Below are 230,686 nucleotides of genomic sequence, written 5' to 3' on the forward strand. Positions count from 1 at the left end.
GTTTTAAAGTTAGATGGAATCGATTTTATTCATATTGGGTTGAATGACTTACATTTAAGTTATGGACAATCTTTTCTTTTCGAACCACTTGCGAACGGATTAGTGGAAAAAATCATTAATCAAATACGTGAGCAGGATATTGTTTACGGATTTGGTGGAATTGCTCGTATAGGGGAGGGCAAATTACCTGCAGAAAAAATTTTGGCTGAGCACAAACGTCTTGATTCTTCGCTCATTATTTTATCACGGAGTTTTTGTAATTTAGGGAATATTAAAATGATGTCCGCATACCAAACTCAACTTTTTAAAGAGGGGGTTTGGAAAGTAAGGGCATATGAGCAACACCTGAAATATGTATCCTCAGACTGGTTGGAAAAAAATAGACGCAGTCTCGTTTTGGATGTTGAAAGTATTACTACAGAAATTCAAACACAGAAAGGGATTTTGTTATGAATGTATTGGTAACAGGAATGCGTCTATCGTTAAATCAAAAAGAACAACTAGAACAAATCGGATGCAAAGTCACTATGCTAGAGCAAGAGTCCGATATCTCACTACAAGATGTGACAAAAGTAGAAGTGCTCGTTTGTCAAAATATTTTCGCTTATAGACAAGTCGAGGAGTTTCCTCAGCTGAAAATCGTTCAAGCAGTGAGTGCCGGCTTAGATCGATTGCCTCTTGAAGAGTTAAAAGAACGTGGTATTGAGGTTTATAATGCCGGCGATACATACGCCGCGCCAATGGCGGAGTGGATCATATGGCAACTTCTTGATTTTATGAAACATGGTGCATCACTTCGTGAAAAACAATCCAACCGGAAGTGGGAAAAAGAGCGACGCTTACTCGAATTGACAGGGAAGACAGTGACCTTACTTGGTGTAGGTCATGTGAGTGAAGCCATAGCGACAAGACTTCGACCATTTGGTGTTCGCCTAATTGGAGTTGGACACCGAGAAAAAGTAGTTTCATTTGTCGATCAATATGTTTTGATGAATGAGCTACGAGATGTATTACGTGAAAGTGACGTTATTATTCTTGCGCTTCCACTGACGGAAGATACTTATCATTTAATAAATGAGGAAACACTCCAGGTGATGAAAGAGGATGCTATTCTGATGAATGTCGCACGGGGAGCGATTATTGATGAGACCGCTCTTGTTTCAGTGCTAAAAGAAGGGAAATTTTTTGGTGTATCTCTTGATGTGTTTGCATCAGAACCACTACCATCAGACCATCCATTGTATGATTTTGATTGGGTGTCTATCAGCCCCCATAATTCCTATGTATCCGATCAAGTGAATGATCGATTGTTCAGCAACATTTTGAGTAATCTAAAACAAGTTCATACAAATCATGAACGTTGACTCGAGAGCCTTTGGATCTCGGGTTTTTGTTTTGATAATTCACTAAAAAATTATATCGAACTCCCTTCAATTCGGATTTATCCATTTTTTTGAAGGGGAACAATGACATATAACGTCATTTCTGATTGCCCCGTACACCTTGAGACAAACAGCATAGAAGGAGTGAGAAGGATGCCAAAGAGCATGCCGTTAGTCAGTCTAGTTGTTCCTATTTATAACACTGCACCTTACATCGAACAATGCCTTGAAAGTCTTGTCAATCAAACCTACCCAAACCTTGAAATTATCTGTATCAATGATGGAAGTACGGATAACAGTTTTGATGTTTTAATGCAGTATGACTCGGATTTACGCGTGCAACTATATGATCAGACAAATAGAGGGTGTTCGTTTTCTCGGAATCGAGGACTCAATTTGGCAGATGGAGAATACATCATGTTCGTTGATAGTGATGATTGGCTCGATCTGGACGCCATTCGCCTAATGGTAGAACATGCCGAGAGAGAACGAGCAGATGCAGTTATGGGAACGTATGTCCGAGAATACGAGGGACGTTCTTTACCTAAACATATTTTTAACGCAAACTTCCTGTCTTACGATGAAGAAGAAACCAAGAGATACGTTCATCGGCGTTTATTCGGACTTATGGGTGAGGAACTAGCTCGTCCGGAAACAGTGGACGCCCTGAATTCAAATTGTATTACCTTATATCATCGTGATTTGATTAAACATTTATCCTTTGATAGCACATATGGATCATTCGCAGATTTATACTATCAAATTCGTGCGTTGGAGAATTGTAAACGATTTATTTATATCGATTATCCTGTTTATCATTATCGGAAGACAAATGTAACATCGATGACGAGTACGTATCAAACAAATTTGATTGCTTCTCGGATTGAGTTCTTTCACATCCTCATGCGTTATATCGAAGAGCGAAATCTCGGTGAAGATTACAATCGTGCGCTTTATAATCGAATCGCACTAAGCATGATTGGGATTGGGTTGAATGAGATTTGGTCTCAAAAATCACTTTTGAATCAAGCGGAAACGTTGAAGCAAGTGTTGCGTCAAAAAGAATTTCGCCAAGCATATTCTCAAATTGATATGAAGTACTTCGATTTGAAATGGAGGACGTTCTTCCAACTTTGTAAACGTGAACAGACCATTTCACTCGTTCTAATGTTACGGAGTGTCGACTATTTACGGAAACGTGTATAAAGGGGTGTTGATGATGAAACGTGTCCTCATGGTCGCGTCGGTTGTATCCATGATTGAAAGTTTTAATCGTGACAATATCAGAATACTACAGGAAATGGGTTATGAGGTTCATGTTGCAACGAATTTTGAGTGGGGGAGTATGTACTCTAAAGAAAAAATCACACGTATTCGGGAGAGTCTTCAAAGAGAAAGGGTCTCCATGTTCCAAATCGATTTTGAGCGTGACATAAAAAAAATAAACCGGCATGTTAAAGCTTTTCAACAATTGAAAGATGTACTTTCACAACAAACGTATGAATTTATCCATTGCCATTCTCCAATCGGTGGGGTGATTGGCAGACTGGTTGCTCGCCAAACCGAGACTCCCTGTATGTATACAGCGCACGGGTTTCACTTTTTCAGAGGTAGTCCTTCGCTTAACTGGTTACTTTATTATCCTGTGGAGCGTACACTTGCTCATTTAACAGATACACTGGTCACGGTGAACCAAGAGGATTATGAACGGGCATTGACGTTCAAAACGTCCCGTACGTTCCGGATACCTGGGATTGGAGTCGATACGAATCGAATTGAGCAAATCTCCATCAATCGATCTGAGAAACGCAATAATCTAGGTGTTTACCAAGATTCAGACTTTGTACTGTTGTCGGTCGGAGAACTGAATGAAAATAAAAATCATGAAACGATCATCCGAGCGATCGCGACGTTGAAAGATCGAAACGTTCAATATTGGATTGCCGGAACCGGCGATTCGAAACAGCGCCTCGAACGAATGATTATCGAACTTGAACTAAAAGAACAAGTACATTTACTAGGATTTCGAGAAGATGTATTTGAAGTGATGAAAGCTGCCGATTGCTTCGTTTTTCCTTCTCGGAGGGAAGGGCTTGGCATGGCGGCCCTAGAAGCGATGGCAGCGGGCCTGCCTCTAATCACATCAAATGTTCATGGAATCAATGATTATTCAGTTGAAGGTGTGACAGGTTATAAATGTGCACCTGATGACATCGCAGGTTTTGCCCGAGCGATTCAAATGATGCGTATTGATTTAAAAGTGGCACAACAGATGGGGTCGAATAATATAAAAACTGCTAAGTCCTATGATATTGAGCAGTCAAAGATCGAAATGAGACGAATTTACGAGTCCGTTCAGGCTTCTGGACATTAAAGTGAGGGGGTGCCGTCATGAAACTTGGATCAGAAGTGAGTATCGTACGATATTTGGTACTGATTTATTACTTACTTGCGACGACAGTCTTTTATATGCTTGCCATTTATGTAAGTGGGAATGGTATATCTTTTCAAATTTTTGGTGGGGGAGATGACGGCCTATTTTATTGGGAACAAGCCATGAATGTCTTTTATGACTTATCGTGGATCCGAACTTCTATATACCCTTGGATTATTGGGAAATACCTCCAACTGATTGGGGCGGAAAGTGTATTTGCGATTCGTATGTTTAACTTTGCTGGTGTCGTATTGCTTATCCACTTTTCACTGAAATTAGTAACTGTCCAATTGGAATCTATTTCTCTAAAGAAAAATGCCACAGAAATTCGAAAAAGAGCTTATCTCCTCTCACTTGTCAGTTATATCGCCTATATTAGTTTGTTTTTCAATATCACTACGTCAATTTTTCGGGATGTATGGATTTATATGTTGTTCGTGACTGCCACATATTTAGCTACACGTTGGTTATTTGAAAAGAATTGGACCTATTTCATGCTCCTTGTTCCGACAATTTGGCTACTCGGTCAATTCCGAACTTACGCTCTTCTTTCTTTTGTGTTGGCGATGAGTATTTGGTTTGTATTTACACTCGTTAAGCGTCCTGTTGTATTCCTAATTATGTTTCTTATTGTATTCGGCGTCATTTATTCATTCTTTATGGATATCCAAGTTCCTATTGTTGAACGTACACTTCGCTCTGCCTTACAGTATCGATCCAGCGGGCTAGGTCAGTTAGGTGGGAGTAGTCAAATGGGGATTCAACTTGATGCAACGAATTATCTAGGTTTCTTGGCAAATTATGCACACAGTTATTTGGGTAACTTAGTTGGACCTTTGCCATGGCACATTCGGAGCGTGTCTACATTAATCGCCTTTGTAATTGAAGCGGTTCCGATGATTTTGATTTTAGGGTTTCTATGGTTGAGAAGAGGGTGGGTGACGAAAGTTCAAGGTTTCATTTTGACACAAGCTTTTGTATGGAACGGACTGATTGCCATCACCAACGACAACATTGGTACATCATTGCGATTACGAGCTATTGCATATTTACTGATTTTACTTGTATTCGTTGTCACCTATAGTCAGTATCGTGCTGAAACAGGGAAAAAGTCATCGTCATTCTCTCGCCAATGAAGATTTCAAAAGAATGATAAGTATCTCCTTCCTATTTTGAATTGAATGATTTTCGGAGAGGGAAAGGTTCACTATCTAATTCATAAATGGTGTCGACAGTCGAAAAAGTAAGGGAGGTATAGTCACCGTGAGAGATATCAACTCGTCAATCCAGGATACTTGGTTTATTTTGAAATCTAAAAAGTGGCTTATTTTAATGACGATGATTTTAATAGGAGCGATTGCCTACTCGTTAAGTCGGTATGTAATCCCACCGACGTATGAAGCTTCGACGCAAATTTTGGTGGTACCAAAACAAAATGGGACTGAAGCGTTAGACAGTAATCAGATCCAATCATCGCAGGGGCTGATTAATACGTATCGAATTATTATGAAAAGTCCAATCATTCTAAATGAGGTGCGTGAAAATATCCCGAATGCCCCTGAAAAGTTAGAAGAACAAATTGTTATTGAAAGCGAAGAAAATTCGCAAGTCATTACAGTTCGTGCTACCGCAGGATCAGGGGAAATGGCTGCAAGTATTGCGAATGAATTAGGTTTGGTATTTTCAAGTGAGATTCCAAGCTTAATGAAAGTCGATAATACACAAATTTTGTCACCTTCATCTGTTCCGATTGAACCGGTAGAGCCAAATATTCCACGGAACACTGCAATTGGTATACTCCTCGGGTTCATTTTCAGTAGCGCATTCGTATTAATTAGACATCTTTTCAACAAACAAATTCGAACTGAGGCGGAAGCAGAAGCCATACTTGGAATACCAGTGATTGCTTCGATTCCTCTATTTGAACGTCAATCGTTCAAATCAGATAAACATAATCCGCACTCATCGAATCAAGTAAAGGAGGGAGAGAAATATGTTCCGAAAACACAAAGAAAGCTTTCATAGAAATATGAACCGAAATTTAATTACAATCTCAGATCCGAAATCGCCAATCTCCGAACAATATCGTACACTACGTACAAATCTTGAATATACGTCGCTCGGTACAGGACTACAAACAATACTTGTAACCTCGACTTTTACTGGAGAAGGGAAATCGACAACCGCTGGAAACTTAGCCGTTGTATATGCTCAATTAGGTAAACGTGTACTAGTCGTTGATTGTGACATGCGTCGTCCAACAATGCACCAAATCTTCCGACTAGATACGAAGAATGGCCTTTCAAATGTTCTTGCAAAACGTGTCACAATTGATCTTGCCATTCAACAAACTCAACTTGAAAACTTATACGTGATGACGGCAGGCGTCATTCCACCGAATCCATCAGAACTACTCTCTGCACCTTCCTTTAAAGAGATGTTAGATCAAGTGCAGACCCAGTTTGACATCATTATTTTAGATGCACCACCAGTGATGCAAGTTGCGGATAGTCGAGTGATTGCGACTGAGGTTGACGGGACAGTTCTCGTTGTGAGTTGCGAAGCTTCAGATCGGGATGAAGTAGTAAAAGCGCGTGATCAATTGACAATGACAGGCACCAAAATTCTAGGTCTTGTGTTAAATCGCCGTGAGTATCGAAAGGATCGAAATAACTACTATTATGCATATCATTAAAAAGGAGGGATACCTATGGCGACCAAATATGCTCTCGAACCGGAAGAAGTCAGTTCGAATCAAATTAAATATGGTGCCTTGGTATCCTACGTTTCAATTGGTTTCAATATCATTTCAGGATTTCTCTATACGCCATGGATGATCGGAAAGATTGGTCAAGCTAATTATGGATTATACATTTTATCGTTTTCCATCATTGCCATTTTCGCATTTAATCTAGGTCTTGAAGTAGTAGTTGCCAGATTTTTAAGTAAATATCGAAATGATGGGGATCGGCAAGGTGAAATCCGCTTTCTAGGCATCGCCTACAAATTATTTTTTTTGCTGACCTTTATATTAGCGGTCGTGTTAGCCATTTTATATGTGTTTCTAGATAATCTTTACGGTAATTTGAGTGCTGGTGATTTAGAGAAACTACAATTTATGTACCCAATTGTTGCTTTTTACATTTTGATTACTCTAATATCTAAGCCACTCGATGCAGTGTTTATCGTAAATGAGCGTTTCATTCAATTCAATTCATTGCTATTTTTTGAGAAAGTAGTGATTGTAACCTGTACAATCGTAGCTCTTGTGATGGGGTATGGCGTATATGCGCTCGTTGTAATCAATGCGATTGTTATATTATTAAATAATATTTTCAAAGTACTATACATCTTTAAATATACAGATACTAAAATAGACTTCATGGCCAGCGGGAAAGGGATGTACCGTGAAATTTTTGTTTTTTCCTCTTGGCAAACGACTGTTGCTGCAACACATAACTTTCTAATGAATATCATGCCGACAGTACTTGTGATTGTAGCAAGTGGGGTTGCCGTTGCAATCTTTTCGATCGGGATGGTTGTTCAAGGTTATGTATTGCTTATAGCGACAGCAGTCAATTCACTTTTTTTGCCAAAAGTATCAAGGCTCACCCATTCAGGTGATGTTAAAGATATCGAAAACCTGATGATTCGGGTTGGTAGGATTCAACTCTATGTTGTGGGATTCATTACAGTAACATTCATTGCGATTGGATCGGAATTTATTCACTTTTGGGTAGGTGATGCATTTCGCGAATCATATATTGTTGCGTCGTTACTCATTGCGATGGGTGTGATTACGCTTCCTCAAGAAATTGCAAACATCCACCTTGTAACGACAAATCAAATTCGGTATCGAGCTTACGGGATGGTAATCTCGGCAGTCATCGGTTTAGTGCTCGCAATATTTTTGAGTGGGACCTACGGCGCGAGTGGAGCAGCACTCGCTCTCATGATTGGTTACTTAAGTGGAAATGCTGTATTTATGAATATCATCTACGTAAAAATATTAAAGATAGATGTTTTGCGATTTTTTAAAGAATGTCATTTACAGCTACTGCCTGGACTTTTGTTGACATTAGTTATCGGGATGGTGATTCAACACCTACATCCATCCTCAAATATGATTGAATTTTTATATAAAGCAGTGGGACTTGTTGCTCTATATGCGGTGTTTACTTGGTTCTTTACGGTGAATCAGTTTGAAAAAGATTTGATTCAATCGATTCTTCCGTTTAAGCGTATAAAGAAGGGAGAACTCAAATGAACATGTATCGTCGTTTTTTTAAGCGCCCTCAAGATCTTTTGTTAGCAATAGTTGCTTTAGTGTTACTTAGTCCTCTCATAGGGGGGACTGCTCTTCTGATTCGCCTCAAACTAGGTGGACCGATTTTATTCAAGCAAAAGCGTCCCGGAAAAGACGGTGTGATTTTTGAGATGATTAAATTCCGGACAATGACAGACGAAAGGGACGAGGCGGGCGAACTTCTTTCTGATGACAAGCGTTTGACATCATTCGGGCAAAAGTTGCGTTCGCTCAGCATCGATGAATTGCCTAGTTTGAGGAACATTGTGAAAGGTGATTTATCCATCGTTGGACCGCGGCCTCTGCTCGTTGAGTATTTACCACGTTATAACGATAGACAAATGCGTCGCCATGAGGTGAGACCGGGATTGACTGGTCTTGCACAAGTGAACGGACGCAATCGTTTATCGTGGGAAGAACGATTCGAGATGGATGTGCAGTATGTCGACAACATCACGTTTATAGGTGACTGGAAGATTATCTTTCAAACCGTCTATAAAGTACTCAAAAGAGATGGAATCTCTTCGGAAACATCGGCGACGATGGAAGCATTTATGGGTAGCGAACAAAATCACAAAGAAGACGCCCTCACCCGCTGAGAGCGTTTTTGTTTTTGCATGGATACAGGAGTTTTACAGAATTTCTCGAATAATACAAAAAGAAAAAGCGCCTGACTGAGTGTCAAACACTTTTCTTCATTTGTTGCTTCCGGTCGCGTTGTACTTTCCAAATCACTGAAGCAATGACGATTAGGATTGGTGCAAAGATCCACGGTCGAGCTTCTAGAATGGCAACAAGTTCAAAAATCGAGAGCCATCCGCTCACCATGATTAATACAAGTAAAAAAGTTTTCAGTCCCCCCCGGACCGGAAACCAGAAATAAACGAACAAGGTCACTAAGAAGAAAGCGATTAAGCCCATGCAATTTGTCCTTTCACCCATCATTTTGACTCATTATAGCAAAGAACATCGAGAGAGTGTTAGAAGCTTCACTTCTTAGGTGTGTTTCGGTACGCTTAGAAAAGATGATTGAAGGAGGAACAGATGTGAAATTTGGAATTATTGGTTTAGGATACGTTGGATTGGCCACACTTTGCGGATTGGCAAAAGCCGGTCATCACGTCATCGGTGTCGAGGCTGACGAAGAGAAGTTACGTCTCCTCATGAGTGGACACCCACCATTCCATGAACCAGGCATGGCAGAGGTGCTACAAGAGCACGCCGATCAAATCACGTTAACAGATCGTGTTGCGGATACGGAGCAGGTCGACTATTTGATTCTTGCGGTCGGGACACCGAGCAAGTCAGATGGTAGCTGTGACTTATCCTATATCGAAGCAGTCCTTTCGGAACTGAGAACGAAGCATAAAATTATCATTCGTAGTTCAGTCCCCCCCGGTACGACAGATTTATTGAACATCATGTATCCCTCTCATACGTTTGCAATCGTACCTGAATTTTTACAAGAGGGACGTGCACTTGCGGATGTCATGAAGCCACATCGGGTCGTTATCGGCTGTGAGGACATTGAAGTGTCAGAGGAGCTGGCCGGCATATACGGTCGTCTCGGCGTTCCGCTCATCTGTACGATACCCATCAACGCAGAACTCATCAAATACGCATCGAATGCATTTTTGGCCACGAAAATCAGCTTCATGAATGATTTGTCGCGCTTAGCCGATAAAGCAGGTGCTGATATTATAACAATTGCGGATGGAATGGGACTCGATCCGCGTATCGGACGCTCGTTCTTAAACGCAGGAATTGGATATGGCGGATCGTGCTTCCCGAAAGATATGAACGCACTGCTTCATGTCGCGAAAGAGAATGAGATTGACTTACGTGTCATCCGAGCGGCGGCAAAAGTGAATGAGACGCAAATCGAATATGTGCTGTCTAAACTAAATCTTCAACCGAACATGCGGATTGCGATTCTTGGTTTGGCATTCAAGCCGGGAACGGACGATATGCGGGATGCCCCGTCGATTTTACTCGCGCACCATATGGTCGCCCGAGACGTTGAAGTCATCGGGTATGATCCGATTGCGACGTGGGAGTATCCGCAGGCGGCATCGATTGAAGAGGCGTTGCATGGTGCGGACTGTGCTGTTCTCGTCACGGAATGGGATGAACTCGTGAATTTGAGACCGGAGTCCTTTTCGAGTATGCGCCAGCGTCGCTTGATTGATGCGCGAAACGCGTGGAAGTTTGCGCGCGACCCGAGTGCTGTTTCGTACGAAGGAATCGGACGGATGCAACGTCCATCGAACACACCAACTTCAAACTAACATTGTTTAGGACTGCTCATATAGGCGGTCCTGTTTTCGTGTAATTTGAATCCTTCAGAAGTCTTGTATCGTAAAGAAAGGAGAGGAGGCGAGGTATATGTGGATTCTCATTCTAGCAGCAGGAATCGTCGTCGTATTAGGCTTCGCGGTAGACAGGTTCGGCTGGTATCATTTGATCTCAGGGTATAATACGATGTCTAAAGAGAGGCAAGAACGTGTAGACATCAAGCGGGTGGCGCGACTGATTGCTTGGATGTGTTACGGCATTGGCGCGATGTTTCTGTTGATTGCACTCATCGACTTGTCTGGATGGAGCGCACCACTCGAACCGTTCTTTCTCGTCCTATTCGTCTTCATCGTCGCCATGCTTTGGCGGATGCAGCGGTATGACGGGAACATCTTTGATGAATCTGGTCGTTTGAGACCGGGTGGGAAAAAGCGCCTCATCCCAATCATCATCGTCTCTGTCGTATTACTCGTCGGTGTGCCCGCGCTCCTATTTTGGTTCAGTCAACCGACTGAGGTGACTGTAACAGACTCGGTGATTGTCATTGAAGGCAGTTATGGTCGTGAAATCCCGCTCGATGAAGTGGAAGACGTGACATGGACAATCTTACCGGACATCGCGCGTCGGACGAACGGAGCAGACACGGGAACACGTCTGACTGGACATTTTCGCACGGAAGCAGGAGAAGATGTCCTCCTGTTTATCGATCGCGATGTCGAACCGGTCATTCGACTCGATTGGTCGGCAGAACCAATCTATCTCAATCAGTCGTCGGCAGAAGCGACGCGAGCATTATATGAAGAGATTCAATCACGCTGAAAAAAGGGACACTCAATGCGAGTGTCCCTTCGTGTTGACCCAAGTTTCAAATGAAGCCGCATCAAGAGCTGGTGAGAAGTAGTAGCCCTGCCCGAGCTCGACTCCTTCATGAATCATTCGTGACAGGTCGTCATCGGTCTCGATGCCTTCAGCGAGGGCGGTCAGCTGTTGCTCGTTCGCAAAACGCGACACGGCACGTAAGAAGGATGTACTTTCTTTCGCCTTCCCACTCACATACATCCGGTCGATTTTGACTTCTTGAATCGGCAAATGCCAAATCGCTTCGAATGAGGCATATCCGGTCCCGAAGTCGTCAATCGAGAGGCAATATCCGAGGTCGGCGATATCTTCTAACCGTTCGAGTTCACTCTCATACGACATAATATCTGACGACTCCGTCAATTCAATCTTCAATCGGTCCGGTAGCCAAGGATGTAGCTCGATGGAGTCCCGAAGTTTCGCTACAATCGACGGGTCGACCGAATGAGCCGACAAGTTGAACGACAGTGAGATGTCTTCGAAAGGTGTGTCTTGCCACGCGACGAGCTGTGCGATCGTCTGGTCGAGAATGTTATGCGATAGCCATAAGATTTGATCGGATCGCTCTGCGACACGAATGAATTCGTTCGGTGGAACGACTCCGACGTCAGGATGTGTCCAGCGGGCGAGTACTTCCGCCCCGACGACACGGTCTGTTTTCAGCTCGACTTGTGGCTGATAGGCGACCGTCAATTCACCTTTTCGGATCGCCTCTGGAAGCGCCTGCTCAATCAGTGCGGCGAGTTGCATCTGGGCTAGGATGTCTGAGTCATACCAAACCGATGGGATGCGGGTTTCTTTGGCGTGTTGTAACGCCTTCATCGCCTCAAACAAACAATCGTTATACGCAGGTTTCGTCTCGGTTGCACCGATTTGGATGTGTACATTTTGTCGTTTATGATTGACTGTCAATTCCGTCGGGAACAGTTCCAATAATTCATGTTCATCCTCAAAAGAGAAGCCTCTGACATACAGCATGAACGTATCGTCCCGATACCGCCCGAATAGATGTTGTGCATATTTGGAGAGGCGAGCCTCGACGGTGCGCGCGAACTCGTTCATGAGAAGATCGGCGTATGCCGGATCGTACCAATCGACGAGGTGATGGTAGTCATGCAGTCTAATCAAGACGAATGCACCGTCAATCTCTTGATTCTCCCATCTGCGGATGAAGCCATACTCGTTGTAGAGGTTGGTCGCCAAATCAAAGCGCACGAGACGGTCGACTTTTCGTTCCCGCTCGACACGATCGGTCTCATCTTCAACAATCAAATAATATGTCAATTGTTCTTCTCGTTTTAGCGGTGTCAATTTCACGTTCAAATAACGAGTATGTTCACCTTTCAAATGAATGATGAATTGGGCGCTCGTTCCTTGGTTGGTCACGCCTTCAAGTGCTTGTTCAAACAAACGGCGACCCGTCTCGGTGAACAGTTGGTTGATCTCATATAAATTTCGGTCGCCAAAAAACTGACGGAACATCTCATTTCGTTCAATCAGATTATAAGAATCATCCATCAGCGCGATGGCGAGCCCGGTCTCTGAAAAGAGGGACGACCAACGTTCGTGATAGCGCACGAGATCCTGTGAGCGATTTTCGAGCTCATGGAAGGTCGAATGAACGCTTGCGGCAATCTCGCGTAACTCGTCCTCAATGCCACGGAAGTCATGCGTCTTCGGGAACATCTCTTCAACCGGCGTGAGACTTGGATCGATAGCAAGCGCTCGTGCCTTGAGGTGCGCCAAATCGTGATTGTAACGCTTGCGCGTATAGTAAAGCAGGAAAATCAGTCCGAGTGATAAGAGGAATGTCATGACGAATGAGGTAGTGGCGAGAATTTGGTAATGTTTACTTTCTTCTCGTAGCGCGATCTCTGAAGTAGAGCGAATCGAGCGAAGAGCCCCATACGCATCTTCGTAGACGTTCGTTGAATTGACATAACGAGCTTCTAGAGATGCCTCACGGTTTGCCATATTGGCGAACGATTGACCACTTTCTGCCACGTCGATGACCGCTTTCGTTTGTAACGTTGTGTTCGATGCGATGATTGTTTGGATGATTGCCGCTTCGCCTACAATCAAATCAACGGTACTGGCCAGTTGGTTCTCGTCAATTGAATCACCGAGTAAGGAAGCGCCGTTTCGCATGAGCATCGATTGCATCCGCATAATAGCGTCAATCAGTTCATAAGCTGCATTCGGTTGATTCGTTTGTTCGAGCGCTCGATAGAACCAACGGCGATTGATTGAACTGATGACATCGTTCGGGACCGCCTCGAATCGCTCTTCTTCGAGAATACGGTTCAAATCGTTCGAGAACGTCTGAAGCGTCTCTCGTTCCCGTTCGTTTATACCAGCTTCGAAGTCGTTCAATAAGCGCTCATTGTATTGGAGTGCCCGTTCTTTGTACGGTGTGGATAAGAACGATGACGTCTGATTCGACTGTTCCTCGTAACGGGTCGCCGCCTCGAAGAGCGTCACATACGCTTCGACACCAGCCAGGTCTGCCGCCTGATTCAAATTCGCGATCGTCTGGTCGATGGCTTCTTGTTTTTCATGCCAATAAAAACTCGTTCCAAGCCCAAACAACAGGACACCGATGAGACAAGCGACCGCAAGCGCCATCGTGTAGATACGGTATGGAATTTTCGCGAAACGGGATTGGCCCATCCGGCACCTCCTTTTTTTCTTCATCATACTCCGATTTCGGGTCACGGGATGAAATTCCTGCAAAACGAAAGAAAAACCCGACTTTTGTCGGGTTTATTAACGTGACTAAAGTCACGGGCGCTTATAACCGATTAAGCGTGATTGCCAATACGGTTCTTTACTGATTTGGTTATAACCTAATCCGTATGAACCGGCATGGATGAATGTATCAGCGTTAATCATGATGCCCATATGCGATGGTCCTGCGGTATACGTGTTTTCGAAAAAGACGAGATCACCGGGCTGCGGGACGAACGACTTCGGTAATTGTGCTCCGAAGTAAGCACCGCCCCAGTAATTGGCTACGTTCGTACGTGGGATGCTGACACCGGATTGATTGAATACATAATAGATGAGACCTGAACAATCGAATCCGCCGTTGGCCGGGCTAGAAGATGCCCACACGTATGGTGTACCCACATACTGTTTAGCAATCTGGATGGTCGAAAGTCGTGTAGACTGAGCGCTTTGTCCTTTGATTTCTGTGACGGCTGATTTTGCGACAAATCCTGAAGAGAGCCGATAGTGCGTAGCCGTCTCTCCAATGATGTTCAACAGTTCTCCGCGGAGTGTCGAACCGACCGTACTGCTCGCCTCGCTCGCCTGTGACCGAATCGAAGTCGGATAGTACGTATAGTACGAGTTTGCGTCATAGGAACCTTCGACCCAAGCCGGACCTTCTGCCGAGCCTTTCGGGACCGTTTTTACATAGGCCGAGGCAACAAAGCCGACCGTATTCCCGTAATAGATTTGTAGCCAACCTTTTGAAGACTCGACGACGCGCAACGTCTGTCCCGCTTTGACACTACCGATAATCGTCGCACTCGTTGAAGAGCTCGAACGGACGTTCAAAGAGGGAGTGTTGACGATGTAATCAACAGTGGCATTGCCAGCACCGGCATCTCCTTCATTGGGGGCAGGGTCACTCGGTGTCGTGGTCGTTTGCTTTAAATAACCGGCGCTCACGTATCCGGATTTACCATTATACGTGACATAGTACCAGCTACCTGACTGTTTCGTCGCCTGGACGACCGTGCCGTTCGGGATGGACGTGACGAGGGCGTAGCCGATGCCGGCACCTTGCCGAACATTCAAGTTTGCGGTCGTGGTGAACTGTTGGTTGATGGATTGTTCTGTACTCGGTGACGTAGATGTCGCTGATTCAGATGTCGTTAAATATGTATTGGCGACATATCCAGTTTTTGTCCCGTACTTTACTTTCGACCATGAGCCTTCGACAGCTAAGACGGTGACCGTCTTGCCCTTAGGAATCGTGAGTACCACGGTCGTCTTTGTTGACTTCGACGAGCGAAGATTCAAGTTTACTTTCGTTTGGGCCGTCGCCGCGTTCGGTGTGACAGTCGAAGGCGTGTCTGCTCCGCTTGACGTGGAAGCTTTTTGTAAATAGTCGTTATGCACCCACCCGGTCTGTCCGCCGTAACTGACTTTCGTCCACGATCCTTTTGATTGAATCGGGGTGAGCGTTTTGCCTTTTGGAATCGTCAAGAGGACGCGGTGCCACGTTCCTCCGGCGAGTCGCATGTTCAACGCATGCGTCGTCGTGACACGATTCGTACTCGCAGCTGTCAACGATGAACCACCTGTCGATGCAGACGCATTTCCTGTGAGACGTAGTGTCTGACCGACGCGAATATGGTTAGAGGATAGTCCGTTCAAAGATTTAACCGTCGCGACAGATACATCGTAGGAACGGCTGATGGACCATAATGTATCACCAGAACGTACCGTATGCGTGGTCGCAGCCGCAGCTTCGTCCGCGTGGGCAAGTATACTTACCGCTGCGAGAGCCGCGAATGAGTAAGTGAGACCAGACTTTGAATTCATAGCGTCACATCCTTTCAAAGAGTGAGAATGAAACCATTCAACAAGTGAAACAATACAAGTTTATTGTACGGTGAGACGAAATGAGCAAGCAATGGGGCAAAAGGTCAATTCACGTCCCTTTCTTGAAAAGGAGGTCAATAATTTATAAATGGGTATAAATGGATATTTAACAGAATCGAAAAAGGAGGAAGTATTGACTTTCTGTTGAATTTTGGAAAACGTGACGTGTGATGTTTCATGCTATCATTAGGTCAAAATAAATTTGGTGAGGTAGCAGACTGATGATCGAGAAGAACTTTTCAAACCGAACATATCGTAAACATCAAGAGAAACTGTTCGAGCTCGTGAGAATGCCGATTGTGACCGAGAAAACCGTACAGGAGGCGATTCGATATATGTGTGAGATCGTCGCTGATATGCTGGCGGTCGATACAGTGTCAATTTGGCATTTTGACACATCATATCAATCCATTTCGTGCCAAGTCGCCTATTCTCACGAATCAGGTACACATTATCCGAAGTTGACGGTTCATCGTGAACTCGCAGCGGACTATTTTGAGGCGCTTCAGACAGAACGGGTCCTCAAGTTCGAGGACGTTCGAAGTCACCCGTGGGTGAAGGAACTATACACAGAGTATTTTGTGGAAGGTCAGCGTATCCACTCGATGCTCGATGCTCCGATTTACGCGAACAATCGCGCTAAAGGTGTGATTTGTTGCGAAACATTTTTACCGCGGAAGTGGAACTATCTTGAAGAATTAATTGTGAGCACGCTTGCGGACTTTATCGCAATCCTTTACTTTCGACTCGACCGTCAGTTGATTGATGAACATCTTCATCAACTGGCCTATACGGATGAATTAACGGGATTGATGAATAAGTACGCGTTTGTCGATGAAATCGATTCACTTCGTCTTCATACGAAAGGTTTTCTCGGTGCTGTTCTTTATATTCGAGCCGATGATTTTCGATCGATTGAAGATGCTATCGGTTCTGAAGCGTCTGATTTGATTGTCAAAGAAATGGCGAGTCGATTGCGCAAGGTGGTCGATGAGTCTCGAATGGCTCGAACGTCTCAATCTGGATTTGTCATTTGGATTCCTTACGGGGAACGGAGGAAAGTGCATACGCTTGCGGAACACTTATGTGAGCAAGTGACACGTCTCCCGTATCGAATTAATGAATTAGATGTTGTGTTGACGACGAGCGCGTTCATCTCGATTGAAATTGAAGGTCGCTCCACATTAGACATGATTCATACAACTCGGGTTGTTGCGGGTCAATCGAATGGGAAGCGGGGAGTCATTGCGTTTTTTGAAGAGGAGATGGCACAGAAAGCATCAGATCGCCTAAGGCTAGAGATGAACCTACGATTGGGAGTCTTATCAGAACAGTTTGAGTTATATTATCAACCAAAAGTTATTGCTGATTCTGGAAAATTGAAAGGGTTCGAAGGATTGATGCGCTGGAATCATCCGGAGCGTGGTCTCGTACCGCCACTCGATTTCATTCCGCTCGCCGAATCGACGGGGATCATCATCGACCTAGAAGAATGGGCGTTCGTAACGGCCTGTCGCCAGCTCAAACAGTGGCATAATCGTGGAGACCGCTACGAGCTTGCGCTCAACTTATCGGCGCGTCATTTCTTATCTGAAGGGGTCGTCGAAAAATTTGCCCAAATCGCACGTGAAGAAGGAATCTGTACGAGTTATATGACTCTGGAGATTACAGAGAGCGTTGGGATGGAAAACCAGCAACACGTCATCGACCGTTTCATCGCCTTCCGGGAAGAAGGATTTTCCATTTCCATCGATGACTTCGGGACCGGGTTCTCAGCATTCGTCTACTTAAAGCACTATCCGATTCATGAGATCAAAATCGATCGACAGTTCATTCAAGTGACAGAGAACGACCCGACCGGGAACGTCATCGTTGAATCCATCGTCGACTTAGCACGCGGATTGAACTTGAAGACGGTTTGTGAAGGCGTCGAAACGCTTGAGCAGTGGAACGCATTACGTGGACTCGGCTGTGACGAGATGCAAGGGTACTATTTCTCTAGACCGTTGCCGCTTCAAGAACTTGAAACATGGATTGCTAGCTATACGACACAGACAAGGGACGCCTGAGCGTCCCTTTTTGTTATGGCGTAAATGTGATTCGAATCGTTGTGCCTCGTCCTTGTTCACTATCGACCTCGACCTTCCCACCGTGGGCTTCGATGATGTCCCGCGAGATGGCCATGCCGAGACCGCTTCCGCGCGCATCGTCCGTATTCGTGCCCCGGTAATAGCGTTCAAAGATATAAGGCAATTCGGATTCGGCAATCCCGTTTCCATCATCTCCAATCGTCACGATGTCACCCTCGATGTGGACCGTCACCCGCACGGACTCGTCGTTATGAATTAACGCGTTATACAAGAAGTTGAGCAAAGCCCGCTTCATAAAGTGCCGGTCGAGTGACACGGACCCTGACTCGGTCGACTCAAATTCGATGTGACGTTCACTGAAGCGAGGATCATTCAACACATCGATCACGAGTTCACGGACGAACGGCTCGAGTCTTGTCTCTTCGAGGGTAAGCGGAAAGTCGCCGTGCTGCAGACGCATCGTCAAATTGAAATCGTCGAGCAGTTCCTTCATATATTTGGCCTGACGCTCGATCACGTGCGCGTATTGTCTGCGCTCGGTGTCGTCTAGCGAATCATCGTCGAGCAGTTCGGCGTACCCTTGAATGGATGCGAGTGGGGTCAACAAATCGTGAGACACGTTGCTCATCCATTCTTTTCGACGTTCATCGAGTTCTTCGCGCTGACGTTCGTACGTTTTGAGCGTCTGTGAGACGGCATTCAAGTCATAGAAGACAGGACGATAAATCCCAGATTGCTTCGGTTCGGCGGTCGAAAAGTCGCGTTGCTTCAGCTGTTGAATCCGCTCGGTCAAGCGGTAGACGGGACGTGTCAAACGTGAGCTGAACAACAAGCCAATCAAGGCGGCGACGAGCAGGTCGACGATAAGAATCCAAAGGAATGCCTTTGATACATACGAGAGAATCGCTTGTTCATCAATCATGAATAACGTTCGACGCTCACTCGCTTCGGGCACACCGATGAGATAGCTATACGATTCATATTCTCCGATAAAGTAAAGCCGAAGCTCATCGTCCATATATTTATAGATTTGAATCAACTCAATCGGAGAATAGGCGTCAGGCAGTCCGCTCGGAGTATCGACGTCACTGACGACACGTCCGGCTTCATCTAAAAAACGAACAAACGCGCCGTACTGTTCGAGCGCATCCCGCCCTGATTCTGACACGACAGGTTCGCCGTCCTCAATTGAAAGATACGTACTGAAGTTTCGAGTGAATGTTTCCCCTGAGTTGCTTTCGACATCGTCAAGTCCTGTCCGATCATTGATGAGGAGACCGAACAAGATGGCAATGTTCAAAAAGACGACGAGTGTGACAATCAATAGAATCGACAGTAAATAACGACCGGTCAGTTTCCATTTCATCATGACTGCTCCTTACACCGTCAACCGATAGCCAAGTCCCTTGACCGTCTTGATGTATGTCGGCTCGGATGGATTCGGTTCGACTTTTTCACGGAGACGCCGGATGTGGACCATGACGGTATTGTCCGACCCGAAGAATGACTCGCCCCATACTTGGGTAAAAAGCGTCTCCTTGCTGAGGATTCGGTTCGGGTTGCGTAAAAAACAGGCGAGGAGACCGACTTCTTTGGCCGTCAACTCTAATCTCACCCCGTTCACATACACTTCCGTCTCGTCTTCATTCATTTGAAAGGGTCCGACGTTCGTCTCTTCCATCGGTGCTTCCATCATCGACACCCGTCGCAGCTGTGCTTTCACGCGGAAGGCCACTTCTTTTGGACTGAACGGCTTCGTGATGTAATCATCCCCACCGATGGCGAGTCCGAGCAGTTTATCGACTTCTTCCGATTTGGCAGATAGGAAGAGGATCGGGATAGTAGAGTGCGCCCGCATCTGTTGGCAGAGCTGATAGCCTTCCCCGTCCGGCAGCATGACGTCTAAAATCGCCAAGTGTGGACGGAACGTCTCGAAGACGTCAAACCCGTCCTTCAACGTATGGGCGGTCCGGATTTCGTGAAATCCTTCCTTCTCGAGCGCGCGTTGAATCAACATACATAAGTCTTGTTCATCATCTACGATCAGAATTCTTGGTTGCTTCATCTTCATCACCTCTCTATAAGAATAACACTTAAGGATTTTGTAAGGTACGCGTGAGTTCAAGTTAAGACAGGGGGCGTAATGTAAAAGTCAGAAAGAGGTGCTGAACATGGAAACATTATTACAAGTCAAAGCGATTCAAAAAACATATGGGAAAGGGGACGCGACGTTTCGGGCACTCGATGACGTTTCGTTCACAATCGAACACGGTGAATTCGTCGGAATCATGGGACCGTCCGGAGCGGGGAAGTCAACGTTACTCAACGTCCTCGCGACAATCGACACACCGACGTCAGGTGAGATTTTAGTCGAAGGAGACGACATCGCATCGATGAACGAGGAGGCACTCGCCGATTTTCGGCGTGATCATCTCGGCTTCATTTTTCAGGACTACAACCTGCTTGACTCGTTGACGGTACGGGAAAACATGTTGCTCCCGCTCGCCGTTTCAAAGACGCCGGTCCAGGAAACACGTGAAAAAGTCGAACGGTTGGCGAAACGGTTCGGACTCGAAGCGATCCTTGAGCAGTACCCGTACCAAATCTCAGGCGGGCAGAAACAGCGTACGGCCGTCTGTCGGGCGCTCATCTCAGACCCGAAACTGATTTTTGCCGATGAACCGACCGGCGCGCTCGACTCGAAGTCGGCGACCGATTTATTAGACACCCTCGCCCGTTTGAACGAGGCGGAGACGACAATCATGATGGTGACGCATGACGCCTTCGCGGCAAGTTTCTGTCGCCGCGTCCTCTATATTCAAGACGGTCGGTTGAAAAAGGAACTCATTCGCGGCAACGCCTCGCGGGACGCATTCTACCAATCAATCCTCGAGGAGCTCGCGAAAGGCGGTGCGGTCGATGACGCTATTTGAGCTCGCGAAGAAAAACGTCGCGCGTAATCTGTCGCGATACGCACTCTACGTTGGGACGACCATCTTTTCCATCGTCATCTACTTCACGTTCGCGACACTGAAGCATAGCCATGAGATCAGTGCGCTTGCGGAGACGTCGAAGAAGATTAGCGGGTTGATGAGCACGTCGACGTTCATTTTGATGTTGTTCGTTGCCCTGTTCATCGCCTACTCGAACGCCTTCTTTTTGAGAGGACGTAAGCGAGAGGTCGGGCTCTACTCATTACTCGGGGTCCGGAAGAAACAGATTGGGCTCTTGCTCCTATTTGAGAACATCGTCATCGGAGCGGTGTCCTTAGTCATCGGGATCATTCTCGGAATTTTCGGGGCGAACGCGCTCCTCCAACTATTGATGCGTCTCATGGACAGCGACTTGAACATCGGATTCGCCTTCTCGGCGTCGGCATTCATCGAGACGTTCCTCGTCTTTCTTGCGATTTTCCTTTTCACTTCGTTCCAAGGTTACCGGGTCATCTATCGCTTCAAGTTGATTGACCTGTTCCATGCGGACAAGAGTGGGGAAGGGGTTCCGACGGCGAAAGGCTGGGTCGCGCTCACGGGGATTCTCACCATTGGAGTGGCGTACTGGCTCGCCCTTCAGGATTTGATGACGTCATCCCTTTGGAAAATGCTCGGACTCGCGATGCCGCTTCTCATCATCGGATTGAGTGTCATCGGATCGGCGCTTCTCTTCCATAGTGTCTTGATTTTCGCTTTGACATGGTTGAAAGGGAAGGAGCATTGGTCGTGGAAACGGCTCAACTTGTTGACGACGTCACAGCTTCTCTATCGCATTCGCGGGAACGCCAAGACGCTCACGCTGATCAGCATCATCAGCGCGACTGCGATCACGGCAGGGGGTGCCATCTTCAGTGTCTACTATTATGCGGAAGAAAATGTGTCGTTGTATACACCATACACGTACGCCTGGAAAGGGGATGCGGTCGAGGTGAATGGAGCGACGTTCGAATCAAGCGTCGAAAAGAAGACGATTCGGACGGAAGCGCAGTACGGAGAGCGTGAGCTCGGGGTCATCGATGAGTCGACATACCGCCATCTCCTTCAAGGTCTCGGCGTGGCAGAACCGGCCCCGTTCAAACAGGGTGAGGTCGTATGGGTCGACCCGTTCTATGACGAACGTTATTCGGAAGATCTCGAATCGGCAGAACTGTCAGGACAAACGGTTGACGTGACAACGCGCCTTGAAGATTCGCCTCTCAACGTGATGACGTTCGGCGGGTCGTTCCTCGTCGTCGCAAACGACATGTTCAAGACGATGACGGAACCGAGCGAGACGTATCACATCGCCCTCACGGAGTCGTTCAAGGATCAGCGTGACCAGTCCGAACGTCTAACGAAACTCGGTCTCGAATCGTTCTCGAGTGCACCGGACGTGTACGCCGAGACGATGGCGATGAACGGGGCGCTTCTCTTTGTCGGGACATTCCTTGGACTCGTCTTCCTGGTCGCGACAGGCAGCGTCATCTACTTCAAGACGATGACGGAGGCAGAGGATGATCGGTCGAAGTATGCGATTTTACAGAAAATCGGGATATCCGATCGGGATGTGCGCCGGACGGTGCGCCAACAGATCATCGTCGTCTTCCTCGCCCCGTTCGCGCTCGGGATTCTGCATGCGACCGTGGCGCTCATCGCGTTTTCTAACTTGTTGAGCATGAATTTCACGATACCGGTCCTCGTGTGGATGGGCGTCTATACTGCGATTTATGCAATCTACTATGGCATCACGGTTCGCCGCTTCATGACGGCGATTCGATAAGGAGAGAAAATTATGAAAAAATGGATTGGAATTGCAATTGTTTCGACTGTATTGATGGTCGGGTTGACGAAGGTGGATTGGAATCGAATTGGGAAGGACACCCTTTTCGTTGAAATTAAAGGGGCGACAGACATTGAAGAGACGACACTCGAAAATGGTGAGGTGATGAAACGATACGTGTACACTCAGCCTGCCTTTTCGTCAGAGGGGAAGTCGAAGGAAGTCACCTTTACGGCTACGAAAGAGCTTCGGGAAGGGGCCTACTTACGTTTATACGTCAAGGACGGGGACACGGTCACGTCGTATGAGGAAGTGTCCCGTGCGGACGTACCGCGATCGATTACCGAAAAGTAAGTAAAAAGCCATTCGTCATGAGCATCATGGCGGATGGCTTTTGCCTGCTCATACGACAGGCGCCTCATAAGCATTTAGTTCGAGCTTTAATATGTACGTTAATTCATGATGCGCCAATTCAGAAAAATTTGTTTTCTTTACATGTGTCCGTGGGCGCAATCCGCACTCCAATGCGACGTCGACAATGGTACGAATCTGATTTTCCGTATAGAATCGTTTTCGGCCGAACGTGAACGGGGTAGGTGGCAAGACGCCATCTGTCTCCCATTTGATCAACTGCTGTTGGCTACGCGGGATGCCGGCCACACTGAAGGCCCGACTCAATTCTTTGAGCGGATAAACGATCAGATGTTGTTCTTTATACGAAATTGGTTTTCCTTGTTCCGGTCGGTATGTATCCCATTCGGTCGCTGAAAACGTCAGGTCGGATTGGTCGAAGTCGTGTTGAGCGGAAGGAATAGTGGTGGTGCTTGCGAGGTCTAAGCTGTTCATAGTATGCGTCTCCTTCTTCAAGACTGACTGGTCATTTCAAAAATGTCCTCCTACGTATCGTACCCCATTTACAAGATTTTAACTTACAGTTTTTTCAAAGTGGGGAAATGATTCGTGGGACTTTTGACGTATTTTTGAACGTTGTCTGCCGAACATTAAGATACCCTAATTGGTATGAAAACTCAAGCAAAGCAGTCAAAATTTGAAAAATGAATAAAAATTCAGACGATTTAGGACTATCGTCACTCATTGCTATATAAAAATAGAATGAGCACTTTCATGATGAAAGCGGTTAATAAGGGCGAAGGAGGTGAGACAAATGGCAATATATCGAGAAGCGGCGAAAATGTTGTATTTGGACACCCGGCGACAAGTCGACGGCAAAGAGAAAAAGCAACTCGTTCGCTACGGACCGCTAGGCAGTCGAATGGACGAAGCACGGATAAAACAGTTTGGTGACCTGATTAAGGCACTAATTGATGTCGAATCCGTCAACTATGTCGTGGCCCAGGAATTTTTAGTGTATTAACACGGAGGACTTATGAACAACCTCACACATCCCGTCGATGATCCTCGGCATGATGAGCAGGTGATCACATGAGTTGGCCTGAACTCATCTCAAATCTCGGGTTCCCTATCGTCGTCTCGCTCTATTTGCTTCATCGGATTGAGACGAAGCTCGATCGCATGATCCAGCTGCTCGAGCGAATGGGTACCTCGAACGTATCAGAAACCTAATCCCCTATTGAAAGGAGCCATCCCCCATGGCTGTTTTAACAGAGAAGAAAGCAACGTTCGTCTTGACGACGCATCATGACTTAGAAACAGCAAAACCGACGAAAAAAGCGCAACGGTTCGGCCCGATTCGTGCCGACCTTACGGCAGATACGATTGACGCGTTTGGTCGTCTATTAATCGACCTTGTCATTCAAGAGGACGCGGACCTCGGCATCGTCCGTGAATACGATTTAGTTTAACCCATACCCCAAGGAGGAGAATAACCCATGACTGACACAAAACTTGAAATCTCATTTTTAGATGCATTCCATAAAGTCGTACGTTTCCGCTTGAACAACGTGGAGCAACCGGTCGACGCTCAAAAAGTGGAGGCACTCGCCGACTTCATGGTCGCTAACGATCCGCTCGCGAAAAATGTGATGGAGTGGACGGAAATCAAGATGATTGAAGGTACGCAGACCGTATTGAGTGAGAAGTAAGGTTGAGAAGCATCGCGATCGCGATGCTTCTTTTTTTAATTACATAATCTGCTTTCAAAAATCACAATTAACAATTATATTAAAAGGAGCAAAAAATAAATAAAATAAGGAAGGGTTTGTAAAAAGTTGAAACGATATTTATATGCCATCATGCTGATGATGATTTTGCTTGTGGTGCCGAGGCAGGAGGCGTGGGCCGCTTCTGTATTCGAGACCGGGACGAAACTTGAACAATCAATTAAAGTGATCCCGCAGTCACCATTTTATTTGAACTATCAGGACGGAAAGACGCGACTGCATGACCCGAGCAGTCAGTCCACCGTCGTCATCGACTTTCCAGGGAACTTAACGACGCACTCATCCGGTGACGAGGGGAGCTACGGAGGCGTCCGTTCGTGGATTGCGAGTCTAGACAGACAGGAATGGATTGCCGTTCCCCAATATGATCAACCTCTCATCCGCATCCAGCGGGACGGGACGACGTCTCGAATCGACTCCTTAGAATCACCACATCGAGCGGACCTTGTATCATATGATGCCAGCCGAGACGTGATGCTCTGGCGTGATTCGTACAAAGGTGAATGGGCGTTGACGGATCTTAAAGGAGCGGTCAAAAGGACGTATCCGGTCATTTCGGGACAACGTCTGATATTAGGGACAAACCTTGATGAATTGATTGCATTCAACACGTCCGACAAGTCGATTACACACCTCTCACTCGAGACGGGGGAGGAACTAGGAAAAACAACGTATCCGAATGAATCGTTGTCCATCGACTTTGAGTCGAAGACGGATCGACTCTTTATGAAAGGCTCGAATCATTTGTACGTCTACGATTTAGCAACCCGAACCATTCAAACGCTCAACTTGAACAGGCAAGTCCACTATGATATCACGTCACTCATCTATCACGATGGGCTTTACTATGGTGTGACGTTTAATGATTCGATGGTCACGATTGATTTAGCGGAAGGTCGCATCAAGGAGACGAGTTTGCGTACGCGCAATACGAATAGCCAGTTCGATTTGATCGAGAATGGGTACTTCGTACAAGACGAGCAGTGGATCCTGTCAATCGAACGTTTCGGGAAAAAGCCGAAAGAAATGTACACGTGGTTGAAAGCTACTGGCAACTCGGAAGAGGGGCATACGTGGCTCAGTCATGCGTATCAACTCATGGCGACCGTCACAACCGTTGATGGGACCGAGCATAAGCTACCTGTTGCTGAATTGCCGACGGATATGACACGAGTAGAGTCGGCGCAACAGTTCGCAGAAGACTACACGATTCCATCGTTTGATCAGCCGTTCACTTCGGCAGTATATTTCGCGATGCTGGACCATTGGAGAACCTTCAAACCGATCAAACAACTTCCGCTTCAATTGGACACTTCCTTCAATTATGGGGCAGTCGGAGACATCACCGGGATGACGGCGCCGAATGCCACCGTGTACCTCTTCTGTGAAAAAGAGCTGTACAGCACATGTTCGGGCTCTGTCCAGGCGGACGAAACTGGACGCTTCACGCTCTCAAGAGGCATCATCACAGGCGGGCAGACGATTGAGTTGTTTGCTTCCAACTCGCGAGATTACCATCAAGCGACAGAGGCATCGGTCAAACAGAAAGTCGTGCTTGAACAATCGGTCGTCACGGACCCGACAAAGATTTTGACAGCTACCCGAATGGAAGGGGTATCCGTACAGACGGCTCCATACGCAAAAGTGGAAGTCCGCCAAATCAACTCAAAGACAGAATATGAAGTGAAAGAAGTTCAGGCAGATGAACACGGTGTGGCGCAATTGACGACATTTGATCGGAGCCAGCCGCTGTCTTATCCGGTCTTCTTCAGAATTCTAGGGACGGAACGTCCCTATGAGATGACCTATGTGACTGAAATCTACCCGATCCCTTCTTTCACGTGGACAAAATCACCGAAAACAGGTGACACGACGATCACGGTTTACAACGACAAGTTAGACCCAGTGCTCGCTGTTTCTCGTGATGGGAGAGCCGAATCGGCGAAACGATTGACGAAAGGTCTCAACGTCATCAACTTGAAAGAACCGCTACGCGAAGGCCAGACAATCAAACTTGTTGCGAGCTTCCTTCCGGAGTTCACAAAAACGCTTGAGAAAAAAGTGACGAGTGACACACCGAAAGTATTGACGGTGAAGGATGTTCTCCTTACGTCATCATCCGCGACCTTCACGTTGGCACACGATCCAAACACGGATATCTACTTCACGACGTCAAGCGGCACTTCATTCTATTCGCGTGTAGTGGGGACGAACCGATATCACATCCCGGCAAAACCGGGAACGACGGTCGTCATCCATTCCGCATACGGTTCAAAGAAAAAGACGCTCACATATAAGCTGCCGAGTGCGACGATTCCATCGGTGACCTTGACGGACGAACAGACGAAACGGGTCGGGAAGACGTTGCCGAATGCGACCGTGACGCTAAAGAACGGTTCGAAAGTCATCGCGACGACGAAATCGAATGCGAGTGGGTCGTATACGCTTACGTTCAGCCGTCCACGTGCCGGAACGAAGCTCTATTTCGAGGCGAAGTCGGGAATTCATCGTGATGCGAAATCAGTTGTGGTCAAGTCGGGGATCCGTCCGACAATCAGCACAGGGACTATCCGATCGACGACAAAATCGGTAGCAGTGCGTACGAACGTCCCTTATGGCACGGTGTATGTTTACAAGGGAGGTAAAATCATCGCTAAAAAATCAATCGGCTCCACGACGACAAACGTCTATATCGGATTGCAGCGACGTGGGACGAAACTGACTTTCAAAGTGGTGACACCAGCGAACCGAACGAATCAAACGACTAAATCAGTCTATTAATCGAGGAAGGTGACTCTTGCAGTTTGAGTCACCTTTTTTAAGTTTGGTCAATCCCCTTCATTATTTTCTGAAAATTGTCGATAGTATAGAAAATACTGCATGATTGAGAGGGGAATACATAGATGGCATGGAAATCAACATGGTCTAAGGCACTCAGCCGGATCAAACGAAAACCGACATGGACGTGGAAACCGACACTCAAATGGAAGCGTAGAGAGAAGCGTGAACGCACGACATCTTTCGGACCGAACATTGGAAAGAATTTGACGATTCGTCAAAAGTTATGGGGACTCGTCCTCATCTCACTCGTCATGGTCATTGGCGTCGGCGGATACGCGCTATTTTCAATGAGTGACGCGAACCGTCAAGCGGACGACATCGTCAACAACTGGAATAAAGGGCTCGATTACGCTCACGAACTTAATACGCTCGCCGCAAACTATCGTACGCTCGAGCTCGACCATATCGTCTCAGATGATGCGACGATGAAAGAAGAACTCATGACGCAGATGAAAGAGATTCGTGATGAAATCAATACAATTGCACCGAAGTATGAAGGACGTGCTGTAAACGCAGAGGACAAAGAGCTGTTTAATAACTTCTCGCGTCAATGGGAGATGTATCAGCGCGTCTCCGACAACATGTTGACATTCAGTTCGACAGGCAACACGGGGATGGCACGTTCATATTATGATGCTCAATCACAATCGACATATGATAACTTCACACAAAAATTAGCCAATCTTGTCGACTACAACTCAGAAGGGTCACAACGTGTCGGTCAAAACATGGAACGAGAATTCATGCAGTCCCTTATGGCGTTGATTGCCGTGACGGCCGGTGCAATGGCGATTCTCTTGTTCCTAGGGTTCAGTTTGTTACGTTCAATCATTCGACCGATGCAAACGTTGCAGACACGCTTTGATGAACTCGCGACACAAGGTGGCGATTTGACGATGACGATTCCCGTCACGTCAAACGATGAAATCGCGCAAGTCAGTCGTTCATTCAACACATTCCTCGCGACACTTCGTGAAATCATGATCGATGTCGATGAGACGGCGAAAGTCGTTCTCTCGTCTTCTAAAGACGTATCCGCCGAAGTGACACAACTCAGTCACTATATGGAAGAGACGTCTGGAACGGTCGAAGAATTGACGGCAGGCATGGAAGAGACGGCGGCCTCTTCTCAAGAAATGAGTGCTTCGACGACAGAGATGGGCAGTTCGATTGACTCCATCGTCGACTTATCGAATGAGAGTGCCGATACGGCGAACCGTGTCGAGACACGGGCGCACGAGATGCGGGAACAAGCCGTCGTCTCGAAGACAGAGGCTGTGACCATCATTGAGAAGAAACAAGTCGAGCTCGCGGAAGCTATTAAAGGGGCCCAATCGGTCGAAGAGATTCGCGTCTTGACGACGGCCATTCTTACAATCGCCGACCAGACGAACTTACTCGCACTGAACGCGTCGATTGAAGCGGCACGGGCAGGGGATGCCGGACGCGGATTTGCGGTCGTCGCATCGGAAATTCGTAAACTTGCGGAGAACTCACGTCAGACGGTCAACGAGATTCGTGACGTATCGAACACCGTCATCGATTCGGTCGAACGACTCAATACGAGTTCGGAGGACATGTTGACCTTCTTGAACACGAAAGTCATGGCAGACTACGATCGTCTCGAAGATGCTGCGACGCAATATGAACAGGACGCGACGGTATTCGGTGAGACGGCGAAGACGTTTGAAGGCAATGCCCTTCAACTTCGTCACATGACGGACAACATTCTCGGTGTGATACAGGAAGTGGCAACGACCGTGACAGAAGGTGCGGACGGTACACAGTCCATCTCGGAGAAAGTTCAACTATCGGTTGAGCGCTTCAATGATGTGCAAACGAAGATGAATGAAACTGAGAAACGCGCGACAGAACTATCGAATCGTGTGGCACAATTCAAGCTATAAGCAAGTCTCAGAACCAGGCAGATGTCTGGTTCTTTTTTTTATGAATTTTTTGAAACATTTACAGTTCGGATTTTTTAATAAGGGGTCAATGTGTTAGATGATTTCAAATTGTTGGTACAAATTAGGCGGTCTCGTCCGATAAAAAAAGAGCAACACATCATCATAGAGAGAAAAAGAGGTGAAGAGGACGTGTTCCTCTAAAGTAGTGAAAAAAATTGCAAAAAAATTGACGTTAACCCAAAAGTTGTTGGGCGCTGTTGGAATGGTTTTAGTTTTAGTGGCTTTCGGAATGTTATACAATTTGTCGTCACTTCACAATGCAACAAGCCGATACGAAGAAATGATTGCAAAAGATGTTATGCGAATGAAAGCGGCTGACGCACTATCACTCGGAATGACACGTCAAGCTTACGGGTTGAGAGGGTACATGTTAAATCAGGATTCGTCTCATTTAGACAAAGAACGATTGGGCTCGACTGGAAAAGAAGCGGCATTACGTGAGTTGATTACGTTGGCAAACTCAAAAGAAGAAAAAGAATCCTTTGAAAAACTTCTTGAGTTTGCTCTTAACTACGACGAACTATCAGAAGAACTCGTAGCGGCGATCGATGCCGGGAACGAAAGAGAGGTGGATCGTCTCGGACTTGAAGAAATGCCGGATGTTACTGTTTTCATCACTGAGCAAGGTGAAATGATTCAAGAGAGTATAGCGGCTGACATGCTGACGAAAAAGGACGAACTTGAACAGTATAGTGACAAAGCGCTGTATTACGCGGCAATCATAGCAATCGTTATATTTGTCATGACGACACTAGCCGGATATGGATTGTACGTCATGGTGACGCGACCGCTTCGTCAGTTAGCGAAACAAGTGGACATTGTGGCCCAGGGAGATTTGACAGGAAATGATTTAATCGTTTACACGCAAGACGAAGTCGGGCAATTGATGACCGGCTTCAATCGCATGAAAGGCAACTTGCGCGAACTCATTGAACGAGTCACACAAAACGCACAAGAAATCACAGCGCAGTCGGAAGAACTGTACGCGAGCACGGAAGAGATGGCCTCGCAGACAGAGGAGACGACACGTCTCATCGATCGTGTCGTGGAAGACACGGTCGCGCAAGCTAAAGAAGCGACAGGAACGTCTCAAGCTGTAGCTGCTGCAGATGAAGGGATTGGTCGGATTGCCGGTTCAATCGGCTCGATTGACGATGACGTATCACAGAGTTTGAAGCTAGCCGAAGAAGGGGGCGCGGCGATGACCCAGGCGAAAGACGAAGTGCTCGCACTGGAACGGGAGACACGTCTGACAGGAGAATCGATTTCGGAACTGAAGCAACAGTCCGATGAGATCGCCCTTATTACCGAGGTCATCCAATCAATCACGGACCAGACGAACTTATTGGCATTGAATGCGGCCATCGAAGCGGCACGTGCCGGCGAACAAGGGAAAGGCTTCGCCGTCGTCGCAGAAGAAGTACGTAAACTTGCCGAGCAGTCGAAACAGTCGGCGACACAAATCGCCGGGTTGATCGAGTCGATTCAAGCACAATCGAATGCCGTCCTCGACCAACACGTCGTCAGTGCGAAACGCGTCGAGACGAACACGTTGTTGCTCGAACGGGCGACACGTGCGTTCGAACAGATCGTCAGGCAGCTCGAGACGTCGGTCGACAATACGTCACACATTCGTATCGCCTCGCATGAAATTGCGGAGACAACGAGACAAGTCGCAACATCTTCTCTTCAAATGTCACAAGACAGCGAAGGGATGGCGAAGACGATGCGCTCTGTCGGTGAGACAGCTGACTCTCAACTTGCGATGATTCAAGAGTTGAACGGTGTCGCCGAGTCGCTCGGTAATATGACGAGTGACCTGCAGACGTTGATTGGGCGGTTCACGACTTAAATGGTTGCAACATGGAGGTAATGACTCAAATGTTCTAACAGACTTATCATAATCAAAAAACCACCGTTTTTTGATAGTGAATAAACGAACGGCATATGCTGCTTTACAGTTATTTTTGAATCGAAAAGGATATAAATTGCGATTAGATGAGACGGAAGTCATTCTGTTTTGTGTTCGAACAGCGACAGAATCAATTGAAATTTCGCAGCTCGCAATTCAAATCGAAAGGTACTGTATCAAGAAATAAGGCGTTCCACTAAAGTCCTGTCTCTTCGGAGTCAGGACCTTTTTGTTCACATCGAAACGATTCGCCATCCAGAAAGTGGGGAATGAACAACAAGGTAAACGATAAAAAGGAGTGGATCATATGAAGTATACGGTCATTACAGGAGCCAGTTCAGGAATCGGGTATGAAGCAGCGAAACTACTAGCCGAAAAAGGGAAGTCGCTCGTGCTCGTCGCAAGACGAAAAGAAGAGCTCGAATCGCTACGTGATGAGATCAAATCCATCTCGCCTGATTGCGATGTCATCATCAAATCGACCGATCTGTCTTACAGCGAGAACGTGTACGGACTATATGAGTCGCTCGCGGACCTCGATATCGAGACGTGGATTAACAACGCTGGGTTTGGGGATGCCGGACAAATCAAAGAGGTGGATTTAGGTAAGATTGAAAACATGATTCGTTTGAACATCGAGGCGCTCACCGTCTTATCGAGTCTATACGTCCGTGACTATCACGACGTCGAAGGGGCGCAACTGTTGAACGTGTCGTCTGTCGGGGGATATCGCATTGTCCCGAACTCGGTCACGTATTGTGCGACGAAGTTCTTCGTCAGTGCGTATACGGAAGGACTCGCACAGGAATTGAAGCAGAATGGTGCCAAACTTCGAGCAAAAGTGCTCGCACCGGCTGCAACGGAGACGAGTTTCGCCGACCGGGCACGCGATACGGAAGGATTCGACTACAGCGAGAACGTCGCGAAGTATCACACGGCGCGCGAGATGGCAGAGTTCTTATATGACTTGCTTGAAGGGGACGAAGTCGTTGGGATTGTCGACCCCGAGGATTATTCGTTCAGCCTACGCGGACCGATTAAACCGTATGCCGGATAAACAAAAACATCACGCCGTGCTGGCGTGATGTTTTTTATGACGTCGGTACAGAGTAACCACCTGTGAAGCGGTGGGTCAGGCGACGTGTCCAGTACCGCATCCGGAGGCGCCATACATAGAGTTGTGACGTATTCGGAAGGACGACGTTGTTGACGTATTCTGCGAACATATGACGGAACATATGTCCCTCACTTTTGTCATAGGTCGCACTCCACATCCCGTGGTTCTCGACTTCGAGTAGCATCCAAATCATCTCTTCAGTGAGCGGGTCTTCGTCGGCGAGCTCGGCTGAGAGGGCAGCAAAGCGCTGGCTACAGATGGCGGCATATAAAGAATGGGCGTGTGGATTATGTGGGTTGGCGTTCAAATAGCCACTCGCCGTTTTCATGAGTTCATCGACCATGTCGAGGGGGATATCATCGTATACTTGGAAAAATTCGAGAAGCATGGGTACCGTATCAGGACCTAATCCGGCAAGTCGGACATAATGCATGACGTGCAGCCCGGCTTCTCCGTAGAATTTTCGGTCAAAGTAATGAATCGCGATAGCACGGTGCATGATCGGTACGTCCGGATAGAGCTCGACACCACGAATGAAATGTTGTTCTGCCTCGAACGTGAATCCCGTATCTTCACTGACGATGCCGTTCAGCATGTGAAGGATATAATGATCACCAAGTTCGCTTGCTGTATCGAGCCATTGTTTGGCTTTTGCGATGTTACCATCACGGATATGTGGATACGCGCGCATAGCAGGAAAGAATGGATCATTCGGAAAGGCGGTTTCGCCACGTGTCGCTAATGCATCGATTGCTGCAACGTTATACTCGTCAGTCAATTCTGCGAGGAGCATCATCTCAAGGAACGTGCGTTGGAACTCTGGGGTGTGTATATCGATGGTTTGTGTCATACGGTGTCCTCCTCACAAGTACTGGTGTCGCTCTATTATACTTGTTCTCGAAACGAGGGAGTAGCATCTTTTGCAAAAACGGGAAATGAAAAGTATAGCCGGGAAGGAGGGGATGACATGGCGACGTTCACAGGGTATATCGCAGAGGTGATGGATGGGAAAATCAGGGTCACTCCGACTCGAGAGGCAGATCCGTTTGACGGGATCGTGTTTCATCTGGAGGAACACTTTTCTGAAGAGAAACCGTTTCTCGTCGGTCAATCTGTAAGAGTCGAGCATGATGAGCAAATGACGCGTTCCTTGCCACCGCAAGCGACGGCGCGTCGGGTCGATGTGTTATGATGGGGACGAGGTGAACGACATGGGACAACGGAATTTTTTGTGGCTCGGAGCCGTCATCGGCTTCAGTGCTCTCGTCGTGTGGTTGTTGCAAGATGCGCTCCCGTTTTGGGCACTGTCGATTCTGCTTCTCGGACTCGGTGCGGTGCTCGGCAATCTCCAACGACGTTTCACACGCGACGAATAACAAGCACTCCATCATTCAGATGGGGTGCTTGTGTCATTTTCTTCTTCATTCGTTTGTTCTTCAGTGTCCGGATCGTCTTCGACGATGGAGCCCTCATCCCCGTCTGGTTCGAGCGTCGTCGGTTCTTCCGGTTCCGTCGGTTCTTCCGGTTCGGCCGGATCCTCTGGTTCCGTTACAGGAGGATCGTCTTCGATCGGCTCTTCCGTTTCTGGTGGATCCGTCGGTTCCTCTGGTTCACTCGGTGGTTCCGCAGGTTCTTCCGGCGTCACTTTAGGTGTCGTCGGTTCCATTTCTTCCACGACCTCTTCTTCGACTTCTTCCTCAACCGGGACTTCCGGTTCAGTGATAGGCGGTGATTCGGGTGAAGTCTCTGGAACGCTTGGCGTTTGTGGAATATAGACAGGTTCGTCGGTCAAGTCAGGCGTGACGGGCTCAACCGGTGCAAGTTCGACCGGTGGTGGAGCCGGCGCATCTTTTTCAATGAATGTTCGAACGTCCCGTTCAAATAATGCGGTCGGCAAGGCGATTCCACGTAAATGGATGGCAACGATTCGCCCGGATGCCGAAAGGAGCGGACTACCATACCCATGGCGTGGCAAATCAAAGTTCCGGATATAGCCGTTCTCAGCAAAAGTGACTGTGCCGTTGATTCGTTCTTTCATCGTCAGCGTCGTCAGCGTCTCGTCCTCCGCGGCGATGGCTTGCGTGAATAAGAATGGTGTATGTTCGGTCTCTTCGATGCGAACGACGGCAATCAGATTCGTGCGACCGACGACGGTGCCGGAGACGGCCACTCCGTCATGATACATGATGATGTTCGTCAAACCGGCCACGTTCGAGGCAGCCGTGACGACATCGCGTGAGCTCACCAAAAATCCCGTCCCGTAACTGACGGTGAAAAGGCTCTCTCGCAACGTATCGAAGTCGACGGGTGTCGCTTCATCAGCGGAAACGGTATCTTCGCCGATTCGTAAGTCGACTTGGTCTGCGAGCGAGTCAGTCGAATGTAATATATCTGTGAAATAGGCGTGTCCGATGTAGGTGACAAAAGCAATGAGTGCGATAGCGAATGGGGTGGCAAATAACCAAATCGTGCGACGTGAGCGACGGCCACACGTCGGACAGACCGTTTTCGATCGTGTCTTCTTTCCGCAGTGGGGACAAGTCACAGGGGCACCTTCTTTCTAAAAAGTTCGATGCTATGCTTATTCCTTCATTTGGAAAGAGGTAAACAAAAATTTTGGAGGGTACCACGATCGAACGTTCATGATAGAATCATCAAAAGGTATAGGGGGAAATCCATTGAAATTCATCATCTTATTCGGTCCGCAAGCCGTCGGCAAGATGACGGTCGGGCAGGCGCTCGCTGATAAAACCGGACTGAAATTATTCCATAACCATATGACGATCGACCTCGTCGGGCCGTTCTTCAATTACGGGACGCCTGAAGGGAAGCGACTCGTCCAACACTTTCGCCAAGAACTGTTCGAGGCGGTCGCCAAGAGTGATTTACCCGGCATGATTTTCACGTTCGTCTGGGCGTTCGATATGCAGGAGGACTGGGATTACGTGAAGAAGGTGACGGACTTGTTCGAGTCACACGGGGCGGACATTTACTACGTCGAGCTCGAGGCCGAGATAGAGGAACGCCTCGCGCGCAATACGACGGAGAACCGCCTCACGCATAAACCATCGAAGCGCGATATTGCCTGGTCCGAAGCGGAACTGAAACAGACGGCGACGATGTATCGGTTGAACTCACGTCCAGGGGAATTAGACGTCGAGCATTATCTCCGTATCGATAACACGAACTTAAGTCCAGAAGAGACGGCGACACAGATTCAACAGGCATTTTACCTATGAAAAAGCGAGTCCCTCACATGGGAACTCGCTTTTGTCATGCCCACCAATCGGGGCGTTCATAGTCGACCAACACCTGTTTTTCGAGGAGGCGTGGTACGAGGTATGAGGTGGCGTTTGGAAGACGATCATCGAGGTCGGCCGGATGGACCATCACTTCGATGGATTCTCCTGGTTCGATGGCATCGAGCGTCGCATGGGAGACACCGTCCGCGTAGAACTGATCACTGAACCGTTCGGTCACCCACAAGTCTCGGCGCGTCCCGAGATTCGTTAAGGCCCGAAACGTCGTGTCGTATTCTTCGGCGAGGCGAATGATGACGTCATGGAGGACCGGCCAGCCGTGAATGTGATGGTGGCTGTCGAGATGGTCGAGCGGGAGTCCGGTCGCAAGGAACGCTTCGATTTGGGCTTTCCACTCCAAATAGACGAGTTCCGGGTCAGGCAAGTCTTCAGTCAAGAAGCGGCTCGTGTAGCGGAACGTGCCGTCTTCTTTCGTGAGAGGGGTACTCGTCTCGGCGAGCGGCTTGCCCCAGGACAAGACGAGATGGACCCCGACGCGGAGCGACGGATGTTGGTTCGCGAGTCTGACCGCTTCTTCGACGGCATACCCGTTCATGATCATCGTCGCCGAATTGACGATTCCATTCACATGACTGTCGAGCGTGCCGGCGTTCACACCCGTCGTCAATCCGAAATCATCGGCGTTGACGAGAACGAACGTTTTAGGCATTGACGAGACCGAGTGCCTGGTCGAGGACCAGGTCCCCTTTCATCATTCCATACGCCATGTTGTCGATGACCGCCACCGGGACGTCGACGGACGATTTGATTTTCCCTTCGAGGTAGCGGACTTGTGGTCCGATCAAGATGACGTCGACGTTCGTCTGTTCTTTCAAACGAGACTCTGGAATCGCGTCAATCGATGCATCGAGTCCGCGTGCGGCAGCTTCTTTTCGCATTTTTTCCACTAAAATTGATGTCGACATTCCTGCCGAGCAGACGAGTAAGATGTTCATGTCGTTTCCTCCAATCGATTCAAACGGGTGATCATATCAATCATTTCGACGGCGAGCTCTTTCACAGTCATCGCCGTCATGAGATGGTCTTGCGCATGGACGAGGAGGACGCTCATGTCGCTCGTCGTCCCCCGTGCCTCTTCTTGTAACAGTTCAGTTTGAAGTTTATGAGCGTCTAAGAAGGCCGCATCGGCTTCTTTCAACTTTGCCGTCGCCTCGTCCGCCTCACCGCGTTTCGCAGCAGCGATGGCCTCGAATGCAGATGAACGGGCATTCCCGGCATGCAAGATAATCATAAACGAGAGTTCTTGGATTGTTTCGGTTTTCACGAAATCTTTTCTCCTTCCTCAGTTGTAGCTTTATTTTTATTGATTTCGGCGGTCATTGCTTTCGCTCCTGCCATGACGAATGGAATATACATTGCTGTCGCAATCGACAAGTTGACGATTTGAAGCAAGATACCGCGGACGCTACCACCCGTGACCAAATATCCACTGATGATTGGTGGCGTTGTCCAAGGGACGATGGCGACCGTCTTCGGAACCATACCTGTTGAGAGCGCGACGTACGAGATAATCGTGAGCGTGACCGGTACTAGGATGAACGGTACGAGCATGATTGGGTTCAATACGATCGGAAGACCGAAGATGACCGGTTCGTTGATGTTGAAGAGACTGGCTGGTGTCGACAGTTTTGCGACTTGGTGATACGGGTGATTCCGTTGTTTGCGGACGACGATGAAGATGGCGAGTAAGAGTGCGAACGTCGTCCCCGATCCACCCATGAAGACGAACGCATCCAAGAACGGTTTTGTGACCGTGTACGGTACATCAAATGCCGATGTTCCGGCTTGGAAGGCAGCCAAGTTTTGCTCGATGAGCGGGAGATAGACCGGTTCGATGACCGAGCCGATGATGTTCGTCCCGTGAAGCCCGAAGAACCAAAGGATGTGGTTCAAGAAGGCGATGAGCAAGGCAGCCGGGAGTGAGTCGCCGAATCCTTGGAGCGGTTGTTGGATTGCTTTAAAGATGACTTCAAATACACTGAGTTCGACGACGAGCGTCATGAAGAGCTGGAATCCTGCGACGACCGTCAAGATAATCATCGATGGGATGAGTGCTTGGAATGAACGTGTGACCCCACCTGGTACACCTTCTGGCATCTTGATCGTCAGTTTTGTATTGATGAGATAACGGAACATTTCTGTGACGGCGATCGATACGATGATGGCGACGAAGAGTCCTTGTGCGCCGAGCCATGCGAAGTTGAGACCCCAGTCAGCCGTGACCGGTACGAGCATGATATACGAGGCGAGCGACAAGATACCCGCCGCGAGCCCGTCAATCCCGTATGAACGGGCCAAGTTATACCCGATCGAGAAGGCGATCAGGAGCCCGAGTATCGCGAAGGACGCGTTCCAAATACTCCCACCGAGCCCTTGCCAATTCCCTTCGCCGAACATACTGTTCATCGACCCGACGAAGTCGAGTGAGAGACCACCGATATTGACGGCTGGGAAGTTGTTGATGAGGACCGCGAGCGACCCGACGATGATGAGTGGCATGACGGAAACGAATCCGTCACGGATGGCGACTAAGTGCCTTTGGGACCCGATACGTCCCGCGATTTCAATAAACTTGTTCATGAATAGACCTCCTTCTTGAATTGGGGTAGGTACGCCTCGTGCGCTGTGAACAGCTCCTTAAGAAGCGGGTCGATCCGTTTCTCGTCTTGGATGAGCGGGTTCATGAGGCAGGCAAGATAGGCGTCCTCGTACGTGCCGGATACAGCCGCTTGGATGGCGAGCTGTTCAAACGTTTTTAAATTCGTGATGAGCCCACGGATCGGGAGCGGCAACGCGCCGATGGAGATGGGGCGAGGACCGGACTTCGTGATGACGGCGTTCACTTCGATGACCGCATCGTCTGGTAAATCCCGAATTGTGCCGTTATTGAGCGTGTTGACCGTCTGGATGTCACCGCGGTCGTTGTGAATCGAGTCCATCAAGTTGCAGGCAGCGTCTGAATAGTAGGCGCCTCCACGTTTTTCAAGCTCTTCCGGTTTGACGGCGAGGTCGACGTCTTTGTATTTCTCGAACAACTGCGCCTCGACTTGTTGCACGACTTCGGCACGGGTGCCGTTTTGTTCGTACGCCTCGAGGTCTTTTTTCAACACATCTTTCGTCTGGAAGTAGTACTGGTGATACGGGTTCGGTAACATGCCGAGTGACGATAGGAACGATTCGCTCCAACCGAGACCGACGATGTTCGCCGGCGAGTAGTCGTTGCCTGCGTTGAGCGAGGCGAGGACGTCATTCGTCCGGTCCACCCCGTCGACCCATACGTGACGGCCGAAGACGAAGTGGTTCAATCCGATAAATTCAATCGCGACTCGTTCGACAGGTGTCTCGAGAATCTCAGCGACCGAGTTTCGCATGTTGAACGGGATGTTGCAGACACCGATGACCTTCTTATGAGATGAGTGCTTGAGTACGGCCTCGGTGACGATACCCGCCGGATTGGTGAAGTTGACGAGCCAGGCATCCGGACAAATCTCGGCGACTTCGTTTGCCAAGTCGATCAGAACAGGAATGGTACGGAACGCTTTGAATAATCCGCCTGCGCCGTTCGTCTCTTGCCCGATGAAGCCGTGCTTGAGCGGGATGCGTTCATCGAGCGCGCGTGCCTTGAGTCCACCGACCCGAATCTGTGTGGATACAAAATCTGCGCCGACGAGTGCGGCTCTTCGGTCGAGCGTCCAACTGAGTGTGATTTCAGCGTTTGACTTCTCGATCATCCGCTCTGCGAGACGACCGACGATCTCTAGTTTCTCCCTCCCTTCTTCGATATCGACGAGCACGATCTCCCGAACGGGGAACGTCGCTTGCCGATCGATCAATCCTTCGATGATTTCCGGGGTGTAACTGGATCCACCGCCGATGATGACGACCTTGACTGCCATGGTGCCAACTCCTCCTTTTGAAAGCGATTTCTTTTTGTCGTAACAAATATAACAAATGATACAACTTACCGCAATATAAAAAGTACAAATAATACAAATTAGTTTTTGTATTTGCATTTGTATGATTGCTGTATCACAATAAAGGAACCAACCTAACGTAAAGGAGATGGAGACATGTCGCAATCGACGCTCCAAACCGCAATCAAGGATGAACTGCTGTCCCGCATCAAGAGTGGGCACTATAAAGAAGGGGAAAAATTTCCGACCGAGTACGCGCTTTGCGAGGAGTTCGATGTGAGCCGGACGACGGTGCGAGGCGCCCTCAACCAGTTGACGACGGAAGGGTATCTGGTCCGTCAACAAGGTCGCGGGACGTTCGTCGCCGGGAAGAAAGTACAACAGACGTTGTCATACACGCCGAACAACTATGCGGCACAGCTCGCCGTTCAAGGGAAACGTGGGCAAGTCGCATTGATCGACATCTCGGTCATCTCGGCATCAGGTCAAATCGCATCGGTGTTTGAAGCGGAAGACAATGCCCCGATTCAAAAGATTGAGCGAATCCGTCATGCAGACGGAGAACCGACACAGTACGAGGTCTCGTTCATCCCATGGCAAATCGCACCGGGGATTACGAAGGAACAGGCCGAGCATTCGCTCTTCCGGACACTGGCCGAGGTCCACGACGTGCATGTCGCGAAGACGACAGAGGCACTAGAGATTGCCTTAGCTGACGAGAAGGTGAGTACACTCCTCGACTGTCCACTCGGATCCCCGTGCTTCCATATCGAGACGGTGACAGAGGATGAGTCGGGACGGGCGATTGAATACTCACGCTCCTACTTCCGCGGAGACAAGACGAGCTTCGTCATCGAACGGGATTATAACTAAAAAAGCGCTCGACTGTTTCGTATGGAAACGGTCGAGCGCTTTGTTCGTTTCACCTATAACAAAAAGAATCATGGTCATTTTGAGTGAAAATGACTATGTTTAAGCATAAATGAACATGTTTAAACACAATAAACATGTTCATTTTGTTCTGAGATGACTATGTTTATCAAGGAAATGAGTACGAAATGAACGCATTACACGGACAAGGGATTTCAAAATGTAACTCCAATGTTGGATCAGATGACATAATTCGAAAAGATGGTCTAGCGTAGATTTTATTTGTATAACATTTATTCTCCGTCCAATTCTTTCATCATCTCTTCAAATGAGATCGCTTTCGGTTCCTTTTGATAATGATGCATCGTTTCGTGATATCGATTTACGTCTCTTTCGTTTTGAATATGTTCAATCATCACATTGCGAATGAAAGTAGACAAGTGTAGCTGTTTCGCTTCTGCATATTCCTTGATGACTCTCGCATCGTCTTCATTGAGATGGATATTTATGGTTTCCATCACAGACACCACCTTAATCTGATTATAACCGATTCCGGACTGCATTCTTGACCACCTCATCCGCTCTTTTCTGTACACTAGAACCAGGAGGCGAGAGAAGCATGTCAATCATTGAATTCAAAGATGTGAGTCATCAAGACATCCTGCACCATGTGTCCGGGACGTTTCGGGAAGGACGAATCACGACGTTCGTCGGACCGAGCGGCGCCGGCAAGACGACGTGTCTGAAGCATATCAACGGATTGCTGTCACCAGACACGGGCACGATTTTATTTAAAGGGGAAGACATCGCGGAGATGGACATCCTCGAACTTCGAAAGAAAATCGGGATGGCGTTCCAAAGTGCGCCGATGATTCAAGGGACGGTGTACGACAACTTGAATCTCCCGAAAGCCATCTTCGACGAGACACTCGACCGTGATCGGGCTGCCGAGTTGCTCCATCGCGTCGACTTGAGTGAGGCGTTCCTCGACCAACCCGTCAAATCACTGTCGGGTGGGGAACGAAGTCGGGTCGCCATCGCCCGGACGCTCGTCAATAAACCGGACGTGCTCTTGCTCGATGAGATCACGGCGAGCCTTGATTACCGGACGGTGAAAGAGATTGAGCGACTCATCCGAAAACTGCAACAATCGTATGGCGTTACCGTCATCTGGATCACCCATGACCTCGATCAAGCGCGTCGGGTAAGTGACGATATGTGGTTCTTGAAGGACGGGGAACTACTTGCTTACGGGGACGCATCGTTCATCGATGAGTCGGACGATCCCGTCATCCAACAATTCGTCAGGGGGGAAGATTGATGTCATACATTGAACTCGCGACGGCGCTCATTTTCGTCGTCATCCCGCTTGCCTTGACGCTCGTCCTACGACTTGGACTTGAGCGAGATATTATCATTGCGACCGTCCGCTCCATTATTCAACTGTTGATTATCGGCTATATCTTGACGTTTGTCTTTGAGAGTGACAGTCCCATCTTCATGCTGTTGATGATTTTACTCATGATTGTCGCCGCGACACAAAACATCCGACGGAAAGGGGACGGGATTCCGGGCATCATGTGGATCATCGTCTTGACGCTCGTGACGATCGAAGCGCTGACGATGGGACTCCTGATCGGGCTCGGTATCATCCCATTCGAGCCGGAAAAGGTCATTCCGATCAGCGGGATGGTCATCGGGAACAGCATGGTGTTATCACTCCTGTTCTTGAACAAGTTCAAAGACGAGGTCGAGCGGAGTGACGACGTCATTGAACTCATTCTTTCACTCGGCGGCACACCAAAAGTGGCCATCGACAATAGCTTGAAGAATGCGATTCGCACGAGCATGATCCCGACCGTTGAGGCGCAAAAGACGATGGGACTCGTCCAGCTACCGGGGATGATGAGCGGTCTCATCATCGGGGGAGCCGACCCGATGGAAGCGGTTTTGTATCAACTCTTGATCCTCTTCTTAATTTTGACGACCGCCTCGATCTCGGCGACGCTCGTCGGCTATCTGGCGTACCCGCGTTTGTTCAACGAGAAGATGCAGTATATCGGACTGACCTATCGGAAGGGGAAATGAGCATGATCACAGGGATTCATCATGTGCAGCTCACGATTCCAATTGGAGCGGAGCGAGAGGCGAAGGCGTTCTATTGTGAGTTTCTCGGTCTACGTGAAATCGAGAAGCCGGAGTCACTAAAAGGACGTGGCGGATTTTGGCTTCAGGTCGGCGACCGTTCCGTCCATGTCGGGGCAGAGGACGACGTGGAACGACAGAAGACGAAAGCGCATATCGCATACGCGGTGACGGATTTAGGTCATTGGAAGGAAGCGCTTCGAGAGAACGAGATTTCTTACTCCGAAGGCATCCCGATTCCAGGATACGACCGCTTCGAGTTCCGAGACCCGTTCGGCAATCGGGTCGAGATGATTCAAGCGCTCTGACGAAAGGGAGCATCCACTGCGGATGCTCCCTTTGTCGTTCTTCAAGAAATACCGAACAGGCGAGTCACTTGCTCCCATTCGGACGGATAGGCGTTGCTGCCATGATGCTCGTGAATGAGTGTCCCGTTCGTGTATACGCTGAGGCTCCACTGTGTACCGTCTAGCGTGCGAACCCCTTCCGGTTCTTCGAAAACGGTTGGCCACCAATTCGTTCCAAGCAGGTGAAACGCGACGCGCATCTGTTTCGCTTCCTCTCCCTCTCCCTCGTAGTATTCGAATTCAAAGGGCTCGGTGATGGATCGGTCGGATCGCTCAATGTGACGAAGGACGGTGCCCCTCTCAAAAAAGGTGATTGTACTCACATCATACGTGCCGAACCCACCGACGCGGAAGATGACCTCGACCATCGATTCCTGAGGACGACCGGCCGCCTGAAGGGCGCGCTTTTGGAGCGGATGTTCGACGAAAGAAGAGGGAATGTGATAAAGGGCGCGAAACGTTTTGTCTTTCATGAAACTTCAACCTTTCCCGGGTATAAGATGCCCCAAGTATAGCGGAATCTTCTGATCGAGGTAGACAAAATAAAGGACAAGGTACGAAAAAAGCACCTCCTGAAGAGATGCTTCGTTGTCAATACACTTCGTACGTCTGTCCAGTCTGCGCGCCTTCGACGCTCTTCACATAGGCGAGGGCGACCCGTTCACCCGGTACCGCCTCGTAACCACGGAAATAAGGACCATACGAATCGAGTGCTTCGACGAGGACGTTCGGACTGACGTGGTTGATGCGGATACCCCGTGGCATCTCAATCGCTGCACCGGTCACGAATCCTTTGATCGCACCGTTCGCCAGTGCCGCCGATGCACCTTCCTTGATCGGCTCGTCCATCAAGATTCCGCTCGTCAATGTAAAGCTGCCGCCATCGTTCACATAATCGAGCCCGAGAAGGACGAGGTTGACCTGTCCTTTGATCTTGCTGTCGATACTCTTCTGATTATCTGCCGGCGTCATCTCGGAAAGCGGACCGAAATGCGTGCTGCCCGCCGTACTGATGACCGCGTCGACCCGTCCGACCGTCTCATACATGTGGCGGATGCTGTCTTCAGAAGTGAGGTCGACTTTGATGTCTGCCCCGTTACGCCCAGCCCGGATGATCGTATGTGTTTTCTCCAACTCTTTTGCGACGGCCTGCCCGACCGTGCCGCTTGCCCCAACGAGTAAAATATCCATGTGAAAACTGCCCCTTTCGTCACGCTTAGATTCCACTTCAGAGTAGCGGAAGATGAGGACGTTCGGCAATCAAGTTGCCTTCGGTGGGACGACTGTGCCTTGATGGAATCGCATCTTCCAACGTCCGTCCGCGAATACCCAAATCGAGCTACGGCGTGTTTCGCGATTCAATACCGGTTGAACGAGACGGTACGCCACCAAAACGTGACCTTCCGTCAACGGATGCAGCGTGAATTCGGATAACTCGGCCTCAATCGGGTCGAGCTGGAGTGTCGTCTGATCCCAGTCTTGATACAGCAACCGTCCCGAGCTACCGATTTCAAAGAAGTCGTCGGTAAATAGTTCACGCAAACGCTCCGTCGACTGCCTGACTTCCGTCGTGAGTAACGCTTCTTCCAATGTTTGAAGGTGATTTGCCAACTCGTTCATGTCACGACTTCCTCTCTTCGTTGATTCATGACGATGACGCCGAGGACGATCAACAAGAGACCGATTCCGTTCAACGCCGAAAGAACTTCCCCATACACGAACACTCCGATGAGTCCTGTCGCCACGGTCCCGAGTCCAGCCCAGATGCTATAGGCGATACTGAGCGGGATCGTCTTCAACACGATGCCCATGAGGGTGAACGAGGCGGCGAAACTGACCAAGAGGATGACGCTCGGCACGAGATTCGTGAATCCATCCGACAGTTTCAACATCGACGTCCCGAGTACCTCAAATCCGATAGAAAAGAAGAGGAAAAGATAGGCTTTCATTCCGATTCACCTCACACTTTCATCAAGACGAGCCCGATGATGACGAGCCCGATTCCCGCAATTTTTTGACGACTGATTTGTTCTCGGAAGACGACGAAGCCGATCACCGCCGTGAGTGCCGTCCCGACCCCGCTCCAAAATGCATATGCGAAGCTGAGCGGAATGGTGAAGAGGGCGAGCGACAACAAATAAAACGCCGTCCCATAACCGAAGGCGACCCCGAGAATCGGAAGTCGGCTCGTCGAGGAGGCGTTCACTTTCAACATGCTCGACCCGAACAGTTCCGAGGCGATGGCCCCGATCAAATAGATGAATCCCATATTACAATCCTCCTTGAACCAACTCGTCACATGCTTTCCGAATGAGTGTCGCCGCACGTTCCTTGAACGATTCGCTATACCCATACAAGACAGCGAACCAAAAGCCGTCACAGAGGAGACGAAGTTTCAAAATCGCATCCTGGTCCGGCCCGTCGACAGCGAATCGCTCGTCCCAACCGGTCGACACGTCACTCCAGATCGATTCGCTCGTCGCATCCTCTTGTGAGGAGATGAAGACGGCGACGAGGTCCATATCTCCGTGATCGACATCCTCCAATGTCGCCAGCGCATAGGCACGGGTAAACGAATATGGACCGTCCGATAGATGGGCGGTGATTCGTTTCTCGAACGTCTCGATGGCGAATTTGTTCATCTGACGCAACAGGTTGGCCTTATTGTCGAAATGATAGAGGACCCCGGCTTTCGTGATTCCTGCTTTCGTCGCCAATCGTTCGAGCGACAACTGACTGATCCCGTCCTCTCGAATCATCTGGGCGGCTGTCTGTAGCAACAATTGTTTTTTACTCATCCCATCACACCTCTCTTTACTTTACTGACCGTTCAGTAAAGTTAGTCTATCAAAATTTGCGAGGGGTTGTCGAGATAGAACGTTGATGGAATAATCAGGGAAAAGGGGGGGCGTGACATGGGTTCACATTTGATGCATCTCGTCATCGCGAATGAGATGTTACCAGCGTTGTCGGAGGTGGATGAGGTCGCATTTTTGCTTGGAAGTCTCGCACCGGATGCAACGACTGAAAAAGAGGCATCCCATTACTACGCAGGACGCCATGATGATTTATCTCGTCGTTTAGATCTTTCCCAATATTGGATTGACAGCAAGGAGGAAGAATTCTCATATCGACTCGGCTATTACGCGCATCTCGTCGCGGATGAGATCTGGTTGCAGGGGTTCTATAAAGGTTGGTTGAAAGAACTCATCACCCAGGACCCGTCAAAACAGGCGGCCTATTATGCGGACTTTGATGCGTACAATGCTCGGCTGTCGGAACGTCTCGAGACGTTCGATTTTGAACGCTTGAAAGGAAATCCAGAGCTCATTGAACTGGTCGAGAAAGTCGAGCGGGACGCGGCGATGACGGAGGAGGGGACGTACACGATGTTCCTCCCTGATCAATTGGATGGCTACGTTGATACGTGTGTCCGCCGCTGCCTGGAGATGGTCAAACGGAAGCGGGCGATGCTCGTATGAAGAGGCGCTACGCACCACTATACGCAACGCTCGGACTCTTTATCGTGACGGTGATCACCTTCTTCACCTTGAACGGTCGAGTGTTTCCGAACCTTGAGTTGATGACGGTCATCTAGGTATATCTCGCGATTGACATCGCCTTGTTCGCCACGTTGATTTGGGGACTGTTCACGAAGGATCGGATCATTAAAATCTATACGCTACTTGCGACAATCGGATTGATGATCCCATTGTCGATTTGGACTTTCCTGTTGCTGTTGGCGAACGGGATCTCGGAGGTATGAGTGGAATGGAACTGCCTAAACCAACTCCATTTTTGATGCGCCGCGTGCCGTTTTTCATCTTGTATGCCCTTTGCGGTCCGCTTGCGCTTCTCATCTTGATTATTTACTGGCGAGACACACCGACTAACGATCGAGGACCGTATTTATTTTTCTCAGTCGTGTTCTCGCTGTTCTTCATCACGAAAATCATACCGGACGGATTATTGAGGATCGTGATTTTCTCAGCGATGTATACGTTCGTCTTATTCGTCACATACATCATTCTCGATCGAAAACGAAATCGTCATGACAATGAGTAACTTTGAAAGTGGACCTCTCCGCTTTCTTTTTTTGTGCGTGCATCTATGGAAAGAAAAATTTTCCTATCCGAATCTTGTCAAATTGGCATTGCGTATCCTAATTTTGTTTGTTATGCTACTTGATGAAAACGACAATGATAATCATTATCACTGATAACGAGAACGCGAGAATAGACATACATAACCAACGTTGCTCGTTTTTAGTGCGAGAATCATTGAACTTTACATACAGAGGAGATGGATGAAGTGGGGAAATTCAAGATTTCACTCATGTTGACGTTGCTCGTCTTCGTACTCGCCGCATGTGGCGGAACGAGTGAGACGAAGAAAGAAGAGAACGTCGGCAGCGCAACAAAGACAGAGACGGTCGAGATTACAGACGCACATGGCACGATCGAGGTACCGGTCAATCCGGAGAAGGTCGTCGCCCTCGATAACCGGACGTTCGAAACATTGGCAGCATGGGACATCAACTTGGTGGCGGCACCAATCGGACTCCTTCCAACGGAGTCACCATATGCATCAGACAAAGACATCAGTGATGTCGGCATGCACTTCGAGCCGAACTTAGAGGCGATTGCGGGAGTTGACCCAGACGTCGTCATCGTCGGTCAACGCTTCGCAGATTACTACGAGGACATCAAAAAGTTGGTACCAGAAGCAGCGGTCATCGACTTGAACATCGAGATTCCAGAGGATTCAGGCACACCGGGGGAGATTTTAGTCAAAGGATTGACAGACACGACGCTCACACTCGGAAAAATCTTTGACAAAAACACAGAAGCCGAAACGATCGTCGCGGACCTCGACAAGTCGATCGAAGACGCGAAAGCGGCATACAACGGAGAAGACACAATCATGTCGGTCATCGTATCGGGCGGAGACATCGGGTTCTCAGCACCGGTAACGGGACGCGTGTTCGGACCGATGTATGACATCTTCGGATGGGTCCCAGCCCTTGAAGTCGAGAAGACGACAGGTGACCACGAAGGCGACGAAGTATCTGTCGAAGCCATCGCAGAAAGCAACCCAGACTGGTTGTTCGTTCTCGACCGTGACGCACCACTCGGTGACGCAGAAGGCGCAGTACCAGCCGAAGACGTGATCGACAACGCACCGGCGCTTCAAAAGACGACGGCTGTGACGAAAGAGCAAATCGTCTATGCCCCGAAAGACACGTACTTGAACGAATCGATTCAAACGTACACGGAATTTTTCAACAGTGTCACGGAAGCGCTCGCGAAGTAAGGTTCCGTCATGCAAAAACCATTGACAGCCAGGGTTGAGACGATGTCTCAGCCCTCCTTTTCTAGATTGTGGACGAAGTCGTTCGTGTTCACCGTGATCATCGTCCTCGGTTTGGCGGTGCTGTCGCTCTTTACCGGGGTGTACGATCTGTCACGGACAGACGGCTTCGATATGTTTTGGATCACCCGAGTCCCACGGACGGTCGCCCTCATGTTGACGGGTGCGGCGATGGCGATGGCGGGGCTCGTCATGCAGCTCATCACGCAAAACCGACTTGTCGAGCCGACGACGACGGGGACGCTCGAATGGGCGGGTCTCGGACTGCTCACCGTTTATTTACTCGTACCGGCACCGAGCCTCATGATGCGGATGACCGGGGCAATCGTCTTCGCATTCATCGGGACGATGGTCTTCTTCTGGTTCTTACGTTCGGTCAAACTCCGTTCGTCGCTCATCGTGCCGATCATCGGGCTCATGTTAGGGGCGGTCATCTCGGCGATCTCGACGTTCCTCGGTCTATTTTTCCGGGCAAGTCAGGCAATTGAAGGCTGGTTTGTCGGTTCATTCGCTTCAGTGCAAATCGGGCGCTACGAGTATTTATGGGTCATCATCGTCGTGACGGTACTCATCTTCTTACTGGCGAATCGCTTGACGCTCGCGGGGTTAGGTGAAGACATCGCGACGAGTCTCGGCGTGAACTATAACCAGCTCATGATGATGGCGACGGGGCTCATCGCCTTATCGGTCGGGGTCGTGGCGACGGTCATCGGGAATTTACCGTTCCTTGGACTCATCGTCCCGAACCTCGTTTCGATGTTCCGCGGGGATGATTTGCGCAGTAACCTGCCATGGGTCTGTCTTGTCGGGATGGGTGCGATTCTCGTCAGTGACTTGATTTCACGGACGATCATCATGCCGTTCGAACTCCCGGTCTCACTGATTCTCGGGACGGTCGGGGCAGTCGTCTTCATCATGATCTTGATGCGACAACGGAAGAAGGGAGGGGTTCGATGAGTACGGTCATGGAACGAGACAGTGTCGACGTATCAATCGGGGAATTGAGAGAAGAACGTCACGCTTCGGCGTTTCAATCAAAACGGGCGAGCAGACGCTACTGGCTCTTCTTAAGTGCCTTCATTCTCGGGGGACTGTTGTGTGCGCTCGGGCTTCTCCTTTATAACAATCCGGTCCCGATCGACTCTCCGTCATTCGTGCCGGTCGTGGAACGGCGAATCGTCGCCATCGTCACGATGTTGATTGCGGCACTCTGTCAAAGCCTCGCGACGGTCGCATTCCACTCCGTGACGAACAACCGCATCATCACGCCATCGCTCCTTGGATTCGACGCACTGTACTCGACGATTCAGACGAGCATGGTGTTCTTCTTCGGGGCAGGGGCATTGATTGGATTTTCGGGAACGGGCGCCTTCTTGACCCAAGTCGGTCTCATGGTGACGATGAGTCTTCTCCTCTACGGATGGCTCTTGTCAGGCAAATACGCCAACTTGCAGCTCATGCTGCTCGTCGGGATCATCATCGGGACGGGACTGAACTCGGTGTCGTCGTTCATGCGCCGCATGCTCGCCCCGTCCGAGTTCGATATCCTGCAGGCGCGACTGTTCGGTTCGGTGACGAATGCGGACGTAGCGTACTTCCCCATCGTCATCCCCATCGTCGTCATCGCCGGGACACTCTTGTTCCTGTTCTCGAACCGCTTGAATATCGTCGCACTCGGCAAGGACGTCGCGACGACGTTCGGGGTGAACCATCGGAGGAGCGTCATCTACACGCTCGTCTTGATCTCACTCCTCATGTCCGTCTCGACAGCGCTCATCGGCCCGCTCACGTTCTTCGGATTTTTAGTCGCGACGCTCAGCTATCAGGTCGCCTCGACGTATGACCATAAATACGTCTTCCCGATGGCGTTCGCCCTAGGGTTCTTCGTCCTGACGAGCGCGTATTTCTTTATGTATCACATATTCCAGACGCCAAGTGTCGTCTCCGTCATCATCGAACTGTTCGGCGGACTCATCTTCTTGGCCGTCATTCTAAGGAAGAGGTCGCTATGATTCAAATCGAACAAGTCAAAAAATCGTATACAGACGATGTCCACATCGGACCGCTTACGCTCGACATCCCGAAAGCCGGGTTCACCTCATTGATTGGACCGAACGGGGCGGGCAAGTCGACGACGCTCATGATGATCGGACGGTTGCTCAATTTAGACGAGGGACAGATCCAAGTCGCCGGCATGGACGTGTCGAGCACGAAGTCGAAAGACTTGGCGAAAATCATCACGATCCTGCGTCAAGAGAATCACTTCGTGACAAGGCTCACGGTCCGACAACTCGCCGGGTTCGGGCGTTTCCCTTATTCGAAAGGACGCCTCACGAAAGAGGACGAGGCGATCATCTCGAAATATATCGACTTCCTCGACTTGACCGCGCTCGAGAACCGCTATCTCGACGAGCTCTCAGGGGGACAAAGGCAGCGTGCGTATGTGGCGATGGTGCTCTGTCAGGAGACGGAATACGTCCTCCTCGATGAGCCGCTCAACAACTTAGACATCGCTCGCTCGGTACAGATGATGGAATATTTACGCCACGTCGCCGATGAGTTTGGTCGGACGATCGTCACGGTGCTCCACGATATCAACTTCGCGGCGAAATATTCGGATCGCATCTGTGCGATGAAAGACGGGCAGATTGCTGCGTTCGGAACGGTCGATGAAATCATGGACGCGAAGATTTTATCCGATATTTTTGAGACGAAACTGGAAATCATCGAAGGTCCGTATGGGCCAATTGCGGTGTATTAACGAAAGGGAGGATTCACATGAAAATTGACTGGACACCGATCACCAAAGTAGTGGCGGAGGCACCGGATACATACACGTTCCATCTCGCCATGCCACCTGAATTTACGTGGCAGGAAGGGGCGCACACGCATCTCGCGCTCGAAGGGTTCAACGCCGGGGACAAACCGGACCGGAGCCTCGTCCGCCATATGTCGATCTCGACATTGCCAAACGAAGGGGCAATCGGGATTACGACCCGCATCAAATCCGAATGCTCGACGTTCAAATCAATCCTTCGCGACATGGTACCGGGGGACAAGGTCGCCTTGTTCAAGACACATTCGAACGTCCCGCTCGAACGGAGTGGGAAGAATGTCTACTTGTTATCGGCTGGGGTCGGACTCGCGACATTCCGTCCGGTCGTCCTCGACTATTTGGCGAACGGGGAAGGCGTCCCGCATCTTCATTCGTTGAACGTCGATTCGTCGAAGGCGTATCTATTCGGTGACATCTTCGAATCGAACGAACGCTTCACGTCAGAGTTCGTGCCGAGTCGGAAAGACTACTACGAGCGCGTGGAGAGGATGGCATCCGACAAGGACGCCTTGTTCTATATCGTTGGCAGTGATGAGCTGTTGCGTGAAACGATTCAGGTGCTCCGGACAAACGGGGTGGCCTGTGACAACATCAAGATCGACAAACATGATTTTCAGCGAGAAGACTTTTTAGGCTGATACTCAAACCGGGGACACGTGCCCCGGTTTTTTCGTGCACAGCTGGACGAAGCGCTCGAAGATGCCACGTCCGTCCGGGGTCCCAATCGACTCGGGATGGAACTAGACACCGTACGTCGGATGCGTCGGGTGTTCGAGTGCCATGATGACGCCGTCTGTCGTCTCCGCCGTGACCGTTAGTTCGGTCTCTTGTACGACGAGCGAGTGATAGCGCATGACGTCCATCGACAAGCCTTCGAAAAGGACGCCTGGCACCGTATTGATCCGTGAGACTTTCCCATGCATCACCTCGTTCGCCCGCCCGACGATCCCGCCGAACGCCTCGGCGATAACCTGGTGACCGAGACAGACCCCGAGAATCGGGATGTAACCGGACAATTGTCGAACGACCGCGAGCGAGACACCGGCGTCTTGTGGACCGCCGGGACCGGGGGAGAGGATGATGCCGTTCGGGTTCATGCGACGGATTTCTTCTATGCAGTCGGTGGAAGATTGCCACCGGTGTGAGTTCGTCACCATTGATCATCCGTTGTTGCATTGAAAGAACCTCCTTATAATGGGTAATAGAAAGGGGATATGCCGATGTCAGTTTTACGACCTGACCAATTTTCAGGTGAAGCGTTGACCGAGCACATCGAACTCGAGGATACGCTGTCACCTTACGTTGACATCAAATCCGATGAACTGAATCTTGAGTATTTTGAGGCTGTCGTACAACATGCCCAGCAATTGTTTGATGCGTTGTTCGAAGAAGGCGACCCCATCCGGATCGTTTGGCATGTATATGGACAGCCCGTCAAACCGACCCGTCTGTTCCGTTATATCCGGGACAAGTCGGTGCGCTTCAAGACGACCGCCACATCGTACACGTTCGATGACGAACCGTTATGGATGTTCACTGTGCCGATAGCGGACAAGTCCGCAATCCGTGTGCGACCACTCCTCGAGGCGATTTGTTATCAAGACTTTTATAGAAAATCGAAACCTCGTTTGAACGGTCAATATACGACGTATCCGTTCGTTCAGTTCATCCACGAACGAGAGGGGCACGTCTTGTTCGTATACGATGACCGCGGTGCGTATATCCGTGGTACGTCGCCAACCCACCTCCAATCGCTCAAACAAAAAATCTCCCCGTCCCACATGCCCGATCGGACATGAAGGACGAGGAGATTCCCCGTGTTGCCACCTTCGTTGAAAGACGCCTTGTCTTCCCGTTATCGCGAACCATCATTCGCTGTCCCCGATAACGGGAGGACCCGTCAGAGCCTACATGTCGGTCTGAACGCTCAAAAGCCCATTCACGCAAGGCACGACACCGGTTCGCATCGACCACCGGCTTTCTGAAGACGTCCCTTCGCGCTACTCTTCTTTCTCATCGCGAGTTCGTATGAATGTTATCGTTACTTTAATGGGATAAAGATGCATTGTCAAGCATCATTTGACCGAAGGGTGCTCCACCTGACGTTTGCCGATGAACGTGAACGTGATCCCCAACGCCAGGAGGGGAAGGAGCCACCACTTTGTAAAGAAGAAGAGGGTGCCCCGATACATGAACCACTCTAGGACCCAATAGGCGAAGAGCGTGATCAAGGGAGCGATAGACAAACGCTTCAGGCGCAGTGCGATGGCGACCCCTAGTCCGATTGTAAGCGTTGGGACAATCACGAGTTGCCATAGGAACGGGTCGATATAGTGAAACATGGAGAGTCCTCCTTAAAACGATTTGTATCCTAGGAAGTACGGATGCCACATCGGGTCATGGATCGAGTTGATTTGAAGCATCTCGCCCCCGGCATGGATGAAGAGCTCATCATCGAGCATGATGCCGATGTGCGATGGACCGGATTTATACGTGCCGGCGAAGAAGACGATGTCCCCGCGACGACCACTTGTTTCTTGTCCGTGTCCTGATAGATGTTGATCGCGGCGAGCGCATAGCGGCGGCCTGTCTTCGTGTAGCGCGGCATCTTGTCTGCGAGCACGTCGCGTTTCATATAGACGTAGACGCCGTCCTTGAAGAGGCGGGCAGTGTCTCCGATGGTGCCATAGACGCTCGTCTGTTCGCCACGGACGAGGGAGCCGATGATCTTACCGGCAGCATCGAGCGTATCAGTTTCTGTTTGGATGTAACGTGTGAGAGCGTGTACCAAGGCGTCATTTCGGACGAATCCGTTCTGAGTATCGACCGTGACGGACGTATGCGTCTCGGTCACGTCATGGATCTCGACCCGTCTCGGCTCATCCGTCACGAGCAGGACGATTGATTCCTCCGGGTCGGCATAGAGGGTCATGCCGGCACGAAGCATGGCATCTGACCCGACCGCCTGTGCGGTGAGAGTCCAATAAAAAGTAAAGAGAACAGGCAAACTGAAGATTCGTTTCAACATTTCCACTTCGATTCATGAAATTTACAGTTTTTAGTATATACGTAGCCAATGTGAAATAGGTTGCATATTTCGATAAGAGGGAAATGATTGAGTCATTCGATGTTCTGCATTCCACTCGTTCGCTGTTCGTCATCTGTGCTATGATGGACGGGGAAAGGAAGGGACAACTATGGAGACACTCAACATGAAACAACTTTCTGACGACCGGTCGGCCCATCAAGTGGCCGGCGATCTCGACGCGATGCGGGCGCTCATGCACGACTCGTTCCGATATGTCGATTCGAGCGGGCGTCAGTTCGATAAAGAGACGTTCTTGGACCAGTACGTCGACCCGACGGCGATTCAATGGAGCGCACAGGAGACGGTGACGTTCGACGAGACGGTACGCGGCGACCTCGCCGTCGTCCAACTCTTGCTCGAGGAGAAGTTCATCCTCGGCACGAACGCCTACGAAGGTCGCTTCTGGATGCTTCATCTTTATACGAAAGAAGATGGCGTCTGGTTATGGCAAGGCGGACAAGCGACGATGATCAACGAAGGATAATAAGCGTTTAGACACTCCAAATCGATGGAGTGTTTTTTTATAAAATGAAGGAAATGTGAATTTGAAAAATATATGACTATTTTAGAAAAATTATGTACCCTTTTGAAAAAGGACAGATTATAATAATTTTGTAAACGATTGTCATTATTCCTGAGGAGGACCCAAATTCATTATGAAACAACCAAAATATGCAGCTCTTTTCTTAGCGACTACGCTCGCATTCGGAGGAATCGTTCCTTCAACAGCCGTCAACGCGGAGACGACTGAAGACGTCACAGCACCTGACGCCCCTGTGTTATCAGCACCACTCCACACGTCGAACTCACTCACGATCACGGGTGAGGTCGCAGCGAAAGCGGAGATCATGATCAACAGTAAGACGTACGTCCGTACCATCTTAGAAGGTGGCGAGGCCGTCTTCAAGATGTCTCCACAGTCGGTCGGGAAAGTGATTGATGTCCGTCTCGTCGACCTGAGCGGCAACATCAGTGAGACGACGCGTGCGATCGTCGCAGAAGACCCGGAAGCACGTCCTGATGCACCGGTCATCAAACCGTTGACGGAGACATCGCGCGAAGTGCGTGTCCTCGGGGAGCCGGGACAATACGTCGAGCTCATGATCGGCGACAAGACGTATAAAGGGAAGTTCGATGCGAACGGTCTCTATCGTCGTGGGATTGTAGCTCAACCTGCTTACTCGTGGCTCTCGGCGAAGACGGTCACGACGAAAGGTGCGACGAGCGACATGTCAAAACGTAGCGTCTACAAAGACCGGTACGCACCGAAACCGGCAACGTTGACAAAATCGGTGACGGCATCGATGCGTGGCGTTTACGGTAAGGCAGAACCATATTCGACGGCCATCGTCACAATCGGCAGCAAAACGTACACGGCACCGGTCATGTCACACGGTGGGTTCATCGTCCCAATCCCTGCTCAAAAGATGGGACAGAAGATGTCACTCGTCATCCGCGACGGTGCAGGCAACGTCAGTAAACCAAAAGCAATCACGGTGCAACATGCACTCTATCATGACTTCCATCGTGTCTATATTGAAGGCATGAAGTTGACGCTCCATAAAGAAGCATTCCGTTCAAGTGGTGACACGCGCTACGCCGAGACATTCGCACCGGCCTTTCTCGGTCATCCATCTAAATCAAACCTGAACTTCCTGCTCAACTACTTTGCGGAAGATGGGGAAATCGCAGGGTTTGAGAAGATGACACTCCGCGTTGGGCGCGCGACATACTCACAAAATATCTCAGAAGATGATGTGACGTACGAAATGTATGATGACAGTTCGATTGAAGAGTCGTTCCTATTCGACCCGAGCACGAAACTCATCAACTTCGTCGACAAGTACGTACGTCCGGAAAACCGGATCGTCGTCACAATCGAAGGTAGCGAATTCGACCTCGAGTTCAACTTATCAGGTGCGGAAAAACGCGCCTTCATCCAATCGCTTCAATACGCAGGTTACTAATGAGGGACCGGTGGAAACACCGGTCTTTTGTATGCGAAGATCTCTTTCTTTATAGGAAGAAAGACGATTCGACGAATAGATTGAAACAATGTCGAAACATTTTTGTTACATTTTTGAAACATGAACCGATAAATACCGTAGAACGATGTGGGGCATATGCTCCAACACATATGAAAGAGGGGAAAACATGAAAGCACGATTCAAGCAATTCGTGGCGATGGTGACGGTTCTCGTCCTCGTCCTCTCGTTCCTGCCGCCAGCACTCGCTGACAGCGGAAACGGGATGACCGATGCCACATTACTCACTCCGGGGGAAGCCCTCGAGTTCACGACCGATACAGACCCGGTCAACACGTATTGGTTCAAGATGGAACGAGAGAGGTCCGCGATGACACATATGGAAGTCACGTTCGAATCTTCGAAGCTCGCGAACATCAGCGTCTACCCGAGCGCCGACATGGCGGCGAAGGATGAGACGTTCGACCGTTACCGCGCGAGCGCGACGAAGGAAGAGGAAGAACAGACGGCCAAGATCGACTTCCCGTTCGCATGGGAAGGTCCATACTACATCAAGGTCGAGTATATGCCGATGGAACTCGGCGAAGAGATGATAGACATGCCGACAGAAGAGGTACCGGAAGGCGAAGAGCCGCCGGAACCAGACCTCTCGATGTTCGCGTCCGACATCAAGCTCGTCGTCAACCCGGTCAAACTCCCGGTCAAATACGAGCAGGTCGGCGGAGACATGTGTGCCGTCGAATCGATCGTCCAACCGGCACCGGAACGTGACTCGATGCTCAAGCTCATCCGTCGCGTCCAAAGTGAAGTACTCGGCACGTCACAAGAAGGTCGCGACTTGTCGGCCCTTTACTACCGTGCCTCACCGTATATCGTCAAGGCGATCACGTTTGACGGCGAGAAGCGCAAAGCTGCCCTCACCGACTTGAAGACGCTCCGTCCGTTGCTGACGGCACTCGTCGACAAGAAGGCGTATACACTCAAAACCCAGGACGCCTCGGCGATCAACCGTCTCCACGCCTTGGTCGACGCAAGCGTACCGACCGCGTTGCAAGGCGAGATTGGCGAGATCGCGACAGCGCTCGAGATGGACTCGCTCGCCGGGACCCCGGTGACGGACCTCTTTGGTAAGATCGGGATGACGATTCAAACGGACGGCAGTGACGCACCGCGTTACATCGTCAAATACAAATCGTCACCAAACACATCAATCGGCAAGATGAACGCGATGAGCGACGTCTCGGCCGAGCGTATCGCCATCGGGAAACCGTCTGACTACTTCGCGCTCGTCGATGTGGAAGAAGCGTCGACGAAGATGCAGGCACAGGCGAAGTCGACGCTCGAGTCGGACCGTAACGTCGAGTATATCGAGCCGGTCCAGACGTATGAGTCGTTCGCGACCGACGTCAGCCTCGATTACCAATGGGCGATCAACGAGAAATCGGTCCTCGAGCCGTTCGCGAATGCAGGGATCGGCCTCGACAAGTATGAGGCGTTGAACTTGCCGAAACGGTCGATCAAAGTGGCCGTCCTCGACACAGGGGTCGACCATCGTCTCCTTGACCTAAAAGGCAAGGTCGATGTCGCAAACGCGAAAAACTTCGTCGACCCGAACGGGGAAGGTGACGCGATCGATGACCACGGTCACGGGACACACGTCGCCGGCGTCATTGGCGCGACACGTGACAACGGCGTCTCGATGCGCGGAATCGTTCCGAACGTCTCGATTCTGCCGGTGAAAGTACTCGATGCGGGCGGTTCTGGGGACACGGACCAAATCGCACTCGGGATCAAGTATGCGGTCGACGCGGGGGCGAAAGTCATCAATATGAGCCTTGGCGGCAACGAGAGCCGTACGCTCGGTTATATGTTGAAGTATGCGTATGACCGTGGCGTCGTCATCGTGGCGGCGACAGGGAACGATGCGCAGTCTCGCGTGTCGTATCCGGCATCATCGAAATATACGATCTCGGTCGGCGCGACGAACGCCTTCGGGATCGTCTCGGATTACTCGAACTACGGCGTCAACGTCGACGTCGTCGCACCGGGCTCGAAAGTGGCGAGTCTCGTACCAGACGGAAACGTCGTCTACATGGACGGGACGAGCATGGCGACACCACACGTCGCTGCAGCCGTCGCGCTCCTCAAGTCGTATCACCCAGATCTCTCGGTCGAAGACGTCCGGACGCTCTTGCAGCGGACGGCAGACCCGATCGCCTTCTCGGGTGGGGATGCACCGTACGACCCACGCATGAGTGACGGGTTCGAGTATGTGCTCGAAGAATTGGGCATGACGCTCCCGGCGTATTACAACCCGGTTAGCGGATTCGGGAAGGCGAACGTCTACCGCGCCGAGTCGATGCTCAAATTGAATGCCTCTGGCGCGAGAGCACAGGACAACTCTACGACGTTCAAGGCGAAAGTCGCGTCGGGGACAACGGTCCGTGTGTATAAAGGAGAGAAGTTGATCGGACGAGGCACGTCGAAACAGACCGTGGCCGCTTTCTCGATCAAACCGCAAAAAGCAGGGACGCTCCTTCGTGTCGTCTATACGAACGGGAAGTATGAGACGAGCGAACGCGTCGTCGTCAAAGCCGGCGCACGTCCAGGGCAACCGAAAGTGAACACGCTCCGCTCTGGCGCGAAGTCGGTAACGGGTCGCGGTGACGCCGGGATGCGTGTCGTCGTCCGCAACAGCAAGTATCAGTTATTAGGACGCGGGACGGTCCTTCCGAACGGTATGTTCTCTGTGAAGACACGTGCGCTCAAAAAGAGTGAGACGATCAACGTCCACATCGAGGACTTGAAAGGTCGCCCGGGCAAGATGACGAAGGTGACTGTACGATAAGACTATATGATAGAAGAGAGACGGGTATGCCGAGTGATCGGGATGCCCGTTTTTTGGTCTTTCGAGGAAATGGGCAAAATAAAAAGGGGATGAACCCCTTTTTATCAGTAGGCGATTGTCTCGCCTCTTTGGGTGTAGGAGAGATAGACGTTCGAAGCGTTGACGAAGTCAATATCTTGTTTGGTGTAAGGGGTATCGAGCTCGATCCATCCTTCCTCGACTTGATACAAGATCACCGCATGCGTGACTCCGTCCCCGATGATGGCGTTGTCGATTCCGGCCAAGTCGTAGACGAGCGACTTGACTTGCGCACCCGCATCGCAGTCTGTTTTGCGACGGAATAAGTCATCGTAGGCAGACTTGACGCGGTCATCCCCGACGACGGCGTCTGCTTCGTATTTAGAGCTCAAATAAATATAGAAGCGATGGACCCGGTTCATTTTTTCATAAGTTTTGAACGAGATGTCGCCACGAAAGACATGTTCCAATGACATCTCGGCACTCAAGAGACCCGCATTGTCGCGTGAACGAAACGATGGGTCGTTCCGGTCTTTCGTCCCTCTCTCGCCGTCTAAGACGCGATAGACATACTCATTAAGACCGAACTCAGGAGAATCATACTTCGCATCAAATTCCGCCTTCACCCGTTTATAGACCGCATCATACTCGGCTTGCGTATCGACACCATACGTATGACTCCCATAGACTGTCCGAGAGATTTGTTTGTTTGAAGGTGGCGTACTTATATATTTAGAAGGTAGCCAACCGGTCTTCCCGCCGACGCGCACGCGAGACCACTTGCCATATTCCCCGGTCTTGACGGCGCTATCTCCGAAACGGACCATTGTGATCTGTTTTCCTTTCGTGGACCACGTCGAGAACAAGGAAGTCGTTTGTTTCACGAGATGAGTGTCAGTCGAGGAAGGTACGGCTGGCATGAGCGCATCTGACGGCACCCATCCCGTTCTTCCTTTATAGGTGATTTTCGTCCAACTCCCAGACGTCGCATTTTGATAGACGGTCGTACCGAACGTGAGCGGGAAGACGAGCTTCGCCTGCTTCGACCGTGAGGCGTACACTTTCGTATATTCCGTTGTCACACGTTCAGTCGTTGCGGTCACCGATGAGGATTTGGCTTGAACGGTTAAATCGAGTGAAGGGACGAACCCGTTCGGTGAGAGGACGAGACATCCGATCAATCCGAACGAGATGGATGCTTTTATTAAGTGTCGCATAGTGGAATCTCCTTTAAGTTTTCATTGATTTCAGTATAGGGCAATCTATGACAAAACATCTGTCACGTTTCAGACGAAAAGGGAACCTTTTTTTCAGTTTCTCGTGATAGGATCAGCGATAAACGAATCGAACCAGTTCAAAAATCTTAGATAGGCAAATAGTCCCTGCAGCCATAATCAATCCGAACTAGCCATCTGTCCCCCTGTAGTTGGAATAAGGAATGATATTTTGGATAACTTTGGTTTTGTGAAAGAGGTCAATGATTTTTAATTTGGAAATATGTATGGATTAGAAGGGACTTTAAAAATCGATAATGTAAATTAAATACTTAAGGTAATTAATGGTATAAAAATGGTTTTCAACGAGTATTTCAACTTAAATCGCATGAAATCAACAAAAATCGACTCATTTCGACATTTCCAAAAAAGGTAAATACAAAAATGAATTAAACTAAAATCTCCAAAATTCAAAAACGTTACCAATTTTGCGAAAAAAAACGCTTGTGTCGCTTGGAAGTGTTATGTATATTATGGATGTAAGGTTTTCCAAGAACAGTCTTGGTAAATTGTTCAAGATGATTCTTGCAAAGACTTCTACCGGGGGAGAACGCCTGGTCTACAGAAGAGTCGGTTACATAAACATTAGCACTTTATTCATTGTTATGGATACATGGCTCCGAACGAGATCGGTTGGGCAAGGACGGTAGAAAAACCTATCTACCTAAGGGAGGATTTTCATCAGATGGCTAAGAAGAAACAATTCGTTACTGCAGCGGCAGCGTTCGCAGTAGCAGCATCAGCAGTAGCGCCTGCAATTACAGCAGACGCAGCAATGAAGACAGTACGTCTTTCATCAGATTATGTACGCGTAGGGGACCTCGACGCGACACTCGACAAAGAGTACAAAGGCAGCGAGATCTACTGGTACAAATCTTCAGTAGACTTGAACAAACTCGGCGTATTCCAAACTGCTAAAGGTTTTGTTAAAGGCCAAGGCATCCGTGTTGAGAAGCGCGTCCGCGTCTTGAACCACGCACAAGAAATCAAACCTGAATCTGAATTCGTATTCGAGCAAGGCGTTCCTGTTTCAGGAATCCGCGTTCAACCAGTTCTCTTCGCAGACGGTAACGAATATGCGAAACCACTTTCAGTAGCTGGATTCAACACAGATAAAGTTGGGGAGTTCGAAGGAACACTCACTTACGCTAACCGCGCTTACGGCGTTGTTACGAAAACAGTTAAATACAAAGTAGTGTCATCTGCGCCTGAATTGGAAACAGTAAAAGCTGTTGACGTTAACAAAGTTGAAGTGAAGTTCAACAAACCGGTTGACCCATCTAAAGCTACTGTAAAACTTACAAAAGGTCTTGCAAACTACAACGTGACTACAGAGTGGAACGAAGCAAAAGATGCTGTTGTAATTACTTCAGTATTGAGTAAACTTAGTCCATCTGATTACACAGTTGTCGTTGAAGGCTTGACGGAAAAAGCACTTTCTGCTGATGTTAAATTCGAAGCGGAAAAAGCAAATGAACTTAAAATGACAACTTCTAAGGTGGACGTAGCTGGAAATGCTACTTTGCACTTTGATGTTCTCAACCAATATGGCACTAAGTTTACTACAGTAGACCCGAATAAATTAACTGTGACAACTACAGAGTCAATTGATGAAGTTAGTTTCTCAGAAGTAACAGAAGGATCTTCTACTGACAAACGAGGCAACCTTAAAGGTGACTTCACGATTACTGGAAGTAAGTTGAAGGCAGGAGATATGTTTAAAGTAACTGCGGTCTATGAAGGTGTGGTCACAACTGGTGATGTAACATTCGTAAATCCAATTGGACTTCAAACACTTGCATTTGGATCGGTATCACCACTAAAAGATAAGACTCGCATTACGACAGGAGAAGAAAACCTTGTTGTAGATTACACTGCTGTTGATCAGTATGGGACTGCATACGAATTATCAAATGACGATTTAAATGCAATTACATTTGTATCTTCGGATTCAGATATCGTAAATGTTGATTCATTAGAAATCGTTGACAAAAAGTTAACTTTAGATGCAGGTACGAAAGCAGGAACAGCTATTATTACAGCGATTCTTCCAAATGGTAAGACAGCCCAATTCTCAGTAATGATAGAAGCGGCTGCTTCAGTTAAAACAGTGGCGATTTCTGCTCCAACTAAGTTAATTGCTGATGGTGAAAAAGCTGAACTTGATCTTGTTGTTTACGATCAATTTGGACAAGTGATTCCTAACAAAGATGTAACTGGAGTAACTTTCTCAAATGGATTTAGCATTAATGCTAAAACTGGAAAACTTGAAGGTACTGTAACAGCAAATGATGCATTTAAAGTAACTGCCACAAAAGATGGAAAAGAACTCGCGGCTGTTACGTTCTCTGTAGAAGCTAAAGCTGTAGCAAACACAATTTCAGCAATTGATTTCGAGTCACTCTTTGAAGTTGGTGCATCAAATGAAATTATGCTCGATGACGTTTCGGTAAAAGATCAGTATGGTCGCAATATCGAACCTACTACAATCGAAGTAACAGAAGTTGATGCTACAAACGATAAATTTACAGTATCAGGTTCTGAATTTACGGCAGTTGAAGCTGGGCAGAAAGTCTTTAAAGTTGCTGTTGATGGTTCAGCGAGCGCAGTTAAGAACATTACATTGACAGCTATTGCTTCAAAAGATATTACATCATATGAATTGTCTCCACTAGGAACAATTTATAACGCTGATGCTTACGCTGTTACGCCAAAATTAATGGGTAAAACAGCTGATGGTAAATCAGTAGTTCTCAAGACTGGGAAAATTTCTTCATTGACTTCAAGTAATGCTAAAGTAGCTGTGGTCGATGGTCTTACTGTAAAAGGTGGCCTTGCTAGTGATGCAGCTTCAGCAACCTCTACCATTAAAGCTTGGAGTGCTGATGGTCAACTTCTTGGTACTGCTTTGGTTACAGTCACTAATGAAAAACCTTCATTGAATTCAATCGTAGCTTCTGAAGAAATTGGTTCAGATGTTGATTCAGTATTTAAATCAAAAGATCAGTACGGAAAAGACTTTGCGGAGATGGGTACTTGGTACTTCACAAGTACAGTTGAGGGCAGCAACACTGTTGCAGTTACATCTGGCGCTAAAACTTTTGCAACTGATTCAGATGATTTTGATCCTGCTACTGGTGACTACACAGTTAAGTTCGTTTCAGAAGATGGGCTCACTGTAGCGACGACAGTAGTAACAGTTAAGTAAGAAACCACTTCCCTTATCGTAATCAGAGTAAAATTATTCATAATAAAGGAATCTCTGACTAATGTTTGAACTGAACCCTGAATGATAGACACTCGATAAAGAGTGCTCATTCAGGGTTTTTTGCGTGCGGTCGAATCGATATAATGAACCCTATTCGAGAGAGGTATTGAAGGTCGCAATTTTTTCGAATGCGGACGCCATGATGGTCGATCACCCGAGTGGGAACACGGAATCGTCACGAAGATATCGAGTTAACGAAACGTCTTAAAGAGGCGTGTGTATTGATAGTCATCCATTTGCCGACCATCTGATTATCGGTGACGAGACGTATCGATCACTTTGAGATTGATATCTATGATCTCACGGTAGAAAACAGATTCATTATTTGTAAAGAATGATGTTCGATGCAATGAGCTTTTTTGATAAACTGAAAAAGAATTGAAAATATTGTAAATGGTATGGTGGTGATATGGGATGGATCCAATTGAAGCAAGGTGTCGTCTTCCGGGAAGTGAACTCGAAAGTAATATTCGAAAAGTTATACCGTACGAAACAAAAGAGTAATTTCAACGACTTCGTCGATTTTGTGTCGAGTTTTCTTCAATTGTTCAAATCGAATCATTATACGGAATCTCAATTTGATGTCTTCGCACAGAGTTTGAACAAGAAGGACTTGTTTCATTATCAACGAGCACTCCTCTTCTCCCGTCTCGTCAAACCGATGTACCGGATGTATGAGGAATATTTGCGACGAACGAACAAAATCGACTTCAATGACATGATCAACGAAGCGACTTCGATTGTTTCGTCCGATGCCGTCCATTTGCCGTACAAATACATCATCATCGATGAGTATCAGGATATCTCCGCCAGTCGTTATCGTCTGATTGAAGCAATCCGAAAGAAGACGGTGGCGACTATCCTGTGCGTTGGAGATGACTGGCAGTCCATCTATCGGTTTGCGGGGTCTGATTTGAGTCTGTTCACAGATTTTGAACATTACTTTGGCAAGAGTGCTCTACTAAAAATTGAGAACACGTACCGCAACTCGCAACAATTGATCGATATCGCTGGTCGATTCGTCATGAAGAACAAGCGTCAAATTCGAAAGAACCTCTCTTCGGGAAAACGACTGACCACACCTGTTCTCGTGATGGGGATCAAGGGGAAGAACGACTTTGAAGTCGCCTTACGTAGAGCGCTTGATCAAATCGTTCAATCACATGGTCCGGAGTCGGATGTACTGCTCGTCGGACGGAACAACTTTGACATCAAGTCAATTGAGGGAAGCGCTTCGTTTCGAGTGAAGCACATGAAAGATGAAGTGCAAGTGACCGACCGGACGCATCCGAATCTTCGAATCTCCTTTTTGACGGCTCACCGTTCAAAGGGACTTGAAGCAGAGAACGTGATCTTGATCAATACGGCAAATAGTAAGAACGGCTTCCCGAATAAGATCATGGATGACCCGTTATTGTCATTCGTCCTTCAGAAACAAGAAGAGTTGGAGTTTGGGGAAGAACGCCGTCTGTTCTATGTAGCGTTGACACGGACGAAACATACGACGTATGTGCTGACGCCGGATGACCGCATGTCGACGTTTGTCCAAGAGTTGATCAAGGAGCAACAAGTCCCGTATGAAATGGGAATCGAGGAGGGCAAGAGCATCCGGGATAATCCAAAATGCCCTCGTTGTTTAGATGGTCACTTGGTCATTCGTGAACAGACAAACCGAAAGTCAACGTTTGTCGGTTGCAGTCACTATCCGGGCTGTGACTATACCGCCAATCATCCAAGTATTATCCATGATCCGATTGTCTGTCCCTCGTGCAGAGGATATCTTGTGCTGCGGGACGGGAAGAACGGCAAGTTTTATGGATGTTTGAACTTCCCGCTTTGTAAACATACGATGGAACGAGAAGATGTGGAGCAGATGAAGCAGGTTGAGAAGAGGATGAAATGAAGGAATGGAATCGCCGACGGCGGTTCTTTTCTTTTGATATATGAACTACGAATTAAGAGGGGGAGAAAAGTCTAAGGGATCGAAATATCAATTCAGATGAATTCTATGATATATGCAATCGATGTGGTAGGTCCCAAACCATCAAGAGTGGCTGAATTGGGTTTATCTTTGTGCGTTGCATTCGTGAGAATTGATATTGGATCCAAAGCAACGATGGTAGTGGAGCTTAAAAGTTTCGTGGTTACAGTGTTCAGTCTCAAAAAAACGACAATCAAACAACTAAACGCCCAATCGTTAGTCGAACTCAAACGGGTTCGTCTTTTATGTGTCTGATCATTTTGTCACTTCCTGTCGAACGAAAGACCTATAGCCAACACAATTAATTCCCCTTTTTTATTAAAAACAAACAGAATGTTTGTTACAATAACGTTACACTAATGTTATATATAGGTATTAATTGAATTCCAATCCATAATACAATGTTCTGTTTCCACACAATTCAAGTGAAGGATTTGGAACTTTTAATCATTCTACTCATCTATTACGAAGGAGCTGTGTCCATTGAACGATGTTCTTTTTTACGTCTTATTGTTACTGGCGCTTCCGACCCTCGGTTTTATCTTAAATTCGTTTGTCACCCTGTCAGGATTTGTGAAACAACGAATCCATCGTCGTTTCCCATTCACGGAACAACTGTCATTCCGCTCAAAATAATGAAAGGTTATTGTCTATTTGACTGTTCTTGACAGCTTCCGCTAGATCCTCTCACGCCACTTACGATGAGGAATTTTTGCGTATCCACTTCAGCACATTCATTCCCATAAAATTTAAAAATCAGACATCGTCCACGCATCCCTTATGCTAAGGTTGAGGCGTAAGACTTCACTGATAATGGCAAAACTACGCGAAAGCGAGTGACGCAAAGCTATAGGGCCTGTAAAATGGCAGCCAGTTTCCAAAGGAGGTTCGTCTCGTGAAGAAATTCTTCGCAGGGATGTTGGTATTGTTGTTCGCACTGATTGTGGTGCGACCTGCCGTCGCAGATGCGGCGAGCGCGCGTGTCGATACTCGGACGGGGAAAGTCGACGTGTACATCTCAAATAAGGACAAAGAATCGTTCAAGTTCGAGGTGCGACAAGGCAAGCAGGTCCGTACTTACGATGTCTATAGAGGGAAGAATCATTTCAACGTCAACTATGGGAATGGAGACTATTCATTCACGCTTTACCAGTCATCGGACGGGAAACGCTATAAACGCGTCTACCGCCTTCAGAAAACGGTCCGCCTCGTCCATTCGACGGCACCGTATCTCCATTCCACCCAAAATGTCTCCATTGATTCTGCGACGTCGCGTCTCGCCTCGTCGTTGTCACGTTCATCTTACTCCACTTCGACACAAACGCTCGTGACGAGCCGTCACGTCAACCGACTCGTTGACTATGACGACAACAAGCTCGTGAAGCTCTCATCGACTTATCTGCCGAATAACGCCGACACGATTCGGACGAAACGGGGGATCTGCTATGACTTCGCGTCACTAAACGCAGCACTCCTTCGTGCCCAAGGCATCCCGACCCGTCTCGTGATGGGGACGGCGAAAGGCGTCGACGGCTATCATGCGTGGAACGAAGTGTTCGTGAGTGGGAAGTGGCGTGTCATCGATGTGACGCGTGACGTGACCGAGCGACGGACGACGACGTATCGTAGCACCTCTGACTATCGTGCCACACTCTATGACTGAATGACGACCAAGGTCCCTTCCGAGAAGGCGGCCTTTTTTTGGTATGTTCTTTGAGGCGAATCTCCTTGTTTCACGTTTGTGATGTCTGCAAACAAAGACGCAGGAGGAAACGCACATGAAACGATGGTTATCCATGGTCTTGACCATATTGCTCGTCATGCAGCCGTTCGCTGTCTCGCGAATGGCGTATGCGGAAGGGGACCCGGTCATCACGGACCCGCAGCCACCGGACAACCCGGTCATGACGATCACCGACAATATTTTGAAATCGTACACGATTCGGACGACGACAACGGAAAACGTTGAGGTGAGTACGGTCACGCCCGATTCGATCGTCGAGATCAACTACAACTGGTCGATCTCGAACGGGCACAGTTATACGGACGGGTCGATGTTCACGTTCCAGATGCCAAGTGAGTTAAGGGTGTATGACGCGGTCACGAACGCACCGCTCAACTTCAACGGGCAGTCGATGGGGACATACTCTCTCGCCCTTGACGGGACGGCGACGATGAGATTTAACGACAACGTCTACAAATACTCAAACATCGAAGGGACGATTCAAGCCCTGACACAAGTGAAAGAGACGACCGAGATCTCCGAAGAACGGACGGTCACGATCACCCCAATCGAAAACCAGCTCTCGCAAACGTTACCGGTCGGATTGAAAAGTCCAGGGAAAGACATCACGAAAGCCGGTGTCGCCGACCGACCGTACAACCCGAGCTCGATCGAATGGACGGTCGAGTTGAACAAAGGGCTGAAACAGATTGAGGATGCCCGCTGGACGGACGTGATCCCTGCAGGTCTGGCGTATCGCGCCGACAGCATGGAAGTGACGCGGCTCGTCATGGCGATGAACGGGAATGTCATCCGTGAAGAACCGGTGACGGGGCTCACGGTCGACACGACGGACGGTCTCGCCATCGACTTCGGGACGATCCAAAACGCTTATCGCCTCACCTTTATCACGGATATACTCAATGAAGAGGTGGCGACGTTCAACAACGTCACGAACCTCGAAGGGACGTCCTTCGATAAAGCAACGGCCTCGGCGACGGTTGCTGTCGGACGAGGGACGGAGCTCGAGAAGCGGACGGACGGCTATGACGATGTCACCCAGACAATCACGTGGGAGTCAGACATCAACTTCCGTCAACGGAATATGGGCTCGCTCACGGTAAAGGACTTGTTCACCGACACCCATCAATTGATCAATCTCACGTTATATGAGGTGACACTCGATGGGGACGGAAAGATCGCGAATCGGGTAGCCGTTCCCGTGACACCAAGCAAAATCACGGATACGGGACTTGAAGGATTCACGTTCGACCTGCCGAAGAACGGGACGGCGTATCAGCTCGTGTATGAAACACAAGCGAAAAACCGTATCGTCTCCTCGGGCAGTGTGACGAACACGATCGAAGTGAACGGCTGGAAGAAGTCGGCGACCCAGTCAATCGGGCAAGCCGTCTTACGAAAGACGCACAAGGCACCCGATTATGCGGCAGAAACGATCGAGTGGACGCTCGAGTTGAACCGGGACAAACGCGTGATGAACGATGTCATCATCACGGACACGTTCCCGAACGAGGGCTTGACGTTTATCGAGGACTCGCTGTCGATCAGCGGATTGACGAAAGGGACGGACTACACGGTCACGCCTGACGCGAACGGCTTCACCATCCGTTTCAACATACAATTGACCGATACACATGACATCACGTATGAAACGACGTTCGATTACCGCGAGCGTCTGGACGCGAACAATACGAGCTTCGTCAACGAGGCGACCGTCGACTGGGTCGATGAATCATCGAACGGACGCACGGTGACGACGACGGATTCCGTCGAGCCGGCATCGAACACGCGCAACAACGGATTCAAAGGCGGCACGTATAACGCCGTCACGAAAGACATCACTTGGAAAATCGGGATCAACTACCACGAGTATGCGACGACGAACATGACCGTCACCGACACGTGGGAAGGGACGCAAGTACCGGACAAGGATTCCTTCACCGTCGCCAAGATGACGCGCGGAAGTGGGGCGAACGCCTACTCGGTCGATGCGACCCCGATCCCGGCGTCCGCGTATAACGTCGTGTGGAGTGACACAGGCTTCGTCTTGACGTTCAACGACCCGACGAGTGACGCGTACGTCATCACGTACGACACGAACATCGACAACACAAAAATCGCGCCGTCCTATAAAAACACGGCCGTGGTCACGGACGGAGCGACCGAGCTCGGCAACTTGCCGGCGACGGTGACGATTCGTCACGGTGGCGAATATAACGAGAAACGAGGCGTTCAACAAGGAAAGCTCATCGCCTGGACGATCGACATCAATTTCGGACAATCATCGTTACAAAACGTCGTCATTCGTGACGTCCCCTCGAACAATCAGGACATCCTGCTTGATTCGTTGAGCGTCTATGAGACGACGGTCGCCGCGAACGGTACGGTGACGAAGGCAGGGAAGCTGTCGACGGATTCGTACACGGTCAGAGCGATCCAAGAGATGGGCGAGTTCGAACTATCGTTCAACGCCCCGATTGATCGCCCGTACATTTTAGAATATGACTCATATATCTTGGCCGCGGTCGGGACGGATATCACGAACGACGTCTATGTGACGGCGGACGAGGTATCCGAGAACACGACGACGAAACAATCGAAGGTCCGAGTCGCCCGTACGTCCGGAATGGGGACGGCGAGCGGAGAACTCGGCGAATTGACGATTACGAAGACGGACGAGTTGAGCGAGAAGAACTTGAGCGGGGCCTCGTTCGACTTAATCGACACCGGTAGCGGACGTACCGTCCGTCGCGGCACGACAGGAACCGATGGGACCTTGACGTTCGGTCGCCTCCTTTATGGGGACTATCGTCTAGTCGAGACGAAAGCGCCGGACGGTTACTTGATCGCGACGGCATCCCGAAATATCACCATCGCGAAAGTGAAAGAAGCGACGACCGTCAAAAACGACACGATCCGCCAAGACGTCGAATTGATGAAGACGTCGACTTCCGGCAAGGTACTCGAAGGAGCGGAATTCAGTTTATATAATGCCGCCGATACGCTCGTCAGCGAAGGGCTCGTGACAAACAAGGACGGCAAGATCACCGTGAAAGGTCTCGAGCCGGGCATGTATTACTTCGTTGAGACGAAGGCGCCGACGGATCATCTCCTCGATGCGAAGAAGCATGGCTTCTCCATCGTGAAAGACCAATTGACGACAACGACAGTCGGTGTACAGAACCAGCCGTTCAAGTCAATCGAAGTGACGAAAGTCGACTGGAAGACGGGCTTGGCGCTCCCAGGTGCCGTCTTTGACTTGAAAGACATGAACGGAAACACGCTCCGCACGGGGCTCGCGGCCGATGCGTTCGGTGTCCTATTGATTGAGGACCTCGACCTCGGCACGTACCAGCTCGTCGAGACGAAGGCGCCGGACGGATACGTGTTACCTGAAAAGGCGTATACGTTCACGGTGACGCTCGAGAGTGACGCCGTTCAAAAAGACAACGTCAAAAACGAGACGATGAAGCGTGTGAAGTTGACGAAAGTGGATAAAGACACGAACGCCACGCTTCAAGGCGCAGTCTTCACGTTATACAACAGTAAGAACGAAGTCGTCCGTGACGACGTGACGACGGGAGCAGACGGGACGGTCGTCGTCGACCGCCTAGACATCGGTACGTACACATTCGTCGAGAAAACCGCACCGACCGGCTACATCTTAGACAAGACGCCTCATGCGTTCACGGTCGAGTACGGGCAAGACGTCGATGAACAGATCACCATCACGAACGAACAGCAAAAATCGGTCCGTCTCATCAAGACGGACGTGATCAACGGCTCACGCCTCGCAAATGCGACGTTCTCGCTCTATAGACAGGACGGCATCCTCGTCGAGGCGGGCTTGAAGACGGATGCGAACGGGGAGATTTTGGTCGACCGATTGAACCCGGGCGAGTACTACTTCCAAGAGACGGTTGCACCGTCTGGGTACATGCTCGACATGACGGCCCGTCCGTTCACGCTCGTACGCGGGACGAACGACGTCACAGAAGTGATTGCGACGAACGATTCATACAAATCGGTCCGGATGACGAAAGTCGACTCGGAGACGGGCGACCGTCTAGCGGGGGCGACGTTCAATCTCGTCAATTCGTTCGGGACGACGATCCGCGCCGGACTCGTGACGGACGCGACAGGTGAGATTTATGTCGGCGGGCTCACACCGGGCAGCTATGCGTTCGTCGAAACGAAAGCGCCGGACGGTTACTTGCTCGATCCGAAAGAGCACACGTTCAGCGTGGCATCTCGTCAAGCAGAACCGACGACACTCACTGTCACGAACGAACAGAAAAAGTCAGTCCGTCTCACGAAGACGGACGTCACGACGGGCGATGTGCTTCCGGGCGCGACGTTTGACTTGATCGATGCGTCGGGTGACGTCGTCCGTGAAGGACTTGTCACAGATGCGTCTGGAGAGATCTTCGTTCGCGACCTCGAACCGGGCGACTACGCGTTCGTCGAGACGAAGGCGCCGGCAGGTTACATCTTAGATACGGCAAAACATGAGTTCACGCTCACACGCGGAACGAATGAAGTCCTCGCGGTCAATGTGACGAACGACCCGTACAAATCGGTGCGACTCGTCAAGACGGACAGCGAGACCGGTAATGTGTTGGCCGGTGCGACGTTCAAGCTGTTGAACGGTGATAGCGAAGTCGTGAAAGCGGACCTCGTCACGAATGAAGACGGAGAGATTGTCGTCGAGGGGCTCGTTCCAGGCTACTATCAGTTCGTCGAGACGAAGGCACCGAAGGGGTACTTCTTAGATGAGTCACCGTATGCATTCACGTTCGAGCGCGGAGATGTCGAGAAGACGGTCAAGGTAGAGAACGACCGCATCAAGACACTCCTCGTCAAGAAGGTCGACAGTGAGACGGGTGAACCGCTCGAAGGGGCCACGTTCACGTTGACCGATTCAACCGGTAAGGTGATCACTCTCACGACGGATGCGTCGGGTGAAGCGCGCGTGACCGACTTGAGACTCGGCACGTACACGCTCGTGGAAACCGAGGCGCCATGGACAATCCGATTCGAGCGTGGTGGTGCGAACGAACAACAGATCACTGTAGAAAACACAGCAGAGTATTTCGAATTTGAAGAGACAGAAATCCCTGGCGGTGCCGGTGGAGGCGGTTACGATGACGCCGACTCTGAATCGACACTCGGTGCAGGCGGCAGCAAGAAACCGACATTGACGGAGCGACTCCCATTCTTAGGTGGCGAATCGTCGAACGGTTGGTTGATCGGCTTGGTACTTCTAGCCATCGGGATCGGATTCCTGTGGACGACAAGACGGAAGACGGCATAAACATGAAAACAGGTCCTTTACGCGAACATGGCGTAAAGGACCTGTTTGTTTCAAAATGATAGAATGTTATTGTTCCTCTACCCTTTCATGATTAGATATGATTTTAGCATTGATAATACCTAAAAAAATGACTATAAACCAAATCGTATACTTTGTATTCATAAAAGGAGATAAGGTGTCGGAAGTTAAAATTAATCCTAAAGAAGTAAATATCAGTACTAATGAGTCCATCCACACATTAATCTCTTTCAAATAAGGCTTACTGGAAACAAAGTAACTATCAAATATAGAGCCTCTTGGCTGTACATATAACTTTCTAAATCTATTTTGTCCAATTTTATTGAGGGAAATGGAGTGTGCTACTCCTTTTACGATAACTATAAAGACTGAAATGAGAAATTGAACGACTGCTGAAAAATAATCTCTTGAAGAGTTTGAAAAATAAAATCTTAAAAATAATAGATTGTGGACAGCTCCGAGTAAAAAAAGTATTGTGTATTTGGTATTCTCAATATTAATATTTTGAAACACTATCCTCAAAAAAATACCGAATGATTCAATAGTAAAAAAAATGATGGGGGTACTCATATAAATTATTCTTAAAGGCCATTCAAGAAAGTTATTTGGGATGGGATTTGTAAAGTAGTAAAAAATATATAAATTAAAAATAAGGTTAACCGAAACTAATCCACTCATAAGTATGGAGATGGACAAGCGCCTAAAAACATGAAAAAAAACTATCTTGTTTTTACTAAGTTTTTTCCAGTCTGAAATAAATGAAGTCGCTATGATTTCGACATATAGCATTAAAAAAGTAATAAACGATGCAAATATGCCGATTAACACAATTGTCGAAAGAATGCTCATGGAATTCTAACTCCTTAAAATGAAATAGCTTGAAACCCGATAGAATGGGGAATCAAGCTATTTTTTAATAGCTACAATAAATAAAGTGTAAAGGCATTATAAAATAAAGGTGAAAGTAGTTTATAGACATCAAGTTATTTAGCTTTGGCATAGCCTAGATATTACATCGGCACACTGATCTGTCTCGTCTCTTTATTCGAGAGCGTGTACGTCACGATATAGTTTGAACCGGATACTTTCACACTCGCCGACCGGATCATCGTCTTCGACTGGTCGAGTCGGATGAGCGTGAGGTAGCGCACGTCTTTCCCGGTGTTATACGAGATGACTTGTGGACGCGGCTTCCACTCGTAATCCTCGACGGCGACGAAACTCGTGCTGTTGCGCATCGATGAATTTTTAAGATTCAGCTGCATGAGCTGGATTGTCCGGTCGTTCGAGTCGCCATAGACGACGTTCTGGGTCGCCATCGAGCTCTGGAGCAGTTTCAATCCTTCCGCAAGATGGAACCGTTGCACGAACTTCTCCTGTGTCGGGGAACTGATCCGGTCATAGACGATGAGCGTCTGCGCCTTGTCATAGACGAGTGTCCGGCGATGGGTCGCCCCTTTGCCGATGAGCTTGCTTTCACCCATCGCGAGGAGTGACGGACCGAGGTTTTTGACGGTGACGATCTTACTCTTCTCGCGCATCGACGTGCTCAAGTCGAGATTCGACCCGTCCCGATGGACCGTATTGTGAGCATCGACCCCGAAGACGCGCTGTCGTTCCGGGCGGTTCGTGTAGCCGTAGCGACCCGTCTCGATGATGAAGTCGCGGCCGAGCCCGTACAGGTCGATGCTCAAATCGTCGGCGTGCTTATGGGCGTTGCTGTGATAGCCCGCCGTCATCATCACTTGCGTCGCCTGATTGAAGGCGCGTGGTGGGGCGGACCAATATTCGCGCATGAAGCTATACTGCGTGCTGATTTTCTTCGCTTTGAGCGGTGGACGTGACCCTTCCTTCCCTCCCGAGACCGCATAGGCGAGCTGTGGGAAGTCTTCGATATGCGGGATGATCGACGTCGTGCGTCGTGCCCCGGACGTGTCCCCGAAGATTGGGAGCGTCCCGTTCGGCTTCACCATATACGTCAGCTGTTTCGGCATATATTCGACGCGGTTCATGCTCGACGGGAGCGTGAAGCGGTTCTCGTCCGCCCAGATTACGAAGCGGTCGAGCACGTGATACATATACGCCTGATAGCCTGGTGAATGCTCGAGATGGACGGCGTCCGACGTGATGCTGTGGCGGATCTGTTTGTCGAGCCGGCTGTCAGCGACGGTTTTCCATCTCGCGCTTTGGTCGAACTGCGGGAACGTCTGCGCGATCGCCGTGAGTGCCATGTCCTGGAACACCCCGTGGTTATGTTCATACTTATAAAAACTCGATGTCGCGAGCAGTGTGCCGTGCTCATGGATTGTCCGCAACATGAGTCCCGTGAACGACGTGTCTTTATAGAGGGACGACGACTTATACGCGTCCCAGAAGTTCAACAAATGGAACGTGCGGACCGATGTGCCGTGGTCGTTATACGGCCAGCGATACTGTTTGTAGTTGGCGACGGGGTGGGCTTTCGTCCAACTCTTCACGATACGCATCCCGTATTTCAAATATGCGGTGTCGTTTGTCGCATTGTAGGCTTGCGTCAATTGGTTCAATACCGTCAAATAGTGGATTTGGAACGGATACGAGTTGCTTGAGGAACTCGGGATGTCTCGATGCCAATCGAACGTGTCGATGTTCGGGACCGACAATTGATAAGGGTTTGACGGGATTGACCAATCCCCGCGAAGGGCCCGGTTCGCATTGTCGATCGCCCTCGCTTCGGTGAGACGTTCATATTCATAAGGGACATGCGGTGCCATCTGTCGCATGTATTCGTGGGTGAGTCGTGCTGTCCCGCTCGATGTTAAGTTTGAACGGGTGATGGCGTCAGCGAGTAAGAGCTTCGCCTGACTCTTCTTTATGTAGACCTTCTTCCCACCGCTTAGGGCGACATAGTACCAGCCGGACGTACTGATCGCCGCATAGCGTTTCGTCGTCGAATAGGTCGCCACTTTCGTCAGCTTCCCGCTTTTCATCTCATAGACGATGGCGTTCGGGACAGAGCGGATGTGGAACGGGTTCGTCGCAGCCTGAGCGGAGTCGGTCGGGGTGACAGATCCCCACGCGCCGATCAAGACGAGGACGAGTAAGATTCGTTTCATAGATACACCTCAAAAATTGGATTTACTTCTTTTTCAAAGTATACCATGAGGTGTGCTTATTTCCTTAATTTTCTATATTTTTAATTTCGAATAGGGAATGTATTTAACCTGTCAAAAAAATAGACTACCGAGACGGGAATTAGATCGAGGTGATAAAGTGACTCAGTGAGGACGGTCTAAAGCGTACAGATTGTGAAGGGGGGAAATACATTGAAACATGTCAGCTTGTTCCTACTACTTTTCTTTATTACTGCGATGTTTGTTTATGTTGTATCTTTGACAGCCCCGCAACTTCTCGTGCCAATCGTGTATCTTGCGATTGCCGCATTGATTGGAATCATCGGATATCTATTGAAGGTATTTGTGATGAAAAGATGATCAAAAATCCGGTCGCTCGTGGACCGGATTTTTTATGTTCCTGTATTCATTCCAACGTCAGTCGCTCCACCGCATCCCGCAGATGGTCCTCGCGCACACGGATATAGCGCCGGGTCGTCTTCGGCTCGCTATGGCCGAGCAGTTCGGACAACGTTGTCTCCTTGACGCCCTTGTCATAGAGATGTGACGTGAAGGCGTGCCGGAGCGTATGCGACGTGACGGATGTACCGAGCACGTCTTCGGCGGCACGTTTCAGGTGACGGTTGATCGTCGTCTTGCAGATGAGCTCGCCGCGGGCACTCGGGAAGACATATGGTGAATCGATGCATCGGCGCTCTTCCTCGAGGTACGTCGTCATCATCGCATGAGCCGCATCGTTCAGTGGGACCTTGCGCGGTTTCCCCGTCTTCGATTCGTGGATGTACAGGAGACGCGCATTCAAATCGATGGCATCAAGTGTCAGTTGCCTTACCTCGTTGATGCGCATCCCCGTATGCAACTGGAGCGTCAAAAAGGTTCGGTACAGCGGGACGTCGATTGCATCGATGACTCGGTGTAAGTCGCTTGGTGTTGGGACGTCCGAAGGTGTCCGTTCCGTCACTTTCACGCGAAGTTGATGAAACGGATTGTGCATGACGAGCTGCTCGGTGATGGCCCAGTCATACAAACCGCGGAGTGCGCTCAAGTAATTGTTGATTGTCACCGGTTGACATCCTTCGGAGCGAAGGGCATTGATATACGGCATGACGTCCTGTCTCGTCTTGAAGTCATCGAGGGTTCGGTTCTGTCCCATGATTCTTTCGAAACGGGCGAACTTATAGGTCGCCTGACTGACCGTGTTGTCCGATTTTCCGGTCATGCGTAAGTAGTGGACGTGTTGATCGACAGCGTCTTTCATGTGTAGGGTCATCTTCATTCTCCTCTTACTCGTTGTCCTCACGAAGCATCCGCTGGAGTTCGGCCTTGTAGGCACGGAGGCGGCTCGGGGAGTATCCGAGCGATGCTTCGGTTCCGTGAAGCATATGGCAGAGTAAGGTGAAATGACGATTTGGTAAAGTGGAACGCTTGTCGTCTAGCCAGAGGGACAGCGGCACTTCGCTCTTGTCGATTTGCTCGGGGAGTCGTTCACTCGTCACCTCGTGCTGGAGCGTCTTCGCCTGCTTGGCACGCTCGTTTAAAATTGCCCCACGGATGCGGATGAAACAGTAGGTTTTCCCTAGCGTCTTGCCGTCCTGGATGGCTCGCCATAGGGCAATCCGTGCCGTCTGGGCGGCATCGTCGACTTCGTTCGGATGGAGATGGAGTTGGCGGATGACGTAATAGATCATCGGTTCCCACTCTTTGATTTGTTCGTTTGCGTCTGGCATGATGGGCTGCTTTCCCGCGCGCGTCTCAAGTTTCCTAGGTGGTTACAGCATAATGGTTGTTATGCGGTTTTCGCACCTCGCCAACCGTGTCGTTTCGTCAAATCAAATCGGATGTAGCCTCAAAATGCTGTATCCCATTTGCGCCAAGCCTTACGGATCAAAAGCAGGGATTCTCTATAACAACCATTATAGGAGGATGTCCCTCGTTGTTTGAAGGATGTATTCCTATACAACGTAATAAAGAGAGGGGAAATCAATGGTAAATAAGGCTACAAAATTAATTTGCAAATTTGTAGTCATGATTGAAATGGGTTACCATAAAATCAAAGGAGGGTGTCATCGTGAACGCAAACAATATCATTGTGAACAACATACAATCATGGCTAAGGGATAACGGAAAATCGCAACATTGGTTAGCTCAAGAAATCGGGGTCAGCAAGGCGTTGATTGGTCATATGTTGAATGAGAGTCGCGTCATTCAACCAAAACGAATCGTTGATCTTGCGAATGCACTGGGTTTGACGGTCAATGAATTGACATCGGATGCTTCGATGAAGGAAGAACGCATGACGGTCGAATTGCGAGGCACACTGTCAAATCGACGGTCGAAAATGGAACTCGAGCGTTTGAAATTTGCGATAGAAGATTATGTTGGTCTCAAGAGTGAACGACCATGAAGCCATCGGCACGGATTGCGGAAGACACGGCAGAAGCATTCGCGGCAGATTTTTTAGAGCAAGTCATTGACAGTCACGTTTTCATTGGCGCTTACATCGAGCAGGTGTTAGCCAAACGCGCGAACCTCATTTTTCAATATGTCGAGGACGATACCTATTATGGTGTCGCCATCAAACACATGTCTGGAGAAGCGTTCATCGCATTGAACTCTTACCAACCATTACGCATGCGTTACTTTACCGCAGCCCACGAGTTATGGCACTTGTCTGAAGCGAGCAAGTGGCAAATCGATGGATTCGATCACGAACGAGCGGCCGACCGTTTTGCCGCTGCAATCATGCTACCAAAAAGTATGACAAAAGAAATTTGGGAGAAGCTGAAAGACAATCATGATACGAAGACCGCTATCATCTATTTGGCCGATATGGCTCAAGTCCCTTACGTCGCAGTCGTAAGACGACTCCGGGAACTCCATTACCGATTCTCTGATCTGAGTGAACAGGAATCCGACTGGCGCGAAGAACGGAAGCATCTTGGGATTGCCCCGAGTCCATTGGATCAAGCCCAACGTTTCGAATCATTTTCAGCCTATGAACAAGTGGTCGTCAAAGCGCTAGAAGAAGGACGGTTGACACGTTTGAGTGCCGCCAATAAACTCTCTGTTTATCGTCCTGATTTGGCTCGGGCGTTACAGGAAGATGAAGTCAGTCGTCTACAAGAGGACGCTGCCGATGATTAAGGAGCCGGTGTTCATCGATGCGAACATCATCATTCACGCGGCAAGCTTTCAACAAGCCGACGTCTTTGATTGGATCAACAGTTTGTATGGACAAGTTCTGATTCATGTAGAGGTATTGAATGAACTGAAGATATCTTCTGTCAGACAAAGGGTCGATGCGTTTATACAGGACGGTGAGTGGATGTTGTTCGATCCTGAATCGGAAACATCGATTGCGACGGATGAACTCTATGACCTCTATCTCGTTTATCTGACGGAAGTTCGCCATGCGTTTCAACAACTGGACGAAAAGAAAGTCAGGGAAGGCAGACCGCTCAAACATACGAGCGATTTGGGAGAAATCCATAGTCTTGCGGCCGCGCGATTGATCAGCGCTGGCTTGATCTGTAGCGATGACGCGGACATTCGAGAAGTCATCAAAGACGCCGAACTATATATCGTCAATCAGGATGGAGAGGAAACGCTGATTCATCAGCACACACTCATGGATTTTTGTATTCATTTGAGACGATATGAAGTTGTGAGAAGAAGTGAGATTCGAAAGTTTTTCAAATCGATTCGTCCTCGTGATATGAATTTGCTCGATCAATACCTTGATGAACGATAATCATTCAGCAGAATCCAACGCACGTCCGTTTACGACGTAGCTTGGATTCTTTTTTAGTAGACTTTTCTTCTAGCTAACGTGCTATTCCGAACGCCTTATACTAGGAGTCATGAAAATATTTGAACAAAAGGGATATCAAGTCCAAATTTTAGTTGTTTAAACTTTATTTAATGGATATAATTTACAGGATAAAATTAAACAGAAACTGTGAGGAATATCATGAAACCTTTGTATACACGATTGTCGAGCGGCGTGCTGAGCGGGATGCTCCTGTTCGCCCCGGTCACGGCCGAAGCAACGGCAAACTCGGACTTTAACGCCCGTGTCGCCCCTTCGACGACGCTCCATCAAATGAAAGACAAGAAGTTGGTCCCGCTCCAGACGACGAACGCGACGAAAGAATATCGCATCGTCCGCCCGTCCGGCTGGTATTATCTGGCCATGTCTGGCGGCAAACGCATTTACGTCAAGAAGAGTCAAGCCGAGGTCGTCCCGGCCCGCTCGTTGACGAAGTCACGTATCCAATCGGCGACGAACCGTCCGCTCATTCATACATACATGAAAGAGACCGATGCCCACATCCCATACGAGTATGATCGTTTGACGACCGAAGAAGCGAAAATGTATGCGGACCGAGCGCTCGCCGGCAACTGGTACATCCCGGCGGAGCCGAAACAATTGTCGGTGCCAAACATCGACACGTTCAACTGGCATAAGGACGTGCCGGCTGTCGACAACAACTCGTTCCCGTTCCAAATCCACTATATGACGGTGTTGAACCAATTGACGCAGGCGTATAACGACTCAGGCGACCTCGCCTATCTGCAATATGGGGAGCGTCTCGTCAAAAGCTGGACGAAAGCGCATCCGGCCTATAACTACAAGCGACTCAAATGGGGATACAACGACCAGGGGACAGCGCTTCGCGTCTTCCATCTATTGAACTTCTGGGACGTGTACAAACAGACGTCGCTCAACAAGGACCCGGCGTTCACCGAGCTCATCTTGAAGACGCTGTATGAGCACGGCGAAATTTTGGCATCCGCTGACTTCTATAAAAAAGAGCACAACCATGGAATCTTCCAAGACATGGCGCTCACGGCGATCGCACAGACGTTCCCAGAGTTCGACAAGAGCAAGACGTGGCAGTCCGTCGCGAGCTCGCGTCTACAGGCCCAACTCGCTTTCAGCATCTCGCCGGACGGGGTTCATCTCGAACATTCGCCGTACTATCATATATACGTGTATCATACGTTGTCACGGTTTATCGAATGGGCTGACGCCAACGCCTTCGTCTTGCCGTCACGGTCTGGTTATATCGAGAAGATGCCGGACCAGCTCACCTATATGTTGAAGCCGAACCGGACGCTCCCGATTTTCGGCGACACGACCGGCTATTTAAAAGCGATGAACATCATTCCGAATACCGAGAACTATCCGGAACTCTCCTACGCCGTCAGTGGCGGGGCGGAGGGGACGGTGCCGCAACTGTTGACGAAACAACTCGGCGACCAGTACAGCTTCATGCGTGAATATTGGTCACGTCCACCGGAGTCGTTCTCGGGAGCGACCCAAGTGATGATGACGGCGGGGTACCATAGTACCGCCCACAAGCACGCCGATGACTTGAGCATCGACCTGTACGGGCTCGCCCGTGACTTCATCGTCGAGACGGGACGCTTTGGCTACTCGACGGACCCACGACGACGGGAAGTGCTCAAGGTCGAGGCGCACAACACCGTGCACCGCTACGGGGATGGTCTTGACTTGAGTGCGAGTATGGTCGGCAAGAGCCGGATCGTATCGGTCGAGGACAAGGGCGATACGAGTATCGCCATCGGGGAGAGTGCCCTCGTCGGGAAAGGCGCGACCCATCGCCGGACGCTCGTCTATGACAAGGCGAAGACGCTCGTCGTCTACGACAAGATCACTTCTCAGGCCCCGGATATGTTCGTGCAGCGATTCCATCTCGGCGACGGCTTGAAGCCATACGCCGGCTCGACGGACGCGCAGAACGTGACGTTCCGGGATGACAAGCGCCGGACGATCCAGTTGATGCAGCTCGAGACGGACGAAGAGTCGTACATGTCGATTCAGCCGAGTCACTTGTCTGTCCGCAACTTCGAATGGAAGCCGCGTGAACAAGTCGTCTCGATCGAGTATGGGGATGACGTTCGTTACCTCACGCTCATCCGGATTGACCGGACGAGCACGTCGATCGTCGACGCCTCGTTAGCCGAGCAACCGGAGCAATACGTCGTCACGTATACGCTCTCGAACGGCACGACGAATACGATCAACGTACCGAAATGAGCATGGCCCAGCGAAAGCTGGGCTTTTTTGTGTGAACGACTGGGTAACTCTTGAATCCCACCATTTGCTAAGGTAGAATTTTCAAGTATAACAAATGACAAGTGAGGGAACGAATGGAACATTCAATCGCAAGACTCGTCGCCCAATTTGGCGGCTCGCTCGCGGCACGGGGAAGCCACGGATGGGACGTCGTCATCTCGGCGGGGACGATGCTGTATCAATGGAAAGGAAGACGGGTCGTCCCGGATGTGCGACTCGAGACGACCGGGACCGGACGACTTATCCGTCCGTATGGGGAGTATCATGTCGTGCGTCTGAACGGAAAACAGTCGCTCGTCATGTCGTCCGATGCGATGCTCGCCATGAGGCGCCCGCTCACGAAGGCGAGACTGTCCGACCGGATGGAGCGCCTGCTCGTGCATCAGTACATACAGGACAAGCGACCGATTGACCCGTATCGATATGAGCGGTTGACGGACGATCAGGCCGTTCGTTTTGCGGACGGTGTCTTACAAGGCAACTGGTACATCCCGGCAGCACCCGATGCGTTATGTGTCGCGGACGTCGATGCGTTCGATTGGGATCAGATGGTACCGCGGGTGGACAACAACTCCTTCCGTCTCCAGCTCCATTATTTGACGACCGTCCATCAGCTGACCCGTGCCTTCGAGGTGACGGGAGAGACGGCTTATGTGGAACACGCCGCCCGCATCGTCGATAGCTGGCACGCGTGTCATCCAGTTTTTGCGGTCAACCGGAAGCGCGAGGCGTACCATGAGCACGGCACGGCGATCCGCGTCTTCCATCTGCTCGGGTTCTTTGAGGCGTACCGATGCGCCGACATCGAGCGTGACCCATCGATGACAGAGAAGCTGTTGAAGATGTTGTACGACCACGCCGTCCTGTTGGCGACGCCGACGTTTTATCGGCCGCGTCATAATCACGGGATGTTCCAGGATATGGCGCTCTTCGCCATCGCTTCCTGTTTCCCAGAGTTCGACCGGAGCCCGGAATGGGAACGGGTCGCCCGCGCGCGTCTCGATGCCCAGATTGACACGAGTCTCGCCGCAGACGGGACGCATCTCGAGCATTCGCCGGGATATCACGTGTACGTCTATCATATGTTGAGCCGCTTCGTCGACTGGGTGAACGTGAACGGCTTCCCGTTGTCCGACCGGTTTGACGTCATCGACGCGATGCCGGATCGTCTCGTCCATCTGGTCAAACCGAATCGGACGCTGCCGATGGTCGGGGATACGGGCGGACAGATTCGGGGACGGCATCTGATTCCGCGTGTCGACTCGTATCCGTCACTCGACTATGCGTTGAGCGGGGGAGGGGAAGGGGTTTGTCCGTCTGAACGGATGGTGAACCTCGGCTCGAACTATGCCGTCATGCGTGAATATTGGACCCATGTAAAGCGTCCCTTCAGTGATGCGACACATCTCTTGATGACGGCGGGCTATCACGGCGCAGCCCACAAGCATGCGGACGATCTGAGCCTCGAACTGTACGGGCTCGGGCGCGACTTCATCGTCGAGACGGGGCGATATGGGTATGCGGACTGCGAGGAACGCTCGGAGGCGATGCGCGTCACGTCACACAACACGGTGCATCGTCTCGGGGACGAGCTCGACTTGTCGGTCGAGCGGATCGGGGAGAGCGGCATCGTATCCGTCGAACCGATCGGGAAGCAAGTGGTGGCGACAGGGGTGAGCCGTCTCATCGGAAAAGGTGCCCTCCACACTCGGAAGGTCGTCTACGATCAGGCGCGGACGCTCGTCGTCTTTGACCGCATCACGTCACCAGAACCGGACCTGTTCGTCCAGCGCTTCCATGTGGCACCGGGTCTCGACCTCGTCGAAGGATCAACGGAGTCCCAGAACGTCCGGTTCATGGACACGTCGAATCGTGCGATGCAGATCGTCCAACTCATGACGGGGGACGAATCGTATATGACGATCGAAGAAAGTCACGTGTCGGCTCGCGATTTCGAATGGGTGAGCCGTCCACAGGTCGTATCCATCGAATGTGGGACGGACGTCCGCTTCTTGACCCTCATCCGTCTTGACCGGACACGTTCACGCATCGTCCAGACACAAGTGGAAGAAACAGGGGATAGGTACATCGTCTCATATTGGCTTGAGAGCGGGACAAAGCACGTCATCCGGATCCCGTATTGACTCGATTATAAAAAAATAAGACGAATTCGAGTTTTTCCTTGATGATTTTTGCCAACAATATTACAATAATTGTATAAGAATCATGTATATCATTTACATATGCGAAAATGTTTGGATGATGATAGGGATAAAGTCATACATTCTTTTGAACTAGTTCTAGGCAAAACGCATGAAGGAGGACCTAATGAGTCGCAAGGAAAGACGGATGAAAAAGAGAATGATGAGTGGGCTTCAGGTAACGCTTGTCGCGATGTTGCTTTTGGCGGGGATGTTTTGGACGCGCGCGGCGGACGATGCGGAAGCGAATGACTTCATTCTCCCGTCGACGACCGGCGAACAGTTGACGTTCAGCGGTATGGCGCTTCGCCTTGACCCGAAACGAGGGCCTTACATCCATGGGAATGCTTCCCATTACCCACGTGGATTTAAAGAGGTGTACATCGATCAAAACCGCGGTTATTTGACGGTCAAACGCGACCGCTTTGACTCGGTCGTCTCGATTATCACTGACCCGGATGAGACACTCACGGCCCGTGGAATCACCATCGGTTCATCAGGTGGTGGCGTCATCACGAACCTATACTTCTATCAGAACGGGCGTCTGCTCAACTTGGCAGACCCGAACGATTACGCGCTCGTAGCGGGCGTATACTCGAACGTCTGGTTGACGATTATCAGTCAGCCGAACGGACAATGACATCCTCGAGATGAGGATGTCATTTTTTGTAGGCTTTATTTGTAGAGGGCGAATGCGTGGACGGTGAATTTGTTCAATCGCCATTTCGAAGCTGACGGTCTCGAACGACCATGATTGATCTTGTCACTTTGTCATAAAGAGGGAATCGTTTTTTGTGGAAATTGTAAAAACCTTTAAAATCTTCAATTTGTGATTGTTTATTGGACGCTTTTCCGTTACGTTAGAACTAGAGCGAATTGTACATATGGGGGAAAAACGGACGACTTTGGGGCAATGGGATTACACATAAGTCGAACGATGTAAGCGCTTTCCTCCCTGTGTCCTGTTCGCAAATCCGAAAGGGGAACTGAACATGGCAAAGAAATCATCACGTAAATTGTATACAGCGCTTGCCGTAGCAGCTGTATCGACGGCGTCACTCACACCGGCTGCTGTCACAGAAGCTGCACCGAAAGTACCGGTCGCGAAAGCGAAATCGGCGTACGTATACAAAGGGGATTTAGATGCAGCACTCGACGCTACATATAAAGGGGCACGAGTTCACTGGTACAAATCAAGTGTCGACCTTGAAAAACTTGGAACGTTCCAAACCGCACGTGGGATTGTCCTCGGTAAAGGGATGTATATCGAGAAGCGTGTTCGCGTCCTCGACCATCCGATTGAAATTCTCCCACCGTCTGAGCCACTCGTGTTCAAACAAGGGAAGCCGGCAGTTGGTATCTTGAAACAAGACGTACGATTCGCAAGCGGTACTTACGAAAAACCGGTTCGTTGGAGCGGAATCAACACAGATGAAGTCGGCGAATTCGTCGCGACGGCTACATACAAAAACCGTGGAAAAACAATCACACTCGAAGTCCCGTATACAGTAGAAGGATACAAGCTCTCGATCATGCATACGAACGACACGCACGCGGCGCTCAAGTACGCACCGAACCGTGCGACGGCGATCAAGCAAGTTCGTGCCGAGAAGCCGGATAGCCTCTTGATCGACGCAGGGGACGTCTTCTCAGGATCACTCTACTTCAACGAGTTCAAAGGTCAAGCCGACCTCAAGCTCATGAACTACATGAAATACGACTTGATGGTACCAGGTAACCATGAATTCGACCTCGGTACAGAGCAAGGACATAAAGAACTTGCTGACTTCGTCCGCTATGCGAACTTCCCGTTCGTCAGCTCGAACGTGGACTATTCAAAAGACCAGTACATGAAGAACCTCTACCGCGACGAAACGACACATAAAGCGTACAATGGTCGCTTATATGAAGGTGTCATCAAAGTCGTCGACGGGGAGAAGGTCGGATTCTTCGGTTTGACGACGGAAGAAACGGCGTCAATCGCAAGTCCGGGGCCGATCGAATTCCAAAGTTACATCGCTGAAGCGCAAAAAGCAGTCGACGCATTCGAAGAGATGGGTGTCGATCAAATCGTAGCTGTCTCGCACCTTGGCTATAACGACAACCCAGCGTTCGACAACGACTTGTTGCTTGCTGAAAACGTGGACGGCATCGACATCATCGTCGGTGGACACACGCATACTCGTTTGAAAGAGCCTGTCCTTATCACAGAAGGAAAAGCAGAGCCAACGGTCATCGTTCAAGCGGATCAATACAGCAATTTCCTCGGAACGGTTGATGTTGAGTTCGACAAAGACGGAAAAGTCATCAAACATGCGGGTAGCTTGATTGATGTGAAAGCACTTCAACCGGACCCATACGCGGTCTCACTTCTCGCACCGTTTAAAGAAGTCGTGGATGCAATCAGTGAAGACCCGATCGGTGTGTCACTCACAGCACCACTCGAAAACCCGCGTGATGAAGGTACTGTGACTGCTCCAAGTGTACGCAAAAACGAAACGGCACTTGGTAACTTGATCACAGACGGCATGTTCACAAAAGCGAAAGAATATGATGCAGACGTGATTGGTGCCGTTCAAAACGGTGGTGGAATTCGTGCGGCAATCGATGCGGGTCCTGTCACGACAGGTGAAGTGTTGACGACACTTCCATTCGGAAACACGCTTGCGATCATGGACTTGAAAGGTAGCGAGTTGAAAGCGGCGTTTGAGCGCAGTGTTGGCATTTATCCAATCGAGAACGGTGGATTCCTTCACGTGTCTGGATTCAAAGTGTTGTTCGACAGCTCAAAACCGGCTGGCGAGCGTATCGTTAGCTTGCAGTACGACAACGGAACAGATTTCGTCGATGTCGAAGATGCGACGAGCTACAAAGTGGCGACGAACTTCTTCACAGCGCAAGGTGGAGACAACTATGTTGAGTTTGAAACGGCATTCAAAGACGGCCGTGTCAACGACCTCGGTCTCATCGACTGGGAGAACTTCCGCGATCACTTGATCAGCCTCGGTGAAAAAGTCACACCGGCTGTTGAAGGACGAATCGTCGACGTGAACGCAGCAGAGTAAGTGAATAACTGTTTTGGGGACGGATCCACTTGTGGGTCCGTCTTTTTTGATGTAGAACGCCGATTTGTACAGTTGTCATCAAATTGCGACCGACATGTAACTCTGTTAAGATACGATAAGATGAAGAAATACTGATTACTTAAAAAAGGTGGAGCGGACGTATGGATGTAAAAGCGACGCTACGCGACGTGCAAGCGCATATCGCGTGGTTAAAAGAAGAAAAAGAACGAGTCAACCGAAAAGAGGCGTTAGACGGAGATGACTTGATTACCTTAGATGAACTTCCTTCTTTGTCGAGACAGGCGCAACGCCCGCGTCTAGATGACAAACTGTTCGAGGAACAACAATCCGCATTGCAGGAAGAACTAGAAGCCGCCCGGAAGCGCCTCCCTGAACTGGATGTGACACGCATCCAGTCGAACGGGAGCAGTTTTTATGAGAAGGCGAACGTGCAAGTCGCGTTCGTCGGACCGGTCAAGCGGGCCCGTGAGCTCGAACGTCTTTGTCACACCCATTACTTTGAGAACGTGACAGGCTTTTTAGAGTTGCTTGAAGCAGAAGACATTGACTTCCTGCTCATCTCGGCAGCGCTCGCTGAAGAGGAGACGACCGCATTCCATCACATGGGGACACCACGCTCGCACTCCCGTCACTGGCTCGGCAACCTCATTCGCAAGGCGAAGCAAAAGGACATCCGTGTCGTCTTCGAGACGATGCTCGATACGAATCATTTCGACCGCTTCTCTTCACTTGCTGCACAATGTGACTATATCTTCACGGCGAACGAGGAGCGGGTGACAGATTATATAGAAGAAGTCGGACATGAACGGGTCTTTGTCATTCGTCCTGGCGTCGATCCGCTGCATTTCAACCCGATCGGGATGACGCGTGGCAAGACGGACCGCGTCGTCGTGACGAATCATTTCCCTGTATATCGTTTCGCCAAAGATTTGGAGACGCTCGCGCAAGGCGTCCGCAATGCGAATAAAGAGCTCTATGTGATACGTGAGGCGAATGAAACGAAAGGGTCACTCGCACCGAAATCGCTTCAAGATGTCCTCGTCCATGGGGAACAAGAGGATATGGAGAAGCTGAAAGAGACATCGAACTGGGTTCTTCACGTCAACGAAGTGAAGCATAGTCCGACGATGAGTGCACAAGCCATCTATGAGGCGCAGGCTCGCGGACAACTCGTCTTGACGAATTACAACGTCGCCGTCAACAACGACTTCCCGAACGTGTTCATCGCGACGAGTGCCTTGGACGCGCAAGGAATCTTAGAAATGTTCAAGACAGACGAAGAGCGTCTGGAGCATCAGTTGTCTGGTGTCCGTACGATTTTCTCGAACCATACGATGTACGACCGCTTCAGCGAGATGATGTTCATTCTCGGCATCCACCACGAAGTCCGTCGCGACGTCCTCGTCATCGGTCGCGGTGATGTGACGGCGATGCGCGAACAGTTCGAACGCCAATCGTATCCACATAAACGCTTCGTCGCCGAAGCGGACTTACAAGAGGTCGACCTACGCACTGCCGACTTTGTGACAGTGTTTGACGACCGTCACCACTATCTCGACTACTATGTAGAAGACATGGTCAACGCCTTCAAGTACACGGACGTCTCGTTCGTGACGAAAGGGCAGGACCCAGTCCATGAGTTCGTGGAGGACTATGCTGACGTGGCTTTGACGATGTTCGTAGCAGGTGACGTGTCGCTTGAGACGATTCAAGAAGGTCGCCGTATCGAAGGACAAGGTTATGCCATCGATCGTTTCGAATTGCTCGCGGCAGACGATGTGCTCGTCCCGAACGAAGCGGGCGACTATCAACTATCAATGATCGTACCGATTTACAACAACGGTCGCTATCTATACAACAAATGTTTCTCAAGCCTTCGTCGCAGCTCGATGTTTGAAGACATGGAGATTTGGCTCGTCGACGACGGGTCGACGGACCGAGAGACGATCGGCTATATCGAACGCCTCGTCCGGAAATATCCGAACGTTTACACGTACTCGTTCAACGATGGCGGCAGCGGCAGCGCCTCACGTCCACGCAATAAAGGGGTGGAGCTCGCGACGACGCCATACATCGCCTTCCTTGACCCGGACAATGAAGCGGTCAACGACGGCTATGCGGCACTGTTCCGTGTCATGAAAGAGGATGATGCGCTCGACCTCTCTGTCGGCAGCATGTTGAAGCTTGCGAACCGGGAAGCGATGATCGAACTAGAGGACCTCGAAAAAGATGGCGTTCGTGTCATCGAAGACCCGAGAGCGTACTTGCTCGAGCACAACTTCAAGGTGCAAAGTATCCAGACGATGGTCATCAAAAAAGACTTCATCGAGAAGCACGATTTGAAACAGGTCATCGGCGCCGTCGGCCAAGACTCGCTCTTCTTCCAAGAGATGTTCTTAAGCGCGGGACGGGTCGCCCTGCTCGACTTGACGATTCATGACTATTACGCGGCCGTCGCCGGTTCGACGGTCAATACGATCACGAAGAAATACTTTATGAAGTGTGTCATCCGGGAGACGGCACGGGCGAAAGCGTTCGCTCGCGAAAGCGTACTCGACCAATACCGTTCGACTCGATTCGAACGTTTCTTCTCGATGTGGTATCTGGTCTTCTTACGTCGCAGCAAGCCGGAAGAGTTTTTCGACAACGCCGGGATGCTTTATGAAATCATCGAACAGTATCGTCCGATGGAACTAGAGACGCCGATCGTGAAACAGTTCGTCGACTTATATGAATCAGGACAAAAAGAAGAATTGAAGCGTCTCTATTTTGACGCATACTTGTGAGGTGAGACCATGAGCAATGAACTTGAAAAAGAAATCGGATTGTTGAAGCAGCGAATCAAATTTCAAGAAGAAGAGATTCGTCATTTGAAACATGATGAACGGTTGTTACGACAAAAACATCGTCGCCTCGTTCAAAAGTATGGCGACCTTCTCTATACGTTTGAATGGACTGTGAAGACGTTTGAGAAGAAAGAACAAGCGCTAACAGACGTGAAACGTAAATATGATGTGTTGAACAAGAAGTATCGTCGCCTTGTGCAATCAAAAGCTGGTAAAGCGATTTTGAAAGCGCAGGCTGTCGCACGACGCATTCGCAAATAAAGAATCGAATTCGAGAGAATCGATGATTTGGAGGATATGAGGATGGATTGGCAGAAAAAAGCACGTCGCGCCGCTTACCTTGGGGTACAACGGTCGAAGCGACTCGGTCGTAAAGTGTTGAAGCGACCGAACAAATCGCATCAACTACGAGAAGTCGTACCGAACTGGTATACACGTTCACCTTACGTACATGTCGAAGGGACGGACCTTGTCTTTACCGGTGACGAACCGGTCATCTTGACGTTCCGACCGAATGCAAGTTCAGACATCATCTCGGCGAACGATTTGGTCGAATCAGGTCAAAAAACGTTCACGGCCCTAATGCGCGTCAAATCACGTGAAGGATTGATGCCGACGCTACAGTTGGAAATCGTTCGAAAAGGTGGCAGAAAGCGTTTTGTGACCGTACAGGACGGCGACCAAGTCGATGTGACACTCGGAATGGGTGAACAGATTGTCCGGGCGCACTTGAATGTGGAAGGGAAAGGGGCGTTCAGCCTCGTCGAGCTCACGCTCGGGACCCTATCGCTCTGGACGGTGGAAGGGACGGCCGCGAACATTTCGGTCGACGCCTTTGATTTCCGTTATCCGCTTACGTCGACGTCACTCCGCTCCCTCAAACCACAAAGTGAGATTGCTCACTTCGACGCTGACACGCTCGTCGTACGCGCCGAAGGGAACCAATATACACATTACGGTGTCGACGAGATCGCATTGCCGCACGTCGATACGGAACGTGGCATCGATTTTGAGACAGGTGACATGGATGACGACTTGTATCGGTTCTACTTAAAAGGGGACCGCACGGGGACAGCGGACGCGTCGCTATTCATTGCGACGTATACAGTGTCCGGACAGGACCGTTTGATCGAAGTGCCACTCGGACTGAGCGGTATCGTCCGCATCGCACCGTCACACCGTTCCATCCGTTATTTCGTTCGCGTGAACGGGGCGGGGACGCTCGAGAACTTGAACATCGGGATGATTCGCGAGAAGAGTGTCCGTCGTGAGGACATCTTGTCGCTCAAGCCGGACATGTGGACGATTCCGGCACCGGACCTCATCAAATTGAAGAGCCGTGATGACCAGCTCGTCGTCAACTTGAAAGGTGAGGACGACCAGCGCCGCTACATCTCGTACGCCGAGATGAACAACAGCTTCAAGTTGCTTCCGACAGAGTTCCCGTATGAAGTGAAGGCGAACAGTCGCTATCGCGTCACGCTCGACGGTGTCGCCGATGAAGATGCGAACGTCGTCCTCTACATCATCGCCTACTCGGCGACAGAGCGTCAGATTATGCAACAAGTTCAAATCGGAAGCGAGAAAGTCTTCTATTTCGACCGGGGCATCCGTTTCCTTCGTTTCGCCCTCCGTGTCGACGGTGTCGGAGAGGCGCGTGTCGACCGCATCCGTGTGGCCGAGGAACTCGTCAGCGATGGTACGGAAAACCCGACGTGGATGGACGTGCGCGAGGCACGCTTCTTCGCACCGGTCCCGCGTGAACTTCACGAACTGAAGGTCGCGGCCATCTTCGATGAGTTCACGATGGCTTCCTATAAGCCAGAATGTCAGCTCATCACGTTCACACCAGACAACTGGAAGACGGTACTCCTCGATGAGCAACCGGACGTCCTTGTCGTCGAATCGGCGTGGAAAGGGAACGCCGGCGCCTGGGAGAAGAAAATCGTCAAATACGGTACGAACACATGGGAAGAGCTCGACGCGCTTCTCGCTTGGTGCCGTTATCACAATATCCCGACCGTCTTCTGGAATAAAGAAGACCCGATTCACTATGACCGTTTCATCGAGACGGCGAAGCGATTCGACTATGTGTATACGACAGACATGAACCGCGTCCCGAACTATAAAGAAGATTGTGGTCATGACCGGGTCGATGCGTTACCGTTCGCGGCCCAGCCGAAAGAACATAACCCGATCCGCTTACCGGGGACTCGCGAGCCTTACGCGTGTTTCGCCGGTTCGTATTATGCGAACCGTCACGAATCGCGTAAAGCCGACATGGACCGCCTATTCGCGGCGGCAGACAAGTACGGTCTTGCGATTTACGACCGCAACTATGCGATCAATCAACGCGGGGAGAGCGACCAGCTCCAATTCCCAGAACAGTTCCGCCACTCGATTCGCGGCAGTTTGAAATATAACCAGATTGCCAAAGCGTATAAAGGGTATAAAGTTATGTTGAACGTCAACTCGGTCAACGATTCACCGACGATGTTCTCGCGTCGTGTCTTCGAAGGACTCGCCTGTGCGACACCGGTCGTCAGCACCCGTTCGATCGGGGTCGACGCCATGCTTGGGGATTACGTCTTCCTCGACGACGGCGAATCGGACCTAGACGAGACGTTCCGCCGTTTGATGACGGATGACTCGTTCTACGAGGACATCGCGATGCGCGGTATGCGTCACGTGTTGACGTATCACACGTACACGCAGCGTCTGGCGAAAATCGTCCAAGACGTCGGCATCCCGTACCGTGTCGACCACGAGAAAATTGCCGTCGTCGCCTTCATCAAGTCGCGCGAAGAGGCAGAGCGTGTCGTCGCCCAGTTCGAGGCACAGAACTACGAGCATAAACACCTCATGATGTTCCTTGATAAGTTCGAAGACCACATCGACGTATACAATACGTACAACACGCCGTCGATCTCGACGTATATGCGTAGCTATTTGACTCACTACACGTCGTTCACTGAGATGGTTGAGTCGTACGCTTGGGTCGCTCACTTGAAGTCGGATGATTATTACGGCCCGAACTACTTGAGCGATTATCTGCTCGCGGCACGCTATGCGGAAGCGGACATTCTCACGAAAGAGGATTACTATACGTATGACGGCAAGCTCGTCAAACAAGATCACGATGAGTCGTATCGCTACGTGTTTGACGCGACCCCGTCCCGCTCGCTCGTGCAGCCGTCGGCACTCCGTTTCTATACGGTCGAGGAGGCGCTCCACATCTTTGAAGCGGACGAGAGCTTGAACGAACTTGCCCGTTCCGGCAAGCGCATCTTCAGTGTCGACCCATATCAATATGTGAAAGCCGGTGCCGCCATGGATGAAGCGGACCGTCAGGAGGTGACGTTATGACGAAGCAACCGCTACGGATCCTCGTATACGGGGACGTCAATTTGAACTTGATCGACGGATCGGCCATTTGGCTCACGTCGGTCGTGCATATGTTGAACCAAGACCCGAACATCGAGGTCGACGTGCTCTTGAAGCGCTCGATCGTGAAGCCGGAAGTGACGGCATCGATCAAACAGCTCGACCGCGTCAACTTCATCGACGTCTTCACGAAAGACTCGACGAAGAAAGACGAGCCGTATTATGAGAAGAAGGTGCTCCAGCCGGATGAGGCGGCCCAACTCATCCACGAGCTCGTCGAGACGAAGCAGTACGACATGACGTTCATCCGCGGATTCCAGCTCGCCTATGCGCTCTCCGATTATGAACATACAATGAAAAAGACGTGGACGTATCTCACGGACTTCACGCATGACTCGTCGGCCGCGTCACAAGAAGAATTGGCGCGTCTGAAGAAGATTGCGGACCGTTCGGCACGCATGCTTTGTCAGACGGCGGAGATGAAGGCGTACTTCGAGACGTTTTTACAGACGCCGAAGCCGTTCCTCATCTTGAACCCGATGATTCCGAACATGCGCGAGGCGACGCCGACGTTCAAGCGTCAGGCGAAACGTCTCGTCTATACAGGGAAGTTCGCGCCACTTTGGTACTCGGCTGAGATTCTCGATGCACTCGAGAAAGTACGGGCTCGGATGCCGGACGTCGAGTTGAAGGTGGCGGGGGACAAGTTCAACCAAGACCCGAACAACCCGAACTTCCGTAAAGAAGTGACACACCGTCTCCAAACGGATGCGGGCGTTCACTGGTTGAAAGGCATCCCGCGTGCGGACGTCGAGACGCTCATCGAAGAGAGCGATATCGGCATCTCATGGCGTCACCCGGACCTTGACGACAGCCTTGAGTTGTCGACGAAGCTCCTCGAATACGGGGCGCTCGGGAAGCCGGTCCTCCTCAACCGCAACAAGATGCACGAGATGCTGCTCGGGTCGAGCTATCCGCTCTTCGTCAACTCGGAAGATGAGTTCGTCGAAAAGGTCGAGCTCGCCTTCACACATCCCGCCATTTATAAGGATGCGGCGGAACGTCTGTACAATATGGCGAAAAACTACACGTTCGCGAGTACGTTCGAGCGTCTCCGCGACGCGATTTGGGAGATGCAAAAGACGACGATCCTCTTCGCCGGTCACGACTTGAAATTCATTCGCATGTTCATGGAGCGCTTCGAGGCCGATCCGCGCTACCGTGTCCTCGTCGATCAGTGGGACGGACACAAGATTCATGATGTGAATCACAGTAAAGCATGTCTCGCGCAAGCGGACGTCATTTTCTGTGAGTGGGGACTCGGCAACGCCGTTTGGTACTCGCAACATAAGTTGCCGCATCAGCGTCTCATCGTCCGGATTCACCGTCAGGAGAAAGAGACACCATTTCCACGGGAATATACGCTCGATAATATCGATCGGATCATCCTCGTCTCGCCGTATATGTTAGAAGAGATGCACCGTCTCTTCAGCATCCCGCGTCACCAGATGACGGTCATCTACAACGCCGTCGATGCGGACAAACTCGACAAGCCGAAACAAGCGGACGATTTGACGTTCCGTCTCGGGATGATCGGCATGAACCCGAAACTGAAACGTCCGGACCTGGCACTCGACGTCCTCGAAGAACTGTTGAAGACGGATAAACGGTACCAGCTCCACATTAAAGGGCACCATCCAAAAGATGTCTATTGGATCGGGAAACGTGAAGAGGAGAGTGCGTACTACGAAACGTTACTGAAACGGATCGAGGAGTCGGAACTGCGTGACCACGTCCACTTCGATGGACATGGCAATGACGTCGACACCTGGCTCCAATCGATTGGCTTCGTCTTCTCGACGAGTGACTTGGAGAGCTTCCATCTCGCACCGGCCGAAGCGATGGCTGCAGGGTCTTATCCGCTCATCCGTCACTGGACGGGCGCGGAGACGATTTACCCGGACGAACTGCTCGTCACGGATACGATGGAATTTGTCGACACGATCCTCTCTTATAAAGAAGATACCGAGAAGTTGATGACGGACGTGAAAGCCTATCAGGCGTACGCTCGTAAACATTTTGCACTCGATCGTCTCTATCAAGAGATGGAACAAATCATTTCGGGCAAAACACACGAACAATTTGCGACGACATTGTCATGAAAATGTAATTGCACCAAAGAATTGTTCAAGAGTATAATGAGTATTGTTTTATTATCGAATGTGAAATAAAATGATGGACAATGCGCTATTTAAAAAGCGCGTCAAAACATTTGGAGGTTACCACACAATGAAAGTATGTACAGTAGGTCTTGGATATATCGGATTACCGACATCGGCTGTCTTTGCGAACTATGGCGTCGACGTCGTCGGAGTCGATATCTCACAACATGTTGTTGATAAATTGAACCGTGGAGAGATCCACATTGAAGAGCCAGGTCTCGGCGAAATGGTCGCAGACGTCGTGGCAAAAGGGAAATTCCGCGCATCACTCTCACCAGAGAAAGCTGATGCCTTCATCATCGCCGTACCAACACCGAACAACGACGACGAGCACAAATCATGTGACTTGACGTACGTCTTGGATGCGACACGTAAAGTGTTGCCATTCGTTGAAAAAGGCAATGTCATCATCGTCGAATCGACAATCGCGCCACGTACGATGGACGATTTCGTCAAACCACTCGTCGAAGAAGCTGGATTCACTGTCGGTGAAGACATCTTCCTCGTACACTGCCCAGAGCGCGTATTGCCTGGACAAATCCTTGATGAGCTCGTGCACAACAACCGGATCGTCGGTGGGATCACGAATGAATGTGCAGAAGCAGGCGCACGCGTCTACGGTACATTCGTTGAAGGTGAGATCGTGAAAACGGATGCGAAGACGGCAGAAATGTCAAAACTCATGGAAAACACGTTCCGTGACGTCAACATCGCACTCGCGAACGAACTCGCGAAAGTATGTAACGACCTAGACATCAACGTTCTTGACGTCATCGAGATGGCGAACAAGCACCCACGTGTCAACTTGCACAGCCCAGGTCCTGGTGTCGGTGGACACTGCCTCGCGGTCGACCCGTACTTCATCGTCGCGAAATCACCGGATCTTGCGAAAATCATCAACTTGTCACGTGAGACGAACGTCTCGATGCCACACTACGTCGCAGACAACGTTCAGAAGTTGACAGCTGGAATCGAAGACGCGAAAGTCGCAGTCTTTGGTGTGACATACAAAGGAAACGTCGACGACATGCGTGAGAGCCCAGCGGTTGAAATCGCTGAAATCTTGCTTGACCGTGGCGTAAACATTTCGGTTCACGATTCACACGTTGAAAAATCAACGTCAAGCCGTTTCGAGCTCGTTTCAAAAGAAGAAGCACTCAAAGACGCGGACCTCGTCCTCGTCCTCGTTGACCACAATGAGTTCAAAGTCCTCGACTTTGCAGAACTCAACGCATCAATGCGTCGTCCGATGATCTTCGACACACGTAACATCGTGAAACCAAACGGTGAAGACGTAGCGGTCGTCAACTACGGCAACCTCTACAAATATACAAAGGAAACGAATCTCGTTCTTTGATTCAGGTGAATGAACATGTTTAAATCCGCGAAAGCTATTCTTTCAGAGCTAAAATCGAGCTTGTATTTGATTTTCCGTCTCGCGACATATGAGACGCGAAGCAACAACTCGATGCAGTACCTCGGATTTTTATGGGAGTTCGTGACACCGTTATTGCAGATTGGAGTATATTGGTTCGTATTTGGATTTGGTATTCGGAGCGGCAGGCCGGTTGACGGCGTGCCGTTTCTGCCATGGTTGGTCGCAGGGATTGTCGTCTGGTTCTTCGTAGCCTCGGCCATCACTTCGACGGCCCGGTCCGTCTATTCGAAAATCGGCATGGTCTCCAAAATGAGCTTCCCAATCTCGACGATTCCGGCATACGTCTTGCTCGCACTCTTCTATCGCCACGTGGCGTTAGTCGGTGTATCGTTTATCTTGATGTGGGCATTCGGATTCCCGATGGGGCTGCATTCTTTATGGTTTATCTACCTGGCGTTCAGTGCACTCGCACTTCTTTATTCTCTCGCCTTGATTACGTCTGCGCTCACAACGATTGTGCGTGACATTCAAAACCTTCTTCAGTCGATGATGCGGATGTTGATGTATTTGACACCAATCTTTTGGATTCCGCCGGCGAAGCTTGCGAATATCCTACAAATCAACCCGCTCTACTATTTAATCGAAGGATATCGGTCGATGTTCCTCGGAACCGACTGGTTGGCGAATAACTGGGCTTACGGTCTCTACTATTGGGCCGTCGTCCTTGTTCTCTTCTTCGTCGGGTCGATGATTCATTTGCGCTTCCGTCGACACTTCATCGATTACATTTGAGGAGGACCTTATGTACCAGGTTAAATTTGAAAACGTATCGAAACGATATACGCTTTATAACAAACCGTCTGACAAGCTGAAGGAAATTTTCTTCAGTAAAGCAAGTGGCAAACAGTTTTACGCACTTCGCAATGTCACGTTTGAAGTCCCTCCTGGAGAAGTGGTCGGGATCATCGGCATTAACGGGTCAGGCAAGTCGACGATGTCGAACTTGCTGGCTGATGTGATGCCACCGACCCACGGGAAAATCGAACTTCATGGAAAGACGGCGCTGATTGCCATTTCTTCAGGATTGAACGGCAACTTGACGGGGCTCGAGAACATCGAGCTCAAAGGGTTGATGCTCGGGATGACGAAACAAGAGATTATCGATTTGACACCGGCCATCATTGAATTCGCCGATATCGGTGACTTTATCAGTCAACCGGTCAAAACGTATTCGAGTGGGATGAAGTCCCGCCTTGGATTCGCCATCTCAATCAATGTTGACCCGGACATTCTCGTCATCGATGAGGCACTCTCAGTCGGGGACCAAACGTTCACCGACAAGTGCCTCGCCAAGATGAATGAGTTTAAAGATCAAGGGAAGACGATTTTCTTCATCAGTCACTCGGTCTCACAAGTCCGCCAATTCTGTACGCTCGGCCTCTGGCTCGAGTTCGGAGAAGTGCGCGAGTACGGACCGGTCAATGAAGTCGTTGGGGAATACAACAAGTTTTTGAAATGGTTCCGCAACTTGTCAAAAGAACAGCAGGATTCGTTCAAAGCCGACAAGCTCAAACGTCGTACGACGGTCGTCGATGCGACGGAGCTCGGGGAGACGTATATCTTGCCACCTTTGACAGAAGAACAACTACAAACACGCCATTCGTCGGTCGCTGTATCGAGCGAAGTGTGAGCAATTGGGAGGAGGAAGCACGGTGAAGTCAGACCGTGCAAAACGACCTATGAAAAAAGTCATGACCGTCTTTGGGACGCGACCAGAAGCCATCAAAATGGCGCCACTCGTACTTGAGTTGAAAAAACGTGAAGGGGTAGAACCGATTGTTGTCGTGACAGCACAGCACCGTCAAATGCTTGACCAAGTGCTCGAGCTGTTCGAAATCAAACCGGACTACGACCTCGACATCATGAAAGACAAGCAGACGCTTTACGATGTCACATCACGTGTATTGAAAGGGATGGGCGAAGTCATCGCTGAAACGAAACCAGACATCGTCTTAGTCCACGGGGACACGACGACGACATTCGCGGCATCACTCGCAGCCTTCTACAACCAAGTCGCAGTCGGTCACGTTGAGGCTGGCCTGCGCACACACAACAAATATTCACCATTCCCGGAAGAGATGAACCGCCAATTGACGGGTGTCATGGCTGACCTTCATTTCGCACCGACGGAAACGTCGCGTGACAACCTCCTTCGCGAAGGCAAGAACGAAGAGATGATCTTCGTCACAGGAAACACGGCAATCGACGCACTCAAAACGACAGTTCGTGACGACTATGCGAGCGAATTGCTCGACAGCATCCGTTCACAAGGTCGTCGTCTCGTCATGTTGACGGCACACCGTCGTGAGAACTTGGGTGAGCCGATGCGGAACATGTTCCGTGCGGTGCGTCGCTTGATCGAGAAGTATGATGACATTGAAGTCGTGTATCCGGTTCACATGAACCCGGTCGTTCGTGAACTCGCGAACGAGATTCTTCACGATGTCGAACGCGTCCACTTGATCGAACCGCTCGACGTCTTCGACTTCCATAACTATGCGGCGACATCACACTTGATCTTAACGGATTCAGGTGGCGTCCAAGAAGAAGCACCATCTCTCGGTGTACCTGTCCTCGTCCTTCGTGACACGACAGAACGTCCAGAAGGGGTGGCGGCAGGAACGCTCAAACTCGCAGGGATTGAAGAAGAGAATATCTTCTCACTCGCGGATGAGCTCTTGTCTGACGAAACGGCATACAAAGCGATGTCACAAGCATCGAACCCGTACGGTGATGGTGAGGCGTCACGTCGAATCGTCGATGCTATCCTTGCCAACTAAATGAAAGCGAATAGAGTTGTTTTGTGCCCAGCACAGCAACTCTTTTCTATATCATCATTCTAATGATTCGGAGGTGCTTGTATGTCAACGAAGCGAATTCGTCCAGCGATTTATCATTACTATCCGCGCGGACCGCATAAAAACCATATGTCGATGCGCGAAGAAGAATACAAGACAGAAGTCACATTTTTACCACAAGCGTTAACGGACTCGATTTACGTCCAGTTGTTTGATTTGAAGTTTGAGATTCCACCGTCAAAAATCTTTTTGGCAGATGCCAAGATGGATGAGGGGGACGAGATGGAAGTGAAGACCTCGATTTATGTCGAAGGCGATCGCGCTGTTCGATTTGAATTGTATGTCATGCAGTATTCTGACGAGGAGCGTCTTTCAAATAAGCGTTTCTCACTCACATTGAATCCGGGGATGAATCCGATTGAAGAAGTCGTGAAACAGATGGACGGCGCCAAGTATTTCAAGATGTCGTACAAATACATCGTCGAGACGCTTGACCCGATCACAGTACGATTCGATGACCTCTATGTAACGTTCCGCTGAACGTAGCAAGTCTTAAGGGAGAAAGGGACCATTCGGTATGTTATTTAGTTCCACGGTATTTCTATTTTATTTCTTGCCGGTCGTACTATTGCTTTACTTCATATCACCACGCTGGCTGAAGAATACAATCTTACTCATTTCGAGTTTATTCTTCTATGCATGGGGAGAACCACGATTCGTCCTCATCATGCTCGCATCGATCGTCATGAACTATGCGTTCGGCTTCATGGTCGACAAGTATCGTGAAGATGCGAAGAAAATCAAATGGACGATGACGCTCATGCTTCTCGGGAACCTCGGGATGCTCGGTGTCTTCAAATATGCGAGCTTCTTCGTCGAGAACGTCAACTCGGTATTCGGCTTCTCGCTGAATGACCCGGACATTCCACTTCCGCTTGGAATCTCGTTCTTCACGTTCCAAGCGATGAGTTATGTCATCGACGTATATCGGAACGATGGACGCTTACAGAAGAACTTTTTTGATTTGGCGCTCTATGTATCGTTCTTCCCGCAGTTGATTGCCGGACCGATCGTTCGTTATCAAACGGTCGCCGATGAAATCGTGGATCGCCGTGAGACGGTCGATGACTTCGTCTCTGGGATCCAACGTTTCGTCATCGGTTTAGGGAAGAAGATGATTTTGGCGAACAGTTGTGGGTATGTGGCGGACCAAGTGTTCAGTCAATCGGCCGGGGACCTGTCGACGACACTTGCCTGGATCGGAATCATCGCCTACTCGCTCCAAATTTATTTTGATTTCTCAGGTTATTCGGATATGGCCATCGGTCTCGGACGGATGTTCGGGTTCCATTTCCTTGAGAACTTCAATTATCCGTACATTTCAAAATCGGTGTCTGAATTTTGGCGTCGTTGGCATATCTCGCTCGGAAGCTGGTTCCGGGACTATGTGTATATTCCACTCGGCGGGAATCGCCAAGGACCATGGAAGACGTATCGCAACTTGACGATTGTCTGGTTATTGACGGGCGTATGGCACGGGGCGAGTTGGACATTCATCGCTTGGGGTCTCTACTATGGGGTCTTCATCATGTTCGAACGGGCATTTCTTGGGAAATGGATCGCAGCATGGCCGGCGTGGCTCGCTCATGCGTTCACGTTGTTCGTCGTCGTCATCGGTTGGGTCTTCTTCCGAGCTGATAACTTCACGTACGCCATCGACTATCTTCAAGTCATGTTCGGCTTACACGGTGGCGAAGTGTTTGACCAAACGGCTTATTACTATCTCGTTCAATACGGAACGGTCCTTCTGTTGGCAACTGTCGCAGCGACACCGCTTCCGAAAATGCTAGTCGCTCATTTCTTGCGTCACGAGGTGGATTCAGATCGACCGGTCCTCGCCGCAAGCGCAGGTCTTGCACGAGCAGCCTATATTTTGCTCATCTTCGGCATTTCGATTTCGTATGTCGTGTCGAGCACATTCAACCCGTTTATTTATTTCCGGTTCTAAGGAGGGCTGACGATGGAACAACAAACCAAAAGCGAACAAGTCCGTTCGAAAGGGCGGCGCATCTCTTGGGTGGTCAACAGTATTCTCTTGCTCGGCTTCCTTGGCACCCTTTTTTATGGGCTCGCCGTCTATGCGTTCGGGACGGAGCAGGAACGTTCTGACAGCGAGGGTCGAATGCTGGCACAACGCCCCGAACCTTCTGTCGAAACCATTATAGACGGGTCGTATATGGAAGAGTTCGAAGCCTCGGCGAACGACCAGGTGTTTGAGCGAAACTTGTGGATTGAGACGCAAGCTTGGGTACAACGTAACGTACTGCAACAACAGATGAATAACGGCGTCATCAGCATCGATGGCTTCTTATATGGTCCGGATGCGAACGAAAGTCAGTATTCATCGCTCGGCGTATTTTTTAAAGTATTCAAAAAAGAGATGGACGATGCCGGCATCCCATCTTACTTCGCCTCGGCACCAAGTAAGCCGGTCTATGCGACACGACAAAACATCTTCCCGGCTTACATCGAGTCGGCGGATGCGGAAAATCGTGACGAGTTACACGAACGGATCGAAGAGAACGGCATCCCGCTCATCGATTTAGAGGATACACTCGGTGACAAACCGGGCGAGGACATCTATTTCAAAACCGATCACCATTGGCGAGCAGAAGGAGCATTCCTCGCATACGGCCAAATCATGGACCGCTTAAGCGAGCAGTTCCCGGGCGCACCTGTGTTGACGGCTGACGATATGGACTTGAAGACGGTCGACGGGACGTTCTATGGGTCACATGCCCGGGAAATCTCGATGCCGTACGTCGAATCGGCGGACGCGTTCACGTATCTCGAACCGAAAGATGGATTCACGACGACGGTCTGTCAAAACGGTGACGACTGTGGACACGGTGTCCTCGACAAGGACGTCTTAAAAAACACAGACGACTTCACGAACTATTACAACTTGTTCATGGGTGACAACTATGCCCTTGCAAAAATCACGCAGGACAATCCGAAAAATGACGATCATCTCCTCGTACTGAAAGACTCTTATGCGAACCCGATGCTCGGCTATCTCGGCGAGTCGTTCGGAACGGTATCGGCACTCGATGTCCGCTATTTTGATGACTACGATGTCAGCATTGCGGAATATGCGGAAGAGAACGATGTCGACGCAGTACTGTTCTTACACAACGACCGAATCACAGGGCTCGGTTCGATGTATCAAGAAGGTCTATGATTGAACCGACCTTTAGAAAAGGCAGGTGCTCGTAGTGAACATATTACTTCCAGTATTCTTTCACTCCGCGATGGGTGGGCTTCATCGGCACATCTTATCATCTGTGAAAGTGCTCATCCGAGAGGGGCATGAGGTGACCGTCGTCTGTAAGCCAGGTCCTTTTGCCGAAGAGATAGAGGCGCTCGGCGGTCAGGTCATCCGAACAGACTATTCCAACGAGGACATCAAACGTGTGATTGATGAGGTGCGGACACAACCGTTCGATGTCGTGTATGCGCATCCCTTCGATTCGCGTCAACTCGGTATCGCGGTGGCAGAGGCGAACGCCATCCCATTCGTTCTCGTCATTCATGGCATGTATGTGGATGAGATCGAGCAGTACCATTCTAGCGTCACACGTGTGGTCGCTGTCTCGGCACAAATCGCGACCCATCTTACCGACCATTGTCCGGCAGTCGAATCGAAGCTCATCGTCATTCCGAACGGGGTCGATGCCGCGTTCATTCCGATGGAGGCGCGTCCTTCGTCAGAGCGTGTCACGGGCTTATTCACCTCGCGGATAGATGCCGACAAATTGTTTATCCTTGATGTGTTTCTTGACGCGTTGGAAGACGAGCGAGTTCAGCGTTTACCAATCGACTGGCTCATCGTCGGAGACGGGACGCAACGAGAAAAGTATGCATCTCGCTATGAGGAAGCGCTTGAAGGGACTGACCAGACAATCAAATGGCTCGGTTGGTTAGACCAAAGCGACCTCCCTGATGCGATGCATCGCGCCGATTTCGTTATCGGCCCAGGGCGTTCTGCGCTCGAAGGGATGGCGGTCGGCAAACCGACCATTGCCGTCGGGAGCAAAAGCTATCAAGGTCTGGTCACGCCTTCGACGTGGACAGATATCGCGAGCACGAACTTTGGCGGTATCGGGACGAAATACGACGGATACACCTCGGGACAAATCGGGGATGCGATTCTCGAATTGATGGATGAGGCAACGAGACGGGAGCTTGCTCGGTTCTCGTCCGCGCTCGTCGATGAACATTTCCGGGATGAACAGTCGCAACAACGTCTTCTCGATGTGCTCGAGCAAGTGGTGAAAGAGGGCACGTCAGAGATGGATCTAATCGAGTGCTATCCATTCATTCGTTACGATCAACTTCATGCTCGTCGCTCGAATCGGATCTGTACATGGAAGTTGACAGATCGGGAGCAACGACTTGAAGCGATGCGTGATGAATTGGAGGCGACCAAGCAAAAGCTTGAACAACTTCGGTCGACGAACGAGGAACAGTCTTCTGAAATCAACAGGCTACGAATAAAACTTCAACGATGGTCAGATGAGAGTAAATAAAAAATAGCGGAGCCAGCAAGTGGCTCCGCTATTTTAGTTAATGGGTCGTGAAGCGAGCCGGTCCAATCGAAGAGACAAGACGTGTCGCGGCACGTAAGCAATCAAGCTGTCTCGTATAGACACTGCTCACGTCGGCAAATGCAGAGGGGAGATGACCTGAATCGAGGGGACCTTGTCGCATGTAAGGCGATTCTCCAGCGCCAAGCGGCATCGGATGAATCACGAACTTATAGTGAGACGGGTCGAGCTCGATGACTTCAATCTCTGCAAACAGTCGTGCATCGCGTGTATACGAGAAGCGGGTGGATAACCATTTATCTGAATCTGTCATGGGTCACCAGTCCTCCCTCAAGAAGTCTTACCTCTCTCATCATAAAACAATTTTTGGTTATTTGAAATGATAATTTCATATTAATGACAAAATAATTACTTTAATTTGTAAAAGGGCGGATTCGTGCATTCGAGTCTGTCTTTGAGTATGGTTAGAAGAGAATGCTTAAGTAAGAGGTGACAACATGAGAAAGAACGCGATAGGGACATATCGGTTCGTCATCATTCTAGGTGCGAAAGTGAATGGGACAAGACCGTCCCGAGCCCTCCAACATCGGATTGACGTGGCCGCTGCGTATGCGAAGGCACATCCCCACGTGGAATTGATAGCGACAGGTGGACAAGGACCGGACGAAGGGATGGCAGAGGCGCTCGTAATCGAACGGGAACTGATAGCAAAAGGGGTTGACCCGGCTAGGATCTGTATCGAAACCACATCCACTTCGACAGTTGAGAACTTTGAGCACACTCGTCCATTTTGGGAGGGAGAAGCGGGCGTGACGATCGTGACGAATGATTTTCATGTCCCACGTGCTCGTCTCATTGCCAAGCTCTATTTCCAGCTCGAGAGCGATGCACTCTATGCACCGACTCCGCCACTGGCAAAAGGGAGATATATAATCCGTGAAGGACTGGCGTATGTGAAGTTACTTGGTCGTTATGTATTCAATCGAACATGAACGAGGAAAGGGTGGATGATTCCACTCTTTTTTCATTTACTTTTATTGTAAATAAGAACCGAAATATTTATATAAAATATGGTAAAATAATTCTTATTATGCTATAGAGAGGTGAGTTATGGACTGTCCTAATTGTTCAAAAGAATTGAGTGCCACACAACAGTTCTGCCCAAATTGCGGCACGAAAGTGGAACCAGTTGCTTCAATGGAAGCAACGAAACCGACATCACCCGTTGAATCGAACGTACCACCTTCCAAAAAACGAGTCGGAAAAGGGTTAATGGTAACGGCATTATCTTTGCTATTGATCGCAGGTGCGACGTATTTTGGATTTTATCAATTCATGTATACCCCAGAAAAACAAATCGAACAGATTCGCACCGCTGTCACGAGTGAAGATGCAAAAGCCCTCGCCCCATTATTGCGATTGAAAGAAGGAAAAGTGACGGAGGCACAGGCGGCGGCCCTATTGACAGGGTTGAGCCAAGCCGAATTGACAGAAGCGACAGTGGGTTATCTAGATCGTGCCAGTCGTTCCATCGGAGCATCGAATGAGGGTCTTCCGCTTCGTTTACGGGAGATTGGCAAAACGTATGGAGTGTTCAAGCGATATGGTCTTGAGTTGATTCCTCAGACGATGTATGTATCGAGTAACTTTGATGCCATCACGGTCTCTTTACCAGACCCGTATGGGAAAGAAAAACTGGAGTCTGAAGGAGATCAAGTCGTTATTCGTGATGCTTTTCCTGGAATGGTCGAAGTATCTGTGAAATACGATGGGCAATATGGTGAGGATCAAGCAGTTAAAGCATTCAACAGTCTTGAATCATCGAACCAAGACGAGCCGTTCATGGTCGCGTTCAAAGGACTTAGTGTCGAATTAGACCAAACGTACAATGATGCACCGTTGTTTGTGAATGGAGAAGACTCAGGTAAGACGGTCGGAGAATGGAAGACGTACGGACCGGTGCCGAAACAAGGGGTTTCTTTGAGCACGTACATTGAGATGCCATGGGGGATGGTCGAGTCTAAACAAGTACTTGCCAAACCTGGTGGCAAACCGGTCAAATTTGAACCGAAAGTCGATGCAGACACGATTGCCTTCACCGAGAATATCATTACTCGCCACGCCGAGGAGTGGGTGAATTTCATGTATTACGAGGACTTGAGTGCATTGACGGTTGTGACGGATGAAACATACTTGGCCAAACAAAGAAAAACATACGACATCATGCAGGCGGAAAACCAAGAATGGTACGGCTCATTCGATGGAGTCGAAGTCATCAACCAAAAAACGAAGCTCACAAAGTGGAATAAGAAAATGGCGATTGAAACGGAAGCGGTCGTTGGCATCAACAGTCAATTCATGACGGATGGCGAAGAGGATGCGCCGCAACGCTTGGTCAAATCGAGATTTCGCTATGTCATTACCGAGCCGTTTGACGACGGGACATATCATATCGTGGAAGCGACATACTTAGAATAGGAGAGATGGACATGACGATGTGGCAACAACAGTCAGCACTATTAGATGCTGCGGAGAGTATTAAGGACTTACAGGCGCGCATGGAAAAATCAAAGAAGGCTCGGGGGCAATTGCTTCTTGAGCTCGGGCAACAGCAGTATCGTCAGTTGATGCAGCAAGGACGTGCGGAAGAAGTAGCTCAGATTATGGAACAGGACGTGCTCATCTACGAGGCAAGTCGTCGCATCCGAGACATGCAGGAAGCACTAAAACCACACCGATGCACATCGTGTGATGCTCCGCTTGAAAAGGACGCGAAATTCTGTGGATCGTGTGGCACGCCGGTCCCTCAACCGGATGTCCGTCCGAAACAAGCATGTAATGCCTGCGGTTCCCCACAACCACTTGATGCCTCGTACTGTGCATGCTGTGGAGGGAAGATGGAGGTGACCGCATGAGGTACTGTCACCAATGTGGTCATGCGAATGAAGACCACAATCAATATTGTGAGCGGGATGGTGTCCAACTGGAAGTAACGGATACGACCTATCGTTTCGATGTATCAACCGGTCAATTTTGCACGAGTTGCGGCACTGCCCGAGCATCACATGAACTGTATTGTCATGCCTGCGGGCAAACGGCATTAGAACCAGCGACGAGTGTCAATCGTGTGGAGGAGTCACTTCGCACAGTCGCCGCGACCGGAACACAAGTGATGTCGCAGTTGAGAAGAGTGGCCGGAAAACGAGACGGCGTAACGAAACTTTCATTTTCAACCGAATCGTTCCGCTCGTTACGTATGAATCAGACGGATGTTGTCCGTGGGTCACTCTTTGGTATTGGATTTTTACTCATTCTCCTGTTGATTGCAGGAAGTTTGGTCGCGATGCTACCGGCAGAGACCATTCCATCGCTTGCGGATGAACTCGAGATTAACATCTCTTCATTTAATGCGACGATGTTCCTCGCTTTTCTCATCGGGGCGAAAGTGTATTGGTCTGTCACGACAGAACAAGTGAATCAATTTATCGCAAGTCTCGGTGCAGGCATCGGAGATTTCTTGAGAATCGAAGGATCTGTGGATGCCCAGTTCGGGAACTATTTTATGATGTATGGCGGAATATTCCTCATGATTACCATTGTGTTTTTCTTGATTCGACATACATCGACCATGAGCGATGTGCTCAGTCGGATGGCGGGATTCATTGTGACGGTGCTCGTCGGATATGGGTTGGTTTATGCATTTGCTTTTCATCCGCCGCTATTCGAGGTGGCGTGGTTTAAAACGATTAGTTCAACATTTTTGATGCTTCTCTTCACACTTGGATTGGCCTATTTGATTACGATGCCGTTTCAGGGAGAGTGGAAGATTGCACAACAAGGCGTTCGTGGTTTGTTAACGGTCACGCTCGTATCCACATTTGTCGGAATCGGTTACTTTGGATTCCAGCTTAGTAAAATTGACGAAGGTGAGCGTCTTGAGTTTGTCGATAGTGAAGAAATGTTGTATTTGACCGGACAAGCCGCGAGCATGAACTGGCAAACGATCGGGCATGGGGGAGAACAGTCTTTAATGCTCCAGTCCCCATTAGGTTCCTATGAAATTGGGATGTCTCTGTTTGGGGATACGGCCCCACAAAAAATCACGAATTCGATTGAGACGGTAAGCGAAGGATTTGGTGGGGTAGAAGACGTCTTGTGGCAATCGTTTTCAAACGATGAGGGACCGGTGAATTCAATTGGTAAATCTGCTGATATGTTGACTGTCTCACCAATGATTTTTGGCACGTTGACAGAGATGTATGAGGCAGAACTCGCAAATGATGACGCACGCTATGATGCATTGTACCAAGAAGGTGTCTTTTCGTGGTTACTGATTTTGTTAGTCTTGAACATTGTGATTTATGCCATGTTTGCGAAGGGGCATATCCATTCTTGGAAATCGGGGATCTGGTTCATCGCTCCGGCTATAATTGGTTTTATTGTCTGGCAGTGGTTCTTGAATAACGGCATGTTCGTTGAATTGAGCGACATCCCGATTCTTGGTGTTGCCACGGACGGATTGAGTATCGCGGGAACGTTCATCGCGCTCGTCTTAATCACGATTGGAGCACTCCTCGGTTGGGGAATGAAAAAACTGAACATTAATTAAAAAAACAAGCACGGACAGTTTCATGTCCGTGCTTGTTTTTAGTACTCTTCTTCACGGGATAACTCTTTGGAACCTAGGTTTTTCACAATCTTCATTTTCCCGTCCTCATATCGGACCGCATACGTCGTTTCAAACGTCGCTCTCACACTAGAGTCATCTTTGATGATGCGATACTCTTCATTGGTGGTGACCGTCGCAGTTTCATCATCTTCGATGGAGTCGCGGTTCTCTCCGTTTACTTTGATCGAGATGACCTCCGTATTTAGTTGGTCCTCCTCGATTCCTTTGGCGAAGAGCGTGTTGTTCAAGTAATCGAGTGTTTGTGCTTGGAACGTCGACCCCTCAGCAAGAAATGATTCTACTTCGGATGTGTCTTTTGAATAGGTCGCACTTGTGAATGCATCAATAAAAGAATACATGAATAGGTCGACATCTCCATAAGAAATAGGGTCATAAAACACGCCGGTTTCTGTATCCGTATCCGGTAAGGAGGCTTCTTCCTCGACTTCAGGTGCCGCTTCGGACTCTTCTTCCTCCGTCGAAGCGGAAAATGATTGTTGTACGTCTTTAGCCGTTGTTGCTTCCTTCGACGTGAGAGGCTCATTCCACTCCGACCAGATCCACACACCGACTCCAATCAATACGACTAGTGCGATTGGTATTCCCCATTTCCAAAGAGAAGGGCGGCCGGATGTTGCGGCCTCTATTTTTGTTCCGCATTGCGAACAGTGAGATTGTCCCCGTTTTAGCGTCGCACCGCATGCTGTACATTTATTCATTCAAATCACTCTTTCCATTTTTTAGTATTATTTTACCTCTTTTACGATGGTTCTGAAACGAGAGATTATGTATTTGAGTCAATCAAAAACTAGGCCCTTGCACCCGCAAGAGCCTAGTTGGATTGACAGCCGATTTTTTCGTTCAGCACGTGACCGAACGCCTCGGCCCCTTTAATATTCAAGTGGACCCCGTCACTTTCGAAATAAGCTTCTTTTCCGATTGACTTCTGATGCCAATCGATGAGGGCAACATTATCATGAAGTTCACTTGCCCGGGCAAGTTTTTCGTTGACCTCGCTCTCCCATGGACGAGGGACGCGTGTGTTGATCAAATAGATTTCATCTGCTCGCTCGAACTGCTTGAGCAGTGTGTCGAGCTGCTCCATTTTGAACGCGCCGTTCGTCCCGAGGTGAAGGAACACAACATGACCAGGGGCGTTATACGATTGATACTCGGACGCGAGCGGAATCGCATCTCGAACTTGTCGTCCGATTTCAGCGTCGATTTTCATGTTCGGGAAGGCATCTGCCAAATATTCGTTCAACCCGAGCATGACCGAGTCGCCAATCGCGAGGGCCGGTGGACATGTCCGTTCGTCTGGTGCTTCAGGTGACGGCTTGTTCTCTTCTGTTGGTTCATCTTCTGACGGTACTTCTTTCGCGTCTTCGGATTCCGGTTCTTTTGGAACGTCCGGGGTCTCGTCTTTTGGCATCGGCACTTTCACGACCGGAATCTCATCTTGAGCCGGTTTTGATTCAGAGAACGCCAAAATAGTCAGATTTCCGACGAGGACAAGCGAGAGCGCGGTCGAACAGGCTGTGGCAGCGAAGCGAGCACTCGGATGCGTCGGTGTCGATACGAGTTGACGGAACGAAGCGATGAATCCATTCCGGCGAATCGGTGTTTCGATGAAGCGGTACGATAATTCGGCAATCAAGAGTGTGAGTGCGATTTGCCCAGCCGCGAGTAGTGGCGAAAACGTTCCGAGTCGCTCCAGTGGTGTGGACAAGATGATGACCGGATAGTGCCATAAGTAAATTCCATACGTCCGCGTACCGATGATACGAAGCCAAGCGCTTCCAAATAACCGTGACCAGATCGTCGCCGGATGAGCGACAGCGGCAATCAAAAGGGCGGATAAGAACGCGACAAGTAAGAATCCACCATAATAGAGGAACGTGTCGTAGGCGTTTACGTTGACGATGATCCCGATAATTGCGATCAATGAGATTGCACCGACTACGTTTAAAATGTGCCGTCCGATGTTCGGAATCACTTCTTTAAATGTATCCGGTCTCCAACCGAATGCGAGAATGGCTCCCATGAGAAGACCGAATAACCGTGTGTCTGTCCCGTAGTAGACGCGGCTCGGGTCTGCGTCCGGTACATAGCGGAACGCCATCCAGGCAGCGGAGACGAATAGAAGCGCGGCAAGCAGTTGAAGCAACCGTTTTCGGAATGTGAGGCCGACGAGTAATAGTAACGGCCAGACCGCATAAAACTGTTCTTCTATTGAAAGAGACCATAAATTTTGGAGCGGTGACGGCTTACCGAAGCTCTCGAAGTACGAGACTTCATGGAAGATATACCACCAGTTATTCACATAAGCGAGCGCGGCCAGTGAATCTTGTCGCACGGTATCGAGTAAGGAACGGTCAAAGAGCGTGACATACGTCATCACGAGCGACAGCATCAAAATGAGTGCCGGCAACAGACGGCGGAAACGTGCGATGTAAAACTTTTTTAAGTCAATCGTGCCGGTCTTCGTCCATTCACGAATCAAGATACCGGTGATCAAATAACCGGATAGGACGAAGAAGACATCGACACCGAGGAATCCCCCGGATATGTAAGGTACATTTAAATGATATAAAATCACAGCCAGAACGGCGAACGTGCGCAAGCCGTCGAGACCAGGCATATACGTTGTATGTTTGAGTGGTTTCATGCCCCCACTTCCTTTCTAGTTTAAAGCGGACATTTCCCTTTTTTTAGAATCCATTCTTCAGTATAACGAGTGGGGGAGAGGGAATGGTTTCAAAAGATTAACAATCAAGTAACGTCATATCCATTGAAAAAAGGGACACAAGGTCCCTTTGTCACTACATCATGTTAATCAACGTTCCACCAAGCACCCCGGCAATCACGAGAGCCCACGGTGGTAACTTCCAATAGGCAATCATCACGAACAAGAAGGCGGCAAAGACGAAGTCGATCGTATCGTTGACGGTACTCGTGAAAATCGGGCTGTAAAACGCCGCAATCAAGATTCCGACTACTGCCGCATTGACCCCGATGAGGGCGCCGGCGACTTTCGGGTTGTGACGAAGCGCGTCCCAGAACGGGAGTGCCCCAAGGATGAGCAAGAATGCCGGCAGGAAAATGGCGAACGTCGCGAGGATTCCACCCGGTACGCCGTTAATTACCGTTCCTAGATAAGAAGCGAACGTGAAGAGCGGTCCAGGGACGGCTTGAGCTGCACCGTATCCCGCTAGAAAGGCTTCTTCACTGAGGAAGCCAGCTGGGACAAGTTCACGTTCGAGTAATGGCAAGACGACGTGACCGCCACCGAAGACGAGAGCTCCGGCCCGGTAAAAACTGTCAAACAAGGCGATGGTCTGATTCTCGAACGTCTCCCGTAAAATCGGCAAGATGACGAGAAGTGCTCCGAATACCGACAATAAAATGGCCCCGAGTCGTTTCGAGATCGGGAACGTACTCGATTTTGCGTCGAGACGGTCCGGCTTGAATAAAAGGAATCCTGCAAGTGCCGCGAGGAGAATGAACAGCACCTGACTGAATGTCGTCTGCCAAAGCAAAACACCGGCTAGGGCAAAAAAGGCGATTGTCCGTGTCTTCGTATCTGGTGTCAATTTGCTCGCCATTCCTAAGATGGCGTGGGCGACAATCGCGACGGCGACGATTTTCAAGCCGTATAGCCATCCTGCATCGGAGACGTCTAGTCCCGACAACAGTAAGGCGAACAGCATGAGGACGACGACCGACGGGGTCGTGAATCCGATGAACGAGGTGATTCCACCTAAAATACCCCCACGGACGATCCCAATTCCAATTCCGACTTGTGAACTCGCCGGTCCCGGTAAAAATTGACACAAAGCGACGAGGTCGGCATATGCTTTCTCGTCCATCCATTTCCGTCTTCTTACGTACTCCTCATGGAAATAACCGAGGTGGGCGACCGGGCCACCGAACGAGGTCAGGCCGAGCCGAGTCGAAACGAATAAAATTTCTAGTATCGTTTTGAACGTCACACGTTGTGTCGTCATATCTTCACTCCTTGATTTCTTTGAATAACTCGTATGCTTTTTGACGGGCTTCTTGTAATACGGAGAGCCCTTTTTCTGTCGTCATGTAATTTTTGCGGACGTGTCCATCGACCGTCTCAATTTCACGAATCAAGAGTCCCTCTTTCTCCATCCCGTGTAAAATCGGATAGAGCGTACCGGCACTAATCTCATATCCATGTTCGCGTAGTTCATCGACCATCCATGCCCCGTATACGGGATGTTCCGCGGCGTGGTGCAAAATATGGATATGGATGAATCCGAGAAATAACTTCCGTAGGACGCGGTCTTCCATACGTATCAACTCCTTGTTATCGAAATTCGATATCGGTTTTCGAAATCAGTCTATCAAACGTGTTAGAGAGAGGCAAGGGAACGACGTGCAGTTTACAAAAAATTAAAAATGGATAGTTGGGAATGACTTCGTGAAAAATAGGGAAAGTATCACAAATGAGATAAACTAAGGGAGAGATTTTAATTGCTGAGGAGGAAGTGACGTGACAAAACCTATTCATTCTTCATACGATACATTGTTGCGCCATATGCCCCAAGGCTATGTCGAGTTTAAAGTGATTTACGACAATGCTTCGGAACCGACTGACTATGAGTTCTTTGAAGTGAATCCTGCCTTTGAGAAGATTATGAAAGCAAAACGGAAACACTTTATCGGAAAAAAAGTGTCTAGCGCCCTAAAAGACTTTGAATATAGCGAACGTGAATGGATGATTCAAGTGGCACATGTCGTTAGCGAAGGTGGAACGGTGACGTTTGAACATTTCTCTCGACGAAATAAATCATGGTTCGAAATGTCCGTATTTAGTGAACGTGAAGGCTTTGTGTCCGTCATGTTTCATGATATCACGCCCCACGTCCAGGAAAACAATGCGCTCAAGCAACTTGTGAACGTGTCCCATCGGTTCGTCTCGACTGGTAGTGATTTATTGATGAATCAACAATTTCTCGACCAGATTCGCGATTTCACAGGTGCGAAAGCGGTCGCGCTCAATTTGATTGAGAAAGATGGAGTGTCGTACACAACGGTCGCCTTATCGGGTATGGATGAAATGTTAGAGAGAAGTCTCGATGTACTCGGTTTCCACCCGGTCGGGAAGAAGTGGCCGATGACCGAGAAACGGCGAGAACTGTTCAATCGTCCAAATCCGCTTGTATTTGATGGAATCGATCCGTTGATTGACGGTGCGCTTCCAAAACGCCTCGTCAAAAACTTGCTTCGGATTTTCTCGCTCGGAGAGGTCGTTCTATTCAAAATTGAAAAAGATGGAGTTCTATATGGTGACTTGACGATTGTGATGCAAGAAGGAAAAGTGGCGAACCGCCTAGGACTTGTCGAATTGTATCTCGTCCATGTCCTAGAACAGTTAGTAAAAGCGGATCATCAAGTGGGTGAGACGAAAAAGTCGATGTTCGATGGGTTCGCCACTCTCGACTTGGAATGCATCATGGCATTCAATACGCGACAAGCACTCCATTTAAATGACTCATGGGAGCGAGTTTTAGGATATTCGCTTGATGAGTTGGAGAACATCGAATTTCTTAGTCTGATTCATCCGGACGATGACGTCATCACGGATGCTGCGTTTGCGGAACTGGAGGAACGGGGAGAGTTGTTCCGTTTTGTCAATCGCTTCCGGACGATTGATGACACGTATCGTTCCATTGAGTGGCACTGCAAACTTCAAGGGGATTATATTTATGCGGTCGCTAAAGACGTGACGGATCGGGTTCAGTTAGAAGAAAAATTAGCCGAACGAGATCGTCTGTTGACGGAGCTATCCAATCAAGTCCCGGGTGCCATCTATCAGTTCGAGTTGTTGCCTGATGGTAGTTTCAACTTCCCGTTTTTCAGCAAAGGATTTGAAGATATGATAGGGATTTCGGCAGATGCGGTACGGGCAGATGCGAGTCTAGTGTTTCGACGAATGCATCCGGATGATTATCCGAATGTCATGCAATCAATCGATGAATCTTACCGTAATTTGACAATCTGGGATGCAGAGTTTCGTGTGTTGACCGAGGATGGTCGGTCGATTTGGATTTTAGGGTCATCCCGGCCGGAGAAAATTGCAGACGGGCATGTGTTGTGGCACGGCTATATCGGGGATGTCACGGAGAAGAAAACATACGAGAAAGAGATTGAATACCTCAGTTATCACGATCAGTTGACGGGTATCAAAAACCGACGTTACTTTGAAGAGGCGTTGGAGCGTTATGATGATGAGCAGTACTATCCACTCTCCCTCATCGTCATCGATATTAATGGGTTAAAGCTCACGAATGATGCGTTTGGGCACTTAGTCGGCGACCAGTTACTTGTCGAAGCAGCGAACATTTTACGTAATGAACTGCGATCAAAAGATGAAGTGGCACGTGTAGGTGGTGACGAATTTGTCGTCATCTCTCCAAATACGACGCTCGATGAGGCGAAACAACTGTCGGACCGTCTCGATCGTCTCTTCCTCGACAAGACTGTGGAAGGGTTACCAATCTCCGCCTCATTCGGTGAAGCGGTCAAACACGATATGAGTATCGAATTGACCGAGGTGTTTAACTTAGCAGAAGATCGGATGTACCACCATAAGGTTTCTGAAAAGCAGAGTCGACGCCACCATTCCATTCAGATTATCATGCGAACATTATACGAGAAGATTCCACGGGAGGAGGCACATTCTCAACGTGTCGCCAATTTAGCGGGACAACTCGCCGAGGCGATGGGGTTCACGAGTGCCGAGGTGAATGAGATTCGAACGGCCGCCATTTTGCATGACATCGGGAAAGTGGCGATCAGCAACGATATTTTGGACAAATCAGGTGCGTTGACCGAATCCGAGTGGCATGAAATCAAACGTCATCCCGAGATCAGTTACAACATTTTAAGTACAGTACCTGAATACATCGCCTTGTCTGAAATCGTTTTGGCGCACCATGAACGATGGGACGGGGAGGGGTACCCGAAAGGATTGAGTGAATATGAAATCCCGCTCGCTTCCCGCATCATCTCCATCGCTGATACATTCGATGTGATGGTGACAGGCCGACCTTACCGGCAAGCGAAGACGATTGATGAGGCGCTCGCTGTCATCCTTGAAGAGGCGGGCAAGCAGTTTGACCCTTCACTCGTCGATGTCTTCTTTGAAAAAGTCGTTCCGACGCTCCAACAATAAAGCAAAGCGAGGTCTCCAGATGAATAGGAGACCTCGCTTTTTTAGATGGTGAGTGGTCGTTTTTTCAACACAAGGATGGTGAACAGGAAAACAAGTCCGGTCATACCAATCATGACGAGGATGGAGAGGAAGGGGAACTGCCCCTCGTACATCGTGATGACGCCGTTGTTCAACCAATACGTCGGTAAGAAACGACCGACCAGCTTCAATGAATCCGGTAGCCACAAAAGGCTAATAAATGCCCCGCCGGTGATGGCGGATGCCATCGTGACGGAGATTTGAAAGATATTCGCCTTCTCCCGATTCGTCGCAAATACAGCGATGAGACCACCGAACGCCAGACAGACGAGCAGATAGGATGCGAACAATGCGAATATGGTCGGGAGATGCGTCCATACGTCCTGGCCATATAGGGCGAGACTCACACCAATCAACAGCATCACATAGACGAAGCCGACGAGATAAAAGGCGAGGAGAAGGGATGCGAAATAGCCCCGAGGTGTCACAGGTGTAGCGAACAAACGCGCATAAATCTTCTCGTCCCGGTCGTCTGCGACAAACATCGGGATGAATTGGAGAAATGTTGACATCATGATGAATGACAACAGACCGAAAAAGGCTTGGGTACGGGCGGTCGTGGCGACACTGTCTTGGAATGGTTCATTCGAGAGTGTGTAGCCGTTCGTCGTTTCTTGTGACGCAAGTTGTTCGAACGTGGTTTCATCATACTCACTCGCTTCAAGCAGTTGACGTTCGCGCGACAAGTGACCGTTCAAAGCCTGTTCAATCAAAGATGCGTCACTCCCGGCAATCGCGGAGAAGGAAAGCCGGGGCATATCGCCAGCGAAGGCACGTTCTGTAAAGTTCTCAGGGATGAGGAGGACGATGTCTTCCCCCTCTAACAGAACGTCCTCTTCATTCGTTTCAAGCAAGGTGACTCGACCGAACCGTTCGGCTTCCTCGATCAGACGCTCGGCAAGGATTCCGCCGTCTTGGTCGACGACACCGATGGATGCGTTCAGGCTTGACGTTCCCCCGACAAAGGACAAGATGAGTGCGAAACCGAACATTGACACGAATGTGAATACCCATAGTCCTTTCTTCCTTAGCATTCGTTTGGCTACGTGTCTAATGAGCACCATGACGTTTCACCCCTTTCGAGAGAATATAGCTGACCGCAATCAAGACGAGTAAATGAATTCCGAGCAGTCCGAGGCTCTGCCAGTACATACTCATGTCACCTTCGCGAAGTAGTACGGGCAGCATCCCGTCCCGCATAAAGATCGGCATGAACACATAAGCGGTCCACGGTGCATAGTTCAGCGTCACCTGATCAAAGCCGGGGACGTAGCCGCCTGATAAGATCATGATGATGGCGACGAAGCCGTTGACGATCGCATCTTTCGTCGTCGTGCTCAACTTCGGAAGGTTGACGATGACAAATCCAATGGTGACCCCGTATGCGGTCAACCCAAACCAGGAGAGGATCAAATATCCGAATTGAACGTTTTCTAAATCAAAGGTCCGATAGACGAAATGACTGAACCAAAACAGGAGGATGAGTTGTAGCAAAATGATGACATAGCGGCTGAACGTCCGCGCGAGCCGATATTGAACTGTGCGGACAGGTGCCGCCTGAATGCGTAAATAACTTCCGGTGTTTGGCTGTTCTTCTCGTGCCATCGCCGTGATATAGAACGATCCGAATAGAGCCGTCATGATGGAGATGGTGACGGTGAAATATTCAAGCGAGGTCGGGGTGCGTCCAGCTAAGTCGACACTCTCCGTATCAAGCCACGTTTCATTCTCGTACGGGGCCGATACACCTGCTTCTGCAAGCGTAATCTGTTGATTGGCAATTGCCGTATATTGCCCGAGGATGGCATCTAAGACGTCGAACTCAACAGTCGTCGGTTCTTCATAAAAGAGCGTGATGTCCCTCCTGTCGAGCTGTAAGATGACATCTGCATCCCCGTCGTTCACGCCACGTTCGGCAGACTTGATGTCTTCGTATGGGACGAGACGGATGAACGCCTGAATATCCTCTTCGTTTAAAAAGTTCTCGAGCGGCTCGCGGTACTGATCGGTCGACGATTCGACGTAGGCGACATTCGTGACCGGCAATTTGAACGTGTCACTGAAGACGGCCGAGAGCATCGTCCCGAGGCCGAAGATGAGAATGAGTGGGAAGATGAGCATCCAAAAGATCGTGGTGCGGTCCCTTAGTCGCTGTTTCACATCGTATTTGATGAAAGTCCACATGAGAAGCCCTCCTATTCTCGAAGCGTCTTCCCGGTCAATGCCAAAAAGACGGTATTGAGGGAAGGACGGTCGACCGTGATGGATGTGAAGTGTACATGTTCATGATGTAGCGTCTCAAGGAGCGGTGCGAGCGGGGTATCTTTATCTAATGAAACTTCGATGTACGGTTCTGCGTACTCCACTTTTTGAACATGTTCGAGTGCGTCAAGTCGTTCGAGCAAGTGTGGAGTAAGCGCATCGACTTTGATTCGGGCCGTCTCGAGTGTCATCACACGGTCTTTCAACTCGTCTTGCGTCCCTTCGGCAATGATTTTCCCCTCATCGACTATGGCGATTCGGTCGCAAAGGAGCTCGACCTCTTCCATATAGTGGGAGGTGTAGATGATGGTGGCCCCGCGACGATTCAGTTCACGGATATTCTCTAAAATCGTGTTACGCGACTGCGGGTCGATGGCGACGGTCGGTTCATCCATGAAGATGAGCTCAGGTTCATGAACGATTCCACAGGCGATATTGAGGCGGCGGAGTAGACCACCGGATAATTCAGGTGGACGTTTCTTTTGGTGAGCATCGAGTTCGACGAAGGCAATGGCGGACTCGGTCTTTTGTTTCGCTTCTTTTGGACTGAATCCATACAGTTCGGCGAAGAATTGGATGTTTTCATAGACAGTTAGCTGATCATAGACAGAGACGTGTTGTGGCACAATGCCGACACGGCGTTTAATGGCCAGTTCGTCTTTTGGCATCGATTGTCCGAATATATGAATCGACCCGGAATCTGCCTCGTACAGATTTAACATGACAGAGATGGCGGTCGTCTTACCGACACCGTTCGGACCGAGCAGGCCGAATAGTTCACCTTCTTCGACTTGGAGACTGAGGTCATTTAATGCTGTCGTGTCCCCGAATCGTTTCGTGACATGGTCGAGCGAGATGATTGGCATGTGTGTACTCCTTTCTTATATAAAATAATTCTCAATATGCTACCCAATGGTTTTCGCTGATTGTCATGAATTTACCTGTCCGGATTCATCGAAATATGTAATAATCTAAGTATTCAGATAATTATTGTGTTGAAATGAGGGATTGGGATGAAAGGATGGCAATTCAATAAACAAGAGGGGGCATTGTTCCCAGACGAAGTTGTGCTTTCCGCGTTTTGTACAGTCGAACCGAAACGGATGGATTCGACGTTACCGTTTTACTATGACGAGTCGATTTTTCGATTCACGAATAAAGAAGAGACGTTCTACTTTAAAATATCCCCGAGCTATCACGAGTTTGAAATCAGTGTCAAGAATCAGGATGGGGAATTGGTCTATTATCAACTGCTTCGAACGGTCAGCAAAGTCGAGATTTTAGAAGACCGGCGGGACCATGCGGAGTTGTTGATCGTACTCGCGGAAGACCGGAAGCGGACCGTGACGTCAATCGAGTTGACCGTCCGACCGCGTTTTCGTGTGCTTGTGAAGGAGCATGAGGTGTGAGAATCGTATCGTTCGGAGCGGATGAGAATCCGCTCTTTTTGTTTGGCTAAAAAAAGACAGCCACGAGGTGACTGTCCCTTCATCGGTTATTTCGTCAAAAAGATTTGGACATGGATGGTAGACCCTTGGGCATCGGTCGCTTTGCCGATTCCTAGATGGGTGTAATTCGCCTTCAAGATGTTCGCGCGATGTCCGCTACTGTTCATCCAAGCATCGACCGCACGGGCCGGATCGCTTGACCCTTTATAGATGTTCTCGCCCCAGCCACGGTACGAGACGCCGTAAGCGTCTAACGTATCGCCTGGTGTGCCGTTCTCGTTGAGCGTGTGCGAGAATTGATCGGTACGTGCCATCTCCTCCGCCCGGACTTGGGCGACACGATTCGCCTCGCTCGAAGCAGCGAGAAGAGAGAGGCCGGCAACATCCCGCTCTTTATTCGTCTCGGTCAATACGTTGACGGGCGATGTGAAACGGACGTGTTTGGCGAGGATATACCCCGTGTACGTTCCGTAACGTACCTTATACCATCGTGTCGTACCGGTATAACGGTAAGAGACGGTCTCGAGTTCGGTGCCTTGACGAACGAATTTGACGTTCGAGGATGTCGTCAACGGACGTGACTTTAAGTAGACGCTCGACGGTTTGACATACGTCGGTTTCGTGAACTTCACCTCGGCAGTGGACAACCGGACATACTTTGCCGGCAAATAGGCGTAGCCGCTGCCCCATTGAATCTTATACCAACGTACGCCGTCCAATTGAAACGAAGTACGGACACGCATCGATCCGTCCCGTGGGATGAGTGCAAGACGCTTCGCGCTCAATGAAGGGGATTGTCGGACATTGAGTTGACTGATTTTTGTCACGTAACCCGTCGTGTTGATCGACGTCTCGTAATAAGCGTGCACCCGATTCGTACCGAGCGGTGATTCGATGATACCGAGGGTCAGAATCATCGTGAGTAGTAGAGGTATGTATTTTTTCAACTGATCGACTCCTTTTGTGGGACTCCTTATATTCTATATTGTACGGCTGATTTTTAGTTTTACCATTTCATTACAAAAAGGACGGACTCTTCGTGAGCCCATCCTTTCGTGACTACCTGACCGCTAGCGCCTTCCATCCCGTCGCGCCCATGACGGCGCTCACTTTTGATTTCGGGATGACCAAGCGACCGCGATACGGGTCGTTAATGTATAAGTTTGACTTGTCATAGCCGGTCGCCAACATGACGTGATAGTTGACGTAGCCGGTGAACTTCTTGTTCGAGGCGGTGTACCAGTTGAAGTAGCCGTACGGCTTGTTGAAGTCAACGCTCGCCCAGACGATGACCGGGTTGCCCATCGACAATTCCCGTTCAATCGAACCGAGTCCTTGGTTGGACAAGTCTTTCACAGGACGATATTTGCTGGCAAATCCGATCATACCTTTTGGATAAATCCCATAGTTTTTATATTTGCCGAGCGTCCGTTTCGGGTCACCGGTGAACATGACGTTCGGGTCGACCCAACGGTATAGTCTGTTCTCGTAGCGAGCGTTCCACATACTCTTTGGCATCTCGTTGTATAAGGTGGATGCGCCGACGGCACGGCCTTTCTCTTCAAGTGCCATCTTGAGGGAGAAGAACTCACAGCCAGACGGGTACCCCATCGGGAACTGACGATAGAGTGGGACGCTCATTTTATAGATGGACAGCGCTTGAGAATAGACGCCCCGCGCATCGAACGAGGCGTTACCGACGCGGCGGTTTTGATACATTTTTCCGAACGTGTCGAAGTAATGCCACTTCCCGTTAATGGCTTGCCAGTCCGTCTTTTTCGTTAAGGCAGGTGCGAAATATTCGTACTGGGTCGTGAATTTCCAGCCTTTTTCGGGGACGCCGGTCGAGTGGAAATGATACGTTTTTCCATCCAATCGGAATTTCCCTTGCAGCCGATAACCGTATGTCGGATGGAACCCGACCTTCTTCCCATCAACCGTCTGGAATCCATATTCGCGTCGACCGTAGTAGTCGAACGAATAATAACGTGAGTTTAATTTATGGATTCCTTCAAGACGATAGCCGTAGGTCGGGTGAAAGCCGTACATGACACCGTCAATGCGTTGGAGACCGTACTTACGGTCACCGTATTTTCCGAACAGATAGTGCCGGTTGTTGATACGATGAAGTCCCTCGAGACGATATCCATAATACGGATGGAAGCCATACATTTTCTCGCCGATGCGGGCGAGTCCTTGACGACGTTTGCCGTCATCCCCGAAGTAGTAGCGACGCGTGCCGATCGTTTTCCAACCAGTCGCCATTTCGCCATGTTCCATCAAATAGTACTTTTTTCCGTCTATTGTGTACATGCCCGTATGGATTGTGCCGTCCGGGAAGAAGTAATGTTTGGCGTCACCAAGCTGTTGCCATCCCGAGAGACGGACCCCTTCCTCGGTGAAGTAGTACCGCTTGCCTGAGATTGTCTGGAAACCGGTAACCGGTTGACCGGTTTTATCGTAATAATAGACGAGACCATCCCGTTCCTGCCATCCGATGAGCAGCTTCCCGTTCTCGTCAAATGTATATGTCGTGCCGTCGACAGTGTAAGGGCCGGTGATGAGTCGGCCGTCTGCCTCAAAATAATATGTAGCGTCTTCGATTTCTTGCCAACCTGTAAGGAGCGTTCCGTCATCGTTCAGATAGTACGTATGACCCTCAATTTCTTGCCAACCCGTCAACACCGTCCCGTCACTCGAGGTGTAGACGATGCCGTCGTCCGTCTGTTGAAATGACCCTTCAGCATGAGTCGATAGAGGAGAGGTGAAGAGGGTTCCAGCAATTAAACTGAACATTGTAGTCGTCTTCCAGTTCATATTGTTATGCCTCCCGATTTTCAAAAAATCCTATATAAAATAATATAACCATTTTTATCCAAGGGAAGATAGTGGCAAATGAATCATTTACAAGGTCAGACGTTTACGCCGAATGACTCATGAAGCGAAGGCGTTTCGACGCCACATAAAGCGAGAGGACGACAACGAGGATTCCTGTCAGGAGCGGCCAAACGAGATCCACCTCTGTCAGTAACACCTCGCTCGATAGCGGTCCGAGCATCCATGGCATCCAATCAAGGTCGACCCAACCAATTAAGAGGGACATGACGAAGTGGAGTCCGAGCGTCAAGACGACCGCAACCACGCCGCTCTCTAAAAGTGCCGCGATGAAAAAGAAGATAGATAGTTGTACGATGAAATGACAGACGAGAAGTGCCGTCGACACGAGAAAATCGACCGAGTCAAATGCATCAAATAGAATCACTGTATAGTATGCTGCTGCCGTTTGTGCGAGCAAAATACCGCCGACCGTCAATAAGGCATAATGGGCCCATTTGCTGATGACAATACGTGATGTCGGGATTTGTAATGACTTGAGCCATGCGAGTGTCCCATTCGTCCGTTCATGGCTGAACGTATGCATCGCCGACAATAAGACGATGAGGAGTCCGATTTGACGAAGCTGTTCACTCACTGAGATTAAGACTTCCTCCGGAGTTGGGATCGGGATCTCGATGATGGTTCCATCAGGGAAATTCCCACCGGAAGCGAGGATATCCGGTAAGAAGTAGAGTGTGATCGGCTGCATCGAGGCGAGGAGCATAAGGGCGACGGGAATCCAAATGAGTCGTTTGTTCGACCATGCTTCGCGCCATTCTTGTTTGAAGATTGCTGTACGCATCAGGCGTTCACCTCCAAAAATAAGGACTCAAGAGACGGATGCCCGACGTGCAGCGATTGGATGACGACGTTCAGTTCCAAGACGCGTCGCAAAATCGCTCGCTCGGCGAGCTTTCGGTCCGATGATTCGAATACCCACGTTGAACCGTGTTGGATTGTCTGAGTCACACCTTCTAGTTGGTTCCAGTCCGCTCCACTCGTTTCGTCGTCGAAGAGTCGTAACTCGATGGTCGATTTCGAACCGAGCAGGTCGGTCACGGTGCCTTCCATGAGCAATTTGCCTTGTCGAAGCAGCAGCACCCAGTCGCTCGCTTCTTCGGCATCCGGGAGAACGTGCGTAGAGTAGAGAATCATTCGCTCCCGTTTCAAATCGCTCAATAAATCGAGCACTTCCCGACGACCGCGAGGGTCGAGTGCGGAGACGGGTTCATCGAGCAGCAATAATTCCGGGTCATGCACGAGCGCCTGTGCGATGCCGAGTCGTTGGCGCATCCCTCCGGATAGGTTTGCAGCCGGTCGGTCGACCGGTTCGAGACCGACACGTTTTAACAGTTTGACGGGGTCGACGTGCTTTGTACCTGTCAACTCGGCGGCATATCGAATCGTCTCGACGGGAGTCAAAGACGGGTAGAGGGCCGGACGTTGCGGCAAATAACCGATGCGTGTTTGTACGTGACCGCTCACGTCACCGCTTGTAGGGTTCGTGACACGGGCGAGCAGGTTTAAAAGCGTCGTCTTACCCGCTCCGTTCTCACCGAGTAAGGACGTGCATCCAGGGCGCAACTCAAAACTGACATCATCGAGTGCTTTGAACGATCCGAAGTGTTTCGAAATGTGTGTGACCTTCATCGTTTTGCCCGTCCCCATAAGAAGTAAACAATCGGTCCAAGAATGTTAATGAAGACGATGACGAGAAGCCATACCCATTTCGGGCCGTTCGTCACGTCGCGTTTGAATAGGTCGATCAAAGCGACAACGAGCAGGATGAGTTGCAAAATCAAGACAGGGAGTAGGATGAGTAAAAGTGTATTCGGGTCGTTTGTGATATCCATAGCGAGAACCTCCTTTTGAAGTAAACGATCTTTAACTCATTCTACACGAACGAAAGGTCCCCTGTATGTGACACAAAAAATCCCCATCTCACATGGAGATGGGGAAAACGGATCATTTGACGATGATGACAGGAGCGAGCGCGCGTTTGGCGAGTTTATGACTCACGCTACCGAGCACGAACTCTTGGAACGTATTTAAGCCGCGCGAGCCGACAACGACATATTCATAAGGCTCGTGATTCGCATATTTGACGAGTTCAACGTCCGGTTCGCCTCGGAGCTCAATATATTCGTAATGGATTCCTTCCGCTTCCGCCAAGTCAAACAATGGCTTGAGCATCTGTTTACGCTTCGTCTCCAAATCGATTTTACCTGTCGAATTGAGAGCCGCTTCCTTCGATTCTTTCGCACTGATGACGTGAACGATATCGATTGACGCATTCGACGCCTTTGCAAGTTGAATCGCTTTTTCAAGCGCACGTTTCGAGTGGGCAGAACCATCTGCCGCTAAAAATACCTTTCCCATGAAAACTCCTCCTCTTTCGCACGTTCTACTTTTAGTATAGGTGATTTGCCGAACAGGGGAAATGACGAATCAGTGACCGGCGTTCGTATCTTGTTGCTTCAAGTGAAGCGCGAGAGTGTTGAGCAGTTTTTCCGAGTCTTTGTTCAAGTTAAGAAGTTCCGGTTCGATTCCGACTTCTCGGTATTTAAAGACGACCTTATCGATGGCACCGATGGCCGAATCATCCCAAAGATGCGTGTTCGCAAAGTCGATTGTGACTGTGTTGATTCCTACGTCGATATCTTCTGTAATATCGAACTGGTTGACAAATTCAGACGTCGAAGCGAAGAACAGCTGTCCGTTGACTGTATAATCTACGCGGTTTGAAGTAACTTGGCGACCGAGGTCGATCTTTGAAATTTTGGCGGCGAATAAAATCGCAGCCGTCAAGATTCCACCGAGTACCCCGAGGGACAGATCATGTGTGAAGACGGTAACGAGGACCGTGACGAGCATGACGACCGTATCCGACTTTTGAGCGGTGCGCATCGCTTTGAGCGAGCCCCAGTCAAATGTTGCATACGATACGAAGAACATGACTCCGACGAGCGCACCGACCGGGATGAGCATGAGTACATCACTCATCGTCATGATCATGATGAAGAGTGCAAGTCCGGCTGTGAACGTCGACAGACGACCACGCGCACCTGACGAAACGTTGATGACAGATTGACCGATCATCGCACATCCTGGCATCCCACCGAAGAATCCGGCGATGATGTTCGAAATTCCTTGTCCGCGTGATTCGCGGTTTTTGTTGGAATCTGTACCCGTCATGTCATCGACGATTTGCGCCGTCAAGAGCGATTCAATCAATCCGACAAAGGCGAGCGAAATCGAGTACGGCAAGATTATCATAAGTGTCTCGAGCGTGAACGGCACATCCGGGAACAAGAAGTCTGGAAGCGTAGCTGAAATCGTCCCCATATCTCCAATATTTTTCGTATCAAGTCCGAATGTAATCGCGAGAATGGTCATGACGACAATCGCGATGAGCGGAGCCGGGATCGCTTTCGTGACACGTGGGAACAAGAAGATGATGGCGAGTGATGCGGCGACAATCGCCCAGATGATCCAGCTTTCGCCTTCAAAGTTTGACAATTGTGCCTGGAAAATCAAAATGGCGAGCGCATTGACGAAACCGACCATGACGGCGCGCGGAATGAATTTCATCAACCGGGCGATGCCGAAGTAGCCGAGAACGATTTGAATGATCCCGGTCAAAATACCAGCGGCGAGCAAGTACTGGAGACCATGGTCGGCGACGAGTGAAACGATGACGAGCGCCATCGCACCAGTTGCAGCCGAAATCATCGCAGGACGGCCTCCGGCGATTGAGATGACCATAGCGATAATGAATGAGGCATACAGTCCGACCATCGGGTTGACTCCCGCGATGAGGGAGAAGGCGATGGCTTCCGGGATGAGCGCTAGGGCGACGACAATCCCGGCTAAAATGTCGGCTCGGACATTTCCGAGCCATTCGTGTTTCAACGTATTCAATCTTTCCAAAAGAACACACCTTTCTCTTTATAATATGATGATTTGATTTTCGAGTCTCACGAAAATCAAAATAATGGATTCTGACATTTTCAACGTGTTTCATCATACCGAATTCAACCCGAAATGACAATTGCTTCGTGTTAAAAACTATGTTATTTTCATAACGTACAGGTTATATAACGGAAGAGTTATATGAGAGGTGGGGAACAAATATGTACGCTGTAGATGAACTGAGTAAAGTACTCAAGGTGCTCGGTGACCCGACCCGGTTGACGATGTTGAAACAGATGGAAGCAGGCGAACAGTGTGCCTGTAGCTTCGTCGATTGTTTCGACATCTCGCAACCGGCGATCAGCCGTCACTTGAAAATGTTGCGTCAGGCGGGACTTTTATTAGAGCGCCGGGACAAACAGTGGATTCACTATCGATTGAACGAGACGAGCCCGTTTTATCCGCTCGTCGTCGACCTATTGAAACAAGTGGAACTGACTGAAGTGGCGTGTACGTGTGATGTCTCATGTGACACTTGATGAATTGAAAAGTTGGAGGGAAACGTTTTGGAATGGATTGCTAGTCTTATATTTGTGGTGACGCTTTTCCTCATCATTAAGCAACCGAAAGGCCTCGGCATCGGTTACTCGGCGATGGGGATGGCCGTCATTGCCCTCATTTTGGGCGTCGTCAATTTTGATGATGTCGGAACAGTATGGGGTATCATTTGGAACGCGACGTTCACATTCATCGCGATTATCATCATTTCGCTCATTTTAGACGAGATTGGATTTTTCGAATGGGCCGCATTACATATGGCCCGAATCGCAAAAGGTGGTGGAGTGAAGTTATTCGTCTACATCACGCTACTCGGTGCGCTCGTTGCAGCACTATTTGCAAACGACGGGGCGGCGCTCATCTTGACGCCGATCGTCTTAGCGATGGTCCGGGCTCTCAAACTGCCGGATGCGGTCGTCTTGGCGTACGTCATGGCCTCTGGATTTATCGCCGATACAGCGAGTTTGCCGTTCATCGTGTCGAACCTGGTCAATATCGTCTCGGCCGACTTCTTCGGAATCGGGTTCGCCGAGTATGCGGCACGGATGGTGTTCGTCAACGTCTTTGCGGTTGCGGGCAGTCTACTCGTATTGTATTTGTACTTCAGAAAAGACATCCCGAAACAGTATGATGCATCTCAATTGGCTAAACCTGCGTCAGTCATCAAAGACCATACGATGTTCCGCTTATCGTGGGTCGTGCTCGCGTTACTCGTCATCGGTTACTTTACGAGTGACTTGATTGGCATCCCGGTCTCACTCGTCGCCGCTGTCATCGCCCTATTTTTCTTGGTGATGGCGAACCGTTCAGCTGCGGTAGAGACGACACAAGTCGTCAAAGGAGCACCGTGGGCCATCGTCTTCTTCTCGCTCGGCATGTACGTCGTTGTTTATGGATTACAGAACGCCGGACTCACACAAGTGCTTGCGAACTTTATCGACTGGTTTGCGGTGAATGCTTTCAGTGCGACGTTCGGAATGGGATTTTTGGCTGCCGTCTTGTCCTCAGTCATGAATAATATGCCGACCGTCATGATTGATGCGCTCGCCATCGACTTGACGAATACGACCGGCCAGATTCGGGAAGCGCTCATTTATGCGAATGTCATCGGCTCAGACTTAGGTCCAAAGATTACGCCGATCGGGTCGCTCGCAACATTATTATGGCTCCACGTACTTCGGACAAAAGGGTTGAGAATTGGATGGGGTGAATACTTTAAAGTCGGGATCATCCTGACGATTCCTACACTCGCCATTACACTATTTGGTCTGTATATCAGCTTATTACTTTATTAAGGAGTTGTTTTTATGAAATTAGTGATTATCGGTTCGGTCGCAGCGGGGACATCCGTTGCAGCAAAGGCACGTCGTAACAACGAAGATGCACAGATTACGATTTACGACCGGGATTACGATATCTCGTATTCGGGATGTGGGATTCCTTACTATGTCGGTGGAGAAGTCGAATCACGTGATGACTTGACGCCGCGTGACGCCGCCTTCTTTAAGAAGCGGTATAACATCGACGTCATGACACGACATAACGTGACAGCGGTCGACAAGGATGCGAAAACGGTGACGGTTGAAAACTTAGATACCGGTGAGACGTTCACGGACTCGTATGACGTCCTCGTCCTCGCGACAGGGGCGACAAGCATCGTCCCACCGATTCCTGGAGTGAAATCGGACAACGTCTTCCCGATTCGAAACATCCAACACGCGGAAGCTACACGTTCGTTCGTGGATTCGACAGACCCAAAACATGTCACGATTATCGGGGCCGGCTTCATCGGTCTTGAGATGGCCGAACAGTTGAAACTTCGCGGTGTGGAGGTCACTATCATCGAGCGCGTGCCGCAAGTCATGCCCCCACTCGACAAGGACATGGCATGCCGCGTCGAGGAGCATCTCGAACAGAACGGGATTGAGCTCATGCTCGGTGAGACGGTGACGGAACTCATTGGTGACGGTCATGTGGAGCGTGTCGTCACCGAGAGTGGGAAGACGATTGAGACAGATTTCGTCATCCTATCGGTCGGGGTCCGTCCGAACGTCGAACTCGCTATGCAAATGGGTGTCAAATTGGGTGAAACGGGTGCGATTGCTGTCAATGAGTGGATGGAGACGAACGTCTCAGACGTGTATGCCGCCGGTGACGTCGCGGAGAGCTTCTCCATCGTGACAGGTAAACCAATCTGGCGCCCGCTCGGTTCGACAGCGAATAAGATGGGGCGGACCGCAGGAGACGTCATCACGGGAGGACATCTCGAACATCGCGGCATCCTCGGTACGGGCATCTTCAAAGTGTTCGGACTTGCCGTGGCGCAGACGGGTCTCGCCGAAAAAGAAGCGCGTGAACTCGGGTACGATATTGAGGTGCTTCATAACACGAAACCGGATAAACCAGCCTATATGGGTGGAAAAGATATGACGATTAAAGCAGTCGCGGACCGTGCGACACGTCAACTGCTCGGCGTCCAAATTGTCGGATTCGAAGGGGTCGACAAGCGAATCGACGTCTTCGTCACGGCGATCACGCTCAAGGCAAAAGTAGATGATTTGTTCCACCTCGACCTTGCCTACGCACCACCGTTCTCGACGACGAAAGATCCGGTCATGTATACGGGGATGGTCCTTTCGAACAGCATCGACAAGGCGGCACGACTCATCACACCGGCCGAGCTTCAGACACGGATCGACGCAGGTGAAGACATGCAAATCATCGATACGCGTAAAGCAGCACAGTTCGAGAAGGCATGTGTCGATTGTGCGGTCAACGTCCCGCTCGGTCATCTCCGGGAAGCGGCGAATGACATGGACAAAAACAAACCGACCGTCGTCTACTGTAACGGTGGAGTGACGGGGAACGCAGCACAGAACGTGCTCCGTAACCTCGGATTCACCGACGTGTACAACTTGTCGGGCGGTAACAAAAACTATCAGTTATTCAAAAAGTACGGGAACTAAACAAGACGACGTCCGAGTCATACGGACGTCGTTTTTTGTGAACAGAACTCTCTTTAGTCCATATTCCTCAGGTGACATTCCCGTCAACTGATGCCAATTGACCCTTTTCTAAAATAACATTGCTTCGTTAAAGGAAACCGTTTACAATTTTTGTGTAAGCGTTTTCTTAAAATAGTGCTACAAGGAGGGACCCTCATGGTCAAAAAACAATGGAAACCCGTATGGGCAGTTGTGCTAACGTTTGCACTAATTCTGTCAATGTTTCCGATGCCGGCGTCCGCTTTAGATAAAGGGGAGTCGACTTTAGTCGTCGTCCATTATCAAGAGGCGCCGGATAATGAAAAGGATTGGAACTTATGGCTTTGGGCAAATGGCCCAGATTACTTCCCGAATAAAGGCTTCACGTTTAATGGGGGAGATTCATTTGGAAAGGTGGCGGCTTATGAATTCCCGGTCGACTCACCTGAAAAAATCGGTCTCATCGTCCGAACGGACAATTGGGACAAAGATAAAGGGTCGGAGAATGACCGCTTCATCACGAACGATATGATCCAAGACGGTGTCGCGGAAGTTTGGATCAAGTCAGGCGACCCGACGATTTATACGTCAAACCCGGACGGGGAGACGGTCTCAACGGAAATCGACATGAAAGTTCACTATTTCCGTTACGATAATACATACACGGACTGGGGTCTGTGGGCTTGGCCGGAGGGCGGGGACGGACAGAACATCACGTTCGATGAGACCGATGCATTCGGCGCCATCGCGAACGTGAAACTCGCCAACCCGGAATCGAAAAAATTGATGGGTTTAATCACGAAAAAAGGAGAATGGACGGAAAAGGACGGCGAAGACCGTTTTGTTCTCGGTACAGCGAAAGAGATTTGGCTCGTTGAAGGAGATTCGACCATCTATTATTCAGAGCCACAAATCGACCGTTCCCCTAAACTCGTCGCGTTCTCGGCGGATACGTTCCGACAAGCGACACTCACGACGAACCGTGCCATTACGGACGCGTTCATCGATGAATTGAGCGTAGACGGTGCAACGGTTGAGTCGATTGAAAAGACCGGAGACAAGTCGGTCACGATTCAATTTACAGAAGACATCGATTTAGCGAAGATTATTCAAGCGTCGCATCCGGAATACGGCGAACAGACACTCCAAGCCGGCAAGGTGCTTCGCTCGAAAGAATTCGACGCGAAATATGCGTACGATGGTAAACTCGGCATCACGTACCAAAAATCGAAAACGAAGTTTGTTCTTTGGGCACCGACGGCTCAACAAGTCGAGCTCGAGCTTTGGAATATGCCGACAGACCGACCAACGAACGATAAAGATATGAAAAAAGCCATCAAGATGAAACGCGGTGAGCGTGGCACGTGGGTGACGGAAGTACGCGGTGACCTTGACGACATCGGCTATACGTACCAAGTGACACATGCGACAGGTAAGGTTCGTGCGGTCGATCCGTATGCGACGGCTGTCGGTGTGAACGGTGATCAGGGCGTCGTCGTCGATTTGAAAGAAACGGACCCGAAACGATGGAACTCGATGAAGCCGAAGTTGAAGCAGTCAACGGATGCGATTATCTATGAGACACACGTCCGTGACCTTTCAATCTTTGATGTGAAGACGGATAAGTATGACTCAGGCATCAAAAACAAAGGGAAATACCTCGGTGTCATCGAACCAGGAACACGTCTCCTCATCGACGGTAAAAAGACGGCGACGAAAACAGGACTCGACCACGTCAAAGACCTTGGCGTGACTCATGTCCAGTTCATTCCTGTCTATGACTTCAACACGGCATCGGTCGATGAGACGAATCCGATGGCGACATATAACTGGGGATACGACCCGAAAAACTATAATGCGCCAGAAGGGTCGTATTCAACGGACCCTTACGATGCAAAAGTACGCATCACGGAAATGAAACAGATGATTCAAGGTTTACATGACAACAACCTACGTGGTGTCATGGACGTGGTATATAACCATATGTTTGATGCCCAAGCGTCGAACTTGCACAAAATCGTACCGGGTTACTACTATCGTTATACAGAAGGTGGGGACTTCGCCAACGGGACGGGTGTCGGGAACGATACCGCGTCCGAACGAGCGATGATGCAAAAACTCATCGTCGACTCGGTCGTCTATTGGGCGAAAGAATACCATTGGGACGGATTCCGTTTCGACTTGATGGGCATACATGACGTCGAGACGATGAACAAAGTTCGTTCGGAGTTGAATCGAGTCGACAAGTCAATCCTCGTCTTCGGAGAAGGATGGGACCTCGGCACACCACTCGATGCCGAATTAAAAGCAAATCAAAAGAACGCCTACGACATGCCGGGAGTCGCACACTTCAACGACAATATCCGTGACGGCTTGAAGGGGAGCGTCTTCTACGATGAGGACAAAGGTTTCGTCAACGGAAAAGAAGGCATGGAAAATCGCGTGAAGACGGGAATCGTCGGAGAAATCGCTTATAGCGACACGATTAAAGGATTCACAAAAGAACCGACGCAAGCCATCACATACGTCGAAGCCCACGATAATCACACCCTTTGGGATAAGTTGGAGTTGACGAACCCGATCGCATCTGAATTCAATAAAACGAAGATGCATCGGCTCGCATCAAGTATCCTACTAACGAGTCAAGGGACGACATTCCTTCACGCTGGGCAAGAATTCATGCGCACGAAGGAAGGGGATCACAACTCGTACAAATCACCGGACTCGATCAACCAACTCGATTGGAAACGGGCAGCAGACCGCAAGGCGGACGTCCAGTACATGAAAGGGTTGATTGAGATGCGTAAGGCAAACCCTGGTCTCCGGATGACGAAAGCGAGCGACGTGAAACAATTCTTGACGTTCCATAAAGCGGAAGCGAACGTCATCACGTACACGATTGATGAAGATGCACCTGGTCAAAAGAATGACTTGTTCATCACGCATAACGCCAACCCGACAAATGTCCGAATCACGCTTCCGAAAGGGAAGTGGAACGTGATTGTCGATGGTAACCGTGCCGGAACGAAAACAATCAAGCACGTATCAGGTAAGATTCGTGTGCCAGCCTATAAAACGTTTGTTTTAGAACGCAAGTAAACGTTGACCCCACTTTTAACGAGTGGGGTTTTTTGGATATGCAAGTTCACTAGGGGACCGACACAAGATGAAGGATGTTTTACATTGCGCTCAAAAAAAGACGGTCATACAGATTGAGACTGTCACGCGAAAGAATAGATAGTTGAAACAAGGGTCTTCTTTTCTCTAAGATGGAGAAAGAGAGAATGAGTGAGGAGACTTATGAGATGAACCTATACGACCAAGCGAGCGACTGGATGCGACAATGGCATGACGACCCTTCTGAACGCCTAAGACAAATAAAAGATGAAATTGAGCGAACAGGTACTTACACGTTGACGACAGAAGAGTTGTCGGAAGGGGCCAAGATGGCGTGGCGAAACTCGAATCGTTGCATCGGACGTTTGTTTTGGCAGACGCTTCATGTGATTGACGCCCGTGATGCCGATACGTTTGACGATGTCTACGCTCGACTGGTCGATCACCTTCATTTCGCCACGAACGAGGGGAAAATCCGTTCGACGATGACGGTCCTTCCGAACGAGTTCCAATTGTTAAATGCACAACTGATTCGATACGCAGGATATGAGACGCCAGACGGGATTATCGGAGACCCGATGTCTGTCACGATGACGAAACGGGCCGAACAACTTGGATGGGTCGGTTCCGGGACTCCGTTTGATGTTCTTCCGCTCATGATCACAGATGGTCAGGATGTTCGTCTCTACGAATTGCCAAGTGAGGCAGTGCTCGAGGTGGACATCGAACATGAAGACGTTGACTTATTTGACGGGCGAGCGATCAAATGGCATGCTCTTCCGGCGATCACCGATATGGAGCTTGAGATCGGTGGGCTTCGGTTTACGTCGATCCCATTCAACGGTTGGTATATGGAGACGGAAATCGGGGCGCGCAATTTAGCAGACACGGACCGCTATGACTTGTTGCCACTTGTCGGACGGTCGCTCGGGCTTGAGACGACAAAAGAACGCTCACTTTGGCGTGACCGGGCTCTCGTTGAATTGAATATCGCCGTCCTGCAATCGTTTGAACGAGCGGGTGTTACGATCGTCGATCATCATACCGCCGCTAAACAGTTCAAACGGTTCGAAAAAAATGAGCTAGAAGCGGGGCGTGACGTCACCGGACAATGGAGTTGGCTCATCCCGCCTTTATCCCCAGCGACGACGCACGTCTTCCACGAGCATTATGATGACGTTATCAAAACACCGAACTTGTTTGCGAGAAGCGGATGTCCCTTCTCAGGGTTTCGTCAGCCGATAAAAGAGGAATTGAAAGGCTAGAACCGCGAGAGAAAGGATGATTACTGTGGCAGTCCCGCTTTGGAAACGAGCCGTTGCCGGTCAAATCGACCAAGTCGTCTTTCAGACACCGGCCAAGCTGATTGAAAAGGCCATCCGTAAAAAAGTATGGCCGGACAAAGAAATAAAACGGTACTACTTCCCGACCGTTGTGACGATGGCCGGAGAAGTCTACTGTATGCTGTATCGAAACGGTCAGACACTAGGTGACCGTATCGTTGGAATCAAGGTCGTGAGTGCAGATGGACGTCCGCTTTCCTTTGAGCAAGTCATCAAACGGACGCTGTATAAAGATGTCGTCTATCCGGCGACGCTCGGGATTCCCTTAATTCGGGCACTCCAACAGATGAAGTCAAACAAGGACCTCGAGTTGCCGCATGACGAATTCGCCCATACGAAATTGATTTCGACGAAGTGAAGAGAGGCAGGGCGACCGCGTGTCGCTCTGTTTTTTCGTCTCATTCAGACGGCTAGCAGTCGGCTAGGAATAGGGGCAAAAAATAAGGTATAATGAGATTGGACAAAAATGAACGACCATTGGAGGATCTTTAGTTATGACAAAAATCGCATGGATTACCGACAGCATGGCCAACTTCTCCCAAGAAGAAGCAGCACGACTCGGTGTAGATATCGTTCCGATTCAGTTGATTGTGGACGGAAACGGCTATAGTGAAACAAATCTCTCGCTTGAGGACTTACATCGGTATATGATTGACCAAAAGAAAGAAGCGAAGACGTCACAACCGATTTTCGGCGACTTCATCGGGCGCTATGAGCGCTTAAAAGAGGAAGGGTACGATTGTGCCATCGCCGTCCATTGTTCGAACGGATTGAGCAGCACAGCGAAAAACTCAAAAGCAGCGGCAGAAGCGGCTGACTTCAAAGTATATACGATCGACTCGCATGCTGCGCTCGAAGCGCAACAAGAACTCGTCCGAATCGGTAAGGCCGCCGAACAAGAAGGCAAGTCGGTCGAAGAGATCGTCGCACTGCTCGAGGCATGGCGCGACAAGAAGAACTTCTTCATGATTATCGGCAACATGGAAACGATGCGCCGGGGCGGTCGAGTTTCTTCCGGAGAGATGTTCCTTGCGAACATCTTGAACATCAAACCGATTATCACGCTCGATGAGACAGGAAAAGTCATTCCGTTTAAAAAGGCACGTTCGTTGAAGAAGGCGTATGCGGAGATGGTCGGCGAACTCGAACGTCGTCATGCGGAGAACGGTGTGAAAGACAATCGTGTATTCGTCCAGACGGCACTCTCACCAAAGATGCAAGACGACTTTGTCGCGCTCATCGAGTCGAAATTACCGGGTCTCGAAGTGGTGCGGACACGATTCTGTCCATCCATCGCGGTACATGCCGGCTTTGAAACTGTCGGTGTCTTGTGGCTCGACGCTTAACAAATAGGAGGAATGCAAGATGGAAGCAATGACAACCTTGACTGGATTGAATGAACGGATTGCGGGCGTGGAACAACTGCTCGTCTATGTCTCTCATCCAGGGTGCAGTGTCTGTCATGCGCTGAAACCTCAAATCGAAGAGATGCTCCAACAGTTCCCTGAAATCGAATCAGTCGCGGTGGATTCGGACGAAGTCCCTGAAATAGCAGGAACTTTCTCCATTTTCACCGTACCGGTCGTCCTCTTTTTCATCAATGGGAAAGAGATGCTGCGCCGGGCACGATTCGTCCCAATCGGTGAACTGACGCATCAACTCGAACGTATGCAAGAAATGAGACAAGCATGAACATGAACCTTCATCCATTCATCGGATGAAGGTTTTTTAGTGAGGTGAAAATATTGAAAATAAAAAACGGAGCACCGTTAACGGCACTCCGACAGGTTATTCTGCTGCTTGCGGCACGAGGTAAATCAAGCCGAACGGGTTATGCAACAAGTTGTCAATCGTCGTTCGCTCGTCTTCGCCCATTTCGACCGTGAAGGCACGACCGTCTTCGAAAGCGAATCGGTCACCATCACCGAACATCGTTCCTCCTGAGATGAGATGGAAGTTGAACGAGTGAATCACGTGGATGGCATCTTCAATATCGAGTGTCATCGGCACGGCCACATCTGCATGACCGAACGCTTTCATTCCCCATGACATATAGGCGTTCTCTTCTTCTGTGATTGCGGTGAGGAGTGAATAGTCGAGCGCGAGATCTGCTTCTTTTGACTCCTGCCATTCTTCTTTTGAGTAGGCGACGCCGGCCGATTCGACCATGACACCGAGCCCGCCTGCGTTTAATACGGCGTTCGCGGCTCGACGTGCCGCAGCGACGTCTGTCAAATCGTTGACGTCGACAATCAAGTAGACGACGTGTGTGTGACGTGCGAGTCCTTTCGCGATTTTCGGTGTGAACCCGCCGGAGCTCGCGTGAATCATTGCCTCGGCTAGAGCAGGGTCACGTTCTACGGCTTCTACGGTGAACGCTTTTCCTGTTTCGTCTTCAAGCAACAGCAGACCGGCCATTGTGTAGCCTTCACTATGTAAACTGATTTGTTCGCTTACGCCTTCTACGGAAGACCAGTTTCCGGGAATGGCGAGCATAACTTGTGTACGATTCATGTCAATCATCCTTTTCTGCAAAAAGTCAGACCCCTCCTCAAGAGAGGTCTGGTCTATCCTCTATTATGCCCTATTTTGGCATAAATTATTCTTGATATGACTTTAATACTTCCTGAAGTGGGATTTGATCGATCTTCCGTCGGCTGACGAACGTGCTCATGAAGAAGAGGAGAGCGACCGCGCCAAGCGTGTAGACGATATAAATCCATTCGAATTCAAGCGGAAGAACGAGCCCGTAATCTTCTGCGAAAACGACGATGATGACTCGGAGTGTCAACAGGGCAATCGGAATACTCAAGAGAGCAGAGACGAGTGCGTAGATGAAGTAGCTGTTCAAAATCATCGAGCGGACTTCTCGTTTCTGATACCCCATCACTTTTAAAAGCGAGATCACGTAGTAGTTCTTCTCGACCGTGAGCGCCGTCAGAACGAACAGGATACTGAAGGCGATGAGGGATGCTCCGCCGATTAAGACGTTCATCATGAAGTTCATATATTGATTGATCGACTCGGACTGTTCAATCAATCCTTGGCGGGACAAAATGGTCGGATAATCCGACTCATTCGGACGCTCCGTCGCATAAATCCCGTTGAACAGGCTATCTGTCACTCCGTCACTTAACAGTTCACTCAATTCTGTTCGGGGCAGGTAGGCGAAGTCTCCGGAAAATTCATCGGCGATGCCAATGATCGGGTACGTCAGCGTGTCTCCGTCAAGGTCAACGTCAATTTCTTGTCCGGTCTCAAGACCAAGTTTCAGGGCAAGCGAGGAAGAGACGATCAACCCACCGGATTCCGGTACCAACTTGTCCCCGTCCTCATTCTGAAGCGGAAACAATGTGTTGTCGTCACTCAACCCTTTCAAAGTGATGAGTTTGTCTTCGACAAAGGCGAACGGGTAGGTGAGGAACGGCTCTTGACCCTCTTCTACAGTCGGTGTCGAGTCCGTATAGGCTTCATATTCATAGACGGCATCGTTCAATCCTCCCACGGTCATTCGGTCGACGGCACCGTTCATCATGAGGGCGAAGATGATGAGGATTGTTGAGAACAAGATGCCGAGGAAGAAAATCAAGAAGCTCCCCGTGCTCTTAACCGCATACAAATATTTAAATTTCGTCTTGCCGCTCGCCTGTTTCAACAGTCGACTGACGAGACGGCTGAGTCGATTGAGCGAGACATTGTCTCGCGGTGACAGGAGGGCGAGGGCGCTCTCTCCCATGATTTTATAGATGACCCCGCCCGCGACAAGCGCGAAGAAGAACAGTGGGGCAAATACAGCCGTCAAAAAGACAAGCGGACTTTGGGCAATCGTGATGGACGGCAAGAGATAAAAGTCGAGATACAGTTCTTTTAATGGATTTGCGAAATAGAGTCCGAGGAAATAACCGATGATGAGCATGAAGAAAGCGAAAATTAAGATAAGCACTAGATAAGGCGCGGCGATTTGACGGCGACTATATCCGATTGCTTTTAACAGTCCAATTTGACCACGTTCGGCCTCGAGCATATTCGAGATTAGAATGGCGACGATGATGACAGCGATTGAAACGATAAACAAACTGAGTCCGAGGGCCATCGCCTTCCCGGATGAAATTTCACTATAGATGGCGCCGCTTCGGATGATGTTCTCGGTTTCCATGACCGAGACGACAAAAGGTAGTTCGAGGTCGGTCTCAACCGTTTGGTCGGTCACACCTGATAATCGGAATGACTCTTGTCCGACAATTGACTCGAACGATTCATCCGTCATGAGAAGAAGCGTTTGCGAACCCGGGTCAAGATTGAATAAATTATCATCGAAGAGTGGAAGCGTGTAGTCGGGGAAGAGGACAAACCCGCTCACTGTGAACGGTCGACCGAGATCGATCATGTCCCCGACTTCAATCCCGTTCTCTTCTGCGTATTTTTTATTGAGGGCGACCTCGTCGTTCGTGTTCGGTCTGTCACCTGCTTCAAGGTAGGAGCGATTGATCGTGTCCGATTCTTTAATTAACAGTCCGCGATGTTCGGCACCATCGAGTGTGTACGTGATGGCTTTCAAATCGCGCAGTTCAATCGTCGCATCCGGCATTTCTTTTTCGACCGCATCAATTCGTGAGGTGATGAGACGGTTGAAGACGCCCTTATCGGCTCGTTTGATGTCGGATAAGGTGAAAGTACCTGTACTTGCTAGGGCGGCGACATCGGGGTCACGCAGCTCTTCTTCCGTTACCCGGTTGAGCATCTCAATGGCGAAATCTTCTTGGTTCGATTGCTCTAGATATTCTTCGGTCGGGACCTCGATTCCGCTGATGCCGTAAAACATCATCGTGTATGTGAGCGAACTCATGACGATGATGATTGCAATGGCAAGGAGTTGCATCCATTTTTTACTTAATGTCTTCCACACATTTTTATAAAGCATATCACCACCTCCTTATCCCCAATGGATGTCCCGTGCCGCGACCCGGATGTCATGGTGGGTCACTTCAGTGATTCGACCGGAGTTCATCTTGATGACATCGTCTGCCATCTCACTGATGCCATTGTTGTGCGTGATGACGACAATTGTTTTTTTGTATGTCTCGTTCAAACGCTCTAACAGCTCAAGCACCTTTTTCGAATTTTCTTCGTCGAGCGACCCCGTCGGTTCGTCACAAAAGACGAGGGCCGGATTTTTAGCAAGGCTACGGGCGACCGAGACGCGTTGCTGTTCGCCACCGGACAATTGATACGGGTATTTATCACGTGCTGCCGCGAGTCCGACCTGTTCGAGCAGGTCATCGATCGAGAGTGGGTCTTTCGATAGATCGGATCCGAGTTGCACGTTCTCATAGACGGTCAAGTTTTGAAGGAGGTTGTATTGTTGAAAGATAAAGCCGAGGTGATCGCGTCGAAATGACGTCATCTGCTCAGTAGACAAATCAGTCAGGATGGTGTCCCCGAACGTGATTTTGCCGGATGTGACGGTGTCGAGCCCACTGATGACATTGAGTAGTGTACTTTTCCCACTTCCGCTCGGACCAAGAATCACGACGAACGCGCCATCACGGATGGTGAGGTCGATGTCTTTCAAGGCGGCTGTTTCCACATCGCCTGTCTTATAGATTTTATTGACGTTCTGTAGTTGAATCATATTAAACACACCTCCTTCATTCGTTATACATACTGTACCCTTTTCGAGAAAAGATTGGTCATCAAGCACATAGGATGTTTTGAAAAAATAGTGAAACCGCTTCACCTGTGATAAAATAATATAACCAGGTACTAATAAACTTTTTAAAGGGAGAACTTTTCATGAAGATTGCCTATATTACAGACAGCACAATTGTCCTTCCGGATGCTTTAACGAAACATCCTGACATCCATATCGTTCCACTTTACGTCGTCAAAGGGGATCAACCGTATAAAGACGGAATCGAAGTCGATGCGACAACCGTATACGAGTGGATCGATGCGGGGGAGCGCGTGTCGACGAGTCAGCCTGCAATCGGAGACTTTGTCACGCTCTATGAAAAATTGAAAGAAGAGTATGACATGGGAATCGCGATTCACTTGTCATCGGACTTAAGCGGGACGTATTCGGCATCTGTACAAGGGGCCGAGATTGCGAACTTTAAATTACTCGCCATCGATTCACGGGCAGGCATCTACACGATGGGACTCATGCTTGAGGAGTTGATTGAACGGGTCGAACGAGGCGATGCGCTCGAAGACGTAGAAGCCTACATGAAGGTGCGCGTCGAGGACGTCCGCATCGAATTGACGATTCAAAATTTGACGCAAATGCAAAAAGGCGGACGAATCTCCAAATCGAAGGCGCTCATCGGGAACATGCTTCAATTGAAACCGGTACTACGATTTGAGGATGGGTTGATCGTTCCGTATCAAACGGTTCGCACATACAAGAAAGCACAGGCTCACTTGTTCGAAGTGTTGCGTGCGGCAATCGAGTGCGGCGAGTGTCAAGACGTTTCGATTTTTCACGGGAACGTCCCTGAACTTGCTGAGGAGTGGAAACAACGACTCGGTGACACGATTCCGATCCGAGTCGATACGCTCGCACCACTTCTCGGGGCGCATACGGGCTCCGGGTCAATCGGAATTTCTTATGTTAAAGCGAAGTAATGGTTAAGGGCGGTCCTTCTGTGAGGGCCGCCCTTTCTACGTATTCTTCTGTTTCCGTAAATAGAGAAATGTGATGGTAAGCGAATAGATGAACAAAAACGTAATCAGGAATAGAGAAAAGTCCATGGTTAGCCCCCTTTTATAAAGGTTGTTGCCGACATCAATATTAGCGAAACATTGAATTGGGAATCTTTTCAATATTTCATTGTCTCAACTTTCAAACAATTGCTGGAATGTTTTTGCATTACGGGTCATACTAGAAAAAATGAACGAGAAGAGGGGGGAGACGATGCGATTTCGGAAGTATCTGGTTCGGAGCTGGCTCGCGTGGATGCTCGTCTTCACGGGTGTGACTTATTTGACCATCCAACACCTTGATTCGTTCGATTGGCCGTTGTTTTGGTTTATTTATACGCTTGGTGCGTTGTTTGTCATGAACCCGCTCAAACGTAGACATTTGCATTTCACGTTTCATGAGATGTTCGTCTTCATCACTTTTTTCCTGTATGGACTTGCTCCAGCTCTCCTGATGGGGCAGTTACTCCTTCTTACATTTCAGGCACGGGCCTTCAATCACAAGGTCGGACGCAGACGATTCTTGCATTTTTATCCGCTCAACACGGTGATTGAAAGTCTCCTCGTCTTGTTACCGGGACTCACCTATATTGGACTTGGAGGACGAATCGGAGAATCTGTTCACTTGATTCAACAAGGCGTAGCGATGCTCGCATTTTTAGGAATGCTCTTTTTCATGCTCACGATGAGTTTTGCCCTGTCTTACTTTATGGTCGGGGAACGAATCCCGCTACCGATCATGTTCCGTCTGATTCGTTTCGACTGGCTTGTCGTATCGCTCGAATTGTTATTTACGATGATTGCGATTGAGGCATATTTATTGTTCGATTATGTCGGCTTTATCGTCACGTTCTTCGTCTTGTCCATTTTAAAAATGACAATGTCAAAAGCGACGGAGACGGAAGAGACGAAATCCAAAGTCGACCAGGTCGAACGTTTGAAGGAACAGTTATATCGAGTAAATAGCGAGCAGCTGTTGATTGAGAAATTTTGGAACGGACTACGTGACATTGTTGAAGTAGAGCGTGGTTGGCTTCAAGTCAACAGAAAAGGGGAACGGACGTTTTATGACATGATGGGTCGCATCATCCCTAGTGTGCCGGACGCATTTATAATCGAGCGCTATCAAGATGTAGATGAGTCGTGTTTCGTCTACGACTCGTTACATGAATGGCATCCTGAGCTGCAACGACAACAACAGGAATTGCATCACTCGGCGCTTGTCATTCCACCGGTTTGGGGAGCAGAAACGGCTGTCAGCTGCATGGTATCGACGACAGCCAACGGGGCATACGAGACACCGATTGCCGTCGAAGTGAACAGGCTCCTTAAAACGTTATCGTGGTCAATCGAGCGAATCGACGAACGCAATCGTTTGCAACAGGAGAGTTTGACGGACCCACTGACTGGATTACATAATCAGCGGGCATTACGGAGTTGGACAAAAGAACGATTAAACGATGTCGCCTCTTATCCACTCTCGCTCTTCCTCATCGATTTAGATCACTTCAAGTCAATCAACGATACGTATGGACATGCGTTCGGAGATGAGGTGTTGATTGAAGCAAGTCAACTCTTCACACGAAATGTCCGGGCGACGGATTTGGTGACACGATACGGAGGAGAAGAATTCGTGTTCGTCTTCCCGAGAATGGATGAGGAGGCAGCCCATCTAGTCGGTGAGAAGATACGGGAAACCTTGAAACAGCATGATTTTGGGACAGAAGGAATGCGAATCACCGTGACGGCGAGTATTGGGATTGAAACGATTCATGAGTATGAAGACCTCGATACGGTATTGAGGCATGCGGACAGGGCTATGTATGTCGGGGCAAAATTCAATGGACGTGACCGGGTCGCCCACTATCGCGACCTATCGACAGAAGTCAGATAAAAGGAGGACCTCCGCACGGGGATCCTCCTTTTGTATGAAATGATTATGAGTTCGTATTATAAAGTTCAGATTCAACCGCATGAACAGCGGCTGACCAGGAGCCATAGCGATGTAAAATGGCTTTTGTTGAAGGTTTGTTATTCCGCTTCGCCCATTCACGATACGCTTCGAATGAAAGCGAAAATCCCATTTCTTGAATGGCTTCACGAAGAGCATCGGATAGTTCTGTTTTCGAATAGGTCACACTCGCCTCAAGGCCCGCTTCGGCACAGGCATCATGCCACGAACCGAACGTTTTGACGATATGATAATGGCTCGGTGCCTTCGGATGGAGCTTTCGCCATTGCTGATACTTCTTCAAGGTGATAATCGAGCCCATGTCTCGCGAATAAAGTGCGAGCGTCTCGACGATGTCCTCACGTGTATACTTCGGCATTTTGTCTGGCAATTCGACAGTAGATTCTCCATGCCATTCATAGCCTGCGATGGCAAGTGCCTCAGCCCATGACCCGAACTGACGAATGATGGATTCAGGGGATGGCCATTTCTGTTCCATCGCGAAGCGACGGTAGACAGACCGGCGTGGACGTTCCTTCAGCAAGTCCCCGAGAAGGCGGATGCAATGGATCATCCTTTGCTGTTCGGTGGACAAGTGATGGGATTTAGTGGATAGCGTTTGACTCAATGATGGTTCCTCCTTCCGTGGACTCAAATCTGAACCGACAAAGATGAAAAAAATGCTTCTACAATCATACTATCGGATTGTTTTTCGGATTTATTAACGTGAATTTGAATTTTTTTAAACAATTCCTAAGAATTAGGTAGGACTAAAGACTCAGTTGATAATTTCAAAAAATGGTAACAGCTCTATTACAAATTAAATCGAATATCGTGAGAAATGTAAACATAAAGTTTTAATCATCCAAAATTGTCATATTTTATAAAAAAGTACCCAACTGGAGAGTTGGGGTCATCGCCTTCGCTCCAGATGAGTACCCTTCTATAATAAATTTAATTTTCAGACTAATCAATCGAATTATGAAATTAGTTCAAAAAAAATTAAACGACTGGTCAATGAAAGTCCGATTCTGCTAAAATAGCCGCATTGAGTGAAAAACAGAAAAGAGGATCATCACTATGACAGTTTGGTTATTTTATACGTTGCTTGGATTGATTCAAGGTTTCACTGAGCCGATTCCGATTTCATCGAGTGGACATCTCGTTATCTTCCAAGAACTATTTAACATTGACTTGCCGGGATTGTCATTTGAAGTTTTCGTAAACTTCGCTTCGCTTCTCGCTGTCTTAACGATTTATCGAAAAGATGTTGTTCGCCTCATCGTGAGTTTGTGGACCTTCTTATTCAAAAAAGACCGAACGGACGAGACGATGGTCGATGTGAAGTTCATCGGATTACTACTCGTTGCAACGGTGCCAGCCGGTGTCCTTGGTGTCCTTTTCGGGGACTGGATCGGAGAAGTGCTCGGTGGCGTGGCGACAGTCGGGTATACGCTCATCATTACGGGACTCGCCCTTTGGTTCATCCGAAACATGCGAGGGAACAAAGGAGACGGTGGCATCACGCTTCGTGACGCCGTATTGATCGGGCTCGCGCAAGCCGTGGCACTCATTCCCGGAATCAGTCGGTCCGGGGCGACGATCGTCATGGCGATGTTACTCGGCATCAAGCAAGAATCGGCACTTCGTTTCTCGTTCTTCCTGTTCATCCCAATCAGTCTCGGGACGATGATTTTGGATGGTCCGACGCTCTTTACGAATCCGGAGACGCGTGACTTGTTCGGTCCGCTCATCCTGGCATTCATCGCATCTTACGTGTTGACGGCCATTTCGTTGAAGTGGTTCCAACACATCATGGCGAAAGGCGAATTGAAATATTTCTCATATTATTGCTGGATTGTTGGACTTCTCGTCGTCCTCTTTCTCGCATAATCGGGACGCTACTCTCACGAGTGGCGTTTTTTGTTTTGCGTAATAAAAATAATTGCGATACAGTAAATCTGTACAAACAAATATTCCTTCGGGGTCGGGTGAAATTCCCAACCGGCGGTGATGGGCCCATGCCCTAAGTCCGTGACCCGGGCGCACGTGTGCGAACGGTGGATCTAGTGAGACTCTAGAGCCGACAGTATAGTCTGGATGGGAGAAGGAACAAAAAACAGGTCCGCGTGACCTGTGCTTCGTCGTACGCTTTTCTGTATAGAAAACGTTTATTTGGCTTGCCCAAAAGCGACGGAACCCTCCCACCAAGACCCTAAGGACCTTTCCTTAGGGTCTTTTGTTTGTACGGAAAAAGGAGGGAGAAAGATGAAACAGTACATGGAACAGGCCATTCAATTGGCCAAATCAGCCGATGGTCAAACCGGTGTCAATCCGCTCGTCGGCGCCGTGCTCGTCAAAGACGGACGCATCGTCGGAATGGGTGCCCATCTCAAGGCGGGCGAACCACATGCAGAGGTCCATGCCATCCGGATGGCTGGTCCCGCTGCATACGGGGCGACATTATATGTCACGCTCGAACCGTGCTCGCATCAAGGCAAGACGCCGCCGTGCGCAAATCTGATCGTGGAATCGGGCATCAAACGTGTCATCGTCGCCATGAAGGATCCGAACCCGCTCGTTGCAGGCAATGGGATCATTCGTCTTCAAACGGCCGGTATCGAGGTCGAAGTCGGTCTGCTTGAGGAGGAGGCGCGGGCATTGAATCCCGCGTTCTTGCGGTCGCTTGAGACGAAACGACCGTATGTCATCTTGAAGACGGCGACGAGCCTCGATGGGAAAGTCGCCTTGGAGACGGGAGAGAGTCAATGGGTGACAAGCCCGGAAGCCCGTCGTGATGTGCATGAACTACGTGCCACCGTCGATGCAATTTTGACCGGGATTGGCACGGTGCTTGCGGATGATCCGTCGCTCACGGTTCGATTGGGTCATGAGACGCGTCAACCGAAACGGGTCGTGCTCGACCGTGACCTACGATTACCGTTCGCCAGTACGCTGGCCCGGACCGCAGAAGACGTCCCGGTGCTCCTCTTCACTTCGTCTGATGAAGCAGAGCGACGTGAACGAGCTCAAGCTGTCGGCGTCGAATTATTCGATTATACGTCGCTCGGTATGGTCCTCGAAACACTATACGCGAATGGAATCGGGCGTGTATTGATTGAGGCCGGTCCGACGCTCGTCACATCACTCCTTGACGGAGGCTACGTGGATGAATGGGTCGCCTATCAATCACCACGAGTGTTCGGCGGGAAACATGGCGTCTATCGCTCACAACAGGTTGGTTCGATTGAGGACATCTCCCGTTTTATGATTCATCAGGTCGAAACGGTCGGACCCGACTTGAAAGTCGTCCTTCGAAAGGGGGCGTTCTGATGTTCACGGGAATCGTAGAAGAAATCGGGTCGGTCAAAGCGGTCAAGCGCAACGGGCCATCTTTACGACTCGTCTTGTCAGCTGAGAAAGTGCTCGATGATGTGAAGCTCGGGGACAGTATTGCCGTGAATGGGATCTGTCTCACGGTGACGACGTTCGATGACGCGACGTTCTCTGTCGATGTCATGCCGGAAACGTTGAAGGCGTCGAGTTTAGAAGGGGTCAAACCGGGAACACGTGTCAATCTCGAGCGGGCGATGCCGGCGAACGGACGATTCGGCGGGCATTTCGTATCCGGCCATGTCGACGGGGTCGGACGAATCACGAAGAAACGACAGCTCGCGAATGCGGTGTATGTCGACATCCGATGTGAACGTACGCTTCTCTCCTACATCGTACCGAAAGGCTCGATTTCCGTAGACGGAACGAGCTTGACCGTGTTTGACGTGTCGGAGCGAGGATTCACACTATCGTTAATTCCCCATACGTATAGCGAGACCGTTCTAGGAACGAAACAGACTGGTGATTTGGTCAATTTAGAATGTGATCTGTTAGCAAAATATATGGAAAAAGTAATCGGGCAGTCGAAGATGACACTCGAGTCGTTGGCGGAACAAGGATATGGAAAGGCGGGATGGTAATGTTTGATTCGATTGAACGGGCGCTTGAGGAATTGAGACGAGGACGTCCCATCATCGTCGTGGATGACGAGGACCGCGAGAATGAAGGAGATTTTGTCGTACTAGGAGACAAGATGACACCTGAGACGATGAACTTTTTGATTACGGAAGGGAAAGGGCTCGTTTGTAGCGCTGTCGCGGAAGAAGTGGCGGCACGTCTTGACCTTTCGCCGATGGTGACGAACAGTACGGACCCGCACGGTACAGCGTTTACGGTCAGTGTCGACCATATCGATTCGACGACCGGGATCTCGGCGAGGGAACGGTCTCACACTGTTCGTGAACTGGCGAACCCGTCTTCCCGTCCTTCCGACTTCCAGCGACCGGGGCATCTATTCCCGCTGATTGCGAAAAAAGGCGGCGTCTCGGTTCGCCGAGGTCACACCGAAGCTTCAGTTGATTTGGCGCGTCTCGCGGGAAGTGAGCCGGTAGCAGTCATTTGTGAAATCATTCGAGAGGACGGGGAGATGGCGCGCGTACCCGATTTGGTTCAAGTCGCTGAACGTCATGGGTTGGCGTTCATCACAATCGAAGCGCTAGTCCGGTATATGGAGACAAACCTCGTCACGCGCGAAGCAGACGTAGCGCTACCCTCATCGAAAGGGACGTTTCGAGTGATTGGCTACGAGAATCGGTTTGACGGGCAGGAGCACGTAGCCCTCGTCACCGAGACGCTCACGGACATCCCGCTCGTACGCATTCATTCGGAATGTTTGACGGGTGATGTTTTCGGGTCGTTCCGGTGTGATTGTGGTCCGCAACTCGATGCCGCGATGGCACGAATCGAGCAGGAGTCAGGCATCGTGCTTTATATGCGTCAGGAAGGGCGGGGCATCGGGCTGTTGAACAAACTGAAGGCGTATGCACTTCAAGAGAAAGGATTGGATACGGTCGAGGCGAACGTGGTACTCGGGTTTCATCCGGACATTCGGGACTACCGGGTGAGCGCGGCGATGCTCCGTGACCTCGGAGTGAAGCGTGTCCGGCTCATGACAAACAACCCTGAGAAAGTCGATGCCTTGGAATCGTGTGGCATCATGGTCGTCGAACGCGTTCCGATTCATGTCGGAGCGCACGAGGCGAACGAATCGTATCGAATGACGAAACAACTCAAAATGAATCATATTGGAGGATGAAGGACATGACCTATACATTTGAAGGAAACTTAGTTGGAGAAGGGTTAAAGATTGGAATCGTCGTCGGCCGGTTCAACGACTTGATTACGATGCGTCTGCTTGACGGGGCGAAGGATGCTTTGAAGCGTCATGGGGTGAAAGAAGAGGATGTATCGCTCGCGTTCGTCCCGGGTGCGTTCGAACTTCCCCTCGTCGCGAAAAAGATGGCGATGAGTCAAAACTATGATGCGGTCATCACGCTCGGTGCCGTCATCCGTGGTGCGACCCCACACTTTGATTACGTCTGTAACGAAGCGGCAAAAGGGATCGCACAGGCGAGCTATCAATCCGAAGTCCCGGTCATCTTCGGCGTGTTGACGACGGAGACGATTGAACAGGCGATTGAGCGTGCGGGAACAAAAGCAGGCAATAAAGGATGGGAAGCGGCGACTTCCGCCATCGAGATGGCCAATTTATTGAAACAAGTATAATCAAAAGCCGGGTGGTCACCACCTGGCTTTTCAAATGGATAAACTAGGATAAAAAGACTGAAAATTGGGTAAAAGAAGTGCATGGAACGATTGATTTCATTTTAGTTGATAGGGGAGGTTTGGCACGTGGCAACTTCGCATGAATCATTGACGTTACAGTTACAACAACAAGAGCGACTTCATCACCTGCTTTCGTCACTCCTCAATCGCTTTTTGACGACAGAGATTGCGGATTTTAAAAAGCGGGTTGACCAGTCGCTAGCCGAACTCGGACATTACTTTGCGGTCGACCGCGTCTATGTGTTTGATTACGATTTCACGAATCAAGTCTGTCATAACACGTTCGAATGGTGCGCCGAAGGGATCACAGCCGAGATCGCCAATCTTCAAGACGTGCCAATCGACGTATTGCCGGAGTGGGTCAACACGCACGTGGCGGGCGAGACAATGTATATTCCTCGTGTAGTTGACTTGCCAGAAGACAATGCAGTCCGCGCAATCCTCGAACCACAGTCGATTCAAAGTCTGCTCGCGGTCCCGATGATGCAAGGGGAGATGTGTCAGGGATTTGTCGGATTCGATTCCGTTGTAACAGAGCGAACGTACACGGAATATGAACAACAAGCGTTACAAGACTTTAGTAGCGCCCTTCTTGGAGCCGTTGAACGCCATCGGATCGAGGCGAGCCGGGAAGAAGCGCAGCGTGTTCTCGCGCAGCGTGAGAAAGAATTGATCGATTATCAAGAAGGACTCGTTCGGACGCTTTTACGCCTATCGGCTCTCCGTAACAATGAGACGGGGAACCATATCGAACGGGTGCAGGATTTATCGACGTTATTTGCGTCGATTTTATATGAACACCATCATCCAGATGTCTCACTGCTATTCATCGAAGGGATTCGACTAGCGGCACCGCTCCATGACATCGGCAAAATTTCGGTCCCGGACTCAATCCTACTGAAGGCGAATACATTATCCGATGAGGAATGGGTCCTTATGCGTGACCACGTGTATGTCGGAGGCGAAGTATTAAAAGATTTGCAGGCTCAGTTCCCTCAAAATTACTTCATCCAAATGGCCTATCATATCGCGCTCTATCATCATGAACGCTGGGATGGGACTGGGTATATTAAAGGGTTGAAAGGTGAAGAGATTCCACTTGAAGCGCGGATTGTCACGATTATCGACGTGTATGATGCACTCAGGACCGTCCGGCCTTATAAATCTGCCTTTTCACACGAAGACGCGATTGCGACAATGCGAGACATGCACGGGACGTTCGATCCGAACTTGTTCGAACTGTTCCTCCTTCTTCAAGAAGAGATTGCGATTATGTTTGATCAGACATTTAAAGCACACTGAATCAAAAGAGACGACCCTAAGGGACCGTCTCTTTATCAATTAGAACGTTTCAGATGTTGTCTTCGCTTGCATGTGGAGATGGATATAATCCGGGCCACCTGCTTTTGAATCCGTTCCGGACATGTTGAATCCACCGAACGGCTGATAGCCGACGATTGCGCCTGTACAACCACGGTTGAAGTACAGGTTACCGACATGGAAGTTTTGGCGAGCAAACTCTTGATTTACACGGTCGCGCGTGAGCACCGCACCCGTCAAACCGTACTCGGTGTTGTTCGCAATCTCGATTGCTTCTTTGAAGTCTGTTGCTTTTGTGAACGCGACGACTGGTCCGAAGATCTCTTCTTGCATGAGGCGCGCTTTCGGGTCAACGTCTGCGACAACGGTCGGCTCGACAAAGTATCCTGTCGAGTCATCAGCGTTTCCACCTGCGACGATGCGTCCTTCTTCTTTTGCGACATCGAAGTACGATGTGATTTTCTTGAAGGCTGCTGCGTCGATGACTGGTCCCATAAAGTGTTCGTTCTTCTCTGTGTTCCCGACAGAGAGTTCGTTCGTAAGTTCGACGACACGATCGAGCACTGTGTCATACACACTGTCGACGATGACGGCACGTGAGCAAGCAGAGCATTTCTGACCTGAGAAACCGAAAGCCGACTTGACGATTGATTGTGCAGCGAGTTCGAGGTCGGCTGATTCGTCGACGACGATCGTGTCTTTTCCGCCCATCTCTGCGATGACGCGTTTGAGCCAGATTTGCCCTTCGCTCAATTTAGAAGCACGTTCGTTGATGCGAAGGCCCACATCACGTGATCCTGTGAAACTGATGAAGCGCGTCTTCGGATGGTCGACGAGGTAGTCACCGACTTCTGCGCCCGGTCCAGGGATGAAGTTGAGCACGCCTTTTGGAAGACCTGCCTCTTCCATCACTTCGACGAATTTCGCAGCGATGATCGGTGTCGTTGAAGCTGGCTTCAAGAGAATCGTGTTACCGGCCACGATCGCCGCGACTGCTGTACCGGCCATAATCGCGAACGGGAAGTTCCATGGGCTGATGACGATCCCGACCCCGAGTGGGATGTAGTCATAACGGTTGTATTCGCCTGGACGACTCTCGACTTTCTTACCTGGTTTGAGTTCGAGCATTTGACGTGCATAGTATTCCATAAAGTCAATCGCTTCCGCCGTATCCGCATCTGCTTCGTTCCATGGTTTACCTGCTTCTTTGACGAGGTAAGCCGAGAACTCATGTTTACGTTTGCGGACGATGTTCGCTGCTTTGAACAAGACGTCTGCACGGACGGACGGGTCGACATGGCGCCATGAGTCAAACGCTGTGAGTGCTTCTTGCATCGCGCGTTCTGCGAGCTCTTGGTTCGCCTTTGAGACGCGACCGATCACTTCTTCTTTGTTAGCCGGGTTGTAAGACGTGATTTTACCTTCCGTCGTAACCTTTTCCCCACCGATTACGAGCGGATAGTCTTTCCCGAGCTCACCGTTCACTTTCTCGATTGCCGCTTGGATAGCATCGGCATTCTCTTTTTGTGTAAAGTCTGTGAATGGTTCATGTTTGTATGGAATCATTCTCGTTCCCCCTTAAAGTGATGTTGAGCGATAAAGCGCTTACGTCTGTATTGTATCGAAATTATGACCGAAATCCTAGTGAAACAATTTTTCTAGAAACACATGACATTGGAGCGTTAAATCGAGACATGATAGGATGGGGGAGAAGGCAGCTTTAGAAAGGACGAACAACATGAAAAAATGGTTCATTCCGCTACTCCTTGTCTTTGCACTCGGGGCATGTGGCAACGATGAAGAATCGACGGTAGAAGAAACGGAACGGCCATTGCCGGATGCCGTGACGGAAGTGTATGCGAACTATCAAGCGGCGCTCGAGTCGGGCGATGCTGAAACGCTCGCGAGCATCGATTATGCCGGACGGTTAACCGATCTTCCGGCAACCGGTGCCGTCACCCGCCAAATTGCCCCAGGTGACATCTATGAGAGTTGGGTCAACGAGGACGAAGATGTGGCATTTCTTGTCCACGAAATGGTCGACCAAGACGGAAATCCGCTTCCGAACCGACTCAGCAAGGTCGCTGTGAAGGAAGGGGAGGACTGGTCACTCGTCATCACACCGGCTGCATTGCCAAAGGATGTGATCGCCGATGTCAGCGAGCTCCTCATCGGGGTGGAGGCGAATGAATACGGGGTCAATGCCGAGGCGAACGCCCGTCTTGCTGAGATTCCGGAGGATGAGGCTGGTCCCATTTATGATCAAGTCAATGCCCAGACCGACTATATGGCGCTCGAGGCAGACAATAACGTCTTCCTGCTCATGGCAGAGACGTTGACAGTCGAGGAGAACCAAACGATCATGACCGATTATTTTAAAGCGTATGCGAAATGGTATACGGACAACGAGGAGACACTTCGAGAAGCGGCTGCGACGGAAAATCCGATTCAGTATATCGAAGTGCTGGACCCGCTAAAAACTAAACTAGAAGAAGCAGTCGATGGTTACGACGAACAACTCGTCGACCCGTCGTTTGGCTAAGGAGGAAAACAGATGCTCGCACCAACATTCTCATTACTGAATCAAAACGGAGACATCATTTCGCTTGAAGATTATCGAGGTAAAAAGGTCGTCTTGTACTTTTATCCCCGCGACTCGACGCCGGGTTGCACGACAGAGGCGTGCGACTTCCGTGATGCGATGCCGAAAATGGAAGGGGCGGTCGTCCTCGGGATTTCGGCGGACAGTCAAAAGAAACATCAGAACTTCATTACGAAGAATGACCTGCCGTTTGATTTGCTCGTTGACGCGGACCATGAGGTGTCGGAACTTTATGGCGCATGGCAGCTGAAGAAAAATTACGGCAAAGAGTACTACGGCATCGTCCGTTCGACCTTTCTCATCAATGAGGACGGCTATATTGAAGAAGAGTGGCGCAACGTTAAAGTGAAAGGGCACGTCGAGGAAGTTGTGGCTGCTTTAAAGTAATCATGATTACTTAGTGTTACTTAGCACACTATATAGTTATTTTACTTGCTAACGTAAAAATAGTATAATTTTAAAAAGATCATTAATAAAATAGCGTATGTTTTTTTAAACAGGAGGAATAAAAAATGAATAAGTTAATGACTCCTAAGAAAAATAAAACATCTTTCACTTTATATGAATATGCGAACGCATTTAATTTATCTAGAATGAAATCGAAGAAAAAGACGGAAGTTTTTCATATTCAACACACAAATCCTACAAATGACTATGAATCCTTCCAACGAGATTGGCTAGAAATCAAAAAAGATTTTGAATCTGCTATTGAAGAATTTGAGAAAAAATATAATTTGTGATTTCAAAAAATGAAAATGTGAGGAAATCTTGATGCAGAGTCCTGATGATCACAATGTTAATGATGAAATTGATGTCGTAGAAAATACACAGGATATTGAAAATCATGAAGAAGAAATTCTAGATATGATTAAGCATGATAATCAAGATGTTTACAATAAACTGAACGAAGAGGAGCGTCTTTCTTTAGAGCGTACTTTTACAAAGACAGTAGAGAGAAGAATGCGATTCTCAGGTCCTTTGCCACATCCAGAACATCTAAGACAATATGCTGAGGTTTATGAAGATGCCCCGAAAGAAATCTTTGAAATGGCACGGAAACAGATGGAACATAGGCATGAAATTGAAATAAGGGAATCTGATTTACGGAAATCAATTGTTAACAAAAGTTCATTTAACAATAATTTAGGTGTTATACTTGGCTTTATTTTAGCGCTTACATTTGTTATTGGAGGTCTTACTTTAATTGCAATAGACAAAGCAGGTTATGGTTTTACCGTCATTGCAGGTGTTATTGTAAGCTTAGTAAGCATTGTTACGATTAGAAAAATAGGTGAAAAAGATTCGAGTGAAGACGAAAATGAATCTGATGACGATAAACAAGAGAGCAAATAGAATAATTTGTTTTATGAATTCGATTAATATTTTTTAATCGAGTTCTTTTTTATTTAAACTCATATTGAAAATATTACAATCATATTTCGAAAATAATTTCAGAAAGCTTATAACAACAAGGTCGAAAGGGAAATGTAACAATTATATAACGAGTTGAAACCGCTTACTTACAATACCTTGCCTTGACTCGATTGCGAATGTTCTGAAAAATATAGGGAGAGCGCTCAAATCAAGAACGTAGGAGGAGAGCAACACGGTGAATCAAATTGAAAGTTGGCTGGCGAGTTTGTCAAATCTCGTATGGGGGCCACATTTATTAATCTTACTCGTCGGGACGGGAGTCTTCCTGACGATTCGTCTTGGCTTTATTCAGGTGACGAGGCTAGGTGTCGGCTTGAAAGAGGCATTTATTCCGAAGAATGATAAACCGAAGAAGAAGCAACGAGGGGACATCTCGCATTTCCAGGCACTCATGACGGCATTGGCGGCAACGGTCGGTACCGGAAACATGGTCGGTGTCGCGACGGCGATCGTCCTCGGGGGACCGGGTGCCGTCGTGTGGATGTGGTTATCTGGTTTCGTCGGAATGGCGACGAAATATGCGGAGGCGATCCTTGCCGTCAAATATCGTGTCGTCGATGAACGCGGTGAGATTGCCGGGGGACCGATGTATTACTTAGAACACGGATTGAAGAAAAAGTGGCTCGGTATGTTGTTTGCGTTATTCGCATCGGTCGCAGCCTTTGGTATCGGGAATGGGGTACAGACAAACTCGATCAGTCTCGCCCTGAACAACTCATTTGACGTCCCGATGATTGTGACGGGAATCGTCATGATGGCCGTCACAGCGTTCGTCATCTTAGGTGGCGTCAAATCGATTGGGAAAGTTGTCGGCATATTCGTACCGTTCATGATCTTAGCGTATGTCGGAAGTGGGCTCGTGATTCTCATTATGAACCTTGAATTGGTACCAGGTGCCTTATCGACGATGTTCTCGAGCACATTCAGTGCCGAAGCCATCGGCGGTGGTGCATTAGGTGCAGCGATTCGCTACGGGGTCGCGCGCGGTGTGTTCTCTAACGAGGCAGGGCTTGGATCTGCACCGATCGCGGCCGCGGCAGCGAAGACCGACTTCCCGGGACGACAAGCACTCGTTTCGATGACACAAGTTTTGATTGACACGCTCATCGTCTGTTCAATCACGGGGCTCACGATTGTCATGGGTGGTCAATATACGGAAGGGCTTGAAGGGATTGCCTTGACACAAGCGTCATTCGCGTATTTCTTAGGACCGATCGGGGAAATCATCGTGACGGTCTCACTCGTCTTCTTCGCCTATTCGACCGTCCTTGGCTGGTGCTATTATGGGGAGCGTTCGGCGTATTATCTACTTGGGGAGAAAGTGATCGTCCCGTATCGTGTCCTCTATATTTTAGTCGCAGGACTCGGTGCGATGACGACGAACTTGAATTTGATTTGGTCCATCTCGGATGTGTTCAACGGTCTCATGGCGATTCCGAACTTGATTGGACTACTGTTCCTCTCAGGCGTGGTTGTCGCCGAGACGAAACGATTCGAACTCGAACGTAAAAAAGAAACGGCGCAATCTGTCGCCTGATAAGAAAACCCGCCTGACATATGTCGGCGGGTTCTTTTCATACCTTGAATTGGCGAATCAGTGAGTCGAGTTCTTCCATCTTTTGTTGCGATTGTTCAGTCGCGTGGTTCAGTTCGGTGAAACGTTCGACGGACATCGTCACTTTTTCAGCAATCTCCTGCGTGCCGAGTGCCCCGTTGTTGACGGTCGTCGCTACATCTTGAATGACGCCGATCATGTTCGAAGTCAACTGCTCGAGTTCTCCAGCAGCAGTGGCGAATTCGGTCGCGGTCGTCTCAAAACGTCCCGCGTCCGAGCTATATTGTCCGGCCGCCACTTCCAGTTGATCATAGTCTTTCAAGACGTTCGTGTCGAGGAAGTTGAGCATCTGTCCGGAGCTCTCGTTCAAATGATCGACCGAATGAAGGACGGTTGTTGAGATGACTTGAATGCGTTCGACGGTCGCCCGGCTCGTCTCGGCGAGTTTTCGGATCTCGTCGGCGACGACGGCGAATCCACGTCCGGCCTCACCAGCACGTGCCGCTTCGATCGATGCATTGAGCGACAATAGGTTCGTCTGAGCGGCGATGTCGAGGATGTCGTTTGTGAGCGTCGCAATTTCACGGACGGCTTTCGCATCTTGCATCGCTTTCTCCAAGTTTGCACGCGTCGACTGAAGGACGCTGATCGCGTTCTCTTTCGCCTCCACTGCGTGCGACTTGAGGGAGAGGGCGCGTTCATCGATTTGTCTCGCTTCCGTTTTTCGTTCATCGGCCATCGTCACGATGTGGTGAATCGTCCGCTCCATATCTGAGGCGGAAGCGTTCATCTCTTGTGCGCTCGCCGCCGTTTGTTGCATACCGGCGGTCAAGTCTTCTGTCGTCGCAGCGGTCGTCGTCATATATGTGTCGAGTTCTTTCAACTCTTCGTACATATGTGTCGATTGTTTCGTCACCCCTGTCGTCACGTCGTTCACTTGAAGAATTAACTGACGCAGGTTGGCGATGAACTGATTAAAGTCACGTGCGAGTCCGGCGAACTCGTCACGGCGCTTCACAGGAATCGACGTCGTCAAATCCCCATCACTCGTGGCGAGCTCATGCATCTTCGTTTTGAACTCTTTTAGTGGTTCAAAGATTGATCGGAAGATGAAGAGCATCATGAGGATTGTCATGACGGCAGCGATTCCAAGGACGATAAATAGTGTGAGTTGAACTTGGTCGAACAGCTCAGCGGCGGCTGCTGTGTCTGTCTGGATTTCCTCGCGATTCAAGTTGACGAGGAGGCCAAGGGAGTTCGAGAGTGTATCTGCGCTTGCATCGGCTGTATCACGGATATATGTTTCAGCGGCAGCTGTACCTTCTTCGTTTGAGATACGAAGAAGTTCACTCATCACGTTCTGATAGTCGGTCCAATTCGCACTTGTTTGATCGAAAAGTTGTTGATCCTCGTCCGCGATAATCGTATCGTCGTAGCTATCCATCCGCTGTTCTAAAATCGCGACGGACGCTTGAATGTCCCGCTCAATGTTTTGTTTCGTCACCGCGTCATCGACGAGGGCGTGACGAACCAAGTGACGACGTATTTCGAGCAGCTGTTTATCAACTTGATGAATTTGGTCCATCCCAGGTACCCAGGAGACGGTCATGTCTTCTTGTGCTGCTTTTGATACGTTCAGGGCATACCACGAGTAACCGCTTACACCGAGAAGCAACACAAACATGATGCTAAAAGCAGTGATCAGTTTATTCCGAATCGACATACGATTCCTCCTTACGAATCTGTTCTACCTTTAGCATAATCAGAATCTGTCATCGACCGTATAGCTAATTTCGAAAGCGGGTCAATATTCAGACGAGATTCCCCTACTTTATTAAAAATGACACAATTTGAAACGAGATAGATTTTCTTTTTTGTCTCATGAAAAAGTGGTATGATAATGAACGATGTATTGAAAACTGTTGGAGGTGGGAATTTTGGCTCGCATTACAGAAGCTGAAGTTCGGCACGTCGCCGGACTTGCCCGACTTGCGATCACGGATGAAGAAGTGACGCACTTCACGGAGCAATTGACAAAAATTCTCGAGTTCGCCGAGCAACTCGATGAGCTGGATACAACGGGCGTCGAACCGACGACCCATGCCCTAGATTTGAAAAACGTACTACGCAAAGACGAGGTTCGTCCATCGCTTCCACGTGAGGAAGTCGAACGGATGGCACCCGACTGGGAGAACGGTCAAGTCCGTGTCCCTGCGGTCTTTGAGTAAGGAGGCCTTTCATGAGTTTATTTGACCACGGTGTAGCGAAACTACACACGCTATTAAAAGAAGGCGAAGTCACGGTCACGGACCTCGTCAAAGAGTCGTTCGACCGAATCGAAGCGACAGATGATCAAATCGGTTCATTTTTGACACTGAACGAAGAGGCGTTCGAACAGGCGAAACGTATGGATGAGCTGGCGAAAACGTCAGACAATCCACTCTTCGGCATGCCGATCGGTGTGAAAGACAACATCGTCACGAAAGGGATGCGCACGACATGTGCCTCGACGTTCCTTGAGAACTTCTTCCCGGCACACGATGCGACAGTCGTCGAGCGTCTTCATGACGCCGGTACCGTCACAATCGGGAAGTTGAACATGGACGAGTTCGCGATGGGTTCTTCAAACGAGAATTCCGCGTTCAAACCAGTAAAAAACCCATGGGACCCGACACGTGTACCAGGAGGTTCTTCAGGCGGTTCAGCGGCATCGGTCGCAGCTGGGCAAGTCCTCTTTAGCCTCGGTTCGGATACGGGTGGTTCGATTCGTCAACCGGCCGCGTATTGTGGTGTCGTCGGGATGAAGCCGACATACGGCCTCGTCTCACGTTTCGGCCTCGTGGCCTTCGCGTCGTCACTCGACCAAATCGGTCCACTCACGCGTACCGTCGAAGACAATGCTTACTTATTGAATACGATCGCGGGACATTGCGATATGGACTCCACGTCAGCAGAGGTCGAGGTGCCGGACTATACGGCAGCGCTCAACCAAGATTTGACGGGCATGAAGTTCGCACTTCCGGAAGAATTCATGGCAGAAGGTGTCGCACCTGGCGTCCGTGAACAGATTGAAAAAGCGATCGAGACGCTCAAGTCTCTCGGTGCGACAATCGAGACGGTCTCGATTCCGTCTGTGAAGTATGCCCTCTCGGCGTACTACTTGCTCGCCTCGTCAGAAGCCTCTTCGAACTTGGCTCGTTTCGACGGCATCCGTTACGGACGCCGCGCTGAAGCAGACACGCTCGACGAAGTATTCACGTATTCGCGTGAACAAGGTTTCGGTGACGAGGTGAAGCGCCGGATCATGCTCGGGACATATGCGCTCAGCTCTGGTTATTACGATGCGTTTTATAAGAAAGCACAACAAGTCCGTACTCTCATGAAGCAGGACTTCGCTAAAGTGTTCGAAGCGTATGATGCGATCGTTGGCCCAACGGCACCGACGACAGCGTTCAAACTCGGCGAACAACTCGACGATCCGCTCACGATGTATGCGAACGATATCATGACGATTCCGGTCAACTTGGTCGGTATCCCGGCCATCTCGGTCCCGGCAGGTCTTTCAGAAGGACTTCCGGTCGGTCTTCAAATTATCGGGAACTACTTTGATGAATCAACACTTTACCGCGTGGCCCATGCTTTTGAACAAGCAAACGGCGGTTTCAAGATGCCACAGCTCTAAGGAGGACTTACGATGAACTTTGAAACGATCATCGGGATCGAGGTGCACGCCGAGCTGAGCACGAAGTCGAAGATTTGGTGTGGCTGCTCACGCACTTACGGTGCCGAAACGAATACACAGACGTGCCCGATTTGTCTCGGACACCCGGGCGTCTTGCCTAAATTGAACGAAGAAGCGGTCAACCTCGCCATCAAGGCGGCAATGGCACTCAACTGTGAGATTGCGACAGATACGAAGTTCGACCGGAAGAACTACTTCTATCCGGACACGCCGAAAGCGTATCAAATCTCCCAGTTCGATAAGCCGATCGGCTCGAACGGTCACGTCGACGTCGAAGTCGACGGAGAGATGAAACGATTCCGCATCGAGCGTGTACACTTAGAAGAAGATGCCGGGAAGATGAACCATACGGGCGAGAAGCACTCGGTCGTCGACTTCAACCGGACCGGTTCACCACTCATCGAGATTGTCAGTGAAGCGGATATGCGCTCACCTAAAGACGCGGTCGCGTACCTCGAACGTTTGAAAGAAGTCCTCTCGTTCGCTGGCGTCTCGGACGTCAAGATGGAAGAGGGGTCGCTTCGCTGTGACTGTAACATCTCGGTCCGTCCATACGGGCAGGAGAAGTTCGGGACGAAGACGGAGCTCAAAAACTTGAACTCGTTCTCAAACGTCTTGAAGGCGCTCGACTATGAAGAGACGCGTCATCGCAAATTGCTTCTCTCAGGTGGCGTCATGCGTCAAGAGACGCTCCGTTACGACGAAGCTGCGAAAAAGACGATTCTCATGCGTGTCAAAGAAGGGGCAGCGGACTACCGCTACTTCCCGGAGCCGGACCTCGTCCGTCTTGAAATCGATGAGGCATGGAAAGAGCGCATCCGCGCGACGATTCCAGAGTTGCCGGCAACACGTCGTGAACGCTACATGAGCCAATATGGTCTCTCGGCATACGACGCGAAAGCCCTCACGTCGACGCGTGAGTTCTCGGACTTCTTCGAAGCGACGACAGCAGCTGGAGCCGAGCCTAAAGCGGCAGCGAACTGGCTCATGGGTGAAGTACTCGGTCACTTGAACAAGTCAAATGAAACGGTTGAGACGATGAAGTTGACGCCGGAATCACTCGCAGAGCTCATCCGCTTGATTGCGGAAGGGACGATTTCATCGAAAATCGCGAAGCGTGTCTTCACGGCGATGATGGAAGAGGCGGCTGAGCCGAAAGCGTATGTGGAAGCGAACGGACTCGCCCAAATCTCGGACGAGAACTTGTTACGTGGCTACATCCTCGAATTGTTCGAGGCGCATCCGCAAATGATCGAAGACTTCAAGAACGGGAAAGACCGTGCGAAAGGCTTCATCATCGGCCAAATCATGAAACAGACGAAAGGGATGGCGAACCCGGCACTCCTCGATGGCTTGTTCCACGAAGAGATCGCGAAACGCTAAGCAGGCGGCGAGACACTTGTGTCTCGCTTTTCGCTCGAGTTGAGCATAGGGGAGAGAATCAATATGCAACGGAAACGTGCGCGGGTCATTTATAACCCGACATCTGGTAAAGAAGTGATCAAACGGGAACTCCCGTACATTTTGAACCGCCTCGAGGATGCGGGTTATGAGACGTCGACGTATGCGACGAAAGCGATTGGTGATGCCACGCTCGAAGCAAAACGGGCCTCGGCGGCCGAGTTCGACCTCATCATCGCCGCAGGTGGAGACGGGACATTGAACGAAGTCATCTCAGGGCTCGCGCCGCTTGAGAATCGTCCGACAATCGGTCTCATTCCGGTCGGGACGACGAACGACTTCGCTCGGGCGATGCGGATTCCACTGAGCGTCGTCGGCGCACTCGACGTCATTTGTGACGGATTTGAGATGCCGGTCGACCTCGGGGAAATCGAAGGAGAGACAGGTGACATCCACTATTTCATCAATATCGCTGGCGGTGGGATCATGACCGAGCTCTCGTATGAGGTGCCATCGAAGTTGAAGACGGCGCTCGGTCAGCTCGCGTATTACGTGAAAGGGATGGAGAAGCTACCACTCATCAAACCGACGTACATCGAGCTCGAACACGACGAAGGAACGTTCCAAGGGGAAGTCATGATCTTTCTCACATCGAACTCGAACTCGGTCGGTGGATTTGAAAAGATCTCACCGCACGCATCGTTGAATGACGGGTTATTCGACTTGTTCATTTTGCGGAAATGTAACTTGTTCGAATTCATCCATGTCGTCCGCTTACTTCTCCGTGGAGAGCATTTATCGAGCTCGCTCGTCGAACATGTGAAGACGAGTCGCGTCAAGATGAAGACGACCGAGCCGATGAGTTTGAACATCGACGGCGAGTACGGCGGGGAGTGTACAGGGGAGATGCGGAACTTATTCCGTCATTTGACGGTGCTCGCGCCGAACGCCCGGATCCGCGAGATGGAAGAGTTGAATGCACAATATGAACGCGAACAGATGATCAAGCAATTGTTCAATGTTTCGCTCGATAAAGCAGAGTGAAAAGATAGGAATGACGACATCAGTCATTCCTATTTGCAATGGAAGGAGCATTCGTATGCTACCAGTGAAAAAAAATGACCGTCTCGATGTGCATGTCCACGACCTGACCCATGAAGGGGCGGGTGTGGCGCGTGTCGACGGCTATACGCTGTTCGTCCCAAACGCGTTGCCGGGAGAGACGGTCGAAATCGTCGTGACGAAGACGAACAAGCAGTACGGGTTCGCCCGATTGTTGAACGTGAAAGAAGCGAGTGCCGACCGGGTCGAGCCGCCGTGCCCGATCTTTTATCAGTGTGGCGGCTGCCAGCTGCAACACTTCAGTTATGAAGGTCAACTTCGCCAAAAACGGGAACGCGTCGTCGATGCGCTCAAGCGTCTCGGTCAGTTCGACGTACCGGTCCATGACACGATTGGGATGCCGGAACCTTGGCGCTACCGCAACAAGGCACAAGTCCCGTTCAAACAAGAAGGGGACCGTCTCGTCTCGGGCTTCTATCGTCCTCGTTCGCATGACATTGTCGAGATGAGCGAATGTTTGATTCAAGATGAGCGCAATGACAAGGCGATCCAAATCGTCCGTGACGTATTGGATGCTCGCGGTGTGCCGGTGTATGACGAGAAGATAGGACGCGGTGTCATCCGTCACGTCATGGCCCGATACGGGTACCATTCGGGTGAACTGATGATCGTCCTCATCACGAAGACGACGAAGTTAAAAGGCGTGAATGAGATTGTCGCCGACATCGTCGAGCGTCTCCCGAACGTGACGTCGATCATGCAAAACGTCAACCCGGACAAGACGAACGTCATCCTCGGGCCGACGAACAAATTGCTTTACGGCTATGAGACGATTGAGGATAAAATCGCAGGACTCACGTTCACGATTTCTCCGCACTCGTTCTTTCAGGTCAATCCGGTCCAAACGGAGAAGTTATACGGGAAAGCACTCGAGTACGCACGACTGTCAGGTACGGAGCAAGTCGTCGACGCCTATTGCGGTATCGGGACGATCAGTCTCTTCCTCGCGCGTAAAGCGGCACACGTCTACGGCGTCGAAGTCGTCCCGGAAGCGATTGAGGACGCGAAACAAAATGCACTCGTCAATGCGATTGACAACGTGACGTACGCATGTGGTGCGGCGGAAGATGTGCTCCCACAGTGGAAGAAAGATGGCGTGAATCCGGACGTGATCGTCGTCGATCCACCACGTAAAGGATGTGCCGAGTCGTTTCTTGAGACGATGGTCGAGATGGCACCGAAACGGATTGTGTACGTCTCATGTAACGTCGCGACACAAGCGCGTGATATGCGTTACCTCGCCGACCGTGGCTATCGCTTGATGGAAGTGACACCGGTCGACATGTTCCCGCATACGGCGCATGTGGAGACGGTGGCGTGGTTGGAGAAAGTAGAATAAGAGATTCGAGGGGGGCTTAGTCACGTTGCTTATTGCGAAATGACAGGCCCTCTTTTTCAGAAGATACATTTTGATTTGATATACACCCATATAGTTAGTATACTTATAATAAGTAAACTAACTATATGATGTGAGAAGTGTCGCTTTTTTGGGAACGGGTCCAAAGAATGTCGAGAACGAAATGAAGAAGGTGATTATTTGGAAAATTTGTCTTATTTGTTGATTAAGTCCTCACGATTTTTAAAAGGAGCGTTAGACAAACGATTGCAAGAGTATAATCTGACAGCTACGCAATTCTCGGTACTGAATCAAATCACGGCTCACAATGGGAACATCACGTCAGCAGAAGTTGCGCAGCGATTAGAGTCCGACCGACCGACCATCTCTGCAATCATCAATAGGCTCGAAAGGGACGGCTTCGTTGAAAAAGTGCAAAATCCACACGACAAGCGATCTGCGTACCTCAAGCTGAACGAGCAGACTTTGAAACTCGTAGACGAGCTGAGACGTGTTTCTGATGAAGTGAATGAAACGGTATTTGAAGCTTTCACTGAAGAGGAAGTGGCTAACATGAAAGCGTATTTAGTCAAACTGATGAAACACTTTGACGACATGTGATTCGATGCAAAGAGAAATCGTTCTATTCTCATGACCGGAAGAAAATATTTTCACGTGTCCTTCGAGATATACGTTCAGACATATCACAATGATGCAAATTACTTTGTTGTCAGCTCACCAACGATGACAAAATCGATTTCAACACGTTTGAAAGACAGAGGCATACGAAAGAAAAATATCATCAAGGACACGTTCATCGGATACTAAGCGTAAAAAAATATGGATGACAAGGAGTGAGAGATTGATGGGTTCAATTCTCGTGACTGGAGCGACGGGTAATGTAGGGAAACATGTCGTCAACTATTTGAACGGTCGAGATTCAGACGTTGTGGTGGCAGGGCATCGCATAAAAGAACTAGAAAAGAGCTATCCGGGGATGAAAGCGGTCAGATTGGATTTCGAGGATCCGAGTACGTTTGAAGAAGCATTACATGGCGTCGACCGCGTATTCTTGATGCGACCGCCTCAGATTGGGGACGCTGAAGTCTTTCGACCGTTCGTAGAAGCGATGAAGGCACAATCCGTGCGTCTCGTCTCGTTTTTATCGTTGATGGGGGTTGAACGAAATCCATTCCCCCCTCACCATAAAATCGAAAAAATGATTGAGGAGGCATCGATTCCTTACGCGCACATTCGTCCAGGTTTCTTTATGCAAAACTTAACCGGTGTCCATGCCGAAGAGATTAGGAAGGATCGTGAGATATTTATTCCTGCCGGTAAAAGTAAGGTGAGTTTTATCGATGCTGAAGATATCGGCAAAGCGATCGCTCATGTTCTCCTAAATCCTGACGCTCATCAACATGTGGCTTATACGTTGACGGGTCCTGAAGCACTCGATTACGTGGACATCGCCAATCAACTGACCCTATTGACGGGGAAGAAAATCACCTATGCCAAGCCGAATATGCTTCACTACCGCTCACGCTATATCAATGAACGGGAGCTTAGCCGAGAGTACGTAAACGTGACGATGGCGCTTTATTTAATGACGCGCCTTGGCACGGCAAAGGCTGTCACACATACGTTCAAGGAATTGACAGGGGATGAACCACGGACATTTTTTGAGTTCGCCAAAGCTAACCTTCATGAGTTCGAGCTAAAAGACGATGGAGATTCAAGAAATTATCCATTTGACCTGAAGGAGGCGAACGTATGAATCGAGAGGAACAGATTCGTTTTGCGGCGTATCAAGTGATGGAACTCGGAAGGATGGAAGTCGTCCCTGAAGTGTTCGCTACAGAATACGTCGCGCATGCAGGGGAACGGACGTATAAAGGCCTTGCATTCATTCGACGTTTCTCAAAACAGATGAAGACTGCGCTTCCTGACGTCAAGGTGAAGAAGGTCGAGGTGCTCGTTCAGACAGAAGATACCGTCACGTGGCAGCGTACGCTTGTCGGGACACATCAAGAAAACATGATGGGCATCCCTGCGAGCGGGAAACAGATCGAATGGGTGGACATGGTCGTCTCCCGTTTTCAGGATGGATTGATTGTTGAGGAGTGGGTCGTCTCTGAACTAATGGGCGAGTTATTGGTGAAACGACCTAAAACAAAGTGATGGTTTAATGGGAAAGTACTTATGACTCAAACATAAGTGCTTTTTTGCTCGTCGCCAAAGAAACAAAGAGTATGTCTGATATGATGAATGTATGATCGAAAACGTATAGTTGGGGGAATGACATGAATATTCAACAGATGATGGAGTTCGAGATCGGGGAGGCACTCGACAAACAGTTGACCGAGTTGCTCATGAAGTCTTTTGATCCACTTTATCATGAACGAAGCTACTTCAAGCAGTTGCCGCATCTTCGATTGATTGCATGTGATGAGCAACAGCACGTCATCGGGCAAGTCGGTTTAGACTTTCGCGTGATGAATTTGAACGGGGACCCGATTCGAGTGCTCGGGATTATCGACTTATGCGTTCAAGAAGAATGGCAAGGACGCGGGATCGGAGGAGCGCTGATGGAAAGGGTGATTGCTCTCGGTGACGAGCATGAGATCGACTTTCTCCTGTTATTCGCTGACCGACCTCACCTTTATGAGCAGATCGGGTTTCACAAGGTATCGAACACATGCACGTGGCTTCAAATCGATGACCAAAACCAGACGACACGAGGGATTGGGGAGGCACCATTTGACGAATTGATGGTGAAGACGGTAGGAGACAAGCAATGGATGGAAGGGACACTCGACTTGCTCGGATACTTATATTAGGAGGATACCGATGAACTATGTACAAGTGACAGAAACATATGAGGCGTATGCACAAAAGATCGGGGACCGGAAGCGCATGTATGAAACGATTGCGAACATATTTGACGTGAAGCGTGCGCTCTATCCCGGAAGTCACGTCGATATCGCCCCGTCCTTCGTCATCCCGCACGTCATCTATGTCGACAGTTTCAAAGGGGCGATTCGCTTTTTCAAGAAACTCGAAACGGTACAGGAACTGATTGATCAAAGAAAGGAATATGATGAGCCGTGTACCATTGAATTCTTTGGTCAGGACTATACGCAGCCGCTCGACATCGAACCGGTCGATTTGGTCATCTCGCAATATGCGGGATTTGTCGGGCAGGCGACGAAACAGTATTTGAAGCCGGGTGGCATCTTGCTTTGTAACGATAGTCATGGAGACGCGACGTTGGCGCGGTTCGATAAGGCGTTCGAATTGATTGGGGTCATGGGAAGTACGAATGAACTCGTTCAGACGGGGCTCGACGAGTATTTCCATTTACCGAAAGGGAAGGACGTCGATACCACAGAAGTGAAGAAGTCGATGAAAGGTCCTCGATATACGAAACAAGTGGAGAACTATGTGTTTCAGAAAGTATAAAATGGAAATAAGTTAAAATATAATCTTCTTGTGGAAATCTAATCTTTTTATTGCCATACTTTATTAATGGACGATTCGATTTTCAGGAGGATGATGACTTATGAACAGAAAAATTTTAAATGGCATAATGATTTTTAGTCTGACTTCAATTCTAGTTGGATGTGGGGATGAGGCAAGTGATCACGAGGGTCAAATAAAGATTTCTACATCTGCTAGCTATTATGAAGGCGAAAACTATAAAGAAGTGATTGCTGACCTTGAAAAAAGTGGATTCAAAGATATCAAAACAAAAGCAATTGAGGACTTAGTTACTGGTTGGATTACAAAAGATGGAGAAATTGAAGAAGTTTCTATAGGTGGGAAAACTGATTACTCTGAAGGACAATGGGTTTCAGAAGATGAAGAAATTATCATCACATATCACACATTTGAAAATGATGAATCAAGTGAGAGCAATAGCTCTGAAGACGAAAAAGATAGTTCGAAAAATGATGAAGAAGTTGAAGAGGTAACTGAAGAAGAACCAGAAACGCTGACAAGAGATAATAGTAAAGAATTAAATGCCGTATTAAGTGTGGATTTCGAGTCTGACCCATTGCTTCAAGATTTTGCAAAAGAATATGAAGGTAGCGTAATTGAATTCGATGCACATACTGCATATGTAAATAAACATGGAAGTTATGATACTCGCTTCGATTATTTGATACTTGTGGGTGACTACACCGAAGGCGAAACACCAGGCCCCAATTTTCAGCTCCGTAATGTAAACTACTCTGGCTTAAATTTAACGGGCGAAAATATTCCAGACCCTTTTGGAATTGGTCACAATATACGTATCACTGCTGAAGTGGTGGAGTATGAAACGGCATCTGAATTATTTTTAATTGATCCTATTTCTATCCAAATGAGATAAGTGTGATTCGTCCAAAAATGTAAATTTAGGAGGAATTCGATGAAACAATACACGATTCGAAACCGAAGCGTCCCGCTTTCCTTACATGATGCGGTCATCACAGAAGCGGCAGTGACCGGTTCGATGATACGTCTCGTATTTGCGGATGGAATCCGTGATTTGTTCAAGAAAGAACCTGTGTGGACAGGCCGCGCTACCGTGACGATTTCGAACGTGAACCGGGATTCTTCGTCACTTACACGCTTTGGTGAAACGACCTATTTGATGTGTCCAATCGAGCAACTCAGTCAGTTCGTCAAAACGGGACGCTTCGAAATCGTAGATGAGTTGTATGGTTATCGCCAGCTGTTATTCCGTTGCATGTGGTTGACCGATACGACATGTGAGACGGTGGAGCTGAGTCTCTCCCATTCAAGTGAGCTCGTCATCCGATGGGAAGACGAGCCGGTCGAAGAAATGTATGGATCTGAATCATTTTGAAGAAATCGTAAGTCCTATATGTTGGGCGACTGCTCTCGCGACGTCTTGTATTGATCGATAATCCGTTATCATTTCTTCTGCTTAAAACACCCCATAGCAAGTGGAATTTAATTTCCACTGCTATGGGGTGTTTTCATGCTGTCTTTGGATTAGGTGATTCTGTTTCTCGTAACGCATCGACTTGTTTATATTCTTCGGTATCGGTCCACATCTCATCTTTCAACGGATTGAGACGTCGTTTGACGATGCGTGACACCTGCATGACGGCGAGGACGACGTTTAGGGCGAGACTGATAATCGCGAGCGTCCAGTTCGCTGCCGGGTTATAGGAGACGCTGACGTTAAACGTACTACCGACCGCAAAGAAGTAAGGGAACGTCATGACCCACATCATCCAAATTGTGAGTGTCTGGGCTCTGTTTTGCATCCACGTCCCTTTCGCCCAAAGAAGGGCCGGAATCGTTGCGGCGATATTCAACGCGAATCCGGAATAGAACGCGTTACCGGGTGCGCAAGAGTAAACATAGGAGATGTTCCAAATCCCGTATGCGATGATCCACAACTTCGTCTGGTCCGGCCAAATCATGTCCACTTTCTTACCGGACGTCGCAAAGATGCCGAACCATCCACAGATCAGGAGGACGTTCAAAATACCGGCGACGGCGTTGACGTAGTTCCAACCACCGGAGATATAGTACATGCCATCGACGACCCCTTCAAATCCCATGAATCCGACTTGAAATTCCCGAATGACCGCCTCGATGATATTGATAGCGAGAATGGCTGGAACGAGTACTAAATACCAAGGGTGCTTCTTATGGTAGTTCGTGAAGCGGATGACCATATAAATTAGTGCGCCGGTCAATGCGGAATACACTTTCACCCAATGGAACCAAGACGTGATTTCTGATTCGACGACGAACAGCCAAATCGGAGTCAAGGCGATTGGAAGCGCGATGAATAGAAGTTGACTCGCTCGTTTACCGGAACGGACGAACTCATTCAACCCAATCAAAAGCCCAAGTACGACGAACCACATGACGACGTTATGCCAAGGAATCGACTCAAAGAAAAACATAAAACGACACTCCTTTCGAAAATGAGATGATATGAAATAAATGCAATGGATAAACATACCGAACGTTCGTTATGTTTATGTGAAAAGTGTAACAATATGTTGTAAGCGCTGTCAATAGAAGTCGTGGGCTCACACGGAAGTGTCGAAAGTTCGCCACATCATTATGATATAATGAGCGATGAGAATAGAGGAAGGTGTTGGATGATGATGAACGAAGGGAAGTTAAAAATCTTACAAGCTGCGCGTGAAATCATTGTCGAACAGGGCATCAAAGGCACGACGCTTCGAGGAATTGCGGAGCGGGCCGGATTCAGTACTGGCGCGATCTATCATTACTACACGTCAAAAGAGGCAATCCTTTATGATGTGATGGACGAGGGCCTCGGTGAGGTCAAACGAATCGAGACCGTTTCTCAGGATGATCAGAAAGAAGCGGCGGTAATCATCCAAGAAATTTATGAAGGCATGCAGGAGCGCCTTCAAAAAGATGCGGAGAGCCGACTCCAGTTTTATCTCGCTCATGAGGCGATGATTGGAAATGAAGACATCCAACAGAAGTTCAAAGTGAAGTATGAAGATTGGATCACACGGATTGAAGCCATTTTTGTACGGGCTTACGGCGTCAAACAAGGACCGATGACCCGGGCGGTCGCCACGTGGACGATGGCCGGGATCGATGGAATAGTCCTCCAGACCCTACTTCGGACGGGAACAATTGAACCGGAATATACGAATCGTGTGCTTCATTATTTATTGACCGAAGGCTTCCCGCACTTTTTTCAACTCATTCGTTCGAAAGAAACGGATTATGAGTAATGTCAGTTGATACAATCCGACGGACATAATAGAATAGATGAGTGATTTTGTTGGACTGTATGGATGAAAGGAACTGATTTTACGATGAAAGAAAACTTTTGGCGCGACCTTCCGCGTCCGTTCTTTATACTTGCCCCGATGGAAGATGTGACCGATGTCGTCTTCCGTCATGTCGTCGCCCATGCGGGACGCCCGGACGTCTTCTTTACGGAATTCGCGAACTCGGACAGCTATTGCCATCCGGAAGGGAAAGGCAGCCTCCGTGGCCGTTTGACGTTCACCGAGGACGAGCAGCCGATGGTCGCCCACATCTGGGGAGACAATCCGGAATACTTCCGTCAAATGAGTATCGGGATGGCTGAGATGGGCTATAAAGGACTCGATATCAACATGGGTTGCCCGGTACCGAACGTCGCGAAACGCGGAAAAGGGAGCGGCCTCATTCTTCGTCCGGAAGTGGCAGCCGAACTCATTCAAGCAGCGAAAGCCGGTGGACTCCCGGTCAGCGTCAAGACGCGACTCGGCTACTCGAAGCTCGATGAGTGGCGTGACTGGTTGACGCATATCTTGAAACAAGACATCGCCAACTTGTCCATTCACTTACGGACACGCTCGGAGATGAGTAAAGTCGACGCGCACTGGGAAATGATCCCGGACATCGTGAAGCTACGAGACGAGATCGCACCGGATACGCTCATCACGATCAACGGGGACATCCTCGACCGTCAAATGGGACTCGAGCTCGTTGAGAAATACGGGGTCGATGGCGTCATGATCGGTCGCGGGATCTTCAAGAACCCGTTCGCATTCGAGAAAGAGCCACGCGAGCACTCGATGGAAGAACATCTCGATCTGTTGCGTCTGCAACTGGACCTTCAAGATAAATTCCAAGAAGACGTGCCACGTTCGATTTCGAACTTGCACCGTTTCTTCAAGATTTATGTCAAAGGATTCCGTGGGGCGAGCGAACTTCGCCATAACTTGATGGAAACGAAATCGACGGATGAGGTACGGGCGCTACTTGATGCCTTTGTCGAGAAATATCATGAAGAAGAGGCGGCGCTCGCCGAGAAGGTCTCGACAGTCGAATAATTTTTGAGGGGATTCAGTTGTGCTGAACCCCTTTCTTGTGTGCAAAAAAGAAAAAGTAGGAAGGAATAGGGTGGGAAAAATGAAACGTTTAATGCGATCGATTCGTATGAAATAAATGGAAGGAAGAGGAGGGGTGAACATGAACGAATGGCGTGAATCAGCAGTCGGGCTTGGCCTTGTGTTTGGAACGGCTGGCGGGATAATCATCTCTTTGTTAGTCGATTTTCCGTTTATGTATGGCATTGTCATCGGTTCAATCATCGGATATGGGGTTGGGCTTTTCATCTCCATTCGTACGATGAAATCATAAAGCATAAGATAATCAAAGGTCAGGAGGTTTATATATGAGTGAATTCCAATTTATGACGAACGATCGGAGTGACCTCAAGTCTCAAAAAAATTAGAACAACGTTATGCCAGAACGGGTCGATTGAAACAAGAAAATAATGAAGTAGGTCATTCAATGTTTGTGGGAAACAATGAAGTGCAGCACAGGGGGTCAGTACATACTGGGTCCTTGTTTTTCATGTTCCATCAGATGAGACACGATTCCCCGGGTTGTACAAATGATTGGACTAGATATAGAGAATGAATATATTTTGTCATGACTCTTGCCTTATAACCAGAAATAGGATATTTTTGATATATCGGATGGCGATATAACGAATAACGATACAAAGGAGCAGGATACGTGACGCAACAGTCAAGTACAGGCGCATTAACCGAGGCAGTCTATTATATATTACTCTCCCTGCAAGTACCGAGGCACGGGTACGGCATAATGCAATTTGTCCAGGAACTGAGTCATGGGCGAGTTCAGCTTGCACCCGGTACATTATATGGGGCTCTTAGTAGTTTAGTCGAAAGAGGCTGGATTGAGGCACTCGAAGGAACAGGGCGGAAGAAAGAGTATGAGATCACGGAAACTGGTCGAGAGGCACTTCGGTCAGAATTAAGACGGCTAGAAGAACTAGTGCAACACGGACATGAATGGACGAAGGAGTTGGATACATGAAGACGAAAACGGTCTATCGCATATTTGTTGATTATGAGAAGGAAGAGAAGTGGCTCAATGAGATGGCTCAAACCGGATGGGCGCTCGAATCCTTTCGTTTGATGAGATATGTGTTCAAACAAGTTGAACCTGGGACGTTCACCTACCGAATCGAAATGTTGTCCAACTTACCTTCTCACCCCGAGTCGAAGGCGTATATGGAATTCTTAGATGAGGTTGGAGTCGAAGTGGTCGATACGTCGTATCGGTGGATCTTTTTACGAAAACGAACGAGTGACGGACCGTTCCAATTGTATTCGGATTTTGATTCGATGATTCAGCGGGAGAAACGAATCATCCAACTGTATGGCGCAGTGGGACTCGCCAACTTTGTTGCCGTGGTAGCAAACCTCTCAAATCCATTTGCACAGTGGCTTATTCTATTGAACGTAGTCGTCGTCGCGATGTTGGCCTATGCGGTCCAACATCATACTCGGAAAGTCAGGACACTAAAAGGTCTCAAAGCGATTGGAGAGATGAAGTCGTCAGATTGAGCGCATGGGTTAGGAGGAGCAAGATGGATTCACCAGAATGGAAAGACTGTATCATTTGTTTTGGATTGATTGCGGGGACGACACTCGGTGTAATCCTCTCGTTCTTCTTCGGTGTTCAGTTGACGTACGGGATCGCGAGCGGAGCGATGCTAGGATATGTCGGAGGGCTTGCTACATCGATTTGGAAAAAATGACTATTTTGTAAAAAGGGAAATCTGAAGTGTTTACCGAATTTCCGTATAACAAACGACAGAGGAGCGGATCAATATGGAACGGAAGATTACCGTTAAAGGGACAGGGAACGTCTCATCTCGACCGGATTTGATTGTGATTCACATGGACCTCGTCTCGAAAGCGCCACGATACGAAGATACGATGACCGAAGCGGCAAGTGCGGTGTCCCATCTTCAAAAAGCCATCACGCGCGCGGGTTTTGACAAGACGGAACTCAAAACGAGTGACTTTTCTATCGATACGGAATATGAGAGCTATCGCGATCGAGATGAGAATTATCGGTCGCGGTTTGTCGGATATGTCTGTAAGCAGAAGACGAAGCTCGAATTTGCGCTCGATACGTCCAAACTATCGGACGTCATCGAACAAATCAGTCAATCTCGGGCAAATCCAACACTCTCGATTCGCTTCACGATGAAAGACCCAAATGCGATTGAAGATCAGTTATTGGTGAACGCTGCGGAAAATGCGAAGAAACGAGCGGAACTCCTTGCGAAAGGAGCAGGCGCCGAACTCGGGGACTTGCTTCAAATTGACTATACGTGGGGGGAGATTCATCTGTTCTCGCCTACGAACGTCCTTTATAGCCAGGACATCGTCTATTCGGAATCACGGATGCCTGAACTTGAGCCAGATGACATTGATGTCAGTGATTCGGCGACATTCGTCTGGAGTTTGAAATGAGGCGACTGATTTTCTTGATTCTTCTTTCCGTATTCATTGCGATTCCCGTATCCGCTCTCTCTTGGGCATATACGTTTGTCGTGTTCGACCGAAACGCATATGAAGTGCTCGACACAACAATCGATGAGGGTTCGCTCGGTGACGTGATCGGTGAAGTGGGAACAACGGTCAACGACGAGACGGGACGATACTACGGGAATGCCTCGAACGGATATCCGATCGGGACAGCGTATCGTGAAGTCGACGGGGAGTCCGTGGAGGACGTCATCGCGGTCGAAGACGGCTCAGAATGGAAACGAGCGGAGTATCGATTCGAAGCACCGTACCATTCACGTGACTTTATCAAATTCTTCGGTTACAGCCTACTTGGAATGGGCATCATCATGATAAGTGCGACGCTCTTCAAGCGAAGTTCACTGTACAAAAAAGAAGAATGAACGAACGTGGAAATGGGAAGGATGATAAAGAGAAGTTCGGTAAAGGGGGATTCACCATGAACATTTTGATTATTTTTGACTCACTATATGGTCATACAGAGAAGATTGCCCATGCGATGCAGGAAGAACTGTCAAAGGGGCATGAAGCACGTATGGAACACGTATTGAATATCGGATTGGGAGATCTCGCGCACATTGATTTCGTTGTGATCGGTTCACCGACGCATGGAGGGTATGAAACCGAGGACATTAAAGTGTTTTTAGACGGAATCTCAGACAATGCCCTACGAGGGAAGCAGACGGCTGCGTTTGATACGAGTGTCGTCAAAGAAAAACAAAATCCGATTCTCGGTAAAATCATCGACTGGTTCGGTCATGCGGTAAACCGCGTCGAAGGGGAAATGATTGAAAAAGGCGCAACGAACGTTCAAAAAGAATCGTTCTTGGTTGATGGGGAGACGGAGATGTTGAAAGAAGGCGAACTCGAACGCGCGAAAGCGTGGGCGCGAGAGTTGGTGAATTAATTAGTGATACGCATTCCATTATCGGGATGCGTTTTTTTGATGGAATCGGACAAAAGATTTTGGAAAGCGGGTAAATATTAAGTATCTAAACCTACCGAAAAGGAGTTGGTTGTGATGAGAAAAATGGAACGTGATGTATTCGTCGGTTGGATTGTCGTCTTGTTAGTCATTTTGGTGCATTTCCTCATCACCATCTCTCTCGGGAATTCGTACTTTGCCGAGAGTTCGTTGAATCGAATGATGTGGCTCTCGAGTTTTCCAGCATTTTTGATTACCTTCGTTGCAGCTTTTTTTCAAAAAACGAACACGATGATGTTAGCGGTTCGTCGGGGATTGCTATGGACCATTGAGTTGATTGTCGCTTTTACCGTTCTCGCTTGGGTGTTCCGTTCATTTGAAGGATTGTATGCGTATGCCGGTCTGTATTGGTTGTTCGGTGCCGTCCTGATTGCTCCTATTTTCTATCTGATGGCATTCCGCCGCCAACATACGAAACGGATCCGGACACCTTGACAGTAGCGCTTCCTTCTGAAGGAAGCGTTTTTAGATTGCCGTAGGATGGGAATGGGTGTAGAGAGTATAGATTGGAGGAGAGTGTGATGAGCCAATATTTTTCATCATCTTATGAAGAATCACGAGAGAAATTTATAAATTTACTGTCTGAGGTGAAACGATTTTATCCGAAGGCAGAGCTGTTGACGCATTCGATTGGGGACGAAAGTATCGACGTCATTTTAGGGGAGCCGAAACGGGATTGTAAAACAATGCTCCTCATGACGATTGGAGAACATGGGATTGAAGGATATGCGGGTGCTGCGGTGACTCACCAATTCGTTCGGACGCAACTCTCACATGTACGACATGAGACGACCGGCATTTGTCTCATCCATGCCGTCAATCCGTGGGGAATGAAACACTTTCGGCGGGTCAATGAGCACAATGTCGATTTGAACCGAAATTACGTCATTGATCGTGAGTCGGTCCCATATAACGTGAACCGTGAATATGAGCTGATGCGCCATCTCTTCGTACCAGACGGATTGATTGACGACTATCATGAAGCAAGGGAACAGATCTATTCATTCCTCGGCTCTGGAATCAAACTCGACGGATTCAAAGCGATGAGTGGGGCGAAAGGAATGGGGCAGTACCAATTCCCGAAAGGTGTCTATTATGGAGGAGATAAAGACGAGTCGTCAGCTACCTTCTTGAAAGGAGTTCAACATGATTTGCTTGAACGCTACGGGAAAGTGGTGCATATGGACTGGCATACGGCACTCGGACCAACGAATGAGGTCACGATGGTCATCAGTAGGCGAGACGGACGAACTGAAGAAGAATTGAAACAGGCGTACGGTATCGACAACGTCAACGTGTATGATCCGGATAAGGTACTCGGAGACTCGACCAATCATTTTTACTATGTACGCGACACGGAATATCCGGACAAGGGACTCGTCTCCGCATTGTTTGAATTCGGGACGTTCGGGACTTCAACGAAAGCCTCCATTCGTGAATTTCTCACGATTATCTTAGAGAATCGGCTGTACTTTGAAGGGACGAAAGACCCTGAAGCACGTAACGGGATTCAAAATGAGTTCATGGCAATGTTTTATCCGGATGATCCGATCTGGCGGGAAGCCGTGTTGCGGGAAGGTGCGACAGCTATCGAAGGCTGTTTAAAAGGAGAGTCACTTTGGCGTGACGCATAGTAGGGTTTTTTGGAGTCGGAAACGGGAACAAGAAGGTTGTGAGTGTTTACGCTTAACATTGAAATAGTGGAGGGTTGATGATGGGATACATTACAGCACACGATGGCACGAATTTATATGTCGAAGACGTCGGTTCTGGGGAACCGATTGTTTTCTTACACGGTTGGCCAGCGAACAACAACATGTTCGAGTATCAGAAAAATGCACTCGTGGAGGCAGGATATCGCTATATCGGGATTGACTTCAGAGGATACGGGAAGTCCGATGCCCCGGCAACGGGATATGATTATGAAACGATGGCGTCGGACGTGCACATGGTTGTTTACGGACTTGGCCTGAAAGATTTCACGCTCGTCGGGTTCTCGATGGGCGGGGCGATTGCGGTCCGATATGCGGCAGATTATAAAGAGGACGGTCTCAAAAAGTTAGTATTAGCTGGAGCCGCGGCGCCAATTTTCACACAACGTTCAGACTATCCATATGGAATGACGACCGATGAAGTCGATGCCTTGATTGAGGATACTCGAGCGGACCGACCGAAGATGCTTGAAGGATTCGGGGAAATCTTCTTCGAGAAAGAACATTCGAAACCGATGCAAAACTGGTTCCACTACCTTGCGCTCGTCGCATCGAGCCATGGTACGATCGCCTCGGCACAGGCGTTACGTGACGAAGATCTACGCGATGCCCTGCCGAAGATTGATGTCGAAACGTTGATTATCCATGGGGTACATGACAAAATCTGTCCGTTCGCGTTCGCTGAACAGATGGAACAAGGCATTCCGAACGCACAAATCGAACGTTTCGAAGAGAGCGGACATGGTACCGTGCTCGACGAACGAGAGAAATTTAACGATATGCTACTACAGTTTGTTCAATAATTTTTGGCCTCCTAATGGGGGCCTTTTGTATGTTTCGATGGATAAGAAGCAACTAAAAAGGGTATAAATCAATTGGAGTTCCTTTCCAATTTTCTCGAATCATCTGAACATTGCTGTGACAAGAATCACGATGTTTTTTTGTGTCGTTATGGAGAAAGGGGGATAAAAATACGACGGGATTGTTCGATTAGTTCAACCTGTCCTACCATTCATGGTACAATAACGGGGTGGATTAACAGATTGAGGAGAGATTTAAATGAACATCGCTTTCTTTTTATATCCGAAAGAAGACGTCAAATATTTGGACCCCGAATCAACGGTACGACAAGCGCTTGAAAAGATGAAACATCATCGATTCACGTCTGTCCCACTCGTTTCAGAGAACGGTTTTTATGCCGGGACGATGACAGAGGGGGATTTACTTTGGGCACTTGCAGAACAACTTCGCGGGGAAGAAGACTATGAAAAAGTGCTCCGGACACGTCTAAAAGATATCAAACAACGCGTTCGTTATAAGCCGGTCTCGATTACGGCGCAAATTGAAGAACTCGTCGATGCGATCACGGACCAAAACTTCGTGCCTGTCGTCGATGACGGAAAATATTTCATCGGCATCATCCGACGCCGTGACATCATCGAGTATTACTCGACAAAGTTGAAGCAACTCGAGAATGAAGTCCGATAATAAACAAGCCAGAACCGACTCGCGGTTCTGGCTTGTTTTACGTTTCTTCCCGCTTTGTTTTTAAGAACGGGAGTGGGGCGATGATTGAAATGTAGTAAATAAACGTGATGACGAGCAAGAGAATGATCGCTGGTAAATATGGTGCGATGAGTGGGATGACGAGCAGGACCGCAAGAAACGCGAGTCGCTTCCAAGATAGATTGAAAAATAGCCGATTGAAGTAAATGACACCGTATCCAAACAGGACGATCGCGACATACAGCGTGATACGATGTGCCAAATCGAGTGTCTGCATCGGATCGTGTATGATCGCAATCTTCACGACAGCGAGTAAAATGATGCCGAGAAACATCGAGAGGTGTGACCAATAGAATCCGGCCTTAGCTGTCTGATCTCGTTTATCCGTGTGCATGTTATAGAATCGATTTTCACGTTTTTCATCGTCTTTCACATAGGAGTACCAGAGTAGAACGGTTAGGGTGAGTGCTAGAATCATCGTCAAGACGACATCGGACGTTAAATCCTCATCAATCGCGGCTCGACCGGTAGAAGCAATTGTTTCACCAAGGGCAATGACCAAGATGAGATAATGACGCTCAAGGAAGTGCCAGGATGACACTTCGAATTGACCTCTGTTTTTTTGTACGAGGGGTCCCAATACCGCCACAATCGCGACAATTCCCCATACAATCAGGCGCACATTGCCCTCGAACAGCGAAGCGACAAGGATGATGATGCTAAACGAGATATTATATGGAACGATGGCGAGCATGGCCTTTTTCGTATCGTCATTACTGTGAAGCAAGAACAATGTTGAATGTACTGCGACGATCACTAAAAAACCAAGTCCAAAAATAAATCCATCTTGATTGTATGCATTTGGGATCGCAACGGAAATCAACATGAAGCCAATCATTCCGAGCGTCATGAAGATTTGATGATTTCTTCTTGTCAATTTGGTCGTATTCGTCAACCAAATATACCCTTCAAAGATATACCAAATGAGAGCCATGAGAACGAGAACCTCTAAAAACGTATGAATAGTGAGATGACGTTCAAGTTTTAAGGTGAGTTGTATGAACGTAAAAACAAAAACTAAATCAAAAAACAGTTCAATTTTTTCTACCTTTTCATGATGAGGGGGCATAGGAGAACTCCTTTTTCATAGATTCATTGTTATTTACCCGTCTGCTTCTTGAAAACACCCTTCGTTTTTAAAATGAAGGTGGAAATCAATCCAATAATGAGAATTCACATGTTGATTAGAATGGTAGGGACTAAAAGTGTCCATGAAAAAACAAAGGGACTTAAAAACAATCCGGTTGAAGTAACGCTAGATCATTGGTTGTAGGTAGCAAGTTTCATCATGTGCACTTGAACAGCAATCACGGTCATCCACTACAGGTAACCGTTTTTTGTATGGAGAAGTCGGGTAAATGGACAGAGACAAGGAGGGAGTTAGGATGGACTTAGTGACCTTTATGTTTACAGATGACGGTTCCATTCCGAATCATCCGGATTATCCGGCGCTCTTGTATCGCGGTGTCTTTGATGACCCGAGCGGCATGCGAGAGACGTTCGCCCATAACGAATGGACGAACAGTTGGGTAAACGGGGTGTTCGACTATCATCACTATCACAGCAACTCGCATGAAGTGCTAGGCGTGGTACAAGGTGAAGCGACCCTTCAACTCGGAGGAACGAACGGGGACCTCGTCCGCGTCAGTACGGGTGATGTCCTCATCTTGCCAGCAGGGACGGGACACCGCCGAATCGAGGCGAGCACAGACTTCCAAGTCGTCGGGGCATATCCGGACGGTTGCGACTATGACACGCTGACCGGGAAGACGGAAGAACGACCGGACAGCTTGAAGCGAATCGAACGAGTTGGGAAACCGACATTTGACCCTGTCTTCGGGACGACGGGTCCGTTACATGAAGCGTGGACAAAGGAGGAAATATCATGAATCAACGACTTCCACACTCTTTATTACTTGCAGCATTAAAGCAAAACGTCGTCGAATTGAAAGACGGACGGGAGATGCGTACACTTGGACAAGGCACGTGGCGTATGGGGGAAGAGGCATCGAAGCACGACGCTGAGGTCGAAGCGCTTCGAACGGGGCTCGACTGTGGGCTCCATGTCATCGACACGGCAGAGATGTACGGAGAAGGTGAATCCGAGCAGTTAGTCGGTGAAGCCATTCAAGACCGACGCGAGGACGTTTTCCTCGTCTCGAAGGTGTATCCGTACAATGCGTATGGCGACAAACTCGTCAAAGCATGCGACGCGTCACTCAAACGACTCGGGACGGATTATCTCGATCTTTACTTACTTCACTGGCGAGGCGACGCCCCGCTTGAGGAAACGATTGCCGGGATGGAGCAGCTCAAGGCAGAGGGCAAGATTCGGGCGTGGGGTGTCTCGAACTTTGACGTCGAGGATATGAAAGAGCTTCTCGCATTACCGAACGGTGACCATTGTGCGGTCAACCAAGTACTCTATCATCTCGGTAGCAGAGGGATTGAATATGACCTGCTTCCTTACATGAAGGAACAAGGCATCCCGGTCATGGCGTACGCCCCGCTCGCTGAAGGAAGTGACGTGAAAAAAGACGTCTTCGAAAATGAGACGGTCAATCGAATCGCGGAGGCGTATAGTGCCTCGGTCGCGCAAATTTTACTTGCCTGGACGATTCGGAGCGGACATGTGATTGCGATCCCGAAAGCGGGACAGGCCGAGCACGTCGAGGAGAATGCCGCAGCGCTCTTGCTCGATTTGAGTGAGGAAGATTTCGCGGCGTTCGATGAAGCTTTCCCACCACCGACGACAAAACAACCGCTAGATGTCATTTGACGATGTGAACTGGACCGATCAATGGTCCAGTTTTTCTTTTGTCGAAATCGATTGTCACGCACATGTTGCGGGTAAATAAAGGAAGGACTTGCTTGTGTAGAGGAGACTGATACGACAAGGGAGCTGAATTCAGAATGGAACAGACGTTTACCGCGGAAGAGTTCAAAGAGAAGATGTACTCGAATTTGAAAGTGCGGCCGAGTGATTCGGTTATTTTGATGTGCTCGATTTTTATCGCGTCTATCGGATTAAACATGAACTCGATCCCCATCATTATCGGGGCGATGTTGATTTCACCTCTCATGACGCCAATTTTAAGTATCGGTCTTGCCCTCTCACTTTATGATATGAAACTGCTACGGGCAGGGATACGTCTGCTTCTCGTTCAAGTCGCGGTCAGTCTGACGGTCGCTACAATCTATTTCGCGATTTCTCCCATCACGTATGCGAGTAATGAAATCATCGCACGGACCGAACCGACGATTTGGGATGTCATCATCGCATTTGCCGGAGGGACTGCAGGGATTATCGGGGCGCAAAAGAAAATGAGCAACAATATCGTCCCGGGTGTCGCCATTGCGACAGCGCTTATGCCCCCGCTTTGTACGGTCGGGTATTCGATTGCGACACGTAACCTTGATTATTTGATTGGTTCGAGCTATCTCTTTATCATCAACTGTTCGTTTATCGCGATCGCCACGTTCATCGGGGTCAAGTTCATGGGCATTTCACAGGAATTGACCAAGCAGGATGTGAACCATAAAAAGGTTAATCGTCTTTTGATCGGACTGTCTGTTCTAATCGTCCTGCCGAGTATTGCTTCCGCGACCACACTCGTACAAGACAGCATCATCCGGACCGGGATCAACAATTTCATCGAAGAAGAGTTTTCAGACGCCATTATCATTAGTCAGGACTACCAGGAAGATGATGATTTGCTTCTCGTGACGACGACCGGAAAACGGTTGACCGAAGAGGAGCTTGCCGAAATCGAATCGCGCCTGCCGGACTACGGGCTTCGCACTATTGAACTCTCGGTGACACAAGTGCCAGATTTGAACGGGTTGTCCGGAGAGAAGGTGGCCGAGCTGCTTCAAAAATATTTAGAAAGCCGCCTGCAACAGTTCAACTTGTTCGACAGCCGTCAAATCGATTTGGAGGACTTGCCGTTCGAACTGCAGAACGAAGTCAACCCAAACTAAAAGACCATCGATTGTTTTCGATGGTCTTACTCGTTAGTTCGCGAGAGGATGTTTCAAGAGATAGTCTTCGATTTGATCGATTGTTTCTTTTAACACACCGTCTGCGAATGGAGACTTGAGACCAGCCAGTTCGACGAGTTCGAGGAACGAACGGCTGCCGCCTGCCTGACAAAGTGTGAGGTAATCGCTCCAAGCCGCTTCGCGGTCTTCATGCATGCGTACCCAGAACTGGAACGCACACACTTGCGCGAGCGTGTAGTCGATATAATAGAACGGGCTCTGGAAGATGTGACCTTGTTGGTGCCACCATGCGCCCGACTCGAGATAGTCGTTCGTCTCATAATCGCGGTGCGGGAGATAGACCTTCTCTAAATCGCGCCATGCTTGACGACGCTCGGCTGCTGTCATCTCCGGGTTGCGATAGACGACGTGTTGGAACTCATCGACGAGCACGCCGTATGGAAGGAACGTCATGCTGCCGGCCAAGTGGTTAAACTTGTACTTGTCGACTTGGTCGCCGAAGAAGAGCTCCATCCATGGCCAACAGAAGAACTCCATCGACATCGAGTGGATCTCACACGCCTCGTACGTCGGAAAGGCGTATTCTGGAGTCGTCAAATGACGGCTCTCATACACTTGGAAGGCGTGACCGACTTCATGCGTGAGGACGTCGATATCCCCGGCAGTTCCATTAAAGTTTGAGAAGATGAACGGAAGTCCTTCAGACGGTAAGTACGTGCAATAGCCACCGCCAGATTTACCTGGTTTCGCCGTCAAATCGAGGGCGCCGCGTTCCTGCATGTATTGGAAGAACTCGTCTGTCTCATTTGAGAGCTCACGGTACATCTTGTTCCCACCTTCGATGATGAACGACTCGTCCCCTTGCGGTGTCGCGTTACCGTCCGGGAAGACGAACGACTCATCGTAGTAATAGAGGTGGTCGACACCGATTCGTTTCGCCTGTTTTTCTTTCAAAGCGGAAGCGAGCGGTACGATGACGTCACGAACTTGCTTGCGGAAGTTGTCGACCATCGACTCATCATATCCGACACGTTGCATACGCGCATAGCCGAGCTCAACGAACGACGGGAAGCCAAGCGCGTGAGCGATTTCTGTACGCACACGTACGAGTTCGTCGTAAATGCGATCGAGCTCGTCGCCGTTGTCTGAGAGATATGTATAGCGATCGACGGATGCTGCTTTTCGGACATCGCGGTCTGGTGACTGAAGATACGGACCGAACTGTGACAGGTTGAGCGTCTTGCCGTCAAATTCGATCTGTGCCGCTGACATGACTTTTTGATAGGTCGTCGCGAGACGGTTCTCTTCTTGCAGTTTCGGGATGAGCGACTCCTCGAACGTCTCGAGCGCACGCTCGGCGAGAGAAAATAATTGACTGCCCCATTCGGCTTCGAGTTCAGTGCGAAGCTCGTGGTTCGTCAAGACACGGTAGTACACTTGGATTTCTTTCTCGTAGACGGGAAGTGCATCGTCAAAGAAAGATTGTTCTTCCTCATAAAAAGTATCGCGTGTATCGACCGAGTGTCGGATTGCGACGAGTTGACTTTGTGTTTCAAAGTCATTACGTTCCTTGTCGATTTGGCGAATGAGTTCGTTCGCTTCTTCGAGTGTACTCGCTTGCTGTAATTCGGCAGAATAGTCCGACAATCTGCTGTTCAGAGCGTCCAAGTCGGGTCGTTCATATGACAATTTTGTGAAAGTCGTCATTGTAAGCGCCTCCATCGTGTGAAATTTTTACAAAGTGTAAAAAGGGCTTGCAAAAGCGATTGCACACTCGTATTCTTACGATGTGTAAAACGATTTCGCACTACCTTATTACCACTATACCGTTTATAAGGTAGGGATTGAAGTTTTAGCTTTTCGGGTATAAAAGGTAAGACTTCGATTCAATAGAACATGTTGGAGGGATTAAGCTATGGGATTCTTTAAAAAACTATTTGGTGGTAAAGAAGAACAACTCAACGCGGTTTCACCGCTTACAGGAAAGGTCATCGACATCACGAACGTACCGGACCAAGTATTCTCGCAAAAAATGATGGGTGACGGAATAGCAATCGAGCCGACAGAAGGTAAAGTCGTCTCACCGGTTAGCGGAACAATCGCAACAGTATTTCCGACGAAACACGCAATCGGTATCAATGCGGACAACGGTGCGGAGTACTTGATTCACATCGGTCTTGATACGGTAAACCTTAAAGGCGAAGGCTTCGAGACGCACGTCACAGAAGGACAAGCTGTCAAAGCAGGTGACCCGCTCGTCACGTTCGACCTCGACTTCATCAAAGCGAACGCTCCATCAACAATTACTCCGGTCATCATCACGAACCATGACAGCTTCGGCGTGAACAAACTTGTCGCAGAAGGCGATACAGTGACAGCTGGATCTTCAGAAGTCGTAGAATTGACGAAGAAATAAGAAAACGATTGATCACTCGGGAGCTCATGCTTCCGAGTATTTTTTTGTGAATACGGGAATTATAATAAAAGAGAGGAAAGGGGGAAATGAGATGGATGGAAAAAATGCACCGTACCGAGGATATGGGGACCGGATTCGAATATTGCGAGAGCGGGCCGGGTTGTCGATTGAAACGCTTGCGGAACGAATCGGCGTGGCACCTTACTTTATTCGTCGCACTGAACTGAGTGAAGTGTATCCGACCATGCCTTACATAGAGGCGCTCGCAGAAACTTTACAGATTGATTCGAATTATTTGGCTCGTCACATTTGGACGGGCGAGTCGCTCAAAGTGTTAATGCGGGGAAAAGTGCCGGAACTTGAACAGATGAAGCTCGCCTATGAAGAGGCGATGCACGGCAAGTCCGTCGAAGAGATGCAACGGCAGCTCGAGGAGCGGATGCGCATCTTTGACTTGATGCATGAAGAAGAGTTGCAGCGCCTCTTCGAAGAAGACGAAGAGCCGACGTCTCATCATGCGCTTGAGGCACTAGTTGATGCGGTACTCGACCTTGGACGTTCTCATGATTCGATGCGCCACATCGTCCCATTCGCCAGATATGTAGAGCGACTCGTTCCCGAACAATTCTCGGACAACTCGTTCCAATACGCAGAGTACGGTGTCGTGGACAAATCCTATAAATTGCAATGATCGTAGGACATCTACAATTTTTGTGGCAACTAAAAAAGTGACCAGGACATTCCTGGTCACTTTTATGCATCAACGCATCGGACGCGCTTCGTAGCGTACTTTCGGACGTGTGCCGGCTAGTAAGAAACCGAGCACGATATTCAAGATTGTGAGCACCCATCCGACGTAACCGAATGTGTAGGCAAGACTCGCCAGCATCGTCTGCCAGTCGAGCAATGCTGCTGCGTCCCCGCGGAATGTGAAGCGGATGACGGTGAAGCCAATGAGTGTCGTTGCAGTAATCATGATGCCGATCCATGCGCCACCGAAGCGGGACGTCTGTGAACGTCTGCTGACCGGATACCAAAACGCGAGCGTACCGATGAACGTACTGCCTGCATACGCAAGCAGAATTTGCCATAACGCATCCGCGTCTAAGAAAACGGTGTAACAGATGAACGTCGTGAGCGTCGTCATAAACGTAAAGATTAAGGCTGCGAGTAATCGTGATCGCATAGTTCGTTTTCCTCCTCATTTTGCACATTCTTTAGAGTAAACGAAAACGAATTTGCTGTAAACGTTATTGACGGTTTTGTAATATTTGTCTCCATTGTTTAATGGCGTTCGTACCGTAGAACAAGACACCGCCACGATAGAATTTCGAGCCGATCCACAATGTGACGCCGATTGTTCCAACCAGTAATCCGATGGAAAGCGCCACTTCCCAAACCGCCACATCGACGAGCATGACCCGAAGGAACATGAGCATCGGTGTGAAGAATGGGACGAACGAGAGGATTGTCACGATCGTCGCATCCGGATTGTTCAACCCAAACATTGCGACGAGGAATGCTGCGACGAGGAGCATGATGACCGGCATGACCATCTGTTGTGACTCTTCGACTCGACTGACGAGTGAACCGAGGACGGCGAAAAGCGATGCGTATAACAAGTACCCGAGCAAGAAGAAGACGAGTAAATAGATGACGGCCCGTGCGTTCCCGGCGTTTTCGATGACGGTTGATGCCAGCTCACTGCCACTCGCACTCACATAACCGAATCCGAGGAAGATCCCGATTTGGATGAGGGCGAGCGTCCCGATGGCCGTCACTTTCGCAAGCATATGCGTGACCGGATGGGTCGTCGAGATGATGAGCTCCATGACACGTGACGACTTCTCTGTCGTCACCTCTGTCGCAATCATCGACCCATACGTGATGATGGAAATATAAAGGAGCATCAACATGACGTAGACGAGTGCAGAGGACGAGAGGAGCTCATCCGAGTTTTCTCCACCGCGTCCGAGGTACGACTCGTCGAGTTGGATCGGTTCGCTGAGAGAAGCGATGACCGCCGGATCGACATCGGATGACTCAATTAGCTCCGCATTTCGCAACTGTTGCAACGACGTTTGCAAGAGGGCGGTGAATTCCTGCTCCGGACGTTCAGAGATGACGCGGGCATCGTATCCGTCAACAAAGGCGACGACACCGTATTCTCCGTCATTAATACCGGCACGAGCCTCTTCCTCGGTGATGTCACTCGTGGCAACATCTTCATAACCGAGGGACTGCATCGTATCGACGAGTTCCGTGTTCTCCGAAACGACGAGAGCGCTCGCCTGCTCGGAGTCCTCAAACGTAGACATGATGCGGTCGATGTTCGTGAACGCGAAAATGAACAGGATCGTCAAAGCCGTCGAGATGAGGAATGCCTTCGAACGGACTCTAGATTTGAGTGTGAACGCATAGAGCGGTCCAAAATTATGAAACATGCTGTCCGACCTCCTTAATAAAGATGTCATTGAGCGATACGGGCTGACGCATGAATGTCTTCACATTCGCCTGATGGCGGACGAGTGTCGACAGGACGGCGTCGCTGTCTTCGAATGAATGCAGACGAACTAAGTGACCGGACTTGTATGGTTCGATCGCTTCGACGACAGGAAGCGATTCAAGTACTTGAATCTGGTCTGTTTCGATGAAAAGGGCCGGCTCAGCGTAGCGTGACTTGATGGTCGGAACGTCGCCGCTCACGACGGCACGTCCGCCTTTTAAGATGCCGACATGTTGACACAGTTCTTCGACATGCTCCATTCGATGGCTAGAGAAGACGATGGTCGTCCCGGCGTCACGCAATGCGAGCACCTCACGTTTCAGTATCTCGACGTTGACCGGGTCAAGTCCGCTGAACGGTTCGTCTAAGATGACGAGTTCAGGGTTATGGAGCAGGGCGGCCACGAGCTGAATCTTCTGCTGATTTCCTTTTGAGAGTTGTTCGACGCGCATAGTCTCATACTGAGGAATCTCGAGGCGTTCAAGCCACGACTTGACCGCACGTTTAGCCTCACTTCCACGCATGCCTTTTAAGCTAGCGAGAAAGACGAGCTGTTCGCGCACTTGTGACTTCGGATATAATCCTCGTTCTTCGGGCAAATAGCCGACGATGCGGTGGTCGACCGCTTTGCCGTTCCACGTGATATTTCCATCGGTCGGCTTCAAGATGTCGAGAATCATGCGGAACGTCGTCGTCTTGCCGGCACCGTTCGCACCAAGCAATCCAAACATTTCACCTTGTGGGACACGAAAGGTGAGATCGTCGACTGCTGTATAGTCACCGAACTCTTTCGTGACTCGTTCGATATGTAATGCCATGTTCATCTACCTCCTTAAGATGTCTCTTCTCTTATCGTACGCCACTATGAGCAAAAAGTTTCACTTTTTCTGGTCAATGATTTATCTTGAAACCAAGATAATAAAAGGAGGATGACAATGAACACGCAGTCTACAGGGATCCATCACATCTCATCGATGGTACAAGATCCGCAACGCACGCTTGATTTTTATGGAGAAGTCCTCGGTCTCCGCTTCGTGAAACAGACCGTCAACTTTGATGACCCAGGCACGTATCATCTCTATTTTGGGGATGAGGTCGGCATGCCTGGTACGGTCATCACGTTCTTCCCAATCTCAGGGTTAGGGAAAGGGCAGGTCGGGAGCGGACAGGTCGGTGTGACGGCCTATCTCGTGCCGGCAGGAAGTTTACCGTTCTGGGAAGAAAGACTACAACAGCACGGGATTGCGACCGTCGCCACAGAACGGTTTGATGAGGCGTCTCTGTTGTTCGAGGACCCGGATGGACTCGTCGTCGAGCTCGTCGCGAGACCAAGCTCGAAACAGACACGTTGGGTCGTCGAAGGAATCACAAAGGATGAGGCGATCGTCGGATTCGCCGGCGCGACGTTATTGTCAAAGGATCCGGACGAGACCGTTCGTCTGTTGATCGAACTGTTAGGTTTTGAACGGGTCGCAGAAGATGGGGAATGGGTCCGTCTGATCGGGTCAGCCGATTACGCGAACGTCATCGATGTGAAGAAGACGATTTTATCGAACGGGGTCCCAGGCACGGGAACGGTTCACCACATCGCTTGGCGCGTTGCGGACGGTGAACAGTATCCGACATGGCAAGATGCGATCTTTGACGTTGGGCTAAGACCGACCGAGGTGAAGGAACGTAACTATTTCCGCTCCGTCTATTTCCATGATGCCGGACGCATCCTGCACGAACTTGCGACGGACGTACCTGGATTCACTGTGGACGAGTCGATCGATTCACTCGGTGAGACGCTTCGTTTGCCATCATGGCTAGAAGAAAAACGGGACCACATCTCTCGTACATTGCCAACCATTAAACTACCGAAAGGAGAACGAATATGATTCATCAATTCATTCAAGGAACGAAAGAGACGACGCTCGTCTTGTTGCACGGAACAGGAGGAAGCGAGCAAGATTTGATCCCACTCGCGAAAGAATTGTCGACAGAGGCGAACATCTTGACACTTCGAGGAGATGTCATTGAAAACGGGATGTCCCGTTTCTTCCGTCGTCACGCAGAAGGGGTGCTCGACTTAGAAGATTTAAAGAAGCAAACAGAGCGCTTCTTAAGCTTTTTGAACGAGGCGGCGACAAAATATGGGATTGACCGGGACAAGATGATTCCAATCGGCTATTCAAATGGAGCGAACTTGATTGGCTCGGCACTTTACCGCGCCCCGGCGTTTACCGCATCTCTTTTGTTCCATCCGATGGTACCGGACCGCTCGTTGACGCTCCCTGACTTGACAGGGAGGAACGTATTCATCTCAGCGGGAGAGCGTGATCCGATTTGTCCGAAGGCAGAAACAGAAGAGCTGACAACGACGCTCCGTAGCGCGGGAGCAGACGTCGAGCTCTTCTATCACTCGGGTGGACATGAACTTCGCATGGAAGAAGTCGAGGCGGCACGGACGTGGATTGCCACTTACCTCGACTAAGTCGTTCAAGCCATTTTTTTCGGTTTGTTCGGACGAGAGTAGACGACGAGGACACCTCGGTCAATCAAATAGGCGGCGAATAAACGTTTCGCTTCCTCAGCACGTACGGTTCGGTCGATTTGGATATACAATCGGCCGAGCTTTTTTTGTGAGGTGCGCGTGAGTAGCCAAATCGAGTCGAGCGTATACTGCCAAGTTTGGAGTGTGTCACCGCCGATGTATAAGTAGCGGTTTTGAGTGCGCTCAAGCAAATAATTGAGCCACCAGACGTCACGGACCAATTTGGCACAGACACCGAGCACGAACGTGAGACCGAGGAAAGCCATGCTAGACAATACAGGATGAATGGCAGAGAACCCATTACGGACCGATTCAAAGGCGACAATGAGTAAGCCGACGGAAAAGATGCTGACGAACCACCAGAACCCGAAATTAGAGAATGAACGTTTCGGATCGTGTACCATATGATGTCGATTCCGGATGATCGAAGCCATTCTCTCCACCTCCTTTATTAGAATATTCTGAATATTTAGTAACACCACTATACTATACTGTACCCAATCCCGTCTATTTGAATACGCATACAACATGTTGAATCTTGAGGATTTTTTGACGTTTCGGCTTGCATTCAGCGAATTGTGGGAATGATGACAGTGAAGACATGAAAATTTTGTTGAAACGTAATTTCACTCTGCGTAGGAATCGATTATGATAGGTAAGGGAAATTTTGATGAGGTGATATGAAGTGAAGAAGATGAAGGTCGGAGAACTGAGAAATGAGTTGAAATCATTTACTCAAGAGGAACTGATTGAACTCGTCGTCAGTCTTTATAAACAACATGCCGAGGTGAAGACGACGTTGAATGGTTATTTCATTGAAGAATTTGAAGGGGATGTCATGAATCAGCTCAGACGTGACATCGTAAGTTTAGGAGAACGTGCCTCATACGGTTCAAACAATTTGACACTCCTAAAGAAAGGGGCTGCCATCGTCAAACAGGCAGAATATTTCAAGGAACCAGCCTTCACGGAAGGCGTACGGATTTTCTATTTGACTTACTTTAGCCCATACGTTGAACAGATGGGTGAGTTGCTAGAGGTGAGTGCCCCGAAAGAGCTCGAAGTCTATTTCAAAGAGTTTGATAAGCTACTTAAGCGAATGAAGGAAGATCCTTATACGCTCTATTTAATAAAAGATCAAGTTGACGAGTTGCTCAATGAGATTCCGATTCATGAACGTGAACAAATCCTTGTATTTTGGGAGCGTCAAAAAGCATGGACAAAAGAAAATATCGATTAGAGAACTAGAGGGAATGTTATGAGAAATTATTGGTATGACAATATTAAAGGTGTGCTCGTCCTGCTCGTCGTGTTCGGCCACTTATTGACCGATGTTCGCGGTGTTTACGATGACATCCTTCCAAAGTGGGTATATCTGTTCTTATATACGTTCCACATGCCGCTATTCATCATGCTCAGCGGTTACTTTTATCGAGAGAACCGTTATTTGCGTGTAATCCAGTTGTTTGTCGTCTATGTCATTTGGCAAGTCATTCTAGGGTCATGGTTCGCCTTCACAGAAGGGATTTCCATATTCTCGCTCGAGAATCCAGGACTGAATCTCTTGAAACCGTACTGGGCGCTCTGGTATTTGATGGCAATTGTCTTCTGGTACATTATTACTCCGTACGTTACACAATTGAAAGGATACGTGTTATACGCACTCTTGTTTGCGCTTCTTTTCGGGTTTCAAGCCGAGGCGACGGGCTACTTCGCATTAAGGAAAGTCATCATGTTCTATCCGTTCTTTTTAATCGGCAACTGGATGTCCGAACGAAATACGCTCAACTTCTTTGAATTGCCGAAACGGGCAGAGCAACGGAACCGTTACCGGATTGGTGGGGCAATCATATTTTTCATGCTTACGGTCGGGCTCTTGATCTCAATGCGTGTCCAACAATCCGATACGTTCTATCATATCGGGAATTTGTTCAAGTTCCGTTTCGCTTATGACACGGCCGTGCCTGAAGCGATGTGGGGTGGACCGTTCGCCTTTTTGATCGTCTACACGGTATCGTTACTCATGTCAATCAGTTTCGCACTCATCATTCCTGGTCGAAGACTCCCGATTTTCTCGCGTGCCGGACGATATAGCTTGTATGTGTATCTCGTTCACGTGTTCTTTGTTGTCGCTTGGAAAGCGTTCGTACCTGCAGGGTTCATGCCGACATCTTGGCAACAATTACTCGTCTTGTTTGGAGTCGCTTTCGTGATGGTCCTTGTAATTATCAGTCCGCCGATGGTCCGTCTCTTGCGTCCCCTCGTCGAAATCGACGTGAAGCGGATACAGAATACGAAAGGTGTAAAAGGGTAAAGTCTTTTCTAAATGCTTCATTTCCGCTACACTTTATAGAGAAGAAACGAAATTAGAGTTAAGGAAGTGACCCTTATGCCGTATGAAAATGGAATGCACAGCACAGAAGGCGACGTGAACGTATCGCGTCACGTCGTTGAAATGATTGCCGCAGTCGCAGTTAAAGAAACGAAACACGTGTCTTTCACACAAGAAGATACGAAGTTGTCAGAGCGTTCGCTCATGAAGCATGTGAAAGTGGACGAGTCAGAAGAAGGTATCACCATCAACTTGTCGCTTTACATCGCCTACGGGCAATCGATCATTAAGACGGTGACATCGGTTCAAGAGCGCATCACACAGGACATGGACACGATGCTTGCGATGACACCACGTTCCGTCAACGTGAAAGTCGTCGGGATTCAGCTGTAATCAGGAGAGGGGAGCCTTGAAGCTCTCCTCTTTTTTGATTTTTGCGAAATCGGTTGCATCAAGAGAACGTTTTCATTTATAATAGAAATCGAACAAGTGCAACCGTTTGCATCATTGACCAAACGTGCAACGGGTACTTGTCAAGTTCCCTAAATGTAGTCTGACGACACAAGCATTTGAAGGAAAGGCGGAAAGCAAGTATGTCAACGATTGAAGCAGTGATTTTCGATTTAGATGGTGTCATTACTGACACGGCAGAGTACCATTACCTCGCTTGGAAGCAACTCGGAGAAGAGCTCGGAATTCCTTTTGACCGCGAATTCAACGAAACACTCAAAGGAGTGAGTCGGACCGAGTCGCTTGAGCGGATCCTTACGCTCGGCGGGAAACAGGACGATTTTACACCGGAAGAGAAGGACGGACTCGCACAAAAGAAAAACGAGCATTACGTTGAACTCATTCAACATATCTCATCAGACGATCTTCTTCCTGGCATTGTTTCATTCCTCGATGAAATTAAAGAGGCGGGACTTAAAATCGGAATGGCTTCAGCTTCAAAGAACGCATTTGCGGTCGTTGACGCACTAGGTGTCCGTCATTACTTCGATCATATTGTCGATGCAGCAACTGTCGCCCAGTCGAAACCACACCCCGAAGTGTTTTTGAAGGCCGCTTCTGCCCTTGGCGTGAAACCCGAACTCGCCATTGGCGTTGAAGATGCGGCTGCCGGCGTAACTGCAATCAAAGCGGCAAATATGTTTGCTGTCGCCGTTGGAGAAGAATCGATGCTTGGTCATGCAGACCTCATCGTGGCCTCTACTGACGAACTTTCACTCGAACGCATTCTCGAACGTGTTCACGTGTAAATGACTACAATCATCTTCCGTGAGACGGCGACTGCCCCGAACAGTCGCCGTCTTTTTTGAGTCAAAAGTCCTAAATAGACAATTTTGCCCAAAAAGTGATGACAAACTCATTACAAATCCGTTACACTTTTATAGAAGATATAGAGGGATTATTAGGAATTCTTGATTTAAAATAGGGAATTTCTCATTATAATTGGATGTAGAAGGGGATTTGTGTATGGAATCTACGAATGTCAACGAGCATATTTATCGAGAATTGATGGAAATCGAAGAATCATATCGTCAGTTACAGCGACGTGCTGAATATTTGATTGCAGAATTGAGTCGAGAACGAGAAGAAAAAGACTCAACGGCTGATGCGTCTAAACGCCTACGACCACGACGTGTCAATCAACGATATCCTCTTGAAGTATATGTTCATCAAGTAACCGACCTTTTAAAGGAACGTCAAACGATGAGCGTGCGTGATATTCAGATGGAGCTTGAACTTCGCTACCGTCATCACATCAGCAATATTTACCAATTGATGGTGAAAATTGAAGGCGTGAATCCAGAGATCAAAAAAATCGGACGCGGTCTTTATACATACGAACCAAAAGAAGAAGTTGCCGCGACACTTTCATAATGTACAGCCGATGGGGCACGCCCCATCGGCTTTTGTTGTAAACGGACTGATATCAAACCATCGATTCAAAATATGATATAATTCGCCAGAGTCTTATTTTTTTGAGAGAGGAACTGTCGGCCCATGTTATGGATTGCCATGTTGGTCAGTTTTGTGATGGCCATCTTGATTACACCGCTCGTTCGCCGATTCGCATTTTTTATAGGTGCGGTCGATCATCCGAACGCACGAAAAGTACATTTACGGACGATGCCACGTATCGGTGGTCTCGCGATTTTTATCGCATTCTTCATCGGCTATGCCTTGTTACTTCCGACAAGCCGCTATAACGACGCCATCTTGATCGGGGCCGTTGTCATTCTCCTTACAGGACTGATTGATGACCGGTTCCAGTTGTCGGCTCGCGTGAAGCTGATGGGGCAAATGATTGCGACGGTCATCGTCTTGAACTCGGGGATGCGCATCGAACTCGTCAATCTTCCGTTTGATCAGCAACTATATCTCGGGTCATGGAGTATTCCGGTCACGGTCCTTTGGTTGATTGGGATCACCAATGCGATCAACTTGATCGATGGGCTCGATGGGCTCGCCGCAGGTGTGTCGAGCATCGCCCTCGGAACGATTGCTGTATTGGCAATCATTCAAGGGAACGTCTACTTGACGATGATGGCATTGCTGCTACTTGCAAGTACGCTCGGTTTTCTCGTCCACAACTTTTATCCGGCAAAGATTTTTATGGGAGATACGGGAGCCTTATTTCTCGGATATATGCTTGCTGTCTTCTCGCTCATCGGTTTTAAGAACGTAACCTTGTTCTCACTCGTCGTCCCGGTCTTGTTACTTGGGTTACCCATCTCGGATACGATTTTTGCGATTGTACGTCGACTCGTCCAAGGTCGACCGCCGATGTCACCGGATAAATCACATATGCACCACCAGTTGATCGACATGGGCTTCACGACACGTCAAGCTGTCTTGCTCATGTACGGAATGACCTTATTCTTTGGAATCTCGTCAATCTTGTTTGCCAAGACAACGATGCTTGGCGCCGTCATCACATTTATCGTAGTCTTGATTGTCATCGAATTGATTGTTGAATCGACAGAATTAATTCATCCCAATTATAAACCGATTATCCGCACGTCACGGCGACTACTTGGTCGCTTGAGAACATAAAACAACCATGAGTGGTCGCTTAGCGATACTCATGGTTGTTTTTAGTACGTCGTTGTCTCAGTCATGGAGTCGTCTGTTTCATCTGTTTCCGGTTCGTCTGCGGTGACAGGCATCCCCAGTTCGGTTTGGAGGAGGGCTTGTGCATCACGAAGGTCGGTGGGGTCGAGTTCATAATAATAGACACCGTTCAACGTCAAGTCGGTCCCTTCAAGCGTTTCACGATTGAAAGACTTGAGAGATTTTACATAAGGTTGGAGTTGCGAGGCTTCCGATAATGACATATTCGTTCGGATGTTCTCGCCGACTGCGTTCATGATCCGGTTCAACTTCGTGAAAGAGTTGATTGTCGTCGCCTCGTTGATGATGGCCTCAATCACTTGTTGCTGTCGACCGGCTCGGCCGATGTCACCGGCAGGATCTTGTTTTCGCATACGAGCGTATGCGAGTGCCTCTTTTCCGTTTAGGACTTGGACGCCCGGTTCTAACTCGACGTTTCCGGTCGCTTGTCCTGAAATCGGTATGAGTACGTCGATTTCAACACCGCCGACCGCATCGACCAAATCTTCGATGCCATCGAAGTTGATGGTCGCATAGTAGTCGATTGGGATGTCGAGCAAGTTCTCGACGGTCGAAATCGTCGCGTCGATACCACCGTAAGCGTAAGCGTGGTTAATCTTGTCTTTAAAAGGGTCATTGTCGTCGATGATGATATCGACGTACGAGTCGCGTGGGATACTGACGAGCGTCACTTGGCGCGACTTTTTGTTGAACGTCGCCACCATCAAGGAGTCACTTCGTCCTTCCTCGAGCGAGGCGCCGCCATCGACCCCTGCTAGTAGGACGGAGAAGTGGTCTTTCGTCAAGTCGATGGTTTCTTCACGACGCTCTGACTTGTCGCCGCGCTCCAACTCCTTGTTCGTATTTTCGGCGGTTTCATTCGCTTTGAAGACAAAATACCCGAAAGCGGAACCACCGATTAACAATACGACACCCAACACGATGAGGACGACTTTCCAAGGTGATTTTTTCTTGCGTGGGGGTGTGTCCATGTTGTTTCCTCATTTCAGTTGTTTCTTTTAGTATAGGTGTTTCAGCGTTTGAAATCACGTTCGATGATGCGTTTATCGTTGGTTTGTAGCTTACCTTGACCATTTGTTATATCCGTCATCCAAGCGAGCGCCTTATCTGTCTCTTCCACGGGTACTGAGACATGAAACGTGACCAGGTCGGCGTAGACGATGTCATCGAGCAAGTATGTGGACTGTCTCAACTCATGTTCGACTTTGCCGATCCATGTATAGTCGACAGTGAGTGTCAATTGTTGCATCTGCAAGCGCTCGACGATTCCGATCACGTCTAACCCTTCGCTAACGGTCCCACCATACGCCCGAATGAGACCGCCACCGCCTAACTTTATTCCGCCAAAGTATCGTGTGACGACGACGACTGTGTCTTTTAGATGTCGTTTACGCAATACTTCGAGCATCGGCAAGCCCGCTGTACCGCTCGGTTCACCATCATCATTTGCTTTTTGATGCTCGTTCCTTTCACCGATGATGTAAGCTGAACAATTGTGGTTCGCATTCCAATGCTCTTTTTTGATGCTTTGAATGAACGCTTGGGCCTCTTCTTCGGATTCGACACGTTTGAAGTGAGCGATAAATTTTGATTTTTGGATAAGGACTTCGTATGTTCCACTTTGTTTTATAGTATAATTTGACTCAGTAGACATTTCTGAAAATTCTCCTTTCTATTTTTAAATATTTTTTTTAGAATTCAAGTAGGCACATACGCTTTACATAGCGAATGGGTTTATAGAAGATCTATCATTACCGCTGTAAACCTGATTTCAAACGACGATATATAAGGATAGATGAGGATTAACTACCGAACTATTAGGGGATGGCATCGTGAATCATATTACCGATCGGACAGCTTTAGAACATATCATAACAAATATGATTGAAACGGTGACGGAAAGTAAAGAGGAAATCGTCCGTATAACCGAAAGTTCAGCAACTGAATATTCAGCAATTCAAAATGAGTTGAAAGAATTGACGGATAAAATCGAGTTCTACATCGAGGAGTCCGATCGACTCGACAGACTCGTAAAGGCTGCAAAGTCAAAGCTCGTTCAAGTCAGCAAGAAGTTTCATATACATAGTGAGCAAGAAATACGCGATGCGTACGAACGAGCGAATCAAATGCAACTTGAACGGTTTCTCGTCCAAAAAGAAGAAATGGCGGCCCAGCAGCGTCGTAACGATTTAGAGCGCCGTTTACTCATCTTAGAGGACACGATTGAACGTGCCGAAAAATTGATCGGTCGTGTTAGCGTCGTCTTGAACTTTTTACGAGACGACCTGCAGCAAGAGTATTCGGACATGATGAAAAAACAAGAGATGGCCCTCGGTGTATTCGAAGCAGCCGAGCGCGAACGGCGCCATCTTGCCCGCGAGATGCACGACGGTCCAGCGCAATCGCTTGCCCATATTTTGATTCGTGCCGATTTGATCGAAAAGACGTTTGACAAACGAGGGAAAGACGAGGCATTTGCCGAATTACATGAACTTAAAAAGTTGATTCGTGGCGCACTCGTCGATGTCCGTCGCTTGATTTATGATTTACGTCCGATGTCACTTGATGATTTAGGTTTTTTGCCGACGCTCGAGCGCTATCTCCATCAAACAGAGGAGTATACGGCCATTAAGACGCGTCTTAACTATCGTGGGTCACGCGCACGTTTGCCTGAGAAGCTAGAAATCAACGTATTCCGTCTCGTGCAAGAAGCGGTACAAAATGCGATTAAGCATGCTAAGACGTCAGAGATTATCGTCAATGTCGAACAGGGGAACGATGTGATCCATCTTCATGTCCGTGACTATGGTATCGGGTTTGAACCGAGCACGATTGGCGAAGAATCATTTGGGATTGTCGGGATGCGCGAACGAATTGAATTGGTGAACGGGAGTATCACCATCGACTCGGAAGTCGGCAAGGGGACAGTTGTCCGAATGTCGATTCCGATTCCGTGAGAGAACAAGGGGGAAGACAAACATGGATTTGACACAGACACGCATAGCAATCGTGGATGATCACGAACTGTTCCGCGAGGGATTGAAGCGGATTTTTGATTTAGAGGATGAATTTGAGGTTGTCGCAGAAGGGCGGACGGGTCGCGAAGCAGTTCGCATTGCAGGTGAGCAGAAACCGGAGATTCTGATTATGGATATCAACATGCCGGACATGAATGGGATTGAGGCGACGAAGCAACTCTCACTCCTTTCGCCGGAGACACGTGTCCTCATCCTCTCGATTCACGATGATGAGTCATATATCACGCATGCGCTCGAAGCGGGAGCCTCTGGGTTCTTACTAAAAGAAGTGGCATCGACAGAGCTGATTTCAGCGGTTCGTGCCGTCGCTCGGGATGGGGCTTATCTTCATCCGAAAGTGACGACGAACGTTTTAAAAGAGTACCGTCGTCTCTTACAATTCAAAGGAGAACAAGCGGGTCGTGGGGTCGAGAGTCGAACAGATGACCCTGTGTATCAACTGTTGTCACGTCGTGAGGTCGAGGTATTACACCTTCTCGCTGATGGCCGATCGAACCGGGATATCAGTGACATGCTCTTTATTAGTGAGAAGACGGTCAAAAACCACGTCTCCTCCGTCCTTCGTAAAATGGACGTGAACGACCGTACACAAGCCGTCGTGGATGCGATTCGTCGGGGTTGGGTCGAGATTTGAGCGTCACCGATGCTTTACTTCGTTTTTGTGTTACAATATGGAATGGAATCCTAACATAATTGGAAAAATGAAACGACGTAAAGTGAGGATATAGTATGGGAAACATTGCGATTTTAACCGACAGTACCGCCTACTTGTCGGATGATTTTTTGGCGCGGCATGACGTCCATGTCGCACCACTCAGTGTCATCTTCGATGGCGCGTCGTACCGTGAGTCGATCGATATGTCGACCGAGGCGTTTTATGAGCGTATCGAGGCGGGCAATTTACCGACGACGTCGCAGCCGGTCATCGGTGAGACGGTCGAGTTGATCGAGAACTTGTCGGATGATGTGACGGACGTGATCGCCATCACACTCTCGAGTGGCATTAGCGGAACATACCAGGCAATGATTGCGATAAATAACATGGTAGATGTAACCGTTCATGCGTTTGATTCGGAGATCTCATGTATGCCGCAAGCGTTTCTTGTCGAAGAGGCATTGCACCTCCGTGACAAAGGTGCGACACCGGAAGAAATCATCGCGCGACTCGAGACGGTTCGTGATTCGATTCGCGCATACTTTGTCGTAGATGACCTCGATCATTTACAGCGTGGTGGACGGTTGAGCGCGGCGCAAGCACTCGTCGGCTCGTTCTTACAAATCAAGCCGGTCCTACACTTCCAAGACAAGTTGATTGTCCCATTTGAAAAGATTCGCACGTATAAGAAGGCCGTGCGTCGAATCGAAGAAATGATGGACGAGTCGATCGCAGGTGACGGTGAGGGGTACTGTATCGGAATTATTCACGCCAACTGCCCAGAGCGTCAGGCAGAGGAAATCGCTTCGATGAAACAGAAATTCCCAAAAGCACACATCTCGGGAAGCCATTTCGGTCCTGTCATCGGGACGCACCTTGGACCTGGTGCAATCGGCATCACTTGGTATCGTCGCGAATGGTAATAGAGACGACCGTCTAAGGTCGTCTTTTTCAATGGAGGAGGGAATGTGATGGCGAAATATCGCCAAATATTTGAGCGTCTGGCAGAAGAAATGCGTAACGGCACGAGACCGGCAGACTCAAAACTCCCATCTGAGACAGAGTTGATGTATCAATTCGAAGCCAGTCGGGGGACAGTCCGTAAGGCACTCGATCTGTTGCAGGAGAACGGGTACGTAAGGAAGCATCACGGGAAAGGCGTATTCGTGTTGAAGCGGGATCAAATCGAGTTTCAATTCAACGGTATCGTCAGTTTCTCGGAAATATATGCAAGTATGCTAGGTCGTTCCATCCAAACCCACGTCGCCTCGTTCGAAGAGATGGAGGCCCCGCCCTGGCTCGCCGAACGAATGAACCTGACACCGGGGACCCACGTGTTTCGCATTGAACGGGTCCGAAACTTTGATGGGGAGAACGTGATCTTAGACATCAATTATTTTGTCAAAGACCTCGTTCCGGGATTGACAGAAGAGATTGCAGCCCGTTCCATTTATGGATACATCGAACGGGAACTCGATCAACAAATCAGTTATGCCAAACGGAAGATTGCGGCCGAGGACGTGACGGAACTTGACCGGGAGCGACTCGACTTGCATGACTATGAATACGTCATCGTCATCACGAACGATACGTTCTTATATGAAGGGCAACAATTTGAATATACGGAGTCGCGCCACCGATTGGACAAGTTCCAGTTCAGTGACGTCGCCCGTCGGTAAACCTCTTTCGAATAGAAGGAGGTTTTTTGTTTGAACGAGTGTGAGCAAGGGAATTTTTCACATGAATATTTGTCGAATGACGTTCATCAAAACTTATATAGATAAGTTGTTGACTTAACTTATATAGATAAGTTATACTTTGTTTGTAATCATAAGTAACCGTTTTCATAAGCAGTTTTCAAACAAAGGAGGACTATGAACATGAAGGCAGACTATCGTCAAATTGCCGCTGACATTTTAGAAGCAATCGGTGGCAAAGATAATGTAGACAAGGCAGCTCACTGTGTGACACGTCTTCGTCTCTCCCTCAAAGACCAGTCGAAAGTCGATGAGGGACGTGTGAAAGAAATCGATCTCGTCAAAGGGGCGTTCGAGAACTCTGGCGTGTATCAAATCGTCATCGGAGCCGGTGATGTCGATCGCGTCTATGCTGAATTTATCAAGCTCGCCGGTCTTGAGGCGGCAACGGTCGCCGAGGTCAAATCTGCAGGTGGCAAAAAAATGAATCCGCTTCAAAAACTCGTCAAAGTCTTCTCTGACGTCTTTATGCCAATCATTCCAGCCATCATCGTAGCCGGTCTCCTCATGGGGATCAACAACCTACTCGCTTCAGAAGGTCTCTTCATCGACGGACAGACGCTCATCGAGGCATATCCGAACTTACAAGGACTTTGGGATCTCATCAACATGATGGCGAACACGTCATTCGTCTTCTTACCGGCACTCGTCGGATGGTCGGCGACGAAACGATTCGGTGGTAGCGAAGTACTCGGGATCGTCATGGGTCTCTTGCTCGTTCACCCGGACCTCTTGAACGCATGGGGCTACGGGACAGCAGCACTTGAAGGCGAAGTACCAACGTTTGATATCCTAGGACTTTTCGAAATTGAGAAAGTCGGCTATCAAGGTCAAATCTTGCCGGTCCTCGCCGCTGCATATATTTTGAGTCAAATCGAGATGTTCTTGAAAAAACGTGTGCCGAACGCGATTCAGCTCTTGGTCGTTCCGATCACGACAATCGTCGTCACTGGATTCCTCGCACTCGCAATCGTTGGACCGATCACTCGTGGAATCGGTAACTTGATCGCAACAGGACTTGTCAACACGTTTGAAGCCGTACCGGTCGTCGGGGCACTCCTCTTCGGGTTGTTCTACGCACCGCTCGTTGTCACAGGGATGCACCACTTATTCATCGCCATCGACCTTCAGTTGATCGCGGATACAGGCGGTACATTCATCTGGCCGATGATCGCCCTCTCAAACATCGCGCAAGGTTCTGCCGCACTCGCTATGTTCTTCGTTTACAAGCACAATGCGAAACAAAAGAGTATGGCATCGACTTCAGCGATCTCTGCATACTTCGGTATCACAGAGCCGGCCATGTTCGGGGTCAACTTGCCGCATAAATTCCCGTTCTACTCAGCGATGATCGGGTCGGCAATCGCGGCAATCTTCATCACATTGAATGACGTTCAAGCAATCGCCATCGGTGTTGGGGGACTCCCAGGATTCCTCTCGATCTTCACAGATAAAATCCTTCTCTTCATCGTCGGCATGTTCATCGCGATCATCGTACCGTTCGCGCTCACATTCGTCTTGTCGAAACGCTACATGAAGAAGGGTGAAATCGAAGAAAACAAAGTCGCATAAGAAATGATTCGGGAGGGAGGGACGGCAGTTCTTCCCTCTTTCTTATTGAAATGAAAACTCTTACAAAAGGAGATGTCGTCTATGACACAGAAAAATTGGCGCAAATCAGTCGTCTATCAAATTTACCCGAAAAGCTTTTACAGTCCGGAAGGGAATGCGACCGGATCGATTAAAGGGGTGACGGCAAAGCTAGATTACTTGGCAGAGCTCGGCATCGAATACATTTGGATGACGCCTGTCTATCAGTCACCTCAACACGATAACGGCTATGACGTAAGTGATTACTATGCCGTTGACCCGTCGTACGGAACGATGGAAGACCTCGACGAACTGATCCGTGAGGCGGAGGCGCGGGGCATCGGCCTCATGATGGACATCGTCGTCAATCACTCGTCGACCGAACATGTTTGGTTCCAAAAATCATTGTCGGGAGACGAACGGTACCGAGACTATTATATTTGGCGCGATGAACCGACGAACTGGGAGTCGAAGTTCGGTGGGAACGCGTGGGAATATGATGAAAAGAGCGGACAATACTATCTCCACTTGTTCGATGTGACACAAGCCGACTTAAATTGGGAGAACGAACAGATGCGCGAGGACGTCTATGAGATGATGCGTTTTTGGCGCGAAAAAGGAATCAAAGGATTCCGTCTCGACGTCATCAACCTGATTTCAAAAGAGCAGGACTTCCCGGAAGACGAGTCGGATGGGCGGAAGTTCTATACGGACGGTCCACGCATCCATGAATATTTGAAAGAGATGAACCGTGAAGTGTTTGACGGTCATGACGTCATCACGGTCGGGGAGATGTCGTCGACGACGCTCGATCACTGTGTACGGTATTCAAACCCGGACGAGAACGAGCTCAGCATGACGTTCAGCTTCCACCACTTGAAAGTCGATTATCCGAACGGTGAGAAGTTCGTCGCCTCCCCGTTTGATTTCATTCAGTTGAAAGACATCATGTCGACGTGGCAACGCGGGATGCACGGAAAAGGGTGGAACGCCATCTTCTGGTGTAACCACGACCAACCACGCGTCGTCAGCCGTTTCGGGAACGACACGAATCACCGTATCGAGAGTGCCAAAATGCTCGCTACGGTACTTCACGGACTCCAAGGGACGCCATACATCTATCAAGGAGAAGAAATCGGGATGACGAATCCTGGCTTTGACTCGCTTGACGAGTATCGGGACATCGAGACGCTCAATAACTATAAATTGAAGCGTGAGGAAGGCGTGTCACATGAAGACATGATGGCAGCCATCAAACAGAAGTCACGCGACAACTCGCGGACGCCGATGCAGTGGGATGCGACGACGCATGCCGGCTTCACGAATGGTACCCCGTGGATCAACGTGGCGCCGAACTATAAAGACGTGAACGTCGAAGCGGCATTACATGATAAAAACTCGGTATTCTACCACTACAAGAATTTGATTGCGTTACGAAAAGAACTTGACGTCTTGACGGACGGGGACTACACGCTCCTTACCCATGATTCGCTAGACGTTTGGGCATATACACGGAAGACCGACCGCGAGGAGCTCCTCGTCGTCGCAAACTTCTATGGAACCGAAACGACGTACACGATTCCGGAAGGGTTCGAGCGGGTGAACGTCGTCAGTCACAACTACGACGTGCCTGAGCTCGACGGGACGACGTTGTCCCTTCGCCCGTACGAGGCGATCATGTTCTACAAACAGAAATAACAGATGGGACCTGACTTTTTTGTCGGGTCCTATTTGTGTGAAGGAGATAAGTTGTGCTATATAAGTCGAGTCGCATTCACGTATCCATTTTGGTAACGTGAGGTCAAAAAGGAGTGCGGTTGTGGGAGAACTCATCGTCGCATCAACGGGAAAACGGGCCATCCGCTTCGGCATCTGCCAACGCTGTCTCAGCACAAATGTTCGGACGTTCACCTGTCATCATGGGCGCTGTGCCTATTGTCGAAATTGTTTATACCTCGGGCGTGTCTGTCGTTGTGATTATCTAGAAGAACGAGACATCGCGACCCCGGCTGAAACGACCGAATTGACGATGCCGTTCGAGCTCGCCCCTGCCCAAACGCGTGTCGCTAGTCAACTGCTCACGTGGTGGGATGAACGAAAGACGGGACTCGTGCATGCGGTATGCGGGGCCGGGAAGACGGAGATGACGTTCCCCGTGATCGAGCGGGTCGTCAATGAAGGGAAGCGGGTATTGATCGTGTCACCTCGGCGGGACGTTGCCATTGAATGGGTAGAACGATTAGAACATGCGTTCACTGTCCCTGTCACGAGAAGATACGGGGGCGGGGAGAAAGCATCCATCGGAATGATCACCGTGGCGACCGCGCCGTTACTCATGAATCTACGTCACGTATTCGACTATGTGCTCGTCGATGAATCCGATGCCTTCCCGTTTGCCTTTGACGTGGCCTTGTGGAATACGATACGACGGGCCGGGAGAGGTGTCTTCTTGTTCATTACGGCGACCCCGACCATGTGGCAAAAGACATTTCCGACGATTCATCTCTCTCGGCGTTATCACGGGTTTGATTTGCCCGTCCCGACTCTCGTCAAGCAATCGGATGAACGCATTCTAGACTTTTGTCAGCGACATATATCCAAACCGCGTCTATTGTTCGTGCCAACGAAGCCGGACCTCGAACGCTATGAAGCGCAGTTACGAGAAACGGGAGTGACATGCCGCACCGTATCCGCTGACACGGAGGAACGGCTCGAGACGCTCGATTGGCTTCAAGAGACGAAAGGTGTGGTCCTCGCGACCTCAATTTGGGAGCGGGGGATGACGGTGCGGGACGTGCAGGTCGCGGTGATTGAGAGCGAGCATCGGCTCTTTACGACACGCGGACTCATTCAAATGGCAGGACGGGCGGGGCGAAAACCGGACGCACCGACAGGAGAGGTCTGTTTCTTTTACGAGGAGCGCACGTTCCGTCAAGATCAAGCCATCCGGGCAATTAAGGAGGCGAATCGGCGATGAAGTGTCTTCTTTGTCACGAGCCGATGAAGGTCCCGTGGACGCCAGCTACACTTTGGCGGAAGGACTGGGTGTGCCCGGCTTGTGAGACGAAACTCACGCCGCTCAGGACAGGTTGCCCACGTTGCGGTCAACCGAATGAGGCCGGTGAGACGTGTGCGGACTGTATCCGTTGGCTTGCGCTCGGATTAGATTTGACCGTTCGTTGTCTGTACGCATATGATGAGGCGGGGATTGACTGGCTGCACCGTTTCAAATTCAGCGGAGATGTCGTGATTGCAGCATCGGTGGCGCCGACATTACGCTCATTACGTACACCGGGTGTAACCTACGTTCCGATTCCGCTGAGTGAAGAGCGACTTCAGACGCGTCGCTTCAATCAGGCCGAGGTGCTCGCCCGATACATCGATCCGACGCGACAACTTCTCGAAAAATCAGAGGTTTCAAGTCAACGTGAACTCGGGAAAGAAGGAAGACGACACCGAACGAATCCTTTCACTGTACCGACTTCAGTGAAATGTGGGAAAATTATTCTTGTAGACGACGTCTATACGACGGGGACGACCCTTCATCAGGCGGCATTTTCGTTGCGACAGGCAGGTGCGACAGAAGTTTCTGCGATTTGCTTATTTCGGGCGCTAAACAAATCGAAATCGCGTCCGATATAAAGAGCAGAGGTGAAACCAATGGATGCAGCAACTTGCCAAATGTGTGGACGCTTATTTATGAAACAGAGCCGTTCACCGTACTGTCCATCATGTAGTGAGGTTGACTTCCAAAACTTTTTGAAAGTCCGCGACTTCATTCGTGAGCCAGCCAACAAACAGACGACCATCGGAGCCCTCGTCGAAGCGACAGGTGTATCTGAACTTGATATCACGCGATATATCCATGAAGGACGCTTGATTATCAAGGACAATCCGGCGCTTGCGATCCGCTGCGTTCGTTGTGGTCAACCGACGAACGAAGGGAAAGTTTGTTCGAACTGCCAGAGAGATATGCAGAAGGAACTGTCCAGTCTACAGGATAGCTTGACGAAACAATCAAGTATCCGCACTTATCGTTTGGATTAACATCATGAAGAGGGGGAAGACGCATGCGCATCGATTCAGCCAAGTGGGTACATTTACCAAACACTTATGAAAAGAAAACGCAAGTCGAGCCGAAGCCCGCGCCATCTAGCCAAACGGACCAATTGTCAATTTCGGCGGAAGCCCGCGCCCGGTTTGAAGAACCGGTGAAACATCCGGACCGTCTCGCTAAAATCGATGCTTTGAAAGCAGAGATTGATGCGGGCACGTATTCACGGGACGCGCGCGACATCGCTAAACGCTTTCTACAAGGATGAATGGAAGCGAGGTCCGTTTGAGGCCTTCGCACTAAATAACACGGCACGGAAGCTGACTAAATAAGGGGCACCCCTTTCTTTAGTCGGCTCTTTTTTTGAAAAAAGGAGAGACTCATGCTCACATTACATAAACGTTTACTCGAATTGGCCTACGCAAAAGAACAGCAACTCATTGAGAACGACATGGCGGCATTTAGTACACTCGTCAAAGAAGAAGCGAAACTCGTCCGACAAATTTCACAAAAAGAAGCGGAACGACTTCAAGGGACGTATGAATTGGACGATGAAGAGATAGAGGAATTGAGACCGGTCTTGTTCGAGTTGAAGCGACAGAACGAATTGAACGCGACACTGCTCGAACAATCGCTTCGTTATATTACCTGGCATTTGGACATGATCATGCCGGAAGCAGATGATTTCACATACGGACAACAGGCGTTTGAAACACGCTCGTTCAGCCGTGACGTTTAAGGAGGAAGTGGAATGGGTTCAACATTTATGGGATTAGAGACGGCGCGCCGCAGTCTCTCGACACACCAATGGGCGCTTCAGGCGACCGGGAATAACGTGGCGAACGCCTCAAACCCTGGCTATTCACGCCAACGGCTCACACTCGGGATGACCGAGCAGCTCTCGGTCAATTTCGGGGGGACGAAAGCCGGACAATTCGGGACCGGGGTACGCGGGGAGACACTCGCCCGGATTCGCGATCTCATGATTGAACAACAGTATCGTGACGAGTCGGTGAAGAACGCATTCTATGCGACGAAAGAAGCGGCATTCGGCCGGATGGAAGACATCATCAACGAACCTTCAGAGAACGGACTCGCCAAGTCACTTGACATGTTTTGGGCGTCACTCCAAGATTTATCGGTCAACCCGGATGATACGGGTGCGCGAAGCGTGGTTCGGCAACGAGCATTGACGTTGGCACAGACATTTAACTATATGTCGTCTTCATTATCAAAAGTACAGGATGACTTAAAGACGGAAGCGGGCGTCGTCACGAAAAAAATCAACGACTTGTTGACAAAAATCGGTGACGTCAACCGTCAAATCGGAGACGCGGAGCCACTTGGTGTCTTACCGAACGAATTATATGACGAACGTGACCGCTATATGGATGAGTTGTCCCAATATATCGAGTTCGAGCGCGTACCCGTTGATTATTTGAACGGAGAGACACGCGGTAACTCGCAACGTGTTGCTGAAGGGCGAGTTGATATTCGCGTTAATATTGGTGGCACTGAAGTGAAACTTGTCGACGGTTTAACAAGTGGGGTCGGTAAGATTGAAGATATGACGCTAACGAATGCCGCTGGGGGAACATCTACGCTTACATTTAATGACTTGCCGAACGGGAAGTGGAAAGCACTTGTCGATATGTATGGTACGTCTACAGGCACAGAAGCCCATGATGGCTCCTTCACGAAAATGCTCGCAGATCTGGATGAAATGGCGAATGTTTTCGCTTCAGCATTTAATACGGCTCATGGCACAAATAAAGATGCAGATGGGGTTGCAGGTCGAACTGACTTTTTCGTAGGGATGACGAGCGCTTCGACGATTACTGTAAACGATGATTTCATGAAGAACTTAGATTTGATTGCCGCATCAAAAGATGGAAACATCGGGGACGGAAGTGGTGCTCTCGAACTTGCCCAATTGAAAGAAAGCGCGCTCAGCTTTTCTGGTTCGGTTACGACCTCAACCTCGATCGGCAAGTACTATCAAAACGTCATCGGAAACATGGCGGTCGAGGCGAGTCAAAACGCGAACTTGGCAAAGAGCACATTCGCCCTCTTAAGCAGTTCAGATCAACGTCGTCAGTCGGTGAGCGCGGTATCGCTCGACGAAGAGATGACGATGATGATTCAATATCAACACGCTTATAACGCGGCGGCACGTAACATCACGGCCGTCGACGAGATGCTCGACAAAATCATTAACGGCATGGGTGTCGTAGGGAGGTAATGACTGATGCGTGTCACACAGACGATGCTCACACAGACGAACTTGAAGCATTTATCAAGTAGCTATAACACACTCGCTCGCGTCCATGAACAACTCATCAGCGGGAAACGGATTCAAAAAGCATCAGAGGACCCGGTCGTCGCGATGCAAGGGATCCGGTACCGGACGGAGGTGCGTGAAGTCGATCAATTCCGCCGTAACGTCAGCGAGGCGACAAGTTGGATGGACTTGACGGACTCGACGCTAAACGAAGTGACGGAAGCCGTCAAACGGATTCGTGAATTGACGACGCAAGCCGCGAACGATACGTATGAATCTTCGCAACGCGCCATCATCAAGAGTGAGGTCGACCAATTGATTGAACATATCGGCTCCCTCGCAAATTCGAAAGCGGGCGAGAAGTATATTTATAACGGAACGAAAACAGACCAACCGTTGATCGATATCGATAATCTTAAAGCGTACCTTGCTGATTCGAGTGCTACAGCAGACGTGAATACGATTTATACGGACGTTGCGGGAGCCCCGACAACGACTGGAAAAATTGAATTCGAGGTGTCAAAAGGTATCAAAGTGCAAGTGAACATGCAACCGGAGACAATCTTTGGGAAAGAGCTTTTCGAAGGTCTTCACAAATTGACGACGATGTTGAATGATCCAGCGACAGGCGGCGCCGACCTGTCGGCGGAACTCGACACGCTCGACACACTCGGTCAGAGCTTAATCACAGAACGCGCCGAACTCGGTGCCCGGGCGAACCGTTTGGAACTTGTAGATAATCGCTTGCAGGATCATGAAATCATTGCAAAAACGATCATGTCCGACAACGAAGATATCGATGTGGAGAAAGTCATCATGGAACTGAAGTCACATGAGACGGTCCACCGTGCAGCACTCTCTGCAGGTGCCCGCATCATCCAACCGACGCTCCTCGACTTTCTCCGGTAAGCGATCATGAATCTCGCAAGACTTGAGATGCGGCAGACATATGCCGCAATCCAGATGACTTCTAATCGTCCCGTGCTCGAGATGCGTCAAGGGCGTGCTGATCTTTCTATCCAGCAAGGGAAAGCCGAGATGACGCAACAGACGATACCGGGGAAGCTCGAGGTCGATTCATCGGTGGCGAGAAGCGAGAGCAACTTGAAAGGTGCGCTTGAACTCGGGAAATATCTCGGTCAGATGGGAGAGCAAGGTGCCCGTGAGGCGATGGCGAACATAGCCCGGGACGGGGACCGCCTCATGCGCATCGAGAACGGGAATCCGATCCCATCGATGGCAGCGGAAAAGGTGAACGACCCATACCCAATCGTCGAGATGGGTTATATGCCGAAATCGATTGACCGTGTCAAGTTGACGTATACGCCGGCGGATGTGAAAATCGAGTGGAATATCACACCACCCCAAATTGATGTATCCCTTACACCGACGGACATCTCATTTACGCCATGGACGACGGACATCTCGCTCCGTCAACAGGCGTCACTCGAGATATGGCCGGTCGGTGGGATGTATGATGAAACGCGTTGAAAGTGAGGACAATCCATGTTCATTGAAACAGATTACTTTGGCAAGGTTGAAATAAATGAAGCGGAGACGATCACGTTCGTCAGTGAGATTCCGGGATTCCCGGATTCGAAGACGTTCGTCTTGATTCCGTATGGTGAAGAGTTGCCGTTCTGGTCGCTTCAATCGATTGAGGAACAGGCTTGCGCGTTCGTCGTGACGAATCCGTTCTGGCATAAGTCGGACTATGCGTTCGAGTTGTCAGACGGTGCGAAAGACCAACTTGGAATCGAAGAAGCGGAACACGTATCGGTCTACTCCGTCGTCACGCTCCGTGAGCCGTTCGAGTCGTCGACGCTCAATTTGAAGGCACCGATCGTCATCGAGACGAAAGAACGTCGCGGGAAACAGGTCATCCTAGACGACGCCTTTCCGGCACGCTATCCGCTCGGCGGAACGAAAACGGAGGTGCGCTGATGCTCGTATTGAAACGGAAGCAAGGTGAGGCGATCCATATCGGGGACGATGTGACGCTCACGGTGCTCGCCATCGAAGGTGACCAAGTGAAGCTCGGCATCGATGCCCCGCGTCATATCGATATTCACCGTCATGAAGTGTATATTCAAATGCAGGAAGAAAACGAGTCGGCAAGAAACAGCGCTAACTTGATGAAGCAAATGATTAACAAGCAGTCGGAAGCGTGAGCTTTCGACTTTTTTTATGAAATCGATAAGTGGTGAATGACATTTCTTGATGAGTTGGGATAGGATAGAAACGGGAAGGGAAGGAGGAGAATTGGTGGGAGCGGTTATTAATCAATTTGTCATCAACATTAGTCTCATCTTTTTATTCATGTCGCTTACATTCTATGTGATGCGGACGGTCTTGCCGATTCAACGAACTTCTCCATTATTTGTCCGATTTTGGTTCGGGGTGTCGAATGGACTGACGGCGATTCTCCTGACGATCAATGCCATCGAACTCGGTGAGGCACGTATTGATTTCCGCCTCATCCCGATTGCGCTATCAGCGACCTACGCTGGGCCATTCGGGGCGATTGTCACGCTCGGACTTATCTTTATCGGACGTATGACGATCCATGGGATGAGTGCCCCGTTCGTTGACGCCATTCTCATGTTTATCGTCTTTTTCTTATTTTCTTTAGTGGTGTCCCGCGTGCTCATTAATCGGGTGAAAGGATACGCCGTCTACATCGGATTTGGTGCGTTACTCGTTTTGATCCAGGTGACGGGTAGTGTCGGGACAGGTGTATTTTTTAACGTGTTTGTCCCTTACTTTCTCATGTTATCGCTTGGTGCCTGGCTCTGTTATTGGGCGGCGAAAAAGCTTGAGACCCATCTATGGATGTTCCTTTTACATACACACCGGGCGACCATTGATGAATTGACGGGACTGCCGAATCGGTACCGAACACTCGAACAGATGAATGACTTAGAGATGTCCGGCAAACCTTGGACGCTACTTGTCATCGATGTCGATCATTTTAAACAGTTGAATGATACATATGGGCATTTGGCCGGCGATGCGGCGCTTCGTCATATTGGGCAGACGTTAGAACGGAATTGCCCCCCGTCAGGATTTGTCGGAAGATACGGTGGAGAAGAGTTCTTGCTTGTGATTGAGGGAAGTGAGGATGCGAAAGAAGTGGCGGAAGAGCTTGTTCAGACCGTGCGTCACACGATGTTTGAATGTCAAGGACAGGTCATTCCGATGACCATCTCGATTGGTGCAGCCGTCGCAGGACATGAATCGAGTATGGTCGTGTTCGAACGTGCGGATGAAGCCTTGTATGTAGCGAAGCGAAGTGGTCGAGATCAGGTAAGGTTCGCCTAAAAAATCCCCTATAACCGTTGGCAAATCCTGTCCAGCGGTTATAGGGGATTTCACGTTTAGTGAATATTCTTTTTCTTGAACTGTCCGCCTCGGACGTCGTGAATGTTACCGATAGCAAGAAAAGCTTTCTCGTCATAGTCATCGAGGATATCTTTCAGCTTCGTCTCCTCGAGTCGGCTGATGACGGTGAAGACGACTTTCTTTCCGTCTCCGGTATAGGCACCTTCTCCATGCAGATACGTCACGCCCCGACCGAGCCGGTCCATAATCGCTTGGCCGATTTCTTCAGGTGCCGTCGTGATGATCCACGCCGCTTTCGACTGATCAATCCCTTCCAAGACGACATCGATTGTTTTAAAAGCGATAAAATACGTGAGGAGCGAGTACATGGCCCGGTCCCAGCTGAAGACGAAACCGGCTGTCCCGAGAATGAAGATGTTGAAGAACATGACGATTTCACCGACCGAGAACGGTAAGCGGTTCGTAAAAGAGACGGCAAGAATCTCTGTCCCATCGAGTGAACCTCCTGCACGGATGACGAGCCCAATCCCGGCCCCGAGTAAAAAGCCACCGAAAACGGTCGACAACAAGAGGTCGTCGGTGAATGGCTTGATGTCATGAAGGACGATGGTGAAGGCCGACATGAGCAAGATTGCCGTCAATGTGACGACGGCGAACGTCTTCCCGATTTGTCGATACCCGAAATAGATGAACGGCAAGTTGAAGAGGACGAGCCAGATGGCGAGTTTCGTCTCGGTCAAATACGAGACGATAATCGAGACGCCGACGATCCCTCCGTCGATGATTTGGTTCGGAACGAGGAAGGCCTCCAAACCGACCGCGAAGACGAGGGAGCCGAGCAGTAAGAGGACGACTTTCGCAAACAGTTCGGATGCCTTGATCGGATTATGTTCGCGCCTTAAGCGCTGCACTTCCTCCGGTGTCGGGGAAGGCATGGGTGTACGCTGCATACGGGGTGCCCCCTTTCCATTTTCTTTAAGTATAGCAAACCTTCAAGGCATGTGAGCCGTCAAGGCAGGAAATCTGACATGGAAAGTGGAATGAGTCGATGCAAGAGAAAGGGGAAGATGGAGAATGTACGCACTGATTGGCAAGCTCGTCACGAAAGCGGGGCAACGCGACAGACTCGTGGCGATTTTATCGGAAGCAGCGCGTGAGATGGAGGCGACTTCGGACTGTGAATCGTATCGGGTCCACGTGTCGCTTGACGAGGCAGACACGGTTTTCGTATATGAAGTGTGGCGGAGTGAGGATGCGCATGCGGCGTCGTTGTCGCTTGCTGAAGTGAGGGCGTATATCGACCAGGCGAAGCCAATCCTCGAGCGGATGGAGCGGATCGCCGCGCTCGAACTACGGTCATGACAGAGGGTGAATGACGAGACGGATGGCTGAAAGCTGTCCGTTTTTATTGTAAGGGGAATCAGCAATTCGAAAAGAGACATGAAAAATCCCCTCGTTCATTAGAAACGAGGGGATGGTCATCAACTTGTTGTCAAACTGCCTTTGACTTTATCGTAGAAGTCATCCATCATACCGGTACGGCTACCGAGTTGGCAGATGAGTTCAAGTGTTTCTTTATAAAATTTCTTGACGAGCCCTTTGTTTTTGACGCCGTCCATCGATGCGAGCGTCTGATCGAGATTCTCTAAAATCTCTTTGATTTGTGCGTCCGAGTCCGGTTTGACGACCGTCATGTTTTCGGGGATGCTGACGACCTTCTCTTGACCTTGGTGGCGGAACGATGCGCCGAAGCCGAGGTTCTCGATGAAGAGGTGCGGCATCACTTTTTGACCGAAGAAATGCTTGTGCCAGTCAGATGCTTTCATCGTGTCCATATCTTGCTTGAACGTAGATGCTGTCGAGACGTATTGTTTAAACAAATCCGTCATGAATTTCTCGATGACCGGGATTTGCAGGGCGAAGACGTTTTTCAGGAGTGCGTCGAGCTGGGCGCGCGTCAAAGTAGTTTCGTTAGACATGTCAGTTCCTCTTTTCTATAGTACGTTATTACCATCGTATGGGATTGGCGGACAGTCGTCAATGTAAGGGGAAACATTTTTTCAGAATATTTAATGAAAAGTCATCGACTTATGGGATAATCAAGTGAAGACATTAACAAGTAGGGAGTGGTTCTTGTGAACAAATCGATGAAGTGGGCGCTCGCGCTCGGTGTGACCGGTGCGTTGGTGGCGACGGTCGGTGTCGTCTCGTCCCGGGGGCGGACGGAGGACACGACTCAGACGATCCGTGACCGTGAGCTCGGTTACGAGATCATTTTGCCATCGAAGATTGTCTCGGCGATCGAGCGGGGTGACGTCTATATCGAGAAGGCACAGGACGTTGTCGACATCGGGGACACGAAGAGCTACGGCACGTTCGATTTATACTATAACGTCGAAGACGGGGACGACCAACTGCTGTTCCACCTCGACTTGATCGACCGTGAGTTGACGGAAGAGGCGTTCGCGACAGAGGTCGGATACGGCAACTACCTCGGGGCGAACGATAAGACGTTCTTCTGGGTCGAACCGACCGAGGCCGTCCCGGGTGCCGAGGCACATACGGATGAGATTGCCGAGTTGATCGGGACGCTCCCTGAGCTAGAGTTTCGGACGTTATAATAGGGTCGTATGCGAAAGACATTACCGAGTCGAAGACGGGATTATACGGGCGGGTTGATTGTATCGCTCTCCTTGATCATCGTCATGTATGTGTTTGATCTGCCGAAGCTTGAAAGTTGGGTCACCTTGTTCACAATCGTGGTCATCTCGGTCACGATGCGAGAAATGACACAACTTTTTCAGAAATGAACGGAATGACTAAGAGACTGCTCGCTACGGCGGGCTTTTTCCTTTGTGCTACAATACAGATGAGGTGATGTGAATGAATTGGACAGTAGAAGAAGTAAGACAGGCAGATGACGTCAAGGTGTTAGAACAGGCGGTCAATACGAACGACAAGATCGATGTCAAAGTCGGTCAGGAGTCGGTCGGTCAGAACGATTATGCGGTATATGACGGGGAGACGCTCGTCGGCTATCTCATGCTCTTCCCGTATCTCCCGAACGAGTATGAGGTGAATGCGCTCGTCCACCCTGAATATCGGAAACAAGGTGTCTTCACGGCACTTCTCGAGACGGCGAAACAGGACGCGAAACTGAATGGTTGCGAAGCGTTCACGTTCGTCATCGACCGAAACTCGGCATCCGGGAAGGCGGCACTCGAACATCTTCAGGCGACGTACCAGTTCTCGGAATACAATCTCGTCTTGAAAAAGGCGGAGCTCTTCTTGAAGCCGGACGAGGTATCACTACGTGAGGCGACGGCAGACGACCGTCCGCTCATCATCGCGACGCTCAGCGAGGCGTTCGGTGACCCGGTCGATGTGACGGAAAACATCTATCAACAAATCGACACGCCAGATCGCGTGACGTATATCGGTGAAGTGGACGGCAAGCCAATCGGCGTGATTCGTGCCCTGCTCACAGGGGATGACGCGGCAAGCATCCATGCGTTCGGGGTCAAAGCAGGTGAGCAAGGCAAAGGCTACGGCACGAAAATGTTGAAACAGATGGTGCAACAACTGTTCCGCATGGGTCGGACGAAAGTCGAGCTCGATGTCGAGACGGAAAACAAGGCGGCGCTCGAGATTTATAAGCGTGCCGGTTTTGCGGAGAATGGCGGTTATGAGTTTTACATGATCGAATTATGAGGTGAACCACATGGTAAAAAATCTAAAATGGCTCGGCGCGGCGTTTGAAGCATTTCTCGGAATCCCACTTCTCGGTGGTCTGTTTATCATCAGTATGGGGTATTCGCCCCTCGGATTCATGTTCGTGTACCACGTGATCGTATTGATTCTGTCGTTCAGTCGACTGAATCGATTCTCGTACGGGGCGGCGGTCGGCATTGCGGCCTCAGTCCTCGGCTTTATCCCGTTTGTCGGGATGATGCTACACTGGGCAGCAGCGATCACACTCGCGATTGATGCGGCGACGACACCACGACGTATGATGCATGTCGAACGTGACGACGAAGCATTTTGACGAAACGTACTCCTTGACGGGGTACGTTTTTTCATTGACCAAACGTTCAACTGAAAACGCTATACATTCTTTGGAAAATGGACGATATAGTAAGTGATGAACACAATGAGGAGGAACAAACAGTGAAAGTATTTAAAAACTTTACGACGCAATTGCTCGCGTGGATTTTGGTCACATCCTTTATCACGGGCGGAGCGGTCGGCTACATCACCCTATTACTCTTGACGGAACTCGAGATGGAACAAGGTCAGGTCATGCTCGTCGGTACGGTCGCGGCGTTACTGATCTCGTCACTCGGCGGCATCGTCATCTACTTGATTGCCCGTCGACCACTAAAAGCGGTCGAAATGGCATCTGAAAAAGCCGTCGAAGTCGGGAACGGCGACTTGACGGTGCACTTCGCAGACGAGAAGACGACGGATCGTTCAGAAATGGGACGTTTACTCTTGTCGATGGACAACATGGTCGAACACCTTCGGGAACAAGGCACGAACATGCGTTACACGGCGGACCAATTGACTGGTTCGGCACAGGAAATCGCAGCTTCCGTTCAAGAAGGGAACGTGGCAGGCGAAAGTATTCGTTCTGCGATGGATTCCCTCAACAAAATGTTAGAAGACAACGTCAGTGCGACGTATAATTCGATGGACTTGCTCGGAGCGGTCGCGCGTACGATGGAGAGTATCCGTCAAGAGATGTCGTCGGCGCTTGATTCGGCGAGCGAGATGCAACAGGAAGCAGAGAGCGGGAAGGGTCTTGCGTCGTCTTCAGTTCATGCGATGCATGCGATTGCTGGGAAAGTCGAACAGTCATCGACGCTCAACAGCCAGTTGACAGAAATGACGGGTGAGATCTCACGTATCACGGATGTCATCAGTGACATCTCGGCACAGACAAACTTGCTTGCCTTAAACGCGTCGATCGAAGCGGCACGTGCCGGAGAGCATGGTCGTGGATTCGCCGTCGTAGCGGCAGAAGTGAAAAAGCTCGCGGAACAAACCGCGAACTCGACTCAAGAAATTACGGATCTCATCGTCGACGTGAAGCGTCTCGTTGGCGATACATCGTCTTCTATGGCGAACGTCAAAGCAGAAGTGGAGACAGGTGTCGGTTTAGTTGAAAAAGCGGGTGGTGCCTTCGCATCGATTCACAACTCAGCAAATAAAGTGTACAGCCATGTCCATTCGGTCGATTCACTCCTCGATGAGTCACGTGGTCAAATCGATTCGGTCGTGACAAACTCGGCAGGCATTGTTGGAATGGTCGAAGAAGCATCACGTTATGCGAATGAAGTGACGTCAGCGGCGAGCCAGCAAGCGGCAAGTCTTGGTGAAGTGAACGGGGCGATGACAGAGCTCGTTCGCGTCGCAGAGAGTTTGCAGAATGAGACGGAACAGATGAAGGTGGAAGTGTAAGAAGGTTGAAAACGTCCCAATGATGGGGCGTTTTTCATTACATAAATATAAAATTTGAAGAAATCATAAAAAAAGTTGTAAAAAGACTAAACTGCCGAGCCTTCACTCCGATATAGAGTATGGAAACGATAAAACGTTCCAACAAATGTAAGGTGAGGGGCCGGCCTAAACCTTACATGCTCGGACAAACGGATTTGGAAGAGCGGAAAAACTCAAACCTATGGAGGGAAATTACAATGATTATCAACCACAACCTTAATGCTATGAACGCACACCGTAACATGTCGTTCAACACAACTAACTCTGGGAAGGCAATGGAGAAACTTTCTTCAGGTCTTCGCATCAACCGTGCAGGCGATGACGCTGCTGGTCTTGCAATCTCTGAAAAAATGCGTGGACAAATTCGCGGTCTTGATCAAGCGTCACGTAACGCACAAGACGGAATCTCACTTATCCAAACAGCTGAAGGTGCATTGAACGAAACGCACTCAATCCTTCAACGTATGCGTGAACTTTCTGTTCAATCGTCAAACGACACGAACACAGATGAAGATCGTGCTGAGCTTCAAAAAGAAGTATCAGAATTGACAAGTGAAATCACACGTATCGCTGAAAACACAGAGTTCAACACGAAAACATTGATGGATGGTGGCTTCTCAGCTACAGGTCTTAAATTCCACATTGGTGCGAACTCTGGTCAAAACATCGAGTTGACAATTGCTGATATGACTGCATCTGGACTTGCTATTGACGCTGTTAACATCTCAACACAATCTGGTGCAAACGCAGCGATTACAACAATTAATACGGCAATTACAACAGTATCTTCTGAGCGTGCGAAACTTGGGGCAACACAAAACCGTCTTGAGCACACAATCAACAACTTGAACGTTGGCGCTGAAAACCTTCAAGCTGCTGAATCACGTGTCCGTGACGTAGATATGGCGAAAGAAATGATGAACTTCACGAAAAACAACATCTTGAACCAAGCTGCTCAAGCAATGCTTGCTCAAGCGAACCAACAGCCACAAGCTGTACTTCAGTTGTTACGTTAAGATTTTCTTAAAGTCACATACAAGGGGAACAGACATTACGTCTGTTTCCCTTTTTTTAAATAAATTAGTCAGTCTATCGATATTTGTATATTGAAATTGTATACTATACACAGATGAATTATAAATATAAGGAGTGCCTTATGTCACAATTTAAAAACATCGTAAAAGAGCTTCGTGACATCTCGAATCAGATGATCCTCCTCGTTGAAAATGAAGCGTGGGATGTATTTGATGAGATTGTTGAAATGATTCGTCTGTTTGGAGAAAACATTCATTCTAATGGGATTCGAACATCAGAACATGTATCTGAGCTTCAAACAATCAAAAAAGAGAACACGCAGTTATACGCCAATATTGTTTATGATAATTTGCAATTATTGATTATAGAATATGAATCATTATTAGCAGTAGAAAATCAAAATCAAATTGTCATTCCGTTTCGTTATCAAGAGAATGAGATGGCTCTTGTAAAGCAACAAAATGGAGACCATTACTTTTTAAATGAAACAGTTATGGAATATGAAAGTTTGCAGAAAAAAATAAATGATGACACGGAAGCAATTATCTTATTGGGATATGGTAGTGGACTGTTTCATGCTAACCTACTAAAAGATTATCATGTTTTGACGATTGACCCATTTGATCTATCGAAAAATGTTAAAAGTGAGGAAGTATTATCGTCCGAGGCCTCGAAGGAACATTACAAAGTATTGTTGCAGTCAAAATTTCAGTCATTTATCGGTTTAAAAACAGAGGTCATCAAACATCCTCTTTATGAAGATACAGAAGAATTAATAGACCTTTTAAAGTTAGTGCGAAATTATTTAAGCGAAAGTCGAATTGATTTAACGACACGTAAAGTGTATACGGAGAGTTGGTATCAAGAATCATTTCAAAATGTGAGCTACTTAAATCGGAATTCAATTCGTCTTTTTAACATCGATTGCCTCAAACATAAATATAAAGGAAGCCATGCGCTGATGATTGCAGGGGGTCCTTCACTAGAAGATGCAATCCCTTATCTTAAACAGGCTCAGCACGCTTACTATATCGTTGCGATTGGTCAGACAGTCAAAGTTCTTCTTGAGAATGGAATCCGACCGGACTTTGTCATATCGATTGACGCTGGAGAAGCTAACGCTCACTTTTTCAACGATATTGAAATTGATGTTCCGCTTGTCTATTCATTGCAAGTGAATCATCAGATTCCGCAACGAGCAAAGGGATTGTTGATTCCATATGCTGACGCACGAATTACTCAAGATTTACTGTCTTATTCAAAAACAGTGTTTAGTACTTATCCAACAGTAGCATTAGCAGCGGTTGCTTTTGCGAATTATTTAGATTTTGATTCGATTGGATTAATTGGGCAAGATTTAGCGTTGCGAGAAGGTGAATATTATAGTGCTTCTGTGAAACAGGTATCTTCTAACGATGGTCAGTTTAATAAAACGTTATACGACATACCATTAAACAATGGTGAGATGGGGAAAACGACACCAATTTTATTTGGTTTTTTAACTAGTTACCAAGCATTACTCAAGTCACACCCTGGATTGAGTAAAAAACTGGTCAACTATGCAGAAAAAGGTGCCCAGATTGATGAGGTACCTTATCAATCTCTTAAAACGCTCCACAACACACCGATTCAAAAACAGCAACTTGGACAAGTTAGAGAAGCAGAACTGAACGTTTCGATTGAACATGTTCAACAGTTACTAGATAGTGTGAGCGAGCGACTACAAACGCTTGAAAAACGATTGCGTCGCGTTATGAATCAAAAAGCGGTGACTGTCGATGAGTTTGAAAAAATGCTACGTGATTGGGATGCGATGATTGAAGCGCCATCTTTCCGCACACATATCATGCCGCTTCAACTCGTCAATTTATTAATCATTCAAAATAAAATTAAATTCCATAATCGATACAATCGAACGAGTGCATTACGTCTGTCGATTTTGTCGCGAATGTTTGAGTCGATTCAAGAGCTACAAACTCAACTTTACACTATAAAGCAAGCGTATGCAGAAACCATTAAGTAACAAGTAGAGCCTATAGTTTAATTATTTGAAATTGTTCATGTGAGAGGAAGTATATAAGTATGTTTACGAATCAGACAATTTTAGTCACGGGTGGTACAGGATCTTTTGGGAAAAAATTCATCTCCGCCGTATTAAAAAAAAATGTAAAAAAGGTCATCGTATTTAGTCGCGATGAACTAAAACAATATGAAATGGCACAAGAATTTACAGATTCCCGCATTCGCTTCTTCATTGGAGATGTTCGTGATAAAGAACGCCTCTATCGTGCATTTGATGGTGTGGATATTGTCATTCATGCTGCGGCGCTCAAACATGTCGGAGCTTGCGAGTATAATCCATTCGAGGCCGTAAAAACAAATATTCATGGTGCTCAAAATATTATTGAAGCGGCTATTGATCGTGGTGTCAAAAAAGTTATCGCACTAAGCACGGATAAGGCTGCAAGCCCAATTAACTTATATGGTGCAACTAAATTGGCATCAGATAAATTGTTTGTCGCAGGTAACTCATATGCCGGGGATAAAGACACACGATTTGCTGTCGTTCGATACGGTAACGTCGTCGGAAGCCGAGGCAGCGTTGTACCCTTCTTTAAGAAGTTGAAGCAAGACGGGGCAACGGTCATTCCAGTGACCGATGAACGAATGACTCGTTTTTGGATCACTCTAGAACAAGGTGTCCAGTTTGTTATCGATAGTTTGACACGTATGAACGGCGGAGAGATTTTTATTCCGAAAATTCCAAGTATGTCGATTCTTGATTTGGCTGAGGCGATTGCTCCGGAGTGCGATATCAAAATCGTGGGTATTCGTCCAGGTGAAAAATTGCATGAGGCGATGATTACGGAAGATGATGCGCGACACACGTTAGAGTATGACGATTATTTTGTCATTCAACCTGAGTTTCCTTGGTGGAGTGCAGAATATTCAAATGGCGGAAAATCATTACCAGAAGGGTTTACATACGTCAGTAATGTAAACAATCAGTGGTTATCGGTCGATGAATTAAGAGAGTTAGTGAAGTGAGGAAGACGGCATAGTCATTTTTTGATGAGAGGGAGTTTAGATTGATTGATCAACCTGTAAGAAACACGTTTCTGCCTTATGGCAGACAATGGATCGATGAAGAAGATATTCAAGCTGTGGTCGATACGTTACGAGGTGACTTTTTAACAACTGGTCCTGCTGTTGATGAGTTTGAACAAGCGATCGCTCAGTATGTTGGATCTCGGTATGCTGTCTCCTTTTCTAATGGGACGGCCGCCCTTCACGGTGCCTGTTTTGCAGCAGGAATTGGTGAAGGGGATGAAGTCATCACCACCCCGATGACTTTTGCAGCCAGTGCGAATTGTGTTCTTTATCAAAAAGGAACACCTGTATTTGCTGACATTGATCCAACGACGTATAACTTAGACCCGAATTCAATTGAGAAGGCTATCACTCCACGCACAAAAGCCATCATCCCTGTCCACTTTACAGGTCAACCTGCAGCGATGCAGGAGATTCATCGAATTGCCGAACAACATGACTTAGTCGTCATTGAAGATGCGGCTCATGCGTTAGGTGCCACCTATCAAGGGAAACGAATCGGTGCACTAAGTGATATGACGATGTTTAGTTTTCATCCTGTTAAACATATTACTTCCGGTGAAGGTGGCATCATCACGACAAATGATGAAGTGTACTATCGTAAATTATTACGATTTCGGACCCATGGAATTACAAAAAGTGCTGAACAGTTAGTTGATCACCATGGTCCTTGGTACTACGAAATGCAGTTTTTGGGTTTCAATTATCGAATGACAGATATTCAAGCTGTCCTTGGAACAAGCCAATTGAAGAAGATTGAACGATTTATTGAGTTACGAAAACACTATGTTTCTTTATATAATGAGGCATTTCGCAAGTTATCTGAAATTACGATACCGCATCAAGATGAAAGTGGAGAGTCAAGCTGGCACTTATATATCATTCGCTTAAATCAAAACCGGTTAAGCGGTTCACGGAAAGAACTGTTTGAGGCCTTACTAAATGAAAACATTGGAGTCAACGTCCACTATATTCCTGTTCATTGGATGCCATATTATCAAGAGCTAGGGTATGAAAAAGGGATTTGTCCACACGCAGAAACGCTATATGAAGATATCATTACACTCCCTCTATTTCCTGCGATGACTGAGGAAGATGTGTACGATGTGATCGATGCGGTGAAAAAAGTGTTAAAACGATATGGGAAGTGAAAAATGGCTATGAAAACGGTGGCGATTATTCAAGCACGGATGGGCTCAACGAGGCTTCCTGGGAAAATACTGATGAAACTGCAAGGCCGCACGGTGCTTGACCATGTTATTACTCGAGTAAAACAAGCGAAATTAATTGATGAAATCATCGTTGCAACGACAACACTGAGTGAAGACGATGTATTGTCGGAGGAAGCAAAGCGATATGGTGTTCGTGTGTATCGAGGAAGTTCAGATAATGTACTGAGTCGATACTACGAGGCAGCTATGGAAGCCGAAGCTGATGTGGTGATTCGAATCACTTCAGATTGTCCCTTGATAGACCCTTTTGTAATAGACCAAATGATTGAAACGTATCATAATAAACGATACGACATTGTAACAAATGCTGGCCAGGATTTGAGTAAAAGAACATTTCCACGAGGTTTAGATATTGAAATTTTCTCGAGTGAATTACTAAGCGATGCATTTAATAACTATAGTGAAGATTATCATATAGAACATGTCACACCCTATATGTATGAAAAAAGTCAAAATGTATATCATCACATTAACCAAATAAATTACTCTAACTATCGATTAACTTTAGATACTGAAGAAGATTTAGAACTGATTACAAGCATATATAAGAAACTATATACAGGAACTCACTCATTTTATTTATCTGAAATTTTAAATCTATTGGAAAATAATCCGGATCTAAGTATCATCAATTCTCATATTGAACAAAAAAAATATTAATGTAGATTTAGCAAAGGATATGTATTTGTATGAATATTATAATTTTCACTGAGGGTGGAAACGATAACGGATTTGGTCATATTTCTAGATGTAGTGCATTATATGATGAAATTGTATTGAGGGGATTGAATGCAAAACTCATTGTTAATACCGATTTAGAAAGAATTGAAATGTTATCCAATAAAGAATATGAGATAGCTGATTGGTTATCTTTATCCTATCTTGAAAGGAATTCATTTGACCAAACATATTGCATTATTGATTCATATTTTGCTGATATAGAAGTGCTTGAGTATATTAAGTTAAAATCAGTTAATTGTATGTATATTGATGATTACAATAGACTAAATTATCCAAAAGGAATTACTTTGACTCCTGCATTAATCAAAGAATCATCAGTTAAAAATAACGAGAATGAACTGAGCGGACCAGATTATATTATTTTGCGTAAAGAATTCACTAACAAGCGAGAAAGAATTATTAATAAGGATGTGAAAAAAGTCCTTGTTACTCTAGGTGGGTCAGACGCAAAAGGATTGACAGAAGAAATAATCAAGAAAGTGATTCCCCATTTTCCATTATTCTCTTTTGATATAGTGTTAGGGAACGGAAAAAGTAGTCTTGAACTTATAGACGGAAATAGAATCGAGAATGTAAATATTATAAATAATGCAAGTGCTTATGAAATGAAAGAATTAATGGTTAATTCCGATTTTTCTATTACTGCTGCTGGACAAACTGTATATGAATTAACTGCTACGAATACTCCTTTCATACCAATCAAAACTGCTGAAAATCAACAAAACAATATTAAAGGACTGTTTGATTTCAATGTAATTAATAGTTTGATTGACTCAGATGATCCTTTTTGGATTGAAAACATACTTTGTGAGATTAATAGTTTAAAAACTTATGACAGTAGATTAGAGTTCTATCATAGATCAAAAGGTTTAATTGATGGTCGTGGATGTAAGAGAATAGTTGATCGATTGTTAAAGTAGAGGTGTTTTTTGTAATGAGGATGATTTTTTGTGGTTTTGGTAAACTAGGAAAAGTTTGTTTAGATACTTTAATTCAAAACAAGTATGATGTTGTGTTTGTATTAACTCATAAAGACATGAGTGATCATAGTGTGGATTCATACTGTGAAGTTAATAATATCCCCTATTCGTATATAGACGTAAGGAAAGAAGGAAATAAGCTACTTGAACAAATCTTAATCGAGAATCCCGACTATCTAGTAAGTGTAAATTACAGATATATTTTACCTTCTAAAATCATTAATTCTGTAGAGGTGGCTTTAAACCTTCATGGATCATTATTGCCAAAATATAGAGGAAGAACCCCACACGTTTGGAGTATCATAAATGGCGAAACATACAGTGGTGTTACTTCGCACTTGATTGACGAAGGTGTAGATACTGGAAATATAATTAAGCAGATACGAATTAAAATTGAGGAAGATGATACTGGGTATGACTTGTTGATAAAATTTGAAAAAGAATACCCGGACTTACTATTAGACTCTTTGACAGATATACAGAGTGGAATATTGCCTAAAGTACAGAATGAAAGTCAAGGAAGTTACTTTGGAAGAAGAACTCCTGAAATGGGCTACATAGATTTTTTAAAAAATACTATTGAAGTAATTAACTTTGTGAGAGCACAAGCTAAACCATATCCAGGTGCTTATTATTATTTGAAGAATGGCAGTAAGATAATTATTCATAAAATAATTCAATGCTCTGATTCAATAAGTAAGTTGGACACTATTGGCGTAATTGAGAAAATCGATAATGACTACTATGTACGGTGTAAAGACAATATTTTAAAAATAGTTGACTATGAAATTATTTAAATGTGATTAACTACGAGGTGTATATAAGGATGCCTATTAATATTCAAGATATTTTTACAAGGAACAATAAAAGTACATTTATTATCGCAGAATTATCGGCGAACCATAATCAAGATATTCAGCTCGCACTTGATACAATAAAAGCTGCAAAGGATTCTGGTGCAGATGCAATTAAGTTACAAACTTATACTCCTGACACAATTACCATCCAATCAAATAAAGAATATTTTACAATTAAAAGTGGTACGATTTGGGATGGTCGGACACTTTATGATTTGTATCAAGAAGCCTATACACCATGGGAATGGCATAAAGAGTTGATGGACTATGCAAAAGAGTTGGATATCATTTGTTTTTCAAGTCCTTTCGACCCTACTGCTGTGGATCTATTAGAAAGCTTACAGGTACCTGCGTACAAAATTGCTTCATTTGAAATCACTGATTTACCACTCATTGAGTATGTTGCCTCCAAGAACAAACCAATCATCATCTCAACTGGAATTGCAACGCTCCAAGAAATTGAAGATGCAGTATCCGTCTGTCGTAAAGTTGGAAACGAGCAAATCATACTATTGAAATGTACGTCAGCCTACCCAGCAAAAGTTGAGGATGCGAATCTCTTAACGATGCAAAATATGAAAGAAACTTTTGGTGTCGAAGTCGGCTTGTCTGATCACACGCTAGGAATCACTGCCCCGATTGTCTCAGTTGCGCTAGGAGCGAAAGTGATTGAAAAGCATTTTATTTTAGATAAAACAATTGGTGGTCCAGATGCTAGTTTTTCCTTAGAGCCTCATGAGTTTAAATCGATGGTAGATGCTGTTCGAGAAGCGGAACAAGCGTTAGGACGAGTCGATTATCAATTAAACGAGAAAAAAGTGAAAAATCGTGAGTTCGCACGTTCTTTATTTGTGGTGAAAGATATTCAAGCTGGGGAAGTCTTCACGACTGAACATGTAAGGTCAATTCGTCCGGGACATGGATTGGCTCCGAAACATATCGATTCCATTCTTGGTAAAGTGGCTAGGAAAGATATCGAGCGTGGAGCGCCGATGAGTTGGGATTTGATTAAGTAAATAAAGTGATGGTCGAGGCGACGGGTTACGTCGCCTCTTTATTATGTGTGGGAAAGAAGAAACTTAAGGAAATAGTATTTTGACCGATATAAGAAATGAGACCATAACATGTGAGGGAGTAGAAGACTATGAATCCGACCATTTCTGAAGTCAGACTTCACTTGCCTTCTTCTGTATTACCGTATGAGCAGACTAAAAATGTGTTCGTTGAAGCCAATCAAGCTCAACTCGCCGATGAAGGTATTGTTATTCTTCCGACGCCTCAACACATTACAAAGTTAGAGGCAGCGGTCGAGAAGGCGAATCAAGTCCTTGAAAATCAACGTACCGGTTTGAAATTTATGAAACACGAAAAACTGAATGATTATTATATTCAAATCGTCGATGCGAACAATGAAGTGATCCGTGAGATTCCGAGTAAGAAATCAATGGATTTCTTTGCGGCGTTTATGGAGTTTAATCATTTATTCGACGAACGGATATAAAAAAGGAGTGGGCATATGACATCACCAATTCGATTTGGCGGATTAGCCAGTGGGATCGATACCGATAGTATCATTAAACAAATGATGCAAGCAGAACGAATTCCAGTAGATCGTTTAGAACAAAAAAAACAAGTGACCGAATGGCGACGTGACTCTTATCGTGAAGTCAACCGCTCACTGTTAGCATTACGAAACAGCGCGGTCGATATGATGTTCAGTCGAAACTATTACGCTAAAACGGCTTCATCCTCTGATGAATCGCGTGTATCTGTCGTCGCGGGTCCATCAAGTGGAAATGCGTCGCTTACCATCAACTCAGCAACGTTAGCGACCTCAGCTTCTCATGTCGCAGTGGCAAATGGCGGAGGTATCACAAATAACACGGCAGTTTCTACACTCGGGTTAGAAGTGGGGATTCGGAAACAAACGTTAACTGCGGGAACAACTGAACTCACAGTGAAACCTTTACCGAATAATCCGCCAACTTTTACAGATAAAGATGGAAATGCGATTTCATTGGCTCATACGTACGATGCGGCGACTGGGAAAATTACTTTCGATAGTGGGGTGACGATCCCTGAAGGTGCACAAGTCGTGTATGAAGCCGGATATCAAGTTCGTTTCCGTAACGAAGACGGTGGAGCTTTACAGACAGTATACGTTGATGAGAATGCTAAGTTTAAAGATCTAGTCACTGCAATGAATGGCACGAAGACGGGAATTAGTACGTTCTTTGATGAAGCTTCAGGACAGATTTCATTAACACGTAAAAGCACGGGCGTGAAATCGATTATCGAATTTGAAGACACTGCAGCTAAAACACTATTTGGTCTAAGCGGATCCGTAGCAGGGACGAATGCATCTGTGGATGTGAACGGCATTACGTTGACCCAAAGTTCGAACACATTCACGATTGATAACATGACCATTACATTGAAGTCCTCATTCAATGATGGGACAAAAGTGAACTTATCCGCTGCGACAGACACTCAAAAAATATTTGACGGAATCAAAGGGTTCGTTGATAAATATAACGAGACTATCGACCTCATGAACAACAAGACACGGGAAGAACGATTCCGTTCGTTTTCACCATTGACTCAAGCTCAGCGTGATGAGTTATCTGAAGACGAAATCAAGAAGTGGGAAGAAAAAGCGATGAGCGGTATGCTCCGCGGTGATACGATTTTACGCGGAACCATGGACAATCTTCGGAGCAAGTGGTCGAGTGCTACTGCTGCATCGAATGACATCGACATGTCACGATTGTTCCAAATCGGCCTTTCGACTGGAGCGGATTTCACCAATGGTGGTAAAATTGAACTCGATGAAGAGAAGCTAAAAGCGGCAATCGAAAAAGATCCGGAGCAAGTATATCAGTTGTTTACAGATGCTGAAACTGGATTATTGCCACAAATCCGAGATGCTGCCAAAGATTCACGCGATACGATTACACGAATCGCAGGAGCTGAAGGTTCTGGCGCACAAACCCATTCGATGGGTAAAGAAATGACCGATATTGATTCGCGTATCAAGCGATTAAATGATCTACTCATCGATAAAGAAAACGCTTATTACCGTCGTTTCACAGCGATGGAAACAGCGATGAACCAAGCGAATGCTCAAGCGGCATCGTTGTCACAGTTTTTAGGCGGAGGCATGTAAGAGGAGGAGTTTAAATGGTAGCCAATCCATATGCAGCATATCAAAACAATGCGGTCACGACCGCGAACCCACAGGAACTGACGCTTATGCTTTATGACGGGGCGCTCAAGTTCATGCGCCTCGCCAAGCTTGCAATCGACCAGGGCAACCCTGACTTGAAGAACATCAACATCCAAAAGACGCAAGCGATCTTCCAAGAGCTTCGTCTCACACTGAATAAAGACATCGCCATCTCGATGAACTTAGATTCACTCTATGAGTACATGTGGCGCCGTCTCGTCGATGCGAACGTCAAGAATGATACGACCATCCTCGACGAAGTGCTCGACTTCACGACGGAACTCCGCGACACGTGGAAGGAAGCGATGAAACTCGCGAAGCAGTCATGATGCCGATTGATGAAATCATCTTAAAGACGCAACGCTTAAAAGAGTTGCTGGCGCAAGTCCCGGAAGAACCCACGTACGATTCATGGATTGAACAAATCCATGAGCTTTTGGACGACCGAGAACAGTTGCTTGCGGCACACGGTCCTGACCTGGAGAAAGCCGACCAAACGGTCCTCAGGCAACTCGTCGACGACAGTCAAAAGATTTCTCGTCTGATTGAAGCCGAACACCAGCGTCTCGGGATGACGCTTGGGACAGCACGGATGGAACGGAAGACAGTCAAGTCGTACGTTGACCCATATGAGGACGTCGATTCTAACTTCTCGGGTCTATTCGACCAACAGACATAACAAAGCTCGAAGGCATGCGCCTTCGAGCTTTTGTGTTAAGAGGCTTTGACTTGGCGTCGCATCCGAATGATGAAATAAGAAGCGGTAAACAAGATGAGACCACTTACCGTAAAGTTTAAGTAGAGACGTGTAGCATCTTGAAGCGACGTGATGGGTGTAGTCCCACCGAACCAGAGAAGTGGCAGAATCGTCACGTGCATGACGCTCCAATGAATGAAGATTTGTTTCTTGAACGACCACTTTTTGACTTCGTAAATGACACTCGTCAGACCGAGGAAGAAAGCGACCCCGGCATAGATGAGCATCCCATGCACAGCCTCTGCATTTCCTGACTGGCCTTGATAGAGAGCGAGTATAGCGAATGGCAGCGACCAAATGAGACTCCGTAGTATTCCTTTTTTCAATAGTTGCATATGAATCTTCCTTTCATCGAATCGTTGTAAATGTATACGGCTGTGGAAAGGAAAAGTTTCATATAAAGGGTATAGATGAAATGACGTCTGTTTTCCGCTATAATCGGGTAAACATCAATGTAGCCGTTGCTTCTTTTCTGGAAAGAGGGAGGGAAACGAGATGCGTGAGAAAGAGTCCAAGATATCGTCACGGAAGCGCCGTTATTTCGTCTATGGTCCAGAGGGAGCGTACGATGAATACGTGGAACGGGACCCGAAACTTGAAGCGTACGTCGAGGACGATACGCCGTTTGAGGATCGTCCTGACCCATACGAGGAAGAAGAGCTGAAATCAAGAGGATAAGTATACATGTCAAGGTCCGATTATGGACCTTGACTTTTATTTTACCTGGAACTTTTTCTTAATACGGTTCGGTTTGTCAATTCGTTATATTCGTCTTAACCACAACATCACTTGGATTAAGAAAAGGGAGAGATGAAGATGAACATGAAACGATTT

At 48.8% G+C, this 230,686-nt stretch carries 229 protein-coding genes, 2 riboswitches and 1 other annotated feature (2 of these 232 cut by a window edge); of the genes, 168 read left to right on the forward strand and 61 right to left on the reverse strand.

The features are described from left to right. The 9 genes from KNO96_RS07730 to KNO96_RS07770 form a co-directional block, all read left to right on the forward strand. Positions 1-453, forward strand: the 3' portion of a protein-coding gene (locus KNO96_RS07730; RefSeq protein ID WP_214703244.1) for an aldolase/citrate lyase family protein. 393 nt of this gene lie to the left of the window's left edge; only the last 453 of its 846 coding nucleotides appear in the window; its start codon lies off the left edge, out of view; it ends in the stop codon at positions 451-453. After that, on the forward strand, positions 450-1,364 hold the full coding sequence (locus KNO96_RS07735) for an NAD(P)-dependent oxidoreductase (RefSeq protein WP_214703245.1): 915 nt from the start codon (positions 450-452) through the stop codon (positions 1,362-1,364). Before KNO96_RS07730 ends, KNO96_RS07735 begins: the two co-directional genes overlap by 4 nt. 183 nt (positions 1,365-1,547) lie before the next feature. Continuing rightward, positions 1,548-2,588: a glycosyltransferase family 2 protein gene (locus tag KNO96_RS07740; RefSeq protein WP_235181872.1), complete on the forward strand. Its 1,041-nt coding sequence runs from the start codon at positions 1,548-1,550 to the stop codon at positions 2,586-2,588. Positions 2,589-2,637: 49 nt separating this feature from the next. Beyond that, positions 2,638-3,756: a glycosyltransferase family 4 protein gene (locus KNO96_RS07745; RefSeq protein WP_285800482.1), complete on the forward strand. Its 1,119-nt coding sequence runs from the start codon at positions 2,638-2,640 to the stop codon at positions 3,754-3,756. Positions 3,757-3,773: 17 nt separating this feature from the next. Next, positions 3,774-4,952, forward strand: coding sequence for a hypothetical protein (locus KNO96_RS07750; RefSeq protein ID WP_214703248.1), 1,179 nt, complete (start codon positions 3,774-3,776; stop codon positions 4,950-4,952). Positions 4,953-5,079: 127 nt separating this feature from the next. Beyond that, positions 5,080-5,841, forward strand: a complete 762-nt coding sequence (locus tag KNO96_RS07755; protein ID WP_152538872.1) for a YveK family protein — start codon at positions 5,080-5,082, stop codon at positions 5,839-5,841. Between the two features lie 4 nt (positions 5,842-5,845). Beyond that, positions 5,846-6,511 (forward strand): CpsD/CapB family tyrosine-protein kinase, encoded by a 666-nt coding sequence (locus tag KNO96_RS07760; RefSeq protein ID WP_251126696.1) that lies wholly within the window; start codon positions 5,846-5,848, stop codon positions 6,509-6,511. A 15-nt stretch (positions 6,512-6,526) separates the two neighbouring features. Continuing rightward, positions 6,527-8,083: a lipopolysaccharide biosynthesis protein gene (locus tag KNO96_RS07765; RefSeq protein ID WP_214703250.1), complete on the forward strand. Its 1,557-nt coding sequence runs from the start codon at positions 6,527-6,529 to the stop codon at positions 8,081-8,083. Beyond that, positions 8,080-8,721, forward strand: coding sequence for a sugar transferase (locus KNO96_RS07770; protein WP_285800476.1), 642 nt, complete (start codon positions 8,080-8,082; stop codon positions 8,719-8,721). Before KNO96_RS07765 ends, KNO96_RS07770 begins: the two co-directional genes overlap by 4 nt. 82 nt (positions 8,722-8,803) lie before the next feature. Here KNO96_RS07770 and KNO96_RS07775 read toward each other — a convergent pair whose 3' ends face one another. After that, positions 8,804-9,043, reverse strand: coding sequence for a hypothetical protein (locus KNO96_RS07775; protein ID WP_026825214.1), 240 nt, complete (start codon positions 9,041-9,043; stop codon positions 8,804-8,806). Between the two features lie 125 nt (positions 9,044-9,168). Between KNO96_RS07775 and KNO96_RS07780 the strand changes: the two genes are divergently transcribed. Continuing rightward, complete coding sequence (locus tag KNO96_RS07780; RefSeq protein WP_214703251.1) at positions 9,169-10,410, forward strand: UDP-glucose dehydrogenase family protein; 1,242 nt, start codon at positions 9,169-9,171, stop codon at positions 10,408-10,410. A gap of 97 nt (positions 10,411-10,507) precedes the next feature. Further along, positions 10,508-11,236, forward strand: coding sequence for a DUF3784 domain-containing protein (locus KNO96_RS07785; RefSeq protein ID WP_214703252.1), 729 nt, complete (start codon positions 10,508-10,510; stop codon positions 11,234-11,236). A gap of 12 nt (positions 11,237-11,248) precedes the next feature. Here the strand turns inward: KNO96_RS07785 and KNO96_RS07790 are convergent, their stop codons facing one another. Both KNO96_RS07790 and KNO96_RS07795 read right to left on the reverse strand, forming a co-directional pair. Further along, a complete protein-coding gene (locus KNO96_RS07790; protein ID WP_214703253.1) occupies positions 11,249-13,945 on the reverse strand; it encodes an EAL domain-containing protein in 2,697 nt (898 codons plus the stop codon). 111 nt (positions 13,946-14,056) lie between these two features. After that, entirely contained in the window at positions 14,057-15,829 is a 1,773-nt protein-coding gene (locus KNO96_RS07795) for a C40 family peptidase (protein ID WP_214703254.1), read from the reverse strand. A 281-nt stretch (positions 15,830-16,110) separates the two neighbouring features. Between KNO96_RS07795 and KNO96_RS07800 the strand changes: the two genes are divergently transcribed. Next, a complete protein-coding gene (locus KNO96_RS07800; protein WP_214703255.1) occupies positions 16,111-17,958 on the forward strand; it encodes a sensor domain-containing phosphodiesterase in 1,848 nt (615 codons plus the stop codon). A gap of 13 nt (positions 17,959-17,971) precedes the next feature. On the opposite strand, the gene KNO96_RS07805 is transcribed toward KNO96_RS07800, so the two are convergent. Both KNO96_RS07805 and KNO96_RS07810 read right to left on the reverse strand, forming a co-directional pair. Next, entirely contained in the window at positions 17,972-19,345 is a 1,374-nt protein-coding gene (locus KNO96_RS07805; protein ID WP_353047588.1) for a sensor histidine kinase, read from the reverse strand. Between the two features lie 12 nt (positions 19,346-19,357). Continuing rightward, positions 19,358-20,044: a response regulator transcription factor gene (locus tag KNO96_RS07810; RefSeq protein WP_214703257.1), complete on the reverse strand. Its 687-nt coding sequence runs from the start codon at positions 20,042-20,044 to the stop codon at positions 19,358-19,360. 106 nt (positions 20,045-20,150) lie between these two features. Between KNO96_RS07810 and KNO96_RS07815 the strand changes: the two genes are divergently transcribed. Genes KNO96_RS07815 through KNO96_RS07825 form a run of 3 tightly spaced genes read left to right on the forward strand, consistent with a single transcriptional unit; the run spans position 20,151 to position 23,085 of the window. After that, positions 20,151-20,912, forward strand: coding sequence for an ABC transporter ATP-binding protein (locus KNO96_RS07815; RefSeq protein WP_026825222.1), 762 nt, complete (start codon positions 20,151-20,153; stop codon positions 20,910-20,912). Beyond that, complete coding sequence (locus KNO96_RS07820; protein ID WP_214703258.1) at positions 20,899-22,731, forward strand: ABC transporter permease; 1,833 nt, start codon at positions 20,899-20,901, stop codon at positions 22,729-22,731. Before KNO96_RS07815 ends, KNO96_RS07820 begins: the two co-directional genes overlap by 14 nt. Positions 22,732-22,743: 12 nt before the next feature. Continuing rightward, positions 22,744-23,085: a YxeA family protein gene (locus KNO96_RS07825; RefSeq protein ID WP_214703259.1), complete on the forward strand. Its 342-nt coding sequence runs from the start codon at positions 22,744-22,746 to the stop codon at positions 23,083-23,085. A 48-nt stretch (positions 23,086-23,133) separates the two neighbouring features. On the opposite strand, the gene KNO96_RS07830 is transcribed toward KNO96_RS07825, so the two are convergent. Then, a complete protein-coding gene (locus KNO96_RS07830; protein ID WP_214703260.1) occupies positions 23,134-23,577 on the reverse strand; it encodes a MerR family transcriptional regulator in 444 nt (147 codons plus the stop codon). Positions 23,578-23,896: 319 nt separating this feature from the next. Between KNO96_RS07830 and KNO96_RS07835 the strand changes: the two genes are divergently transcribed. From KNO96_RS07835 to KNO96_RS07870, 8 genes are all read left to right on the forward strand, one after another. After that, the gene (locus KNO96_RS07835; RefSeq protein WP_214703261.1) at positions 23,897-24,106 is read left to right on the forward strand and encodes a hypothetical protein; all 210 of its coding nucleotides are present in this window, start codon (positions 23,897-23,899) and stop codon (positions 24,104-24,106) included. Positions 24,107-24,174: 68 nt separating this feature from the next. Then, positions 24,175-24,315, forward strand: a complete 141-nt coding sequence (locus KNO96_RS07840; protein ID WP_084483574.1) for a YvrJ family protein — start codon at positions 24,175-24,177, stop codon at positions 24,313-24,315. 26 nt (positions 24,316-24,341) lie between these two features. Further along, complete coding sequence (locus tag KNO96_RS07845; protein WP_026825227.1) at positions 24,342-24,554, forward strand: hypothetical protein; 213 nt, start codon at positions 24,342-24,344, stop codon at positions 24,552-24,554. A 27-nt stretch (positions 24,555-24,581) separates the two neighbouring features. Further along, positions 24,582-24,794 (forward strand): DUF2922 family protein, encoded by a 213-nt coding sequence (locus KNO96_RS07850; protein WP_214703262.1) that lies wholly within the window; start codon positions 24,582-24,584, stop codon positions 24,792-24,794. Positions 24,795-24,920: 126 nt separating this feature from the next. Further along, positions 24,921-27,653 (forward strand): WD40 repeat domain-containing protein, encoded by a 2,733-nt coding sequence (locus KNO96_RS07855; RefSeq protein ID WP_214703263.1) that lies wholly within the window; start codon positions 24,921-24,923, stop codon positions 27,651-27,653. Positions 27,654-27,775: 122 nt separating this feature from the next. Beyond that, positions 27,776-29,620 carry a methyl-accepting chemotaxis protein gene (locus tag KNO96_RS07860; RefSeq protein ID WP_214703264.1) on the forward strand — a complete coding sequence of 615 codons (1,845 nt, stop codon included), beginning with the start codon at positions 27,776-27,778 and terminating at the stop codon, positions 29,618-29,620. Between the two features lie 289 nt (positions 29,621-29,909). Beyond that, the gene (locus tag KNO96_RS07865; protein WP_251125104.1) at positions 29,910-31,532 is read left to right on the forward strand and encodes a methyl-accepting chemotaxis protein; all 1,623 of its coding nucleotides are present in this window, start codon (positions 29,910-29,912) and stop codon (positions 31,530-31,532) included. Positions 31,533-31,899: 367 nt separating this feature from the next. After that, positions 31,900-32,649 carry an SDR family NAD(P)-dependent oxidoreductase gene (locus KNO96_RS07870; RefSeq protein WP_214703265.1) on the forward strand — a complete coding sequence of 250 codons (750 nt, stop codon included), beginning with the start codon at positions 31,900-31,902 and terminating at the stop codon, positions 32,647-32,649. A gap of 34 nt (positions 32,650-32,683) precedes the next feature. Here the strand turns inward: KNO96_RS07870 and KNO96_RS07875 are convergent, their stop codons facing one another. Further along, positions 32,684-33,559 (reverse strand): hypothetical protein, encoded by an 876-nt coding sequence (locus tag KNO96_RS07875; RefSeq protein WP_214699900.1) that lies wholly within the window; start codon positions 33,557-33,559, stop codon positions 32,684-32,686. A 117-nt stretch (positions 33,560-33,676) separates the two neighbouring features. Between KNO96_RS07875 and KNO96_RS07880 the strand changes: the two genes are divergently transcribed. Further along, positions 33,677-33,901, forward strand: coding sequence for a hypothetical protein (locus KNO96_RS07880; protein ID WP_026825233.1), 225 nt, complete (start codon positions 33,677-33,679; stop codon positions 33,899-33,901). Between the two features lie 19 nt (positions 33,902-33,920). Continuing rightward, on the forward strand, positions 33,921-34,085 hold the full coding sequence (locus tag KNO96_RS07885; RefSeq protein ID WP_026825234.1) for a hypothetical protein: 165 nt from the start codon (positions 33,921-33,923) through the stop codon (positions 34,083-34,085). Between the two features lie 11 nt (positions 34,086-34,096). On the opposite strand, the gene KNO96_RS07890 is transcribed toward KNO96_RS07885, so the two are convergent. Beyond that, positions 34,097-35,254 carry a S1 family serine peptidase gene (locus KNO96_RS07890; protein WP_214703266.1) on the reverse strand — a complete coding sequence of 386 codons (1,158 nt, stop codon included), beginning with the start codon at positions 35,252-35,254 and terminating at the stop codon, positions 34,097-34,099. A gap of 133 nt (positions 35,255-35,387) precedes the next feature. Here KNO96_RS07890 and KNO96_RS07895 point away from each other — a divergent pair, with 133 nt between their 5' ends. After that, on the forward strand, positions 35,388-35,948 hold the full coding sequence (locus tag KNO96_RS07895) for an AAA family ATPase (RefSeq protein ID WP_026825235.1): 561 nt from the start codon (positions 35,388-35,390) through the stop codon (positions 35,946-35,948). A gap of 34 nt (positions 35,949-35,982) precedes the next feature. Here KNO96_RS07895 and KNO96_RS07900 read toward each other — a convergent pair whose 3' ends face one another. Genes KNO96_RS07900 through KNO96_RS07920 form a run of 5 tightly spaced genes read right to left on the reverse strand, consistent with a single transcriptional unit; the run spans position 35,983 to position 39,925 of the window. Continuing rightward, positions 35,983-36,678 (reverse strand): carbohydrate deacetylase, encoded by a 696-nt coding sequence (locus KNO96_RS07900; RefSeq protein WP_214703267.1) that lies wholly within the window; start codon positions 36,676-36,678, stop codon positions 35,983-35,985. Continuing rightward, positions 36,671-36,964: a PTS sugar transporter subunit IIB gene (locus KNO96_RS07905; protein ID WP_214703268.1), complete on the reverse strand. Its 294-nt coding sequence runs from the start codon at positions 36,962-36,964 to the stop codon at positions 36,671-36,673. The genes KNO96_RS07900 and KNO96_RS07905 overlap by 8 nt, the downstream gene beginning before the upstream one ends. Next, positions 36,961-37,293: a PTS sugar transporter subunit IIA gene (locus KNO96_RS07910; RefSeq protein ID WP_026825238.1), complete on the reverse strand. Its 333-nt coding sequence runs from the start codon at positions 37,291-37,293 to the stop codon at positions 36,961-36,963. The genes KNO96_RS07905 and KNO96_RS07910 overlap by 4 nt, the downstream gene beginning before the upstream one ends. Beyond that, positions 37,290-38,609 (reverse strand): PTS sugar transporter subunit IIC, encoded by a 1,320-nt coding sequence (locus tag KNO96_RS07915; RefSeq protein ID WP_214703269.1) that lies wholly within the window; start codon positions 38,607-38,609, stop codon positions 37,290-37,292. The genes KNO96_RS07910 and KNO96_RS07915 overlap by 4 nt, the downstream gene beginning before the upstream one ends. Further along, positions 38,606-39,925 carry a 6-phospho-beta-glucosidase gene (locus KNO96_RS07920; protein ID WP_026825240.1) on the reverse strand — a complete coding sequence of 440 codons (1,320 nt, stop codon included), beginning with the start codon at positions 39,923-39,925 and terminating at the stop codon, positions 38,606-38,608. The genes KNO96_RS07915 and KNO96_RS07920 overlap by 4 nt, the downstream gene beginning before the upstream one ends. Before the next feature lie 174 nt (positions 39,926-40,099). On the opposite strand from KNO96_RS07920, the gene KNO96_RS07925 reads away from it, so the two are divergent. Further along, positions 40,100-40,816 carry a GntR family transcriptional regulator gene (locus tag KNO96_RS07925; RefSeq protein WP_214703270.1) on the forward strand — a complete coding sequence of 239 codons (717 nt, stop codon included), beginning with the start codon at positions 40,100-40,102 and terminating at the stop codon, positions 40,814-40,816. Between the two features lie 290 nt (positions 40,817-41,106). Here KNO96_RS07925 and relB read toward each other — a convergent pair whose 3' ends face one another. Next, positions 41,107-41,331: a type II toxin-antitoxin system RelB family antitoxin gene (relB, locus tag KNO96_RS07930; RefSeq protein ID WP_214703271.1), complete on the reverse strand. Its 225-nt coding sequence runs from the start codon at positions 41,329-41,331 to the stop codon at positions 41,107-41,109. Positions 41,332-41,432: 101 nt separating this feature from the next. On the opposite strand from relB, the gene KNO96_RS07935 reads away from it, so the two are divergent. The 3 genes from KNO96_RS07935 to KNO96_RS07945 are packed head-to-tail and all read left to right on the forward strand — an operon-like array spanning position 41,433 to position 43,266. Continuing rightward, a complete protein-coding gene (locus KNO96_RS07935) occupies positions 41,433-42,134 on the forward strand; it encodes an ABC transporter ATP-binding protein (protein WP_214703272.1) in 702 nt (233 codons plus the stop codon). Next, positions 42,134-42,901: an ABC transporter permease gene (locus KNO96_RS07940; RefSeq protein ID WP_214703273.1), complete on the forward strand. Its 768-nt coding sequence runs from the start codon at positions 42,134-42,136 to the stop codon at positions 42,899-42,901. Before KNO96_RS07935 ends, KNO96_RS07940 begins: the two co-directional genes overlap by 1 nt. 2 nt (positions 42,902-42,903) lie before the next feature. Next, the gene (locus tag KNO96_RS07945) at positions 42,904-43,266 is read left to right on the forward strand and encodes a VOC family protein (protein WP_214703274.1); all 363 of its coding nucleotides are present in this window, start codon (positions 42,904-42,906) and stop codon (positions 43,264-43,266) included. Positions 43,267-43,307: 41 nt separating this feature from the next. Here the strand turns inward: KNO96_RS07945 and KNO96_RS07950 are convergent, their stop codons facing one another. The 6 genes from KNO96_RS07950 to KNO96_RS07975 all read right to left on the reverse strand — a co-directional run bounded on the left by KNO96_RS07950 (position 43,308) and on the right by KNO96_RS07975 (position 46,103). Next, entirely contained in the window at positions 43,308-43,778 is a 471-nt protein-coding gene (locus KNO96_RS07950) for a hypothetical protein (RefSeq protein ID WP_214703275.1), read from the reverse strand. Positions 43,779-43,896: 118 nt separating this feature from the next. After that, on the reverse strand, positions 43,897-44,496 hold the full coding sequence (locus KNO96_RS07955; protein ID WP_214703276.1) for a short chain dehydrogenase: 600 nt from the start codon (positions 44,494-44,496) through the stop codon (positions 43,897-43,899). A gap of 69 nt (positions 44,497-44,565) precedes the next feature. Further along, positions 44,566-44,925: a nuclear transport factor 2 family protein gene (locus tag KNO96_RS07960; RefSeq protein ID WP_214703277.1), complete on the reverse strand. Its 360-nt coding sequence runs from the start codon at positions 44,923-44,925 to the stop codon at positions 44,566-44,568. Continuing rightward, positions 44,922-45,254 (reverse strand): DMT family transporter, encoded by a 333-nt coding sequence (locus KNO96_RS07965; protein WP_214703278.1) that lies wholly within the window; start codon positions 45,252-45,254, stop codon positions 44,922-44,924. Before KNO96_RS07965 ends, KNO96_RS07960 begins: the two co-directional genes overlap by 4 nt. An 11-nt stretch (positions 45,255-45,265) precedes the next feature. Then, the gene (locus KNO96_RS07970) at positions 45,266-45,574 is read right to left on the reverse strand and encodes a DMT family transporter (RefSeq protein ID WP_214703279.1); all 309 of its coding nucleotides are present in this window, start codon (positions 45,572-45,574) and stop codon (positions 45,266-45,268) included. A gap of 1 nt (position 45,575) precedes the next feature. Continuing rightward, entirely contained in the window at positions 45,576-46,103 is a 528-nt protein-coding gene (locus KNO96_RS07975; protein ID WP_214703280.1) for a TetR/AcrR family transcriptional regulator, read from the reverse strand. A gap of 117 nt (positions 46,104-46,220) precedes the next feature. On the opposite strand from KNO96_RS07975, the gene KNO96_RS07980 reads away from it, so the two are divergent. The 7 genes from KNO96_RS07980 to KNO96_RS08015 all read left to right on the forward strand — a co-directional run bounded on the left by KNO96_RS07980 (position 46,221) and on the right by KNO96_RS08015 (position 52,149). Beyond that, positions 46,221-46,787 carry a zinc dependent phospholipase C family protein gene (locus tag KNO96_RS07980; RefSeq protein ID WP_214703281.1) on the forward strand — a complete coding sequence of 189 codons (567 nt, stop codon included), beginning with the start codon at positions 46,221-46,223 and terminating at the stop codon, positions 46,785-46,787. Between the two features lie 289 nt (positions 46,788-47,076). Continuing rightward, on the forward strand, positions 47,077-47,370 hold the full coding sequence (locus tag KNO96_RS07990) for a hypothetical protein (protein WP_214703282.1): 294 nt from the start codon (positions 47,077-47,079) through the stop codon (positions 47,368-47,370). 246 nt (positions 47,371-47,616) lie between these two features. After that, complete coding sequence (locus tag KNO96_RS07995) at positions 47,617-48,618, forward strand: siderophore ABC transporter substrate-binding protein (protein WP_214703283.1); 1,002 nt, start codon at positions 47,617-47,619, stop codon at positions 48,616-48,618. Positions 48,619-48,627: 9 nt separating this feature from the next. Further along, positions 48,628-49,632 (forward strand): ABC transporter permease, encoded by a 1,005-nt coding sequence (locus KNO96_RS08000; RefSeq protein WP_026825254.1) that lies wholly within the window; start codon positions 48,628-48,630, stop codon positions 49,630-49,632. After that, the gene (locus KNO96_RS08005; RefSeq protein WP_214703284.1) at positions 49,629-50,687 is read left to right on the forward strand and encodes an iron chelate uptake ABC transporter family permease subunit; all 1,059 of its coding nucleotides are present in this window, start codon (positions 49,629-49,631) and stop codon (positions 50,685-50,687) included. Before KNO96_RS08000 ends, KNO96_RS08005 begins: the two co-directional genes overlap by 4 nt. Continuing rightward, positions 50,684-51,436, forward strand: coding sequence for an iron ABC transporter ATP-binding protein (locus KNO96_RS08010; protein WP_012727166.1), 753 nt, complete (start codon positions 50,684-50,686; stop codon positions 51,434-51,436). The genes KNO96_RS08005 and KNO96_RS08010 overlap by 4 nt, the downstream gene beginning before the upstream one ends. A 17-nt stretch (positions 51,437-51,453) precedes the next feature. Further along, positions 51,454-52,149 carry a ferredoxin reductase domain-containing protein gene (locus KNO96_RS08015; RefSeq protein WP_214703285.1) on the forward strand — a complete coding sequence of 232 codons (696 nt, stop codon included), beginning with the start codon at positions 51,454-51,456 and terminating at the stop codon, positions 52,147-52,149. A 102-nt stretch (positions 52,150-52,251) separates the two neighbouring features. Here KNO96_RS08015 and KNO96_RS08020 read toward each other — a convergent pair whose 3' ends face one another. Next, the gene (locus KNO96_RS08020) at positions 52,252-52,665 is read right to left on the reverse strand and encodes an anthranilate synthase component II (RefSeq protein WP_353047587.1); all 414 of its coding nucleotides are present in this window, start codon (positions 52,663-52,665) and stop codon (positions 52,252-52,254) included. A gap of 66 nt (positions 52,666-52,731) precedes the next feature. Between KNO96_RS08020 and KNO96_RS08025 the strand changes: the two genes are divergently transcribed. Beyond that, complete coding sequence (locus KNO96_RS08025; protein WP_214703286.1) at positions 52,732-53,310, forward strand: DUF3885 domain-containing protein; 579 nt, start codon at positions 52,732-52,734, stop codon at positions 53,308-53,310. Beyond that, positions 53,307-53,537 (reverse strand) — a binding site (T-box leader). (Overlaps the previous gene by 4 nt.) A 49-nt stretch (positions 53,538-53,586) precedes the next feature. On the opposite strand, the gene KNO96_RS08030 is transcribed toward KNO96_RS08025, so the two are convergent. Both KNO96_RS08030 and KNO96_RS08035 read right to left on the reverse strand, forming a co-directional pair. Beyond that, positions 53,587-53,853 (reverse strand): hypothetical protein, encoded by a 267-nt coding sequence (locus KNO96_RS08030; protein WP_214703287.1) that lies wholly within the window; start codon positions 53,851-53,853, stop codon positions 53,587-53,589. Positions 53,854-53,865: 12 nt separating this feature from the next. Further along, positions 53,866-54,024 carry an NlpC/P60 family protein gene (locus tag KNO96_RS08035; protein ID WP_214703511.1) on the reverse strand — a complete coding sequence of 53 codons (159 nt, stop codon included), beginning with the start codon at positions 54,022-54,024 and terminating at the stop codon, positions 53,866-53,868. Positions 54,025-54,708: 684 nt separating this feature from the next. On the opposite strand from KNO96_RS08035, the gene KNO96_RS08040 reads away from it, so the two are divergent. The 3 genes from KNO96_RS08040 (at position 54,709) to KNO96_RS08050 (ending at position 59,432) form a co-directional block, all read left to right on the forward strand. Beyond that, the gene (locus tag KNO96_RS08040) at positions 54,709-55,083 is read left to right on the forward strand and encodes a nuclear transport factor 2 family protein (protein WP_251125102.1); all 375 of its coding nucleotides are present in this window, start codon (positions 54,709-54,711) and stop codon (positions 55,081-55,083) included. Positions 55,084-55,255: 172 nt separating this feature from the next. Next, complete coding sequence (locus KNO96_RS08045; RefSeq protein WP_214703288.1) at positions 55,256-56,566, forward strand: Ig-like domain-containing protein; 1,311 nt, start codon at positions 55,256-55,258, stop codon at positions 56,564-56,566. Between the two features lie 187 nt (positions 56,567-56,753). Further along, positions 56,754-59,432: a S8 family peptidase gene (locus tag KNO96_RS08050; protein WP_214703289.1), complete on the forward strand. Its 2,679-nt coding sequence runs from the start codon at positions 56,754-56,756 to the stop codon at positions 59,430-59,432. Between the two features lie 104 nt (positions 59,433-59,536). Here KNO96_RS08050 and KNO96_RS08055 read toward each other — a convergent pair whose 3' ends face one another. Continuing rightward, complete coding sequence (locus tag KNO96_RS08055) at positions 59,537-60,667, reverse strand: SH3 domain-containing protein (protein WP_214703290.1); 1,131 nt, start codon at positions 60,665-60,667, stop codon at positions 59,537-59,539. Between the two features lie 742 nt (positions 60,668-61,409). Between KNO96_RS08055 and KNO96_RS08060 the strand changes: the two genes are divergently transcribed. The 5 genes from KNO96_RS08060 (at position 61,410) to KNO96_RS08080 (ending at position 73,031) form a co-directional block, all read left to right on the forward strand. Beyond that, on the forward strand, positions 61,410-63,932 hold the full coding sequence (locus KNO96_RS08060) for a hypothetical protein (protein WP_214703291.1): 2,523 nt from the start codon (positions 61,410-61,412) through the stop codon (positions 63,930-63,932). 469 nt (positions 63,933-64,401) lie between these two features. Further along, entirely contained in the window at positions 64,402-65,895 is a 1,494-nt protein-coding gene (locus KNO96_RS08065) for a topoisomerase DNA-binding C4 zinc finger domain-containing protein (RefSeq protein ID WP_214703292.1), read from the forward strand. 561 nt (positions 65,896-66,456) lie between these two features. Then, positions 66,457-66,609 carry a hypothetical protein gene (locus tag KNO96_RS08070; protein ID WP_214703293.1) on the forward strand — a complete coding sequence of 51 codons (153 nt, stop codon included), beginning with the start codon at positions 66,457-66,459 and terminating at the stop codon, positions 66,607-66,609. Positions 66,610-66,778: 169 nt separating this feature from the next. Then, positions 66,779-66,855, forward strand: a riboswitch (cyclic di-GMP riboswitch). Positions 66,856-66,868: 13 nt separating this feature from the next. Next, positions 66,869-67,636, forward strand: coding sequence for a transglutaminase-like domain-containing protein (locus KNO96_RS08075; protein WP_214703294.1), 768 nt, complete (start codon positions 66,869-66,871; stop codon positions 67,634-67,636). 115 nt (positions 67,637-67,751) lie between these two features. Next, on the forward strand, positions 67,752-73,031 hold the full coding sequence (locus tag KNO96_RS08080) for a SpaA isopeptide-forming pilin-related protein (RefSeq protein WP_214703295.1): 5,280 nt from the start codon (positions 67,752-67,754) through the stop codon (positions 73,029-73,031). Between the two features lie 66 nt (positions 73,032-73,097). Here KNO96_RS08080 and KNO96_RS08085 read toward each other — a convergent pair whose 3' ends face one another. Both KNO96_RS08085 and KNO96_RS08090 read right to left on the reverse strand, forming a co-directional pair. Beyond that, positions 73,098-73,898: a hypothetical protein gene (locus KNO96_RS08085; RefSeq protein WP_214703296.1), complete on the reverse strand. Its 801-nt coding sequence runs from the start codon at positions 73,896-73,898 to the stop codon at positions 73,098-73,100. Between the two features lie 161 nt (positions 73,899-74,059). After that, entirely contained in the window at positions 74,060-76,144 is a 2,085-nt protein-coding gene (locus KNO96_RS08090; protein ID WP_214703297.1) for a heparinase II/III domain-containing protein, read from the reverse strand. A 210-nt stretch (positions 76,145-76,354) separates the two neighbouring features. Between KNO96_RS08090 and KNO96_RS08095 the strand changes: the two genes are divergently transcribed. Continuing rightward, positions 76,355-76,522: a hypothetical protein gene (locus KNO96_RS08095; RefSeq protein ID WP_214703298.1), complete on the forward strand. Its 168-nt coding sequence runs from the start codon at positions 76,355-76,357 to the stop codon at positions 76,520-76,522. A gap of 46 nt (positions 76,523-76,568) precedes the next feature. Here KNO96_RS08095 and KNO96_RS08100 read toward each other — a convergent pair whose 3' ends face one another. Both KNO96_RS08100 and KNO96_RS08105 read right to left on the reverse strand, forming a co-directional pair. Then, positions 76,569-77,432, reverse strand: a complete 864-nt coding sequence (locus KNO96_RS08100; protein ID WP_214703299.1) for a tyrosine-type recombinase/integrase — start codon at positions 77,430-77,432, stop codon at positions 76,569-76,571. 13 nt (positions 77,433-77,445) lie between these two features. Then, a complete protein-coding gene (locus tag KNO96_RS08105; protein WP_214703300.1) occupies positions 77,446-77,889 on the reverse strand; it encodes a sigma factor in 444 nt (147 codons plus the stop codon). A gap of 341 nt (positions 77,890-78,230) precedes the next feature. Here KNO96_RS08105 and KNO96_RS14420 point away from each other — a divergent pair, with 341 nt between their 5' ends. The 19 genes from KNO96_RS14420 (at position 78,231) to KNO96_RS08200 (ending at position 104,829) form a co-directional block, all read left to right on the forward strand. Continuing rightward, entirely contained in the window at positions 78,231-78,566 is a 336-nt protein-coding gene (locus KNO96_RS14420; RefSeq protein ID WP_214703301.1) for a helix-turn-helix domain-containing protein, read from the forward strand. Continuing rightward, positions 78,563-79,306: an ImmA/IrrE family metallo-endopeptidase gene (locus KNO96_RS08115; protein ID WP_214703302.1), complete on the forward strand. Its 744-nt coding sequence runs from the start codon at positions 78,563-78,565 to the stop codon at positions 79,304-79,306. The genes KNO96_RS14420 and KNO96_RS08115 overlap by 4 nt, the downstream gene beginning before the upstream one ends. Continuing rightward, a complete protein-coding gene (locus KNO96_RS08120) occupies positions 79,299-79,913 on the forward strand; it encodes a hypothetical protein (protein ID WP_214703303.1) in 615 nt (204 codons plus the stop codon). The genes KNO96_RS08115 and KNO96_RS08120 overlap by 8 nt, the downstream gene beginning before the upstream one ends. Before the next feature lie 219 nt (positions 79,914-80,132). Then, positions 80,133-82,226, forward strand: a complete 2,094-nt coding sequence (locus KNO96_RS08125) for a heparinase II/III family protein (RefSeq protein WP_214703304.1) — start codon at positions 80,133-80,135, stop codon at positions 82,224-82,226. Positions 82,227-82,339: 113 nt separating this feature from the next. Continuing rightward, the gene (locus tag KNO96_RS08130) at positions 82,340-84,409 is read left to right on the forward strand and encodes a heparinase II/III family protein (protein ID WP_214703305.1); all 2,070 of its coding nucleotides are present in this window, start codon (positions 82,340-82,342) and stop codon (positions 84,407-84,409) included. Between the two features lie 184 nt (positions 84,410-84,593). After that, positions 84,594-85,106, forward strand: coding sequence for a hypothetical protein (locus KNO96_RS08135; RefSeq protein ID WP_214703306.1), 513 nt, complete (start codon positions 84,594-84,596; stop codon positions 85,104-85,106). 352 nt (positions 85,107-85,458) lie between these two features. Beyond that, positions 85,459-87,531: a bifunctional metallophosphatase/5'-nucleotidase gene (locus tag KNO96_RS08140; protein ID WP_214703307.1), complete on the forward strand. Its 2,073-nt coding sequence runs from the start codon at positions 85,459-85,461 to the stop codon at positions 87,529-87,531. A gap of 161 nt (positions 87,532-87,692) precedes the next feature. After that, positions 87,693-90,338: a glycosyltransferase gene (locus tag KNO96_RS08145; RefSeq protein WP_214703308.1), complete on the forward strand. Its 2,646-nt coding sequence runs from the start codon at positions 87,693-87,695 to the stop codon at positions 90,336-90,338. Positions 90,339-90,347: 9 nt separating this feature from the next. After that, positions 90,348-90,659 carry a hypothetical protein gene (locus tag KNO96_RS08150; protein WP_214703309.1) on the forward strand — a complete coding sequence of 104 codons (312 nt, stop codon included), beginning with the start codon at positions 90,348-90,350 and terminating at the stop codon, positions 90,657-90,659. 42 nt (positions 90,660-90,701) lie between these two features. Further along, the gene (locus KNO96_RS08155) at positions 90,702-93,764 is read left to right on the forward strand and encodes a CgeB family protein (protein WP_214703310.1); all 3,063 of its coding nucleotides are present in this window, start codon (positions 90,702-90,704) and stop codon (positions 93,762-93,764) included. Further along, complete coding sequence (locus KNO96_RS08160) at positions 93,761-95,944, forward strand: glycosyltransferase (RefSeq protein ID WP_214703311.1); 2,184 nt, start codon at positions 93,761-93,763, stop codon at positions 95,942-95,944. The genes KNO96_RS08155 and KNO96_RS08160 overlap by 4 nt, the downstream gene beginning before the upstream one ends. 127 nt (positions 95,945-96,071) lie before the next feature. Further along, positions 96,072-97,361, forward strand: coding sequence for a nucleotide sugar dehydrogenase (locus tag KNO96_RS08165; protein WP_214703312.1), 1,290 nt, complete (start codon positions 96,072-96,074; stop codon positions 97,359-97,361). Positions 97,362-97,376: 15 nt separating this feature from the next. Continuing rightward, the gene (locus KNO96_RS08170; RefSeq protein WP_251125101.1) at positions 97,377-98,174 is read left to right on the forward strand and encodes an ABC transporter permease; all 798 of its coding nucleotides are present in this window, start codon (positions 97,377-97,379) and stop codon (positions 98,172-98,174) included. Between the two features lie 10 nt (positions 98,175-98,184). Beyond that, on the forward strand, positions 98,185-99,072 hold the full coding sequence (gene tagH, locus KNO96_RS08175; protein ID WP_214703314.1) for a teichoic acids export ABC transporter ATP-binding subunit TagH: 888 nt from the start codon (positions 98,185-98,187) through the stop codon (positions 99,070-99,072). A gap of 49 nt (positions 99,073-99,121) precedes the next feature. Beyond that, complete coding sequence (gene wecB / locus KNO96_RS08180; RefSeq protein ID WP_012727108.1) at positions 99,122-100,222, forward strand: non-hydrolyzing UDP-N-acetylglucosamine 2-epimerase; 1,101 nt, start codon at positions 99,122-99,124, stop codon at positions 100,220-100,222. An 81-nt stretch (positions 100,223-100,303) separates the two neighbouring features. Next, positions 100,304-100,780 (forward strand): hypothetical protein, encoded by a 477-nt coding sequence (locus tag KNO96_RS08185; protein WP_214703315.1) that lies wholly within the window; start codon positions 100,304-100,306, stop codon positions 100,778-100,780. Between the two features lie 37 nt (positions 100,781-100,817). Continuing rightward, the gene (locus tag KNO96_RS08190) at positions 100,818-102,248 is read left to right on the forward strand and encodes an MBOAT family O-acyltransferase (protein WP_214703316.1); all 1,431 of its coding nucleotides are present in this window, start codon (positions 100,818-100,820) and stop codon (positions 102,246-102,248) included. Positions 102,249-102,260: 12 nt separating this feature from the next. Next, positions 102,261-103,481 carry a DHHW family protein gene (locus KNO96_RS08195; RefSeq protein WP_214703317.1) on the forward strand — a complete coding sequence of 407 codons (1,221 nt, stop codon included), beginning with the start codon at positions 102,261-102,263 and terminating at the stop codon, positions 103,479-103,481. Positions 103,482-103,515: 34 nt separating this feature from the next. Further along, entirely contained in the window at positions 103,516-104,829 is a 1,314-nt protein-coding gene (locus KNO96_RS08200) for a glycosyltransferase (RefSeq protein WP_214703318.1), read from the forward strand. 37 nt (positions 104,830-104,866) lie between these two features. Here the strand turns inward: KNO96_RS08200 and KNO96_RS08205 are convergent, their stop codons facing one another. Then, positions 104,867-105,160, reverse strand: a complete 294-nt coding sequence (locus KNO96_RS08205; protein WP_026825291.1) for a hypothetical protein — start codon at positions 105,158-105,160, stop codon at positions 104,867-104,869. Between the two features lie 184 nt (positions 105,161-105,344). On the opposite strand from KNO96_RS08205, the gene KNO96_RS08210 reads away from it, so the two are divergent. From KNO96_RS08210 to KNO96_RS08225, 4 genes are all read left to right on the forward strand, one after another. Further along, on the forward strand, positions 105,345-105,839 hold the full coding sequence (locus KNO96_RS08210) for a YdcF family protein (protein WP_026825292.1): 495 nt from the start codon (positions 105,345-105,347) through the stop codon (positions 105,837-105,839). A 118-nt stretch (positions 105,840-105,957) separates the two neighbouring features. Then, positions 105,958-107,325 (forward strand): TcaA 3rd/4th domain-containing protein, encoded by a 1,368-nt coding sequence (locus KNO96_RS08215; RefSeq protein WP_214703319.1) that lies wholly within the window; start codon positions 105,958-105,960, stop codon positions 107,323-107,325. An 11-nt stretch (positions 107,326-107,336) separates the two neighbouring features. Then, the gene (locus KNO96_RS08220; RefSeq protein WP_026825294.1) at positions 107,337-107,762 is read left to right on the forward strand and encodes a zinc ribbon domain-containing protein; all 426 of its coding nucleotides are present in this window, start codon (positions 107,337-107,339) and stop codon (positions 107,760-107,762) included. Continuing rightward, the gene (locus KNO96_RS08225; protein WP_214703320.1) at positions 107,759-109,456 is read left to right on the forward strand and encodes a zinc ribbon domain-containing protein; all 1,698 of its coding nucleotides are present in this window, start codon (positions 107,759-107,761) and stop codon (positions 109,454-109,456) included. The genes KNO96_RS08220 and KNO96_RS08225 overlap by 4 nt, the downstream gene beginning before the upstream one ends. A 38-nt stretch (positions 109,457-109,494) precedes the next feature. Here the strand turns inward: KNO96_RS08225 and KNO96_RS08230 are convergent, their stop codons facing one another. From KNO96_RS08230 to KNO96_RS08245, 4 genes are all read right to left on the reverse strand, one after another. Next, the gene (locus KNO96_RS08230) at positions 109,495-110,235 is read right to left on the reverse strand and encodes a zinc ribbon domain-containing protein (RefSeq protein WP_152538875.1); all 741 of its coding nucleotides are present in this window, start codon (positions 110,233-110,235) and stop codon (positions 109,495-109,497) included. Between the two features lie 113 nt (positions 110,236-110,348). Beyond that, the gene (locus KNO96_RS08235; RefSeq protein WP_214703321.1) at positions 110,349-112,184 is read right to left on the reverse strand and encodes an acyltransferase family protein; all 1,836 of its coding nucleotides are present in this window, start codon (positions 112,182-112,184) and stop codon (positions 110,349-110,351) included. Between the two features lie 154 nt (positions 112,185-112,338). Next, positions 112,339-113,523 (reverse strand): chromate efflux transporter, encoded by a 1,185-nt coding sequence (gene chrA, locus KNO96_RS08240; RefSeq protein ID WP_214703322.1) that lies wholly within the window; start codon positions 113,521-113,523, stop codon positions 112,339-112,341. 4 nt (positions 113,524-113,527) lie between these two features. Next, a complete protein-coding gene (locus tag KNO96_RS08245) occupies positions 113,528-113,836 on the reverse strand; it encodes a PadR family transcriptional regulator (protein ID WP_214699754.1) in 309 nt (102 codons plus the stop codon). A 202-nt stretch (positions 113,837-114,038) separates the two neighbouring features. Here KNO96_RS08245 and KNO96_RS08250 point away from each other — a divergent pair, with 202 nt between their 5' ends. Beyond that, the gene (locus KNO96_RS08250; RefSeq protein ID WP_353047586.1) at positions 114,039-116,723 is read left to right on the forward strand and encodes an HD domain-containing phosphohydrolase; all 2,685 of its coding nucleotides are present in this window, start codon (positions 114,039-114,041) and stop codon (positions 116,721-116,723) included. A gap of 41 nt (positions 116,724-116,764) precedes the next feature. Here the strand turns inward: KNO96_RS08250 and KNO96_RS08255 are convergent, their stop codons facing one another. Genes KNO96_RS08255 through KNO96_RS08265 form a run of 3 tightly spaced genes read right to left on the reverse strand, consistent with a single transcriptional unit; the run spans position 116,765 to position 119,929 of the window. Continuing rightward, positions 116,765-117,865 (reverse strand): ABC transporter permease, encoded by a 1,101-nt coding sequence (locus KNO96_RS08255; protein WP_214703323.1) that lies wholly within the window; start codon positions 117,863-117,865, stop codon positions 116,765-116,767. Then, positions 117,852-118,985 (reverse strand): ABC transporter permease, encoded by a 1,134-nt coding sequence (locus KNO96_RS08260; RefSeq protein WP_214703324.1) that lies wholly within the window; start codon positions 118,983-118,985, stop codon positions 117,852-117,854. The genes KNO96_RS08255 and KNO96_RS08260 overlap by 14 nt, the downstream gene beginning before the upstream one ends. An 11-nt stretch (positions 118,986-118,996) precedes the next feature. Further along, complete coding sequence (locus tag KNO96_RS08265) at positions 118,997-119,929, reverse strand: ABC transporter ATP-binding protein (protein ID WP_214703325.1); 933 nt, start codon at positions 119,927-119,929, stop codon at positions 118,997-118,999. A 147-nt stretch (positions 119,930-120,076) separates the two neighbouring features. Here KNO96_RS08265 and KNO96_RS08270 point away from each other — a divergent pair, with 147 nt between their 5' ends. Next, a complete protein-coding gene (locus KNO96_RS08270) occupies positions 120,077-120,472 on the forward strand; it encodes a hypothetical protein (protein WP_026825305.1) in 396 nt (131 codons plus the stop codon). 86 nt (positions 120,473-120,558) lie between these two features. On the opposite strand, the gene KNO96_RS08275 is transcribed toward KNO96_RS08270, so the two are convergent. The 7 genes from KNO96_RS08275 to KNO96_RS08305 all read right to left on the reverse strand — a co-directional run bounded on the left by KNO96_RS08275 (position 120,559) and on the right by KNO96_RS08305 (position 127,318). Then, positions 120,559-121,458, reverse strand: a complete 900-nt coding sequence (locus tag KNO96_RS08275) for a CAP domain-containing protein (RefSeq protein ID WP_214703326.1) — start codon at positions 121,456-121,458, stop codon at positions 120,559-120,561. Positions 121,459-121,570: 112 nt separating this feature from the next. After that, positions 121,571-123,328, reverse strand: coding sequence for a C39 family peptidase (locus KNO96_RS08280; protein ID WP_214703327.1), 1,758 nt, complete (start codon positions 123,326-123,328; stop codon positions 121,571-121,573). 103 nt (positions 123,329-123,431) lie between these two features. Continuing rightward, the gene (locus KNO96_RS08285) at positions 123,432-124,190 is read right to left on the reverse strand and encodes an ABC transporter permease (RefSeq protein WP_214703328.1); all 759 of its coding nucleotides are present in this window, start codon (positions 124,188-124,190) and stop codon (positions 123,432-123,434) included. Next, a complete protein-coding gene (locus KNO96_RS08290; RefSeq protein ID WP_214703329.1) occupies positions 124,190-125,038 on the reverse strand; it encodes an ABC transporter ATP-binding protein in 849 nt (282 codons plus the stop codon). Before KNO96_RS08290 ends, KNO96_RS08285 begins: the two co-directional genes overlap by 1 nt. Next, complete coding sequence (locus tag KNO96_RS08295; protein WP_026825310.1) at positions 125,035-125,241, reverse strand: PLD nuclease N-terminal domain-containing protein; 207 nt, start codon at positions 125,239-125,241, stop codon at positions 125,035-125,037. The genes KNO96_RS08290 and KNO96_RS08295 overlap by 4 nt, the downstream gene beginning before the upstream one ends. Positions 125,242-125,353: 112 nt before the next feature. Beyond that, on the reverse strand, positions 125,354-125,767 hold the full coding sequence (locus KNO96_RS08300) for a universal stress protein (RefSeq protein ID WP_026825311.1): 414 nt from the start codon (positions 125,765-125,767) through the stop codon (positions 125,354-125,356). A 69-nt stretch (positions 125,768-125,836) separates the two neighbouring features. Next, a complete protein-coding gene (locus KNO96_RS08305; RefSeq protein WP_214703330.1) occupies positions 125,837-127,318 on the reverse strand; it encodes a SulP family inorganic anion transporter in 1,482 nt (493 codons plus the stop codon). Positions 127,319-127,521: 203 nt separating this feature from the next. Between KNO96_RS08305 and KNO96_RS08310 the strand changes: the two genes are divergently transcribed. The 8 genes from KNO96_RS08310 to KNO96_RS08345 all read left to right on the forward strand — a co-directional run bounded on the left by KNO96_RS08310 (position 127,522) and on the right by KNO96_RS08345 (position 136,994). Further along, on the forward strand, positions 127,522-127,839 hold the full coding sequence (locus KNO96_RS08310) for an ArsR/SmtB family transcription factor (RefSeq protein ID WP_214703331.1): 318 nt from the start codon (positions 127,522-127,524) through the stop codon (positions 127,837-127,839). Positions 127,840-127,866: 27 nt separating this feature from the next. Continuing rightward, a complete protein-coding gene (locus KNO96_RS08315; protein ID WP_214703332.1) occupies positions 127,867-129,153 on the forward strand; it encodes an arsenic transporter in 1,287 nt (428 codons plus the stop codon). Between the two features lie 12 nt (positions 129,154-129,165). After that, positions 129,166-130,824: an FAD-dependent oxidoreductase gene (locus KNO96_RS08320; RefSeq protein ID WP_214703333.1), complete on the forward strand. Its 1,659-nt coding sequence runs from the start codon at positions 129,166-129,168 to the stop codon at positions 130,822-130,824. A gap of 195 nt (positions 130,825-131,019) precedes the next feature. Then, positions 131,020-133,941, forward strand: a complete 2,922-nt coding sequence (gene pulA, locus KNO96_RS08325; RefSeq protein ID WP_214703334.1) for a type I pullulanase — start codon at positions 131,020-131,022, stop codon at positions 133,939-133,941. A 206-nt stretch (positions 133,942-134,147) separates the two neighbouring features. Then, entirely contained in the window at positions 134,148-135,224 is a 1,077-nt protein-coding gene (locus KNO96_RS08330) for a nitric oxide synthase oxygenase (protein ID WP_214703514.1), read from the forward strand. Positions 135,225-135,240: 16 nt separating this feature from the next. Beyond that, positions 135,241-135,660: an RDD family protein gene (locus KNO96_RS08335; RefSeq protein ID WP_214703335.1), complete on the forward strand. Its 420-nt coding sequence runs from the start codon at positions 135,241-135,243 to the stop codon at positions 135,658-135,660. Positions 135,661-135,796: 136 nt separating this feature from the next. Beyond that, the gene (locus KNO96_RS08340) at positions 135,797-136,648 is read left to right on the forward strand and encodes a DegV family protein (RefSeq protein ID WP_026825318.1); all 852 of its coding nucleotides are present in this window, start codon (positions 135,797-135,799) and stop codon (positions 136,646-136,648) included. A gap of 19 nt (positions 136,649-136,667) precedes the next feature. Then, positions 136,668-136,994, forward strand: a complete 327-nt coding sequence (locus KNO96_RS08345) for a thioredoxin family protein (protein WP_026825319.1) — start codon at positions 136,668-136,670, stop codon at positions 136,992-136,994. A gap of 96 nt (positions 136,995-137,090) precedes the next feature. Here the strand turns inward: KNO96_RS08345 and KNO96_RS08350 are convergent, their stop codons facing one another. The 3 genes from KNO96_RS08350 to KNO96_RS08360 form a co-directional block, all read right to left on the reverse strand. After that, the gene (locus KNO96_RS08350; RefSeq protein WP_214703336.1) at positions 137,091-137,816 is read right to left on the reverse strand and encodes a DUF4261 domain-containing protein; all 726 of its coding nucleotides are present in this window, start codon (positions 137,814-137,816) and stop codon (positions 137,091-137,093) included. Positions 137,817-137,901: 85 nt separating this feature from the next. Beyond that, complete coding sequence (locus KNO96_RS08355) at positions 137,902-140,223, reverse strand: ABC transporter permease (RefSeq protein WP_214703337.1); 2,322 nt, start codon at positions 140,221-140,223, stop codon at positions 137,902-137,904. 12 nt (positions 140,224-140,235) lie between these two features. Beyond that, complete coding sequence (locus KNO96_RS08360) at positions 140,236-140,934, reverse strand: ABC transporter ATP-binding protein (RefSeq protein WP_026825322.1); 699 nt, start codon at positions 140,932-140,934, stop codon at positions 140,236-140,238. 161 nt (positions 140,935-141,095) lie between these two features. Between KNO96_RS08360 and KNO96_RS08365 the strand changes: the two genes are divergently transcribed. Then, on the forward strand, positions 141,096-141,926 hold the full coding sequence (locus KNO96_RS08365) for a DegV family protein (protein ID WP_214703338.1): 831 nt from the start codon (positions 141,096-141,098) through the stop codon (positions 141,924-141,926). A 289-nt stretch (positions 141,927-142,215) separates the two neighbouring features. Continuing rightward, positions 142,216-143,895 (forward strand): sensor domain-containing diguanylate cyclase, encoded by a 1,680-nt coding sequence (locus tag KNO96_RS08370; RefSeq protein WP_214703339.1) that lies wholly within the window; start codon positions 142,216-142,218, stop codon positions 143,893-143,895. 43 nt (positions 143,896-143,938) lie between these two features. Here the strand turns inward: KNO96_RS08370 and KNO96_RS08375 are convergent, their stop codons facing one another. Next, entirely contained in the window at positions 143,939-144,580 is a 642-nt protein-coding gene (locus KNO96_RS08375; protein WP_026825325.1) for a homing endonuclease associated repeat-containing protein, read from the reverse strand. 452 nt (positions 144,581-145,032) lie between these two features. Here KNO96_RS08375 and KNO96_RS08380 point away from each other — a divergent pair, with 452 nt between their 5' ends. The 6 genes from KNO96_RS08380 (at position 145,033) to KNO96_RS08405 (ending at position 150,933) form a co-directional block, all read left to right on the forward strand. Next, the gene (locus tag KNO96_RS08380; protein ID WP_214699698.1) at positions 145,033-145,845 is read left to right on the forward strand and encodes an undecaprenyl-diphosphate phosphatase; all 813 of its coding nucleotides are present in this window, start codon (positions 145,033-145,035) and stop codon (positions 145,843-145,845) included. A gap of 80 nt (positions 145,846-145,925) precedes the next feature. After that, positions 145,926-146,068: riboswitch (FMN riboswitch) on the forward strand. 152 nt (positions 146,069-146,220) lie between these two features. Beyond that, positions 146,221-147,285, forward strand: a complete 1,065-nt coding sequence (gene ribD, locus KNO96_RS08385) for a bifunctional diaminohydroxyphosphoribosylaminopyrimidine deaminase/5-amino-6-(5-phosphoribosylamino)uracil reductase RibD (protein ID WP_026825327.1) — start codon at positions 146,221-146,223, stop codon at positions 147,283-147,285. Further along, positions 147,285-147,926 carry a riboflavin synthase gene (gene ribE, locus KNO96_RS08390; protein WP_214703340.1) on the forward strand — a complete coding sequence of 214 codons (642 nt, stop codon included), beginning with the start codon at positions 147,285-147,287 and terminating at the stop codon, positions 147,924-147,926. Before ribD ends, ribE begins: the two co-directional genes overlap by 1 nt. Beyond that, positions 147,926-149,101 carry a 3,4-dihydroxy-2-butanone-4-phosphate synthase gene (gene ribB, locus KNO96_RS08395; protein WP_026825329.1) on the forward strand — a complete coding sequence of 392 codons (1,176 nt, stop codon included), beginning with the start codon at positions 147,926-147,928 and terminating at the stop codon, positions 149,099-149,101. The genes ribE and ribB overlap by 1 nt, the downstream gene beginning before the upstream one ends. A 5-nt stretch (positions 149,102-149,106) precedes the next feature. After that, positions 149,107-149,571 carry a 6,7-dimethyl-8-ribityllumazine synthase gene (gene ribH, locus KNO96_RS08400; protein ID WP_026825330.1) on the forward strand — a complete coding sequence of 155 codons (465 nt, stop codon included), beginning with the start codon at positions 149,107-149,109 and terminating at the stop codon, positions 149,569-149,571. A gap of 126 nt (positions 149,572-149,697) precedes the next feature. Further along, the gene (locus tag KNO96_RS08405) at positions 149,698-150,933 is read left to right on the forward strand and encodes an HD domain-containing phosphohydrolase (protein WP_214703341.1); all 1,236 of its coding nucleotides are present in this window, start codon (positions 149,698-149,700) and stop codon (positions 150,931-150,933) included. Positions 150,934-150,972: 39 nt separating this feature from the next. Here KNO96_RS08405 and pruA read toward each other — a convergent pair whose 3' ends face one another. Next, complete coding sequence (gene pruA / locus KNO96_RS08410; protein ID WP_026825331.1) at positions 150,973-152,517, reverse strand: L-glutamate gamma-semialdehyde dehydrogenase; 1,545 nt, start codon at positions 152,515-152,517, stop codon at positions 150,973-150,975. A gap of 172 nt (positions 152,518-152,689) precedes the next feature. Between pruA and KNO96_RS08415 the strand changes: the two genes are divergently transcribed. The 5 genes from KNO96_RS08415 (at position 152,690) to KNO96_RS08435 (ending at position 156,524) form a co-directional block, all read left to right on the forward strand. After that, positions 152,690-153,493 (forward strand): nuclear transport factor 2 family protein, encoded by an 804-nt coding sequence (locus KNO96_RS08415; RefSeq protein WP_214703342.1) that lies wholly within the window; start codon positions 152,690-152,692, stop codon positions 153,491-153,493. A 12-nt stretch (positions 153,494-153,505) separates the two neighbouring features. Next, positions 153,506-153,940, forward strand: coding sequence for a thioredoxin-dependent thiol peroxidase (bcp, locus tag KNO96_RS08420; protein ID WP_214703343.1), 435 nt, complete (start codon positions 153,506-153,508; stop codon positions 153,938-153,940). A gap of 125 nt (positions 153,941-154,065) precedes the next feature. After that, positions 154,066-154,293 carry a hypothetical protein gene (locus KNO96_RS08425; RefSeq protein WP_214703344.1) on the forward strand — a complete coding sequence of 76 codons (228 nt, stop codon included), beginning with the start codon at positions 154,066-154,068 and terminating at the stop codon, positions 154,291-154,293. A gap of 31 nt (positions 154,294-154,324) precedes the next feature. Next, positions 154,325-154,906 (forward strand): DUF2335 domain-containing protein, encoded by a 582-nt coding sequence (locus KNO96_RS08430; RefSeq protein WP_214703345.1) that lies wholly within the window; start codon positions 154,325-154,327, stop codon positions 154,904-154,906. Between the two features lie 256 nt (positions 154,907-155,162). Beyond that, positions 155,163-156,524 (forward strand): alanine/glycine:cation symporter family protein, encoded by a 1,362-nt coding sequence (locus tag KNO96_RS08435; RefSeq protein ID WP_214703346.1) that lies wholly within the window; start codon positions 155,163-155,165, stop codon positions 156,522-156,524. 37 nt (positions 156,525-156,561) lie between these two features. On the opposite strand, the gene KNO96_RS08440 is transcribed toward KNO96_RS08435, so the two are convergent. Next, positions 156,562-158,265: a methyl-accepting chemotaxis protein gene (locus KNO96_RS08440; RefSeq protein WP_214703347.1), complete on the reverse strand. Its 1,704-nt coding sequence runs from the start codon at positions 158,263-158,265 to the stop codon at positions 156,562-156,564. 214 nt (positions 158,266-158,479) lie between these two features. Here KNO96_RS08440 and gatC point away from each other — a divergent pair, with 214 nt between their 5' ends. The 12 genes from gatC (at position 158,480) to KNO96_RS08500 (ending at position 168,998) form a co-directional block, all read left to right on the forward strand. Then, complete coding sequence (gene gatC, locus KNO96_RS08445; protein ID WP_012727041.1) at positions 158,480-158,770, forward strand: Asp-tRNA(Asn)/Glu-tRNA(Gln) amidotransferase subunit GatC; 291 nt, start codon at positions 158,480-158,482, stop codon at positions 158,768-158,770. 11 nt (positions 158,771-158,781) lie between these two features. Further along, on the forward strand, positions 158,782-160,224 hold the full coding sequence (gatA, locus tag KNO96_RS08450; protein WP_214703348.1) for an Asp-tRNA(Asn)/Glu-tRNA(Gln) amidotransferase subunit GatA: 1,443 nt from the start codon (positions 158,782-158,784) through the stop codon (positions 160,222-160,224). Positions 160,225-160,236: 12 nt separating this feature from the next. Further along, complete coding sequence (gatB, locus tag KNO96_RS08455; RefSeq protein ID WP_214703349.1) at positions 160,237-161,667, forward strand: Asp-tRNA(Asn)/Glu-tRNA(Gln) amidotransferase subunit GatB; 1,431 nt, start codon at positions 160,237-160,239, stop codon at positions 161,665-161,667. A 63-nt stretch (positions 161,668-161,730) separates the two neighbouring features. Continuing rightward, positions 161,731-162,729: a diacylglycerol kinase gene (locus KNO96_RS08460; RefSeq protein ID WP_026825339.1), complete on the forward strand. Its 999-nt coding sequence runs from the start codon at positions 161,731-161,733 to the stop codon at positions 162,727-162,729. A 55-nt stretch (positions 162,730-162,784) separates the two neighbouring features. Beyond that, positions 162,785-164,146, forward strand: a complete 1,362-nt coding sequence (gene rlmD / locus KNO96_RS08465) for a 23S rRNA (uracil(1939)-C(5))-methyltransferase RlmD (protein WP_214703350.1) — start codon at positions 162,785-162,787, stop codon at positions 164,144-164,146. A 198-nt stretch (positions 164,147-164,344) separates the two neighbouring features. After that, on the forward strand, positions 164,345-164,764 hold the full coding sequence (locus KNO96_RS08470) for a MarR family winged helix-turn-helix transcriptional regulator (protein ID WP_214703351.1): 420 nt from the start codon (positions 164,345-164,347) through the stop codon (positions 164,762-164,764). 244 nt (positions 164,765-165,008) lie between these two features. Then, the gene (locus KNO96_RS08475; protein ID WP_251125100.1) at positions 165,009-165,920 is read left to right on the forward strand and encodes an SDR family oxidoreductase; all 912 of its coding nucleotides are present in this window, start codon (positions 165,009-165,011) and stop codon (positions 165,918-165,920) included. Next, on the forward strand, positions 165,917-166,324 hold the full coding sequence (locus tag KNO96_RS08480) for an ester cyclase (protein WP_214703353.1): 408 nt from the start codon (positions 165,917-165,919) through the stop codon (positions 166,322-166,324). Before KNO96_RS08475 ends, KNO96_RS08480 begins: the two co-directional genes overlap by 4 nt. Before the next feature lie 122 nt (positions 166,325-166,446). Beyond that, entirely contained in the window at positions 166,447-166,983 is a 537-nt protein-coding gene (locus KNO96_RS08485) for a GNAT family N-acetyltransferase (protein WP_214703354.1), read from the forward strand. A 10-nt stretch (positions 166,984-166,993) separates the two neighbouring features. Next, positions 166,994-167,605 carry a hypothetical protein gene (locus KNO96_RS08490; protein WP_214703355.1) on the forward strand — a complete coding sequence of 204 codons (612 nt, stop codon included), beginning with the start codon at positions 166,994-166,996 and terminating at the stop codon, positions 167,603-167,605. Positions 167,606-167,705: 100 nt separating this feature from the next. Then, the gene (locus KNO96_RS08495; RefSeq protein ID WP_214703356.1) at positions 167,706-168,518 is read left to right on the forward strand and encodes a DUF4839 domain-containing protein; all 813 of its coding nucleotides are present in this window, start codon (positions 167,706-167,708) and stop codon (positions 168,516-168,518) included. 39 nt (positions 168,519-168,557) lie between these two features. Then, a complete protein-coding gene (locus tag KNO96_RS08500) occupies positions 168,558-168,998 on the forward strand; it encodes a hypothetical protein (protein ID WP_214703357.1) in 441 nt (146 codons plus the stop codon). Positions 168,999-169,131: 133 nt separating this feature from the next. Here the strand turns inward: KNO96_RS08500 and KNO96_RS08505 are convergent, their stop codons facing one another. Next, positions 169,132-170,076 (reverse strand): DUF5692 family protein, encoded by a 945-nt coding sequence (locus KNO96_RS08505; RefSeq protein WP_026825344.1) that lies wholly within the window; start codon positions 170,074-170,076, stop codon positions 169,132-169,134. Between the two features lie 201 nt (positions 170,077-170,277). Here KNO96_RS08505 and KNO96_RS08510 point away from each other — a divergent pair, with 201 nt between their 5' ends. From KNO96_RS08510 to KNO96_RS08570, 13 genes are all read left to right on the forward strand, one after another. Further along, positions 170,278-170,892, forward strand: a complete 615-nt coding sequence (locus KNO96_RS08510) for a TetR/AcrR family transcriptional regulator (protein ID WP_214703358.1) — start codon at positions 170,278-170,280, stop codon at positions 170,890-170,892. An 84-nt stretch (positions 170,893-170,976) separates the two neighbouring features. Continuing rightward, positions 170,977-171,984, forward strand: coding sequence for a tRNA dihydrouridine synthase (locus tag KNO96_RS08515; RefSeq protein WP_483297748.1), 1,008 nt, complete (start codon positions 170,977-170,979; stop codon positions 171,982-171,984). 139 nt (positions 171,985-172,123) lie between these two features. Next, the gene (locus tag KNO96_RS08520; protein WP_214699646.1) at positions 172,124-172,294 is read left to right on the forward strand and encodes a hypothetical protein; all 171 of its coding nucleotides are present in this window, start codon (positions 172,124-172,126) and stop codon (positions 172,292-172,294) included. Between the two features lie 381 nt (positions 172,295-172,675). Further along, positions 172,676-172,999 (forward strand): PadR family transcriptional regulator, encoded by a 324-nt coding sequence (locus KNO96_RS08525; RefSeq protein ID WP_026825347.1) that lies wholly within the window; start codon positions 172,676-172,678, stop codon positions 172,997-172,999. After that, the gene (locus KNO96_RS08530) at positions 172,996-173,532 is read left to right on the forward strand and encodes a DUF2812 domain-containing protein (RefSeq protein WP_214703360.1); all 537 of its coding nucleotides are present in this window, start codon (positions 172,996-172,998) and stop codon (positions 173,530-173,532) included. Before KNO96_RS08525 ends, KNO96_RS08530 begins: the two co-directional genes overlap by 4 nt. A 23-nt stretch (positions 173,533-173,555) precedes the next feature. After that, on the forward strand, positions 173,556-173,726 hold the full coding sequence (locus KNO96_RS08535) for a hypothetical protein (protein WP_214703361.1): 171 nt from the start codon (positions 173,556-173,558) through the stop codon (positions 173,724-173,726). A 73-nt stretch (positions 173,727-173,799) separates the two neighbouring features. Then, positions 173,800-174,450, forward strand: coding sequence for an SIMPL domain-containing protein (locus KNO96_RS08540; RefSeq protein WP_214703362.1), 651 nt, complete (start codon positions 173,800-173,802; stop codon positions 174,448-174,450). Continuing rightward, positions 174,447-174,887: a hypothetical protein gene (locus KNO96_RS08545; protein ID WP_214703363.1), complete on the forward strand. Its 441-nt coding sequence runs from the start codon at positions 174,447-174,449 to the stop codon at positions 174,885-174,887. The genes KNO96_RS08540 and KNO96_RS08545 overlap by 4 nt, the downstream gene beginning before the upstream one ends. A gap of 56 nt (positions 174,888-174,943) precedes the next feature. Next, entirely contained in the window at positions 174,944-175,411 is a 468-nt protein-coding gene (locus KNO96_RS08550; RefSeq protein ID WP_214703364.1) for a flavodoxin family protein, read from the forward strand. A gap of 114 nt (positions 175,412-175,525) precedes the next feature. Then, positions 175,526-175,924, forward strand: coding sequence for a hypothetical protein (locus KNO96_RS08555; RefSeq protein WP_214703365.1), 399 nt, complete (start codon positions 175,526-175,528; stop codon positions 175,922-175,924). An 86-nt stretch (positions 175,925-176,010) separates the two neighbouring features. Next, on the forward strand, positions 176,011-177,123 hold the full coding sequence (locus KNO96_RS08560) for a DUF2817 domain-containing protein (protein ID WP_214703366.1): 1,113 nt from the start codon (positions 176,011-176,013) through the stop codon (positions 177,121-177,123). 77 nt (positions 177,124-177,200) lie between these two features. Then, positions 177,201-178,004, forward strand: a complete 804-nt coding sequence (locus tag KNO96_RS08565; RefSeq protein WP_214703367.1) for an alpha/beta fold hydrolase — start codon at positions 177,201-177,203, stop codon at positions 178,002-178,004. A gap of 256 nt (positions 178,005-178,260) precedes the next feature. After that, positions 178,261-178,689 (forward strand): CBS domain-containing protein, encoded by a 429-nt coding sequence (locus KNO96_RS08570; protein WP_012727014.1) that lies wholly within the window; start codon positions 178,261-178,263, stop codon positions 178,687-178,689. Positions 178,690-178,726: 37 nt separating this feature from the next. Here KNO96_RS08570 and KNO96_RS08575 read toward each other — a convergent pair whose 3' ends face one another. After that, on the reverse strand, positions 178,727-179,836 hold the full coding sequence (locus tag KNO96_RS08575) for a low temperature requirement protein A (RefSeq protein WP_214703368.1): 1,110 nt from the start codon (positions 179,834-179,836) through the stop codon (positions 178,727-178,729). Between the two features lie 316 nt (positions 179,837-180,152). Between KNO96_RS08575 and KNO96_RS08580 the strand changes: the two genes are divergently transcribed. The 3 genes from KNO96_RS08580 to KNO96_RS08590 all read left to right on the forward strand — a co-directional run bounded on the left by KNO96_RS08580 (position 180,153) and on the right by KNO96_RS08590 (position 182,748). Then, on the forward strand, positions 180,153-180,656 hold the full coding sequence (locus KNO96_RS08580) for a cupin domain-containing protein (RefSeq protein WP_214703369.1): 504 nt from the start codon (positions 180,153-180,155) through the stop codon (positions 180,654-180,656). Continuing rightward, positions 180,653-181,546 (forward strand): aldo/keto reductase, encoded by an 894-nt coding sequence (locus tag KNO96_RS08585; RefSeq protein ID WP_285800441.1) that lies wholly within the window; start codon positions 180,653-180,655, stop codon positions 181,544-181,546. The genes KNO96_RS08580 and KNO96_RS08585 overlap by 4 nt, the downstream gene beginning before the upstream one ends. A 134-nt stretch (positions 181,547-181,680) precedes the next feature. Beyond that, entirely contained in the window at positions 181,681-182,748 is a 1,068-nt protein-coding gene (locus tag KNO96_RS08590; RefSeq protein ID WP_034770903.1) for a DUF389 domain-containing protein, read from the forward strand. A gap of 33 nt (positions 182,749-182,781) precedes the next feature. Here the strand turns inward: KNO96_RS08590 and KNO96_RS08595 are convergent, their stop codons facing one another. After that, positions 182,782-184,476 (reverse strand): M3 family oligoendopeptidase, encoded by a 1,695-nt coding sequence (locus KNO96_RS08595; protein WP_214703370.1) that lies wholly within the window; start codon positions 184,474-184,476, stop codon positions 182,782-182,784. A 208-nt stretch (positions 184,477-184,684) separates the two neighbouring features. On the opposite strand from KNO96_RS08595, the gene KNO96_RS08600 reads away from it, so the two are divergent. Next, positions 184,685-185,185, forward strand: coding sequence for a PTS sugar transporter subunit IIA (locus KNO96_RS08600; protein ID WP_214703371.1), 501 nt, complete (start codon positions 184,685-184,687; stop codon positions 185,183-185,185). 91 nt (positions 185,186-185,276) lie between these two features. After that, on the forward strand, positions 185,277-185,876 hold the full coding sequence (locus KNO96_RS08605; RefSeq protein WP_026825359.1) for a helix-turn-helix domain-containing protein: 600 nt from the start codon (positions 185,277-185,279) through the stop codon (positions 185,874-185,876). Between the two features lie 69 nt (positions 185,877-185,945). Here KNO96_RS08605 and KNO96_RS08610 read toward each other — a convergent pair whose 3' ends face one another. From KNO96_RS08610 to KNO96_RS08620, 3 genes are all read right to left on the reverse strand, one after another. Continuing rightward, the gene (locus KNO96_RS08610) at positions 185,946-186,371 is read right to left on the reverse strand and encodes a hypothetical protein (protein WP_026825360.1); all 426 of its coding nucleotides are present in this window, start codon (positions 186,369-186,371) and stop codon (positions 185,946-185,948) included. A 64-nt stretch (positions 186,372-186,435) separates the two neighbouring features. Next, entirely contained in the window at positions 186,436-187,629 is a 1,194-nt protein-coding gene (locus KNO96_RS08615) for an ABC transporter permease (RefSeq protein WP_214699615.1), read from the reverse strand. Beyond that, entirely contained in the window at positions 187,619-188,509 is an 891-nt protein-coding gene (locus KNO96_RS08620; protein WP_026825362.1) for an ABC transporter ATP-binding protein, read from the reverse strand. Before KNO96_RS08620 ends, KNO96_RS08615 begins: the two co-directional genes overlap by 11 nt. A gap of 117 nt (positions 188,510-188,626) precedes the next feature. Between KNO96_RS08620 and KNO96_RS08625 the strand changes: the two genes are divergently transcribed. Next, positions 188,627-189,571 carry a VOC family protein gene (locus KNO96_RS08625; RefSeq protein WP_214703372.1) on the forward strand — a complete coding sequence of 315 codons (945 nt, stop codon included), beginning with the start codon at positions 188,627-188,629 and terminating at the stop codon, positions 189,569-189,571. After that, positions 189,568-190,167 carry an alpha/beta hydrolase gene (locus KNO96_RS08630; RefSeq protein ID WP_214703373.1) on the forward strand — a complete coding sequence of 200 codons (600 nt, stop codon included), beginning with the start codon at positions 189,568-189,570 and terminating at the stop codon, positions 190,165-190,167. Before KNO96_RS08625 ends, KNO96_RS08630 begins: the two co-directional genes overlap by 4 nt. Before the next feature lie 5 nt (positions 190,168-190,172). On the opposite strand, the gene KNO96_RS08635 is transcribed toward KNO96_RS08630, so the two are convergent. Then, positions 190,173-190,661 carry a hypothetical protein gene (locus KNO96_RS08635; RefSeq protein ID WP_214703374.1) on the reverse strand — a complete coding sequence of 163 codons (489 nt, stop codon included), beginning with the start codon at positions 190,659-190,661 and terminating at the stop codon, positions 190,173-190,175. 251 nt (positions 190,662-190,912) lie between these two features. Between KNO96_RS08635 and KNO96_RS08640 the strand changes: the two genes are divergently transcribed. The 6 genes from KNO96_RS08640 (at position 190,913) to KNO96_RS08665 (ending at position 195,619) form a co-directional block, all read left to right on the forward strand. Beyond that, the gene (locus KNO96_RS08640) at positions 190,913-191,467 is read left to right on the forward strand and encodes a hypothetical protein (RefSeq protein WP_214703375.1); all 555 of its coding nucleotides are present in this window, start codon (positions 190,913-190,915) and stop codon (positions 191,465-191,467) included. 18 nt (positions 191,468-191,485) lie between these two features. Next, positions 191,486-192,541 (forward strand): acyltransferase family protein, encoded by a 1,056-nt coding sequence (locus KNO96_RS08645; protein WP_214703376.1) that lies wholly within the window; start codon positions 191,486-191,488, stop codon positions 192,539-192,541. 75 nt (positions 192,542-192,616) lie between these two features. Next, the gene (locus tag KNO96_RS08650) at positions 192,617-192,952 is read left to right on the forward strand and encodes an Asp23/Gls24 family envelope stress response protein (protein ID WP_026825368.1); all 336 of its coding nucleotides are present in this window, start codon (positions 192,617-192,619) and stop codon (positions 192,950-192,952) included. 200 nt (positions 192,953-193,152) lie between these two features. Next, complete coding sequence (gene pgmB, locus KNO96_RS08655; RefSeq protein WP_214703377.1) at positions 193,153-193,818, forward strand: beta-phosphoglucomutase; 666 nt, start codon at positions 193,153-193,155, stop codon at positions 193,816-193,818. A gap of 217 nt (positions 193,819-194,035) precedes the next feature. Further along, positions 194,036-194,443, forward strand: a complete 408-nt coding sequence (locus KNO96_RS08660) for a Rok-like winged helix domain-containing protein (RefSeq protein WP_214703378.1) — start codon at positions 194,036-194,038, stop codon at positions 194,441-194,443. Between the two features lie 123 nt (positions 194,444-194,566). After that, on the forward strand, positions 194,567-195,619 hold the full coding sequence (locus tag KNO96_RS08665) for a glycosyltransferase family 4 protein (protein WP_214703379.1): 1,053 nt from the start codon (positions 194,567-194,569) through the stop codon (positions 195,617-195,619). 41 nt (positions 195,620-195,660) lie between these two features. Here KNO96_RS08665 and KNO96_RS08670 read toward each other — a convergent pair whose 3' ends face one another. Together KNO96_RS08670 and KNO96_RS08675 are read right to left on the reverse strand one after the other, a co-directional pair. Further along, a complete protein-coding gene (locus KNO96_RS08670) occupies positions 195,661-196,668 on the reverse strand; it encodes an LCP family protein (RefSeq protein WP_214703380.1) in 1,008 nt (335 codons plus the stop codon). A gap of 41 nt (positions 196,669-196,709) precedes the next feature. After that, a complete protein-coding gene (locus KNO96_RS08675) occupies positions 196,710-197,351 on the reverse strand; it encodes a YigZ family protein (protein WP_026825373.1) in 642 nt (213 codons plus the stop codon). A 178-nt stretch (positions 197,352-197,529) separates the two neighbouring features. Here KNO96_RS08675 and KNO96_RS14470 point away from each other — a divergent pair, with 178 nt between their 5' ends. The 17 genes from KNO96_RS14470 to KNO96_RS08760 all read left to right on the forward strand — a co-directional run bounded on the left by KNO96_RS14470 (position 197,530) and on the right by KNO96_RS08760 (position 212,393). Beyond that, the gene (locus KNO96_RS14470) at positions 197,530-198,654 is read left to right on the forward strand and encodes a sensor histidine kinase (RefSeq protein WP_214699597.1); all 1,125 of its coding nucleotides are present in this window, start codon (positions 197,530-197,532) and stop codon (positions 198,652-198,654) included. A 22-nt stretch (positions 198,655-198,676) separates the two neighbouring features. Continuing rightward, the gene (locus KNO96_RS08685) at positions 198,677-199,369 is read left to right on the forward strand and encodes a response regulator transcription factor (protein WP_026825375.1); all 693 of its coding nucleotides are present in this window, start codon (positions 198,677-198,679) and stop codon (positions 199,367-199,369) included. 95 nt (positions 199,370-199,464) lie between these two features. Continuing rightward, complete coding sequence (locus KNO96_RS08690; protein ID WP_214703381.1) at positions 199,465-200,313, forward strand: DegV family protein; 849 nt, start codon at positions 199,465-199,467, stop codon at positions 200,311-200,313. 45 nt (positions 200,314-200,358) lie between these two features. Beyond that, positions 200,359-201,069, forward strand: coding sequence for a trehalose operon repressor (gene treR / locus KNO96_RS08695; RefSeq protein ID WP_026825377.1), 711 nt, complete (start codon positions 200,359-200,361; stop codon positions 201,067-201,069). Between the two features lie 201 nt (positions 201,070-201,270). Continuing rightward, entirely contained in the window at positions 201,271-202,719 is a 1,449-nt protein-coding gene (gene treP / locus KNO96_RS08700; protein ID WP_214703382.1) for a PTS system trehalose-specific EIIBC component, read from the forward strand. 81 nt (positions 202,720-202,800) lie between these two features. Further along, on the forward strand, positions 202,801-204,435 hold the full coding sequence (gene treC, locus KNO96_RS08705) for an alpha,alpha-phosphotrehalase (RefSeq protein WP_214703383.1): 1,635 nt from the start codon (positions 202,801-202,803) through the stop codon (positions 204,433-204,435). A gap of 121 nt (positions 204,436-204,556) precedes the next feature. Further along, positions 204,557-205,714, forward strand: coding sequence for a helicase-related protein (locus KNO96_RS08710; protein WP_214703384.1), 1,158 nt, complete (start codon positions 204,557-204,559; stop codon positions 205,712-205,714). After that, entirely contained in the window at positions 205,711-206,379 is a 669-nt protein-coding gene (locus tag KNO96_RS08715) for a ComFC family protein (protein ID WP_214703385.1), read from the forward strand. Before KNO96_RS08710 ends, KNO96_RS08715 begins: the two co-directional genes overlap by 4 nt. 18 nt (positions 206,380-206,397) lie before the next feature. Further along, complete coding sequence (locus tag KNO96_RS08720; protein ID WP_026825381.1) at positions 206,398-206,784, forward strand: flagellar protein; 387 nt, start codon at positions 206,398-206,400, stop codon at positions 206,782-206,784. A gap of 23 nt (positions 206,785-206,807) precedes the next feature. Beyond that, the gene (locus KNO96_RS08725) at positions 206,808-207,059 is read left to right on the forward strand and encodes a flagellar biosynthesis anti-sigma factor FlgM (RefSeq protein ID WP_026825382.1); all 252 of its coding nucleotides are present in this window, start codon (positions 206,808-206,810) and stop codon (positions 207,057-207,059) included. Positions 207,060-207,173: 114 nt separating this feature from the next. After that, entirely contained in the window at positions 207,174-207,530 is a 357-nt protein-coding gene (gene flgN, locus KNO96_RS08730) for a flagellar export chaperone FlgN (RefSeq protein ID WP_214703386.1), read from the forward strand. A 12-nt stretch (positions 207,531-207,542) separates the two neighbouring features. Next, the gene (gene flgK, locus KNO96_RS08735) at positions 207,543-209,033 is read left to right on the forward strand and encodes a flagellar hook-associated protein FlgK (RefSeq protein ID WP_214703387.1); all 1,491 of its coding nucleotides are present in this window, start codon (positions 207,543-207,545) and stop codon (positions 209,031-209,033) included. Between the two features lie 6 nt (positions 209,034-209,039). Beyond that, positions 209,040-209,981: a flagellar hook-associated protein FlgL gene (gene flgL / locus KNO96_RS08740; protein ID WP_214703388.1), complete on the forward strand. Its 942-nt coding sequence runs from the start codon at positions 209,040-209,042 to the stop codon at positions 209,979-209,981. 6 nt (positions 209,982-209,987) lie between these two features. After that, complete coding sequence (locus KNO96_RS08745; protein WP_214703389.1) at positions 209,988-210,563, forward strand: DUF6470 family protein; 576 nt, start codon at positions 209,988-209,990, stop codon at positions 210,561-210,563. Positions 210,564-210,578: 15 nt separating this feature from the next. Next, positions 210,579-211,016 (forward strand): flagellar assembly protein FliW, encoded by a 438-nt coding sequence (gene fliW / locus KNO96_RS08750; protein WP_026825387.1) that lies wholly within the window; start codon positions 210,579-210,581, stop codon positions 211,014-211,016. Continuing rightward, positions 211,016-211,243, forward strand: coding sequence for a carbon storage regulator CsrA (gene csrA, locus KNO96_RS08755; protein WP_026825388.1), 228 nt, complete (start codon positions 211,016-211,018; stop codon positions 211,241-211,243). Before fliW ends, csrA begins: the two co-directional genes overlap by 1 nt. A 94-nt stretch (positions 211,244-211,337) precedes the next feature. Continuing rightward, the gene (locus KNO96_RS08760; RefSeq protein WP_214703390.1) at positions 211,338-212,393 is read left to right on the forward strand and encodes a GGDEF domain-containing protein; all 1,056 of its coding nucleotides are present in this window, start codon (positions 211,338-211,340) and stop codon (positions 212,391-212,393) included. A 56-nt stretch (positions 212,394-212,449) separates the two neighbouring features. On the opposite strand, the gene KNO96_RS08765 is transcribed toward KNO96_RS08760, so the two are convergent. Then, positions 212,450-213,364, reverse strand: coding sequence for a YitT family protein (locus tag KNO96_RS08765; RefSeq protein ID WP_026825390.1), 915 nt, complete (start codon positions 213,362-213,364; stop codon positions 212,450-212,452). A 124-nt stretch (positions 213,365-213,488) separates the two neighbouring features. Here KNO96_RS08765 and KNO96_RS08770 point away from each other — a divergent pair, with 124 nt between their 5' ends. Next, on the forward strand, positions 213,489-213,776 hold the full coding sequence (locus KNO96_RS08770) for a putative quinol monooxygenase (RefSeq protein ID WP_026825391.1): 288 nt from the start codon (positions 213,489-213,491) through the stop codon (positions 213,774-213,776). Positions 213,777-213,895: 119 nt separating this feature from the next. On the opposite strand, the gene KNO96_RS08775 is transcribed toward KNO96_RS08770, so the two are convergent. Next, positions 213,896-214,393 carry a hypothetical protein gene (locus KNO96_RS08775; protein WP_026825392.1) on the reverse strand — a complete coding sequence of 166 codons (498 nt, stop codon included), beginning with the start codon at positions 214,391-214,393 and terminating at the stop codon, positions 213,896-213,898. 156 nt (positions 214,394-214,549) lie between these two features. Here KNO96_RS08775 and KNO96_RS08780 point away from each other — a divergent pair, with 156 nt between their 5' ends. From KNO96_RS08780 to fliT, 17 genes are all read left to right on the forward strand, one after another. Further along, on the forward strand, positions 214,550-215,035 hold the full coding sequence (locus KNO96_RS08780) for a hypothetical protein (RefSeq protein WP_214703391.1): 486 nt from the start codon (positions 214,550-214,552) through the stop codon (positions 215,033-215,035). Positions 215,036-215,044: 9 nt separating this feature from the next. Next, entirely contained in the window at positions 215,045-215,224 is a 180-nt protein-coding gene (locus tag KNO96_RS08785; RefSeq protein ID WP_214703392.1) for a hypothetical protein, read from the forward strand. 73 nt (positions 215,225-215,297) lie between these two features. After that, entirely contained in the window at positions 215,298-216,125 is an 828-nt protein-coding gene (locus KNO96_RS08790; protein ID WP_214703393.1) for a GNAT family N-acetyltransferase, read from the forward strand. Positions 216,126-216,135: 10 nt separating this feature from the next. Continuing rightward, positions 216,136-216,459 (forward strand): hypothetical protein, encoded by a 324-nt coding sequence (locus KNO96_RS08795; RefSeq protein WP_034770911.1) that lies wholly within the window; start codon positions 216,136-216,138, stop codon positions 216,457-216,459. 122 nt (positions 216,460-216,581) lie between these two features. After that, positions 216,582-217,874 (forward strand): methyl-accepting chemotaxis protein, encoded by a 1,293-nt coding sequence (locus KNO96_RS08800; protein ID WP_214703394.1) that lies wholly within the window; start codon positions 216,582-216,584, stop codon positions 217,872-217,874. 236 nt (positions 217,875-218,110) lie between these two features. Continuing rightward, a complete protein-coding gene (locus KNO96_RS08805; protein WP_214703395.1) occupies positions 218,111-218,929 on the forward strand; it encodes a flagellin N-terminal helical domain-containing protein in 819 nt (272 codons plus the stop codon). 140 nt (positions 218,930-219,069) lie between these two features. After that, entirely contained in the window at positions 219,070-220,971 is a 1,902-nt protein-coding gene (locus tag KNO96_RS08810) for a motility associated factor glycosyltransferase family protein (protein ID WP_214703396.1), read from the forward strand. Between the two features lie 59 nt (positions 220,972-221,030). Then, the gene (gene pseB / locus KNO96_RS08815) at positions 221,031-221,996 is read left to right on the forward strand and encodes a UDP-N-acetylglucosamine 4,6-dehydratase (inverting) (protein ID WP_214703397.1); all 966 of its coding nucleotides are present in this window, start codon (positions 221,031-221,033) and stop codon (positions 221,994-221,996) included. A 41-nt stretch (positions 221,997-222,037) separates the two neighbouring features. Next, positions 222,038-223,210: a UDP-4-amino-4,6-dideoxy-N-acetyl-beta-L-altrosamine transaminase gene (pseC, locus tag KNO96_RS08820; RefSeq protein WP_214703398.1), complete on the forward strand. Its 1,173-nt coding sequence runs from the start codon at positions 222,038-222,040 to the stop codon at positions 223,208-223,210. A 3-nt stretch (positions 223,211-223,213) separates the two neighbouring features. Next, positions 223,214-223,951 carry a cytidylyltransferase domain-containing protein gene (locus KNO96_RS08825; protein WP_251125097.1) on the forward strand — a complete coding sequence of 246 codons (738 nt, stop codon included), beginning with the start codon at positions 223,214-223,216 and terminating at the stop codon, positions 223,949-223,951. Between the two features lie 29 nt (positions 223,952-223,980). Next, on the forward strand, positions 223,981-224,952 hold the full coding sequence (locus KNO96_RS08830; RefSeq protein ID WP_214703399.1) for a PseG/SpsG family protein: 972 nt from the start codon (positions 223,981-223,983) through the stop codon (positions 224,950-224,952). A gap of 14 nt (positions 224,953-224,966) precedes the next feature. Beyond that, positions 224,967-225,809 carry a methionyl-tRNA formyltransferase gene (locus KNO96_RS08835; protein WP_214703400.1) on the forward strand — a complete coding sequence of 281 codons (843 nt, stop codon included), beginning with the start codon at positions 224,967-224,969 and terminating at the stop codon, positions 225,807-225,809. Positions 225,810-225,838: 29 nt separating this feature from the next. Continuing rightward, a complete protein-coding gene (pseI, locus tag KNO96_RS08840) occupies positions 225,839-226,885 on the forward strand; it encodes a pseudaminic acid synthase (RefSeq protein ID WP_214703401.1) in 1,047 nt (348 codons plus the stop codon). A 128-nt stretch (positions 226,886-227,013) separates the two neighbouring features. Beyond that, positions 227,014-227,370: a flagellar protein FlaG gene (locus tag KNO96_RS08845; protein ID WP_214699540.1), complete on the forward strand. Its 357-nt coding sequence runs from the start codon at positions 227,014-227,016 to the stop codon at positions 227,368-227,370. Positions 227,371-227,385: 15 nt separating this feature from the next. Continuing rightward, a complete protein-coding gene (gene fliD / locus KNO96_RS08850) occupies positions 227,386-229,035 on the forward strand; it encodes a flagellar filament capping protein FliD (protein WP_214703402.1) in 1,650 nt (549 codons plus the stop codon). A 14-nt stretch (positions 229,036-229,049) separates the two neighbouring features. Beyond that, positions 229,050-229,424 carry a flagellar export chaperone FliS gene (gene fliS, locus KNO96_RS08855; RefSeq protein ID WP_214703403.1) on the forward strand — a complete coding sequence of 125 codons (375 nt, stop codon included), beginning with the start codon at positions 229,050-229,052 and terminating at the stop codon, positions 229,422-229,424. After that, on the forward strand, positions 229,424-229,774 hold the full coding sequence (fliT, locus tag KNO96_RS08860) for a flagellar protein FliT (protein WP_251125096.1): 351 nt from the start codon (positions 229,424-229,426) through the stop codon (positions 229,772-229,774). The genes fliS and fliT overlap by 1 nt, the downstream gene beginning before the upstream one ends. A gap of 35 nt (positions 229,775-229,809) precedes the next feature. On the opposite strand, the gene KNO96_RS08865 is transcribed toward fliT, so the two are convergent. Beyond that, complete coding sequence (locus KNO96_RS08865) at positions 229,810-230,187, reverse strand: DUF3021 family protein (RefSeq protein ID WP_214703404.1); 378 nt, start codon at positions 230,185-230,187, stop codon at positions 229,810-229,812. A 160-nt stretch (positions 230,188-230,347) separates the two neighbouring features. Between KNO96_RS08865 and KNO96_RS08870 the strand changes: the two genes are divergently transcribed. After that, the gene (locus KNO96_RS08870) at positions 230,348-230,530 is read left to right on the forward strand and encodes a hypothetical protein (protein ID WP_214690645.1); all 183 of its coding nucleotides are present in this window, start codon (positions 230,348-230,350) and stop codon (positions 230,528-230,530) included. Positions 230,531-230,668: 138 nt separating this feature from the next. After that, on the forward strand, positions 230,669-230,686 hold the beginning of the coding sequence (locus tag KNO96_RS08875) for a hypothetical protein (protein ID WP_078147330.1). It continues 609 nt past the right edge of the window; only the first 18 of its 627 coding nucleotides appear in the window; its start codon is at positions 230,669-230,671; its stop codon lies off the right edge, out of view.

The organism is Exiguobacterium sp. s89 (assembly GCF_018617735.1).
Classification (GTDB): Bacteria; Bacillota; Bacilli; order Exiguobacteriales; family Exiguobacteriaceae; genus Exiguobacterium; species Exiguobacterium marinum.

Bases quoted from the DNA above. Each gene is read 5' to 3' on its own strand.
- KNO96_RS08270 (WP_026825305.1), top strand. From the start codon at position 120,077: ATGAAAGGATGGCAATTCAATAAACAAGAGGGGGCATTGTTCCCAGAC.
- KNO96_RS08660 (WP_214703378.1), top strand. From the start codon at position 194,036: ATGGAATCTACGAATGTCAACGAGCATATTTATCGAGAATTGATGGAA.
- KNO96_RS08805 (WP_214703395.1), top strand. From the start codon at position 218,111: ATGATTATCAACCACAACCTTAATGCTATGAACGCACACCGTAACATG.
- KNO96_RS08120 (WP_214703303.1), top strand. From the start codon at position 79,299: ATGATTAAGGAGCCGGTGTTCATCGATGCGAACATCATCATTCACGCG.
- KNO96_RS07815 (WP_026825222.1), top strand. From the start codon at position 20,151: ATGGAAACATTATTACAAGTCAAAGCGATTCAAAAAACATATGGGAAA.
- KNO96_RS08065 (WP_214703292.1), top strand. From the start codon at position 64,402: ATGGGATGGATCCAATTGAAGCAAGGTGTCGTCTTCCGGGAAGTGAAC.
- KNO96_RS07845 (WP_026825227.1), top strand. From the start codon at position 24,342: ATGGCTGTTTTAACAGAGAAGAAAGCAACGTTCGTCTTGACGACGCAT.
- KNO96_RS08340 (WP_026825318.1), top strand. From the start codon at position 135,797: ATGACAAAAATCGCATGGATTACCGACAGCATGGCCAACTTCTCCCAA.
- KNO96_RS08205 (WP_026825291.1), bottom strand. From the start codon at position 105,160: ATGACAGATTCAGATAAATGGTTATCCACCCGCTTCTCGTATACACGC.
- KNO96_RS08300 (WP_026825311.1), bottom strand. From the start codon at position 125,767: ATGGGAAAGGTATTTTTAGCGGCAGATGGTTCTGCCCACTCGAAACGT.
- KNO96_RS07925 (WP_214703270.1), top strand. From the start codon at position 40,100: ATGTCGCAATCGACGCTCCAAACCGCAATCAAGGATGAACTGCTGTCC.
- KNO96_RS08545 (WP_214703363.1), top strand. From the start codon at position 174,447: ATGAGGCGACTGATTTTCTTGATTCTTCTTTCCGTATTCATTGCGATT.
- KNO96_RS08825 (WP_251125097.1), top strand. From the start codon at position 223,214: ATGGCTATGAAAACGGTGGCGATTATTCAAGCACGGATGGGCTCAACG.
- KNO96_RS08165 (WP_214703312.1), top strand. From the start codon at position 96,072: ATGAAAGTATGTACAGTAGGTCTTGGATATATCGGATTACCGACATCG.
- KNO96_RS08480 (WP_214703353.1), top strand. From the start codon at position 165,917: ATGAATCGAGAGGAACAGATTCGTTTTGCGGCGTATCAAGTGATGGAA.
- KNO96_RS08015 (WP_214703285.1), top strand. From the start codon at position 51,454: ATGAAAATTGACTGGACACCGATCACCAAAGTAGTGGCGGAGGCACCG.
- KNO96_RS08865 (WP_214703404.1), bottom strand. From the start codon at position 230,187: ATGCAACTATTGAAAAAAGGAATACTACGGAGTCTCATTTGGTCGCTG.
- KNO96_RS07950 (WP_214703275.1), bottom strand. From the start codon at position 43,778: ATGAAAGACAAAACGTTTCGCGCCCTTTATCACATTCCCTCTTCTTTC.
- KNO96_RS08785 (WP_214703392.1), top strand. From the start codon at position 215,045: ATGCGAAAGACATTACCGAGTCGAAGACGGGATTATACGGGCGGGTTG.
- KNO96_RS08040 (WP_251125102.1), top strand. From the start codon at position 54,709: ATGGAGACACTCAACATGAAACAACTTTCTGACGACCGGTCGGCCCAT.
- KNO96_RS07905 (WP_214703268.1), bottom strand. From the start codon at position 36,964: ATGAACATCTTACTCGTCTGCTCGGCAGGAATGTCGACATCAATTTTA.
- KNO96_RS08380 (WP_214699698.1), top strand. From the start codon at position 145,033: ATGACAGTTTGGTTATTTTATACGTTGCTTGGATTGATTCAAGGTTTC.
- pseB (WP_214703397.1), top strand. From the start codon at position 221,031: ATGTTTACGAATCAGACAATTTTAGTCACGGGTGGTACAGGATCTTTT.
- KNO96_RS07875 (WP_214699900.1), bottom strand. From the start codon at position 33,559: ATGACACAAACCATCGATATACACACCCCAGAGTTCCAACGCACGTTC.
- KNO96_RS08260 (WP_214703324.1), bottom strand. From the start codon at position 118,985: ATGTGGACTTTCATCAAATACGATGTGAAACAGCGACTAAGGGACCGC.
- KNO96_RS08155 (WP_214703310.1), top strand. From the start codon at position 90,702: ATGGATTGGCAGAAAAAAGCACGTCGCGCCGCTTACCTTGGGGTACAA.
- KNO96_RS08620 (WP_026825362.1), bottom strand. From the start codon at position 188,509: ATGGCATTACATATCGAACGAGTCACGAAAGAGTTCGGTGACTATACA.
- KNO96_RS07805 (WP_353047588.1), bottom strand. From the start codon at position 19,345: ATGAAATGGAAACTGACCGGTCGTTATTTACTGTCGATTCTATTGATT.
- KNO96_RS08285 (WP_214703328.1), bottom strand. From the start codon at position 124,190: ATGCGTACAGCAATCTTCAAACAAGAATGGCGCGAAGCATGGTCGAAC.
- KNO96_RS08720 (WP_026825381.1), top strand. From the start codon at position 206,398: ATGGATGCAGCAACTTGCCAAATGTGTGGACGCTTATTTATGAAACAG.
- KNO96_RS07960 (WP_214703277.1), bottom strand. From the start codon at position 44,925: ATGAACGAGTTGGCAAATCACCTTCAAACATTGGAAGAAGCGTTACTC.
- bcp (WP_214703343.1), top strand. From the start codon at position 153,506: ATGCTCGCACCAACATTCTCATTACTGAATCAAAACGGAGACATCATT.
- KNO96_RS08690 (WP_214703381.1), top strand. From the start codon at position 199,465: ATGGGAAACATTGCGATTTTAACCGACAGTACCGCCTACTTGTCGGAT.
- KNO96_RS08770 (WP_026825391.1), top strand. From the start codon at position 213,489: ATGTACGCACTGATTGGCAAGCTCGTCACGAAAGCGGGGCAACGCGAC.
- KNO96_RS08060 (WP_214703291.1), top strand. From the start codon at position 61,410: ATGGCTAAGAAGAAACAATTCGTTACTGCAGCGGCAGCGTTCGCAGTA.
- KNO96_RS08460 (WP_026825339.1), top strand. From the start codon at position 161,731: ATGCAACGGAAACGTGCGCGGGTCATTTATAACCCGACATCTGGTAAA.
- KNO96_RS08485 (WP_214703354.1), top strand. From the start codon at position 166,447: ATGAATATTCAACAGATGATGGAGTTCGAGATCGGGGAGGCACTCGAC.
- KNO96_RS07835 (WP_214703261.1), top strand. From the start codon at position 23,897: ATGGCAATATATCGAGAAGCGGCGAAAATGTTGTATTTGGACACCCGG.
- KNO96_RS08515 (WP_483297748.1), top strand. From the start codon at position 170,977: ATGAAAGAAAACTTTTGGCGCGACCTTCCGCGTCCGTTCTTTATACTT.
- KNO96_RS08415 (WP_214703342.1), top strand. From the start codon at position 152,690: ATGAAAAAATGGTTCATTCCGCTACTCCTTGTCTTTGCACTCGGGGCA.
- KNO96_RS08745 (WP_214703389.1), top strand. From the start codon at position 209,988: ATGAATCTCGCAAGACTTGAGATGCGGCAGACATATGCCGCAATCCAG.
- KNO96_RS08870 (WP_214690645.1), top strand. From the start codon at position 230,348: ATGCGTGAGAAAGAGTCCAAGATATCGTCACGGAAGCGCCGTTATTTC.
- KNO96_RS08775 (WP_026825392.1), bottom strand. From the start codon at position 214,393: ATGTCTAACGAAACTACTTTGACGCGCGCCCAGCTCGACGCACTCCTG.
- wecB (WP_012727108.1), top strand. From the start codon at position 99,122: ATGAAAAAAGTCATGACCGTCTTTGGGACGCGACCAGAAGCCATCAAA.
- rlmD (WP_214703350.1), top strand. From the start codon at position 162,785: ATGCTACCAGTGAAAAAAAATGACCGTCTCGATGTGCATGTCCACGAC.
- KNO96_RS08520 (WP_214699646.1), top strand. From the start codon at position 172,124: ATGAACGAATGGCGTGAATCAGCAGTCGGGCTTGGCCTTGTGTTTGGA.
- pgmB (WP_214703377.1), top strand. From the start codon at position 193,153: ATGTCAACGATTGAAGCAGTGATTTTCGATTTAGATGGTGTCATTACT.
- pulA (WP_214703334.1), top strand. From the start codon at position 131,020: ATGGTCAAAAAACAATGGAAACCCGTATGGGCAGTTGTGCTAACGTTT.
- fliT (WP_251125096.1), top strand. From the start codon at position 229,424: ATGCCGATTGATGAAATCATCTTAAAGACGCAACGCTTAAAAGAGTTG.
- KNO96_RS08500 (WP_214703357.1), top strand. From the start codon at position 168,558: ATGAAACAATACACGATTCGAAACCGAAGCGTCCCGCTTTCCTTACAT.
- KNO96_RS08580 (WP_214703369.1), top strand. From the start codon at position 180,153: ATGGACTTAGTGACCTTTATGTTTACAGATGACGGTTCCATTCCGAAT.
- KNO96_RS07865 (WP_251125104.1), top strand. From the start codon at position 29,910: ATGTTATACAATTTGTCGTCACTTCACAATGCAACAAGCCGATACGAA.
- KNO96_RS08190 (WP_214703316.1), top strand. From the start codon at position 100,818: ATGTTATTTAGTTCCACGGTATTTCTATTTTATTTCTTGCCGGTCGTA.
- KNO96_RS08355 (WP_214703337.1), bottom strand. From the start codon at position 140,223: ATGCTTTATAAAAATGTGTGGAAGACATTAAGTAAAAAATGGATGCAA.
- KNO96_RS07990 (WP_214703282.1), top strand. From the start codon at position 47,077: ATGGAACTGCCTAAACCAACTCCATTTTTGATGCGCCGCGTGCCGTTT.
- KNO96_RS08100 (WP_214703299.1), bottom strand. From the start codon at position 77,432: ATGACCCTACACATGAAAGACGCTGTCGATCAACACGTCCACTACTTA.
- ribD (WP_026825327.1), top strand. From the start codon at position 146,221: ATGAAACAGTACATGGAACAGGCCATTCAATTGGCCAAATCAGCCGAT.
- relB (WP_214703271.1), bottom strand. From the start codon at position 41,331: ATGGAAACCATAAATATCCATCTCAATGAAGACGATGCGAGAGTCATC.
- KNO96_RS08535 (WP_214703361.1), top strand. From the start codon at position 173,556: ATGGATTCACCAGAATGGAAAGACTGTATCATTTGTTTTGGATTGATT.
- KNO96_RS07850 (WP_214703262.1), top strand. From the start codon at position 24,582: ATGACTGACACAAAACTTGAAATCTCATTTTTAGATGCATTCCATAAA.
- gatA (WP_214703348.1), top strand. From the start codon at position 158,782: ATGAGTTTATTTGACCACGGTGTAGCGAAACTACACACGCTATTAAAA.
- KNO96_RS08475 (WP_251125100.1), top strand. From the start codon at position 165,009: ATGGGTTCAATTCTCGTGACTGGAGCGACGGGTAATGTAGGGAAACAT.
- KNO96_RS07870 (WP_214703265.1), top strand. From the start codon at position 31,900: ATGAAGTATACGGTCATTACAGGAGCCAGTTCAGGAATCGGGTATGAA.
- KNO96_RS07965 (WP_214703278.1), bottom strand. From the start codon at position 45,254: ATGAAAGCCTATCTTTTCCTCTTCTTTTCTATCGGATTTGAGGTACTC.
- KNO96_RS07825 (WP_214703259.1), top strand. From the start codon at position 22,744: ATGAAAAAATGGATTGGAATTGCAATTGTTTCGACTGTATTGATGGTC.
- KNO96_RS07920 (WP_026825240.1), bottom strand. From the start codon at position 39,925: ATGGCAGTCAAGGTCGTCATCATCGGCGGTGGATCCAGTTACACCCCG.
- KNO96_RS08490 (WP_214703355.1), top strand. From the start codon at position 166,994: ATGAACTATGTACAAGTGACAGAAACATATGAGGCGTATGCACAAAAG.
- KNO96_RS08600 (WP_214703371.1), top strand. From the start codon at position 184,685: ATGGGATTCTTTAAAAAACTATTTGGTGGTAAAGAAGAACAACTCAAC.
- KNO96_RS08140 (WP_214703307.1), top strand. From the start codon at position 85,459: ATGGCAAAGAAATCATCACGTAAATTGTATACAGCGCTTGCCGTAGCA.
- KNO96_RS08570 (WP_012727014.1), top strand. From the start codon at position 178,261: ATGAACATCGCTTTCTTTTTATATCCGAAAGAAGACGTCAAATATTTG.
- flgK (WP_214703387.1), top strand. From the start codon at position 207,543: ATGGGTTCAACATTTATGGGATTAGAGACGGCGCGCCGCAGTCTCTCG.
- KNO96_RS07795 (WP_214703254.1), bottom strand. From the start codon at position 15,829: ATGAATTCAAAGTCTGGTCTCACTTACTCATTCGCGGCTCTCGCAGCG.
- KNO96_RS08350 (WP_214703336.1), bottom strand. From the start codon at position 137,816: ATGAATCGTACACAAGTTATGCTCGCCATTCCCGGAAACTGGTCTTCC.
- treC (WP_214703383.1), top strand. From the start codon at position 202,801: ATGACACAGAAAAATTGGCGCAAATCAGTCGTCTATCAAATTTACCCG.
- KNO96_RS08610 (WP_026825360.1), bottom strand. From the start codon at position 186,371: ATGCGATCACGATTACTCGCAGCCTTAATCTTTACGTTTATGACGACG.
- KNO96_RS08010 (WP_012727166.1), top strand. From the start codon at position 50,684: ATGATTCAAATCGAACAAGTCAAAAAATCGTATACAGACGATGTCCAC.
- KNO96_RS08280 (WP_214703327.1), bottom strand. From the start codon at position 123,328: ATGAACTGGAAGACGACTACAATGTTCAGTTTAATTGCTGGAACCCTC.
- KNO96_RS08030 (WP_214703287.1), bottom strand. From the start codon at position 53,853: ATGTTTCACTATATCGACCCGTTCCTATGGCAACTCGTGATTGTCCCA.
- KNO96_RS08605 (WP_026825359.1), top strand. From the start codon at position 185,277: ATGGATGGAAAAAATGCACCGTACCGAGGATATGGGGACCGGATTCGA.
- KNO96_RS08160 (WP_214703311.1), top strand. From the start codon at position 93,761: ATGACGAAGCAACCGCTACGGATCCTCGTATACGGGGACGTCAATTTG.
- KNO96_RS08440 (WP_214703347.1), bottom strand. From the start codon at position 158,265: ATGTCGATTCGGAATAAACTGATCACTGCTTTTAGCATCATGTTTGTG.
- KNO96_RS08220 (WP_026825294.1), top strand. From the start codon at position 107,337: ATGACGATGTGGCAACAACAGTCAGCACTATTAGATGCTGCGGAGAGT.
- KNO96_RS08630 (WP_214703373.1), top strand. From the start codon at position 189,568: ATGATTCATCAATTCATTCAAGGAACGAAAGAGACGACGCTCGTCTTG.
- KNO96_RS08080 (WP_214703295.1), top strand. From the start codon at position 67,752: ATGAAACGATGGTTATCCATGGTCTTGACCATATTGCTCGTCATGCAG.
- KNO96_RS08295 (WP_026825310.1), bottom strand. From the start codon at position 125,241: ATGGATATCACAAACGACCCGAATACACTTTTACTCATCCTACTCCCT.
- ribE (WP_214703340.1), top strand. From the start codon at position 147,285: ATGTTCACGGGAATCGTAGAAGAAATCGGGTCGGTCAAAGCGGTCAAG.
- KNO96_RS08725 (WP_026825382.1), top strand. From the start codon at position 206,808: ATGCGCATCGATTCAGCCAAGTGGGTACATTTACCAAACACTTATGAA.
- KNO96_RS08830 (WP_214703399.1), top strand. From the start codon at position 223,981: ATGAATATTATAATTTTCACTGAGGGTGGAAACGATAACGGATTTGGT.
- KNO96_RS08085 (WP_214703296.1), bottom strand. From the start codon at position 73,898: ATGAGCATTCTTTCGACAATTGTGTTAATCGGCATATTTGCATCGTTT.
- flgL (WP_214703388.1), top strand. From the start codon at position 209,040: ATGCGTGTCACACAGACGATGCTCACACAGACGAACTTGAAGCATTTA.
- KNO96_RS07775 (WP_026825214.1), bottom strand. From the start codon at position 9,043: ATGGGCTTAATCGCTTTCTTCTTAGTGACCTTGTTCGTTTATTTCTGG.
- KNO96_RS08005 (WP_214703284.1), top strand. From the start codon at position 49,629: ATGAGTACGGTCATGGAACGAGACAGTGTCGACGTATCAATCGGGGAA.
- KNO96_RS08425 (WP_214703344.1), top strand. From the start codon at position 154,066: ATGAATAAGTTAATGACTCCTAAGAAAAATAAAACATCTTTCACTTTA.
- KNO96_RS08790 (WP_214703393.1), top strand. From the start codon at position 215,298: ATGAATTGGACAGTAGAAGAAGTAAGACAGGCAGATGACGTCAAGGTG.
- KNO96_RS08195 (WP_214703317.1), top strand. From the start codon at position 102,261: ATGGAACAACAAACCAAAAGCGAACAAGTCCGTTCGAAAGGGCGGCGC.
- KNO96_RS08795 (WP_034770911.1), top strand. From the start codon at position 216,136: ATGGTAAAAAATCTAAAATGGCTCGGCGCGGCGTTTGAAGCATTTCTC.
- KNO96_RS08625 (WP_214703372.1), top strand. From the start codon at position 188,627: ATGAACACGCAGTCTACAGGGATCCATCACATCTCATCGATGGTACAA.
- pruA (WP_026825331.1), bottom strand. From the start codon at position 152,517: ATGATTCCATACAAACATGAACCATTCACAGACTTTACACAAAAAGAG.
- KNO96_RS07820 (WP_214703258.1), top strand. From the start codon at position 20,899: ATGACGCTATTTGAGCTCGCGAAGAAAAACGTCGCGCGTAATCTGTCG.
- KNO96_RS07975 (WP_214703280.1), bottom strand. From the start codon at position 46,103: ATGAGTAAAAAACAATTGTTGCTACAGACAGCCGCCCAGATGATTCGA.
- KNO96_RS08320 (WP_214703333.1), top strand. From the start codon at position 129,166: ATGAAATTAGTGATTATCGGTTCGGTCGCAGCGGGGACATCCGTTGCA.
- KNO96_RS08845 (WP_214699540.1), top strand. From the start codon at position 227,014: ATGAATCCGACCATTTCTGAAGTCAGACTTCACTTGCCTTCTTCTGTA.
- KNO96_RS07860 (WP_214703264.1), top strand. From the start codon at position 27,776: ATGGCATGGAAATCAACATGGTCTAAGGCACTCAGCCGGATCAAACGA.
- gatB (WP_214703349.1), top strand. From the start codon at position 160,237: ATGAACTTTGAAACGATCATCGGGATCGAGGTGCACGCCGAGCTGAGC.
- KNO96_RS08430 (WP_214703345.1), top strand. From the start codon at position 154,325: ATGCAGAGTCCTGATGATCACAATGTTAATGATGAAATTGATGTCGTA.
- KNO96_RS08150 (WP_214703309.1), top strand. From the start codon at position 90,348: ATGAGCAATGAACTTGAAAAAGAAATCGGATTGTTGAAGCAGCGAATC.
- KNO96_RS08495 (WP_214703356.1), top strand. From the start codon at position 167,706: ATGAACAGAAAAATTTTAAATGGCATAATGATTTTTAGTCTGACTTCA.
- KNO96_RS07810 (WP_214703257.1), bottom strand. From the start codon at position 20,044: ATGAAGCAACCAAGAATTCTGATCGTAGATGATGAACAAGACTTATGT.
- KNO96_RS08360 (WP_026825322.1), bottom strand. From the start codon at position 140,934: ATGATTCAACTACAGAACGTCAATAAAATCTATAAGACAGGCGATGTG.
- KNO96_RS08050 (WP_214703289.1), top strand. From the start codon at position 56,754: ATGAAAGCACGATTCAAGCAATTCGTGGCGATGGTGACGGTTCTCGTC.
- KNO96_RS08540 (WP_214703362.1), top strand. From the start codon at position 173,800: ATGGAACGGAAGATTACCGTTAAAGGGACAGGGAACGTCTCATCTCGA.
- KNO96_RS07760 (WP_251126696.1), top strand. From the start codon at position 5,846: ATGAACCGAAATTTAATTACAATCTCAGATCCGAAATCGCCAATCTCC.
- csrA (WP_026825388.1), top strand. From the start codon at position 211,016: ATGCTCGTATTGAAACGGAAGCAAGGTGAGGCGATCCATATCGGGGAC.
- KNO96_RS08510 (WP_214703358.1), top strand. From the start codon at position 170,278: ATGATGATGAACGAAGGGAAGTTAAAAATCTTACAAGCTGCGCGTGAA.
- KNO96_RS07830 (WP_214703260.1), bottom strand. From the start codon at position 23,577: ATGAACAGCTTAGACCTCGCAAGCACCACCACTATTCCTTCCGCTCAA.
- KNO96_RS08290 (WP_214703329.1), bottom strand. From the start codon at position 125,038: ATGAAGGTCACACACATTTCGAAACACTTCGGATCGTTCAAAGCACTC.
- KNO96_RS07880 (WP_026825233.1), top strand. From the start codon at position 33,677: ATGGCGACGTTCACAGGGTATATCGCAGAGGTGATGGATGGGAAAATC.
- chrA (WP_214703322.1), bottom strand. From the start codon at position 113,523: ATGACGACACAACGTGTGACGTTCAAAACGATACTAGAAATTTTATTC.
- KNO96_RS08595 (WP_214703370.1), bottom strand. From the start codon at position 184,476: ATGACGACTTTCACAAAATTGTCATATGAACGACCCGACTTGGACGCT.
- KNO96_RS08590 (WP_034770903.1), top strand. From the start codon at position 181,681: ATGGAACAGACGTTTACCGCGGAAGAGTTCAAAGAGAAGATGTACTCG.
- KNO96_RS08130 (WP_214703305.1), top strand. From the start codon at position 82,340: ATGGAACATTCAATCGCAAGACTCGTCGCCCAATTTGGCGGCTCGCTC.
- KNO96_RS08665 (WP_214703379.1), top strand. From the start codon at position 194,567: ATGTTATGGATTGCCATGTTGGTCAGTTTTGTGATGGCCATCTTGATT.
- KNO96_RS07735 (WP_214703245.1), top strand. From the start codon at position 450: ATGAATGTATTGGTAACAGGAATGCGTCTATCGTTAAATCAAAAAGAA.
- KNO96_RS08365 (WP_214703338.1), top strand. From the start codon at position 141,096: ATGAAGATTGCCTATATTACAGACAGCACAATTGTCCTTCCGGATGCT.
- KNO96_RS08255 (WP_214703323.1), bottom strand. From the start codon at position 117,865: ATGGTGCTCATTAGACACGTAGCCAAACGAATGCTAAGGAAGAAAGGA.
- KNO96_RS08555 (WP_214703365.1), top strand. From the start codon at position 175,526: ATGAGAAAAATGGAACGTGATGTATTCGTCGGTTGGATTGTCGTCTTG.
- KNO96_RS08765 (WP_026825390.1), bottom strand. From the start codon at position 213,364: ATGCAGCGTACACCCATGCCTTCCCCGACACCGGAGGAAGTGCAGCGC.
- KNO96_RS08335 (WP_214703335.1), top strand. From the start codon at position 135,241: ATGATTACTGTGGCAGTCCCGCTTTGGAAACGAGCCGTTGCCGGTCAA.
- KNO96_RS07980 (WP_214703281.1), top strand. From the start codon at position 46,221: ATGGGTTCACATTTGATGCATCTCGTCATCGCGAATGAGATGTTACCA.
- KNO96_RS08560 (WP_214703366.1), top strand. From the start codon at position 176,011: ATGAGCCAATATTTTTCATCATCTTATGAAGAATCACGAGAGAAATTT.
- KNO96_RS08615 (WP_214699615.1), bottom strand. From the start codon at position 187,629: ATGTTTCATAATTTTGGACCGCTCTATGCGTTCACACTCAAATCTAGA.
- KNO96_RS08025 (WP_214703286.1), top strand. From the start codon at position 52,732: ATGTCAGTTTTACGACCTGACCAATTTTCAGGTGAAGCGTTGACCGAG.
- KNO96_RS07945 (WP_214703274.1), top strand. From the start codon at position 42,904: ATGATCACAGGGATTCATCATGTGCAGCTCACGATTCCAATTGGAGCG.
- KNO96_RS07840 (WP_084483574.1), top strand. From the start codon at position 24,175: ATGAGTTGGCCTGAACTCATCTCAAATCTCGGGTTCCCTATCGTCGTC.
- KNO96_RS08185 (WP_214703315.1), top strand. From the start codon at position 100,304: ATGTCAACGAAGCGAATTCGTCCAGCGATTTATCATTACTATCCGCGC.
- pseI (WP_214703401.1), top strand. From the start codon at position 225,839: ATGCCTATTAATATTCAAGATATTTTTACAAGGAACAATAAAAGTACA.
- KNO96_RS08345 (WP_026825319.1), top strand. From the start codon at position 136,668: ATGGAAGCAATGACAACCTTGACTGGATTGAATGAACGGATTGCGGGC.
- KNO96_RS08310 (WP_214703331.1), top strand. From the start codon at position 127,522: ATGTACGCTGTAGATGAACTGAGTAAAGTACTCAAGGTGCTCGGTGAC.
- KNO96_RS07885 (WP_026825234.1), top strand. From the start codon at position 33,921: ATGGGACAACGGAATTTTTTGTGGCTCGGAGCCGTCATCGGCTTCAGT.
- KNO96_RS08105 (WP_214703300.1), bottom strand. From the start codon at position 77,889: ATGCCAGACGCAAACGAACAAATCAAAGAGTGGGAACCGATGATCTAT.
- KNO96_RS08835 (WP_214703400.1), top strand. From the start codon at position 224,967: ATGAGGATGATTTTTTGTGGTTTTGGTAAACTAGGAAAAGTTTGTTTA.
- KNO96_RS08045 (WP_214703288.1), top strand. From the start codon at position 55,256: ATGAAACAACCAAAATATGCAGCTCTTTTCTTAGCGACTACGCTCGCA.
- ribB (WP_026825329.1), top strand. From the start codon at position 147,926: ATGTTTGATTCGATTGAACGGGCGCTTGAGGAATTGAGACGAGGACGT.
- KNO96_RS08645 (WP_214703376.1), top strand. From the start codon at position 191,486: ATGAGAAATTATTGGTATGACAATATTAAAGGTGTGCTCGTCCTGCTC.
- KNO96_RS07750 (WP_214703248.1), top strand. From the start codon at position 3,774: ATGAAACTTGGATCAGAAGTGAGTATCGTACGATATTTGGTACTGATT.
- fliS (WP_214703403.1), top strand. From the start codon at position 229,050: ATGGTAGCCAATCCATATGCAGCATATCAAAACAATGCGGTCACGACC.
- KNO96_RS07790 (WP_214703253.1), bottom strand. From the start codon at position 13,945: ATGGGCCAATCCCGTTTCGCGAAAATTCCATACCGTATCTACACGATG.
- KNO96_RS08685 (WP_026825375.1), top strand. From the start codon at position 198,677: ATGGATTTGACACAGACACGCATAGCAATCGTGGATGATCACGAACTG.
- KNO96_RS07900 (WP_214703267.1), bottom strand. From the start codon at position 36,678: ATGCCTAAAACGTTCGTTCTCGTCAACGCCGATGATTTCGGATTGACG.
- flgN (WP_214703386.1), top strand. From the start codon at position 207,174: ATGCTCACATTACATAAACGTTTACTCGAATTGGCCTACGCAAAAGAA.
- KNO96_RS08265 (WP_214703325.1), bottom strand. From the start codon at position 119,929: ATGCCAATCATCTCGCTCGACCATGTCACGAAACGATTCGGGGACACG.
- ribH (WP_026825330.1), top strand. From the start codon at position 149,107: ATGACCTATACATTTGAAGGAAACTTAGTTGGAGAAGGGTTAAAGATT.
- KNO96_RS08670 (WP_214703380.1), bottom strand. From the start codon at position 196,668: ATGGACACACCCCCACGCAAGAAAAAATCACCTTGGAAAGTCGTCCTC.
- fliW (WP_026825387.1), top strand. From the start codon at position 210,579: ATGTTCATTGAAACAGATTACTTTGGCAAGGTTGAAATAAATGAAGCG.
- KNO96_RS07915 (WP_214703269.1), bottom strand. From the start codon at position 38,609: ATGAACAAGTTTATTGAAATCGCGGGACGTATCGGGTCCCAAAGGCAC.
- KNO96_RS08330 (WP_214703514.1), top strand. From the start codon at position 134,148: ATGAACCTATACGACCAAGCGAGCGACTGGATGCGACAATGGCATGAC.
- KNO96_RS08810 (WP_214703396.1), top strand. From the start codon at position 219,070: ATGTCACAATTTAAAAACATCGTAAAAGAGCTTCGTGACATCTCGAAT.
- KNO96_RS07785 (WP_214703252.1), top strand. From the start codon at position 10,508: ATGTGGATTCTCATTCTAGCAGCAGGAATCGTCGTCGTATTAGGCTTC.
- KNO96_RS08565 (WP_214703367.1), top strand. From the start codon at position 177,201: ATGATGGGATACATTACAGCACACGATGGCACGAATTTATATGTCGAA.
- KNO96_RS07940 (WP_214703273.1), top strand. From the start codon at position 42,134: ATGTCATACATTGAACTCGCGACGGCGCTCATTTTCGTCGTCATCCCG.
- KNO96_RS08530 (WP_214703360.1), top strand. From the start codon at position 172,996: ATGAAGACGAAAACGGTCTATCGCATATTTGTTGATTATGAGAAGGAA.
- KNO96_RS08675 (WP_026825373.1), bottom strand. From the start codon at position 197,351: ATGTCTACTGAGTCAAATTATACTATAAAACAAAGTGGAACATACGAA.
- KNO96_RS08575 (WP_214703368.1), bottom strand. From the start codon at position 179,836: ATGCCCCCTCATCATGAAAAGGTAGAAAAAATTGAACTGTTTTTTGAT.
- KNO96_RS07800 (WP_214703255.1), top strand. From the start codon at position 16,111: ATGATCGAGAAGAACTTTTCAAACCGAACATATCGTAAACATCAAGAG.
- KNO96_RS08145 (WP_214703308.1), top strand. From the start codon at position 87,693: ATGGATGTAAAAGCGACGCTACGCGACGTGCAAGCGCATATCGCGTGG.
- KNO96_RS07970 (WP_214703279.1), bottom strand. From the start codon at position 45,574: ATGGGATTCATCTATTTGATCGGGGCCATCGCCTCGGAACTGTTCGGG.
- KNO96_RS08505 (WP_026825344.1), bottom strand. From the start codon at position 170,076: ATGTTTTTCTTTGAGTCGATTCCTTGGCATAACGTCGTCATGTGGTTC.
- KNO96_RS07935 (WP_214703272.1), top strand. From the start codon at position 41,433: ATGTCAATCATTGAATTCAAAGATGTGAGTCATCAAGACATCCTGCAC.
- KNO96_RS08210 (WP_026825292.1), top strand. From the start codon at position 105,345: ATGAGAAAGAACGCGATAGGGACATATCGGTTCGTCATCATTCTAGGT.
- KNO96_RS08715 (WP_214703385.1), top strand. From the start codon at position 205,711: ATGAAGTGTCTTCTTTGTCACGAGCCGATGAAGGTCCCGTGGACGCCA.
- fliD (WP_214703402.1), top strand. From the start codon at position 227,386: ATGACATCACCAATTCGATTTGGCGGATTAGCCAGTGGGATCGATACC.
- tagH (WP_214703314.1), top strand. From the start codon at position 98,185: ATGTACCAGGTTAAATTTGAAAACGTATCGAAACGATATACGCTTTAT.
- KNO96_RS08115 (WP_214703302.1), top strand. From the start codon at position 78,563: ATGAAGCCATCGGCACGGATTGCGGAAGACACGGCAGAAGCATTCGCG.
- KNO96_RS07765 (WP_214703250.1), top strand. From the start codon at position 6,527: ATGGCGACCAAATATGCTCTCGAACCGGAAGAAGTCAGTTCGAATCAA.
- KNO96_RS08245 (WP_214699754.1), bottom strand. From the start codon at position 113,836: ATGGAAGACCGCGTCCTACGGAAGTTATTTCTCGGATTCATCCATATC.
- KNO96_RS08370 (WP_214703339.1), top strand. From the start codon at position 142,216: ATGCGATTTCGGAAGTATCTGGTTCGGAGCTGGCTCGCGTGGATGCTC.
- treP (WP_214703382.1), top strand. From the start codon at position 201,271: ATGAAGGCAGACTATCGTCAAATTGCCGCTGACATTTTAGAAGCAATC.
- KNO96_RS08550 (WP_214703364.1), top strand. From the start codon at position 174,944: ATGAACATTTTGATTATTTTTGACTCACTATATGGTCATACAGAGAAG.
- KNO96_RS08000 (WP_026825254.1), top strand. From the start codon at position 48,628: ATGCAAAAACCATTGACAGCCAGGGTTGAGACGATGTCTCAGCCCTCC.
- KNO96_RS08170 (WP_251125101.1), top strand. From the start codon at position 97,377: ATGTTTAAATCCGCGAAAGCTATTCTTTCAGAGCTAAAATCGAGCTTG.
- KNO96_RS08215 (WP_214703319.1), top strand. From the start codon at position 105,958: ATGGACTGTCCTAATTGTTCAAAAGAATTGAGTGCCACACAACAGTTC.
- KNO96_RS08125 (WP_214703304.1), top strand. From the start codon at position 80,133: ATGAAACCTTTGTATACACGATTGTCGAGCGGCGTGCTGAGCGGGATG.
- KNO96_RS08090 (WP_214703297.1), bottom strand. From the start codon at position 76,144: ATGAAACGAATCTTACTCGTCCTCGTCTTGATCGGCGCGTGGGGATCT.
- KNO96_RS07955 (WP_214703276.1), bottom strand. From the start codon at position 44,496: ATGGATATTTTACTCGTTGGGGCAAGCGGCACGGTCGGGCAGGCCGTC.
- KNO96_RS07770 (WP_285800476.1), top strand. From the start codon at position 8,080: ATGAACATGTATCGTCGTTTTTTTAAGCGCCCTCAAGATCTTTTGTTA.
- KNO96_RS07745 (WP_285800482.1), top strand. From the start codon at position 2,638: ATGATTGAAAGTTTTAATCGTGACAATATCAGAATACTACAGGAAATG.
- KNO96_RS08235 (WP_214703321.1), bottom strand. From the start codon at position 112,184: ATGAAACCACTCAAACATACAACGTATATGCCTGGTCTCGACGGCTTG.
- KNO96_RS08135 (WP_214703306.1), top strand. From the start codon at position 84,594: ATGAGTCGCAAGGAAAGACGGATGAAAAAGAGAATGATGAGTGGGCTT.
- KNO96_RS08585 (WP_285800441.1), top strand. From the start codon at position 180,653: ATGAATCAACGACTTCCACACTCTTTATTACTTGCAGCATTAAAGCAA.
- KNO96_RS08650 (WP_026825368.1), top strand. From the start codon at position 192,617: ATGCCGTATGAAAATGGAATGCACAGCACAGAAGGCGACGTGAACGTA.
- KNO96_RS08055 (WP_214703290.1), bottom strand. From the start codon at position 60,667: ATGCGACACTTAATAAAAGCATCCATCTCGTTCGGATTGATCGGATGT.
- KNO96_RS07740 (WP_235181872.1), top strand. From the start codon at position 1,548: ATGCCGTTAGTCAGTCTAGTTGTTCCTATTTATAACACTGCACCTTAC.
- KNO96_RS08225 (WP_214703320.1), top strand. From the start codon at position 107,759: ATGAGGTACTGTCACCAATGTGGTCATGCGAATGAAGACCACAATCAA.
- KNO96_RS08635 (WP_214703374.1), bottom strand. From the start codon at position 190,661: ATGGCTTCGATCATCCGGAATCGACATCATATGGTACACGATCCGAAA.
- KNO96_RS08230 (WP_152538875.1), bottom strand. From the start codon at position 110,235: ATGAATAAATGTACAGCATGCGGTGCGACGCTAAAACGGGGACAATCT.